Origin of the sequence: Erwinia sorbitola (assembly GCF_009738185.1) — a bacterium.
Lineage (GTDB): Bacteria > Pseudomonadota > Gammaproteobacteria > Enterobacterales > Enterobacteriaceae > Erwinia > Erwinia sorbitola.
The window spans coordinates 1,187,230-1,417,915 of the sequence record NZ_CP046509.1; the positions used below are offsets into that span (position 1 = coordinate 1,187,230).

Sequence of the window (230,686 nt, forward strand, 5' to 3'; positions counted from 1 at the left end):
AAATATTTGAAGCAAGAACCAGCAGTTTGACCTGTTCCAGCCCCAGGTGAGTGATGGCGTTGCCAATATCATGAATATGATGGCCTCTGGAAAAATAGGCCGAATTGGCCAGCTGCATAATCTTGGCACTGAGGGCCGGATCGCTGCCAAGAACTTCGGCGATCTGCCGGGTATCGCTGCCAGGATCGGCAATCAGGCGACACACTTCGTTGAACACCTTTGGGGCGGCGGGTAACCGGCTGATACGGCCTACGATATTGACTACCGCCGGATCCTGGAACATATCGCGCAGCGCCAGAGCGCTGCTTACCATGGTCAGCAGCACTGTGCTGTCACAAGGTTTCGAAACGAAACGATGGGCAACATCCAGCATACGCAGGGTAGCATCGGGTTCAGAATAGCCAGACAGAATAATACGAATTGTGCCCGGCCAGCGGTTGCGTACCTGCGTCAGCAATTCCGCACCATCCATAAAAGGCATTCGCATATCGGAAACGACCACGTCAGCCGGCACTTCATTCAGCATTTCCAGCGCTTCATGCCCGCTGTTGGCAAAGCGACATTCCCACTCCGCATCGAATATCATCAGGGCTCGTTCAATACCCGACAGCACCCGACTTTCATCATCGACGAACATCACTTGCATCACGGTTACTCCTCGTTCTGGCTGTTGAGCGGCAACCTCAGGATAAATGTTGTCCCCACACCTTCTTCCGATTCACAGCTAATCCGCCCGTTGTGTTTGTCCACCACTGTTGAGTAGACAATGGCCAGCCCCTGCCCTGTACCTTTTCCAACGGCTTTTGTGGTGAAAAAAGGGTCAAAAATGCGTTCACGGATCGCAGCAGGGATGCCGGAGCCATCATCTTTAACCCGAATCTCCATATACTCGCCATCCAGGGCGGTGGAAATAATGATGCGGCCCTTTTCTCTGACACCTTCTTTGATTGTGTCAGCAATGGCATGCGCAGCATTCACTACCAGGTTAAGAATAGCCTGGCCAATCATATCGCGCAGGCAGGGAACCGGTTGCAAGTTCTCCGCGAACTGTGTTTCAAGTTCTGCCACGTACTTCCATTCATTGCGGGCGACGGTCACCGTGGTGTTAATGACTTCGCGTATATCAACCCGCTCTTTTTTATCGAGTGAAGGATGAGAAAACTCCTTCATTGCGGAGACGATTTTGGCGATATGCCCCAGACCTTCCAGAGATTCGTCCAGAGCGCCGGGGATCTGGCGGCGAAGGAAATCCATTTTGGATCGCTTGAGGGCTGCATCGAACTCTGCCATCACGGGATCATCAGCCATTTTTACCCGTGCGGTATCCGCCAGCAGCAGCGCGGCATCCAGTAGCTTGAGCAGCGAGACGGTGGCCCCTTTAACAAACCCTACGTTATCGGAGACGTACTGAGTAGGTGTATTGATCTCATGGGCGATACCAGCGGCAAGCTGACCAATGGATTCCATCTTCTGGGCCTGAAGCAGTTGAGTCTGAGTAAAACGCAACTCGAGCAGCGCTTTTTCAAGTTCATGCCGCTCGTTCTCCAGCTCCTTAGTCTTGTGCGCGACCACTTTTTCAAGACCTACGTTCTGCTCCATAATGGCAAAAGGTGTCGCATGGTTTTGCCTTGCCTCTTGTGCAATACGGCGTTTAAGCACGTCGATGGTTTTATCGCGCGCAGCGAGCTTACGCTGGTAATCAGAGGCGGACATTTCCGCTACAGGCGCTGCTGGAATGGTGTCTTCATGCACTGTGTTTTCCTCCAATTGCCACGCCGGTGAACGTTTGATTTACGTGTAAGCCGTTGTACTGCTCACCGTAGGTCGAAAAACCAACGACCCGGTTCTCTATCATGACACTACCGATCTGCTGCTGAAGCCCTTCCTGCTCAAACTGGAGACGGCGCAGAATACAATCACAACCGATGATAACAGTGGGTTCTGGGATGATTTCGCGCACTTTTGCAAAAGCCTGCCTGAAGGTTTGCACCGGATCTTTTGCCGCGCCAATAGCGACGATCAATCCTTCCTCAATTGCACAGTAGCAAGTGATCGAAAGGTCTTCGTTTATTTTCTGTATAGAACGAACATAAGGTTCATCACCAAAGGAGAGCACCAGGGGATTACGTGAGAAAACGGTAGGGGTTAATTCATGCACCTCCAGACCCAGAGCTTCAGCATATACCTGGGCCGCTGGTTCGCCGTTTATCTCCAGAATAAGACGTTTCTCCGGGTCAGCCTCGGTGATAATAAGTTCTACTTCACTTGGCTCGAAGTGCTGAACTTTGAAGGTGGCAACTGGATTATGGGTTTCAACGACTGCGAATACCGCAGCATTGGAAATAAAATGCCCGTTACCATCATAAATATGAGTCTTTTCAAATCGCAGATCATCCCCCGCTGAACCACCTATAATGGGAACATTGCCAATTTGTTGGTAGAGGTTAGCGGCCAGGTGTTCTTCGGCCATTGAAAGGCCGTCAACCAGTAACAGGCCGAAGCGCTGCATATTAGGTCTGGCCTCAGTGTCAGAGCGGATAGTTTCTGCAATATCAGCAACCACCGCACTGTACTCAACCAAAGGCTGAATGATAAATGAGTGAGTGCGAAAGCCTCTGCCCAGCCCGATGCCAACCAGCCCGGAGTGTTGGAACCCCTCCGTGCCAATCTGGCCTGAGGAGGTACAGCCAATACATGAGCGAGTAAAAGTTTTTTTCAATTCCTGACCCAGCACCTCCAGGTCGTAATCCGGAGAACAAAAGAACAGAACAGTGTCGATATCTTTATTATTTAACTGGCTGGCAAACTCGGCCACCGCCGCGACCGGATCCTGCAACGCACTACTGGCATATTTGGGTTGAGTATTCACGACGAGTTCTCCTGTTTCAAATTTGAAACTTTCGCCTGGGGATCAGGAATGCATTCATAAGAAATTCTGTAAGATTGCTCTGTTAAGCCAGATTATGACTTTGTCGGATAAATAGCAAACAGGTAAAGGCCCTTTTTAAGAGCTGCTTTTTTGTATTTATGAGACGAGCGTTTATAATATTAAATCCTTTGTTTTCATATCGTTAATTAAAGAGTAATACTGTTTTTCGGTATGGGATGATTCGCAGGCTTCATTTAACAGCAATTTTTTAAAGTGTTCTCATTTTTGAGATCAATTTGCAGGCGGTGATTTGGCTTAGAAAGATATTTTATTTGTAAAACCTCCTAAATTCAGTTTTAACCGAACGCAAATACTGTGATCCAGATCGCCGGTTATAGATTAAAATGAAAGATCCCCTGGCAGAGATAGTTTCGTGGAAAATTAATTTTAGCCCGGTAGATACTGAAGTATGCTTGAGAGGACACTGTTGTAATTGATAAATAAATCAGTGCTAAACCACATGAAATGACAGATGCTGCTTATTCACTTTTCCAGGAAGCTTACTATGTTTTCACTGAAAGCTCTGAGCCTGATTTTGCTCTGCATTACATTACTATCGTTAGCAGCAAGTCTGGCCCAGGCATCACGTTACAATGAGTCTGGCGGCGAGAGCTGGGCAACCGCGCGACGAGACTCATCTGGCCAGGCCCCCGATCCGCAACGCTATTCACGTATGGCGATCGTTCAGGTTTATGCCGCTCCGACCTATGGCTGGAAAGGCGCGGTGGCAGTACACCCGTGGATTATCTATAAACGTGCCGGGGAAACCCGTTACAATCGTTATGAAGTTATTAGTTGGGGAAGCAGCGACAAAGTGCGCCGTAATAGCAACATAGCGGATGCCTACTGGTACGGTGCGCGACCACGTCTGCTGGTGGAGCATCGCGGTGCAGAGGCTGAAGCGATGATCCCCAAGATTACTGCGGCAATTGCCTCTTATCCCTGGCCGCAGACCTACCATGCCTGGCCTGGCCCTAATAGCAATACCTTCCTGGCACATATCGGGCGTGAAGTACCTGCGCTGAAGCTGGATCTGCCCGCTAATGCGATTGGCAAAGATTATCGTTCATTGCTCAACCCGATAGGATTACCGCCATCCGGGCGCGGCGTTCAGGTTTCAGTGCTTGGCGTTGCGGGGGTGACACTGGGAGCAGAGGAGGGCTTAGAAATCAATCTCCTCGGGCTGAATCTGGGATTAGGTTTCTCTCCGCTGCGGCTGCGTTTACCTTTCATCGGTGGGATTGGCAGTGATAATTTGCAAAAAGAAAATTCCGTCCCCTGATCTTGTCATGCACCGTTATATTTTTCCCCACGAGTGGCATTGTTTGTGAGCAGGCACTCAGATTTGTATGGCTGTGTGCAACTCTCAATGTTAACCGTCAGCATGTTTCGCAGATCATATTATTTACCCTGGTGCTTTCCCTCCAGCCGACACAAGATAACGAAAGTTATTTTGGTTGTCAGTTGACAACTTTATTGTGACGTCTGATACTGGAGGAAAATATGGCGCGTCGTTCTCATGCCATCAAGGAAATTGAAGCCGTACTCAAGCATGCTGAACAGCAGGGCTGGCGGGTAGTGTGCGGCGGCAGTCATGCCTGGGGGAAGATATATTGTCCCTGGAACAGTGGGCATTGTCGCTGCGGAGAGTTCTGCATCAGCTGCGTGTGGAGCACACCGAAAAATGCACTGAACCATGCACGGCAGCTCAGGCGGGTTGTGGATCACTGCACAATGCGTCAGCAATTTGAACGCAATGGAAGGAGTAAAATGCCATGGAATACACCTTTACACTGAAATATCAGTTATCTGATCAGGCGGAAATCAGCGATGAACTGATCGGGCGCCTGGCCACGGCGGGCTGTGATGATGCGCTAATTGGCCTGGGTATCCCGGGGCGTATCGCTCTGGAATTTATCCGCGAGGCTCCGTCTGCTCAACAGGCAATGGAGAGCGCATTACAGCAGGTAAGCAGCGTTTTAAAGGATGCGCGACTGTTTGAAGTCTCACCTGATTATGTTGGTCTGACGGAAGTCGCTGACCTGATTGGCGTTACGCGGCAAAATATGCGCAAGCTGATGCTGGCGCATTATCTTACGTTTCCGGCCCCGGTACATGAAGGTGTTGCCACTATCTGGCATCTTTCCGATGTGCTGGCATGGCTTGCAAATCGCGGGGGCTACCGTATTCCTGCTAACGTGCAGGAAGCGGCAGCCGCTGCGTTAAACCTCAATCTCAGCAAAGAGATTAAGCGGCATCGCGTTCTGCCAGATACTCCCTGACCATTTCATCAAATGACGCATTTGCTTTAAATCCAAGACGATTTGCATAGTCGGCCTGAAAGTCACCGGGCCAGGAGTTCACGATGCTGGAGACTGTCGGGTCTTGCTGATAGCTGATACGGGACAGCACGGCATCGCCGCTGATGCGTCTGAGCGAAGCCAGCATCTCTTCTACCGTGACGGAAAGACCGCAGAGGTTGATTACCCGCCCCTTGTCCAGCGCATCCGGCCTCAGTTCATGGCAGGATATCAGCGCCTGTACAGCTCTGGCCGGGGACATCAGCCACAGACGGGTGTCCGGGGCGACCGGGCAGTTCGCAGTTTCACCGTTGAGCGGTTCACGAATAATACCGCTGGCAAAACTGGAGGCGGCAGCATTAGGTTTGCCGGGGCGAACAACGATAGTTGGCATCCGCAGACTGCGCCCGTCCAGGAAACCTTTGCGGCTGTAATCTGATAGCAGCAGATCATTAATAGCTTTCTGGGTGCCGTAGGAGCTCTGCGGCATCCAGACCTGGTCGTCAGGTACTTTGTCAGGCAGCTGGCCGCCAAACACCGCCACCGAACTGGTGGTGACTAAGCGGATGCATTGTGGCAGTGAACGTAACCTTTCCATGATGTGGCGGGTGGCATCGACGTTGATTTTCATACCGAGATCAAAATCCTGTTCAGCCTGCCCGGAAACGACGGCGGCCAGATGAAACACAGTATCTGTGTGTGCATCTATTAACGTTTCCAGCCCGGAGGGGTCACTGATATCTCCACACAGAACGGTGAGCCGCGGGTCATCGAACTCTTTTAGCGGTGTGATATCAATGGCAGTAATGCGTCGGATTGCCTGTTGCTCTCCGCGAGCATTGTACAGCGAGCCTTTAGCCAGAAGTGCAGATACCAGTTTTTTACCCAGGAATCCGGCAGCGCCGGTAACAACGATATTCATAAGTGCCTCGTTTACGTTAGCGGTTGACGATGTGGCCGGGGATCAAAAAGATCGCCGCCGCCCCCACGAAAAGCGTGCAGGAGATAATCAACATTCCGGTCAGCGTGGAGTGGGTGAGATCGGATAAGATCCCCATCAGATAGGGGGCAACAAAACCTGCCAGGTTACCAAAAGAGTTAATCAGCGCGATGCCGATGGCGGCCATCGTACCGCCGAGAAAGGCTGTTGGCAGGCTCCAGAACAGCGGCAGAGTACTTAACCCTCCAGCCGCTCCCAGTGTCAGACCGAACATGGCAACCCACAGGCTGTCACTGAAAACTGCAGATATCACCATGCCTGCGCCACTGATAATGGCAATAATCGCCAGGTGCCAGCGGCGCTCACGGTGTTTGTCGGCGCTGCGTGAAGCCACCATCATGGTGACAATAGCGGCGGCGTAAGGAATGGTGGTCAGCAGGCCAACGGTAAAGACATCTTCAACTCCAGCGTTACGTACCAGCGTAGGTAGCCAGAAGCTGACAGTATAAAAACCGGCGATCAGGCAGAAGTAAATAAAGGTCAGCAGCCACAGTTTGCCGTTGCGCAGTACGCCGCTCAGAGTTACCTGTTTTTCAGAAGGAGATGTCTGTACTGCATCTTCCAGCAGGCGGTTTTTAAGAAGTTCTGTTTCGTCGGTGTTTAACCAGTGCGCATGTTCTATTCGGTCGGGTAATAGCCATAAGACAAGAATCCCGAGCAGCAATGATGGTGTCCCCTGAATAATAAACAGCCATTGCCAGCCGGTGAATCCATAAGCGTTATGAAAAATAGTCATTATCCAGCCGGACAATGGCCCGCCTAACAGACCTGACAATGGAACAGCGGCTGCAAACAGGGCAAACATTTTGCCGCGTCGATATGAAGGAAACCACAGCGAAAGATAGAGAATGACTCCGGGATAAAAGCCAGATTCCGTCAGCCCGAGCAGAAAACGCACGCTATAAAATTGAAAAGGCGTGGTGACCAGCGCTGTCAGCGGAGCGATTATCGCCCATAAAATCAGCAGTACAGCCAGCAGACGGCGGGCACCAAAGCGATGCAGCGCAATATTGCTCGGCACCTGGAAAAAGAAAAAGCCAACAAAGAAAATGCCTGCGCCTAAGCCGTAAACTGTTTCGGAAAAGGCGAGGTCGCTCGACATCTCCAGTTTCGCGATGCCAACGTTAATGCGATCAAGATAAGCAAAGATATAACAGATGGTCAAAAGGGGCAGGATGCGCCAGACGGTTCGCCTCCATGCGTTCTCTTCCATTTCGCTGACAGGCTGTGAGGTGAGTACCGATGTTGATGGATTCATAAGTGCTTCCTTTGTCGGGTAGAGTACGAACACATCCTTTCTTCGGGCAACAGTTATCCTGCTCCCGTGGTCGCAGGGGAAACCTGCGACACAGAAGAGGCAAACTAACGAGAAGGGTTGTTAATTTTTGTTAGGATAGGTGCTTCTTAAGGGAAAATCTGCGTAATTAATCACGAAAATAACCATTAATTATCAATTTATCACAATCTGCTTAACGTTCCGTTGATTAATGCAGAAGGAAGAGAGTGGCCAGTCCGAGGAAGATAAAGAAACCACCAGTGTCAGTCAGTGCAGTAATTAATACGCTCGATCCTACTGCGGGGTCGCGTTTCATTTTGATCATCAGTAACGGGATCAGTACGCCCATCAGTGCGGCCAGCAGCAGATTCAGTAGCATCGCCAGCATCATTACGCCGCCAAGCGCCGGGTTGCCGTACATCGCCCAGGTTACGCCACCCATAATACCGCCCCAGAAGAGGCCGTTGATCAGCGCCACTCCCAGTTCACGAGCGATAAGAAACGTAAAGTTACCCGGCTCTACCTGATGCAGTGCCAGAGCGCGTACGATCATAGTGATAGTCTGGTTACCGGTATTGCCACCGATTCCGGCGACGATAGGCATCAGCGCTGCCAGTGCGACCAGTTGTGAAATAGTGTGCTCAAACAGGCCAATAACCCTTGATGCGATAAAGGCAGTGCACAGATTGATTGCCAGCCAGGCCCAGCGGGTACGTACCGATTTTCTGACCGGAGCGAAGACATCCTCCTCCGGGTTAACGCCACCCATTTTACGAATATTGCTGTCATTCTCTTCGTTGAACAGATCGACAACATCTTCGATTTTCACGCGGCCCATCAGTTTGCCTTTCGCATCGATGACGGCAGCAGAAATCAGGTTATAACGCTCAAAGGAGCCTGCTGCATCTTCGGCCTTATCATCAATAAGGAAGGTGGTGGGGCGATTGTTCATCACCTCAAACACCATTTTATCTGGCGTGTTTAGCAGGATCTCAGTCAGCGGCAGCTCGCCAAGCAGGCGATTATTTTTATCGGTGATAAACAGTTTATCGGTACCATCGGGGATGGTCTTTCTGATGCGCAGAAAACGTTGAACGGTTGCCAGTGTCACATCGGCACGAACGGTCACCAGCTGGAAATCCATAATACGACCCACGCGGTCGCGGTCGAAATGCATCACGTCCAGTACGTGCGAACGCAGCGCCGGATTGAGTGAGGTTAGCAGGCGGCCGGTTAAATCACGCGACAGATATTTGGCCAGATAGGCCTGTTCATCTATATCCAGAGGAGCGATGGCACGCAGCAGATCGCGGTCGCTCATCTCTTCAATCAGGCTTTCCCAGACGCTCTCAGATGCTTCAACCAGAACCTGGCCGCGCCGATCGTTTCCGATCAGCTGCCATAACGCCAGACGTTCATCTTCCGGGAGTGCTTCCAGCAGGTCTGCAATATCGGCAGCATGCAGCAGGGGAAGGGTACTTTTAATTTCCGCGACCTGTTCGCGGTGTGCCTCTGCTTCTGCGGCGGATTCACGCAGGGGGCGATGGTGTAAAGTATCGACAAGATCTTTATCGTTCAGCAGAAGATTAAGAATACGGCTACGAACTTCAGCCAGTTGCTGAACATGGGAAGGCGCTACAGACATAAAACATCCTTTAGTCTGGCTAAAAAGGGAAAGACGAAACGAGGTTTTAGTCTAGCTGATTTCAAACGCAAGCAAGTCTGCAAAGGCTCCGAAAAGCATCTGCTTATGGTCATCCGGCGTTGCTACTTATCGTTAACGACGCTTGTGGGGATCGCAGGTAAGTTTTTTTTCTGCTGATGATGCTCAATGGCACCGGGCACCACATAAATCAGCCGCCCTAATAAGATGATGAAACTGACCAGCAGAATGACTCGGGTCATGCGTCCGGTTTTTTGACGTTTTCTGAATGACATAGCGCTGTTCACGCAGGCTTTCCTGTTGTTTGCCCTGCAGGGCGATGGGTAATTTACGCACAGGGAGCGTCACAGGTCAATGGGGGAGGGCCATGTCAGGGCGTAAGTACGATCATCGACGCATTTTTTTTAAAGCGTAATAAATTGTACCTGTTTCTAAGTAGAGTTAATGGTTTTTAATTTGATTTAAGTCAACCTGATATAGGGTTTGGTTCATATTATAAGGCAATATTCAATGAAGTTTTTCCGATACTAATCACTATTATCGTTTGATTTATGAAGGACGCATGCGCAAAATTCTCTACAAATTCGCCTTAAATCAATGAAAAAGTCTGCCCTGCTAAAAGGCTGTGCCCGCCACTGGTGGGGGCTGCCAATGCTACTCTCCCTGCTGTTATTACCGCTGGCTTCATCGCTATCGTTCAGACTGTGGATTCCAGGCGGCTATGTTTATCTGATCTACCTGCCGCTGGCGATGATGATTGCCATGTTAATGGTGTTTGACTGGGCCGCTCTGCCTGGTATTTTTGCCGCTTTATGCCTGCATTATTTCCAGCGCTACACGGGAGTGCAGGCGATGATGATTATTTCCATCTTTATGACCACGCTGGTGCTGTGCTGGTGGGGGTATCGCAGTCAGGAAAAATCGCGCTGGTGCATCAGTTTTGGCAACCTGTATCAGGTGAGTGAGCGTCTCTTTTGGCTGGCTTTCGCTATGCCAACACTGTTTATCATTTTGAATCAATTAGTCATGCTGTCGGATATTCTTCCGGAAGAGAACTCGATTTTTGTGCCGGATTCTTCCTCCATGCATGCCCTGCTTAACTATCAATCGACACTGCTGGCCGCGCTTGCTCTGGTGCCGCTGTGCTATTTTTCAATTCGTATTTTCTGCAATCCCCGATTTCTGTTTATTTTGATATTCCGCTGTAAACGCCAGTTTTCTCCAACGGTGACGTTACGCGAGTGGCTGATCTGGATGGCGTTGTTAATTGCATCACTGATGATGCTGACGCAGCTGATAAGCACGCCGGATAATTTGGTCGCCACTGAATATGGCGTACCTATATTGCTACCGCTGATGCTGTGGGCTGCACTGCGCTTTGGCTATATTTTTACTACCCTGTGTTGGGGAATGTTATTGTTGGTGCTTTATCAGTTCCACAAGTTTTTTATCAGTTCGGCAATAGAACCCCATGGCCTGGCAATAATCTCAGCCAACCTTCTGGCCTTTACGCTCACCATCTTACTGATGTCAGATATCTGTACCCGCCAGCGGCGGTTACTGGCTAAAGCCCGGGAGATGGCAATGACAGATCCGGTGATAGGGTTGCCGAATTTGCGTGCTCTAACCCGGGATCTGGTTGCCAGCTCCGAATCTGCACTCTGTTTCCTCAGAATTCCCGATCTTGACCGCCTGAGCCGTACCTACGGTTTGCAGCTGCGCATCCAGTATAAACGCAGTCTTGCCGTGCATTTGCAGCCGTGCCTGCTGGCCGGAGAGGATATCTATCAGCTGCCCGGTTTTGACCTGGTATTACGGCTGAATACCGCCGCCCACCAGTCAAGAATTGAAGGTATAGAAGTCCGCCTTAAAGATTACCATCTCAGCTGGGATGGTCTGCCGATTCATCCGGACGTTGGCATTAGCTACTGTACGATTACGGCACCGGTCGTGCATCTTTATGAACTGCTGGGGGAGATGAGTGCGATGGCGGAAATGTCGCTACGCAGCGGTCACGCGGAAAATATGCAGCGACCACAGAGTGTCCCGGTACAGCGGCAAATCACGGGAAAGCTGGAGATACTGCATGATATTCAGCAGGCATTACTGCGCGGTGGTTTTCGTCTTATGACACAAAGGATACGTGGCGTTCGTGGCAATGACTACCATGAGATTTTGCTGGAGATGGTCACTGTGCAGGGGGAACGTATCAAGCCATCGCAGTTTATGCCGGTAGTGCGGGAGTTCGGTCTGACATGGGAAGTGGATCGGCTGATGTTGGATCAGGCGCTGGAGTTTATCCATTTTCATCGCGAAACATTCCCCGGCATTCGTCTTGCAGTTAACTTTTTCGCGGCAACCCTGTGCCGGCCACAGTTTGTGGAAGAAATTGCGTCCCGTCTCAATGAAAATGATATTGAGGCCTGGCAGCTGATTATTGCGGTTGAAGAGTCAGCGATTCTTAGCGACCACAGCTGGGGTTATCGTACTATCGCCCAGTTACGCCATATTGGCTGTCGCGTGGCGATTGATGATTTTGGCAATGGCTATTCAAGCTATGCCCGCCTGAAAATGATTCAGGCAGATATACTAAAAATCGACGGCAGCTTTATTCAGAATATGCAGAACAACAGCCTTGATTATCAGATTATACAATCTATTTGCGCCATGGCTCGTCTGAAGCGGATGCAGGTGGTCGCGGAAGGGGTGGATACGGAAGAGATGGCCGTTGAACTCAGAAAACTGGGGGTAGATTATCTGCAAGGTCGAATCGCCGGCCTGCCTGTATCGCTCAATGACCTGGCCTCTACCGAGGCAGAAGCCAGGTCAGGTGTCAGGCTTTAACACTGCCTTTTTGCGCCAGTAAAGTAGCAAAACGCAGGGAAATCCGCTGACCGTTTTCATCGGTTCTGTGCAGCTGGCCGACATTTTCGTTGTATTTAACGATATGCCATTTGCGGTAATAGTTGCTCAGTTCACCTGACTTAAAGGTGAACGGAAAGTCCAGCGTACAGGGATAGTCACTGGTGTCCATTGCGGCAACAATCAGATTGTAACCATCGCGTACTGTGCTGGCCTGCATATCTGCTATCAGCTGCGGGATAGTTTCTGGTTGTAGAAACATCATCACTACGGTGGATAATACCAGGTCGTAAGCACCGTTAAAACGCAGTGAATTGAGATCCTTTTCGGCAGTGTGGATGCCGTTAAGCTGTTCCGTTTCAATAATATGGTTAAGTCGTGCCAGGCTGGTCAGGTTTTTATCCCAGGCAGTAACCTCGAAACCTTTGCTGTTTAAATAGAGCGTGTTACGTCCGCTGCCGCATCCGACGTCCAGCGCACGTCTGCCACTAACAAAAGGCAACGCAGCGACCACTTCGGAGTGGGGAGCGGTGAGTTCATACTGCTTGCTAAAGTCTTGTTCCGTTTGTTGAGTCATAATTGTCAGTTCATTCATTTTTAGTCGGCCATGCCGTTGGCGGACTTAAAAAGGGCACCCCTGCGTTAAACAGGCAGGGGTGGGTTGATTTCACCAGCGCTTAACTCTCTTCCTGAATAGTCAGCTGCCAGCCGGTAACATCTTTCCAGTAAGTCTGTTCACGTTCCAAATCAAGCTGAACCAGATTGTTCTGGCTGAAGTAATCTTTTGGGAACGTCAGAGTCCAGTTACCGTCATCGGTTTGCAGTTGAAGCTCGCTAGGCTTGGTAGTCGCCTGACGCTGATTGTTGAGCAACGCGCCCAGACGTAACAGGAAGACCAGCGGCAGAAACTGCTTACGTTTAAACAGCGTGAGACGCGGCATATCCTCTACTTTCACGCCCTTACGATGATAACGTACCAGCGTGGCCAGCAGTGTTTGTTGATCCTGGTTAAAGCCTGGAAGATTGGTATTTTGCAGGATATAAGCTGAGTGACGCTGCATGCCGCTATGGTTAATCGTCAGCCCAACTTCATGCAGCATTGCGGCCCACTTCAGCAACGCGCCAAGCTGCGGATTCGCCTGTCTGGTGTTTTGCTCGCGCCACTGTTCATAAAGTGCTTCGGTAGTTTCCAGTACTCTGCGAGCCTGATCGCTGTCGATGGCATAATGATTCGCCAGACTCTGTGCGGTACGGCTGCGGATATCCTGGTGACGGAAGCGACCCTCCATTTCATACAGCACGCCTTCACGCAGCGCACCGTCTGACAGACGCAGCTCGCGAATGGCAAGCGCATCAAACACACCGCAGAGAATGGCGAGCCCGGGAACAAACACCCCTTTGCGTTCGTCAGAGAGACCGGGCAGGCTAAGAGCATCAAAGGATTTGTGCTTGATCACCTCGTCGTAGAGCATTTCGAGGCGCTCAGGGGTGATCAGCTTATCTTTCTCACCCATCGCCTGTAACACCTCACAGGCAGCTTTGATGGTACCGGACGCACCCAGGGCAAACTGCCAGCCCATCAGACGGTACTGCCACGCCAGAGTTTCCAGTTTTTGAACCGCCGCCAGCCGTGCACGGTTGAAGTTCTCTTTGCTGATGATGCCGCCAGGGAAATAGAGATTGGCAAAGCTAACGCAGCCCATGCGGCGGCTCTCTACCAGCTTAGGTTCGAAATCTTCACCAATGACCAGCTCAGTCGATCCTCCGCCAATATCGATCACCAGCTTACGGCCTTTTTCCGGCTGGGTATGCTCTACGCCCATAAAGATCAGACGAGCTTCTTCATGGCCGGAGATCACCTCAATCGGGTAAGGGATCACGTCGGCTGCACGCTGAAGGAAATCTTCCGCGTTAACGGCCTGGCGCAGGGTATGTGTGCCAACAATAGTGACATTTGCCTGGCTGAAACCCTGCAAACGCTCGGCGAATAGCGCCAGACAGCTTAAACCACGCTGAATGGCTTCTTCGCTCAACACATTGTTGTTATCCAGGCCGTCAGCCAGATGTACGCGCTGTTTCAGGCGACCGAGCACCTGCATTGCCCCGTCAACTACGCGGGCAATCACCATGTGAAAACTGTTCGAACCCAGATCGATGGCAGCAAATTCCTGCGGTTTGGGCGTACTTTTATGGGAAATTGGCATAGTGATTAGTCAGGTTGCTCGAGAGTTTTAATGTAATCGTAAATTGCCAGCTGTGCCCGAACCTTGCGGCGATTTCCGCGAGGGACATAACGGTTGCTTAACTCTTTATCGACGAAACGTGCCTTTAGCGTATCACTTAACAGGATGGCAATAATATCCAGCACACGCTGTTTCAGAATAGGGTCAAGGATAGAGACGGCTACTTCAATACGATAATCGATGTTGCGTGTCATCCAGTCCGCTGAGGAGAGGAATACTTTTTTATCGCCGCCGTTATCAAAAATATAGACCCGATCGTGCTCCAGATAGCGATCCACAATGCTGATCACACGAATATTTTCGCTAATCCCTTCCAGATTTGGGATAAGCGAGCACATTCCACGCACCAGCAGATTAACTTTAACGCCAACGCTGGAGGCGGTGTAAAGCCGGTCAACCAGCCCCTTGTCTACCAGATTGTTGATTTTTAACGTAATGCCCGCGCTGATGCCTTTCTGCGCATTGGCGATTTCGGCATCGATCAGCTGATACAGCATTTTGCGCGAGTTCTGCGGTGACACCATCAGATGTTCAAAGCTAACCGGTCGATAAGGGTTTTCGATAAAGTTAAACACCCGGCGCACTTCATTAGTGATGCGCGCATCGGCGGTCAGCAGCGAGTAGTCGGTGTAGATACGGGCGGTTTTCTCGTTAAAGTTACCGGTGCCAATATGGGCGTAACGGGCGATTTCACCGTTTTCCCGGCGCGAAATCAGGAACAGCTTGGCGTGGATCTTCAGCCCCGGGGCAGAGAAAATCACATGCACCCCGGCTTCCGTCAGGCGTTTCGCCCAGTGGATATTTGCCTCTTCATCGAAGCGGGCCTGCAATTCCACCACCACGGTCACTTTTTTACCGTTATAAGCAGCATGGATCATCGCATCGATGATGCGCGAATTTTTAGCCACGCGGTAAATATTGATTTTTATCGCCAAAACCGACGGATCAAACGATGCCTGGCGTAACAGTTCAAGCACGTGCTCGAAGGTGTGGTATGGGTAGTAGAGCAGGACGTCACGGTTGCGGATGGCATCAAAACCATTGCGGAAACGATCGAACCAGATATGACGTAGTTGAGGCAGCGGTTTATTCACCAGATTGGCTTTACCCACGTTCGGGAAGCTGATGAAGTCTTTAAAATTATGATAGCGGCCGCCGGGCACGATGGAGTCGTAATTGGAGATATTCAGCTTGTTTCTCAGCAGTTCAACCATCGCATCAGGCATATCGCGCTGATAAACAAACCGAACTGGTTCGGCGTTCAGGCGCTGCTTCAGGCTCGAAGACATCAGCTCCAGCAGGCTCGATTCCATCTCGGTGACCAGGTCATACTCGGCATCACGCGTCATCTTCATCGAATAGGCATTCAGGGCGTCGAAGTCAAAGAAGCCGCGGAAAATTTCGCCCAGGCAATAGCGCAGAATATTATCCAGCAGGATCATTGGTTTTCTGCGGCGCGGGGTTTCAGGCGGCAGATTGACAAAACGCGGAACTTTATCGGACGGGATTTCCAGCAGCGCATAGCGAATATCTTCGCCGCGAATGATTTCCACCGCCAGATAGGTGTAGTCATCTTTCAGGAATTCAATCAGATCGGTGTCATGATTGATCAGAATTGGCGTAATGTGCTGGCGCAGATGATGTTTAAAATAGTGGCGCAGCCAGCTTTGCTGATTAGGAGAGAGCTGGCGTTCGTTAATCAGGAAGATCTGATTTCGCGCCATCTCCAGCAGCAGGTCGTTATACAGGCTGTCGAACTCCTGGTCGGCTTTTAATACGCGCGCCTGAATTTTTTTCAGCAGATGGCGTGGCGTGCTGGGGGAACCCTGTTCCTCTCCAATCAGAATGCGTCGTTTGAGGTCGGCAAAGCGAACTTTGTAAAACTCTTCCAGATTATTGGAATAAATACCGAGAAAGCGCATACGCTCGATAAGCGGGTTAGTTTTGTCAGCCGCTTCTTGTAAAACGCGTTCATTAAAGGATAACCAGCTTAACTCTTTCTCTATATACAGCTTTTCCTGACCCATTTTTACCCCGTTCGACCGATTCAGGATGAAGGTATCCATTGTCCTGCAACATTATGGCGAGAGTATGGCAGCATTGTCCAATGCCCGGTTAATGTTGATTGTCTTATTAATCACATACGGGCAACATAGCGGCTTCGAAGCACAATGGAAATCCACTCTGATATGACTGACCGCCCAATCCCTGTTCACGATAACGCCGGGCGCCGCCGCATGATCGACAGGCTGACTCGACGTGTAGTAACGGCGTGCGGGGTGGCGATTCTGCTGGTAATGACGCTGCTGTTCTTCTGGTTGATTTGGGTGGTGGTGCCGCTCTTTATCAGTCCCGGAATGCATGCGGGCAATCAGATAAAACTCTGGCAGAGCAGCCCGGCGATTGCAATGGGTATGGACAGGCAGCAGCGCTGGGGCTGGCGAATTGATCATCAGGGCAGCGGGCGCTTTATGCCGCTCAGTGCTGAACCCCCATCTGCTGAATTAACGCTGTTACGCGGTGACATACGCGCCAGCGCCAGTGCCGACCATGAAAGCGTGCTGCTGTTGTCAGATAGCGGCGCAATGGTGCTGGTAAAACCTGATTTTCCTCAAGGGGAAGAGCCGCGCTGGAAATTCCCTCTGGGGGATGTTCCCCTCTCCAGCGGTGAAGAGCACGTTCGCCAGTTCAGCCTGGCACAGAGCGCTGATAACCGCTGGCAGGTGGCGCTGGCCACTGCCGACCACATTACCCTGTGGCGGCTGGAAGCACAGCAGCCCGCGCAGAACTCGCGCCTGAACGTACGCGATGTTGACCATCTGCTGTTATCCCCTGATGGCAGTCTGCTGTTCGCACTTTCCGGCGCTCAACTGCGCGTCTGGCGTATCGGTAACGGTGAGCCGCAACTGCGTGATTCTCTGATGCTGGCCGAACCTCCTGAAAGCATGATGTTATTAAGCGGCGGCAGTTCATTACTCATCGCTTATGATCATGGTATTTCCCAGTGGTTTGATATTGCCAGCAGCAGCGGCCCGCACCTCCGCCAGATTCGTCATTTTAACGGCGCACAGTGGCAACCTCTGATGTTTACTGAGCCTCATCGCCGCGTATTTGGCACACTCAGCCCGCAGGGGGAGCTGAAGCTGTTTGCCAGTAAGCAGGACGGTGCGATCCTGAGCCGTCAGCTTGGCGCCGGCATTGAGCTGGCGCAGTTCTCGCCGGAAGGTGACGGACTGCTGCTGGAGCGTGCCGGAAGCTGGCAGCATTATCGGCTGACTAATCCCTGGCCGGATATCAGCTGGCGCAATCTGTGGCAGAAAGTCTGGTATGAAAACTACCCGGAACCTGACTATGTCTGGCAGTCAACTTCAGCCAATGACTATTATCAGGGGAAATTTAGCCTGGTGCCGATGGTGGTGGGTACGCTAAAAGCTGCCGGACTGGCGATGCTGTTTGCCACTCCGCTGGCGCTGGCGGCTGCGATGTACACCGCGTGGTTTATGACACCTCAGCTGCGCCGCTGGGTTAAACCCTCAATCGAAATGATGGGGGCGCTGCCCAGCGTAGTGATCGGGCTGATTGCCGGTCTGTGGCTGGCACCGAAAATAGCCGACAGGCTGCTGGGAGTACTGCTGCTCCCCTTGCTGCTGGCTGGGGTGCTGTTGCTGTGTGGCTGGCTGATGCAAAAACTGCCGCCACGCTGGCGTCGATGCTGGTTTGCTGAAGGGCGCGAGGTATTGCTGTTATTACCGCTGTTATTGTTAACCGCTGTTTTTGCCCTCTGGGCGATCCCACTTGCCGAGCAGGCGCTCTGGGGACAGGGGCTGGCCGCACGTCTCAGCGTTGACTATCAGCAGCGCAATCTGCTGGTGGCGGGAGTGGCGATGGGCTTTGCGCTGGTACCCCTTATTTTTACTCTCTCCGAAGATGCTATTTTCAGTGTTCCTGCATCGCTGGGACAGGGATCGCTGGCGCTGGGTGCAACACAATGGCAAACCCTGACGCGCGTTGTGCTGCCGGGAGCTTCATCCGGAATCTTCGCCGCCCTGATGATTGGTTTTGGCCGGGCAATAGGGGAAACCATGATCGTACTGATGGCCACTGGTAACACTCCGGTCACCGACGGCGGCCTGTTTGAAGGCCTGCGTTCGCTGGCGGCCAACGTGGCGGTTGAAATGCCGGAAGCCGCAGCGGGCAGTGCCCATTATCGTATTCTGTTCTTATCCGCACTGGTGCTGCTGATATTTACGCTGGTGGTGAATACCGCTGCTGAAGTTGTGCGTCAGCGACTGCGCCAGCGTTACAGCCAGCAGGAGGTGCAGGGATGAATGCCGTGAAGAACAATCATCGCTGGCGCTGGCTTACCGGTGGAGCCGTGGCCGTCAGTTTACTGGCTTTCCTGTTGCTGATTACGCTGCTGGCCTGGCAGGGGCTGCGCTATTTCTGGCCGCAGCCGCTGGAGTTGTTCACGCTGAATACTCCGGACGGCCAGGTACAGATACTGGGTGAGGTTACTCAGCAGCAGCAGGTGTCGCGTCAGCAGCTGGTTGACAGCGGGCGGTATAACGCGGCCGAACTGCCTGACAGCGTGACGCGCTATCTGATTAAAACCGGTAATCGTGATTTTGATGCCCCTGACTTCCGCTCGGTGCTTGCAAGCGACATTATCTCCAGGGAAAAACCGCCTTATGCCATCGTGCTGCAACGGCGTAACGGGGGCAATGCCTACGGCTGGTTTGATGGCCTGCGCGAAGATCGCCATCTGTTAACCTCAAAAAATCCCGGCCAGACGTTACAGCAGCGTTTGCTGCAAACTCGTCAGCGTATTGATGAAGCGGAAAAGCTTCGTCGCAAGAATATGGCAAGACTTAATGCTCAGATGGAGACGCTGGAGCAGCAGCGCCAGCGCCAGCAAAGCGAGCAGCGCTACACTCCCGAAGCACAGTCTGTCTATCAGTCCGCTCGCGCTGAATTGCAACGCCAGTTTGCCCGTCAGACCGCCAGACTGGCAACGCTACAGCGCGAAAGTAACAATACGTCGCTGCTGCTGCGCGATGCCAGCGGTGTACAGCATGAGATCCCGTTGGCTCAAATTATTGCCGCCTGGCAGCCCAATGCCATGACTACCGGCATGAAGTGGCGCCATTTCGGCAGCCAGCTTTGGCACTTTGTCAGTGATTCTGGCGGCGGCAGCCAGGGGGAGGGCGGTGTCTTCCCGGCGATCTTCGGTACGGTGTTAATGGTGCTGCTGATGTCTGTAGTTGTTATGCCGCTGGGCGTGATTGCCGCCATCTGGCTGCATGAATATGCCGGACGCAATCTGTTAACCCGGCTGGTGCGTATTGCGGTGGTCAACCTGGCGGGTGTTCCATCGATTGTGTATGGCGTATTTGGCCTCGGCTTCTTTGTCTGGCTGATGGGCGGCAGTCTCGATCGCTTGTTCTTCTCTGCTGCGCTGCCAAACCCGACCTTCGGTACCCCCGGTCTGCTCTGGGCTTCTCTGACCCTGGCACTGCTGACGCTGCCGGTGGTGATCGTAGCCACCGAAGAGGGGCTGTCGCGTATTCCTGGCTCATTGCGCCAGGGAGCGCTGGCCCTGGGCGCGACGCAGGCGGAGACGCTGTGGCACGTGGTGTTACCGCAGGCGGTACCGGCAATGCTGACCGGGCTTATTCTGGCGGTGGCGCGTGCTGCCGGAGAAACTGCTCCGCTGATGCTGGTAGGGGTAGTGAAAATGGTGCCGGAGCTGCCGATAGACTCGCTGTTCCCTTATTTACATCTGGATCGTAAATTTATGCATCTTGGTTTCCAGATTTACGATCTGGCATTCCAGAGCCCAAATGCCGAAGCCGATCGTCCGCTGGTGTTTGCCACGGCCCTGCTGCTGGTGCTGCTGATCCTGGGGTTGAACCTGATGGCGATGTTACTTCGCCATCGTCTGCGCGAGCGCTACCGTGCGCTGATGCATTAACACGGAATTCCGTTATGAATGTGACTTTTGATGATAACGATACCGCGCTTGAGCTCGACAATCTCTGTTTGTGGTATGGCAATAAACCCGCGCTGAACAATATCAGCCTGCGGGTGCCCAAAAACCGCATTACCGCATTGATTGGACCATCAGGCTGCGGAAAATCGACCCTGTTACGCTGTTTTAACCGCATGAACGATCTGATAGACGGTTGCCGTATTGAAGGAGATATCCGTCTGCAACAGCAGTCGATCCTCAGCCCTAATCAGGATCTCTCCGCACTACGCCGGCGCGTTGGCATGGTGTTTCAGCGCCCCAATCCGTTTCCGAAAACCATATATGACAATGTGGTATATGGGCTGCGGCTGATGGGCGTACGCGACAGGCGAGTGCTGGATGAAGCAGTGGAGCGAGCTTTGCGTGCAGCGGCGCTGTGGGTCGAGGTGAAAGATAATCTGTGGCAGAACGCCCTGACGCTGTCGAGCGGACAGCAGCAGCGGCTGGTGATAGCCAGAGCAATTGCTATTGAGCCAGAAATATTGCTGCTTGATGAGCCTACATCGGCGCTGGATCCCATCTCCACGCTGGTGATAGAAGAGCTGATGACGTCATTGAAGCAGCATTTCACCCTGATTCTGGTGACGCACAATATGCAGCAGGCAGCGCGCGTCTCTGACTATACCGCGTTTATGCATCAGGGGAGTGTGGTGGAGTTTGGTATGACTGATGAGCTGTTTACGGCACCGCGACAGCGTCGTACGGAGGATTACATTACCGGAAGGTATGGTTAAACAGAGGATAATCGCGGGTCAGGCAGGCCAGACCCGCAAAGTATTAGTCGAATGCATGCCCTTCAGCGGGCAGTCGCTGACCGTCCAGCCAGGCCGCGTTATCACGCATCGTCAGGCGGCCATCAATAAACCAGCCAGCCACCAGCGGGTAAATAGCATGTTCCTGATGCTGCACCCGCGCGATGACGTCAGCTTCGCTGTCGTCGCTGAAGATCGGCACTTTCGCCTGTAAAATCACCGGGCCACCGTCCAGCTCTTCGGTAACAAAATGCACCGAGGTACCGTGCTCATCGTCGCCGTTCTCAATCGCCTGGCGATGCGTATGCAGCCCCGGGTATTTCGGTAACAGCGAAGGGTGGATATTCAGCATGCGCCCGGCATAGTGCTGCACAAAAGCCGGGCTGAGGATACGCATATAACCTGCCAGCACCACCAGATCGGGGGCGTAAGCATCCATCTCCAGCATCAGCTGACGGTCGAACGCTTCACGGTCGGCAAACTGCGCGGCAGAGAGCGCATGTGCGGGAACGTTGGCATCACGTGCGCGCTCCAGCCCTCCGGCCTCGGCTTTATTGCTGAATACGGCAGCGATGCTGCCGTTAATCCGCCCCTGCTGGCAGGCATCCAGGATTGCCTGTAAATTGCTTCCGTTACCTGAAACCAGCACGACTATGCGCTTCATGCGTTAATAACCACACGTTCTTCAGAGTCAGAGGCTTTAATCACGCCGATTTTCCACGCTTTTTCGCCTGCATCGGTCATCAGCTGTACCGCTTTGTCGGCGTCTTCCGGGCTGAGGGCAATCACCATGCCAACGCCACAGTTGAAGGTGCGGTACATCTCAAAGCGACTCACGTTACCGGCCTGCTGCATCCAGCCGAAGACCGCTGGCCATTCCCAGCTTGACTCGGAAAGCACGGCCTGGGTGTTATCCGGCAGTACGCGCGGAATATTTTCCCAGAAGCCGCCACCGGTCAGGTGGGCGATAGCATGGACATCGACCTGTTCAATCAGGCTGAGGATGTTTTTCACATAAATGCGGGTTGGTGCCAGCAGATGGTCAGAGAGAGATTTGCCTTCCAGCTGGGTGGTTTCCGGGTCAGTTTTGCTGACTTCCAGAATTTTACGCACCAGTGAATAGCCGTTAGAGTGTGGGCCGCTTGAACCCAGCGCGATCAGCACGTCGCCATCTGCTACTTTGCTGCCGTCAATAATCTCGGATTTCTCAACCACGCCGACACAGAAACCTGCCACGTCGTAATCTTCACCGTGGTACATGCCAGGCATTTCAGCGGTTTCACCGCCAACCAGAGCACAGCCCGATTGTGAACAGCCTTCAGCGATGCCAGTGATCACGCTTGCTGCGGTATCAACGTCCAGCTTGCCGGTGGCATAATAATCCAGGAAAAACAGAGGCTCTGCGCCCTGTACCACCAGATCGTTAACGCACATCGCAACCAGATCGATACCGATAGTATCGTGGCGTTTAAGATCCATCGCCAGACGCAGCTTGGTGCCGACGCCGTCAGTTCCTGATACCAGGATAGGCTCACGGTATTTTTGCGGCAGTGCACAAAGGGCACCGAAACCGCCCAGTCCACCCATCACTTCGGGGCGGCGAGTCTTTTTCACTACGCCTTTGATACGGTCGACTAAAGCATTGCCTGCATCGATATCTACGCCGGCGTCTTTATAGCTGAGAGAGGTTTTGTCGGTCACTGCGAATCCCCACGCGGTTTGCGGTTGGTGTTGTGGCTTGTTTAAGCGCGGCAATTCTAACAGTGCAGGCAAACGTTTGCGAGTGCCTTCTTACCGCGCATTGCGGATAGCTGGAATTTAGTCAATCCTTAGGGGGTTAGCAGGAGATATGCAAAGTATTGCACTAAGTCATATGGCGCTGGGGATAAATGGCGCTATAATCTCGCGATTTTTTTTTGCAGCTTAACACTCCGGGAGTACAAGAATGAAGATCGTGGAAGTCAAACACCCGCTGGTCAAACATAAACTGGGTCTGATGCGGGAGCATGACGTCAGCACTAAGCGTTTCCGTGAGCTCGCATCAGAAGTGGGAAGTCTGCTGACTTATGAAGCCACTGCCGATCTTGAAACCGAGACCGTCACTATCCAGGGCTGGAACGGTCCGGTTGAAATCGAGCAGATTAAAGGCAAGAAGATTACCGTGGTGCCTATCCTGCGCGCCGGTCTGGGGATGATGGAAGGTGTGCTGGAGCATGTGCCGAGCGCACGTATCAGCGTGGTTGGCGTTTACCGCGATGAAGAGACGCTGGAGCCGGTGCCCTATTTCCAGAAGCTGGTATCCAACATTGAAGAGCGTATGGCGCTGGTGGTTGATCCTATGCTGGCAACCGGTGGTTCGATGATTGCCACCATCGACCTGCTGAAAAAAGCGGGCTGTAACAGCATCAAGGTGCTGGTACTGGTCGCGGCACCAGAAGGGCTGGCTGCGCTGGAGAAAGTGCACCCGGATGTGGAAGTGTATACCGCGTCTGTCGATCAGGGCCTCAACGAGAAAGGGTATATTATCCCTGGTCTTGGTGATGCCGGTGATAAGATTTTTGGCACTAAATAAGTTTGCTGCGGGCGAGGCATGCCTCGCCCCTGCGCTGAATCGGGTCGTCCATCGGGGGCGGGCTTGCTCCGTCCCCGTAAATTACGGGATCGCCTGTAGGGGTCAGGCATGCCTGACCCGGTAAACGTTAAACCGGCCGGAGAGTCGGTTTTTTTATGTCTAAGGCAAACTCAAGGGGTATTAACATCATGACGCGTCGCGCAATTGGCGTACACGAGCGGCCACCGCTGCTGCAAACTATTCCACTCAGCTTCCAGCATCTTTTCGCTATGTTTGGTGCCACAGTTCTGGTGCCCATTCTGTTCCACATTAACCCGGCCACCGTGCTGCTGTTTAACGGTATCGGCACGCTGATGTACCTGTTTATCTGTAAAGGGAAAATCCCGGCCTACCTGGGTTCCAGCTTTGCCTTTATCTCTCCGGTGCTGCTGCTGTTGCCGCTGGGTTATGAAGTGGCACTCGGCGGTTTTATTATGTGCGGCGTGCTGTTCTGTCTGGTGGCGCTGATCGTGAAAAAAGCCGGAACCGGCTGGCTGGACGTGATGTTCCCTCCGGCAGCCATGGGAGCCATTGTAGCGGTCATTGGCCTGGAGCTGGCCGGTGTGGCGGCAAATATGTCCGGCCTGCTGCCTGCCGACGGCAGCTCGGCTGACAGTAAAACCATTATTATTTCCATGGTGACGCTGGGCGTGACGGTGTTTGGCTCGGTGATGTTCCGTGGTTTTCTGGCGATTATTCCGATCCTGATTGGTGTGCTGGTGGGCTATGCGCTCTCCTACGGCATGGGCATCGTCGACTGGACTCCGGTAATGAATGCGCACTGGTTTGCGCTGCCAACCTTCTATACGCCACGCTTCGAATGGTATGCCATTTTCACCATCCTGCCTGCGGCGCTGGTGGTGATTGCCGAGCATATCGGCCACCTGGTGGTAACAGCGAATATCGTGAAGAAGGATCTGCTGAAGGATCCGGGCCTGCATCGTTCAATGTTTGCTAACGGTATCTCCACCATTTTCTCCGGTTTCTTTGGCTCCACGCCAAATACGACCTACGGTGAAAACATCGGCGTGATGGCGATTACCCGTGTTTACAGCACCTGGGTCATTGGCGGTGCGGCGATTCTGGCGATTCTGCTCTCCTGCGTTGGCAAGCTGGCGGCGGCGATCCAGGCTGTGCCTGTACCGGTGATGGGCGGCGTCTCTCTGCTGCTGTATGGCGTGATCGCCGCTTCCGGTATCCGCGTGTTGATTGAGTCGAAAGTGGATTACAACAAGGCGCAGAACCTGATCCTGACCTCAGTGATCCTGATCATTGGCGTCAGCGGGGCGAAAGTTCATATCGGTGCTGCCGAACTGAAAGGCATGGCATTAGCCACGGTCGTGGGCGTGGTACTGAGCCTGCTTTTCAAAGTGATTAGCCTGCTGAACAAGGAAGAAGAGGTGATTGATGTGACGGACGAACGCAGCGATATACAGTAAATCTGATGGGGCAGCTGCGGCTGCCCCGGTCATAAAGAGATCGGCGATCCTTAGCGTTTCATGATCCTGACCGAATTGTGTTAGAATTTTCGCGTTTTCTGCCTGCTCAAACCCTGAGGTGAATCTGAACACACCGGCACAGCTCTCACTGCCACTTTACCTGCCCGACGACGAAACCTTTGCCAGTTTCTGGCCGGGGGAAAATCCGTCGCTGCTGGCTGCGCTTCAGAGCGCACTGCATCAGCAACACGGTAGCTATTTCTACTTCTGGTCGCGCGAGGGCGGGGGGCGCAGTCACCTGCTGCACGCCGCCTGTGCTGAACTGTCGGCGAAAGGCGAAGCGGTTGGCTATGTTCCGCTGGATAAACGTACCTGGTTTGTGCCTGAAGTGCTCGATGGCATGGAGCAGCTTTCGCTGATCTGTATTGATAATATTGAGTGCATTGCCGGGGACGAACCCTGGGAGATGGCGATCTTCGATCTGTATAACCGCATCCTGGAAACCGGAAAAACGCGGCTGCTGATCACCGGAGATCGTCCGCCGCGCCAGCTTAACCTGAAACTGGCGGATCTGGCTTCTCGTCTTGACTGGGGGCAGATCTACAAGCTGCAACCGCTGTCTGATGAAGATAAGGTTCAGGCTTTACAGCTACGCGCTCGTCTGCGTGGTTTTGAGCTGCCGGAAGATGTGGGCCGCTTCTTACTGAAACGACTCGATCGTGAAATGCGTACGCTGTTCGTGACGCTGGATCAGCTTGATCAGGCATCAATCAGCGCGCAGCGCAAACTGACTATCCCCTTCGTTAAAGAGACGCTGGCGCTGTAACTAGCTGCGCCAGCGGATATTTTACAAAATTTCCAGCACCTGCTCCGGTGGTCTGCCAATACGGGCTTTATCATTGACCACAACAATCGGTCGCTCGATCAGTTTCGGCTCTGCCACCATCGCGGCCAGTAACTGCTCCTCACTTAGTGCTGTATTATCCAGGCCTGCCGCTTTGTACTGATCTTCTTTAGTGCGCATTAACTGGCGTGCGCTGGTTAATCCAAGCTTCTGCAACAGTATTTTAAGCGTGGCAACATCCGGCGGAGTCTCCAGATAGAGGATCACCTGCGGCGTAATGCCCCGGCCGGTAAGCAGCGCTAAGGTCTCACGGCTCTTGGAGCAACGCGGGTTATGGTAAATCTGTACCTCAGACATGGCTATCCTTAGTGTTTATTTAATGTTTCTGATACTGACGGAAGCGTTCCTGTAAATGGCGTAGCTGGTCAATACGTGCGTCATAGCGAGCCTGCTTGAGGCTGCCAAGCGGTACGGCGGCGCTGGCACTGCTCAGGCTGCGAATCGCCTGGTCAAGCTGACCGCTTAATGCCAGACCTTCAGCACGTGCCGCCTGCTCTTCATCGCTCAGACCCTGGTCAGCAGAGGCCTGGGCCAGTAAATCCCAGCCATTCGGATCGTCTTTGTTCGCCCAGGTGTAGCGGTAAAGTACCTTACTGGCATTCGCGGGTTGTTTTGCCTCAACATAGGCATTGGCGAGGTTAAGCTGTAAGACCGGGTTGCTGTTAACCCCTTTCACCGCCAGCAGACGGTTGATCGCCAGCTGCGGCTGCTTCAGTCCGATATCAATGTCGGTCATGATATCCAGATACCAGAGGTTGTCCGGCTGTTTTGCCAGCAGCGGAGTGATAATCGTGCGTGCCTCAGCAAATTTATTCTCTCCCAACAGCAGCACTGCTTTGCCATACAGCGCGGCAGCCTGTTCGCGGCTGTTGCCATTTGTGAGTGAGGTGAGCAGATCGCTGGTCAACTGGTTCTCGCCGGTGGAGAACATCCCCAGCGCCCTGACTTTCGCCATATAATAATCCTGCGAGGATTGCACCACGACTCGTTTCATCTGGTTAGCGCGGTTGCGCGCATCGGCCAGACGGCTATCCGGCAGGGGGTGGGTCAGCAGCATTTCCGGAGGTTTTGACGCGTAGCGTGAGGCATCCGCCAGTTTTTGCAGGAAGTCAGGCATCGCTTCCGGATCAAAGCCGGCGCGCTGCAGTACCTGAATACCGATGCGATCCGCTTCCTGTTCGTTCTGCTGGGTAAAACTGATAATCCCCTGCTGTGCCCCCGCGAGGGTGCCGCTCAACGCTGCCATCCCCGCCTGCGGGCTGGCCATGGCCAGCAGAATCGAACCCAGCGCGCCGACCCAGGTGAGAGGGGCATTACGCTGCTGCTCTTCCATTGCTCGCGCCAGGTGGCGTTGGGTGACGTGGGAAATTTCGTGCGCCATTACCGAAGCCAGCTGGCTCTCGTTATCGCTGTAACGGAACAGGGCTGAATGCAGCACTACGTTGCCGCCAAAGAATGCGAAGGCGTTTATCTCATCATTACGGATGAGATAAAAATGGAAGGGTGTTTTCACCGACCAGGCGTGGTTCACCAGGCGCTGGCCTAACTGATTGATATATTGAGAAAGCAGCGGGTCGTTGATAATAGGTGCACTGGCACGGAGCTGGCGTACATAAAAATCGCCCATCGCCAGTTCCTGATTAATCGACAACGTGCCACCCGCAGTGGTACCGATATCCGGCAGGTTATCGCTGATGTCTGCGCGGGCTGGAAGCAGGCTGCTCGTCAGAAGTGTAACCAGCAGGGAAGCCAACAGGCTTTTCTTTAATCGGATAGACATAAGCAAACCCTAACAAGGAAGTCCAGTTTCTGACCGGCAACGCGCCGAAATGTTCTGCTGAGTAGATAAAGATAATCTACTAATTTCACATCTTAACCACAGCCCGGAATGAATGAAATGGCTAAAAAATTGATGCCGGTTAGCGCTGGTGCGTTAAGCACTCTAAGTTGCGTTAAAAAATTGAATAGAGCGGCCGAGGATTTTTCCCCATAAACACCCGCAGCAGGCCTCTTAAAAGAGAGTACTGAATTTAAAGTTAGGTAAATTTAATCAGTTTTATTGATAGTGGCACGCAAATTGACCAGGTGAAATCCTAAAAAAAGCCCGATCGTCACCGGCGAGCAAAAAGGCGACATAAGTAAAATTTTTATATGCGAGCGGCTCAGTAAAGAGTGCCGATCCAGTAGTAAGTATAAAGTGAGCGCTTGTCCTTCATCAATAACAACATGCTGAAACAGCTTGCGATGAAGTTACTGTGGTTTGCTGTGGCGCTGTATTACAGGGGCTGTTATCCGCCATTGTTCCCGCTGGCTGCACAGTGCCGTTTGCATACTATTTTCACGCGAAACTATACAGCCACTTTGATGGAAATCGCGGCTAAGGGTTATCGGAACGCTGTGGTATATCTCACTCACCAGATTGTCTTGCGGAGAGTTTTTTATGCGTTCTGTAGTTTCATATGTGCTGATAGCGGCCGTCGCCGGTTTTGTCGGGGCAAGCTTTACCAAAGCCCCTGAGCTGTACGACAAGATTAGCAATCGGGTGACTCCGGTCAACGAACCTGAGGGGTTCTGGGCAACGCCCGCCATCGATGGCTACGGTAAAATGCATTACGAGGCGGATGTTGCCTATAAACCGAATATTAACGATAGCAATAAGATCGTTTTCCAGATTACTCGCGCTGAAAATGCTCCGCAGGATACTAACCTGGGACTGGAGCGCGTGGCACGGGTGGTTAACCTTTATGTCGCGTCCGGGGTTCCTGCGGAGAATTTGAAGTTTGTGGTGTCAGTAACGGGAGAGGGTACCCCGGCGATGCTCAATAATGAGCAGTATCACCGGATTTATGGCATTGATAATCCTAACCTCAAGCTGATTGGCGCTCTGCGTGCTAAAGGCGTGGATGTATCGGTATGCGATCAGTCCGTGGCCTTCCATCATTTCCACAGCGACTGGATCGATCGTTCGGTGACCCATGCGCTCTCCAGCCCGACCACGGTTTCAACTCTTGAAAACCAGGGCTATGCCTTCCTGGCGATGTAAACCGCTTGTTTTTGTGCGGGCTGCCGGCCCGCCATATCATGATTTCCGCGCTATCAATTCCCCGGATACACCTCAACAAATGTGACTTTAACTAAAATATTTCTCGACTCAAGAGGGGGGAGAATATTCCCAAATCGGCTGAGAGGTGTACAATTGGCACGTGCTTTACCAGGGCATAATTCGCACTCTATAAATGTAAGGCGCTGATAATGATGTTTTTCACAACGGTGAGTCCATGTTGAGGCTATCGCGGCCAAAAACAGACTTGCGTACTCTTATTACGTTGCTGGCAGTTGCCAGTATCGTTATCACGCTCGCCAATTCTCTCTACGCCAGCTGGCGTGTGCAGCGCGATGTGCTGATCGGCAATACCCTCGAATCAAACCGGGTGTATGCCACTAAGCTGGCCTCAACCACCGAGGTCTTTTTCCAGCTCGCTGAGTCGCAGCTCTCTTACAGCGCCAAAGTATTGGGGCGCGGCCTGGACAATGAAGCGAATTTGCAGGATGAGGTCGATCGCCTGCGCGAGCAAACTAACAGCTTTAACTCGGTGGTGATTGTTGATGCCAGCGGGTGGGTGCGTGCCATCTCACCGGAATCGCTGATGCTGAAAGGCATGCACCTTAGCTCCAGTGCGGCAAAGCAGGCGTTGAAAGAGCGCAAACCCCTGATCAGCCAGCCAACGCTGTCAGCGGCTAATAACCTCCTGGTATTTGTCTCCTGGCCTATCTGGTCGAAAACCGGCAGCTATCTGGGCTACGTCGGTGGCTCCATCTATCTGAAAAAGAAAAGTATCCTCAACGTTCTGCTGGGTGAACAGTTCTATCGCGATGGTTCATCGTTGTATGTTATTGACGGTAAAAACCAGGTGTTATATCACCAGGATCGCCAGCTGATCGGGAAAACCATTGATCCCCTCATCAGCAATGAACAGCGTAATAAGGCCAGCAACGGTAACCAGCAGGTGACGGCAGAAGACGGCGAACAGATGCTGGCAGGCTATGCCAGTGTACCCACCGCGGGCTGGACTATTATCGCGCTCAAACCGACAAAGGCCACGCTGGCGCCGCTCAATAGTCTGCTCTTGAAGGTGCTGAAACATTCGGTACCCTTTGCTCTGCTGACGCTGATTATTGCCCTGATCCTCGCACAGCGTATTGCATTGCCGCTCTGGCAGCTGGCGCGTAAAGCCAGCCAGATGGATACGCAGAATGTGTCGAAAGAGATTAGCGGTATCCACTCCTGGTATTATGAGTCGTCGCAGATAAAACGTGCGCTGCTGGCCGGGATTTCGCTGATGCAGGATAAAATCGGGCGGCTTAAAAGTGAAGTACAGACCGATCCGATGACCAGCCTGCTGAACCGCCGTGGCCTTAATGCAGTACTGGACTATTTTCTTGCGACCAGTCAGCCTTTTGCCGTGCTGGCGTTGGATATCGACTACTTTAAGCGGGTCAACGATACGTTTGGTCACGATGCGGGTGATACGGTAATTAAAACCGTGGCACAGCAGCTGGAGCAAAGTGCCCGACAGACCGACGTGATCTGCCGTAACGGCGGTGAAGAGTTCCTGATGATTCTGCCGGGTGCCGATCGCGATGTGGCGTCCATGATTGCCGAACGGGTGCGTAAGCGTATTGAAGTGCTGTCGCTGGATCCTGTGGGCCATATTACGATTTCAGTGGGGGTGGCCTTCTGGTCCCCGCAGAGTGGCGATGGCATGGATCACACCTTCAAGCTGGCTGATGAAGCGCTGTACCAGGCAAAAAATGCCGGGCGCAATCGGGTGAAGGTGGCGAAAAATTTTACTAAACCGCCTGCCGTCGTGCAGGTACAGCCGCAGTAGTTTTTACGCCCGCTCTTGCATACGCATGGGCGGGCCGTATCAGGTACACTCTTTTCCATCTTTTTTCAGGCAAGGACTCCCATGCTGCAACTTCTAATGCAGTGGTATCGACGTCGTTTTAGCGACCCACAGGCTATCGCGCTGCTGGCGATTTTGCTCGCTGCTTTCTGCATTCTGTTTTTCTTCAACGGGCTACTGGCGCCGCTTTTGGTTGCTCTGGTGCTGGCTTACCTTCTTGAATGGCCAACGGTGCGCCTTGAGCGTTTTGGCTGTTCACGCACCTGGGCGGTGACCCTTGTGCTGATTGTCTTCGCAACGTTACTGCTGATCCTGCTGTTGGTGGTGGTTCCCGTGGCCTGGCAGCAGGGCATCAACCTTGCCCATGAACTGCCAACGATGCTGACCCGGCTCTATCAGTTCGCCATGCGCCTGCCGGAGCGTTTCCCTACGCTGATGAGCGTGGGTATTGTTGATATCGTGGTGGAAAACCTGCGCAGCCGCCTGAGCGGGCTTGGCGATCAGTTAGTGAAATATTCGCTGGCATCGCTGGTGGGCCTGATGACGCTGGCAATTTATCTGGTGCTGGTACCGCTGATGGTATTCTTCCTGCTGAAAGATAAAGAGCAGATGCTGAATGCCATCCGGCGTGTCCTCCCTCGTAACCGTGGCCTTGCCGGTCAGGTATGGGTTGAGATGAACCAGCAGGTGTCCAACTACATTCGCGGCAAAGTGCTGGAGATGGTGGTGGTAGGGGTAGTCAGCTGGATAGGCTTCCTCGCTATTGGCATGAACTATGCGCTGCTGCTGGCGGTGCTGGTGGGCGTTTCAGTGCTGATTCCCTATATCGGAGCCATGGTGGTCACCATTCCGGTGATTGGTGTCGGGCTGGGGCAGTGGGGATTGTCCGGTGACTTCTGGACGATGATGATCGTCTATCTGGTTATCCAGGGGCTGGATGGCAATATTCTTGTGCCAGTGCTGTTTTCAGAGGCGGTCAACCTGCACCCCTTGGTGATTATCTTATCCGTAGTGATTTTTGGTGGGCTGTGGGGATTCTGGGGTGTGTTCTTTGCTATACCGCTGGCAACACTGGTGAAAGCCGTAGTGCACGCCTGGCCGGATGAGCTGTATAAGGAATAACAGTCGTTACCGGCATGCTGAAAAAAAGCCGCCTCGTTAGCGAGCGGGGCGGCTTTTCAGACCAGAACAGGCCTTTAATCGGATTTCACCCGCATCGAATCATGCTGATTTCAAATAATCCATGACGATATCGTGGTGGTTGCTGGTTTTGAAGTCATCAAAGACCTTCTCAACTTTACCGTCTACGCCGATCAGGAAACTGACGCGGTGAATACCATCATAGGTTTTACCCATAAAGGTTTTCTCTCCCCAGATGCCAAACTCTTCGCAGACCTTGTGGTCTTCATCAGAGAGCAGGGTGAAGTTCAGCATCTCTTTCTCGACAAAGCGAGACAGTTTTTCCGGCTTGTCGGTACTGATACCTAATACGTCTACTCCGGCCTCTTTCAGCTCATCCATGCTGTCACGCAGACCGCATGCCTGTACGGTGCAGCCTGGCGTCATCGCTTTCGGGTAGAAATACACCAGAACGCGCTGTCCCTGGAAGTCGGATAAATTTACTTGTTCGCCGTCCTGATCGGGCAAGCTAAATTTCGGTGCAGTATCACCGGCTTTCAGTGGATTCATCACAACTCTCCGTTTTTTTTCATCATGCTATGGATAAATTTGCGCACTTTCTCTCCCGGCAGGTCAGATTTTATGCCCCGTGATGAGAAACTGCCTTAATAGTGCCTTGAGCATGGAGTTCTGTACAGAGTCGGTTAAACGCCAGCTCAATAAATGACGCATCCTGACTGGCCGGGCTGTGTGCGGTTATCTGAATATAGAGCAATGGCGGTTGATTTTCATCAGCTGGCTGAGTTCGTGAGACCAGTTCCGCAATATTCATCTGGTGTGAGTCAAACAGGTCGGTGAAGCGTTCAATAATATGCGGTGAGTCGGTAACATCCACCTGCGCCCATATTGTCACGGGCATAGGCGGGCGCGAACTGGCGCTGGTACGTTTCATTACGATCAGCAGCTCCATCTCGGCGCCTTTTAACGGCAGGGTCGATTCAATCAGCGTGATGGCATTCCAGCTGCCGGATAACAGCATGATAAACGTGAATTCGTCACCCAGCAGAGCAAGACGGCTATCTTCAATATTACATCCGCAGCTGCTGACATGGCGGGTGATGGCATTGACGATCCCAGGGCGGTCAACCCCAAGTGCGGTGATAACCAAATGTTGTTGCGATGACTGCGACAAAATCAACCTTCCTGTCTAAATTCTAATAACTATAAGGTAAACATAAAAAAAACTGCTGACAAGCGCTTGAGCCGCCCGACACTATTGCTTTTACTGCTCGGACAAACGTACCATGAAGCAATTGTTTGTCGAGGGGATGACTAATGTTCACGGGAAGTATTGTTGCACTCATAACGCCGATGGATGACAAAGGTAATGTCTGCCGTGCGAGTTTGAAAAAACTGATTGACTACCATATTGCCAGCGGCACTGCGGCAATAGTTTCTGTGGGAACCACCGGCGAATCTGCCACCCTTAGCCATGAAGAACATGGTGATGTGGTGATGCTGACGCTGGAGCTGGCAGATGGTCGTATTCCGATCATTGCCGGAACGGGGGCCAACGCCACGGCTGAAGGCGTCTCGCTGACCAAACGTTTCGAAAATTCGGGCGTTGTGGGCTGCCTTACCGTCACCCCTTATTACAACCGTCCTACCCAGGAAGGTCTGTATCAACACTTTAAAACCATCGCAGAAAGCACCGCGCTTCCGCAAATGCTGTATAACGTACCGTCGCGTACCGGTACAGATTTACTGCCGGAAACCGTCGGTCGCCTGGCCAAAATAAAAAATATTATCGGAATCAAAGAGGCTACCGGGAACTTATCGCGGGTAAGTCAGATCCAACAGCTGGTAAATGAAGATTTTGTGCTGGTGAGCGGCGATGACGCCTCATCGCTGGACTTCATGCATCTTGGCGGGCACGGCGTTATTTCCGTGACGGCGAACATTGCTGCACGCGAAATGGCTGAACTCTGTGCACTGGCACAGCAGGGCAACTTTGCTGAAGCCCGTATTTTGAACCAGCGTTTGATGCATCTGCATCACAAACTGTTTGTGGAACCGAATCCTATTCCGGTGAAATGGGCCGCGAAACAATTAGGATTAATAGCAACCGATACGCTGCGTCTGCCTATGACGCCGCTGACCGATGCCGGTGGTCCGGTTGTTGAGCAGGCACTGAAAAACGCTGGCCTGCTTTAAATTTAGGGAGAATTAATGGCTTACTCAGTACAAAAGTCCACGGTAGCGAAAGTGGTGGGACTTTCGTTGGTAATGCTGCTTGCAGCATGTTCTAACGATCAACGTTACAAGCGTCAGGTGAGCGGTGACGAATCCTACCTTCAGGCAGCCGATCTTAGCGATCTGCGCGCACCTGCTGGCATGATCCTGCCGCTGCAAAATGGCGACTTTGATATACCAAACGTCAGCAGTAAAGGGCAGGTGGGTAAGCAGTTGGATATTCGTCCACCAGCTCAGACGCTGGCACTGATGAACGGCACCCGCAGCCAGTTCGCGGGTAATACCGGTACGCTGTTGGTTGATAGCCGTAGCGGCTCAATCTGGCAGCAGGTTGTTGATGTGGTACAGGCTGCGAAGTTCCCGATTGCCGATCGTCAGGATGCTCGTCAGACGCTGACTACCGACTGGGTTCAGTGGAACCGTGCTGATGAAGACAACCAGTATCGTGGTCGTTATCAGTTAAGCGTTCAGCAGCAGGGCGGTCAGCAGGCGCTGACGGTTAAACTGCTGGAGCTGCAACAGCAGGATAAAGTCGTCACATCTCCGGTGCAGATCCAGCGTTATACCGCGCAGATGCTGAACGAAATCAGTGCGGGTCTGGATAAAATTGAAACTGGCCGTGAAGATGCGGCTGCCAGTCGTAGCCCAACGCAGATTGATGTGCAGAGCGGTGCTGATGATACCGGCCTGCCTAACCTGATCCTGCGTGCACCGTTCAACGTTGTCTGGCAGCGTCTGCCGGCCACGCTGAAACGTATTGGTATGGAAGTGACTGACAGCAACCGTTCACAGGGTAGCCTGAACGTGACCTACAAAGAGCCGGGTAGCGATACCTTTGACTCTCTGGGTGCCAAAGATCCTGAACTGGCTAATGGTGACTACAAACTTCAGGTCGGTGACCTTGATAACCGTAGCAGCTTGCAGTTCCTGGATCCGAAAGGTCATCCGCTGACCCAGTCGCAGAACGATGCGCTGGTGGCGGTGTTCCAGGCCGCATTCAGCAAGTAATACAGAAGGCCAGAGCGACTCTGGCCTTTTTTATTTGGTATTACGTAAACGATTGCTTCGGTTTTTTAGCTGCGGAACATATAATTCCGCCATGCAAAATTTTAACGGGACGGCATCGTCGCCGGCCTGACAGTTTCACTTATATCGTTTGGAGTTAAACAAGATGCAGAAAAAAGCTGAGTTGTATCGCGGCAAAGCGAAAACCGTTTACAGCACCGAAAACCCGGATCTGTTGGTACTCGAATTCCGCAACGATACGTCAGCGCTGGACGGTGAGCGCATCGAACAGTTTGATCGTAAAGGAATGATTAACAATAAATTTAATTATTTCATTATGACTAAATTGCAGGAAGCCGGGATCCCCACGCAGATGGAAGCCCTGCTCTCTGATAATGAAGCGCTGGTGAAAAAACTGGATATGGTGCCGGTGGAGTGTGTGGTGCGTAACCGTGCTGCCGGCTCGCTGGTAAAACGCCTGGGCGTGGAAGAGGGCCTGGTGCTCAATCCACCCTTGTTTGACCTGTTCCTGAAAGACGATGCCAAACACGATCCGATGGTTAACGAATCTTATTGCGAGACCTTCGGCTGGGTGAGCAAAGAGAATCTGGCGCGGATGCGTGAGCTGACTTACCAGGCAAACGACGTACTGAGCAAGCTGTTCTCCGATGCGGGTCTGATCCTCGTTGACTTCAAGCTGGAGTTTGGTCTGTTTAACGGCGAAGTGGTGCTGGGCGATGAGTTCTCTCCTGATGGCGCCCGTCTGTGGGACAAAGAAACCCTGAACAAGATGGACAAAGACCGCTATCGTCAGAGCCTCGGTGGCCTGATTGAAGCTTACGAAGAAGTGGCAAATCGTTTGGGTGTGAAACTCGACTAAAGCGACTGTTCATTGGGGCTGATATCTCTCAGCCCGTCACCCTATCTGAGGTCAGGCTTGCCTGGCCTTTTGCGTTAAATCCCTCTGCTCCTCTCGTTTTCTGGTGTTCCCCGCTGCGTCAGACTAAAATCCACTGATATGTTGTTGTAATGCTCACGAGGGAAAATCTATGCGCTGGCAAGGGCGTCGCGAAAGCGACAATGTGGAAGATCGCCGTAATGAATCCGGTACCGTAGGCGGCGGGCGCATACGTATTCCGCGTGGCAAAGGAGGAATCGCTCTGCTGATTCTGGTCGCGGTTGCCAGCTATTATGGCTACGACCTTACGCCGCTGCTGACCGGAGATGGCAGCTCGCTGTCACAGACCACTCAACAGCAGCAGCGTTCAACGCCGAAAGACGATGAAGCGGCGCAGTTTACCCGTACCATTTTCGCTATGACGGAAGATACCTGGCAGAAACTGTTTCAGAAAATGGATAAACCCTGGAAGTCGCCTGTTCTGGTGATGTACCGCAACCAGACGCCGACCGCCTGCGGTAGCGGACAGTCAGCGATGGGGCCGTTCTACTGCCCTGCGGACAGCAAAGTCTATATTGACCTCTCTTTCTATGACGAGATGACCAGCAAACTTGGTGCCGGTGGTGAATTTGCTCAGGGCTATGTCATCGCCCATGAAGTGGGGCACCATGTGCAGCACCTGCTGGGCATTGAGCAGAAAGTTCGCCAGATGCAGCAGGGAGCCAGCCGGGTAGCGGTGAACCAGCTGTCGGTGAAAATGGAACTTCAGGCGGACTGCTTTGCCGGAGTCTGGGGGCACTATATGCAGCAGGAAAGTGTGCTGGAAAGCGGCGATCTTGAATCGGCATTGAATGCAGCCCAGGCCATTGGTGATGATCGCCTGCAACAGCGCAGCCAGGGACGGGTTGTGCCGGACAGCTTTACCCACGGCACCTCGCAGCAGCGTTACACCTGGTTTAAGAAAGGTTTCGATAGCGGCAATCCGGGCCAGTGCAATACCTTTGCGGGTTAGCGCGGATGAATGAGATTGTTACGGCGACAGCGCAGATCGAACGGCAGGGCTGGCGGCGTTTACTGGCAATCAGTGGTGAAGCGGCATGGTGTGCACAGCAGGCCGCTGACCTTATGGCGCAGCTGCCCGGTGACTGGCTGTGGGTAGGAAATAATACGCCGGAACGCTCCCTGAGCTGTGCGCCGCAGGCCATACGTACGCTACTGGGGCGCGAGTTCAGACATGCCGTGTTTGATGCCCGTGACGGTTTTCATGCGGAAGCTTTCGCCGCACTGGCGGGTACCCTGTGTGCAGGAAGCTGGCTGGTGCTGCTGTTACCTGAATGGGAGAGCTGGGCGCAGCGTCCGGATGCTGATTCACTGCGCTGGAGCGAGGGGGACTGCCCCTGTGCCAGCACTCACTTTGTACATCGCTTTCAACAGCTGCTGCTTGCCGATGAGCGTGCGTTATTGTGGCGTCAGCACGATCATCATCCTATCTCTTTTGTTGCCCCACAGCCGGAGCACTGGCAGACGGATAACCGTGGTCAGCAGGCCATTCTCTCTGGACTTCTTAACGCCGGGCCAGGTATTTATGCGCTCACAGCGGCTCGCGGGCGCGGGAAGTCTGCACTGGCCGGGATGCTGGCAGCTCGCTGGCCGGGGCGCAGCCTGGTAACAGCGCCAGCTAAAGTATCCACGGATGTGCTGGCGCAGTATGCCGGAGAGCGGTTTGAGTTTGTGGCACCGGATCGGCTGCTGGCAGACGCAGAGCAGCTTGCTCCCGGCGTTGACTGGCTGCTGATTGATGAGGCGGCGGCGATCCCGGCACCGCTTTTACAGCGGCTGGTGGCGTTATTTCCCAGGGTATTGCTGACCACCACCGTGCAGGGTTACGAAGGCACCGGACGTGGTTTTATGCTGAAATTCTGCGCGTCACTGGCTGACGTGACTCATTTCCAGCTTGATATGCCGTTGCGCTGGGCGGCGGGCGATCCTCTGGAGCAGCTGGTCGCTGATGTGCTGCTGTTTGATGATGCTGTTGCGCCGCCGCAGCAGAGTACACCGCACTACGTCTCGCTGATCCAGGATGACTGGCTGCGTCAGCCTGGGCGGATGGCGGCTGTCTATCAGTTGCTAACCAGCGCTCACTACCGTACTTCACCGCTCGACCTGCGCCGGATGATGGATGCGCCCGGGATGCATTTCCAGGTCGCCATGCAGGGAGAGAGCGTGCAGGGGGCGCTGTGGCTGGTGGATGAGGGGGGATTATCAGCGGAGCTTGCGACAGCGGTATGGGCAGGCAAACGCCGTCCGCGTGGGAATCTGGTTGCTCAGTCGCTGGCGGCCCATGCCGGTTCGCCTGAGGCAGCCCGGCTTCGCTCGCGGCGTATCAGTCGTATTGCTGTCTCTCCCCAGCTCCGCGCACGTGGCATTGGCCGCCAGCTGATCGTTCATGGCCTTGAATATACCCGGGGACTGGATTTTCTTTCGGTCAGCTTTGGTTTTACGCCGCAGCTGTGGCGTTTCTGGCAGCGCTGTGGTTTTCATCTGGTGCGTATTGGCAGTCAGCTGGAGGCCAGCAGCGGCTGTTATACGGCGATGGCGCTGCTGCCTCTTAGCCCTGCCGGGCAGCAACTGACGGCCTCGCTGGCAGAACGACTGGCACGGAACGGTTACTGGCTTCGGCAGCAGTTAGATCCTGATGGGCTGCCGCTGGCGGATAAGTTTGAACCGGAGCTAACGGACGACGACTGGCTGGAGCTGTCCGGTTTCGCCTGGGCGCAGCGCCCTTATGAGGCCAGCTATGCAGCGCTGGGGCGTCTGGTCAGTCAGGATGGCGTAATGCTGCCGCTGCTGCGTGCGGCCCTGCTGGAACGGCGTTCAGCGGCTGATATCTGTGCCGGGTTTAGATTTTCCGGACGCAAAGCATTGCTGGATGCCTGGCGTCAGGAGGCGCAGCAAGGGCTGGCAGCGCTGGACGCTGCACGTGCTGAGACCTGCCAGCAGCAGATTAACTCGTTGCAATAAATCCAACATCATCGTCAAAAAATCTCCATGTTCTTCCTGGTTCAGGGGCGTATGATCGCTTCATTGTATTGAGGAGGCTCTGATGAAAAATAACCATGTTGTTGTCCATAACCCGTCGTTACCGGCTACGCAGCTGTTTCTGCTGTATCACGCCGCTGGCGATAATCCGGTAGCGATGGGTGAGATTGGCCGATGGTTTGTCGGGGCATTTCCACGTGCGCTGGTGGTCAGTATCGGCGGGCCTGAACAGGATGCAGATGGCGGATCCCGCTGGTATAACCCTTCAGCGGATCGTCCTTCACAGGACGTGGCAGAAGTTATGGATGGATTTATCGCCAGCGTTCGCCACTGGCAGCAGCAGAGTGGAGTGAAAGCAGATGCCACCGCACTGATCGGTTTTTCTCAGGGAGCGACGATGGCGCTGGAAGCGGTGAAGGTGCAGGGTGGGCTGGCTGGGCGGGTCGTGGCATTTAGCGGCCGCTATGAAACGCTGCCGCAGCAGGCTGGCACGCGTACCACAATTCATCTGATCCACGGCGACAACGATACCGTACTGCCGCTGACCCATGCACTGGACGCCGAGGAACGGTTAACCGCCCTGGGCGGTGATGTGACGCTGGATATCGTTGATGATTTGCCTCACGCCATCGATGACCGCGCGATGCAGCTGGCTCTTGAACGCCTGCAATTTACCGTACCGCGCCGTTACTTTGATGAAGCATTTAGCGGCAGTAAGCCGGGCGATGATGATGTGATTACGTTGATCTAACAAGGAGCGGGTTGAAACAACCCGCTCACTCATTCTCGTTCGCTGGTAATGGCTTCACGCAGGATCGCGTTTATGCGCGTTATTTCTTTTTCGGCCAGTCGTCTTCGTCATCCCACTTATCGTTGAAGTCACGATGTGGAGGCAGCTCGGGTTTATTATCGAGAAACTTTTTGTGATCGATACGCTTCAGATCTTTGTAGACGTTCATCAGCACGCCAACCATCAGCAGGATCACCAGGATCCACCAGTAATGTTTTATAAATTCCATCATTTCACCCTTATGCGATCAGCTGTTCCATGATCCGCTGGTACATGCGGCTAAGAAGCTGCAAGTCAGCGGCTTTTACGCATTCATTGATTTTATGGATGGTGGCATTCACCGGGCCAAGCTCCACGACCTGCGCACCCATGCGGGCGATAAAGCGCCCATCGGAAGTGCCGCCGGTGGTCATCAGCTGTGGCCTGATCTCATTATAGTGCTCAACTGCATTGACCACCGCATCAACCAGCTTACCGCGTGAAGTCAGGAATGGCTGCCCGGAGAGCTTCCACTCAATGCTGTAGCGCAGCTGATGGCGATCGAGCAGTTCTCCGACGCGCTGCTGAATCAGAACGTCGGTCAGCTCGGTACTGAAACGGAAATTAAACTGCACAAAGCAGTCACCGGGGATCACATTGTTGCTGCCGGTTCCGGCCTGTACGTTAGCAATCTGCATACTGGTTGGCGGAAAGAATTCATTGCCGCGATCCCACTCGGTGGCAACCAGTTCATTTAGCGCTGGCATCGCGCGGTGCACCGGGTTGTCGGCAAGATGCGGATAAGCCACATGGCCCTGTACGCCGTGAATCGTCAGATTGGCAGTAATCGAGCCGCGACGGCCATTCTTCACCACATCGCCCACGACTTCAGTACTTGAAGGTTCACCTACCAGGCAGTAATCCATCCGTTCATTGCGGGCCATCAGCGCTTCCACCACCTTGACGGTGCCGTTTGTCGCACTGGCTTCCTCGTCGGAGGTAATCAGGAATGCCAGACGGCCTTTATGCTGCGGATGAGCAGCAACAAAACGTTCGGCGGCAACCACCATCGCTGCCAGCGAGCCTTTCATATCAGCTGCGCCGCGGCCAAACAGCATGCCGTCGCGAATAGAAGGTTCAAAAGGTGGGTTGATCCAACGGTTTGCATCACCGGTCGGCACCACGTCAGTATGGCCAGCAAAAGCCAGCGTTTCACCCTCACCGCGCCATGCCCAGAAATTCAGCGTATCGCCAAAATTCATCGGCTCAATGGTAAAACCCAGCGCCTGGAGACGGGCAATCAGAATTGCCTGGCAACCGGCATCATCGGGGCTGAGGGAAGGGCGACGAATAAGCTGCTGCGTCAGCTCAATGACCGGACAGTGCATAATTATGACTTCTCCTGGATAAACGGCGTATAGGTGGCTTCACTGAAGCCCAGCAGCATAGAACCGTCTGGAGCGCAGAGCAACGGGCGTTTGATAATTGCAGGCTGCGACTGCATCAACTTGAGCGCAGTTGCTGGATTATCCACCGCATTGCGTTCTGATTCATCCAGTTTACGCCAGGTGGTGCCGCGAGTGTTGAGCAGCGCCTGCCAGCCAAGGGTATCAATAAAACGCTGGAGTAAATCAGCATCCAGTCCGTCAGTACGATAGTCATGGAACTGGTACTCCACGCCCTGAGCTTCCAGGTATTTACGGGCTTTTTTGATGGTGTCGCAGTTTTTAATGCCATAGAGCTTATACATAATTATCCTGAGTTCTCTATATACGTAAATGTTTGCTGTATGTACGAATCTCAAGTGACACTAAAGCACTGATGATAATATCCCTCGCCAAAAAGCCAGTCTTCTTGAGTACTTGCAAAACAACACTTAATCCCTTGATTGTAACAACTATGAACTCATAGTTGATAGTGGTAAGAGGGGGTGGAATGCAGAGCGCTTACAATCGCCCCTCACGTAATGTATTAATTTTCATAAAATTACTACTTATTCCCTCATCGATTCATGCGCAACATTGTGGTAAATCTACCCCCTGTGGAAAAGGACTTTGCATGGAGCGCAGGGATGACCCGGATTTCAGCACCCCGTTGTATTTTCACGGAAGGCAGCATTACCCTGCCTGCCGGATACCGTGAACAGACCGTCAATATTTTGATTGCGCCATCAGGGCCATCTCTTAATATCTCCCGTGACCAGCTGCACCCCGGCGAAGACTTTGCCGCCTACCTGGCCCGCCAGCGTGAGGTGTTGCAAAAACGCCTGCGCAGGTACCAGTCCCTTGACGAACAGCCCGCCGTCCTGGGCGATGGCCTGCTCCACGGCATCACGCTGCTTTCCCGCTACCATCCGCAAAAGGGCCAGACCCTGTACCAGCGTCAGGCGGTATTCCCCGTTACGGCCTCTGACGTGCTGATATTCACGCTGGCGGGCTCCCGGGCCCTCACAGAACAGGATGAGGCTTTCTTCTCAGCCTGTCTGGACAGCTATCAGCATCCGTAACCCCCCTCATTTCGACCAGGGACAGGAGCGAATACCATGCCGGAAGCTGCGCGCGTCGGTGATGCCACCGGCCATTCGGGGGCTCTCGCCGGGTTGACCGGCGGCACGATTCTGGGCGGGCTGATTAACGTCGCCGGGGGCATTCTGGGCGGCATGCTGTTTGCTGCCGGGTGTGCGTCTGCCTGCCTTGGCGTGGGCTTTTTGCTTATGGGGGCCGGGATTGCGGTTGGCATGGCGGCCAGCGCCCTGGGGGAAAAGGCGCGGGATGCCTGTGCCGGCGCCGGGGCCAGCCCGGTGAGCCCCGGCGGGACGATTATCACCGGCTCGGGCACTGTCTTTATCAACGGCAGGGCTGCCGCCGTAGCGACGTTAAGCACCGCTGCCTGTGACAGGGACAGGACGCAGCAGGCGGCGCAGGGCTCTTCTTCCGTATGTATCAACGGTCTGCCAGCCGCCCGCAGGGGCGATAAAACCACCTGCGATGCGACCATCCTCGCCGGTTCGTCCAGCGTGTTTATCGGCGGTGGCACAACGACCACGGAAAACATCAGCCCGGAAATCCCCGGGTGGGCCTATACCGTTTCAGACCTGACGATGCTTGCTGCGGGGTTCGCCAGCTTTGGTGGCGCCGCCGGCAAGGGGCCGGGGGCAGTTCAAACTCTGTTTGCCAGACTGCCCGGGGCCGGCAGGATGGCTGAAATCGCCTGCCGGCTGGCTCCATTAGCCATAGCGGCGTCGGTAGCCGGGGTTCTGGCCAACCCGGTAGATGTGACTGGCGGGCAAAAATTCCTCAATGACGACGATGACCTGGACTTCACCCTCGGGGGGGAATTGCCACTGTTCTGGCAGCGTCGTTATCTCAGCAGCCATGCGGCGGAGAGCGTACTGGGGCCGGGCTGGAGCCTGTTCTGGGAAAGCGAACTGCGGCAGGTGGACGAGGGGATCCTGTGGCGTAACACCTGCGGGGATTTTATCCCGTTCCCTGAGGTACCCGCCGGCCATCGTACCTTCTGCCCCGATCAGCGGTGCTGGCTTACGCATCAGGAAGATGGCACGTGGTGTATCAGCGATGCCGGTGAACTGCGCTATCACTACCCGGCCTTCGACGCCGGGGGCCGGGCTCCCCTGAGTGCCGTCAGCGACAATGCCGGCAACCGGCAGTCATTCCACTACAACGAACAACGGCAGATGGACATCCTCACCCTTACCGGTGGTCAGGCCCTGCGCTGTGAATATCACCCCGAACTCCACCGCCTCACTGCCGTGTGGCAGCAAACCGTGGCGGGTGAGGTGCAGCGCGTTCGTTACCAGTATAACGACGCAGGCCGGCTGGTCGCGGTGCAACACCGGTGCGGGGCCGTCATGCGCCGCTTTGGCTGGGATGAACAGAACGGTTTGCTGCTGTGGCATGAGAATGCCGCCGGGCTTCGCTGCGACTACCGGTGGCAGGAAATCGATGATATCTGGTGCGTCACCGGGCAGCACACCAGCGAGGGGGATGGCTACCGGCTGGCCTGTGATGAAGAACGCGGTCTGCGCACCGCCACCTTCCAGGATGGCAGTCAGGCGGTGTGGGAACTGGACGAACACCGTCGCGTCAGCCGTTACACCGACCGTATCGGTAATGAACATCAGCTACTATGGGACGAGGCCGGGCTTCCGGCGGGTTACCGTTCGCCGCTGGGGCATCTGCGCCAGTGCCAGTGGGATGAACTGGGCAGGCTGGCATCGGTCACTGATGCCGGTGGAGCGACGACGCGCTGGCAATATCAACGCAACAGTGACCGACAGACCTTCGTGTTCTGGCCGGATGGCCTGGCAGAGCGCACCGTCCTGGATGAACAGGGCCGGGTGGTGCAGGAAACTGACCGGCTGTTGCAGTCAACGTACTACCACTATCCCCACGCCCGTACGCTGCTGCCAGACCGCGTCACTGATGCACAGGGGGGAGAGAGCCGGTTCAGCTGGAATAGCCGGGGGCAGCTCACGGGTTACACCGACTGTTCCGGCCGATCCACTGCCTGGCTTTATGACGGACTGGGGCAGATGGTCTCCCGCCGTGATGCACTGCAACAGGAAACCCGCTACCAGTATAACGATGCAGGCCGGCTGGTCACCCTGACCCTGCCGGATGGCTCAACGGAACAGTTTGACTGGTCTGACGCCGGATTACTGCTCAGTCATCAGCAAGGGAACAACCTGCCCCGCCACTGGCACTACAACGCGCGTGGGCAGACCCTGAGCGCGACAGACCGGCTGAACCGGGTTATCCGTTATGACTATGACGCAGAAGGCAACCTTCTTAGTCTGGATAACGACAACGGCGGTGTCTATCGTTTTACCCGTGATGCGGAAGGCCGGCTACGGGAAGAACAACGCCCGGACGATACCCGTTACGGTTACGCCTACAATGCTGACGGGCAGATAAGTGAGGTGACTCAGCGCGGCACGGCAGACGGGAAAGGTCAACGCCCGACGAAACCAGGCCACCTGACCTACGATGCTGCGGGTCGTGTGACTGAACGCCAGACGCAGACCGGGCGGGTGGTATATCAGTGGGATGTGATGGGTAACCTGCTTGGTGCCAGCCGTACACCGACGGAACAGGGGCTGAAGCTGGGTATCCGGCCCAATACCGTGAGCTTCGAGCGGGATGCGCTGGGCCGGGTGATCCGGGAGCATAACGGCGCTGAAGCACTGAGCTACCGGTATGATGCACTGGGCAACCTGACCGAACTGGGGTTACCGAATGATGACCGCTTCCGGTGGCTGCACTACGGCTCCGGGCACGTCACCGCCATCTGCTTCAATAATCAGATAATCAGCGAGTTTGAGCGCGATGCCCTGCACCGTGAAACCAGTCGCACACAAGGGGCGTTGACACAACACCGGCAGTATGGCCGGCTGGGGCGTCGCCAGTGGCAAAGCAGTATCAGCCATCGCCTCACCGGTGCACTCACCTCCCCGGAGCAGGGGGTTCTGTGGCGGGCGTATCATTATGACGATATGCATGAGCTGGCCGCCGTGGAGGACGGCAACCGGGGAAGGGTGAGCTACGGCTATGATGTTGAAGGCCGGCTGCGCAGCGTCTGTACGGCACAGGGCGATCGGATCTCTGTGCATTACGATCGGGCTGATAACGCCCTGGTACTGCCATTACTGACGCCAGAAAGCTCACCGTCTGTCCGCGGCAGCCAGGCTTGCAGTGATAACCGGCTGACGGGGTGGGAACGATGGCAGTATCAGTATGATGCCTTCGGCAACATGGTGGTGAGGCGAAACGACGGACAGGTTCAGCACTATCGCTATGATGCCGATAACCGCCTGGTGGGGGCGAAAGGTGGCGGGCCGAAGGGGCTGTTTGAGGCGCAGTACCACTATGACGCGCTGGGCCGCCGGTCCAGTAAGGTGGTCACCCTCCGTCAGGAACGGCGTGAGACCCATTTCTTGTGGCAGGGGTTGCGGCTGCTGCAAAGTCGTACTGACGATCACCAGCAAACCTATTGTTACGACCCGAACGAAGCCTGCACACCGCTGGCCTGCATTGAACGGCACTACAGTGGGGATAAGATTTACTGGTATCACACCGATCTAAACGGCTCGCCACAGGAAGTGACGAATAAACAAGGTGAGATGGTGTGGTCGGGGCAGTATGGGGTGTTTGGTCAGGTGACGCGGCAGACCGACGCGATGTGGCGCAACTTCAGCCAGCCGCTGGGGGGATTCCGTCAGCCGCTGCGTTATGCCGGGCAATATCTGGATGAAGAGACCGGGCTGCACTACAATACCTTCCGGTATTATGCGCCTGAGGTGGGCAGATTCACGACGCCGGATCCGATAGGGTTAGCGGGTGGATTAAATCTTTATCAGTATGCGCCGAATCCGCTGGGGTGGATTGATCCGCTTGGGTTGGCAGGCTGTGATGTAACTAGAGTTCGTCACTATACAAATAGAAAAGGTTCAAATGCCATAAAAGAGAGTGGTGTCATCAGAGCCCAAGATAATGGTCGTGTATATGTTGAACCTGTAAATAAAAAACCTATGGGCCAAGTTCAGGTTGAAACAAAATATCAAATAAAGCCAGGGAGAGGTAGGGATTATATTGAAACCGATGTTCCAAACTCACAATTAGAGTGGATTACCAACCCGCGTTATCATACACAAGAGCTTACTGTAAAAGGTGATGTTGTTTTGGATAACTTCTCTGTAACTCAAAGGAAGTAACATGTTAAAAGAAAATGAGTCTATAACTTTAACCGGTTGTGAGGCTATTGATATTATAAAGGAGATAAACTATATCCTTGTCTCCCTGAATAATATAGCTCATCACTATTATAATGAGCCAACTATTACAGGTGCTCGACGGCTGGAATATGAAAGAGAGACAACTAACTTCATAGATAATAATAAAATAACTCATAAGTTAGCTGAGGTAAGGAGAGTTCTTTCTAGTAAGTTCAATGATGAGCTAGGTGATGATGATATGGACGATATCGAAAGGGAGACAGAAAAGACAAGGTACTGGGAAAAACCTGGAGATTAAGAGTAAGGCCGGGGAGATCCGCTTGGGTCTCCCCAGCTATTGTATCAGTTGCTATGCCAGCATATTCCCCTGCTGCACCCGAATCACCACCTGAAAAGGCATCAGGCTGATCGCTAGCGGTTGCCCGGTCAGGCCGCACTGTGTCAACCATCTCCTGCCAGATACAACTAGCCGTTATCCCGTATCCAGTTCGCGCCTATATGGGGATATTACGATGCTTCAATTAGTCTATATTTTCATTACCAATTGATTTTAAAGTGTTTTGTTCAGATAAAAACTATCACGGAAGGGCGGTAGCGTATAAACTACGATGTAAAATCCTTGACCCATTACAACCCAAATAGGTAGTACGGCCCAGAGGTTGGCCGGTTCACGACGCATGATCCTATTGGGTTAGCGGGTGGATTAAATCTTTATCAGTATGCGCCGAATCCGCTGGGGTGGATTGATCCGCTAGGTTTGAGTGGTGATAAGGTAAACGTATATAAGGACGCGCCTTACCATGGTATTTTTGATAATTCAGTAAAAAGCCGAGCACCAATAAATGGTCAGACAGCCTTAGATAACTCCGTTCAAGTAAAACCAACATCACCAAGACGAGTTGGGGTTGATATTACTAATAATGAAATTGTTGTATTAGATAAAACTCGATCTTTAGCAGGTAATATAGATGAATATCATGGGAATGTACGTGATTGGGATGCTTTGGATAACAAGCAAAAATCTGCGTTAACCAGATTTGGTAAGGCAACAAGAAAAGGAAAAATTTGTGGTGAATGAAAATAAGCTACATTTAGAAAAACTACTTGATTCGGGTGAGTCAAGAAAAGTAACAGATACCCTTCTTTATATTGCCTATAATGTAAGTGATATAGAGTGGGCTGAAGAGCAGTTAATGAGGATGGCAAATGATTCTGACGATGACATTAGTGGATTGGCTTTAACTTGTCTGGGGCATTTAGCCAGAGTAAATGGGAAAATAGATAAAAATATAGTAATTCCTTTTTTGAAAGATAAAATGTCAAGTTCAAATGAGATGGTATCATCGAGAGCTAAGGATGCTCTTGATGATATTAATATGTTCACTTGAAAATTGAGTATCAGGAAAGTGGATGTCTGAAAGATGTTAGAAATTTTCCACTATGCTAGTAAGCTGCATCGGTAAAAATAGAATTGATCATAAAGCCGGAAAGATCCACCGATCCTTCCGGCTATTTTTATCCGGTTCGCCAGCTTCATCTCCCGCAGTTACTGGCGCAGGGCTTCCGGCTTACGCTTCAGGTCGTCCACTTTGCCACTCTCCGGAACCAGCACAATACCCCCGTCGGTTATTTTGACGGTGAGATGTGCGCCCATCTCAAATCCCGCTTCAATAACCAGATAAGCAGCGAGTTTGAACGCGATGTGCTGCACCGCGAGACCCGCTGCACCCAGGGGGGCGCTGACGCAGCACCGGCAGTATGACCGCCTGGGCCGCCGGTTAAGCAGGGAGGTGACCCTCCGTCAGGAACGGCGTGAGACCCATTTCTTGTGGCAGGGGCTGCGGCTGTTGCAAAGTCGTACTGACGATCACCAGCAAACCTATTGTTACGACCCGAACGAAGCCTGCACACCGCTGGCCTGCATTGAACGGCACTACAGTGGGGATAAGATTTACTGGTATCACACCGATCTAAACGGCTCGCCACAGGAAGTGACGAATAAACAAGGTGAGATGGTGTGGTCGGGGCAGTATGGGGTGTTTGGTCAGGTGACGCGGCAGACCGACGCGATGTGGCGCAACTTCAGCCAGCCGCTGGGGGGGTTCCGTCAGCCGCTGCGTTATGCCGGGCAATATCTGGATGAAGAGACCGGGCTGCACTACAATACCTTCCGGTATTATGCGCCTGAGGTGGGCAGATTCACGACGCCGGATCCGATAGGGTTAGCGGGCGGGATAAACCTGTATGCTTATGCGCCGAATCCTCTTTCTTGGATCGATCCTCTTGGGTTAAAATGTACACCTCAACAGTTAGCCCAAAATAGAGCTAACGGAAAAGCGTGGGAAGCTAATGTTACTCAGGCTGCTCAGAATAAATATGGTGCAAATAATGTATTTGAGCAGGTCTATATTCGTCCTTTAGATGCTAATGGTAATCCAGTTAACTACCGAGTTATTGTTGATAATGCAATAACATCACCTAATTCACCGGTTAAGTTAGTAGATGCAAAAGCATCTACAACGGCTCCATTCACGAAGAACCAAACGAAAGGATATCCTTTACTGTCCCAAAATGGAGGCATTATTGATAGCGGTCCTTTATCTGGAAAAACTATAGGGCCAACAGGTGTGAACAGAATAGACCCAACAACTATTGGAAACTTGTAGGATTAATATGCAAAAACACGATGCCATTATTTACGAATATGGGGATAAATACTTTATCATTCAGCGTTCGAAACAAGATGAGCGACAGAGTGAATGTCCCAGTGAAAATGTAGCATTAACAGATTCGTTGCCTGTAGGCATAAGCTATCCCTTGTTGGGTGAGGGCGTGTTAAGAGCTATTGATAATTATGGGGCTATCAAACCTTCTTATTCTCCGTGGGAGTTAAAGGAACTGAGGAAACAACTTTGTGGCTGGATTGGTGCAAAGTCTTATTCTGGACTGTTAAGGGCTAGTAGGTTGGTTATTGCTCAGAAAAATTTTGCCAGAGACCGAATTGAAATTATTCCTTTTGATAATTTCAATATTAATAAATGGGAGACAATGTTAGTAGACGACATGATATGTCTTCCTGCTGATTCAGATTTTGAAAGTGTTGGGATGGCGATTTATAAAGCATTTTCTATAGCAACAAATCATCCAGATAAAAAATGTAATTACGGATAAGCCGGGACAGATCTTTAATCTTCCCGGCTGTTTTTATGCATTTACCCGGCTAAATCCTTATTCCCCGGAGCGCCGCTTTAGCGGCATTTCTCATATCCCGGTTCGCCAGCTTCATCTCCCGCAGTTACTGGCGCAGGGCTTCCTGCTCACGCTTCAGTTCGTCCACTTCATCACTCTCCGGAACCAGCACAATACCCCCGTCGGTTATTTTGACGGTGAGATGTGCGCCCATCTCAAATCCCGCATCAATAACCAGGTAATCAGCGAGTTTGAACGCGATGCCCTGCACCGCGAGACGCGCCGCACCCAGGGGCCGCTGACGCAGGTAACGAAGAGTGAGCGCTGGCACACAGTCTACAGCGGGTAACCGTTACTGGCAGCGCTGAGATGATGAAAGTCAGGCGTCCAGACAGAGCGATTGATGCGCTGTCGGCAAAAGTCAGACTTCTGTACCCTTCTGTTTTTTGTGGGATTCATCTATATTCGGGTGAGCTCAATGAATATGATAGCCACGAGCGCCGTATATCAGGGTAGAGAGCCCGCGACCAAGAGGAGGGGAGCAATGAACTATATGAAAGAGTCTGCTGCACATACAGTTGAAGAGACGCAGTCAACTATTGTGCTGATGCGTAAAAAGAAATCCCGCTGTGATGAATTTGCTCATATCGTGGAAGCTGTGTTACGCGACCATCCCGATGCTAAAACGCATATCGACAGCGAAAGCGGTGGTTATGACAAGGTTATCATTCTGAAGTAATGATGCATCCGGCCCCGCAGGGGTTGTTGTTCCCGCCTGCGCGGCACAGCTCGCCGCAGGCGGCGCACGTTAATAATTTTATTGCATGTTCCCTGAACATTTATATGTGCTACTGCTAATAATCCCCTGAGAAATCATTAGTTACTAACTGTGCGTTATCGCACAGATTCATCAAATACCCCTCTGTTTACCTTTTGTCGATAGCTGCAATTGGGATCTGCGTCTTTCTTTTGCTTAGGATTAGTCTTAAAATGAACTCACAATAAAAGTGAGAAAGAGAGGATTTTATGATCGACTTAGAATTGGGGAACTGGAAAGACTTCATCGAAACGATGTTACGTAAGTAATGAGTTTCAGAAAAGAGAAGCACAGCGATCAGATCAAACTGCTTTATCTTCAGTCACTTCCATTATAAAAGGCAGCCCATTAAAGGCTGCCTTTTTGCTTTATTATTGAGGCTTATCCCTGAGCGGGAAGCGGCGACGTACCAGTACAAAGAACAGCGGCACAAAGAATATTGCCAGTACAGTGGCGGAAATCATTCCACCCATTACCCCTGTACCCACCGCATGCTGGCTGCTGGAGCCTGCGCCGTTGCTGATAACCATTGGCAATACGCCGAAGATAAAGGCCAGCGAAGTCATCAGAATAGGCCGCAGACGCTGGCGTGAAGCTTCCAGCGTAGATTCCACCAAATCGCGCCCGCGCGTATTAATTTCGTTAGCAAATTCAACGATAAGAATGGCGTTTTTGGCTGACAATCCTATCACCGTTAATAAACCTACCTGGAAGTAAACATCATTCTCCAGCCCGCGCAGCCAGGTAGCAACCAGAGCACCAATAACGCCCAGCGGCACCACCAGCATCACCGAGAAGGGTATCGACCAGCTTTCATACAGTGCTGCCAGGCAGAGAAATACTACCAGTAACGACAGTGCATACAGCGCCGGAGCCTGAGCGCCGGTCATCCGCTCCTGGAGCGATGCGCCTGTCCACTGTAAGCCAATACCAACGGGCAGCTGGCTAACCAGCTTCTCCATAACGTCCATGGCGGCACCGTTACTGACGCCTGCGGCGGATTCACCGACAATCTCCAGGGCAGAGTAGCCGTTGTAACGCTCCAGTCGAGGTGAACCACTTTCCCAGTGGGAACGGGCAAAGGCGGTAAACGGCACCATCTGACCGCTGCTGTTACGTACATACCATTTGCTGATGTCGTCAGGCAGCATGCGGAATTTAGCATCAGCCTGGACGTAGACCTTTTTCACACGTCCGCGGTCGAGGAAGTCATTGACATAGGTGGAACCCCAGCCCGTTTGCAGCGTGGCGTTGATATCATCCAGTGAAACCCCCAGCGCCTGCGCTTTACGCTGGTCAATATCAATACGTAGCTGCGGGCTGTCGTCCAGGCCGTTGTGCCGAACCCGGGTCAGCTGCTTATTCTTTTGTGCCATTTCCAGCAGTGAATTACGTGCGTTCATCAGGGCGGTATGGCCAAGACCGGCGTGATCCTGCAATTCCATATCAAATCCGGCGGAGTTGCCCAATCCGGTAATAGCCGGTGGGCTGCTGGCGATGACCTTTGCCTCATTAATAGTGCTAAAGGCTTGAGTGGCACGTTCAATAATTGCAAAGGCGCTGTTGTCGCTGCCGCTGCGATCCTGCCAGTCTTTCAGACGCACAAACATACGTGCCACGTTTTGTCCGTTACCGCCTGGTCCGGCACCCACGGTGGCGAATACCGACAGCACATTCTCTTTTTCCTGCGTCAGGTAATATTTTTCAACCTTTTCTACCACCTTCATGGTCTGTTGCAGGGTTGAACCCGGCGGCAGCTGCACCTGTGTGGTAAAGATGCCACGATCTTCCAGCGGCAGAAAGGAGGTGGGCAGGCGGATAAACAGCAACGCCATAATGGCAATCAGCGCCAGATAGAGCAGCAGCCAGCGCCCCCCTTTTGCGAGGATTTTACCGACGCCGCGTTCATAGCGTTCGGCGCTGCGGTTAAACATGCGGTTAAACCAGCCAAAGAAGCCCCGCCGCCCGTGATGATGGCCTTTCGCCAGCGGTTTCAGCAGCGTTGCGCAGAGGGCAGGGGTAAGGATCATGGCCACCAGCACCGACAGCACCATGGCTGAAACGATGGTGACCGAAAACTGGCGATAAATTGCGCCCGTGGTACCGCCGAAGAAAGCCATCGGTATAAACACCGCCGACAGCACCAGCGCAATCCCTACCAGCGCTCCCTGGATCTGCCCCATCGATTTTCGCGTGGCTTCACGCGGCGACAATCCCTCTTCGCTCATAATACGTTCGACGTTTTCCACCACCACGATGGCATCATCCACCAGCAGTCCGATGGCCAGCACCATCGCAAACATTGTCAGGGTATTTATGCTGTAGCCGAAGGTATAAAGCACACCGAAAGTGCCCAGCAGTACCACCGGAACGGCAATGGTTGGGATCAGCGTGGCGCGGAAGTTTTGCAGAAACAGATACATCACCAGGAAGACCAGCAGCACCGCTTCAAACAGGGTTTTAACCACATCTTCGATAGAGGCTTTGACAAATGGCGTAGTTTCGTAGGCGATTTCAGCTTTCAGCCCGTGTGGGAAATAGTGTGACAGTTCGTCGAGTCGGGCGCGCACCAGAGTATCAGTTTGCAGCTCGTTGGCACCTGAAGCCAGCTTGATCCCGAGGCCCGAGGCGGCCATACCGTTATAGCGGCTGAGATAGTCATATTTCTCTGCTCCAAGTTCAATTTGCGCCACGTCTCCCAGCGTAACTACTGAGCCATCCGCATTGACTCTGAGGGTAATGGCGCGGAACTGTTCCGGGGTTTGCAGCAGTGACTGGGAATTGATGGTGGCATTCAGCGCCTGGCGATCGACGGAAGGTAGCCCGCCAAGCTGGCCCACCGCCACCTGGCTGTTTTGTGATTCGATAGCGCTGACAACATCGCCGGTGGTCAGGGCATAGTTGATCAGCTTGTCCGGATCGAGCCAGATACGCATTGCATACTGGGAGCCGTAGGCATCCACCTGGCCCACACCATCAATACGGCTTAAAGGATCCTGGATATTACTCGCCACATAGTCGGAAATATCCTGTTTATCCATGCTGCCATCGGTAGAGACAAACGCCACCATCAGAATATTAGTGTCGCCAGTTTTATTGACCGTCACCCCCTGTGACTGCACATCCTGCGGCAGCTTACGCAGCGCAGACTGTAACTGGTTCTGTACCTGCTGGCGTGCCTCGTCGGGGTTTGTTCCGGCTTCGAAAGTGAGCGTTATAGTCGCCTGGCCGGTATTGCTGCTCTGCGAAGACATGTACATCAGGTTATCGATGCCTGTCATATTCTGCTCGATCACCTGGGTAACGGTGTTTTCCAGGGTTTCGGCGGAGGCTCCGGGGTAGTTGGCGGTGATGCGAACATTGGGCGGGGCAAGGTCGGGATATTGTTCAATGGGCAGGGAGACGATCGCCAGCCCCCCGGTCAGGCACATAAGAATCGCCAGCACCCAGGCAAAAATTGGCCGGTCGATAAAGAAGTTCGCCATCTCAAGCTCCGCAGCATGTTGTCTGAAAATAAGAAAAGAATGCCTGTGTTCCCTGCGGCGTTTGAGAGAGATATCCTGGCAGGATATCTCTCAGGTGCGGTGCAAATTTATCAACTTATTCAACAGGCTCCGGCACCCGATAACTTTACTCGCCGTTGCGCGAACAATCGTGGAGAAATTGAGGAGAATATGTAAATTATCGTGCGGATTTAGCGCCTTTTGGTTACATACTGGAACGATGTGACTCAAGCCATAATACTGTCGCCGCCACCCGGGAGCGCACATTGAGTTTCCTCAACACGCTGCGCAGGTGCACTTTGACGGTCTGCTCAGAAATCGCCAGATTCTCAGCCACCTGTCGGTTGGAGAGGCCGCTGGCGACCTCTTTCAGCACTTCCTGCTCTCGTCCTGTCAGGATAACGAACGGATCAGCTTTCCAGTTTTCAGCGTTGCGTAGTGCGCGTAACGGCGCGCTGTAGGCCACGCCACCTTCAGCGACCTGAATAATTTGCGCCAGTAGCTCTTCCGGTTCACTGTCCTTCAGCAGATAGCCATCAGCACCCGCCTCAAGCAGGGCGGAGATATCACTACGCTGGTCAGATACCGTCAGCACTACCACGCGCGAGTAAATACTCTCCGCTCTCAGCGCATTCAGCGTTTCGAGACCTGAAAGCCCCTTCATCCTGAGATCTAACAGGATCAGGTCGGGGGGGAGTTGCCGGGCTATCTCCAGCGCCTGGGAGCCGCTGCTGACGTCGGCCACGATAGTAAAACGGGAATCCAGTGCCAGTAGCTGACGGATGCCATCACGCATAAGCGGATGATCGTCGACTATTAATACACTGACTTTCTTCTCTTCCATGATCACTATTCCTTCACGGTAAAAGTTCGGTTTGCGGGTTGAAGTGCAAAGAGACACCGGTGCCGCCGTGCACATCACGCTGAATGGTTAACGTACCGTTCAGGAGAGCGGCGCGTTCATGCATAATTTTGAGACCGTAATGCCCGTCAGGCTCTTCCAGCGTTTTAATGCCGACACCGTTATCGTTTATGGTAATGGTTACTCCGTCTGTGGGGTGTTCATAACCTTTGACACCAATTTCCGTTGCGTGTGAGTGGCGTACAGCGTTGAGCAACGCTTCACGCACAATTTGTAAAACGTGAATATGCTGCTGCGCCGGAAGCTGGACATCCAGCTGGCAGGCCAGCGTAATCGAAGCCGTTGTCTGCCGACGCAGCGGGGCGATCATCTGTTCCAGCCCCCGGGCGAGGCTGGTGGGTTCAATTTTCAGACGGAAAGTGGTTAACAGCTCCCGCAGCTGTTGGGTAGCAGCAACAAGCGCCTGCTCAAACTCTTCCACGATAGCCCGCGCAGCAGAAGCGTCGGCATCGAGGGTGCGCTTCAGCCTGACCAGCTGAATACGTAAAAAGGTCAAAGACTGTGCCAGAGAATCATGCAGCTCGCGTGCCATCGTGGTGCGCTCTTCCAGCAGCAGCAGACTGTGCACCTGCTGCTGAGTCTGCCAAAGCTCCAGCGCGTGCACCAGCAGCGATGCCACATTGTTCATCAGCGGCGATTCACTGTCATCGGCCTGCCAGCGCAGCTCACCGCAGGGGCGCTGCTCCGGATGCTGGCAGAGTGCTAATTTCTGCCAAGGTCGGGTGAGATCGATCTGCCCGGCACTCAGTAACCCAAACTCAGAGGTTATCAGCGCAATATAGCTGAGTTTCTCGTGATCGGAGACCAGCTGTAACGTCTGCTGAAACGCCTCCTGCCCTTTTACGCTGTGACTGAGCTGCTGTGAGCAGGCATATAGCAGGCGAAGGCGGCGGTTAGCCTGTGTCAGGTCGGCGGTTTTTTTTTCGACGTTTAATGACATAGCTCGCCAGGACTTTTCCAGCTCGCCCGACATACGGGTAAATGCCCGTGCAAGTACACCAAGCTCATTAGGCATATCAGTACTCAGCGGCGGCAGATGAAACCGGGTTTGCTCTATCGCTTCGCTGGCGCTAACCAGCTGTTGCAGTGGCCCGACGACCTGCTGGCGGATATGACGCAGAATAACGTATACCAGCAGGGCAATCGCTAAAAACCCCAGCAGGCAGGTGAGTGCCGCCAGGCGCATTTTCAGCTCCGCCCAGTGCTGTAACGCCAGTACAAACTGGTCTATTTTTTCCACCTGCTGCATCACCTGCTGATGATTTTTTACCCCCGCCGTGGCGGGCTGCCTGGCTGCATTCAGTAGTTCGCGGTAGCGCTGGCGCACAGTAGCGGGCACGTAGAAACGATCCAGTGCCTGAAGTGCCGGGGAGTGCAGAGTGCGCTGATAGTCAGCAATATGCTGTGCATAAAGTGGGGAGGTGGTGGTTGCGTCCCAGTTCAGGCGCCAGACCTGCATTCGCAGCGAGCCTGACAGATTGACCGCTTCCGCATCGCGCAGACTGCCGGAAAGCGTCAGCAGCGCCAGTCCGCTGGAGATAACGGACAGTAAGACGATGGTAAATAGTGCGCGGGCCAGACTGTGAGTCAGGGAGCGTGTCGTTGCCAAAATAATCATCCTTAATTTTAGGGTGGTTATTATAACGCTATGCCATGATTTACTGAAGAGGCAGCACCTGGCCCGTCACGCAACGTTACATACGCCGGGTTTATAGAGACTGGTTTACATTTCTTGGCGCAATCGTGCTCAATGCCAACAATGTTTTAATGCCTTTACCGGGCGCTCACGCTGCTTTTCATTGAGTTGGTAATAATTAATCCCATCACCACATATCAATCAAGGATTTATTAACCAAGAATTTCAGGAGCACCGTTATGAATAAGATACTCCCCGCTATGATCACGGCCATTATGTTAGCTGCAACTTCGTTCTCTACCCTGGCGGCCACGGAAGTTGATCACGGCGAGGCAAGCACCATGCATAGCATGGGCATGGTTTCGGTTTCTGGTGTAAGAGGTACGATGGATGATTTAACCCGGCAACTGGCAGAGAAAGCTTCTGCGCAGGGTGCCAGCAGCTATCGCGTAATTGGTGCCAGCACACCTGGTGACTCCAGCCATTGGTTGGGCAACGCTGAAATTTACCGTTAATCCCGTTTTATTCTGTTCCCTGTCTGTCCCTGTAGTACCCGAAGTTCCTGTAGTCCCTGTAGCCCTTTAGTGCTTTCACTGACCGACCGCAAATTGTGGTCGGTTTTTTTATGCGCCATTCGACAAAAATTACAAAAGCTCACGATTTCCAGCGTGGAATTTTTGCGTCAAATAACCAGAACGGTTAGGATGCATCGCCGTGATTTTCCTGCTTGCGTCATGAATAAAACTACAGCAGCCAGGGAGATCAAACCTGATATGCGCCACGCAGCGCAATCGATTGGTTGGCACATAAACAGGATACCCGGGACAGGTAGCCGCATCACTTTTTGGACAGGAAAACAGGACAGAAAATGAACGCTGAAAAAAAAACGGGCGCCGAAAAGCGCGCGGCAAAAAGACGTTGGTTAAATTCTCATGATTCTGGCTACCATAAGGCCATGGATAATCGCCACGTACAGATGATTGCCATCGGTGGTGCGATTGGTACCGGCCTGTTTCTCGGTGCCGGTTCCCGTTTGCAGGCCGCTGGCCCTGCGCTGGCCATTGTGTATCTGGTCTGCGGTATCTTCTCTTTCTTCATTCTCCGTGCGCTGGGTGAACTGGTGCTGCACCGTCCTTCCAGCGGCAGCTTCGTTTCTTACTCCCGCGAATTTTTGGGTGAAAAAGCCTCCTATGTGGCAGGCTGGATGTATTTTGTAAACTGGGCGATGACCGGCATCGTCGATATCACCGCCGTGGCGCTCTATATGCACTATTGGGGCGCATTTGGTGATGTGCCGCAGTGGGTATTTGCCCTCGGTGCGCTCGCCATTGTTGGCACCATGAACATGATCGGCGTGAAATGGTTTGCCGAGATGGAGTTCTGGTTTGCGCTGATTAAAGTGTTGGCGATTGTAATTTTCCTCGTGGTGGGCGTGGTGTTCCTCGGCAGCGGTAAGCCGCTGGATGGGAACGCTACCGGGTTCCATCTGATCAGCGATAACGGCGGTTTCTTCCCTAACGGCCTGATGCCAGCGCTGGTGCTGGTGCAGGGTGTGGTCTTCGCCTTTGCTTCCATCGAACTGGTGGGTACGGCAGCCGGAGAGTGTAAAGACCCGAAAACCATGCTGCCGAAAGCTATCAATAGCGTGATCTGGCGTATCGGTCTGTTCTACGTTGGTTCGGTGGTGCTGCTGGTGCTGCTGCTGCCGTGGAATGCCTATCAGGCAGGGCAGAGTCCGTTTGTAACTTTCTTCTCTAAACTGGGCGTCCCTTACGTTGGCAGTATCATGAATATCGTGGTGCTGAGTGCTGCGCTCTCCAGCCTCAACTCAGGCCTTTATTCCACCGGGCGTATTCTGCGTTCGATGTCGATGGGCGGTTCTGCACCTAAGTTCATGTCAAAAATGAGCGGCCAGCAGGTTCCCTATATGGGCATCCTGGTGACTATTGGCGTCTACATTATTGGCGTCTGGCTGAACTATGTCGTGCCTTCACGGGTGTTTGAGATCGTGCTGAACGTTGCTGCGCTGGGTATCCTCTCTTCCTGGGCATTTATCGTGGTGTGCCAGATGCGTCTGCGCAAAGCGATTAAAGAAGGCAAAGCTGAAGATGTCAGCTTTAAGCTGCCGTGGGCGCCGTTTACTTCATGGCTGACCCTGCTGTTCCTGTTTAGCGTGCTGGTGCTGATGGCGTTTGACTACCCGAACGGCACTTACACCATTGCCTCCATCCCGCTGATCGCGGTGGTGTTAGTCCTTGGCTGGTTTGGCGCACGCAAGCGTGTTCATGCGCTGGCGAAGGAAGAACAGAACCATTAATGGTTACGGGGCAGGCAGATCTGCCCCGTTTTCCCCCGCCGATATCCCGCAGGTGTCAGTCACGTCAACCCCGTTTCCCCCGCCGATATCCCGTAGGGGTCAGGCACGTCAACCCCGTTTCCCCCCCGATATCCCGCAGGTGTCAGTCACGTCAACCCCGTTTCCCCCGCCGATATCCCGTAGGGGTCAGGCATGCCTGACCCGTTTTCCCCTGCGTTTCAGATAGTTTTCCATGCCATTGCGTTCTAAAATGACAGGCTCCTGATGAGTTACCACGGAGACTGTATGTCAGCCAAGATCGACGTCATCAAAAATAAAGTTCTCTCCGAGAACTGGTTCGTCCTGCGCAATTTCACTTACGATCTCACCGCCAAAGATGGCACTACTCTGCGCCATAAGCGCGAAGTCTATGACCGTGGCAACGGTGCCACCATCCTGCTGTACAACCGTGATAAAAATAGCGTGGTGCTGACGCGGCAGTTCCGTATCGCCACCTGGGTTAACGGCAATCCGAGCGGGATGCTGATTGAGACCTGCGCCGGTCTGCTGGATGATGACTCTCCGGAGGAGTGCATTCGTCGGGAAGCTGTTGAAGAGACCGGCTATGTGGTGGGGGAAGTGGAGAAGCTGTTTGAGCTTTATATGTCTCCGGGTGGCGTAACGGAAATGGTGCACTTCTTCGCCGCCGAGTACAGCGAAACGCAGCGTGAAAACGCGGGCGGGGGGATCGATGATGAAGATATCGATGTGCTGGAAATTACCTTCCCGGAAGCCTGGGCAATGGTGAAAGATGGCCGCATTAAAGACGGTAAAACCGTTACGCTATTGCAGCATGCGCTGCTGGCGGGCTGGCTCCATCATTAATACGCTGGATGACGGTCTGTGTGGGTTCAACCGATCATCTCTGCTAACGACGACTGTGCGATAAATCCGATTGAGCCGCTGACAGGATCTGCGCATGATAAACACTATGCACGGACTGGCCGTGATGTTGTTTTTCTGCATTACCTTACAGGGACCTCATTAATCAATGTCTTACTGGACGAAATGGTTATTGCTGATTTCGCTCTCTTCTGTTGCTGCTGTGCAGGCGCAGCCGCTACAGAAGACGTTTTCTGACTGGCAGATCACCTGTAACAACCTCAACAGCTGTGAAGTACGCAGTATCCCGGGTAACAATGGTCTGGCGATGACGCTGGCGCGGGACGCCGGAAATGAAGCTCCGGCACAGCTGCGTATTGATTATGGCAATCGTTACAGCGGCAAGCTGCCTGGCGGTGCTTTGCAGGATAACCTGCTGCTGGACGGGCAGCGGCTGAAGCTCGATCTCAAACACTGGGAGGTGGAACCACATCATCTGCTCACCAATCACGGTATCTCAATTGATGAGTTTCTGGCCCAGGTGATGGATGCCGACAGTATTCAGCTACTCTATCGGGCGGATGCCACCATAAGTCTGCACGGGCTGAAGGCCGCACTGCTATTGATGGATGAGGTGCAGGGGAGAATTAACAGTACCAGCGCATGGATCCAGCGTGGCGACCGTGCCGCCAGCAATGTGCCGCCAGCACCGGCGCTACCGCAGATAAACACGCCGCTGCGTGCTCCGCAGGCATTAACGCACGAAGAGTCCAGCGGGCTGATCGATTTTGGTACCTGGCGGGTTAACAGCGATAGCTGCTCGCTGAATCCACTACAGCGTGAAGTCAGCGTTTCACCCCTCAGCGATGATAAAGCGCTGCTGCTGGTGAGCTGCGAAATGGGCGCTTATAACATTATTGATCTGGCATTCGAAGTTTCACGCAGCCAGCCGTATATATCGAAAAGCATTACGCTGACGCTACCATTTTCACCACCGGAGCGCAGCGATAATCAGCTTGAACTGGTCAATGCTGACTTTGACGCCGCCCGGGGTGAACTGCTGACCTTCAGTAAAGGCCGGGGGTTAGGAGATTGTGGCGTAGCGACACGCTGGCAGTATAATGGCCGGCAGTTTGTGCTGGCGGAATATGCTCAGGAGAGCACCTGCGACGCGTGGCACAGCAGCGATCAGTGGCCAATGTTGTGGGAGAGCAAGAGCGCTCCGCCGCAGGAGAGTGCGTCAGTAGAGATGCAGCAGCAGTAGATCGGAGAGAAAGACGGTGCAGGCTACATAGCGGGGAGCTAAAAGCGTTAATCCTCTGCTTTTTTCCTCAGTCAAAGGTGTAGGTGACGGCTGCCGTGACGGTGGCTTCATTGCGACGAAATACAATCGGACTTTTATCAGTTCGATGGCTCAACCAGGTATAGCCCGCCTCCAGCATGGTGCCCCACTGCGGGGTAAACCGATGCCCCCATGTCAGACTGTTTTGCACTCCGTAAAGCCCGCCTGTCGTTGAATAGCGCCGATAACCGCTGCGGATATGTTGCCGATCGCTAACGCCATAAAATGTATTCATATAGCGACTGTCGCCGAATAAAGCCGCCGACTGAAACACAAGGGTGTCGCTTTCATCCTGAAAAGGGATCAGCGACACCGATGTCTGATACTGCACGCCCTGACTGTCGGTTAACGGCAGGGTGGCTTTGCCTTCTACGGAGAGCCACGGTACGATTGTCCAGCCAACGGCTACCGCCGTGTTCATCACCGCATCAATATTTCCCATTCCTCGCAGTTTCTTGGATCCGTCGCGCCATGAGGAGTTTTTGTCCGAGCGCCCCAGACTGTAGCCCAGGGTGTGTTCGAGATACAGCCCTGAGTCAGACTGTAAGTCATATCCCAGACCATCTTGCGAGTTGAAAAAAAATGCTCCGTCGCGGGCATCTATCACCGGTGCGAAATTGAACTGACGCTTATCTGAACCGCTGTAGCGCGGTGCGTTGCTGGCGGCGATGCCCACGGTGAGGCTTCTTGCAGCCAGAACGGCGGCGTCGGCCCCGGCCATAAGCGTGATATTGGCGAATGCAATACAGCTAATGCACAGGCTAAATTTTCTGGTTATCATCGTCGCTCCTCAGCACCAATCAAGCCGGCCCCCAAATGGCCGCACATCTGATAGCGAATGATGAACAGGCAGTGTCAATTTACTGCCAGGGTTTTATGAAGAAACTGTCAAGGTGCGCAAATGCAGATGAAACGTATACTGATTATTGAGGACGATGCGGATGCGGCTAACGTTCTGGAAGCCTATCTGCGTCGGGAAAATTACAATGTTGCCATTGCGGGTGACGGTATCACCGGCCTGGAAATGTCACAAAGCTGGAAGCCGGATCTGATTTTGCTGGATATTATGCTGCCCGGTATGAATGGCAGTGATGTACTGGCTGCGGTACGGCGCAAGGGCGATATTCCGGTGATCATGGTTTCAGCGATGGGTGAAACGCCGGATAAAATAGGCGCGCTACGCTACGGGGCTGATGATTACGTGGTTAAACCGTATAACCCGGCAGAGGTGGTGGCACGCGTTCATGCTGTGCTGCGCCGGACATCGGGCCGCACCGATCAGAAAACGATCCTGAGCTGGCAGGGACTGGAGGTGGATATGGAATCCCTTACTGCGGTTGTCAGAAATGACGGTGAAAACCCGGTGTTGCTGGAACTTACGCCGACGGAATTTTCACTGCTCACCACGCTAATGCACTCCCAGAACTATCCATTTTCCCGTCAGCAACTGCTGGAGCGCTGCCTGCCAGAGAGCGAGGCGCTGGAACGTGTCGTTGATACCCACGTTTATAATTTGCGTAAAAAGCTCGAAAACGCCGGAATTGTTGATGTTTTGCATAATGTTCGCGGCGTGGGCTACCGGTTCAGACAGCCATGACACAGCAAAAAAAACAGTCCCTTTGGCGCTGGATATGCATGCGTATCCTCGCGCTTACAATCGGATCGGTAATTTTAATCGCCTTCAGCATGTGGTTACGTTCCCTTATTCAGTACTACTGGGTGATGAATCATATGCCCGCCTCTCAGCGTGATGAGCTGGCACTGTTGCTGAAGAACCCGCAACGGGATGCCGCTCGCTTTCATCAGCTGATCGATGCGGGCTGGGGGATCAATTATTCTACGCCCAGCATTGCCTCCTCGGACTGGCTGATGCTGGCAGCGTTAATTGCCCTTGCCCTTCCGGTTATCGTTATCTTTGGATTGCGCGCCGCCAGACCGCTGTCGGTGCAGTTCAGCCGGCTGGCAACGGCAGCCCGTTGTGTGGCGCGCGGCGAGTTTGGTGCACGGGCCGCTACGGTTGAAAACGCCCCCGCCGAACTGGTGCAGTTTACGGAGGATTTCAACGTGATGTCCCGTCAGCTTGAGCGCTACGATCGTGAGCTGCGTGCTTCACATGTGGCGATGGCGCACGAACTGCGTTCGCCGCTGACGGCCGCTATTGGGCGTCTTCAGGGAATGATAGACGGCGTGTTTGAGCCTAATCCGACCCAGCTAAATATGGTGATGAAACAGCTTCAGCACCTTCATCGCCTGACGGATGAACTGCACCTGCTTTCCCTCGCGGATGCCGGTCAGCTGTCATTTACGCTCAACACTTTTGACTTAGCCGAGCTGCTGCGTGAGCGGGTGATATGGATGAAACCCCAGGCCGAAGCGGCGGGAATGGAGATGCGCATCAGCGCTGCCCATCCCGCCATCTTTACCGGGGATCCCTTCCGTCTGGGGCAGGTATTTACCATCCTGATGGAAAACGCCGTACGGTACGCTGCCGAAGGCAAGCTGCTAACCATCGATATTCAGCGGCGGGCAGCGGGTTATCTGATTACCTTTACCGATTGTGGTCCGGGGGTAGCCCCCGATTTTTTGCCGCTGATGTTTGAGCGTTTTACGCGAGGCGACTCTTCACGAGCGCGTCACTCAGGCGGCAGTGGGCTGGGTTTGTCGATTGCCCGGGCGATTTGTGAGGCCTGCGGCGGGGAGCTGGTGGCCTCATCACCGGCCGGGCACGGTCTGGCGATAAGCCTGCATCTGCCTTTTGTAACACCGGAGGCCGGAATAAAAAATTACATGCATTGACGATTTCTTGATGATATATGCAGCAAATCTGGTCAGTCAGCCGTTGTAATAGAGCTATTACCGTTAAGGAATTGCGCTATGACCGACTGCTTAACTGATTATTTCCGTGACATATTGCACCATCTTAATTTCATCTGCCGGATCTCTCCCCATATTCTGTGGATAGCCACGCTGATGCTGGTATTTATGCTGACCGTCTGGGTAATAAAGAAAAAGAATCGTCGTTTTATGCACGCCTGATTCGCTGCTGTCAGGGGGGCGGAGTAAACAGGGAAGGGCAGCGTAAGCCATAAAAAAACCGCCTCACGATGAAGGCGGTTTTTCAATACAGAGTGTGAAAGCTATCAGTGCGGTTTCAGCAGCGCTTCCGCATGGCTGACGATATTTTCAACCGTGAAGCCAAATTCCGGGAACAGCTTCTCAGCCGGAGCCGACTCACCAAAACCAGTCATACCGACAATGGCACCGTTCAGGCCGACATATTTGTACCAGTAGTCGGCAATCCCTGCTTCCACTGCTACGCGTGCCGTGACGCCGGAAGGCAGAACGGACTCACGGTAGGCAGCATCCTGTGCATCGAACAGATCGGTCGATGGCAGTGATACTACGCGCACCTTGTGGCCGCTGGCGGTCAGCTTGTCAGCCGCGCCCAGGGTGATTTCCACTTCGGAACCGGTAGCTATCAGGATCACATCCGGTGTGCCGTTGCTGTCTTTCAGCACATAGCCGCCGCGCGAAATATTCGCCAGCTGCTCTTTGCTGCGCTCCGGCTGTGCCAGGTTCTGCCGCGACAGAATCAGCGCAGTCGGGCCATGATGGCGCTCAACGGCATGTTTCCAGGCCACAGCGGTTTCAACCTGGTCACACGGACGCCAGACGCTCATATTTGGCGTCACGCGCAGGCTGGCGATCTGCTCAACCGGCTGATGCGTCGGGCCATCTTCACCCAGACCGATGGAGTCATGGGTGTACACCATAATCTGGCGCGCCTTCATCAGTGCCGCCATACGCACGGCGTTGCGCGCATACTCAACAAACATCAGGAAGGTAGCGGTATACGGAATAAAACCACCGTGATGCGCCAGGCCATTGGCGATGGCAGTCATACCAAACTCGCGTACGCCGTAGTGAATATAGTTTCCGGCAGCATCCTCTTTGATCGACTTCGAGCCAGACCAGATAGTGAGGTTACTTGGTGCGAGGTCAGCAGAGCCGCCCAGGAACTCTTTCAGCAGCGGGCCGTAAGCTTCCAGCGCGTTCTGAGAGGCTTTACGGCTGGCAATCTTCTGCGGATTAGCCTGTAATTTCTCAATATACTTCTGAGTGTCAGCTTCCCAGTTATCCGGCATGCCGCCGTCCATGCGGCGGGTATATTCTGCCGCCAGTTCCGGGTATGCGGCTTTGTAGGCGGCGAATTTACTGTTCCACTCACTTTCGGCTTTCGCACCGGCTTCTTTCGCATCCCACTGAGCATAGATCTCTTTCGGGATCTCAAACGGCGGGTAGTTCCAGCCCAGCTGTTTACGCGTCAGCGCAATCTCTTCGTCACCCAGCGCCGCGCCGTGGGCTTCTTCTTTACCCGCTTTGTTCGGCGAACCGAAGCCAATCACGGTTTTACAAATCAGCAGCGATGGCTTGTCAGTCACGCTCTGTGCTTCTTTGATCGCCTGCGCGATTGCATCAGGATTGTGCCCGTCAATATCGCGGATCACATGCCAGTGATAGGCTTCGAAACGTTTAGCGGTATCGTCGGTAAACCAGCCTTCAACTTCACCATCAATCGAGATGCCGTTATGATCGTAAAAGCCAATCAGTTTACCCAGACCCAGCGTTCCCGCCAGAGAGCATACTTCATGGGAGATGCCTTCCATCAGGCAGCCATCGCCCATAAACACGTAGGTATGGTGATCGACAATTTCATGGTCAGGGCGGTTAAACTGCGCGCCCAGAGTACGTTCCGCAATTGCCAGGCCAACGGCGTTCGCCAGACCCTGACCCAGCGGGCCGGTAGTCGTTTCCACGCCTGGGGTATAGCCCAGCTCCGGGTGGCCCGGGGTTTTGGAGTGCAGCTGACGGAAATTCTTCAGCTCAGACATTGGCAGATCGTAACCCGAAAGGTGCAGCAGGCTGTAGAGCAGCATCGAAGCGTGGCCGTTAGAGAGGATAAAACGGTCGCGATCGGCCCATGCCGGGTTATTCGGGTTGTGATGCAGAAATTCACGCCACAGCACTTCAGCGATATCAGCCATACCCATCGGGGCACCAGGATGGCCGGATTTGGCTTTTTGCACCGCGTCCATACTCAGGGCGCGGATGGCGTTTGCCAGTTCTCTACGTGAAGACATAGTTTCCTCCAGAAATGCGTGGAGGCGGATCGCAGATCCGCCCGGGGGGATAAATGATGGAAAGGGGAGTTACAGTCGTGCGGACAGCACATCTTCCAGCTTCTGCTGGTCAACGGCGAACTGGCGAATACCTTCAGCCAGTTTTTCCACTGCCATCGGATCCTGGTTATGTTCCCAACGGAATTCCGCTTCAGACAGCGGTGCAGGCTGGTGGAAGCCCTGAGTAGACGGAGTCAGTTTACGCTCAACCGGAGCGTTGCTGGCCTGAAGCTCTTCCAGCAGGTTTGGCGCGATAGTCAGACGGTCGCAGCCTGCCAGCGCGAGGATCTGCTCTGTCTTACGGAAGCTGGCACCCATGATGATGGTGGTGTAACGGTGCTGCTTATAGTAGTCATAGATATTGCGTACAGATTTCACGCCCGGATCTTCATCAACCACGTACGGGTCAAGAGGTTTACGGCTGTTGTACCAGTCATAGATACGGCCAACAAACGGTGAAATCAGGAATACGCCAGCTTCAGCACAGGCACGGGCCTGAGCGAAGGAGAACAGCAGCGTCAGGTTACACTGGATACCATTTTTCTCCAGCTCTTCAGCCGCTTTGATCCCTTCCCAGGTCGAAGCCAGTTTGATCAGAATACGCGAACGGTCAATACCGTTATCTTCGTACATTCTCACCAGTTTTTCCGCTTTGGTGACACACATTCCACGGTCAAATGAGAGGCGCGCATCAACTTCGGTGGATACACGGCCAGGGACACTTTTCAGAATCTCCAGACCGAGATTAACGGCAACTTTGTCGCTGGCGTTAATAATCTGGGTTTCTTTACTGCCGCCCTGTTTTTTAGCGTAGTCGATGGCGTCAGTGATCAGATGTTTGTAAGAGTCGAGGCCGGAGGCTTTCAGGATCAGAGACGGATTGGTGGTGGCATCTTCCGGGTGATAGTTACGGATGGATTCAATATCGCCACTGTCAGCCACCACGGTGGTGAATTGTTTCAGTGCGTCTAACTGGTTCATCTAAAGCTCCTTGATAAGCAGTCTATATACCCTGAGTGAGTCATGAGTATAGCGTTGTAACGAAAAATTTATCTCAGGCAGACAACAGTGCATCAGGCGCCGGGTAATGGGAATGCGCTTTTTCTGATTGTTGCAATGGGCCAGCCCAATGACCGTCGTCTCGCCCTGCGCTATGGGGAGGGGAGCAGCATCCATTTTGTTCACGGCAATACTTATACCAATACCCTTACCACAGGCCAGGATGACACGGTATTCACATCGTGTCTTGATAGCTTGTGCCACCGGCCTTGTCATTGTCGAAAGGGCTAAATGAGCATTACGTCATGCTGTAACGGCCAGAAGTTGTAAGTGCCTGAGAAGAGTATTTTTCTACTCAAAAGCGGCAATATCGCTGCCGAACTTAATATAAAGCATAGCAGATCCTCAAAAAAACGTGGCCGGAACGGCTGACGAATCCCCTCCGGCAGCACTTCCCCTAAGCCAAATCTATCCATCCGCCAAATTATGCGCCCCTTCAAGTTTTTATCCCCTCCGGCACTTCTATACTGGGAAGTTGTACCCCTACATAACTACCTATAAGAAAGGATCCTGCAAATGGACGAACAGTTAAAACAGAGTGCTCTCGATTTTCATCAATTTCCGGTTCCCGGAAAAATTCAGGTTTCCCCCACCAAGCCGCTTGCCACTCAGCGCGACCTGGCGCTGGCCTACTCGCCCGGCGTTGCAGCACCCTGCCTGGAGATTGCCGCCGATCCAGAAGCTGCCGATAAGTACACCGCCCGCGCCAATCTGGTGGCGGTGATCTCCAACGGTACCGCAGTGCTGGGCTTAGGAAATATCGGTGCGCTGGCCAGTAAGCCGGTGATGGAAGGGAAAGGAGTGCTGTTCAAGAAGTTCGCCGGAATAGACGTGTTTGATATTGAAGTTGATGAGCTGGATCCGGACAGGTTGATCGATGTGATCGCCGCGCTGGAACCCACTTTCGGCGGCATCAACCTTGAGGATATCAAGGCACCGGAGTGTTTCTACATCGAAAAGAAGCTGCGCGAGCGGATGAATATTCCTGTCTTCCACGACGATCAGCACGGAACCGCCATCATCTGTACCGCTGCGGTACTTAACGGCCTGCGGGTAGTGAAAAAAAACATCTCTGATGTGCGCCTTGTGGTCTCGGGGGCCGGGGCCTCCGCGATTGCCTGCCTTAATTTGCTGGTGGCGCTGGGTATGCAGAAACACAATATTGTGGTCTGCGATTCAAAAGGTGTGATCTACCGGGGACGCGAAACGCCGATGGCTGAAACCAAAGCCGCCTATGCGGTGGCCGATAACGGCAAACGAACCCTTGCTGAGGTTATCGACGGCGCAGATATCTTCCTCGGCTGTTCGGGGCCAAAAGTCATGACCCAGGAGATGGTCAAAGGTATGGCGCGTGACCCGCTGATCCTTGCGCTGGCTAACCCGGAACCAGAAATTCTGCCGCCGCTGGCAAAAGAAGTGCGTCCGGATGCCATTATCTGCACCGGTCGCTCGGACTTCCCCAACCAGGTGAATAACGTACTCTGTTTCCCGTTTATCTTCCGTGGAGCGCTGGATGTCGGGGCAACGGCAATTAACGAAGAGATGAAGCTGGCAGCGGTGCACGCGATTGCCGAGCTGGCGCTGGCGGAACAGAGTGATGTGGTGGCATCCGCCTATGGTGATGAGGAGCTGTCGTTTGGTGCTGAATACCTGATACCGAAGCCGTTTGATCCGCGTCTGATTGTGCAGATCGCTCCGGCGGTAGCAAAAGCCGCGATGGATTCTGGCGTGGCGCGGCGGCCGATTGCCGATTTCGACGCCTACCGCGAAAAGCTGATGGAGTTTGTCTACAAAACCAATCTGTTTATGAAACCGGTATTCTCCCAGGCGCGTAAAGATCCGAAACGCGTGGTGCTGGCTGAAGGCGAAGAGGCTCGCGTGCTGCATGCCACCCAGGAGCTGGTTACTCTCGGACTGGCCAGGCCGATTCTGATTGGCCGTCCGAGCGTGATAGCGATGCGTCTGCAAAAGCTGGGGTTGAAAATCGAAGCGGGCAAAGATTTCGACGTGGTAAACAACGAATCCGATCCGCGCTTTAAAGAGTACTGGAGTGAGTATTACCAGATTATGAAGCGCCGTGGCGTATCGCCGCAGCAGGCGCAGCGTGCGGTCATCGGAAATCCAACGCTGATCGGCGCGATTATGGTTCATCGTGGGGAAGCGGACGCGCTGATCTGCGGCACCATCGGTGACTATAAACAGCATTACGATATTGTAGAGAAGCTGTTCGGCTTTCGTGCGGATGTAAAAGTGGCGGGGGCGATGAATGCGCTGGAGCTGCCAAGCGGCAACACCTTTATTGCCGATACCTATGTTAATGAAGATCCTACGCCGGAACAGCTTGCCGAACTCACGCTGATGGCGGCGGAGACCGTACGTCGTTTTGGCATTGAACCAAAGGTTGCGCTGCTGTCGCACTCCAGCTTTGGTGCATCGGATGCTCCGGCCGCCCGTAAGATGCGTGACACACTGGCACTGGTAAAAGCGCGGGCACCGGAGCTGGAAATTGACGGCGAGATGCACGGTGATGCAGCGCTGGTGGAGAGTATCCGCCAGGATCTGATGCCGGACAGCCCGTTAAAAGGTCCGGCGAATATCCTGATCATGCCTAACGTCGAAGCGGCGCGCATCAGCTATAACCTGCTGCGCGTCTCCTGCTCTGATGGGGTGACTGTCGGGCCGGTACTGATGGGGATAGCCAAACCGGTGCATGTGCTGACGCCGATCTCATCGGTGCGACGCATCGTAAATATGGTGGCGCTGGCGGTAGTGGAGGCGCAGACCGCGCCGCTGTAAGGCGCAGGCCCGGGCAGGGAAGGGCCAAAGGCCAGGGGCTTAAGGTCAGGGGCTTAAGGTCAACGACAAGGTCAAGGGCGTTTCGCTTTCCCGCTGCGCGGTCTGAGCGACAAGGGGCGGCCAGTCGCCGCCGCCCCTTGACCCCGGGCTTGCGGCAGGCGCCACGCCCGCTCCGCGGGTTCCCTCACTCGACTGGTTTTCCGCACGAACCGGGTGAGACGGGACGTCCCTGTCCCGGCTCACCCTCTCGCCGACATCCTGTCGGCTCGTCCTGCAAATCCCTTCTCCCTCGGCAAGGCTTAATTGCCGCTCAAAAGGTCAACATCAAAAGAGAAATCAAAGACAGATACAAAGACTAAAAGGCCTTTTGGTCTTTAAGTCTTTAAGTCTTTTTGGGTTTGACCTGGGTTTTGATGTTAAGGCGGCAATTAAGCTGCGCTGAGGAAGTGATGTGAACCAGGATGAACCGCCAGGACGGCGGTGAGAGCTCGGGCCGGCACAGGGAGGTGCCGTCACGAGCGGTCCGTCGGTGAACGGAACTGACGAAGGCACCCGCTGAAAGCGGGCGTGGCGCCTGCCGCAAGCCCGGGGGCAAGGGGCGGCGGCGACTGGCCGCCCCTTGTCGCTCAGCCCGCGCAGCGGGAAAGCGAAACGCCCTTGACCTTAAGACCTTAAGACGTTGACCTTAAGACCTTGACCTTAAGACCTTAAGATGTTGACTTGAAGACATTGACGTTGACCTTACCCATGCAACCGCATGAAAAAAATCAAACCCACGCCTTAACCGGCAGGAAGTCTCGGTACAGCGCAGCCTCCGGGCTGCCTTCTTCCGGCTGATAATCATACTCCCAGCGCACCAGCGGCGGCATCGACATCAGAATCGACTCAGTGCGGCCACCGGTTTGCAGGCCAAACAGCGTACCGCGATCCCAGACCAGATTAAATTCAACGTAGCGCCCGCGACGGTAGAGCTGGAAATCACGCTCACGCTCGCCCCATGTCAGGTTTTTACGGCGTTCGACAATCGGCAGGTAGGCATCGGTAAAGCCTTCGCCCACCGCCTGCATAAAGCGGAAGCTCTGGTCGAAGTCCGGAGTATTCAGATCGTCAAAGAACAGACCGCCAATACCGCGCTGTTCGTTGCGGTGTTTCAGGTGGAAATAGTCATCACACCACTTTTTATAGCGCGGGTAGACCTCTTCACCAAAGGGCTGACACAGGTCAGACGCAGTTTGATGCCAGTGAATGGCATCCTCTTCAAAGCCGTAGAAGGGGGTCAGATCGAAGCCGCCACCAAACCACCATACCGGCTCTGCATCGGGCTTTTGCGCGATAAAAAAACGCACATTGGCGTGGCTGGTGGGGATATACGGGTTTTCCGGATGGATCACCAGCGAAACCCCCAGCGCTTCGAAACTGCGCCCGGCGAGTTCAGGGCGGTGCGCAGTGGCAGAGGCGGGCATCATGTCGCCATGAACATGGGAGAAATTCACCCCCGCCTGTTCGAACACCCGGCCCTGACGCAGAACGCGACTGCGCCCGCCGCCGCCGCCGGGGCGCTGCCAGCTGTCTTCGGCAAAGCTGGCTTCGCCATCGGCCTGTGCCAGCTTGCGACAAATTTCATCCTGAAGGTTGAGCAGAAACTGTTTTACCTGGGCGATATCCGGAGTGTTCATGAAAAAAATCCTGTGACAAAAAGACGCGTGGATTATACGTGATTTTCAGCCTGTGCGTCTGGTCGCATCATACTCATTAAAAAAGCTGACGATGCCGTCCGCAATGGCACCGGCAATCTTCTGACGAAACGCGGTAGTCCCCAGCAGTCTCTCCTCATCAGGGTTAGTAATAAATGATGTTTCAACCAGCACTGATGGAATGGACGGCGACTTAAGCACCGCAAACGCCGCCTGCTCGGTGTGCTGACTGTGCAGATGATGAACCGGACGAATTTGCCCCAGCACATGTTTGCCGAGAATCAGACTGTTCTTGATGGTATCCGTCTGCACCAGGTCAAACAGCACCTGCTGCAAATAGTGATCCTGATCCGCTGCTTTGACCCCGCCCACATTATCGGCGGCATTTTCACGCTGCGAAAGATAACGCGCCATTGTGCTGCTGGCTCCACGGTTTGACAGGGCAAACACTGAAGCACCGCTGGCCGTAGGGCTGGTAAAACCGTCGGCATGCACCGACATAAACAGATCGGCACCGTGCTGATGGGCGATCTCCACCCGTTCACCAAGCGGAATAAAGTGGTCGCTTTCCCGTGTCAGACGCACTTCAATATGCGCATGCTCACTCAGCAGATGGCGGATATGCTGGGCGATTTCCAGCACCACATGCTTCTCTTCCGAACCTTCATGCCCCACCGCGCCGGAGTCTATACCGCCGTGGCCCGGATCAATCATTACAATTCGCTTGCTGTTCGCCGGGCGGACAGGAGGCGGTGGCGAATTGGTCGCTTTGTGCGGTCGCGGAAGCAAGCGCCGGGTGGCATCTTCCTCTGCGGCACGCACAGGCCGCCGCGCCAGCAGGGCCAGCGCAAGGCCGGAGAGCAGCAGCTGGCGGCGGGTGGTCAGCGGCGTCAGTAGGTTTATCTTTTTCATGGCACATCCAGGGTCGTTAGGTGCTTATTGTTATATCGTAACAGGCGGGTGACCGCGAGAAGGGAACTATTGCAGGTTTTTGCTAATTATTTCAGGTGGCTACTCCGGCAGAACCTCTTTTTTTACCTTTCCGCTGTCCATCGGGCTTGCACCGGCAGAAGAATACGTGATAATCAGCAAATTATGCTTAACCACAGGCTGAAACTCATGGAAATTCGTGTATTCCGGCAGGATGATTTTGAAGAAGTAATTACCCTTTGGGAGCGCTGCGATCTGTTACGTCCCTGGAACGATCCGGAGATGGATATAGAACGTAAGCTGAACCACGATCCGGATCTGTTTCTGGTCGCCGTGGTGGGCGGTGAAATTGTCGGAACGCTGATGGGCGGCTACGACGGCCATCGCGGTTCCGCCTATTATCTGGGCGTACACCCTGACTATCAGGGGCGCGGCTTCGCCAACGCGCTGATTAATCGCCTGGAGAAGAAACTGATTGCCCGCGGCTGCCCGAAAATAAATGTCATGGTGCGGGAAGAGAACGACGCCGTCACCGGCTTTTATGAAAAGCTGGATTATGAAACCCAGGACAGTATGCTGCTGGGCAAGCGTTTGATCGAAGACCGCGAATATTGATTTCTCGCCATCGTTGCAGAGGCGGTCGCTGATTGGCTGCCCTGTTACAAGGCAGACGATGTCGGGAAAGGCTGTTCAATTTTTAACTGAGTTATCATGCTGAAATATTCTCCCGACGATTACGACACTAAAGGCCTGCTGCGTCTGCCCCTCTCTTTTTGGGCAATTCTATTGTTACAGGCGCGTACCTGGGTACTGTTTGTCGCCGCCGGGGCTTCGCGTCAGCAGGGCGAGAGTCTGCTGGCACTGTTTTATCCCGATAATCACGCCTTCTGGCTGGGGCTGGCATTGGGTATCCCTGCCGCCCTCGGGCTGCTGCTTACCGGCTACCGTCAGCGTCTGCCGCGTCTGTGGCAGGCGTGGCGCTGGGTGCTGGTGGCAACCCTGTTTCTGACGCTGGGTGTACAACTTGGTGAGTTGTGGCAGGGTGATGAACCGGTATCATCACTGGTGTTACTGGTCTCTCTGCTGGATGTGGTGGCGCTGGTCGCGCTACTGGCTTACCGACGGCTGCGGGACTGTTTTGATCCGGCTGAAAATCACTGACTGACAGAGAGTAAACTTTCGCAGCATTTTATACTCCAACCGTACGGAAACCCCTGAAAATGACTACTGGAGTTGCAATGAAAACTTATCGCCCGGCGTTGCTGCTGGCCGCCCTGATCCTGGCAGGTTGCGCAGGTTCGTCTTCTCAGCATGACAGCACTTCGTCTTCTACCTGGTGGAACCCCGTCTCCTGGTCATGGTCCAGCCTCTCCCCGACACACTGGTTCGGCTCCTCATTAACCGTCACCGAACAGGGGCTGGGCGATATTAACGGCAGCACGCTGATGCAGCGCGATGTACTGGATGATGGTCTGAAGGGTAACTATCATCTGCGCCAGGGGATGCGTACCACCGACGGCACCATCGTTCATTTCTGGCAGGGTGTCGACAGTGACAAGCAGGTGAAAGTGGAGCTGATCGGCGATACCACCGTTAGCCGTATTGATATCATGGATCATAACGTTACCACCGAAAGCGGCGTGAAATTTGGCACTGCTTTTAGCGATCTCTACAGCAAAGCCTTCGGCGTATGTCAGAAAGGCAGTGGTGCAGACCACGCCAGCGTGGAGTGTAAAGCGCCTGGCAGCCAGCATATCAGCTACCTCTTTAGCGGTGACTGGAATGGCCCCGAATCCCTGATGCCAGCAGATGACACGCTGAAAAAATGGACATTAAGCAAGATTATCTGGCGCCGTTAATGCTGTTTACGTAAAGACCACACCAAACTTGAGTTTGAACACTCTCCTGGTGCCAACATCCGGTATCATCTTCTGAAATACTAATCAGAAATGACCTGAGAACCAGGAGAGCAGCATGTCCCATTTTCAGAGCGGCATCTTATTAGAGCATCGCCGTTTTGCTATTTACTTAGAAGCGATGGTGGAAGGCGAACTTGACGCCATCCGCCTTGGCAGCCAGCAATTCCTTCAGCAGCTTGCGCAGCTGCAACAGCGTTATCCCGATGCCGGACTGGGGGCAGTTATTGCCTTTGGTAACGGTCTGTGGGGCGATCTCTGCACGGGGAACCGCAGCACAGAACTAAAAGATTTCCAGCCGCTGGGTAAAGGTATGGCACCCGCCACCCAGCGCGATATCTTGATCCACATTCAATCCCTGCGTCACGATGTCAATTTCAGCCTGGCGCAGGCTGCGCTTGCGGCATTTGGTAGCGCTATCCGCATTGCTGAAGAAACCCACGGTTTCCGCTGGACGGAAGAGCGCGATCTCAGCGGTTTTGTTGACGGTACGGAAAACCCACAGGGCGAACAGCGAGAAGCCGTAGCGATTATAGCCAGCGGCGACAACGCTGGCGGCAGCTACGTTTTCAGCCAGCGCTGGCAGCATAATCTGGCGATGTTTAACCGCCTGCCGGTCAATAAACAGGAGCAGATTATTGGCCGTACTAAAGAGAGCAATGAGGAGCTGGAAGGCGATGCGCGTCCGGCGACTTCCCATGTGGCGCGGGTGGATCTCAAAGAGAACGGTAAAGGGTTGAAAATTTTACGCCAGAGCCTGCCATATGGCACCGCGAGCGGGACTCATGGCCTCTATTTTCTTGCCTACTGCGCTACGCTGCACAATATTGAGCAGCAGCTGTTAAGTATGTTCGGCGAAACGGACGGCAAGTTTGATGCGATGCTGCGTTTTACCAAACCTGTTACCGGCAGCTACTTCTATGCGCCATCGCTGGAGCAGCTGGCGGCTTTATAGCATTTATGTACCACCCGGCCAGGTACGCCTGGCCGCTCTGTTTTCCCCTGTAAAGGGACGTATCATTCCCACCGTATGCATATCCAATTCCACACCCTTATAGCGAATTCTGCTTGCTAAGTACCAAACGGTATATAAAACCGTTACAGCTTTCACCCTGGTTATAAATAAACTGAGAGCACTTCAGGCCGGTTAACCGGTGAATCTCTCAGGGTGCATAATGACGTTACCATTGGTAAAAAAATTCGTAGCAGCCTCCGGGCTGGCGTTAGTGCTGAGTTCTGGCGTACAGGCGACTGAGCTGCTGAACAGCTCGTATGACGTCTCACGTGAGCTGTTTACCGCCCTGAATGCACCGTTTGAGCAACAGTGGGCGCAACAGCATCCAGGCGACAGCCTGACGATCAAACAGTCTCATGCTGGCTCCTCTAAACAGGCGCTGGCGATTTTGCAGGGGCTGAAAGCCGATGTGGTGACCTATAACCAGGTAACCGATGTGCAAATACTGCATGACCGTGGACAGCTGATCCCGGCTGACTGGCAGCAGCGCTTGCCCAACAGCAGCTCACCTTTCTATTCCACCATGGCATTCCTGGTGCGCAAAGGTAACCCGAAACACATCCGCGACTGGAACGACCTGGTGCGTGACGATGTGAAACTGATTTTCCCGAATCCTAAAACCTCAGGCAATGCCCGCTATACCTATCTGGCGGCCTGGGGAGCCTTCGACCGTACCGACGGTAAAGATAAAGCTCAGACTGAAAAGCTGATGACCCAGTTCCTGAAAAACGTCCAGGTGTTCGATACCGGCGGGCGCGGCGCAACCACCACTTTTGTAGAGCGTGGGCTGGGCGATGTGCTGATCAGCTTTGAGTCAGAGGTAAACACCATCCGCAATCAGTACGCCAAAGATGGCTATGAAGTGATTGTGCCAAAAACCAATATCCTGGCAGAGTTCCCGGTGGCGTGGATCGATAAAAATGTCGAGAAGAACCACACAGAGGAAGCGGCCAAAGCCTATCTTAACTATCTGTATACGCCGGCTGCCCAGCAGATTATGACGCAGTTCTATTATCGGGTGAATAATCCCGGGCTGATGGCGCAGCAAAAAGATCGTTTCCCACCGACGGAGCTGTTCCGCGTGGCGGATGATTTTGGCAGCTGGGATCAGGTGATGAAAACCCATTTCGTCAGCGGTGGCGAACTGGATAAGTTATTAGCGGCGGGGCGGTAGTGATGTTTTCAGCGAGCAGTAAACGTGTCCTGCCCGGGTTTGGTATCAGCCTGGGCAGTAGCCTTTTCTTTACCTGCCTGATTCTGCTGCTGCCGATCAGCGCGCTGTTGATGCAGCTGTCGCAGATGACGCTGGCGCAGTACTGGGAAGTGATTACTAACCCGCAGGTTATGGCGGCGTACGAAGTGACACTGCTGGCGGCAGGCGTGGCCTCAATTTTTAACGCGCTGTTTGGCATGCTGATGGCATGGATCCTCACCCGTTACCGTTTTCCGGGGCGTGCGCTGCTTGATGGTCTGATGGATCTGCCGTTTGCTCTGCCAACAGCGGTGGCGGGCTTAACCCTCGCCGGGCTGTTCTCAGTGAACGGCTGGTACGGCGAATGGCTGGCGCAGTTTGGCATTAAAGTCTCCTATACCTGGCTGGGTATTGCGGTAGCGATGGCCTTCACCAGCATCCCGTTTGTGGTGCGTACCGTACAGCCGGTGCTGGAAGAGCTTGGGCCGGAGTATGAAGAGGCGGCGGAAACCCTCGGCGCGACGCCGTGGCAGAGTTTTCGCCGTGTCATCTTGCCGGAAGTTGGCCCGGCGCTGCTGGCGGGAACGGCGCTGTCGTTTACCCGCAGCCTCGGTGAATTTGGCGCAGTGATTTTCATCGCCGGTAACATCGCGTGGAAAACAGAAGTGACCTCGCTGATGATCTTTGTACGCCTGCAGGAGTTTGACTATCCGGCTGCCAGCGCCATTGCTTCGGTGATTCTGGCCGCTTCCCTGCTGCTGCTGTTTGCGATTAATACTTTACAGAGCCGCTTTGGCCGCCGTATTGGAGGTCACTAATGGCTGACATTACCGATTTTAAAGGCGCAGGGCGCGCACGCATTCAGTGGGGCAAATGGGTGCTGATTGGCCTGGGAATGCTGATCTCACTGATGCTGCTGGTGATCCCGCTGGTGGCGATTTTTACGGCCGCCTTGTCTGACGGGCTGCTGGCCTCATTCGACAATCTGCGCGATTCAGACATGCTGCACTCCATCTGGCTGACCGTGCTGATTGCGCTGATTACGGTACCGGTGAACCTGGTGTTTGGTACGCTGCTGGCCTGGCTGGTTACGCGCTTTACTTTCCCTGGCCGCCAGCTGCTGCTGACGCTGTTTGATATTCCTTTTGCTGTTTCACCGGTGGTGGCAGGGCTGATGTACCTGCTGTTCTGGGGAGTTAACGGTTCAGCGGGAGGCTGGCTGGATGCGCACAATATCCAGCTGATGTTCTCATGGCCGGGAATGGCGATGGTGACAATTTTCGTTACCTGTCCATTTGTGGTGCGTGAACTGGTGCCGGTGATGTTGAGCCAGGGCAGCCACGAAGATGAAGCCGCCGTACTGTTGGGTGCTTCAGGCTGGAAAATGTTCTGGCGCGTTACTCTGCCGAATATTCGCTGGGCGCTGCTGTACGGCGTGGTGCTGACCAATGCCCGCGCTATCGGTGAGTTTGGTGCCGTCTCGGTTGTTTCTGGTTCGATTCGCGGCGAGACCTACACGCTGCCATTACAGGTTGAATTACTGCATCAGGATTACAACACCGTCGGGGCCTTTACTGCCGCCGCGCTGCTGACCCTGATGGCGATAGTGACGCTGTTTTTAAAAAGCGCAGTGCAGTGGCGATTAGAGAGCCAGAGCAAGCGCTTGCAACAGGAGGGGAAGAATGAGCATTGAAATCGGTAGTATCAATAAATACTTCGGCAAGACGAAAGTCCTGAACGATATTTCTCTGGATATCCCTTCCGGACAAATGGTGGCGCTGCTGGGGCCGTCTGGCTCCGGAAAAACCACGCTGCTGCGTATTATCGCCGGTCTGGAAAATCAGAACAGCGGACGCCTGAGCTTCCATGGTAAAGACGTCAGCCGGGTGCATGCCCGCGATCGCCAGGTGGGTTTTGTGTTCCAGCACTATGCGCTGTTCCGCCATATGACGGTGTTCGATAATATCGCCTTTGGCCTGACGGTGCTGCCGCGCCGCGAGCGTCCTTCCTCTGCTGAAATTAAGCAGAAAGTGACGCGTCTGCTGGAGATGGTGCAGCTTGGTCATCTGGCTGGCCGTTTCCCGGCCCAGCTCTCCGGCGGGCAGAAACAGCGCGTTGCCCTGGCGCGTGCGCTGGCGGTTGAACCGCAGATTCTGTTACTGGATGAACCCTTTGGCGCGTTGGATGCTCAGGTGCGTAAAGAGCTGCGTCGCTGGCTGCGTCAGCTCCATGAAGAGCTGAAGTTCACCAGCGTCTTTGTTACTCACGACCAGGAAGAGGCGATGGAAGTGGCCGACCGTGTGGTGGTGATGAGCCAGGGTAATATTGAACAGGTTGGTACGCCCGATGAAGTGTGGCGCGATCCGGCAACCCGATTTGTGCTGGAATTCCTCGGGGAAGTGAACCGTTTCGATGGGGAAGTGCATGGTTCGCAGTTCCACGTTGGCGCACACCACTGGCCGTTGGGCTATGCACCTGCGCACCAGGGGCCGGTAGAGCTGTTTCTGCGCCCGTGGGAAATTGACGTCAGCCGTCAGAGCAGTCTGGAAACGCCGCTCCCTGCCCAGGTGCTGGAAGTCAGCCCGCGTGGTCACTACTGGCAGCTGGTTGTGGTACCGGCCCAGTGGAGCGGTGAGCCAATCACCGTGGTGATGGACGGGGATCAGGTAGCGCCAATTCGCGGTGAACGTCTGTTCGTTGGCCTGCAACATGCGCGTCTCTATAATGGCGATACACCGTTGCAGCCTGTTGCCTTTGCGCAAAGCGCCTGATATTTTCCTCACATATTATGTGTACTCTCTATCACTGGGATTGCGGCTAACGTTGCTGCAACTTGAAAACGAGTAAAGAGGGTCGGTTTTCCGGCCCTCTGCCATTTCATGCGGGAACTGATACACCTTGACCACAATCGAAAATACCATCGGCAATACGCCGCTGATTCAGCTACAGCGCCTGACGCCCGATAACGGCAGTGAAATCTGGCTTAAGCTGGAAGGAAATAATCCTGCCGGTTCGGTAAAAGATCGCGCCGCATTATCGATGATCAAACAGGCAGAGCTGCGCGGTGAAATTCATCCCGGCGATGTGCTGATCGAAGCAACCAGCGGCAACACAGGCATCGCGCTGGCGATGATCGCTGCCATGAAAGGCTATACGCTAAAGCTTCTGATGCCAGATAATATGAGCATTGAGCGGCAGGCGGCAATGCGTGCCTATGGCGCAGAGCTGATTCTGGTAGGTCGTGAGCAGGGGATGGAAGGCGCCCGCGACCTGGCGAATGAGATGGCCGCTCGCGGTGAAGGTAAGGTGCTGGATCAGTTTAATAATCCGGATAACCCGCTGGGCCACTACCTCACCACCGGGCCGGAGATCTGGCAACAAACGGCAGGGCGTTTAACTCATTTTGTTTCCAGCATGGGCACAACGGGCACCATTACCGGCGTTGGGCGCTATCTGAAAGAGCAGAGCCAGACCGTTTCCATCGTCGGGCTGCAACCCTCAGAGGGCAGCAGTATTCCGGGTATCCGCCGCTGGCCCGCCGCCTATCTGCCGGGTATTTTCCGCCCTGAGCTGGTGGATCAGGTGATGGATATGTCACAGCAGGAAGCTGAAGAGACGATGCGTCTGCTCGCCCGGCGCGAAGGTATTTTCTGTGGCGTCAGCTCCGGTGGTGCGGTGGCAGGCGCTCTGCGTATTGCACAGGCCCATCCGGGGAGCGTGATTGTGGCGATCGTCTGCGATCGTGGCGATCGCTATCTCTCCACCGGCGTTTACTGACCTCGTATTATTTTCTCCTGACGGCAGAACCTTCTGCCGTCGCACGTATCCAATCATCCTGCCTGACACTTTCCCCCATCTTAATTAGACTGTAAGGATTGGGTAAAAGCGGCTGCGCGCCTGTCAATAACAGGTGAAAATAGCGGCTATATCAATGAGAGATCCCGAATGAAAATTTTACTGGTTGATGACGACCTCGAACTGGGCACCATGCTCAGTCAGTACCTGATTGCCGAAGGTTTTGATGCTTCACTGGTGTTAACGGGGAAAGCCGGGGTGGAAGGTGCGCTCTCCGGCGAGTATAGCGCTATGATCCTCGATATTATGCTACCCGATATGAGCGGCATCGATGTGCTGCGCCAGGTGCGTCAGAATGGCCGTTTGCCGGTGATTATGCTGACCGCAAAGGGCGATAATATTGACCGGGTTATTGGGCTGGAGATGGGCGCCGATGACTATATGCCGAAGCCATGCTACCCGCGTGAACTGGTGGCCCGCCTGCGTGCGGTGCTGCGTCGCGTTGAAGAGCAGCCAGTTTCTATAGAAAATAAAGAGGTGATTAGCTGGGGCGAGCTGACGTTGAACCCGGCGACCCGCATCAGCGAATGGCAGAAAAAACCCTTCGATCTCACCGCTTCAGAATTTAATCTGCTGGATTTGCTTCTGCGCTCCCCCGATCGCGTGGTTTCAAAAGACGAACTGTCGGAGAAAGGGCTTGGCCGTCCGCGTGAGGCTTATGACCGCAGCGTAGATGTGCATATCAGTAATATTCGCCAGAAACTGGCAGCGCTGACCAACGACACCATCAATATCGAGACAGTGCGCAGCATTGGTTACCGTATCCGATGAAATCCTGGTTTCGCGGTTTTCTGTTCTGGAAAATTCTTCTGGGTTTCTGGCTGACCTATATTGCGATTACCCAGCTGCTGTGGCTGGGTTTTAGTCTGTATGGCAAGCATCATGAACCGCCGGAAAATATGGCGACTAAGCGTATTGTTAATTTGCAGATGACCTCTGCGGTGTCGGTGCTGCAACGCGGTGGGCTGGAAGCGCTGAACGATATGATGATCGACTGGCCGCCAAACGATCGGCGTTTTTTCTCCGTGAAACTGATGGATAAACCGCCGCAGCAGGCTGCCCCGCGCGATGAGCTCAACCGCGATCTTGCCCCCGGCGAGTTCCCCAAAGAGGTGACGGAATGGGTCACCGGCGCTGACGGTCGCCAGTACCAGCTGCGGTACGATGTGGCAGGTCTGCGTGCCGACAGCTCAATGGGGGGACATCCGCGCAGTATTCTTAATATGCCGGAGCCGTTATTTATCGTCGGTGGTATCTGCGGGCTGTTTTTCAGTCTGTTTCTGGCGTGGAACCTGACGCGCCCGATGCGCCAGCTGCGTGCAGGTTTTGCCCGCGTATCAAAGGGCGATCTTTCGGTGCGACTGTTCCCCAAAATGCGACGCAGACACGATGAGTTCTCGGTAGTTGCTCAGGACTTTGATGCAATGGTTGAGCGCCTGTCGGTGCTGGTGCAGGCGCGTGAAGAGCTGCTGCATGATGTCTCTCACGAGCTGCGATCGCCGCTGGCACGGTTACAGCTGGCAACCGGCCTGGCTCGTCAGACCCCTGAAAGCGTAAACAGCTCCCTGGATCGGATTGATGAAGAGGCGCGTCGCCTGGATAAGATGATTGGTGAGCTGCTGACCCTGTCGCGTGCGGAACATCAGAGCCTGCCGGATGAGCAATATTTCGATCTGCTGGGGTTGCTGAACGCGGTTACCAATGATGCACGCTATGAAGCACAGATTCCTGGTGTAGAAATTTTGCTAAATGCTGACGAACAGCAGGATTATACGGTGAAAGGAGATGCTAACCTGATCCGCTCGGCAGTGGAAAATGTGGTGCGTAATGCGCTGCGATTCTCCATGCATGGTCAGCAGGTGTTAATTACGCTGCGTCAGGAGCATGACTGGCTGGCGATCAGCGTACGTGATTACGGGCCGGGCGTAGAGGCCGACAAGCTTTCCAGTATCTTTGATCCTTTTGTCCGCGTTAATTCACCATTGTCAGGGAAAGGCTACGGGCTTGGGCTATCAATCGTGCGTAAGGTGGTGATAGCTCATCAGGGAGAAGTCAGCGCCGTGAACGCCCGCGATGGCGGACTGGAGCTCACTATTCGCCTGCCGCACTGGGTGGTGTAGTCAGCGCCGTTTTAATATTTTGTTGAGGTAAGTATGAGCGGTGCGATCAGCGCCAGGCAGCAGGAAGTACAGCGCATCATCGACGCACTGTCGATGGCTATTGCCCAGCACCGGCTTAAACCCGGTGTAAGGCTGGTAGAGGCACAAATTGTTGAAGCACTGTCAGCCAATCGCAATCATGTTCAGGCGGCCCTCCAGAGGCTGGCATTACAGCATATCGTCACTATCGCCCCTAATCGTGGCGCAAAAGTAGCGCAGCCGACAGCGCGTGAAGCGCGGGAAGTGTTTATTGCCCGCCGTGCCATTGAGCGGGCGATGCTTGCCGGGATCAGCGTTGACAAGATGGCGCTGCATGGTGATGAGATTGAGGCACATCTGCAGGGGGAGGGCGCCGCCGCCGCAAGTGAAGATCGCCGGGATATTGTGCGGCAACTGAGCCAGTTTCATCTGCTGCTGGCTAAAATCAGCGATAACCGCGTATTGACTGAGATGCTCTCCAATCTGATGGTTCGCAGCTCGTTGATTGTTGCACTATACCAACGCAATGACAGGCCTGAATGTCAGTGTCAGGAGCACCGGGCAATTATCGCCGCGCTGCGGGCAGGCAATGTGGCTGAGGCCCAGACGGTGATGGATGACCATCTGAACTTTATTGAGCAACAGCTGGAGCTGGATGTTACTCCAGCCGCTCCGGTCAGCCTGCGCGATGCATTAAGCGGCTGGTAATTTCCCATAAAAAAAGCCCCCTGGCCGAAACCAGAGGGCTTTTTAACGCTGACCGCTATTACTTCTTGATACGGATAACCGGGGTTTCACCCACGATTACGTTACCCGTCAGCTTAACCAGTTCTTTGATCTCATCCATATTGGAGATCACAACCGGGGTCAGAGTAGATTTTGCTTTCTCTTCCAGCAGCGCCAGATCAAACTCGATCACCACGTCGCCTTTTTTCACTTTCTGACCTTCTTCAGCGATGCGTTTGAAGCCTTCGCCTTTCAGTTCAACGGTGTCAATCCCGAAGTGTACAAACAGCTCAATGCCGCTGTCTGATTCGATGGAAAAAGCATGATTGGTTTCGAAAATTTTACCGATGGTGCCATCAACCGGCGCAACCATTTTATTGCCGGTAGGTTTGATAGCGATACCGTCGCCGACAATTTTCTCTGCAAACACTACGTCCGGAACGTCTTCGATATTGACGATTTCGCCCGACAGAGGTGCAACGATCTCAATGACACCTGATGCGGAATCAGACTTATCGCCGAAAAGTTTTGAAAACAAACCCATGTTTTTCTCCTAAGCAGTAATATTGGGCCAGCGTACCTGGTCTCAGCAGAGTGTTTTTTCTTCAATGAACTTGTTGACCAGGTTCATCAACTCGTCCGCTGTAGGTTGAGCCAGAGCCTGCTCTGCCAATGCCTTCGCATCTTCGAAATTCGTGTTGCGAATGATTTTCTTGATGCGTGGAATAGAAATGGCACTCATACTGAATTCGTCCAGCCCCATTCCCAATAGCAATAGTGTAGCACGTTCGTCGCCAGCCAGCTCACCACACATACCAGTCCACTTGCCTTCAGCGTGAGAAGCATCAATAACCTGCTTAATCAGCGTCAGAACAGAAGGTGACATTGGGTTGTAGAGGTGCGAAATCAGGTCATTACCACGATCCACGGCGAGAGTATACTGCGTGAGGTCGTTGGTCCCAATACTGAAGAAATCGACTTCTTTCGCCAGATGATGGGCAATCGCTGCTGAGGCAGGTGTTTCCACCATAATGCCAACTTCAATGCTTTCGTCGAAGGCTTTACCCTCTTCGCGCAGCTGGCCTTTCAGCGTTTCCAGTTCAGCTCGCAGGAAGCGAACTTCTTCAACTGCGATAATCATCGGGAACATAATACGCAGTTTGCCGAACGCAGAAGCACGCAGGATAGCGCGCAGCTGGGCATGAAGTATTTCAGGGCGATCCATTGCAATGCGAATGGCACGCCAGCCAAGGAATGGGTTGTCTTCTTTTGGCAGATTCATGTACGGCAGGTCTTTGTCACCGCCGATATCCATGGTACGTACGATTACTGCCTGAGAGCCAACGGCTTCGGCAACGGCTTTATACGCCTGGAACTGCTCATCTTCAGTTGGCAGTGATTCGCGATCCATAAACAGGAACTCGGTGCGATACAGGCCGACACCTTCTGCGCCGTTACGTTCAGCACCCGCGACATCGCGCACGGTACCGATGTTGGCACAAACTTCTACCTGATGGCCATCCAGAGTGATTGCAGGCAGATCTTTCAGTTTCGCCAGCTCGGTTTTCTCGCTGAGATACTGGTGAGCTACCGCTTTCAGCTCTTCGATTTTTTCAGGTGTAGGGTTAACGTACACCTGATTATTCACGCCATCGAGGATCAGGAAATCATCATTTTTTACCTGACTGGTCACATCACCGGTGCCGACGATAGCAGGCAATTCCAGAGAACGCGCCATGATCGAGGTGTGTGAGGTGCGGCCACCGATATCGGTAATAAAGCCCAGCACTTTGTTCAGGTTAAGCTGTGCGGTTTCTGACGGGGTCAAATCCTTCGCAATCAGCAGTACTTCTTCGTTAATGGCGCTGAGGTCAACAATATGCAGGCCAAGAATGTTTTGCAGCAGGCGTTTACCGATATCGCGTACGTCGGCAGCGCGCTCTTTCAGATACTCGTCATCAAGCTCTTCCAGTGCTTTCGCCTGACCTTCAATCACAGAAAAGGCAGCAGCATCAGCAGTAGCATGCTCGTCTTTGATCAGGGCGATGATTTCCTGCTCAAGTTCTTCATCTTCAAGCAGCATAATATGCCCTTCGAAGATCGCTTCTTTCTCTTCACCGAAGGTTTCCCCGGCTTTGATTTTGATCGCTTCCAGCTGCACGGCAGCCTTTTTACGACCATCAAGAAAACGTTGAACTTCCTGATCGACCTGGTCGGCAGAAATCTTTTTCCGGTTGATGATAATCTCATCTTCTTTCAGCAGAAGAGCCTTGCCGAAAGCGATACCCGGTGATGCTAAAATGCCTGAAATCATAACCCTACCTTTTCTTTCTCTGATAATCATCTGAGGCGAAAAACCGCAAATGATTGCACATCGGTTAATCCACTCAGCGAGCCAGGAGGAAAACACAAACGCTTTCGTAAGCTTTAGGTCACTTTACGGAAACAATATCGCGAACGTACTGTTCGCGATCAATATTGCATTAATCCATCTGGTAACACTTAGCCTTCCCAGCTGGAAAGCGAACGGATTACTCCAGTTCAGCCATCAGCTTAACCAGGTGCTCAACGGCTTTCTGCTCGTCTTCGCCTTCTGCTGCCAGGGTAACAACCGTGCCCTGAGTCAGACCCAGAGTCTGTAATTTGAACAGGCTTTTCGCGCTGGCAGATTTACCGTTAGAGGTCACGGTGATTTCTGAAGCAAAAGCTTTCGCTTCTTTCACGAACTGAGCTGCTGGACGAGTGTGCAGGCCGTTTGGTGCGGTAATAGTCACTTCTTGCTGGAACATTATATTTCCCCAACTTGATTTGGTTTGGTGTTGTTGATCTAAAGTCTAGCCTGGTGGCAGAACTTTAGCCTGTAGTGAGTCGCGCTGGCATGGTACAAAGACTGGCCAAAAAATGCGCTGGTAAGGTGGAGTAAAGATTGGGAAAAAACGCCGGATTCCCGATTACTTTTCCACTTCCCATTATGCCGCTATTTCGCTTTGTGCGCCAAACCAGTAAATCGATTCAGCTTGATCCAGTTCACGCAGCGATTAATTTTACGGATCGAAATAATTGGCAGCTTAAATACCAGACACTGGAGGGTAAAATCAATCTATAGGGTGCTAAAACTTTGACGCACTCCACAAAAAAGCACCCGGATGGGTGCTTTTTCAGACAATATCGCCCTTTTGGCACTACTGTTGCAGTTCTTTTTCAGTGAACAGATCGGCGAACAGCGCAGTTGAGAGGTAACGTTCACCGGAAGAGGGCAGAATCACCACGATATTTTTATTGGCAAACGCTTCATCTTCCTGCAATTTTAACGCGGCGGCAACGGCAGCACCGGAGGAGATTCCGGCAAGAATCCCTTCCTGCTCCATCAGCAGACGCGCCGTGGAGATAGCCTCTTCGTTGGTGATGGCGACCACGCGGTCAACCAGATTCAAATCCAGGTTGCCAGGAATAAATCCTGCGCCGATGCCCTGGATTTTGTGCGGGCCAGGTTTGATCTCTTCACCGGCTATTGCCTGAGCAATGACCGGGGAGTCAGTAGGCTCAACCGCAACGGTAATCAGCTCTTTCTTGCCTTTGGTATTCTTGATATAGCGACTGACGCCGGTCAGCGTACCGCCCGTACCGACACCCGCAATAAATACATCCACTTCACCATCGGTATCTTCCCAGATTTCCGGGCCGGTGGTTTTTTCATGAATTTCAGGGTTAGCAGGATTGCTGAACTGTTGCAGAAGAACGAATTTATCCGGGTCGCCTGCCACAATCTCTTCCGCTTTGCTGATGGCACCTTTCATGCCTTTGGCACCTTCGGTCAACACCAGGTTAGCACCCAGTGCTTTTAGCAGCTTACGGCGCTCAACGCTCATGGTTTCCGGCATGGTGAGCGTCAGTTTATAACCGCGTGCAGCGGCAACATATGCCAGCGCAATACCGGTGTTACCGCTGGTTGGTTCAACCAGTTCAATGCCTGGCTTCAGAATTCCGCGTTTCTCTGCGTCCCAAATCATATTGGCACCGATACGGCATTTGACACTGAAGCTAGGATTACGCGACTCAACTTTTGCCAGAATGCGTCCGTTACCGATGCGGTTCAGTCGAACCAGCGGCGTATGACCGATTGTTAAAGAGTTGTCTTCATAGATCTTACTCATAGCCCGTCCTTAACTGTATGAAATATTGGGAACGCTTAGAGCATACCTTGTTCATTTAGCCAGTGAAGTGAAGAAATCGAATATAGATATGTTCACAGGAAATAAGCCCTGCAAAAATGGCATAAGCTGGCATTATCGCCGCCATTCACGCGCTTTAATCGCGGTTCAGTGCCAGATGAGGGCGGTATTTATCTACCCACATCGCGGTGGCACCACAAACTGCTACGGGCATTATCACCAGATTCAGTAGCGGGATCATGGTGAACAGGCTCACCAGTGCACCGAACTGCATATTCTCAGTTTTGTTCTGCCGCAGCGCTGAACGCATCTGACGGAAGCTCACTTTGTGGTTATCGAAAGGAAAATCACAGTACTGAATAGAGAGCATCCAGGCACTGAACAGGAACCACAGTACCGGAGCAACCGTCTGACCGAAAACCGGCACAAAGTAGAGTAGCAGCAGCACCAGTGCGCGTGGAAGGTAATAGGCCAGTTTCTGCCATTCACGCTTCATAATGCGGGGCAGATCCTTCACCAGCCCGCTCCAGCCATTGTCGGGTAGCGGTTTTCCAGTGAGGCGACCCTCCAGCTGTTCAGCCAGCAGACCGCAAAAAGGGGCAGCAATCCAGTTGGCAACAGTGGAGAAAAAGTAACTAAAGACTAAAATAATGGACAGCACCGTCAGTGGCCAGATCAAATAGCTTAACCACTGCAACCAGCCGGGTACCATCGCCATTAATTCGGGGATCCACTGCCCGAGACGGGTGAAGAGCCAGATAAAGGCACCGCCCATCAGCAGGATATTGACCAGCAGCGGAAGAAGAACAAAACGACGGATGCCCGGCAGGCGAATCAGCTTCCATCCCTGGGCAAAATAGTGGACGCCGTTATGTGACCGGGCGGAATTACGGTGTGACGGGTCAGTATTATGGTATGACATCTACTGCTTTTCTCCTTTGAACGCACAGATGGAGGTGATAATAACTCAGCTTTTTCCTCTTAACAGGAGGTGTTTGCACGAAAAAACAGCAAAAAAGCGTCCTCATAGCGTGATATTTGTCAGAAAATAGTGCACAGACTTGCACTTGTGTACCGGGGCAAATACAGTTAGAGGATAAAGTTTGCCGCGGTGGCAAGGTATTGGAACAACAGAGAATACAATGATGCAGGATTTGCGTCTGATATTAATCGTTGTTGGCGCGATCGCCATAATAGCGCTTTTACTGCACGGCCTGTGGACCAGCCGTAAAGAGCGCTCATCCGTTTTTCGCGATCGCCCGCACAAACGTTTAAAGCAGGATAGAGAAGAAGCGTTCGAGGATGAAGATGAGAGCGTGGGTGAAGTGCGTGTACAACGCAGTCAGCCTGAGCCTTCGGAGCCTTCCCTTGGTGGATTTAATGCCGGGGACGAGCCACCGCGTCAGTCCAGACCTCGACCGCAGCCTGAGCCGGTAATTCATCAGCCATTGGTTGATGAGCAGCCGGAGTCTGATCCTTTATTTGGTGGTGAATTCCATCATGCGCCCGATCCTGAACGGGAAGCGCCTGAACCCGTGCGTCAGCCTGAGCCGGTTCGTCAGGTGGCACCTGCTGAGGCCCCTGTGCAGCGTCCGTCTCAACCTGAGCCAGCTTCCGCGCAGCCGCCATCAGCCGAAGAGATCGCTGAAGCGAAGCGCGAAGAAGCGCGTCGTAAAGAGACGGTATTAGTCCTGCATGTCTCCGCTCATGCGGGCGGCAGTATCAGCGGTGAAGCGCTGCTACAGGGCGTATTGCAGGCTGGCTTCCAGTTCGGCGAAATGAATATCTTCCATCGTCACCTGAACCCGGCGGGCAGCGGCCCGGTGCTGTTCAGCCTGGCGAATATGGTGAAACCAGGGTCATTTAATCCGGACAACATGTCTGATTTCTCAACCCCTGGGGTGTCGATCTTTATGATGGTGCCTTCCTACGGCGATGCTCATCAGAACTTTAAACTGATGCTGCAATCCGCCCAGCGCATTGCTGACGATGTTGGCGGTGTGGTGCTTGACGATGAACGCCGCATGATGACCCCGCAAAAGCTGGAAACGTATAAAGCACGTATCCGCGATGTGATTGACGCCAACAGCCAGTAAGTTTCACAATAATCACTCTCTTCCCAAACCCCCGGCCTTCGGGGGTTTTTTATCTCTGATGGTGCCGCTATGGAATCCGTACAAAATAATATCAACCATTTGCGAACCCTGCTTCGCCACCATGAATACCAGTATCACGTGCTGGACGCACCGGAAGTGCCGGATGCGGAATATGACCGTCTGATGGGTGAGCTGCGCGAGCTTGAAGCTGCCCATCCGGAATTGATCACCAGTGATTCGCCGACCCAGCGCGTCGGTGCCGCTCCACTCAGCGCTTTTGAACAGGTACGTCACGAAGTGCCGATGCTGTCGCTAGATAATGCTTTCGATGAAGAGAGCTATCTGGCATTTAACAAGCGCGTGCAGGATCGCCTGAAAAGCACCGATGACATCACCTTCTGCTGCGAGCTGAAGCTTGATGGGCTGGCGGTAAGCCTGCTGTATGAAAACGGTGAACTGGTGCGGGCAGCCACGCGCGGTGATGGCACCACGGGTGAAAATATCACCGCCAATGTGCGTACAATTCGCGCTATTCCGCTGCGTTTGCACGGTGACAATATCCCGGCACGTATGGAAGTGCGTGGCGAAGTGTTTATGCCGTTGCCCGGTTTTGAAAAAATGAACGATGAAGCGCGTCGTACCGGGGGTAAAGTATTTGCTAACCCGCGTAACGCTGCCGCTGGATCTCTGCGTCAGCTTGATCCGCGTATTACCGCCAAACGTCCGCTGACCTTCTTCTGCTACGGCCTTGGCCTGCTGGAAGGGGGCGAGATGCCGCGCAGCCATATGGGCCGTCTGCAACAGTTTAAAGCCTGGGGCTTACCGGTAAGCGATCGCGTGCGTCTGTGCCATACCGCCGAAGAGGTTCTGGCCTTTTACCACGATGTGGAAGCGGCGCGCCCGACATTAGGTTTCGATATTGATGGTGTAGTGATCAAAGTAGATTCACTGGATCTTCAGGAGCAGTTAGGCTTTGTTGCCCGGGCACCGCGCTGGGCGATAGCGTTTAAATTCCCGGCCCAGGAGCAGATGACTGTAGTGCGCGACGTTGAATTCCAGGTCGGGCGCACCGGAGCGATTACGCCAGTGGCGCGTCTGGAACCGGTGCTGGTCGCCGGGGTAATGGTCAGCAACGCCACCCTGCATAATGCCGATGAAATTGACCGACTTGGGCTGAAAATTGGCGATCGTGTGATTATCCGCCGCGCTGGTGATGTGATCCCGAAAGTGGTCAGCGTGGTGGAGAGTACGGCGGATGCGCGTGAGGTGGTGTTCCCGACCCATTGCCCTGTGTGTGGTTCTGACGTTGAGCGCGTGGAGGGCGAAGTGGTGGCACGCTGCACTGGCGGCCTGATCTGCGGCGCACAGCGCAAAGGCGCTCTGAAGCACTTTGTCTCGCGCCGTGCGCTGGATATTGACGGAATGGGCGAAAAAATCATCGATCAGCTGGTGGATAAAGAGTACGTCTTGAATCCGGCGGATCTGTTCGATCTGACCGCAGGTAAACTGACCGGTCTGGATCGTATGGGGCCGAAGTCGGCACAGAACGTGGTGGATGCGCTGGCGAAAGCGAAGCAAACCACCTTTGCCCGCTTCCTCTATGCTCTGGGGATCAGTGAAGTAGGGGAGGCCACTGCGGCTAACCTTGCGGCGCATTTTGGCACGCTGGAAGCGCTTATGGCGGCGGATCTGGAAGCGTTGATTGCTGTTCCTGATGTGGGCAAAGTGGTTGCCAGCCATGTGCGTAACTTCCTCGATGAGGAGAGCAACCGCGAGGTGATTCGCCTGCTGATTGAAAAAGGGATCCACTGGCCGGAAGTGGTGGTGGTGAAAGCGGAAGAAATTGACAGCCCGTTTGCGGGTAAAACGGTCGTTCTGACCGGGTCGCTTACCATTCTGTCGCGCGATGAAGCCAAAGATCGACTGGTAGCACTCGGGGCAAAAGTGAGCGGCAGCGTGTCGACGAAAACCGATCTGGTGATCGCCGGAGAAGCCGCTGGTTCCAAGCTGGCTAAAGCACAGGAGCTGGGGATTGAGGTGATCGACGAAGCCGAAATGATACGTTTACTGGGTGAATGATATGGAAAAACAGCACCTGATTGAGATTGCTAATACCGAGATGCCTTTTGGTAAATATAAAGGGCGGGCATTGATTGACCTGCCGGAAGAGTATCTGCTGTGGTTTGCGCGTAAAGATGAGTTCCCTCAGGGCCATCTTGGCCAGCTGATGCAAATCACTCTGGCGATCAAAATAGAAGGGCTGGAAGGCCTGGTGAAACCGTTAAAACGGGGCCATCAGGCCCCGTAATCTGCACTAATTCTGCGACTCCACTACTTCTGCGATTCCATCACGGCGGGCTTACTATTGCTCGCCTTGTGTTGTGCAGCCAGCTTTTCACCTGCTTTACGATAGCGCTGCGCCAGCATTGAACAAACCATCAGCTGAATCTGATGGAAGATCATCAACGGCAGCACGATAATTCCCACTGCCGCCGACGGGAACAGAATATTGGCCATCGGCACGCCGTTTGCCAGGCTCTTTTTCGAGCCGCAGAACAGAATGGTGATCTCATCTGGCCGGTTAAAACCAAACAGCCGCGCGGCCGTTACGTTAATCGCCAGCACCACAAACAGCAGGCCCAGACTACCCACCACAATCCACACCAGCGTCATTACGCCCACGCGGTGCCAGATGCCGTTGACTACGGCTTCGCTGAAGGCGGAGTAGACCACCAGCAGAATTGAAGCCTGGTCTGTTTGACTAATCAGCCCCCGATTTCTCTCTACCCAGCCAGCAATCCAGCGGCGGGAAAGATGACCGATCACAAACGGTACCAGCAGTTGCAGCATGATTTTACCAATCTGCTCAAGGCTGCCGCCCGGCATATCGGTGTGTACATTCATAACCAGCCCGACCAGCAGCGGGGAGATAAATACCCCCAGCAGGCTGGAAGCAGAGGCACTGCATACCGCAGCAGCGACGTTACCTCCCGCCAGCGAGGTCAGGGCGATGGAGGACTGTACGGTGGCTGGCAGGATACAGAGATAGAGGAAACCGGTGTAAATCTCAGCGCTGAGATCCAGCGGATGCCACCAGGCGAACAGCAGCCCCAGTGCGGGAAACATCACAAAGGTGCTGAACATCACCCAAAGATGCAAGCGCCAGTGGCCGCCACCAGCGATAATTTTTTCTCGCGACAGCTTGGCACCGTGCATAAAGAACAGCAGCGCAATGGCCGCTGTGGTCAGCCAGTCAAAGAAATCGACAAAGTTACCGCGAGCAGGCAGGAACGACGCCAGCAGAACGGTGATAATCAGTTTCAACATCAGTGGATCGATACGAAAAATGCCCATTGTTAATGCCTGGTTAAAAACAGATAGCGCTATTGTGCAGTGACACTGTTTAGAAATAAAATTAATTTATTGAATTCATATATGAGCCGAATCGATGAATTGCACGTTACGACAGCTACGGGTATTTGTTGCGGTTGCCCAGCAGGGCAGTTTCAGTCAGGCAGGGCAGCGCATTGGCCTCAGTCAGTCAGCAGTAAGTCACAGCATTAAAGAGCTGGAAAATGAAATGGGCATCCGCCTGCTTGATCGCACCACGCGCGAGGTGGTTTTGACTGAGGCCGGGGAGCAGCTTGCCAGCCGTCTTGAGCGGCTGCTGGAAGAGCTGAACACTACGCTGCTGGATGTGCGCAGCTATGGACATCAGCGCAGCGGCAACGTACGGGTGGCGGCCAGCCAGACTATTTCAGCGCATCTGATGCCGCAGTGCCTGGCTGCCGGACAGCTACACTACCCGGAAATCAAGGTTATGCTGCGCGATCGCCCGCAGCAGTGGGTACTGCAAAGTATCCGCAATGCGGAAGTCGATTTCGGCATTGTGGTCGGGCCGCTACAGGCGGACGATTTGCAGTGTGAGGCAATTCTTGATGAGCCTTTTCTGCTGCTCTGCCGCCAGGATGATCCGCTGGCACAGGAGCAAACGGTACGCTGGAATATGCTCAATCAGCGCACGCTGGTGTTACAGGATTATGCTTCCGGCAGCCGGGTACTGATCGATGAGGCACTGCGTATGCAGCAGGTGCGGGCAGAGATTGCCCAGGAGATTGGTCACCCTGCCACGCTCTATCCAATGGTGGAAGCAGGGATCGGCATCAGTATTTTACCGGCGCTGGCGCTACCGTTGCCGCAGGGCAGCCCATTATTAGTACGCAGGATTTTTCCGGAAATAGATCGCACTATCATGCTGGTGAGGCGCAAAAACCGTTCTCTGGCACCAGCCGCAGAGGCGATCTGGCAGGAAGTACGCCAGCAGGCGGAGCTGCTGACGCAACAACGTGCCAGTACGTCACCCTTCTAGATATAGACGTTCAGTTTATTAGTTTCAGTCGGCCGGTTTACGCCGTCAGCAATTTTGCTGCTGCCGCTGTCCGCTGCTTTACTGTCCTGCTGTTTCTCTACGGCCTGTTGTTCCTGCTGCTGCTGGATTTGCGCTAACTGCGCTTCCAGCATTGCAATCTGGCTTTCGATCATCTGCTGCTGTTCAGCTTTCTGCTCGTCGGTCAGTGCCGTTTCATCGCTCAGGCTTTTCAGCTGCTCCTGCAATTTAGTAATCTGCTTCGCAATACTGGCAGTTTGCGACACTGACCCGCCGCTGCTGGCACCGCCGGATACGCCGGCACTGGTATTGATGGTTGTCATCTCGATCTCCATTGTAATTAACCATTACGGGTTATCGGTAAGAATCGCCTTAGACTTGAGGCATTAAAGCGTAAAAGCAGTGATAAGAAATCGAAAAGAAAAGCTCTTATGGCTAACTGTTTAAGTCCTATTCATTGGTTAGTTTCGGTACGTTGCAGTAACATTGCGTGCGTTTTAAATTCAAGGAGAGAGAAATGCAACGATTTACAGGGCGTACTGCACTGATTACCGGCGCAGGTTCAGGTATTGGACAGGCAACGGTATTACGGTTCCTGAGTGAGGGGGCAACGGTAATCGCTGCTGATATCGTACCAAAAGGGCTGGAAACCACGCGCCAGATGGCTGAAAAGGCCGGAACTGCCGCCCGCTTGACCACCTGCGAAGTTGATATTTCCAGTGAGTCGTCAGTACAGCAGCAGATTGGTGGCGCTATCAAAAAGGCTGGTGGCCTGCATGTACTGGTAAACGGGGCGGGTATATTGCGCTCCAGCCATACCCATCTGACCAGCCTTGAGTTCTGGAACCGTATTTTGGCAGTGAACCTGACCGGTACTTTCCTGGTGACCCGTGAGGCATTACCTGCGCTGCTGGAAAGCGGTAACGGTGTGGTGGTGAACTTCAGTTCCACCTCAGCCACCTTTGCTCACCCATATATGGCGGCTTATGCTGCGACTAAAGGCGGGATTCAGTCATTCACCCACACAATTGCTTCCGAATACGCTAAACAGGGCTTACGTGCGGTTGCCGTGGCACCGGGCAGTATCGAATCAGGTATGACTAACGATCCAGGCATACCAGCTGATGCGGATATGTCGCTATTCAGCAAGATGTCGCCAGCCATTGGACAGGGTTTTGCTTCACCGGATTCAGTGGCAGGAGTGATTGCGATGTTTGCATCGGATGACGGGAAGTTTATTACCGGCACAGAGTTGCGCATTGATGGCGGTACACATATGTAGATTCCGATGGGTCAGGCGTGCCTGACCCCTACGGGAGTGCGGTGATATATACCCAGGGGCGTGGCATGCCGCGCCCGCATCGCAGACAGCAAAAAGGCGCCTTTAGGGCGCCTTCTTAACATTGGTGGGTCGTGCAGGATGACTCGGCTTCGCCTCGCCCTTCGGGTCGTTGCTGGCGCAACGCTGTCTCACGGTGTTCGACCCGAACCTGCGGCAGGTTCGAACCCCGCCCGATTTGCACATAGCAAAAAGGCGCCTTTAGGGCGCCTTCTTAACATTGGTGGGTCGTGCAGGATGACTCGGCTTCGCCTCGCCCTTCGGGTCGTTGCTGGCGCAACGCTGTCTCACGGTGTTCGACCCGAACCTGCGGCAGGTTCGAACCCCGCCTGATTTGCACATAGCAAAAAGGCGCCTTTAGGGCGCCTTCTTAACATTGGTGGGTCGTGCAGGATGACTCGGCTTCGCCTCGCCCTTCGGGTCGTTGCTGGCGCAACGCTGTCTCACGGTGTTCGACCCGAACCTGCGGCAGGTTCGAACCCCGCCCGATTTGCACATAGCAAAAAGGCGCCTTTAGGGCGCCTTCTTAACATTGGTGGGTCGTGCAGGATTCGAACCTGCGACCAATTGATTAAAAGTCAACTGCTCTACCAACTGAGCTAACGACCCGATATGGTGGGTGATGACGGGCTCGAACCGCCGACCCCCTCCGTGTAAAGGAGATGCTCTACCAACTGAGCTAATCACCCATATCGTTACTGCTACAGAGACACCGGAGAGATATGGTGGGTGATGACGGGCTCGAACCGCCGACCCCCTCCGTGTAAAGGAGATGCTCTACCAACTGAGCTAATCACCCACATCTCGAATCTCTGGGTACTGCTTACTTCGCGGGCATCATTCAATTAATGAATGGTGGGTGATGACGGGCTCGAACCGCCGACCCCCTCCGTGTAAAGGAGATGCTCTACCAACTGAGCTAATCACCCCCGCTGTGTGGAGTCGCATTATAGGGAACCGCGGAAATGAGTCAACGCTTTTTCAGCGTAAAATGTGTGTTCGTCGTAAAAATAGCCAGGATGCTCCCATTTCAGGCAAAAACAGAGGGTTGCCGGACCGCGCGAAGGTCAATCCCTCTCTGCTGACTGGGATTGGCGTTGAGGATTCGCTCGCAGGTGATAGAATGTTCCCCACGAAAAATATGTTCTGTCTCTGGCCAAAGCCTCCGCGTAATAAGGCATTCATTAATGAAAATCAAAACCCGCTTCGCTCCCAGCCCAACTGGTTACCTGCATGTTGGCGGCGCTCGTACCGCACTATACTCCTGGCTGTTTGCCCGCAATCATGGCGGTGAGTTTGTGCTGCGTATCGAGGATACCGACCTGGAGCGTTCAACCCAGCAGGCGATCGATGCCATTATGGATGGCATGAACTGGCTGAATCTCGACTGGGATGAGGGCCCGTACTACCAGACCAAACGTTTCGACCGCTATAACGCAGTTATCGACCAGATGCTGGAAGCAGGTAGCGCCTATAAGTGCTACTGCTCGAAAGAACGTCTGGAAACCCTGCGCGAAAACCAGATGGCTAACGGCGAAAAACCACGTTACGACGGCCACTGCCGCGACAGCCACGAGCACCATGCAGATGACGAACCTTGCGTAGTACGTTTCCGCAACCCGCAGGAAGGCTCAGTTATCTTCGACGATCAGATTCGTGGCCCAATTGAGTTCAGCAACCAGGAGCTGGATGATCTGATTATTCGTCGTACTGACGGCGCGCCGACCTACAATTTCTGTGTCGTTATCGATGACTGGGATATGGAAATTACCCATGTTATTCGCGGTGAAGACCATATCAACAACACGCCACGCCAGATCAACATTCTGAAAGCTATCGGCGCTCAGGTGCCGGTCTATGCGCATGTTTCTATGATTCTGGGTGATGACGGCAAGAAGCTGTCTAAACGCCATGGTGCAGTAGGTGTGATGCAGTATCGTGATGATGGCTATCTGCCTGAAGCGCTGCTGAACTATCTGGTGCGTCTGGGCTGGTCTCACGGCGATCAGGAAATCTTCAGCATTGAAGAGATGATCAAGCTGTTTGATCTGGATGTGGTTAGCAAATCTGCCAGCGCATTCAATACTGAAAAGCTGATGTGGCTTAACCATCATTACATCAACAGCCTGGCACCAGAATATGTGGCCACCCATCTGCAATGGCATATCGAGCAGGAAAATATTGATACGCGTACCGGGCCTGAGCTGGTTCAGCTGGTAAAACTGCTGGGTGAGCGCTGCAAGACGCTGAAAGAGATGGCGGCTTCCTGTCGTTATTTCTACGAAGAGTTTGACGAGTTTGATGCTGATGCAGCGAAAAAACATCTGCGTCCGGTCGCGCGTCAGCCGCTGGAAGTGGTGCGTGACAAGCTGGCTGCTATTACCGACTGGACAGCAGAAAACGTCCATCACGCCATTCAGGCTACGGCAGATGAGCTGGAAGTCGGTATGGGTAAAGTCGGTATGCCATTGCGTGTTGCTGTGACGGGCGGCGGGCAGTCGCCAGCGCTTGATGTGACAGTTCACGCTATTGGTCGCACACGTAGTGTGGCACGTATAGAAAAAGCACTGGCGTTTATCGCCACGCGCGAAGCCTGATAATACCAATAAAAAACCCCGGCCTTAAGCCGGGGTTCTCATCAACGGATGATACCAAGTCTTTGCAAAATCCCCTGAATTCCCTCCCGTAACAACATCGCTGACAGCTTATCTTGTTCTTCACTGCTTAATTGCTGCAATGAAGTGATTAGCAGCCCTGGCAGAGAATTTTGATTTACACGATACTGCACATGAGGTTCAGCTGCATGACGTGTGGATTTAAGGAACTCTCTCACGCGTTCATCAATATGAATTATGCGCGCCTTCCCACCCTGAACACCGGGTTTCGGTGCGGTCGTCCAGTTCTCTTTTTTTACCCACTTATTAATCGTCTGCCTGCTAAAACCTGTTTGCTGTGCCAGTTCTTCCGGCGTTAACCAATCCTTTTTCACGTTCTTGTCCCTTTTAGCCGAATAAAGTCATGCACATATTACAACAATTCGTCACATGAACAACTAACACAAATCGCTAACCTTCGCGGAATTAACATCAAAAATACAAATAACGTCAAAAATATCGGTGACGAGACAGAGGAAGATGAGGGTTCGGCTAACAGAACCCTGCGGCGGAGAGGGTGAAACGCGGCAACATTAACCTGGTTAATAAAACCAGACAGCTGACGTTATCATCACAGCAGACCGTTTCACTCCTTTGCTTTTTAATTGACTACTCACTAAGACGAACGATACAAAATAAAAAACCCCGGCGTTGATAGCCGGGGTTTGTATCAACTGCTGATACCGAGTCTTTGTAAAATTCCCTGGATTCCCTCGCGCAGCAACATAGCCGCCAGCTTATCTTGTTCTTCGCTGCTTAATTGCTGCGTTGATGTGATTAACAACGCAGGAAGAGAATTTTGATTTATACGATACTGGGCATGAGGTTCAGCGGCATGACGCGTGGATTTGAGGAATACTTTCACACGATCGTCTATATGAATCATGCGCGCTTTCCCACCCTGAACACCGGGTTTTGGTGCGGTCGTCCAGTTCTCTTTCTTCACCCACTTATTAATCGTCTGTCTGCTAAAACCTGTTTGCTGCGCCAGTTCTTCCGGCGTTAACCAATCCTTTTTCACGCTATTGTCCCTTTTAGCCGAATTAAAGTCGTTAGCATATTACAACAATTCATCAGATGAACCACTAACACAAACTACTAACATTGACTTAAACGGGGATAAAATGAAGAGAATAAGGAGTTAAGATCCCCCACCAGAGCAGGGGAGTGAGGTTATTAGCGTGCAGGTGAGTTCTCTGGCTGAGGCGTGCGGAAGGCCACAAAATAGGCCAGACCAACAAAAATAGCACCGCCTACAGCATTGCCCAGAAACACCGCCGCAAAGTTAGGCAGGTATTCACCCCAGCTTAAATAACCAGCAAAAATTGCGGCTGGCACAATAAACATATTGGCGACCACATGCTGGAAGCCAATGGCAACGAACGCCATAATGGGGAACCACATACCGAAGATCTTGCCTACCACATCTTTACTGGCGAATGCCATCCAGGTAGCAAGACAGACCAGCCAGTTGCAGCCGATGCCGGAAATGAACGCATGCAGGAAATCCGCATTCACTTTTGCACTGGCAACCGCAACGGTCTTTTTCAGATAGTCGCCTTCCGTCATCCCCAGCATATGCCCGAAGAACCATGCGATGGTAACGCTGCCGATAAAGTTGGCAACAGTCACCCAAAACCAGTTACGTAACACGCTGAGAGCGCTTATCTGGCGTGCAAACCATGCAACGGGCATCAACATCATATTACCGGTTAACAGCTCTCCTCCGGCCAGCACCGTGAGGATAATCCCTACCGGGAAGACGGCTGCCCCCAGCAGGGTGCCGAATGAACCCCATTCAGGCGGGAGCTGATTCACCACATGGATATAGAGTAGAAAACCAAATGCGATAAACGAACCGGCGAGAAAGCCCAGAATCAGTAACGAGGAGACCGGGGTACGACTTTTGATCACGCCTGCCTGGACGGCGACAGCCGAAATCTCTTTGGGAGTGTGCAAGGACATAATAGCTCTGGTGTAGTAAATCACTGTAAACGTGCCGGGTGTCGCCGCACCGTAAAAATATGCTCAACCTTTATGGCGCGGGGCCTGGCATTCAAAATCCGGCGCAGTTTTGCACGGTCTTTTAACAAAAACAAGTAGCTTTTAAGCTTGTTATTAACGCGTTTTTAACAAAGAACTCTGCGACGCTGCGGTTCCCCTCAGGAGGAGGATAAAAACAGAGAGTTAGCGTTTTTCTGGCTGCATTGACGGCTTTTTCAGCGATCACTCTCAGATCGGTATTTTACCGTTGACACTCACCGCGCTGTTTCATATTATCCCCGCCGTCAACACGACACAGTTTTTCGGCTTGGGGGTATAGCTCAGCTGGGAGAGCGCTTGCATGGCATGCAAGAGGTCAGCGGTTCGATCCCGCTTATCTCCACCAAATCTTCACCAGCAGATTAGGTGGCACCGAAGAACTGAGAGTTTAGTAGTGGGGGTATAGCTCAGCTGGGAGAGCGCTTGCATGGCATGCAAGAGGTCAGCGGTTCGATCCCGCTTATCTCCACCAAATTCTTAAAACCTGATGATTTATCCCATAATCTGCTTAGGCGGATTTTTTTTCGTCTGTTTTTTCTGCCCGGAGCGGAGCTATTGCTGCTGAAGTATTCAGGGGGATAAAACAAAAAGGGCGACCGGATAACCGATCGCCCTCTCGCATCATGCTCTTAAAGCCTGGCAGGCTGTCAGAGCACCAGTCCGGCAATAGAGGCTGACAGCACGCTCACCAGCGTTGAGCCGTACAGCAGCTTCAGGCCGAAGCGTGATACCACGTTACCCTGTTCTTCATGCAGCCCTTTAATCGCCCCGGCAACAATACCGATAGACGAGAAGTTGGCGAAGGAGACCAGGAACACCGACAGGATCCCTTCAGCGCGTGGTGACAGAGTGGTGGCAATTTTTTGCAGATCCATCATGGCTACAAACTCGTTAGAAACCAGCTTGGTTGCCATAATACTGCCCACCTGCAACGCTTCGCTGCTCGGCACGCCCATCACCCAGGCAAACGGGAAGAACACATAGCCGAGGATACCCTGGAAGCTGATACCAAAAATGGTATCAAACAGGGCGTTGATGGCGGAAATCAGCGCAATAAAACCAATCAGCATGGCGGCAACAATCACTGCCACTTTAAAACCGGCGAGAATATATTCACCCAGCATTTCAAAGAAGCTCTGGCCTTCATGAGTGTTACCCAGCTTCAGGTCTTCTTCACTATCCACGCGATACGGGTTAATCAGCGACAGCACAATAAAGGTACTGAACATATTCAGCACCAGCGCGGCAACCACGTACTTCGGCTGAAGCATGGTCATGTAGGCGCCGACAATCGACATTGACACCGTTGACATCGCCGTTGCGGCCATGGTGTACATGCGGCGCTCAGACATCTTGCCGAGGATATCTTTATACGCAATAAAGTTCTCTGACTGTCCCAAAATCAGTGAGCTTACAGCATTGAAAGACTCCAGTTTACCCATACCATTAACCTTCGACAGCACGGTACCGATAGCGCGGATGATAATCGGCAAAATGCGGAAGTGCTGAAGAATACCGATCAGCGCTGAAATAAACACGATAGGGCAGAGGACGTTAAGCCAGAAGAAGGCCAGGCCTTTATCACTCATATTGCCGAAGACGAAGTTTGTCCCTTCCGCCGCGTACTTCAGCAATTTTTCGAACAGGTCGGAGAAACCTTTGACGAATCCCAGACCTGCTTCCGAGTTGAGGAAGAACCAGGCCAGCAGAACTTCGATGACTAAAAGCTGTACGACAAACCGGACACGGATGTTTTTACGATCGCGGCTGACCAACAAGGCCAGCAGGGCGACCACCGCCAGTGCCAAAGCAAAGTGAAGAATGCGGGACATATTTGCTCCAAATTAGAGGGCTGTTATATTTCGTTGCACATTCTATGTAACAAGAACCGGAAAAACGAGATCTATACCGCAATATAACAATTACCTATTGCACAAGATTTCAGAAAAGCTTGAGGCGTCACATGTTTTCAACGGTTTCTGACCGTTTGCGTTACGGTCTTGCACTTTATGCTCGATTCACTCATCTCTTGCAACACTCTTTCGTTGAAAAAATGACCCGCTCGCTGGCGCAGGATTTACTCATACCCTAGAGTAAAAGAGGTTGCTGATTTTTTAGCAGTGCCGTAATTTACCTTAAAGTATAGCAATTGCTATACTTTATAGTACTGGCTATCGCAGTGATAAACACAACCTTTCTAAATGCACTTGATAATCATTATCAACTAAAGGCACTATGTTGCAGGTATATCGTTTCAGGGGTAAAAACTATGCTCGAAAGCCGCACTGTGGAGCAGAACGTCCGCAGTAGTCGTAAAATAAAATTTGCCTTAATGGGGCCAGCCTTTATCGCGGCAATCGGCTATATCGACCCCGGCAACTTTGCCACCAATATTCAGGCCGGGGCCTCCTACGGCTATACGCTGCTGTGGGTCGTCGTGTGGGCAAACATCATGGCGATGGTTATCCAGCTGATGTCGGCCAAACTTGGCATCGCCACTGGCAAAAACCTGGCGGAGCATATCCGCGATCGTTTCCCGCGCCCGGCAGTATGGTTTTACTGGGTGCAGGCGGAAATTATAGCCATGGCAACCGATCTGGCTGAATTTATAGGCGCAGCAATCGGCTTTAAACTGGTGTTCGGCGTCAGCCTGTTACAGGGGGCGATGCTTACCGGGGTGGCGACTTTCCTCATTCTGATGCTGCAAAGTCGCGGGCAAAAACCGCTGGAGCTGGTGATCGGCGGTCTGCTGCTGTTTGTTGCTGCCGCCTATGTGATTGAGCTGTTCTTCTCTCAGCCAAAAGTCGTCGATCTGTTGCAGGGAATGGCGGTGCCTTCACTGCCAACGGCGGATGCGGTACTGCTGGCTGCGGGCGTGTTGGGGGCAACGATTATGCCTCATGTCATCTATCTGCACTCATCGCTGACGCAAAAAAATGATGGTGCCACCCGCGGCGAACGCTACTCCTCTACCAAACTGGATGTGGCGGTCGCCATGACCATTGCCGGTTTTGTGAACCTGGCAATGATGGCAACGGCAGCGGCAGCCTTCCACTTTAGCGGCCACCGCGGCATTGCCGATCTTGACCTCGCCTATCTGACCCTTGACCCTTTGCTGGGTAAAGCGGCGGCGATGGTATTTGGTCTGAGCCTGCTGGCGGCGGGATTGTCCTCTACGGTGGTGGGCACGATGGCAGGGCAGGTGGTGATGCAGGGCTTTATCCGCTTCCATATTCCACTGCTGGTGCGTCGTGTGGTGACCATGCTGCCCTCCTTTATTGTGATTATGGCGGGCTGGGAACCTACGCGTATTCTGGTAATGAGCCAGGTGCTGTTAAGCTTCGGGATTGCGCTGGCACTGATACCGCTGCTGGCCTTTACCGGCAACCGTGAACTGATGGGCGATATGGTGAACTCGCGTTTGATGCAGAATATCGGGCGCGCCATCGTCGTCGTCGTGGTGGCGTTGAATGGCTATCTGCTGGTCGCGATGGCGATGGATCTCTAAGCCGGGGCGTTATAAGTTCTGAAGACTTCAACTTGCAGCAAACGTAACCGCAGGTTGAAGTCTGTATGACCGAAAAAATTACCAGCGGCCGTGGTCATGATGCCGGCGTTCATTTTCATGATGACGCCATTCGCGGCGGCGATCGTGGTCGCGCCAGCGCCGCTCTCTCTCCCACTCATGCTGACGGCGCATCTCTTGATGGCGACGCCACTGCTCGTGTCTCCACCAGCGTCCTTCATTGTAGCGATAGTTGTTGCGCCACCAGTGATTATCGCGCCAGCCACCGCCGTCCCAGTAACGGCCACGATCGTCACGATCGCCCAGATGCAGAGAAATACCGGGTGCAAGGGTAATACTGGCATTGTCGGCGTATGCTGTGTGCGGCACCAACGGGGATAAACTTGCCAGCAAAGTGGCAACAAGCAATAAGCGTTTCATATTATCTCCTTTACCGGTGGCCTGACTTCGCCACCGTAGCTGCACAATATAAAGAGATCGTCGCTATTACGCCTGGTGAACTCTGAAAACAGGGGAAATGTGAGCAATTGGGATTTATCTGGAGGGGAAGGCCAGCCCGCATCAGCAGGCCAGCCGTATGGCAGGACTAACCTAAGATAGTGTCGATCTCTGCCAGCTCATCCGCGCTGAAACTGCGGTTGTCCAGCATCTGCACTGCATCATCAATCTGGCTGGTTTTACTGGCACCGATAAGCACTGAGGTTACGCGATCGCCACGCAGCACCCAGGCCAGCGCCATTTGTGACAGCTTCTGACCGCGACGGGCAGCCAGCGCATTCAGGCGTTGCACCTTATCCATCTTCTCCGGTGTCAGCTGATCCCCGCTCAGGAAGCGACTGCCGCTGGCTGCACGGGAATCCTCAGGAATGCCGTTAAGATAACGGTCTGTCAGCACGCCTCCCGCCAGCGGCGAAAATGCGATGCTGCCGACGCCATTATCCGTGAGTACATTCAGCAGGGCCGCTTCCGGTGCACGCTCAAACATCGAATACTTAGGCTGATGGATCAGACAGGGCGTGCCGAGTTCTTTCAGCAGTGCAATCGCCTGCGCTGCCAGTTCGGCCGGGTAGTTCGACAGCCCGACGTACAGCGCTTTACCCTGACGCACCAGATGGTCGAGGGCGGTCATGGTCTCTTCCAGCGGTGTTTCTGCATCCGGGCGGTGGTGATAGAAAATATCCACATACTCTACGCCCATACGTTTCAGACTCTGATCCAGGCTTGAAATCAGATACTTGCGTGAGCCCCAGTCACCGTAGGGGCCATCCCACATGGTGTATCCGGCTTTACTGGAGAGCACCAGCTCATCACGATAGCTACGGAAATCTTCACGCAGAATACGGCCAAAGTTCTCTTCGGCTGAACCCGGTGGCGGCCCGTAATTATTGGCCAGATCGAAATGAGTGATACCGTTATCAAAGGCATGGCGGAGTAGCTCACGACTGTTATCCACCCGGGTACTGTCGCCAAAGTTATGCCATAAACCGAGAGAGATGGCCGGAAGTTTAAGGCCGCTGCGCCCGCAGCGGTGATAGGTCATTTTCTCATAACGTTTGGCATCTGCTTGATAAACCATGAATAAATCCTGTTTTAAAAACGTGGGGGCATTGAACAGCATAGTAGTGTATACGGTTACACTAAATGAAATCGCGCCACGGATCGCAACTTAAGGATAATTCCTGGGCCGTAACGATCTGTTGCCATTTACCCCCCGGCTTTTTCGCTAACAGAGTGAAAATAATCGCTAATACTCAGGTTAAGTGCCTTAGAGGAGCAGCGCGATGAATAGCTATACCGTGGGTGACTATCTGCTTGCGCGTTTAAATGAGATCGGTATCGATCATCTGTTTGGTGTACCGGGCGATTACAATCTGCAATTTCTCGACCATGTGATTGACCACCCCCGGCTGGCATGGGTGGGATGTGCAAATGAGCTGAATGCTGCCTATGCCGCCGATGGTTATGCTCGCTGTCGTGGCGCAGCGGCGCTGCTCACCACCTTTGGCGTGGGTGAACTGAGCGCCCTTAACGGTGTGGCGGGCAGCTATGCGGAATATCTGCCGGTAGTCCATATCGTCGGTGCGCCGTCGCAAACCTCGCAGAATAACGGTGAGCTGCTGCACCACACGCTTGGGGATGGTGATTTCAGTCACTTTCTGCGTATGCAGCAGGAAATTTCTGTCGCCAGCAGCGTATTGAGTGCCGATAACGCAGCGGCCGAAATTGATCGTCTCTTAATCTGTGCCTTAACCGAACGTCGTCCGGTTTATCTGCTGCTGGCGACCAATGTGGCAGAAAGCCCGCTGTCGCCGCCAGCCGCTCCCCTGGAGTTGACTCCCTCTGTCGATCGTGAACAGCTGTCTGCGTTTGCAGACGGCGCGGAAACCCTGCTGGCTGCTGCGGGAAGCGTGGCGATGCTGGCGGATTTTCTTGCTGACCGGGCCGGGCAGCACGCCCGTTTACAGCGCTGGCTGACGGAAGTACCGATGCCGTTTGCCACACTGCTGATGGGCAAAAGCGTACTGCCGGAAAGCCAGCACGGCTTTGCCGGTACCTATGCCGGGGCTTCAAATGCGGAGAGCACCCGGGCGGTAATTGAGCAGAGCGATGTGCTGATTACCATTGGGGTGAAATATACCGATACCATCACGGCTGGTTTTACCCAGCATATTACCCGCAGCCGTACTATCGACGTCGGGCTGGATCATTGTCGAATTGCCGATCGCGAGTTTAGAGGGATACCGATGGCGGCAGCGCTGGAAGTGCTGCATCAGCTGGCGCTTAAGTATGGTGGTAACTGGCAGCAGGGGATTATCGCCCCTCCGGAACTGGAAAACATCAGTTCAGACAGCCTGACGCAGAGCACTTTCTGGCAGGCGATACAGGACTTTCTGCGTCCGGATGATATTGTGCTGGCCGAGCAGGGAACCGCAGCTTTTGGTGCCGCCGCGCTTCGCCTGCCTGAAGGCGCCCGCCTGCTGGTGCAGCCGCTGTGGGGATCGATTGGCTATACGCTGCCTGCCGCTTTTGGCGCACAAACCGCACAACCGCAACGGCGCGTGGTGCTGATAATCGGTGATGGTTCCGCCCAGCTGACGGTGCAGGAACTGGGGACGATGCTACGCAACGGGCAAAATCCGGTGATCTTCCTGCTTAATAATGAGGGTTACACCGTTGAGCGGGCGATTCACGGTGCCGGGCAGCGCTATAACGATATTGCCCGCTGGGACTGGACGCGTTTGCCCCAGGCGCTGAGTGTTGACACCCAGGCACAGAGCTGGCTAGTGACGCAGACGGTACAGCTGCGCGACGTTATGGCACAGCTGGAAAACAGCCCGCGTCTGTCACTGGTTGAGGTCGTACTGCCGCAGATGGATATGCCCCCGCTGCTGGCTTCAGTAACCCGCGCCCTGCATCAACGCAATAGCAGCTAAGGTGTAAATGCCTTAATTCAGATGTCGCCTTGATGCAACGCGAAATTTTTTGGGTATAGTGTGTTTAATTGACATGATCGGAGCAAAACAATAATGACCAGCTATGCCCTGGTAGGTGATGTTGGCGGCACAAATGCGCGCCTGGCACTGTGTGAAGTTGAAAACGGTGCCATTTCACAAGCCAAAACTTTTTCCACAGCAGAATATGACAATCTGGAAGCGGTGATCCGCGCTTATCTTGAAGAACAACAAAAAGAGATTAAGCATGGCTGTATCGCGATTGCCTGTCCGATCACTGAAGACTGGGTTGAGATGACCAACCACGACTGGGCGTTCTCTACCAGTAAGATGAAAGCCAGCCTCGGTTTCGAGACACTGGAAATCATTAATGATTTCACTGCGGTATCAATGGCGATCCCGATGCTCAAAGAAGAGCATGTGATGCAGTTCGGCGGCCAGGCGCCGGTGCAGGATAAACCTGTGGCGGTCTACGGCGCGGGAACGGGCCTCGGTGTGGCGCATCTGGTACATGTGGATAAGCGCTGGGTCAGCCTGCCGGGTGAGGGCGGTCACGTTGATTTTGCTGCTAACAGCGAAGAAGAAGATCAGATTCTGGAAGTGCTGCGCGAAGAGCTTGGCCATGTTTCTGCCGAGCGCGTTCTCTCCGGCGGCGGACTGGTGAACCTCTATCGGGCGATTGTTAAATCAGATGACCGGGTGCCAGAAAACCTGAAACCCCGTGATGTCACGGAGCGTGCCTTGCAGGATACCTGCACTGACTGCCGCCGTGCACTGTCAATGTTTTGCGTTATCATGGGCCGTTTTGGCGGTAACCTGGCGCTGAATCTTGGCACCTTCGGCGGTGTCTATATTGCAGGCGGCATCGTTCCGCGCTTCCTGGAATTCTTCAAAGCTTCCGGTTTCCGCGCGGCGTTTGAAGACAAAGGGCGTTTTAAAGACTATGTCTCCGGAATTCCTGTTTATATGATCACCCACGATCAGCCAGGTCTGCTGGGCGCGGGTGCACACCTGCGTCAGACACTCGGCCTGGTGCTGTAAACCCTTCTGTCTGACCCCACTGATGCGGCCTACAGCCGCATCAGCTGACGAAACTCTTTCACCTTACTGCGGCTCACCGGCACCTGGAACTCAAGATCGCGCAGCTTGAGAATATAGGTGTTATTAAACCATGGCTCGATCTCACGAATTTTGCTGAGATTGACGCAGTAGGAGCGGTGACAGCGAAAGAAATACTCATCCGGCAGCCGGTGACAAAACTCTGTCATATTCACCGACATCACATATTCCTCACGTCGCGTATAGACAAAAGTCAGCTTTTCATGGGCTTCCGTATAATAAATATCGTTAATATCAGTAACGATAATACGTTCGTCCTTCACCAGATTAACGGTATGCGGAGCAGGGCGTGTGGCTGCCGGGCTGAGTGCGGGATTATTCTGCACATGGTTTTCCAGCTTGCGCAGCAGGGTAATAATGCGCATCTCGGACCAGGGTTTCAGAATATAGTCAAAAGCCTCCAGTTCAAAAGCTTCGACCGCGTGCTCTTTATAGGCAGTAATAAACACGATCAGCGGCTTATTGGCGAATTTGCTGATATTTTGCGCCAGCAGCATCCCGTCCAGTGAGGGGATATTAATATCGAGAAAAATGACATCGACCTGATGAGTGTGCAAATATTTAAGCACATCCAGCCCGTCATCAAAGGTAGCGTCGATGGTTATCTGGCTGTGCTCGCGGATCAGCCAGCTCAACTCCTGCTGGGCGAGAAACTCATCTTCTACTATGATTGCTTTCACGTCACACCCCTGGTTCAGGCTATTGAAATAGTAGGTTTTTCTGGCAAACCTGCACCATTTTTACTGATATAAAAGGCAATCTCTGTGCCGGGATTCAGGCGGTGAATATGCAGCCCTTCACCGTACAGTAATTTCACCCGATGATGGACATTAAGCAGGCCGATTTTATTGCCCGGCATCTCGTTGCTCTCTACCCTGGCAATCACTTCTTCACTGATACCATGTCCGGTATCGCGCACTGCAATCCGTATCCTGTCCCCCAGGTCATGAATACTCAGCGTTACCACGCCTTTTCCCCGGAACGGATGAATACCGTGAACAATGGCATTCTCAACCAGCGGCTGGATCAACAGACTGGGCAGTGAGCAGCTCACATCCTCATCGATGTCGTAGATAACCGTCAGCTTATCGCCAAAGCGCGCCTGTTCAATGGCGATATAGTCCTTGATTTGGTACAGCTCTTTTTTTATATCGATAATCTCATCATCGTTCAGCTCAAGGTTATAGCGCAGATATCGCGACAGATTGGTAATCAGCTGGCGCGCGGTGTCCGGATTAATGCGAATGGAAGAGGAGATGGCGTTAAGCGCGTTAAACAGGAAATGTGGATTAATTTTGCTCTGCAAGGCGCGCAGCTCCGCCTTATTTGCCATTTCCCGCAGCTGTTCCGCGCGTGAAACTTCCAGCTGCGTTGAGATAATCTGCGACAGGCCCACCGCCATCTCTTTCAGCGACCAGGTGATGCGGTGTGCGTGACGGTAATAAATTTTCAGCGTGCCGGTGACTTCGCCTTTCTCCCAGAGCGGGATAACGATCATTGAGTGGATTTCTGGCGTACGATGCGCTTCATCATTGTTTTTAATGATTATTTTCCCATCAGAGATGGCCGTCGCGGTGGTCGGGCTGATGCCGTCGTTGCCGTTGCGATAGTTCTCCTCCCCCACGCCCACATAGGCAAGGATCTGGGTATTATTGGTCATTGCCACGGCATCGGCGTTGATATCATTGCGAATAATATGGCACACCTGACGCAGTGAGTGGCTGTTGACCTGGCGGAACAGCGGCAGGGTTTTATTGGCAATATCCAGCGCCAGCTTGGCCTGTCGGGCGGCAATCGCCTCTTTCTCTCCCTCAACGCTCTGTACCAGCAGCACAATCAGACCGATGCTGGATGCGCCGAGGATCATGGGAATAGCAATTTCCGTAATGATATCCAGCCCCAGCGCGGTAGGTGCAGCCCAGACCACAATAAGCAGCATGGTCAGGGATTCGCAGGCCATACCGCCGATAATCCCGATACTCCAGCGCTTCTCTTTGACCACCTTCAGGTTGATCCAGCCGGACACCACCCCGGCAACAATGCTGGTAATCAGGCAGGGAACGGACGTTACGCCATGGATATCGATCAGAAAACGGTGCAGCCCGGCGATAACCCCGGTAGCGATACCCACCCAGGGGCCAAACAGAATACCACCGGACATAATCGCGATAGTGCGCACGTTGACCAGCGAGCCTTCCACGTTGATACCGGTCCAGGTGCTGAACAGGGCAAACAGCGAGAAGATGGCGGTAACCGCGACCAGTTCCTGGCGTGAATGCTCATCTTTTTGTAACAGCTGGCGAAAATGACGGGTTCGGGTAATGAAAAACAGGCAGATTAGCATCAGCGCTGCGCGGTCAAACACGGCGAGCAACATTTCAAACATCGAATGCACGGGCGTCTCGGCTGGTGAGGATTTTGTGCTTATGATAGGGAAAGTGTGCGGAATGTGCCAGGCATCACAATTATTGATTGCGGTAACCAGCAGCGGGATCAATTTTTGGAATTTATTGGCACGTTGTTGTGTGCGTTATGGCTAAACATCAACCCCGCAGAGGGCAGGGCGTACCTTACCCCTGCGGGCCGTATGTTACTGCATCTGCTCTTTACCCAGCGGCGTAAAATCGTCTTCTGTCGCCCGCCCGACAAAATCCACTTCAAAATTATCAGCAGCAAAATCCGGCGGCGAAAGCCCGTCAACAAAGGCTGGCCACTGACGTTGCAGATAGGCGGCATTCTTCTCACACCAGGGCGCTGCGGCGATATACATCACATTACTGTCGAACTCACCCAGATGCTCATTCTCCACCGCATGAACCACATCACAGTGCCAGAACACCGTGTCTCCCGGCTCCATATCAGGAATAGAGGAAAAACCTTCAAGTAAAAGAGGATGGAACTTTTCGCTAACCGACAGGGCGCGTCCGGGGGCGGCACCGCACAGGTCATCCTCAGCCACATCATCCTGCAATGCGCGCAGTAAAATCCACGCCATCGCATTGGCAATTGGCAGTAGTTTCAACGTTCCGCCGTGCTGGCGCTGCGGCGTCAGTGCCGTCCATCCCTGGAAAGTGCGGAACATCGAGCAAACGGCAGGAGAGGGGAACTCGCGTACTTCGGTGCGCATCTCGGCGTCGAAAGGGTTATATTGCTGCCAGTTACCGCTAAAAACGTGACGGTAAACATGGCGGAAATTTTCATCCAGCCAGCGCTCCAGCGACCCGCCGTCAACGTGCGGCGACAGACCAAGCGAACCGGAATGCGGCGGGCGGCGGCGAATACGGTCGGCATAGCTGACGATGCGCGCAGGATCGAAATGCTGCGTGCCGTTGCTCTCGGTTTGCCAGAGAGAGTTAAGGAATACCTGCACGGCCTGCATGCGTGCATCCTGGCGTGCCTGCACCTGAGGCCGCGACCAGTAAACTCCGTAAATCTGCGGCTTACCCTGCTTCAGATCGCCAAAATAGTTGTCCTCGGCCGCATTTTTTAGCTTCTCAACAAACCGGTTCTCATCCAGATAGTGGCCGAGATCGTTATCCCACTGGCTGGCCTGATCGGGAGAGAAGACGCCGCGCACCACGCAACAGCCGCGCTGACGGATCAGATCTCTTTGCTGTTCAGTAACGCGATTATTCAGGACATCGCTGGCATCAAGCTGTGGAACCGGGTGTTCGCCTCGCTGCCGGGCAGCATTCAGGGCGCTAATCTGGCTGCGCATTTCGGCATCCAGCCCGGCAAAGACCTGACGATAATCAGGTAACTGCTGACGCAGCTGTTGTTTAATAGTGCGAATAGCATCCGGGATATTGTCAATTTTGAGAGGGTTCATTGTCGTTCTCCTGTGACAAATTCATTATCATTAGGTAAAACTGCGCAGCCATTACACGGCGGAAAAGCGGCAGGTAAAAGTGATGTGTTATTGGTGGTATTTCCCCTTTTAGCGAGACGGTATATGCAACTCACTACTGAGCGACTGGTTCTGACCCGACTAAAGCCGGAAGACTGGCAGCTGTTTCTGGCAGTACACAGCGATGAAACCTGCATGAAATTTATCAGCGCGGTGCCGCAGCTGGCTGATATCCGCCAGCGATTTAATGACCGGCTGGCGCCCTGGCAGGTAACGAGTTTTCATATGCTGTGCCTGGTAGTGCGGCTGAAAGAGAGCGGAAAGCCGGTAGGACTGATGGGGGCGAACCCGGAATGGGCACCGCATCGTCAGGCGGAAGTTGGCTATTCGCTTCTCAGCGACTGCTTTGGCCAGGGCTATGGCAGTGAGGCGCTGAGTGCGCTGTGTGACTTTTTGTTCCGCGAGTGTGAATTCCACAAACTGAAGGCGCAGGTGGTGGAAGGTAACTCTCCGTCACGCCGGGTGCTGGAAAAAAACGGCTTTATGCTGGAAGGCACGCTACGGGATAATTATCTGTTACGCGGTCAGTGGGTGAATGACTGGCTGTTTGGGCGCATTAATCCGCGCGGATAAAAAATTTTATTCTGCCTATCGACAGGTTACGGAAATGTAAGTTATGTTGATTCCTCGACCACCGCAGTGGTCAGCGTCGCTCGGATGGTCCGGGCGCTTACGTGAATCAGAGGATGCTATAGCTATGGCTGACAACAGTTCCCCACGCCGTTTTTCCCGTATTGAACGTCTTCCCCCGTATGTATTTAACATCACTTCCGAACTGAAGATGGCTGCACGCCGTCGCGGTGAAGATATTATCGATTTCAGTATGGGTAACCCGGACGGGCCGACGCCGCCGCATATCGTGGAAAAACTCTGCACCGTGGCGCAGCGTGAAGATACTCATGGTTATTCTACTTCACGCGGCATTCCGCGCCTGCGTCGCGCTATTTCACGCTGGTATGCCGACCGCTATCAGGTGGAGATCGATCCTGAATCGGAAGCGATTGTCACCATTGGCTCAAAAGAGGGGCTGGCGCATCTGATGCTGGCAACGCTCGATCACGGTGATACGGTGCTGGTGCCAAATCCCAGCTACCCGATCCATATCTACGGTGCAGTGATCGCCGGGGCGCAGGTGCGATCCGTACCGCTGGTGGCGGGCGTAGACTTCTTTAACGAGCTGGAACGCGCCATCCGCGAGAGCTACCCTAAGCCGAAAATGATGATCCTCGGCTTTCCCTCGAACCCAACCGCGCAGTGCGTAGAGCTGGACTTTTTCGAGCGGGTCATTGCGCTGGCGAAGCAGTACAACGTGCTGGTAATTCACGATCTGGCCTATGCGGATATTGTCTATGATGGCTGGAAAGCGCCGTCGATTATGGAAGTCCCGGGCGCGCGTGATGTTGCGGTGGAGTTCTTCACCCTGTCAAAAAGCTACAATATGGCGGGCTGGCGCATCGGCTTTATGGTCGGTAATAAAGAGCTGGTTGCCGCGCTGGCACGTATCAAAAGTTACCATGATTACGGAACGTTTACCCCGTTGCAGGTGGCGGCAATTGCGGCGCTGGAAGGGGATCAGCAGTGCGTGCGGGATATTGCCGAACAGTATAAACGCCGTCGCGATGTGCTGGTGAAAGGTCTGCATGAAGCAGGCTGGATGGTGGATAACCCGAAAGCATCGATGTACGTCTGGGCGAAAATCCCCGATCACTATGCCCACCTGGGATCGCTGGAATTTGCCAAACTGCTGTTACAGGAAGCGAAGGTTTGTGTGTCGCCGGGAATCGGCTTTGGTGATTACGGTGATACCCACGTGCGTTTCGCACTGATTGAAAACAGCGACCGTATTCGTCAGGCGGTTAGAGGCATTAAAGCGATGTTTCGTGCGGAAGGGATTTTAGCGAGCGCCACCAAAAGCAGTGAAGACGAGGTCTGAGCCAGTAAGGGTCAGGTTTTCCTGACCCCATAAACTTTTATCCCTACAGCATCAGATAAAAAGTACCCACCCAAATTAACAGGATAAAAGAGATTCCCATCAAAGCATATTTCACCGAACTACTCCTTTGAGCGTATACGGCGTTGGCGACCCCGGGCCAGCGTAACGCAAACAGCCTCAGGTTGAGGCAGAGCGCCGTGGAAACATCACTTCACGGCAGGATCGGAGGCTAATTTACCCGTATTGCTCTGCAAAATAAAGGTGATTGTTATGAGACCTTTCTCACATTAAGGCATCTCTAATTCTGGAACGACTGACATACCAACGCGCAGTCTTTCCAGATCTGGCTGGCCCTGTTCCAGTACGATCTTCACCGGCAGACGCTGGACGACTTTGGTGTAATTACCGGTTGCGTTATCAGCGCTGATAGCCGCAAAAGTTGAGCCTGTTGCAGGCGCAATACTGTCAATATGGCCGCGCAGTAGCACTCCGGGCAGGGCATCTACCGCGACTGAAACCGGCTGCCCGATGGTAACGTTAGCCAGCTGAGTTTCAAGGAAGTTTGCCACCACATAGCTTTGCTGTAACGGTACCACTGCCAGCAGTCTGGTTCCCGCCGCAACCCATGCCCCCTGACGGACGGCTCGCTGGCCGACGCTGCCGGAAATAGGTGCCGTGATCTGCGTGTATGAGAGATTCAGCTCCGCCTGATCTACGCTGGCCTGCATTGCTGCGCTGTCTGCCTGTGCCTGTTGCAGACTGGCCTGTAACACCGCGACTTCTTTACGTGCTGCCAGCACGGCGGCCTGACTCTGCTTCACCTGCGCTGCCGCACTTAACATGGTTGAGCTGGATTTTTGCTGCTCATCGGCGGTTGCCGTCCCGCTTTTCAACAGGCGACGATAGCGATCGGCATTTTGCCCGGCGTAGTTCAGCGTGGCCTGGCTGGCAGCGACCGCTGCTTCGGTCTGGGCGATGGTCGCTTTCTGCTGCTCAAGCTGTGCCTGAATGCTGCTCTGCTTTGCCTTACTGACCAGCAGGTTGGCCTGGGCCGTCTCCAGCGCAACGCGATAGTCGCGATCGTCGATGGTGGCCAGCAGATCCCCGGCCCTGACCTGCTGATTATCCGCAACGTTGACCGTGCGGATATAGCCGGACACCTTCGGTGCCACCAGCGTATAGTCTGCGGCGACCACTGCATCATTGGTACGCAGATGATGGCGATTAATTGCTGACCAGACGAAAAAGGCGATGGCAAGCAGAGCCAGCAGCAGAAGCGCCAGCAAAGAGGTTCGTTTAGCAGGTGTGAAACTCATTATTATGATCCCGATATTTGCGGAGCTGAAGTTAACAAAGTCTGTGGCGGCCAGACGCGTTTCGGCAGCCAGAGTGTCAAAAGTATGAGCAGCAGTGCGAAGCCAGTAATCATCAGATAGCTGTCACTGATGCTGAGAATCACCGCCTGATGCCTGACCAGTGAGCTGAAATGGCTGAGGTTTTCAATGGAGCTGACTGCGCCATCCGGCAGCAGCGGCATCAGGCTGCTGGCCGTATCGCTGCTGCTAGCGGTAATCAGCCACGGGCGATTGCCCAGCTGATCCACCAGCGTATGCGAGTGAAATTTTTCCCGGTGGGTGAGGAAGTTCTCCACCAGCACCCCGGCCGCTACGCTGGAAAACCCGCGCACGGTATTAAACATCGCCGATGCAAAAGGCCCTTCCGGCGGCATGACCACGCTGGTTGCGCTCATCAGTACCGGCAGAATCATCATGGGCTGACCGAACGCCTGTAGCAGCTGAATCAACCAGAAGTTCTGTCGCGCCCACTCCGCCGTAAGCTGCATTCCCAGCGCGCAGGAGAGAATCATCACTCCGGCTCCTGCCGTCAGCATCCAGCGGCAGTCAATCCAGCGCAGATTAAGCAGTGCTGCAATAAACGGGGCAATCAACAGCTGCGGCAGGCCAATTGTCAGTGCCAGCGGTGCAAACTGCGCGGTACGAAATCCTTCAACCTGAGCAAAATAAGCCGATGGCAGAGCCGAGCCTGAGAGCGATACCGTCAGCACACCCGCCAGTACCAGCAGACCATGAGTCAGGTTTTTACGTTGTAACATTTGCAGCTTGAATAGCGGCAGCGGGTGGAACCATTCATTAATAAAGAACACCACCAGCAGCGCGGCGGCGCTCAGTAGCATGCCGCTAATCAGCGGTGACTGGAGCCAGTCAAGCCGTTCGCCCTGGGTCAGCGCCAGCACCAGCAGCGCAATACCGCTACAGCCGGTCAGCATGCCAAACCCGTCAATCTGGCGGAAACGTTCCAGACGAAGTGGATCCTGTGGCAGCCCCCAGCCAATCAGCAGGGTGGCGATCAGGCACGGCGGGATCACCTGCCAGAAAGCAAACTGCCAGCCCACGGAGTCAGTCCAGAATGCTGCCAGAGAGGCGGCCATATTCGGGCCGAACGTGGCTGTCAGCGCATAAGCAGCCAGCCCGTAAAGTTTAATTCCCGGAGGCAGGAAACGCAGGGCGACCGTCATCAGCATCGGAGGCAGCGCCCCTCCCAGGATCCCCTGGATAACCCTGAACGCAATAAAAGCCGCAGCATCGGCGATCAGCGGCTGTATTGCCGCAATCAGGCAGAAACCGAAAGTAGCGACCAGCGTAAAACGGCGCAGGGAAAAGGTGACTGCGAACCAGGGAGCGATCATCATCGCGGCCACTTCTGCAGCCTGATAGGCGGAGGTAATCCAGCTGCCGGTGTCAAAATCAATCCCCAGAGCGGCACGAATATCAGCCAGTGCCAGATCGGTGACGCGATCGTTAAGACCGGAACTAAGGGCGGCGATCAACACACCTGTCAGACCCAGCGCCAGACGAAGTGTAAAAGGGTGTGGAGGCGGCATTGCCGCAGGCTGGCCAGTCATAGCAGGTGTCCCGGACGGAATAATTATTATCGATGCAGTGTATTGTATCGTGATACACCTGACGGAATGTTACATGGTGATGCGCTGTATTGCAATGTGATACAGCGTGCCGAACAGGTAAAAATAGTGCTAAAGTATTGGCCGATTACAAGGAAAGAGAATCCCTATGTTTGAGTCCGCAAGCTGCCGCGATGACGAACGTACCGGCGGAATTCAGGTGATTACACGCGCCGCGAAAATTCTTGATGCGCTGGGAGCCAAACCGAACGGTATGAGCCTTGGTGAAATAGCCCAGGCGGTTGATTTGCCTCGATCCACGGTGCAGCGCATTGTCGGTGCACTGGACTCTGTGCAGCTGGTGCGCAGTCACGGCGCGGCTGGTGGGGTACGTCTTGGCCCGGCGCTGCTGCGGCTGATTGCAAATGTGCATACCGATGTGGTGGCGATAGCCCAGCCCTGGCTTCAGGCGCTGTGCGATGCGACCGGTGAAACGGTTTCGCTGGCGAGGGCCAGCGGTCTGCAACTGGCGATTGTGCATTATGTGGTCGCCGATCGCGAGCTGCGGGTGGTGCCCCGTATCGGTATGAATCTGCCGCTTTACAGTACCTCGGGCGGCCGTGCGCTGCTGGCGCTGGAAAGCGATCATGCTGCCAGAGAGCTGGTCGGCGAAGCCTATCAGGCGATCACCGAGCTGACCGTGCGTGACTTCCCCGCGCTGCTGGCCCACTTAACCGAAATTCGCCGTACCGGCCTGGCTTATGACCGGGGTGAAACACTGGAGGGGATCTCCACGATGGCAGTGGCGATCGATACTATTCTGGGTCGCTTTTCCATCAGTCTTTTAATCCCTGGTGCCCGTTTCCAGCGATATGAAGAGCGTAATCGTGAGGCAATCCTCAAATGCAAAGAGGCGCTAATCGATGAAATTGGGAAGGCCGCATTACGAGACTGACAGGAGAAGGGATATGAAGACGCTTTTGGTCGCGGTTGATAATTCGGTGATTGCCCGCAAAGTTATTTCACTGACAATTGAGCAGGCACTGGCATTGCAGGCTGAAGTGGTGGTGGTGTGCTGTGTGGATGCCAGCTATGCGGCTTCCGGCCCGTTTGAGATCGAAGCCGGGGAAGATCCGGGCGACTTCGGGCTGGCGCTGGATGAGCAGAATACCGCAGAAGCCGTAGTACGCCAGGCACTGGCAGAGCTGCATCGCGCAGGGGTAGTGGCGCGTGGCAGGGTGCTTGCCGGAGAATCCGCAGAAACGATTGTTGCAGAAGCCAACCGGCTCAATGTGGCGATGATTATCATGGGCCGCCGTCATCTCTCCTCCTTTAATCGTCTGCTAAAAGGATCATGCAGCGCAGCGGTGATTGAGCGTGCCAGCTGCCCGGTGCTGATCGACGTACGCGTCGACTAAAATACTTTTCCAGGCCGGTTATCCGGCCTGATAACCTCAGGAACCTGTTTTGATTTCTCACGCTATCCTTGCCTCGCTGTTCTCCGCCCTGGTCTGGCTGGTCGCCGTTGGCGCGCTGGTTAAATGCAAAAAGCTGGCCCCTCTCCCGGCGATTCTGCTCTTCTCACTGCCGCTGCTGGTGGGCAATCTCTATTACTACGGCTGGATCAGCCCGGAACGCGAGCAGCAGGCTCAAATTGATGCCGCCACTGCTCATCTGGCCCGGCTGCCGGTATGGCGTACGGTAAAAGAGCAGCAGCCCGGGCTTTATCAGCAGGCCTATATAGAGCTGGTCAACAGCCTGGAGGATGGGGTGCCGGAGCAGCAGGCGATTGAGCATCTGCGGCCGCTGGTGGCGGATCTGCTGAACCAGCGCATCAACGCCGCCCGCGATGAGGATCTGAATAGCTATATGCAGATATCTCTTGAGGAGATGAAACAGATGCGCCAGCGCGGCGCCAGCGAGTGCTTCCGCTTTCTGTTTCCCCAGGTAAAAGGTGGCGTAAATGTCAGTAAACTTTTGCCGGAGGATCTTACCGGGCGTGAGTTGCAGGCGATGGATCTGTTACTTAAACACAGCGGCGGCGTTGATCAGCCCATCGATCTGAAACAGGGTCGGGTGCAGTTGCAGGCAGTGGTACGTCAGCTGTATGAGCGCTGGGGAAGTGATTTGCAAACGCTGAACACCCCTGCGGAAACTGGGGTTAACGAAGCCAAACTCTGTGATATGACGATTGACCTTTATCAGTCTGTTTTGGCACTTCCTGACAAAGACTCGGCTAACGTATTACGTATAATTATTAGCGGAACAGGTAGTTAATTCCAAAAAAAAGCCCGCTCGCCGCGGGCATAATACGTTCTAATTATTGCCAAAATTTCCTGGTGTTGCTCAGACATCTCCTGATGTCTGGATGCATAGTCGCACTGATAGCGGCCCTACGCTATTCATCTCCCTGAATCGATTCAATCGGTAAAACATTGCATAACTTAAGTAAAATTATGCAAATGCGCCGCTGTCTGATAGCGGCAGGGGGACGGTGCAGCTCATGATGCGGCACTCGAAGAAGGGAACCATGATGAAAATGAAAATTATCGGCGCATTTGCGCTACTTTTGCTGGCAGGTTGTACCTCTGGCAAACCAGGTGCTTTTGAAAAAGTGGATGAAGATCCAGCAGTGAATACCGTTCAGTACCGGTTTAATCCAGGGCTGGTAGATAAGTCTGCGATGGAAAAAGATGTTGAACGTTATTGCTATGATCGCGGGTTTGACAAAGTTGAAGCATTGCAGCCGCAGGAAAGCCATGTGCCCGGTCTGGTGAAGACCTGGTACCAATGTAATTTTAGTATCAAAAGCTAAAAATAAGGGCGGGGATATCCCCGCCCAAGTTACTCTTTAATATTTACCCTATTTCATTCGAATTGCACTTAATGCATCTGCAATCCGAAGAATGACAGGTATTTTTGTTATATTGCTGTGTGCAGGCTTTGCCCGCCTTAACCCTGAAACAGCAGCTTCAGGGCCAATCAGTGAGTCTCCCCACCGAATTCTTATCTGCCGTGACGCGGCCCGCCCCCATGATGATAACCACTATGGTGCCCACCGCCGCCGCCGTGATATCCGCCACCACCGTGATGAGGAGGGGGAACAATACAACCACTTAGCATAACAATCAGAGCCATCACAGAGGTCGCTTTCATTATCGTTTTCATTCTTTTCTCCTGCTCTTTTCAATAACGACAACGTTACGCAAGAAAAGTGGAGGAATAATGCTTCGAATGTAGAGTTATTAATGGAGATATTTCTAAATAATTCAAGTGCCCTTGTGGCGATATCCGCTTTTTTTAATTAAATAAGATAATGATGAAAAAGTCACGCTATTGTTGAGAATCATCTGAATTAAAAATTTTTGTTGAGGCGGGGAAGGTCGGGTGGAGGGAAATAGAATTGTGAACTTAAGCCAAATACATCGCCCGGATGTGCACATTGATTTAAACAGCGAAGCATCATTTCAAAACGACGCCCGCCACCGTAGCAGGCAGCGGGCATCTGAGGACAAACGGAGCTATCAGGCGTGTTGCAGTGCTTTCTTCACTTCAGCCAGTTTATGCGGCATGCGGATGGTAGCGGACATCAACAGTGAAATTACCAGCAGCGCCATAATCAGACTGAAGGTTACGGTAAAGCCGCCGAACAGTGACGCAATCAGCGATCCCATCACACTGCCGATACCGAAGCCCAGATAAATCACCCCGTAATTCTTTGTCAGGTTATTCAGACCGAAGAAATCACTGACCAGTGACGGATATACAGTAATGGTACCGCCAAAACTGAACGCCACGCAGGCAATAGCGATAAAGAAGCTACTTTCATTCATATGGCTGAACAGCAGGATACTCATGCCGGCCAGAGATACCACCTGCGCCAGGGTAATCACCCGGATACGGGCGACCTTATCGGACAGCACGCCCAGCACCAGACGGCCACTAAGGTTAGCAATGGCGATGATGGTCACGGCATTTGCCGCTGTCTGCGCGCTCAGGTGTACCATGCTTTCGCCGATATCTTTCGCCACACCAATCACATACAGGCCGCTCATGCAGGCGGTCAGAAACATCAGCGCCAGCATCCAGTATTGCGGCAGACGCATCGACTCGGCCAGCGAGTAATCACGTTTCTCCGATGTTTTGTAACCGGCAGTCTGCTGTGCAGGCGCATCTTTCATCAGCAATGCGCCGATGACAATCATGCTCATCGCCATTCCGCCCCAGATCATAAAAGTGGTTTCCAGGCTGTAGACACTGAGCAGATAGCTACAGATAAACTTGAAGCCGAGGCTGCCCAGCCCATAAGCGCCAATCGCACAGGCAGAAATCACCCCTTTGCGCTCCGGGAACCATTTAACACAGTTTGATAACGTCATCAGATAGCCTGCGCCATCGGCAAGACCCACCAGCAGACCCGCGCTGAGATAGAGCATAAACAGGTTGTCCGCCTGTGAAGTCAGCATCAGACCTACCGCCATCATCACCCCGGCAGCCATAGTGACTTTGCGCACGCCGAAACGCTCCTGCAATTTACCGGCAACGGAAGAGGCCAGCGCCAGGCCCAGGCTTAACAGACCAAACGAAAATGCCACCTGACTGATGCTGGTATCCAGTTTCATGGAGAGCTGCCCGTTAAACAGGCTCCAGGTATAAACCGATCCCAGCGCAAACTGGGTAATGATTGTACCGATCAGGGTTAACCAGCGGGTGCGATTAACGCTGCTGCCTGTGTTTGGTGTGTTCATAAAGTTCTCCCGGTGGGAATGCTAAGAATCTTGAATTAGCACGATGATAGAGCTGACGCTGCTATTGCCGGGTGAAAAAGGCATGAGCTGCCACGATGCGGGAATGAAATGCATCCAGGGCGACATGAATGGCTGATATGAGGTCGTGAAGTGAAAGGTATTGCAGGATAATAAATTGATATATATCAATTTATTCAACGAGATTAAAGTTTTACTCCGGCGTAGCCGATGATAACCACTGATGGTATGTCCATAGAACATATCCGTATAACAATAAAAATCACTCTGCCTTTCACTTATCTCTGATTTTCGAGTTCACATTTATTTTCCGAGGAAATCATTATGTCGTGGGTTCCAATTCGTTTGTCAGGGAAATTGACGTTGGGTGGCGTATTTATGCTGCTACTCACCTGCATTATTGTCTATCTGGCGATTTCGCTACGCGGCCAGCCGCGCGTCATTGATGCCAGCAACAGTTTAATTCAGCAAACCGGTGAGAATATCGTTGGCCAGCTTAACCAGCAGTTGATTCGCATTGAAGGTGAGGGGGTCAGCCTGGCTCGCCTGGCTGAGGTGCTGCCGCACGATGAGGCGCTGGTCAAACAGGTATTGCCACAAATTATCGATACCAGAGGGGATAAAAGTATTGCCGGTGGGGGCATCTGGCCGGAGCCTGACGCATTCAGTGACGGTGTTGCCCGTCGTAGCTTCTTCTGGTCGCGTAACGCCAGCGGCGCTCTGGACTACTCCGATGGCTATAACGATCCCGCCGGTGCCGGGTATCATAACGAAAGCTGGTATACCTCCAGCCGCAGCGCCTCCGGAAACAAGTGCAACTGGTCAGAAGTTTACCAGGATCCGGTTTCAAACGTGAATATGGTCACCTGTAGCGTGCCATACAGCCACGGCGGCACATTTGCCGGGGTGGCAACCTTTGATGTCCTGCTGGATAACCTCTCCAGCTTTATGCAGCGTAACGGCAGCAACACCGGCGGCTATGCCTTCGCCCTCGACCAGGCCGGGAACGTGCTCTATTTCCCCGGGATGAAAGATAAAACACTGAAAAAATTCAGCGATCTGGCGCAGCAGCAGCCCTGGCTGGCTCCCATCGTTTCTGGGGTGAAAACTGCGGGCAAAGCCAGTGGAACCACCACACTCAGTGCTATCAACGATGAGTATCTGCATCAGGATGCCCAGGTGACTCTGTTCCGTATGGCGAATACCGGCTGGATTATTGGGCTGGTGACGCCGCAGGCAGAAGTGACCGCTCTGGCACGCAATATTATGCAGGACATCTTTGTGCTGCTTATCCCGTCATTATTACTCTTGCTGATTGCATCCTGGTTTATCTCCCGTCAGATCTCAGGACGGCTGGAGTCTACCCGTAAGGCGCTGGATGATATTGCTCACGGTGATGGCGATCTGACCCGTCGTCTGGACACGTCGGGCCGCGATGAGATTGCAGAAATTGCCGTCTCCTTTAATCAGTTTGTCGATAAAATTGCCGGGGTGATTACCAACGTGCAGGCGAGCGGTATTCATGTAGCGCACAATGCCAGCGGGCTGGAGCAGAGCAACCAGGAGCTGACCGATAAAATCAGTGAGCAGGCGGCGGCCGTAGAAGAGAGCGCCGCAGCGATGGAGCAGTTAAATGCCACGGTACAGCAGAACGCCGAAAACACCCGACTGGCGGACTCCTTCACCGAGCAGACTGCGCAAATTGCCCGCAGCAGCAGTAACGTAATGCGGCAGCTGATCGACACCATGGAGACGATCAAAGTCTCTTCAAACCGCGTGGGGGAGATCCTCAGCGTAATTGATGGTATTGCATTCCAGACCAATATCCTGGCGCTCAATGCGGCGGTTGAAGCAGCGCGAGCCGGTGAGCAGGGGCGGGGTTTTGCCGTGGTCGCCGCTGAAGTACGTGCGCTGGCACAGCGCAGTGCGATGGCTGCACAGGAGATTAAAACGCTTATCGGCCAGTCGGACAGCAATGTGCTGACAGGCAGTAAACTGGTTGAGGGGGCAGGACGTCAGCTTGAAGAGCTGGTGAAAGATGTGCTGAAAGTGAAAGAGGTGGTGGGTGAAATCCGCGTGGCCGGTGATGAGCAGAGCAAAGGAATTGCTGAAGTTACGCTTGCCGTCTCACAGATGGAACGCAGCATTCAGCAGAATCTGACGCTGGTGCATCAGACCGCAGAGAATACCCACGCCCTGCATGCGGAAGCATCGCAGCTGGCAGAGGATATTTCAGTATTTAAAGTGGCGTGATAATAAAAAGCCGCACCGGTTTACTGCCGGGGCGGTTTTTTTACGCCGCTAGCGAATATAACCGCGGATCACATCCGCAATCGCTTTATTCGCTTCGCGCCCGTCGCGGTGTTCAACTTCTTCCGCAATTTTTTCCAGGTACTTATTCAGCTTACCGCCTGTCGGTACATTGCCGTAGGCGATCAGCATCTGCACAATATTTCTTAACGCAAGAACCTCTAAGGAGAGGCGTTCAACAACGGCATCTTTATCTGGCATGGGGGTGCTCCGGTAGGGCGATCAGCAACAATTCCGCCAGATTACTCTCTACCGTGATGAATCAATCCGCAGAATATCGCTGTTTTTTGCGGCGATTTAAGGCTTAAAAGCCATTTTCCTCTGGCGATCGCATAATGCGTTTAGTGCGAAGGGTTGAACCTGTCATCTCCAGAGGGCATGATCCCCCCTCGTTTTAAAAGGAGGCTTTATGCAGCAATTGACCGCGATTCTAAAGCAATATGGAATAGAACCAGACCCAACCACTTCAATGATTATGATTTTCGGTATTATTTTTCTCACCGGCTTAATCATTCACTTCATTCTTCATCGCATCGTCCTGAAGCTCTTCGAACGCCGCGCGCAGGGCAGTAACCGTCTGTGGTTACAGATTATTACCGGTAATAAATTATTCAGCCGACTGGCGTTTATGCTTCAGGGGATGATCGTTAATCTTCAGGCGGTGCTTTGGCTGCAAAAAGGCAGTGAGGCCGCGCTGATACTCACAACCTGCGCCCAGCTTTGGGTGATGCTGTATGCACTGATGGCCTTCTTCTCTCTGCTTGATATTATCGCGGGCCTGTCACATCGCTTTACTTTCGCGGCGCAGTTCCCGCTCAAAGGTATATTCCAGGGTGTGAAGCTGGTGAGTGCGATCGTGATTGGCATCATGATGATTTCACTGCTGATTGGTAAATCGCCGGCGATCCTGATTAGCGGACTGGGGGCAATGGCCGCAGTACTGATGCTGGTATTTAAAGACCCGATTCTCGGACTGGTGGCCGGAATTCAGCTTTCTGCTAACGCCATGCTGAAAATGGGTGACTGGCTGGAGATGCCGAAATACGGTGCAGATGGCGCGGTGATCGATATCGGTCTGACTACGGTAAAAGTGCAAAACTGGGATAATACCATTACCACTATTCCGACCTATGCGCTGGTATCAGATGCATTTAAAAACTGGAGCGGCATGTCTGCTTCAGGCGGTCGTCGTATTAAGCGCTGCATTAATATTGATACCACCAGCATCCGTTTCCTCTCCGATGAGGAGCAGGAAAAACTGATGCAGGCGAATCTTCTCAAGCCTTATATGGCTGCCCGTCAGCAGGAAATTAACAGCTGGAACGATCGGGGGGATAGCGCCTCTTCCACGGTGCTGAATCAGCGCCGGATGACTAACGTTGGTACCTTCCGGGCTTATTTGACCGAATATCTGCGCCAGCATCCGTCAATTCGCAGGGATATGACGCAAATGGTACGCCAGCTGGCACCGGGGGCTGACGGCTTACCCGTTGAGGTCTATGCGTTTACTAACACCGTTGCCTGGCTGGAGTATGAAAACATCCAGTGCGATATTTTCGACCATATCTTTGCCGTAGTAGGAGAGTTCGGCCTGCGTGTTCACCAGACCCCAACCGGCAGTGATGTCCGGGCGATAGCGGCAGTGGTAGCGCCATAAACGCCACCAGTAATTGATTCCGGGGGATAATGTCCCCCGGCAGTCATCAGGCCATCAAGCTGCGATGGTTATCAGGCGATAAATAGTCTGGCTAATGATAATTAAGCCAGACACCTTACCTGACGCAGAGATAGGAAAACTTCCGCTTATAATCTTTCGCCCCTTCCTGCCTGGTCTCATCCATCACATAGCGACCGCTTCCTCGTTGCAGTAGTGGTTCTACAATAAAGTTATTTAAGGGCGTGACATGCAGTACGCCTTCCGGGCAGCTATTGAGAATCCAGTTAAGACCATTGTTGAAAGATCTGGATGCATTAATGCGCGCTTTGGTCATTAAGCCGACATTGAAGAGCATCACGGCAATAAGTAATCCGATATATGCAGTGCTCAACTTAAAGCGTTCGCCAGGCTTGATATACAGCAGTGGAAGTAGCAGTAGGGTGTACAGATGAGGCGCATATCTCGCCCACCATGATTCCGGGTTTAGCAGGGTACACAGCACGATAAGAACAAGCAGTAGCTTACAGTTACGGTCAATGCCTCTGCTGAAGAGAAGGAACGCTATCGCCATAATCAGGCAAAGTGAATATAAAGGGCCAAATCCTGCGATTCTGAGATCTTCATGATGAAGGTTGGCAATTTCGTTTTTAGATACTGCGCCGGGGATTTTGAATGTTGGTTCTGTGCCCGCTGCTTTATTGATATTCTCACTTTTGGAAAAAGTAGAGATAAACAGTTTTTCAAACCTGTTCATACTGCTGAATGAGACAGGTTGAGCAAAAGTGATAATGTCTTTTTTGCCTTCACCAAATAATGGATAGAATATACTTTTCCCCTCGGCAAGGTTTTTTACGTAGGGGTTAGCCCCTATAACACCGACACCTACCACTAAGAATATGGCAAAAATGCCACATACTTTTAAGGTTTCTTTCACTTTCGGCAGGCTTCTGAGGCCAAGAATCAAGAAACAGGCACCGACATACAGGAAGCCAGAAAACTTGATATTAACCACGATTATCGAAGCAAGGATAAGGGTTAGCGCATCGCTTGTTTGTCTGCGGTTGCCATATTCAATAGATGATAGCATCATCACCAGAGCTAAAAATCCCATCATCGCATCGACATAATAGCTGAATGACTGGGCGATAAATATTGGGCTCATCAGGCTCATAAACGCAAAAATATGAGCTGCTATCGGGGAGTAGCCATTCTTCTCGAAAAAGTAAATGACATAAGAGTACATTCCGAAGCCAATCAATAACTGATATGAGCTGCTAAACTGCATACTTCCCAGTTGAGCACCTAACTCCCCGGCATAAAACCATGTTGATTTAGGGTAAAGTGCGACCCAGTAGTTTCCTGCATCGCCATCAAAGAGAAGATTGCCGCCATGCATCAGATACCATGCGGCCTTTTGGTGATATGCCAGCCCATCCCAGCTCTGATCTGGATAAATATAAGCCTGAACACATGATATAACCAAGAATACAACAGGCAGTAATACCCAGATGTCAATTTTCTTGCGAATTGCGCACAACAGTGCGGTGGTTATTATTAGCGAAAGAATAAAGACAGAATGCACCCCATCAATTAAGGAGTAGTGCACGGCCAGCTGTTTAATGATCGACAGAATGCTGGTGATTACAAAAAACAGCAGTACAAACTGACTACTATAATTCCATTTATTTAACAGTTCTTTTTGCACTATAACCTCTTACTAAGCCATATTGACAACAATAACACCGGCAATAATCAGGGATGCGCCGAAAATCTTCATTAAAGTTATTGGTTCCGAAAACCACACCGCGCCCATAAACATTACAAAAAGTATGGCACTGGAAACCATAATAGGATAAGCGACCGTCAGGGTCATTTTTGAAAGAGCAAGGAAATAAAAGACAAATCCAACGAAATAAAAACCCACGGCCGTTACATGCGGCCAGTAGTCGATCAGGCTCAAATATTGTTTCTTATTTGCACCTAATTTCAGCATTGCGCCCGCAAGAGAGCTGCATAAGCCGCTGATTACAATATAGATTATTCCCATGTGCACACCGCTAAAGACATGATTTTTATGGAATGTTATCATCTGCTAAAGATCCTTACCATAAACTTAAAGAAACATGACCGAAAATACACCTTATAAAGCAAAATCCTTACCTTTGGGCCTGGTCAATCTGATCAGACCGAAGCAGTGGATAAAAAATTTGTTTGTGATGGCTCCCTTAGTCTTTTCCAGCAGTTTTATGAACGTTAAGTCCATCACTCTTTCCGTTATCGCTATGGGCATCTTTTGCCTGGCCTCATCAGCCGTTTATGTACTTAATGACATCAATGATATCGAGAAAGACAGATCGCACCCGAAAAAGCGCCTTAAGAGACCCCTTGCGTCGGGGTGGGTCTCAAAAAAACAGGCATGGATGCTGCTGGCGGTGCTCTATCTCATCATCATTGCTTCTCTCGTCTGTTATCCGCAGATAGCACCGGTTATCCTGGGTTATCTGGCGCTTAATATCGCCTACTCATACAAACTGAAGCATGTGCCGGTGGTGGATATTTTCTGCATCGCGATTGGCTTTGTTCTCCGTACCATGGCAGGTGCCATGATTCTCGGGGTTGAGCTATCGCAGTGGATGTTTATCACCACGCTATGCCTGGCTCTCTACCTTGCTTCCATCAAAAGGCAGCAGGAGTTACTGAAAAGTGGATCGGAGTCACGGGATGTTCTGGAGAAATACTCCGTACAGCTGGTGTCCCGGTACTCGGAAATCTCAGCCACCGGCGCGCTGGTTTTCTACAGTTTGTATGTGATTTCGGAACACCCCGGATTAACGGTAACGATTCCTTTAGTGCTGTTCGGGCTTTTCAGATACTGGTATAACGTCGATTCACTGGAAGGCGGAGAATCACCGACGGACTCGCTGTTATCTGATTTCCCGCTTATGTTAACAATTTTGGCATGGGTCGGTACCTGCCTGTATGTGCTGTGGCCTTAAGGAAATAGAATGACTTACGCCTATTTATTAACCCCGTTTGTTGCCTGGTTTGTAACCGGTGTTACCAAATTTGCAATTAACAGTATTCGCGAAAAGAAGCTGGCCTTTAGCCTGATTGGCTATGGTGGCATGCCGAGTAATCACTCTTCCATCGTGATGAGTATGGTGGCACTAATAGGCTTCAGGAATGGTATCGATAACCCGGCATTTGGCGTAGCCCTTACCCTTGCATACATCGTCCTGCTTGATGCTAAGAGTTTACGTAAGCAGGTTGAGAAGCAGGCTAAAGCGATTAATAAAATTTCCCCTTCTGGCCTGAGGGAACGTATTGGTCATAGCCTTCCGGAGATTGCTGTTGGTTGTCTGGTGGGTATCTTTGTTGGTTTTATCATGTCCCATGCCTGACCCGGTGCCCCTTTTCAGGGGCATTATTATTTATTCTATTGGCTTCCTCTGCTCAAATTCCCCCCCGTGTCTGCCTGTCCACCAGCGATATAAACTCACTGGCTCAGTGTTTTTACCATAGCGTATAAATAGCCCATACCCGGTTTCTGACGGGTAGGCCAATAGCGCTGAAATTGAAATCACGTTAATGGCTTAATCGACAGGATGTCATACGACGATATTTTTTAATTAAATAACGCGATGCGTATAAGGGCTTTTATGACATATCCAACAAGCAAATTAAATGGTCTGGTCGGTTTTGCAAAAGCAGCGAATGTAACTGGCGGATGGAATGGTTCGGTGGTGGAAATTAATACGCTGGCCCAGCTTAACCAGTATGCGGGCGACAGTACCGCACAGGTGCTGGTGATTAACAGCAATATTACCGCAACGACGCTGACCAAGGTCAACCTGGGTGCGAATAAAACCATCATTGGTTCGTTCCAGAATCGCACGCTGAATAATATCCATTTCCGTGCAACATCATCCTCACAAAATATTATTTTCCAGAATCTTATTTTTCAGCATTCGGTGAATATCAAAGATAATGATGATATTCAGCTCTATCTGAACTACGGCAGTAAATACTGGATAGATCACTGCTCATTTGTTGGCCATACCTGGTCAGACGGGGATGGTAGCCTCGATAAGCTGCTCTATATCGGTGAGAAGGCCGACTATGCGACCATCAGCAACTGCTACTTTGGCAATCATAAATATGGTCTGATCCTGGGTCATCCGGCAGATGATAACAATGCCGCCTACAATGGCTATCCGCATCTGACCATTTGCCACAGCTACTTTGATAATATGGAAGTCAGAGCACCGGGTCTGATGCGCTACGGTTACTTCCACGTTTACAGTAACTATATTAACAAGTTCCAGCTTGGCTTCACCCTCGCGCAGAACGCCAAAATCCTCTCTGAAAATAATTACTTCGGTGAGGGCAGTGCGAATAAAGGCATGCTGGATGATAAAGGTAGCGGCACCTTTACTGACACCGGCAGCGTGCCGGCTATTACTAATCAGATATCACCTAAGAGCCAGTGGACTGCCTCATCTAACTACGCTTACAGCGCTAAAACGGCGGCGGAAGCGAAAACCTTCACTACCGCTAACGCAGGGGCGAAGTCAACGACGCTGGTCTTTGGTGGCTAGAGAGGTGTAGCTAAGTCTGTGGATGCGCTGAGGACTCCTCCTCAGCGTTATTACTGCGGAGGGTGGCGAACTGTGAAATGGTGCCCCGGCAGGAGTCGAATTTTTATTTAACATATTGACATTTAATCAATAAAAATTTGATGGATTATTGCTGCATCTCATCAAATATACCATCAGACGTTTAGTTTTAAGATATTCGGCAGGGTACGCTAACTTTCTCCAACTAAAGTTAGCCTCAAAAAAGAGGTCACTGCAATTTTGAGGTGACGGCTGGCTGATATATTAGTGGCCCATTGCCCAAAACTTCGTTTCAGGTCATTACGTAACGCACTAATCTGTGTAAAATCAGAGCTAACACAATATCATGGAGTGCTCTGCTATGGCTGGCGTAAACAAAACGCACCTGACTGAAACAGATATTATCAGCAAGTTTATCCTTCCTGCGGTAAAGGAGGCTGGCTGGGATGATTTGGTGCAGATTCGTCAGGAAGTGAAACTGCGTGATGGCAAGATTGTCGTTCGTGGCAAACTGGCCTCGCGTATCAAAGTGAAATCTGCCGATATCGTGCTGTACCACAAGCCGAACTTGCCGTTAGCGGTTATCGAAGCCAAAGCAAATAAACATGCCATCAGCAAAGGGATGCAGCAGGGTCTGGACTACGCCAGTCTGCTTGATGTGCCCTTTGTGTTTGCTTCCAATGGTGACGGGTTTATTTTCCACGATAAAACTAATCCACAGCAGCTCGAATCTGAAATTGCCCTCAGTGATTTCCCAACGCCGGAGCAGCTCTGGCAAAAATACTGTGTCTGGAAAGGGTTCACTCAGGAGCAGTTGCCGGTTATCAGTCAGGACTATTTCGACAGCGGCAGCGGGAAATCTCCCCGTTACTATCAGATGCAGGCCATCAACCGAACGGTAGATGCCGTGTCGGCAGGAAAGAACCGCATTCTGCTGGTGATGGCTACCGGGACGGGCAAAACCTACACCGCATTCCAGATTATCTGGCGGCTGTGGAAAGCGAAAAATAAACAGCGCATCCTGTTTCTCGCCGATCGCAACATTCTGGTCGATCAGACCAAACGCAACGATTTCCAGCCTTTCGGCACGGCGATGACCAAAGTTACCGGGCGCACCATTGACCCGGCTTACGAAGTCCATCTGGCGCTTTACCAGGCCATTACCGGGCCAGAGGAGCATCAAAAGGCCTATAAGCAGGTGGCTCCGGATTTCTTTGACCTGATTGTGATTGACGAATGCCACCGTGGCAGTGCGTCTGAGGATTCAGCCTGGCGCGAGATTCTGGACTATTTCGGTAGCGCCACTCAGGTCGGTCTGACGGCAACGCCAAAAGAGACGGAAGATGTCTCTAATATCGATTACTTCGGTGAGCCGGTTTACACCTATTCGCTGAAAGAGGGTATTGAAGACGGTTTCCTCGCCCCTTACAAAGTGGTACGCGTTGATATCGACGTTGATGTACAGGGCTGGCGGCCCATTAAAGGCCAGCTGGATAAATACGGCGAAGAGATTGAAGACCGTATCTATAACCTGAAAGATTTTGACCGCACGCTGGTGATTGATGAACGCACCATGCTGGTGGCGCAGACCATCACTGATTACCTTAAACGTACCAACCCGATGGATAAAACCATCGTTTTCTGTAACGACATCGATCACGCCGACCGCATGCGCCATGCGCTGGTGGTGCTCAACCCTGAGCAGGTGTTGAAGAACGAAAAGTACGTGATGAAAATCACCGGCGACGATGATATCGGCAAGGCGCAGCTGGATAACTTTATCGATCCTAAAAAACCTTACCCGGTTATTGCGACAACGTCAGAGCTGATGACCACCGGTGTCGATGCGCAGACCTGCAAGCTGGTGGTACTGGATCAAAACATCCAGTCGATGACTAAATTCAAACAGATCATCGGGCGCGGTACGCGTATTAATGAAAAGTACGGCAAGCTGTGGTTCACCATTCTCGATTTTAAAAAAGCGACCGAGCTGTTTGCCGATGAGCGCTTTGATGGTGTACCGGAAAAAGTGCTGGTGGTAAAACCTGGCGACATCTCCGATGAAAATTCCGATTTTAAACAACGGCTAGATGCGGAAGATAGCATTAATGACGGTGATAACGTTGCCAGTGAAGCTCGAGAAGACGGTGCAGAATATCAGGTTACCCATGACAAGAGCGCAGGAAGCGGCGAGTTTCACGACGATGACGAAAACAAAGTCCGTAAGTTCCATGTGAACGGCGTAGATGTAAAAGTGCTGGCTAAACGCGTTCAGTATTACGACTCTGACGGCAAATTGGTGACAGAATCCTTTCAGGATTACACCCGTAAAACAATGCTCAAAGACAGCGAATACGCCTCACTGGATAGCTTCGTGCGCAAATGGCAGGATGCTCCACGTAAACAGGTCATTATCGAAGAGCTGGAGCAACTTGGGATCCTGTGGGATGTGTTAGCCGAAGAGGTAGGTAAAGATCTCGACCCGTTTGATTTGCTCTGCCATGTGGTGTACGGTCAGCCGCCGTTAACGCGTCAGGAACGCGCGGCTAACGTGCGTAAGCGTAATTATTTTATGAAATACGCCGAACCCGCGCAGCAGGTGCTCAATACTCTGCTGGATAAATACGCCGATGAAGGCGTGCAGGAAATCGAGGATGTCCAGGTACTCAAACTGAAGCCGTTCGATACGCTGGGTCGTCCGATAGAAATCATCAAAACCCGCTTTGGTGACAAAAAGGCGTATGAGAAAGCAGTCAACGAACTGGAGAACGAAATCTACCAGCTACCGTCGCGTACAGCCTGATAACGCATAAATATATTGCCACTGGCCGCGTCTGTGTCCGGTGGCATCCTTTTTTAAGTATGGAAAGAAAACATGTCGATTAGCTCAGTCATTAAATCCCTTCAGGACATTATGCGTAAAGACGCCGGTGTGGACGGCGATGCCCAGCGTCTGGGGCAGCTTTCCTGGCTGCTGTTCCTGAAGATTTTTGATACCCAGGAAGAAGAGCTGGAACTGGAGCAGGATGATTACCAGTTCCCGATCCCAAAACGTTACCTGTGGCGTAGCTGGGCGGCGAACAGCGAGGGTATCACCGGTGATGCACTGCTGGAGTTTGTGAACGACGACCTGTTCCCGACGCTGAAAAACCTCACCGTGCCGATCGATAAGAACCCGCGTGGCTTTGTGGTTAAACAGGCGTTCAGCGATGCCTACAACTATATGAAAAACGGTACGCTGCTGCGCCAGGTGATCAACAAGCTCAATGAAATCGACTTTAGCAGCAGCTCTGAGCGCCATCTGTTTGGCGATATCTACGAGCAGATCCTGCGCGACCTGCAAAGTGCCGGTAATGCGGGTGAGTTCTACACCCCGCGTGCGGTGACGCGTTTTATGGTTAACCGTCTTGACCCGAAACTCGGTGAGTCGATTATGGATCCGGCGTGCGGTACCGGTGGCTTTCTTGCCTGCGCATTCGATCATGTAAAAGAGCATTACGTTCACACCACCGAAGATCATAAAACCCTGCAAAAGCAGATCTATGGCGTAGAGAAAAAGCAGCTTCCGCACCTGCTGTGCACCACCAATATGCTGCTGCACGGCATTGAAGTACCGGTACAAATTCGCCACGACAACACGCTTAACAAGCCGCTTTCCTCGTGGGATGAGCAGCTAGACGTGATCGTCACTAACCCGCCGTTTGGCGGCACCGAAGAAGACGGTATTGAGAAAAATTTCCCGGCAGAGATGCAGACCCGTGAAACCGCTGACCTGTTCCTGCAGCTGATTATCGAAGTGCTGGCCAACAAAGGCCGCGCGGCGGTGGTATTGCCGGACGGTACGCTGTTTGGTGAAGGCGTAAAAACTAAAATCAAAAAGCTGCTCACCGAAGAGTGCAATCTGCACACCATCGTACGGTTACCGAATGGCGTGTTTAACCCCTACACCGGTATCAAAACCAATATTCTGTTCTTTACCAAAGGTCAGCCAACCAAAGAGGTGTGGTTCTACGAGCACCCGTACCCGAATGGTGTGAAGAACTACAGCAAAACCAAACCAATGAAGTTTGAAGAGTTTCAGACCGAAATCGACTGGTGGGGCAGTGAAGCTGACGGTTTTGCCAGCCGCGAAGAGAACAACCAGGCGTGGAAAGTCAGCATCGACGACATCATTGCCCGCAACTTTAACCTCGATATCAAAAACCCTTACCAGGGCGAAACCATCAGCCACGACCCGGACGAGCTGCTGGCGCAGTACCAGACGCAGCAGGCGGAAATCAGCGAGCTGCGTAACCAGCTGCGCGATATCCTCGGTGCGGCTCTGGCTGGTAAAGGGGCAAACTGATGGCTGTTGAAAAACTGATCACCCAATATATTGATACATGGACTTCTGCGCTGCAAACTCGCTCCACAGCGGGGCGGGGTCGTAATGGCAAAATCGATCTCTACGGCATTAAGAAACTGCGCGAGCTGATTCTGGAGCTGGCGGTGCGCGGCAAACTGGTGCCTCAGGATCCGAATGATGAGCCGGCATCTGAATTACTGAAGCGTATTGCCGCTGAGAAAGCGGATCTGGTGAAGCAGGGGAAGATTAAAAAGCAGAAGCCTTTGCCGGAAATTAGCGAGGATGAAAAGCCTTTTGAATTGCCGGTGGGGTGGGAGTGGGTAAGGCTCATCGATATTATGGCTGATATTCATTATGGATACACAGCTTCTGCGGATGAAACTAAAGAAGTAAAGTTACTGAGAATAACAGACATTCAAGATGATAAAGTTAATTGGGGAACGGTTCCCGGTTGCGACATCAGTGAAAGAATGGTTGAGCAATATAAGCTAAATAACAATGATATTGTTATTGCTCGTACAGGTGGGACTGTAGGAAAATCATATTTGGTTGAGAATATGAATGTTTCTTCAGTATTTGCATCCTATTTAATAAGATTGAAATATCTGAGTCCTATGCAGGCTGGGTTTACAAAAGTATTTTTAGGCAGTCAGCTATATTGGCAGCAACTTTACGATGGAACGTCCGGTACGGGGCAGCCAAATGTAAATGGTAATACTTTGAAGGCAATAATATTACCAATAGCACCAATTAATGAACAGCATAAAGTGGTCTCCAAAGTTGATGAACTTATGTCCCTTTGCGACCAACTGGAACAGCAATCTCTGTCCAGTCTGGATGCGCATCTGCAACTGGTAGAAACCCTGCTGGCAACGCTGATCGATAGCCAAAATGCCGAAGAGCTCGCCGAAAACTGGGTACGAATCAGCCAGTATTTCGACACGCTGTTTACCACCGAAGCGAGTATCGATGCGCTTAAGCAAACCATTCTGCAACTGGCGGTAATGGGTAAACTGGTGCCGCAGGATCCTAGCGACGAACCGGCATCTGAACTGCTTAAACGTATTGAGCAGGAGAAAGCGCGACTGGTGAAAGAAGGAAAAATTAAAAAGCAAAAACCGTTGCCGCCAATCAGTGAGGATGAAAAACCATTTGAGTTACCGGAGGGATGGGAGTGGGTACAGGTTCAAGATATCTGTAGCAAAATCACTGATGGTGAGCATTCAACCCCTCAAAGAAGTGAATCTGGCCACTATTTGCTCTCGGCAAGGAATGTTACAAATGATGGGATTTCCCTTCGGGATGTTGATTATGTTCCTACTGAAGTTTTTAATAAAATAAGAGGTCGCTGCGATCCTAGTATTGGGGATATATTGATATCCTGTTCAGGAAGTATAGGTCGAATAGCGATGGTCGATAAGAATGATGCATATTCAATGGTCAGAAGTGCCGCTATGATTCGGCCTGTTAACGGGCAATTAAATCTTCACTATCTGATGAGTTCACTTCAATCACCGTTTTTACAAACTCAAATGGTTAAAAGATCAAAGAAATCTGCGCAAGCTAATCTTTTCTTAGGCGCAATAAGTTGCTTGGTTCTTCCGCTTCCACCAGTCAAAGAGCAAAGTAAAATTGTCAATAAAGTTAATGAGTTGACAAAATTCTGTGAATCCCTTAAATCCCGTCTGCAATCCGTCCAGCAAACCCAGCTCCACCTGGCGGATGCGCTCACTGATGCTGCATTAAACTAAGCGCCTGTACTTCAGGCTATTTTATTCGCCATTTTGGCCCTGGGCAGTGCTCAGAATCCTCACGTACTGCGCGTAAGCTCCGGTTCTTCCGCGCTGTCCGGGTCCAAACTGGCTGCAACAATAACGCCTGCTGGCTCAGGTGCTAAGGAACAGACGATGCCGGTTCATCATGCTATCTGGCGGGTGGGAGATAGTCCTCAGCCGCTAACTATCAGCAAACTTGCCAGCGAGCAACTGCTGGAGAAGATGATTTTAAACGACCCCACTATCCTCTCCGATCAGTGGATGATCATCGGGCATCAGGAAAATACGCTCGATAAAGGGCGTATCGATCTGCTGGCGATTGCGCCGGATGCCTCGCTGATCCTGATTGAGCTTAAACGCGACCGTACGCCGCGTGACGTGGTGGCGCAGGCACTGGATTAGGCCTCCTGGGTGGATGATTTAACCGCCGATCGCCTGTCGCAGATCTATGAAAAATTCTCTGGTGGCGGAAATTTAGGGCAGGCATTTAAACAACGCTTTAATGCCGAACTGGAAGAAGAATCGCTCAATCAGTCGCATCAAATCATTATTGTGGCGGCGGAGCTGGATCCCTCCACCGAGCGCATCGTCGACTATCTCAGCAAGAAAGGTATTTCTATTAACGTCCTGTTTTTCAAGGTATTCCAGCACGGTGATGAGCAGTTTTTAAGCCGTGCCTGGCTTATCGATCCTGGCGAAACGCAAACCAATGCGGCACAGGCTACTGCCGCAAGCTCTAATGCGAAAGAGCCCTGGAACGGTGAGTTTTACGTTTCGTTCGGCGATCCACAAAGCCGCGTATGGGAAGAGGCTCGTCGCTACGGTTTTATTAGCGCAGGCGGTGGCAGCTGGTACAGCCAGACGCTAAAACAACTCCAGCCGGGCGACCGCGTCTGGGTCAACATTCCTAAAACAGGTTATGTGGGCGCAGGGCTGGTACAGAGTGCCGTTGAGCCTGCCAGTAGCTTCACCATCAACACTGAAGACGGTGAAAAGCGAGCGATGGAGGTGCTCAAGTACAGCGATCTCTATCACCGCAATGCAGATGACCCCGATAAGTCCGAGTATTTTGTCCCCGTGAAGTGGCTGGAAACCCGCAGTGAACAAGAGGCGGCGAGTGAGGTCGGCTTCTTTGGTAATCAGAACACGGTCTGCAGGCCAACGGCACCAAGATGGCGACATACTATCGATAAATTGAAGCGTTATTTTCCACACTGGAACACGGAACAGTCTGAATAAGAAGGGCAAGAACGATGTCAGTTAACGATAAGGTGTTGAAGCTCGCCTTCCTGGGAGAATGGGATACGCTGTTACCTGTTCTTCGGAATTATCCTCATCTGATAAACCTTCCCAGCGAACCGAAAGGTTATACACCGCTGCATCAGGCTGCATGGCATGGTGCTACTCTACCGGTTATTGGTGAGTTGTTATTCCTTGGGGCTGACCGAAGCATAACTACTCACTCCAGACGTCAGACGGCCTATGACATCGTGATTGAAAAGCATAAGCGGCCTGATCTTGAATATATTCTTTTCCCAAAAAAAGTGACGATCGCGCAAATCATAAGAAAGGTGGTGCTCACTGAGCCACAGATATTTGAGGTGTATGACGGAAATCTGATTTTGGTTGATAAACTGATAGCAGCCTTCGGTGTGGAACTACGCCCGGATAAATTAGAAGAGCTTGAGAACAGACTACATCACCTCTTTTTTGCGTTAACCGGGCAAACTATAAATGCTGAAAAAATGATTAAATTCGACGCAGCACAAGGCTTTTCATTTGACGTTAATCCTGCATTTTTCGGGCAAACATTTTTCCCGCTTATTTGCCGTACTGCACAAGCAGAACATAACCTTGTGGAGAGTGAGTGGGCCACGGTATCCGATCTATTTGAACCTTCACCCACTCAGTGGGGATTGCGCGGCGACCTCTTCTTGTGGCTGGAGATGCGACAATCCTTGTGCCAGGTGAGCCTGCCAAAAGATACTGATGAATTAGCCGATATTATTTCGGCGGCGTTTCAGGCATTAACCGGAAAATCATTGATTAGCCGTGTCGGTGACAACGATTTCTTTGTTGAGCGCTTTAGTCGTGGTGGAATGTCATCGGGATATGTTTCTTCGCTGTACTGGCTCAACGAGTTCATTCCACAACTGCAAGCCAGGTTGAACTGGTTGCAGACAGCCGGGTTATGACCCTATAACAAGCGTCTTCTCTCTCCCTTCAAATCGGTACCTCAGTCGCCACACTTTTTTCCCTGATGGGGGGCGAATAAAAATACCCCCCCGGCATCGGCCATTCAGTAAGCTCTATCTTTTGGTTTGGCGTTATCTATCTGCTTAACCGTCAGCATGCGGGCATAATCCTTGGGCATTTTATTAAGTGCCCACAATATGCCCGGAAAAAATTCGGTGTAGTCAGTTCATGCCGGGTAATAATGCCAGGTAACAAGCAATCATTGTTAATGCACGCTATGAGAGGTTTTTGGTTATGAGGAGTAACGCGAGGTAATGATAAAATGGTGTCCCCTGCAGGAATCGAACCTGCAACTAGCCCTTAGGAGGGGCTCGTTATATCCATTTAACTAAGGAGACAGCGGCGCGCAGTATAGCCTATTTAATGCCGCAGATTAACCACTTAACCGCCTGACTGCGCACTTTACCATCAATCCGGATGATTTTCTGCCAGTTTCTTCTGTTGACGCTTCGCTTCAGCCGCCGCTTTTGCTTTGGCTTTGTTGCTCATATCATTACGGATCTGTGCATGGCTGATCAGGGCAAAGATAAAGGTGCCGCCGATAATATTGCCCGCCAGGGTGGGAAGGGCAAACGGCCAGATAAACTGCTGCCACGGAAGATCGCCATTAAACACCAGATAGAAAATCTCTACCGAACCCACCACAATATGCGCAAGATCGCCCAGCGCTACCAGCCAGGTCATCAGTACAATCACCCAAATCTTCGCGGCGCCTGCGGATGGAAACATCCAGACCATGGTGGCAATAATCCAGCCAGAAACTACCGCATTAGCAAACATCTCGCCCGGGCTGTTCTCCATTACCTTTTGACTGATATTGACAAAAGCATCGCGCACCGCGTCGTCAAAAATCGGCATATGGTTGAATGCCAGCGCGGCCAGCGCCGTGCCGATCAGGTTGCCGCCTAGTACCAGCCCCCATAAACGCATCAGCAACAGGAAATTACCGCCGCTCGGTTTATGCATCACCGGCAGTACAGCCGTTACGGTGTTTTCAGTAAACAGCTGCTGGCGCGCCATAATCACAATGATAAACCCGAAGGTATAGCCGAGATTTTCCAGCAAAAAACCGCCGGGAACATCATGCAGATTGACCTGAAAAATCCCTTTGGCCATCAGCGATGCGCCCATCGACAATCCTGCTGCTATGGCGGAGAACAGCAGCGCCAGGGCATCGCGCTCCAGCTCTTTTTCTCCCTCCTGGCGGATCTGTTCGTGAACAGCGGCAGCGCGAGAGGGCAGGGCCTCTTCATCAACCTCAATCTCTTCACCCTGTTCACTCTCATCACTCTCAACCTGGTTTTCATTATCGTTTTGTGTGTTTTTCATCATTCCCCCGGAGGATATTGTTCCCTCTCTAAGCGTAGCGGGTATTATCCGCCGTGAAGAAATGTAACTCGCATTAATAAGAAGAGTAACAAAGCTTTAACCCGGATGAATTTTTGCCCAAAAACGCCCTTTAACCCGGTTTTTGTCGGGGGAAAACCGGGCCAGGCCTGTCCTGGTCAGCGTAGGCAGACACACAGTTTGTGGTACTATCCTCCATCAAATTTAACAATATGCGATTTTCCTCACATGCTGGCAGCCCAAAATCTGACATGTGTTCGCGATGAGCGGACGCTGTTTAGTGAACTCAGCTTTACCGTTAAGGCCGGCGAAATTGTGCAGGTAGAAGGGGAGAATGGTGCCGGGAAAACCTCTTTGCTGCGCATCCTGGCCGGACTGAGCCGCGCCGATCAGGGCGAAGTGCTCTGGCAGCAGCGCAGCATTCAGCAGCAGCGTGAAACTTATCATGCCAGCATGCTCTACCTGGGCCATCTGCCGGGTATCAAAGCGGTATTAACGCCTCTGGAAAACCTCAGCTTCTGGTATGCGCAGCGTGCGCCAGATGAACTCTGGCAGGCGCTGGAACAGGTCGATCTGATGGGCTATGAAGAGGTGGCAGTCGCTCAACTCTCCGCCGGTCAGCAGCGGCGTGTAGCGCTGGCTCGCCTCTGGCTCTCAGCCGCGCCGCTGTGGATCCTCGATGAACCGTTGACCGCCATCGATAAATCCGGAGTGGAAACGCTGATGGCGCGGCTGGTAGAGCATGCCGACCAGGGCGGGGCCGTTATCCTTACCACCCACCAGGAACTGCCCGCTTCAGTGCGTAATCTCAGCCGTATTCGCCTCACTTCTGCCGGAGAGGCCTGATGTTCTGGCGCGTGTTAAAACGAGAATTACGCATCGCCTTTCGCAGCGGCGCGGAGATCGTCAATCCGCTGTGGTTCTTTCTGATTGTGATTACGCTGTTTCCTTTAGGTATCGGCCCTGAGCCACAGCTGCTGGCACGTATTGCGCCCGGCATTGTCTGGGTGGCGGCGCTGCTCTCATCATTGCTGGCACTGGAACGGCTGTTCCGTGACGATTTTCTTGATGGTTCCCTTGAGCAGCTTTTGCTGCTGCCCGCGCCTCTGCCGCTGACGGTACTGGGTAAAGTCGTCGTTCACTGGATGGTCACCGGCCTGCCACTGCTGCTACTGTCACCGCTGGTGGCTCTGCTGCTGTCGCTGGATTTTGCCAGCTGGCGAGCGGTCGCGCTAACCCTGCTGCTGGGCACACCTACGCTAAGTTTGCTCGGAGCCATCGGTGTCGGGCTGACGGTAGGGCTGCGTCGGGGTGGTGTCCTGCTGAGTTTGCTGGTGCTGCCACTGGCGATGCCTGTGCTGATTTTTGCCAGCGCGGCGATAGATGCCGCAGGCCAGGGGCTGCCGATTGATGGATATCTGGCGATTCTTGGTGCTCTGCTGGCAGGAAGCGCCACGCTGGCACCTTTTGCTACGGCAGCCGCATTACGGGTCAGCGTACACTAACCGGCTGATAAGCAAGCCAGACAGGCCGGAGTCTGCTGTTTCACCGTTAACGAACTCCAGAACAATTTTTTATATTTGTGAGCAAATAATCATGTGGAAGTGGATACACCAACTGGGCAAGCCTGAACGCCTGTACCAGTTATGCGGGCGTTTTGTGCCGTGGTTTGCTATTTCAGGGATAGCAACGCTGCTGCTGGGCTGGGCCTGGGGCTTCGGTTTTGCCCCGCCAGCATCTGAGCAGGGCGACGGTTTCCGCATCATCTATATCCATGTACCGATGGCCATGTGGTCGATGGGTATCTATGCGGCAATGGCAATGTCTGCGTTTATCGGGCTGGTCTGGCAGTGGAAAACCGCCGATCTCGCCATGATGGCGATGGCCCCGGTTGGCGCGGTATTCACTTTTATTACCCTGGTCACCGGTTCTGCCTGGGGCCGGCCGATGTGGGGCACCTGGTGGACGTGGGATGCACGTCTGACCTCGGAACTGGTGCTGCTATTCCTTTATATGGGCGTTATCGCGCTCTATCACGCCTATGACGATCGCCGGATGGCCGGGCGCGCGGCGGGGATTGTCACCCTCGTTGGCGTAATTAATCTGCCGATTATTCATTATTCCGTTAAGTGGTGGAACACCCTGCATCAGGGCTCTTCCGGCGTGCTATTACAGGCAGTTGATCCCACAATGCGTACGCCGCTGTTATGGTCGGTGCTGGGAGTCTGGCTGCTGTTTATCACCCTGACGCTGATGCGCCTGCGGAACCTGCTGCTCTTTACCGAACGCCATCGTCCCTGGGTAGCTGAAGTCGCGGCAAAAGGAGGGCATCGCCCATGACTCCGGCATTCTCTTCCTGGCAGGAATTCTTTGCGATGGGCCGCTACGGCTTCTATGTCTGGCTGGCGGTAACCTGCACCCTGATCCCTTTGTGTGCGCTGCTGTTGCACACGTTATTACAGCGCCGTCGTCTGCTGGCTGAAATTCGCCAGCGCCAGGCGCGAGAGCTGCGTATTCGTGCAGCAAAAGTAAAAAAAACCGCCCAGGCGGCAGGAGAACTACCGTGAATCCCCGTCGTAAAAATCGCCTGATTCTGGTGCTGGTGGTGCTGGTCGGATTGGGCCTGGCAACGGCGCTGGTGATGTATGCCCTGCGCTCAAATATTGACCTGTTTTACACCCCCGGAGAAGTGATCAATGGCAAAGGTCAGCAGCATGTTAAGCCTGAGCCAGGCCAGCGCCTGCGCGTCGGCGGTATGGTGATGCCGGGTAGCGTCAAGCGCGACCCTGATACCCTGCAAGTGTCGTTCAAACTCTATGATGCGGTTGGCGTGATTAGCGTCAGCTATGAAGGCATCCTGCCGGATCTGTTCCGCGAGGGCCAGGGCGTGGTAGCCCAGGGAGTATTGCAGGATGGCAGCCATGTGATCGCCAAAGAGGTGCTGGCTAAACACGATGAAAAGTATACCCCGCCAGAAATTGAAGATGCGATGAAGCAAAACCACCGCTCTCCGGCCGCAACCGCAGCGGGAGGCCAGCCATGATGCCTGAAATCGGCAGTTTCCTGCTCTGTCTGGCACTGGCGCTCTCTCTGTTATTGAGTGTTTATCCGCTGTGGGGGGCTGCGCGCCAGGACAGCCGTCTGATGGCGCTGGCACGGCCGCTGACTTACGGGCTGTTTGCCTGTATTGCTGCGGCATTTCTGATTCTCGTCCATGCTTTTATTATTAATGACTTCAGCGTTGCCTATGTGGCGACCAACTCCAACACCCTGCTGCCGGTTTACTACCGCATTGCCGCCACCTGGGGGGCGCATGAAGGCTCACTGCTGCTGTGGGTGCTGTTACTTAGCGGCTGGACGCTTGCGGTAGCGCTGCTCAGTCGCGCCATGCCTGCGGATGCCATTGCCCGGGTACTGGCGGTAATGGGGATGATTAATCTTGGCTTCCTGCTGTTTATAACCCTGACTTCAAACCCGTTTGTGCGTACGCTGCCCGACTTTCCGATTGAAGGTAACGATCTCAACCCGATGTTGCAGGATATCGGGCTGATCTTCCATCCGCCGCTGCTCTATATGGGCTACGTCGGTTTCTCCGTGGCTTTCGCCTTTGCCATTGCCTCGCTGATGGCCGGACGGCTGGATACTGCCTGGGCGCGCTGGTCACGTCCGTGGACGACGGCTGCCTGGGTGTTTCTGACCATCGGCATTGTGCTCGGGTCGGCCTGGGCCTATTACGAACTGGGCTGGGGCGGCTGGTGGTTCTGGGATCCGGTAGAGAATGCCTCATTTATGCCGTGGCTGGCGGGTACCGCACTGATTCACTCGCTGGCGGTAACGGAAAAACGCGGTACTTTTAAGGCCTGGACAGTACTGCTGGCGATCGCTGCCTTCTCCCTCAGCCTGCTGGGCACTTTCCTGGTGCGCTCCGGTGTGCTGGTGTCGGTACACTCATTTGCTTCCGACCCGGCGCGCGGCATGTTTATCCTCGCCTTCCTGATTATTGTAATAGGCGGCTCGCTGCTGCTGTACGCCATTAAAGGCGGCAAGGTGCGCAGCCGGGTGCAAAATGAAGCCTGGTCGCGTGAATCTTTCCTGCTCGGCAACAACGTGCTGCTGATTGCCGCCATGCTGGTGGTACTGCTGGGTACCCTGCTGCCGCTGGTGCATAAGCAGCTGGGGCTTGGCACCATCTCCATTGGTGAGCCTTTCTTTAATACGCTGTTTACCTGGCTGATGGCACCGCTAGCACTGCTGATGGGGATTGGCCCGCTGGTGCGCTGGCGACGCGATGAACCGCAAAAACTTTGGAAGCGACTGGGGCTGGCGCTGGTGGTGACCCTGCTGCTGTCGATTACTCTGCCGTGGCTGATACAGGATCGCATTGAGGCGATGACGGTAGTGGGCCTGCTGATGGCGGTCTGGGTGATTATCCTCACCCTGATGGAGCTGCATGAACGTGCCACCCATCGCCACCGTTTCTTTAGCGGGCTGCGCCATCTGTCCCGCAGCCACTGGGGCATGGTGCTTGGCCATCTTGGCGTGGCGGTAACGGTGATCGGTATCGCCTTTAGTCAGAATTACAGCGTGGAGCGCGACGTGCGGATGAAAGAAGGGGATAGCGTGAAGGTTTACAGCTATCAGTTCACTCTGCGCGGCGTGCAGCCTTTGACAGGACCAAACTACTCCGGCAGCGTCGGTGTGATTGATGTCAGCCGTAACGGCAGCCATGAAGCCACTCTGTCAGCGGAAAAACGCTTCTACAGCGCGACGCGTAGCATGATGACCGAGGCGGCAATTGACGGCGGCTTCACGCGCGATCTCTACGCGGCATTGGGTGAAGAGCTGGCTGGCGACTCCTGGGCCGTGCGTCTCTATTACAAACCTTTTGTCCGCTGGATCTGGTTCGGCGGCGTATTTATGGCGCTCGGCGGGGTGCTGTGCCTGCTTGATCCGCGTTACCGTTCGCGCCGCAAAGCGCAAAAGGAGCTGGCATGAACAAAAAAATTCTCTATATCCCCCTGGTGCTGTTCCTGCTGCTGGCGGCGGCGCTGCTGTGGCAGTTAAGTCGCAATGCCAGCGGTGATGACCCGACGCGGCTGGAGTCGGCGCTGGTCGGTAAACCGGTGCCGGTATTTAAGCTTGAGTCGCTGGATCACCCGGGTAAAACCTTCGATCAGTCGGTGCTGAATGATGGCAAACCTATCCTGCTCAACGTCTGGGCTACCTGGTGTCCGACCTGTCGCGCGGAGCATCAGTATCTCAATACGCTGGCCGCTAAAGGTGTGCGCGTGGTGGGGCTGAACTACAAAGACGATCGTCAGAAGGCCATCGCCTGGCTTAACACCCTCGGCAATCCATATGCCCTGAGCCTGTATGATGGTGACGGAATGCTCGGGCTGGATCTGGGCGTCTATGGCGCACCGGAAACCTTTCTTATCGACGGGCACGGCATTATCCGCTATCGCCACGCCGGAGATATGAATGAGCGCGTCTGGAATGAGGAAGTGAAACCTCTCTGGGAGCAATACAGCAAGGAGGCGGGACGATGAAAGCCTGTCTGATACTGCTGGCGCTGGTGCTGTTCAGCACAGGCGTACGGGCGGACAATATTGATACTTACTCTTTTGCAACGGTGGAGCAGGAGCAGCAGTATCGCCAGCTCACCGCATCTTTGCGCTGTCCGAAATGCCAGAACAACAGTATCGCCGATTCGAATGCGATGATCGCCGGTGATATGCGGCTGAAAGTCTACCAGCTGTTACAGGCAGGGCAGACGCCGGAGCAGGTCAAAGCCTGGATGGTGGCGCGCTACGGCAACTTTGTCTCCTACCAGCCGCCGGTAACGCCATCGACGCTGATTCTCTGGGCTGGCCCGGCGCTGTTTGTCATTATGGGAGCACTGGTGATTATCCTGCGCAGCCGTAAGCGCGCCGTGCACGTTAAGCTGGATGAAGAGCAACAGCAGCGGCTCGATGCGTTGTTAAAACAAGATGAGAAGCAGCCATGATCGCACTTTTGGTAACAATCCTGCTGCTGCTGTTGGCTGCATGTGCGCTGTTTTTACTGGCGGGGCGTCGGGGCGATGGCGACAGCACTGCCGATCGCGACCAGCTTAATCAGGCCTTTTATCATCAGCGTATGCGTGAGCTGGAGGAGGATGAAGGTCAGGGCGTGGTGGCAGAGCGTACTGAGATGGTGCGTGAGCTACAGGAGACGCTGCTGCTGGATATTCCAGAGGCACCGTCACCGGTTACGCGGCAGGTCAGTCGCTGGGTGCTACTGCCCGGCGTAGTGATTTTGCTGTTGGTAAGCCTTGGTCTCTATTCACAAACAGGCGGGCTGCAACAGGTTCTGGGCTGGCAGCAGGTGAAAAATGAGTTACCGGCATTGCGCGCCCAGGTGATGGATCCGCAGGCACGTCCGCTCAGTATGGAGCAGCTGGCGCGTCTGGCACTGGGGATCCGCAGTGAGCTGCAAACTGCGCCGGATAACCTTGAAAACTGGAAAATGCTTGGCCGTCTCGGCATGGTGCTCAACAATCCCGACATGGCCAGCCAGGCATTTCGCCATGCGTTGCAGCTGGCACCCGGTGATTTTGATGCACGCCTGAGCTATGCAGAAGTGCAGAGCCGTTCGAATGACCCGCAGGATAATCGCGAGGCATTGATGATGCTGGAAGCAATGGCCGCCCGGAACCCGGAGAATATACAGGTACTGGGGCTGCTGGCTTTTAACGCGTATAATCAGCAAAATTACGCGCAGGCCACTGCCACTTGGCAAAAGATGCTATCGCTATTACCGGCGAGCGACCCGCGGGTTGTGATGATCCAGCGCAGTATTCAGCAGGCTGACAGCGCTTCCGGCAAAGAAAAGAGCCATCTTGCGTTAACGGTAAGTCTGTCGCCTGAGGTAGAAAAAATGTTACCTGTGAACGGAGTGTTGTATATTTCTGTCACTGACGGTATTTCTCAGGTTCCCGTAGCCGTGAAAAAGATACCGTTGAGTCATTTTCCTTTATCGCTCACGCTTGATGACAGCAATGCCATGATGCCGGATCGATTGTTATCCTCTCAGCATCAGGTACAGGTTCGCGTGAGAATATCGCGCGACGGTAGCGTGACTCGTTCACCCGGCGACTGGTACGGGATGAGTGAGATAACGCCATTTGCCGGTCAGCAGCAGCTAGCCGTGGAAATTAACCGGCAGTAAGGGGCGATAATTTATAAACAGTACAGGGAGAAAACTATGAACTATCGCCTGACGGGCTTAGTGCTGGCAAGCGTACTGATGGTGGGATGCGCAAGCTCTGAGACGGCGAATGAGCCGCAGGGTCATGCCGATCCTCTGGAAGGCTTCAACCGTTCGATGTTCAACTTTAACTACAATGTGCTGGATCCGTATGTCCTGCGTCCTGTTGCGGTGGCCTGGCGTGATTATGTGCCGCAGCCCGCGCGTAACGGAGTGGGCAACTTCCTCGGTAACCTGAACGAACCGGCCTCAATGGTGAACTACTTTATTGAAGGTAATCCCTATAAGGCGATGGTGCATTTTAACCGTTTCTTCCTGAATACCCTGCTGGGGATGGGCGGCCTGATTGACGTGGCGTCAATGGCGAACCCGAAACTGGCAAAAGAAGAGAACCGCGCCTTCGGCAGTACCCTGGGCCATTACGGTGTGGGTTACGGTACCTATGTGGAAGTGCCGGGCTACGGCGGTTTTACCCCGCGTGAAGATATTGGCGGGCTGGTGGATGATGTCTATCCGCCGCTGCTCTGGCTGACCTGGTGGATGTCTGCGGGTAAATGGGTGCTTGAAGGGATTGAAACCCGTGCGCAGCTGCTGGATTCGGACTCCATCCTGAAGGATTCCAACGATCCTTATGCATTTGTACGCGCGGCTTATTTCCAGCATCATGATTTCCTTGCCAGTGACGGAAAATTAACTCCGCAGGAAAATCCAAACGCTGACGCGATTAAAAATGATTTGGGTGATATTGATTCTCAGTAATTGATACAGCCAGAGGCGCTGAGTAGAGAGGATAATACCGCTCTCTTTTGGAAATAAAAAAACCCCACGATGTGGGGTTTTTTATATCTGAAATAAGCGTGGCGATCAGAACTTATAGTTAAAGCTGGCACCGTAAAGCCAGGCTTTACCGCTGGAAGTAAAGGTATAAGGCGTTGCCTGCCCATTTTGCGCGGTGGCAATCGGATCGGTTCCCTCTTTAACGGTTACTTTCTGGCCGTGCATATATGAGATACCGACATCGACTGACGCATCTTTATTAAAGGCGTAAGAGGTACCGGCACTCAGCCACAGGCGATCCTGATCCGGGATAGAGATAGAGCGTTTATCCGATGGAACCGGGCTGTCATCGAAAGCGATACCGGTACGGAATGTCCAGTTTTCATCGTAGAAGTAGCTGGTTCCCAGTGCGATGCGGTAAGCGTCATGGAAGCTTTCATCTTTGTAGAACAGCTCCTGGCCGTTACTTCCGGTGGCTTTCAGCTCCTGGAACTGGCTCCAGCTGGTATAGGCCATGCTGTAGTGAACCGCCCACTGAGGTGCCACTTTATGGTAGCCGGAAATTTCCCACATCTCAGGCAGATTCAGTGTTAATGCGCCTGAAACAGTATTGCCGCCGGTACCGGAAGGCAGGCCAAACTGACCGCCGATTGGGTTATACGCTACGGGAATATCGCTGCTGTAATCCCCGTCGAAGTCGATTTTAACTTCTGAACGGTAGCTCAGGCCGAAGCGGTTATTCTCATCCACTTCATACAGAACCCCCGCATTCCAGCCGTATCCCCACTCATCGCCTTTCAGATGTGCGATTTGGGTATCTGCCGGAGCAGCAGGCAGGCCCGCTGCGGGTAAGAATCCGCCCAGCTCACCGATATTTCGTTCGATTTTCGCCCGGGCATAAACCGCATCAAAGCCTACGCCTACGCTGAAGTTCTGGTTAATACGATAGGCGGTGCTCAGATTAAGATTCATCGTCATCAGATCGGTTTTACCCCCGAACGGGCCGCCGGCATAACCGTCGTTGAACTCCGTCGCCAGACCGTAGTTACTGGTAGCGGAAGCCCCAATCCACCACTGATCGTTAAGCGGCTGGACGTAATGAATATTTGGCACCCACTGAGTTGGGGCAATATTATCGGCATTCAGACTATTACCTGCGCCTGACTGCCCTTGAATATTTACATCGGGGTCGATAAATACCGCACCGATGGAGAACATAGGTCGATCCATTAATGCCATGGTAGCCGGATTACGGCTGGCCGATGCGGCGGTATCACCCATCGCACCTTCGCCTGAATAAGCGCGCCCGAGGCCAATACTGGAAAATTCATTCAGTTGAAAGCCAGCCGATAAAGCATTCGAAGAAACAAGCGCCACTGCTGCTGCGAGTGCAGACTTAGCGAACAGGTTTTTATGGTTCATGACCACAACCTCATTATCTGATTTTTATTAAACTCTGTTACTCAACGTAACAAGGGATCGCGGATTCTAGGGACTGACAGACAACGAACAAATCAGACCAGTGGGCCAAGTATAGGTCTGACCTGTACACATGTTGCAATAATGTTTTCCACTTATTTCAAAAATGATGCTGGAAAAGCGATCTGGATAACAAAAAACTTACACTTGGATTAACTGCGCCTCAGTGTGACTTGTTTCGGATCAAATAATAGTGTGATTTTCATCACTTAATGCGTTCATTTTCCCCGATAGCTGGAGCTGAATGAGGGGCGGGCGTAGACTAATATCCATCTAACTTACTTTTGCCGCCCGCACCGTGACGGCAAGCCGGAGGATCTATGACCGACGCTATTAACCGCTGTAATGCCAGTGAAACTGCCGCGTGCTGCTGTCTCGATGTTGGAACAGTGCTGGATAATACTGACTGCACCGCCACCTACAGCCATAAATTTGAGCGACGCGACCAGGCCGAAGCTATGCTGCAAGAGCTGAGTGATAAAGCCCGTGCCGTTGAGTCAGAACCCTGCCTGATCGAGAGCCGCTTCAGCGAATTGCCGGACGGTGTGCAGCTGGACGTTAACTTCACCTTTAGCTGCCAGGCAGAAACGATGATTTTCCAGCTGGGCCTGCGCTAATCTCCCGGTGGAGGGCATCCGCCCTCCGCCAGAATCGTGTCTGTTATCTCATTTCTTCCCTTCTGTCATAGCGCCCGTCATTATTCTGGTTAACACTGATCAGGTCAGACCTCTTGGCAATGATGCCGTTTATCTAAGCTATGCTCCCGTTTATGTGCTTGCAGCCAACGCGTCTGCAACACCTCGTCACGGTGAATAACAAGGTGAGAATAATGAGTAAAGCCATACCCTTGCTGACACGTCAGGGTGACCGTATCGCCATTACCCATGGGCTGCGCACTCCTTTTGCCCGTCAGGCCACCGCTTTTCACGGCATTCCTGCACTGGAGCTGGGGCGTATGCTGGTCAGTGAACTGCTGGCGCGCAGCGAAATCCCTGTTGATGCCATCGGGCAGCTGGTTTTTGGTCAGGTGGTGCAGATGCCGGAAGCGCCCAACATTGCCCGCGAAATTGTGCTGGCAAGCGGCCTGAGCGTCCATACCGATGCCTACAGCGTCAGCCGCGCCTGCGCAACCAGTTTTCAGGCGGTGGCAAATGTGAGCGAAAGCCTGCTGGCGGGCACCATCCAGGCAGGTATAGCCGGAGGTGCAGACTCCTCATCCGTGCTGCCGATTGGCGTCAGCAAAACGCTGGCACGGGCGCTACTGGATCTCAGTAAAGCGCGTACTTTAGGACAAAAACTGAAAATTTTCAGCCAGCTGCGCCCCCGCGACCTGCTGCCGGTGCCGCCTGCGGTGGCAGAATACTCAACCGGTCTGCGAATGGGCGATACCGCCGAACAGATGGCTAAAGATCATGGTATTACCCGCGAGCAGCAGGATGCGCTGGCACACCGTTCTCATCTGCATGCAGCCCGCGCATGGCAGCAGGGCCTGCTAAATGACGAAGTGATGACCGCCTACACGCCGCCGTGGAAGCAGCCTTTTCAGCAGGATAATAACGTGCGCAGCGCCTCCAGCCCGGAAGACTATGCCCGCCTGCGTCCGGCGTTTGACCGCAAGCACGGCTCGGTAACGGCGGCAAACAGTACGCCCTTAACCGACGGTGCCGCCGCAGTTATCCTGATGACCGAATCCCGTGCCAGAGAGTTGGGCCTCGTGCCGCTGGGTTATCTGCGCAGCTACGCATTTACCGCCATTGATGTGCGCCGCGATATGCTGCTGGGGCCTTCTTATGCCTCGCCGCTGGCGCTGGATCGCGCGGGAATTACCCTCGCTGATCTCACCCTGATTGATATGCATGAAGCTTTTGCAGCCCAGACCCTGGCGAATTTAAAGATGTTTGCCGATGAGCGCTTTGCCCGCGAGGTGCTGAATCGTCCCCATGCGCTGGGTGAGGTCAATCAGGAGCAGTTTAATGTGCTGGGCGGTTCTATCGCCTACGGTCACCCGTTTGCGGCGACCGGGGCACGCATGATCACCCAGACGCTGAATGAACTGCGTCGGCGCGGTGGGGGCCTTGGGCTGGTAACCGCCTGTGCTGCCGGTGGTTTGGGTGCCGCAATGGTTCTGGAGGCTGAATAATGGATCAGACAAGTGCGTTTACGCTCACTATGCGACTGGATAACGTCGCGGTGATCACCATCGATGTGCCGGGTGAGAAGATGAACACCTTAAAAGAGGCTTTCGCCGGGCAAATCCGCGAGGTTCTCCGGCAGGCGCGGGCCAATCCGCAGCTGGCCGGGCTGGTGCTGATCTCGGGCAAGGCGGACTCGTTTGTTGCCGGAGCGGATATCAGCATGATTGCCGCCTGCGAAACAGCACAGCAGGCCAGCGCGCTGGCGCATTCCGGGCAGGCCATTATGGCTGAGATCGCCGCACTGCCGGTGCCGGTCGTAGCGGCGATCCACGGGGCCTGCCTCGGCGGCGGGCTGGAACTGGCGCTGGCCTGCCATCATCGCGTCTGCACCCTTGACGATAAAACCCGGCTTGGCCTGCCCGAAGTTCAGCTTGGGCTGCTGCCCGGCTCAGGGGGAACACAGCGCCTGCCTCGGCTGATCGGCGCATCGACGGCGCTGGATATGATCCTGACAGGAAAAACACTGCGTGCGCGTGCCGCCCTGAAATGCGGGCTGGTGGATGATGCGGTGGCACACAGTATTTTACTGGAGACGGCGGTCAGGCTGGCGCTGAAACCGCGTAGCGCCAGCAAACCGTTGCCCATGCGTGAACGGCTGTTAACCGGCCCGGCGGGCAGGGCGATACTGTTTGCGCTGGCAAAACGTCAGACGCAGGCCAAAACCCACGGTAACTACCCGGCGGCGGATAAAATTCTCAGCGTGGTACGCTGCGGACTGGAGCAGGGCACCGGCAGCGGCTATGCCGCAGAGTCGCAGGCGTTTGGCGAACTGGCAATGACGCCGCAGTCTGCCGCGCTGCGCAGCCTGTTTTTCGCCACCAACGCGTTAAAAAAAGAGTCGGGGGCTGATGCTGAACCACGGAAGCTTACCCGGATCGGTGTACTGGGCGGCGGCCTGATGGGGGGAGGCATTGCCTGTATTACCGCCACCCGTGCCGGGCTGCCGGTGCGCATTAAAGATGTCTCTCCGGACGGTATCAATCGTGCGCTGAAAACCAGCTGGCAGGTACTGAGTCAGCAGGTAAAACGCCGCCGCCTGAGCAGCGCCGAGCGCCAGCAGCAGATGGCGTTAATCAGCGGAGGCACCGACTACCAGGGCTTCCGTCAGCGTGACATGGTGATTGAAGCAGTATTTGAAGATCTGGCTCTGAAACAAAAAATGGTTGCCGAGATTGAGGCATACTGTTCACCTGATACTCTGTTCGCCTCCAATACGTCCTCGCTGCCGATTGCGGATATTGCCTCCGGCGCACAGCGGCCGGAAAATGTGATTGGCCTGCACTACTTTAGTCCGCCGGAAAAAATGCCGCTGGTGGAGGTGATCCCCCACGCGGGTACTGCTCCCGCAACGGTGGCTACGGCGGTATCGCTGGCGAGACAACAGGGTAAAACACCAATTGTGGTGGCAGACAAGGCCGGGTTCTATGTGAACCGAATTCTGGCACCCTATATTATTGAGGCGCTGCACTGCCTGCTGGAAGGGGAGCCGATTGAGTCTGTCGATCGGGCGCTGGTGGAGTTTGGCTTCCCGGTGGGGCCGCTACAGCTGCTGGATGAAGTGGGTATCGATGTCGGCACTCATATTATGCCGATTTTACAGCAGGCCTGGGGGGAGCGTTTCGCGCTGCCCGCCGCACTGAATGCCGTGTTGAACGACGATCGCAAAGGGCGGAAAAATGGCCGTGGCTTCTATCTTTATCCGCAGAAAGGGCGCAGGAAGCAGGCTGATAGCGCGATCTATCGCTTACTAAATATCAGTGCAAAACACCATCTCAGCGCACAGAATATCGCTCAACGCTGTGTGATGATGTTGCTGAATGAGGCTGCACGTACCCTTGATGAGAAGGTGATCTCCTGTGCCCGTGATGGTGATATTGGCGCTGTATTTGGTATAGGTTTCCCGCCATTTCTCGGTGGCCCTTTCCGCTATATGGATCAACTGGGCATTGTGGAAGTGGTAAACAGTTTAGAGTTATTAATGCAGCGTCACGGGGCACGTTTTACCCCCTGTGACCGTTTAAGAAAAATGGCAGACGCGCAGGAAACCTTCTATAAACCGGAAGTTAAGCTGAATAGTCTTACTGATTCAGCGGGTTAGTCTGGCGGGGTGGTGAATGCTTTTTGCGGGTTAATCTGCAAGGCGCTCACTAAGTAAACAATCGGTTGACTATACTCAAGGCATTGGGGTACAACACACCGTTCATTCTCTGGATGAAGAGTCGGACGGCGTTGTCCCCGGCGTTTTTGTTTAACAACAGCGGTGCTATATGCAAGTTTTCATTATGCGTCACGGCGATGCAGCGTTAGATGCAGCAAGTGATTCTGTCAGACCTTTGACCCACTGCGGCTGTGATGAGACTCGCCAGATGGCGACCTGGCTTAATGGCCAGTCAGTAGATATCGAGCGGGTACTTGTCAGCCCTTATCTGCGTGCGCAGCAAACACTGACCACGGTTCGTGAAGTGCTGCCTTTGCCAGACGGTGAAGATGTGTTACCAGAACTGACACCGGGTGGCGATCCTGGCCTGGTTGCCTGCTACTTGCAGGTGCTGGCTAACGAAGGGGTAAAATCGGTGCTGGTGATCTCTCACCTGCCGCTGGTGGGCTACCTGGTGGCTGAGTTATGTCCGCAGGAAGCGCCACCGATGTTTTCCACTTCGGCGATTGCCAGCGTTGACTTCAATGCGGAGAAGACAGCCGGCAAGCTGGAATGGCAGGTTTCCCCTGCCAAATTAGCCAAAGCGATGTAATTGTCACGGCGGGCGGCCTGCGCCCGCAATGTGCGCCTCTGCTGCGGGCATACTGAAACAGCGTCTGCCCGCCATGCAAAACCCCGTTCGGCTGCTTACAGCAGCTCCGGCGGTAACCACTCTTCAATTTCAATTAACACCAGCAGCGCGGCGTCACCGCCAAACAGCTTCGGTGCCTGATGAAACGCCATCACCATGGGATGCTGCGCCAGCCATAGCGGAGTCTGCTGCTTAAGCACATGTTTGCCGTGCCCGTGCATCACGCTGGCGCAGAAAATATGTTCGCGGCGACAGGCGGCAATCAGTGCCCCCAGCTCCTCTTTAGCCTGTTTTTGGGTTAAGCCGTGCAGATCGAGGAAAATCTCCGGACTGTAATCACCGCGTCGCAGCTTTTTAAGTTCGTAATTATCCACATCCGCACGGACGTACCGCACCGCCCCCTCGCTGGCCAGCAGCGGTTGGAACTCATCGGAAAAATAGTGACTGTTGTCCATCTGTTCGGACAACAGGCGTTTCTGCGGCACTTCCGTTATCTTTTTACGCGGTGGCTTATGGACAATGGTGTCCTGGGTCAGCTTACGTGTGCCGCTCATCAACCCACGAAACAACGCCAGATCTTCCGCATTCAGCTTGTCTTTTTTACTCATTTCAGGGTATCGCTATCAATTCGTTGTATTCAGTTAACGGTCATTTCATCCGCTTTATGCCGTCAGTCTACCTTTTCCTTGTCAGCTGCTGAAACAAATCTCAGCTTTTTCATCCCCTCGCGCTGAATTATCTCAAGCTTCGTGGCAAACTAGCGCCCGGGTTTAACAGAACGGCCTGCGGAGGGCACTTTGGACAAAATTTTCGTCGAAGAAGCAGTGAATGAGCTGCACACTATTCAGGATATGTTGCGCTGGTCGGTCAGCCGCTTTTCTGCTGCTGATATCTGGTACGGCCACGGCACCGACAATCCCTGGGACGAAGCCGTTCAGCTGGTGCTTCCTACGCTCTACCTGCCGCTGGATATCCCGGAAGATATGCGCACCGCGCGTCTTACCTCCAGCGAGCGTCACCGCATCGTTGAGCGCGTGATCCGCCGGATTAACGAGCGTATTCCGGTGGCCTATCTCACCAATAAAGCCTGGTTCTGCGGGCATGAATTTTATGTTGATGAACGCGTACTGGTGCCGCGCTCGCCGATTGGTGAGCTGATCAACAACCATTTTGACGGCATCATCAGCCATGAACCTCAGCATATTCTGGATATGTGTACCGGCAGCGGCTGTATCGCTATCGCCTGCGCCTACGCATTCCCGGATGCAGAAGTCGACGCGGTAGATATCTCCACCGACGCGCTGGCAGTGACCGAGCAGAATATTTCCGCACACGGGCTGGATCACCATGTAACGCCAATCCGCGCTGACCTGTTCCGCGAGCTGCCAAAAACACAGTACGACCTGATTGTCACCAACCCGCCGTATGTTGATGCTGATGATATGGACGACCTGCCCAACGAATACCGGCATGAGCCGGAGCTGGGTCTGGCGGCCGGCAATGACGGCCTGAAGCTGGCCCGCCGCATTCTGGCCTGCGCGCCGGACTACCTCAGCGAGCAGGGCGTGCTGATTTGCGAAGTGGGCAACAGCATGGTGCATATGATCGAACAGTATCCGGATGTGCCTTTCACCTGGCTGGAGTTTGATAACGGCGGCGATGGCGTATTTATGCTGACAAAACAGCAGATTATCGACGCACAACATCATTTTAAAATCTATAAAGACTGATTCACCACTTTAGCGAGGAGCCAGCATGGCGGGTAACACCATTGGACAAGTATTTCGGGTCACGACGTTCGGCGAATCGCACGGTATCGCCCTTGGCTGTATCGTTGATGGTGTGCCACCGGGCATCCCGCTGACCGAAGCTGATTTGCAGCACGATCTCGATCGCCGCCGCCCCGGCACTTCACGCTATACCACCCAGCGCCGCGAGCCGGATCAGGTGAAAATTCTCTCCGGCGTGTTTGAAGGTAAAACCACCGGCACCAGCATCGGTTTGCTGATTGAAAATACCGATCAGCGTTCGCAGGATTACGGCGCGATCAAAGATCTCTATCGTCCCGGCCATGCTGATTACACTTACGATCAGAAATACGGCTTCCGCGACTATCGTGGCGGTGGACGCTCGTCGGCGCGTGAAACGGCGATGCGCGTGGCGGCGGGTGCCATTGCGAAAAAATACCTTGAGATGAAACACGGTATTCTGGTGCGCGGTTATCTGGCGCAGATTGGCGATGTGGCCTGCGAGCTGAAAGATTGGGATCAGGTTGAGCAGAATCCGTTCTTCTGCCCGGATCCCGATAAAATTGAAGCGCTGGACGAACTGATGCGTGCCCTGAAAAAAGAGGGCGACTCCATTGGTGCCAAAGTGACGGTGATGGCGGAAAACGTTCCTGCTGGCCTCGGCGAACCGGTTTTTGATCGCCTTGACGCTGACCTTGCACATGCGCTGATGAGTATCAATGCGGTAAAAGGCATTGAGATTGGCGACGGCTTTGCCGTGGTCAGCCAGCGCGGTAGCGAACATCGTGATGAAATCCGTGCCAGCGGCTTCCAGAGCAACCACGCCGGTGGCATTCTGGGCGGTATCAGCAGCGGTCAGAGCATTATTGCCAATATTGCAATGAAGCCGACCTCCAGCATAACTGTCCCGGGTAAGACCCTGACCCGCAGCGGTGAAGAAGTGGAGATGATCACCAAAGGTCGCCACGATCCGTGCGTCGGCATTCGTGCGGTGCCGATCGCAGAAGCGATGATGGCGATTGTGCTGATGGATCACCTGCTGCGCCATCGCGCGCAGAATGCAGATGTTGCAACCACTTATCCACGCTGGTAACTGATGAAAAAGAGGCTGATGGCGCTGTGCGCGCTGCTGATATCCACTGCGACGGCGCAGGGCGCCACGCCGTGGCAGACCATTCAACATCCGATCGGCGGTGCGCCGCAGTCGATAGGCGCTTTTGCTAACGGATGTATCGTTGGTGCACAGCCGCTGCCGCTCGATGCGGACGGATATCAGGTAATGCGTACCGATCAGCGTCGCTATTTTGGTCATCCGGATCTGATTGCCTTTATCACTCGTCTCAGCACCCAGACCCGTCAGCTCGGGCTGGGTGAAGTGCTGGTGGGGGATATGGGGATGGCGGCAGGGGGGCGCTTCAGCAGCGGCCACGCCAGCCATCAATCCGGGCTGGATGTGGATATCTGGTTACAGCTGCCGAAACAGCGCTGGACTCAGCAGATGTTGCTGAAGCCGCAGCCGCTCGATCTGGTGGCCCCCGACGGTAAAAATGTGGTGGCCCGACACTGGCAGCCGGAAATCGACAGTCTGATCAAACTGGCGGCGAAAGATAACGATGTCACACGTATTTTCGTTAATCCGGCGATTAAAAAGCAGCTCTGTGCTGACGCCGGGAACGATCGTGACTGGTTGCGTAAGGTACGGCCATGGTTCCAGCATCGCGCGCATATGCACGTGCGCCTGCGCTGCCCGGCTGGCAGTCTGCAATGTGAAGATCAGCCGCTGCCACCGCCGGGTGATGGCTGTGGTGCTGAACTGCAAAGCTGGTTTGTGCCAGCGAAACCGGGCACTAAGCCGCCGGTGAAACGCGAACCACCACCGCTGCCACCGGCCTGTCAGGCGCTGCTGGATAACCATCAACTGTAAGGCGTTCAGAATAAATGGAATGGATTAGCGTTGCGCCATGGCTGCTTGGCGTGCTGTTTCTGGTGGCCTTGCTGGCAGGTTTTATTGATGCAATTGCAGGCGGCGGCGGTTTGTTAACCGTACCTGCGCTGCTGGCGGCGGGGCTATCCCCGGCGCAGGCGCTGGCGACCAATAAACTGCAATCAGTGGGCGGATCGTTTTCTGCCAGTCTCTATTTTATTCGCCGTAAAGCGGTGGATTTACGCGAACAGAAGTTAAATATCGCGCTGACCTTTTTAGGTTCGGTAAGCGGTGCTCTGCTGGTTCAGCATGTGCAGGGCGATATTCTGCGTCAGCTGTTACCGCTGCTGGTGATTACCATCGGCCTCTATTTTTTGCTGATGCCGAAGATTGGCGAAGAAGATCGCCAGCGTCGCCTGCACGGCCTGCCGTTTGCGCTGGTAGCAGGGGGATGCGTAGGCTTCTATGACGGCTTCTTTGGCCCTGGCGCGGGTTCATTCTATGCGCTGGCTTTCGTCACCCTGTGCGGCTATAACCTGGCGAAATCTACTGCACACGCCAAAGTGCTTAACTTCACCTCTAACCTTGGTGGCCTGCTGCTGTTTATGCTGGGGGGGAAAGTAGTGTGGCTGCCGGGGCTGGTGATGCTGGCCGGGCAGGTATGCGGTGCGCGTCTTGGTGCCCGTATGGTGCTGACCAAAGGGCAGAGCCTGATCCGCCCGATGATCGTGATTGTTTCTGCGGTGATGAGCGCCAAACTGCTGTATGACAGTCATGGCGCTGAGATCCTCGGCTGGCTTCATGTGTAATAGCCTGCCAGCAGGCGTTGTTATATGCGGCAGGTATTGAGATCTCGCAGGCTCTCAATAGGGACCGGCATACCAATGAAATAGCCTTGCAGGCTGTCGCACTGTAACAGCGTGAGTTGCTCCAGCTGTATTTGCGTCTCAACACCCTCTGCGGTGACATTCAGCGCATAGGCTTTACCAAGGCCAATCATATTTTCCACGATCTGACGGGCGCTGACAGAGTCATCAATGGGGAAAATAAAAGATTTATCCAGCTTGATACCGTCAAACGGGAAGGTTCGCAGATAGCTCAGGGAGGCGAACCCGGTGCCAAAATCATCAATAAGGAATTTCACGCCGAGAGCTTTAAGCTGCAGCATGGTTTTCTGCGTTTTGACCGGATCCTGCAACGTTACATTTTCCGTCACCTCTATTTCCAGCCGCGAACTTTTCAGCCCGGTTTTTTCCAGAACATCCTTAATTCTGTTGTACAGGCCGTTGTCCTGGAACTCACCCGCAGAGAGATTAACCGAGACCGCTAAACCCGGCAGATAGCGTTGCGTTTCGCTACAGGCGGTGTATAAAACCCAGTCGCTAAGTGCGTTGATCAGCCCGGTCTCTTCTGCCAGAGGGATAAACTGATCGGGCATCAGCAGCCCGTGCTGAGGGTGCTGCCACCTGACCAGCGCTTCCACCGCCGTGATACAGGCACATCGCGTGTCGTAACGCGGCTGGTAAACCATGCGCAGCTGGCCGGTACGGATCCCCTCGCGCAGCTCCTGCTCCATTTCCCGACGCTGGACAATTTTCTCGTCCATATCCCGCTGAAAGAATGCCCACTGGTTGCGCCCTTCATTTTTGGCTTTATACAGAGCGATATCGGAATAGCGCAGCAGATCGCTGGCGGTACGGGCATCCTGAGGGGAGAGGGCAATACCGAGGCTGGCGCCGACATAGATTTCACATCCTTCAATCAGGAAGGGCTGATTAATCTCGCGGATAACTTCGCGGCACAACGCTTCGATATCTTCCTGGTTCTTTACATCAGGCAGAATAATAATAAATTCGTCGCCGCCGTGGCGGGTCGCCAGACCAGAGTCTTTCAGACAGGCGCGCAGCCGGGTTGAAACCTCATGCAGCACCGCATCGCCCACGCTATGCCCGTAGGTGTCGTTGACCGGCTTAAATTTATCCAGATCAATCATGATAATCGCCAGCTGATGCTCACCGGTAGATTCAGAATTCAATTTTCCCTCAAGGAACTCTTTCATCTGTACGCGATTCGGCAGACCGGTAACCTCATCAAAGTGCGACAAATAGCGAACCCGCTCCAGCGCTTCCACTTCCTGCGTGACATCGGTTGCCGTTCCGCGAAAACCGGTTTTCCCGCCGGGAAGAAAGACGCGTTTAACAATCATATTGCAGAAGCGCGGGTGCTGCTGTGCCGAGAGATAGCGGCTGTTCGGCAGCGTGATACGGCCACCGGACTGGCAAAGGTAGGCAAGCTGCGATGATACATCGCTGTCGTTGAGTAAGAATTCGGTGACCGGACGACCAATCCAGTCTGAAATATGATAGCCAGTAATGGCCGGAAAACGTTCCGATATCCAGGTAAACCTCAAATTTTCATCAGCTTCCCATATCCAGTCGGTGGTGGTTTCCGCCACGTCTCTGAAACGGCATTCGCTGCTGTAAAGCGCCTGCTGGCTTTGTGCCAGCAGAAAATGACTTTCATCGCTCATGCGCGCCCTGCGCAGGACGTTTTTCATCAGCATAAATGCCGTCAACAGGGTGGCAAACATCAGCAATACCAGTGCCGGAAGTATGCAGATCACCAGCGCCTCGCCGGGATTATCACTCTGCCATGTAAAAATGACCGGGCCATCAAGCGCAGGGAGCTCAAGCTGGTTGCTGCTTCCTGCTACAGTTGAGCTTTGTGGCCGGAGAACATGGGCATCCTGGATGCCGTATTCAAGGGCCATCTTACTGAGTTTATCCGGAGTAAGTCTGTCGGCGAAGATCATTAAAGACCGGGGGCCGTCATCCGTGACGACGCTGCTATCACCGCCGGGAGTGATCCATGCGGCGCTCAGGATGGTTACCTGCCCCTCAGAGACGACCAGGCTGGAAACGGCTTTTCCGTCTGATTCAGCAAGCTGCTGTTTCAGATAAGGGACAGGATCTTTACCCAGCCATGTTCCAATTAACTCGAGGTGCAGCTGACCTTTCAGCACGCTGTAACGCGTTTGTCCGTCCGGTGAGACAACAAAGATGCCTTCATAGTGAAAGGTATGATAGAGCGACTCACCCAGGTTTTGATTATCCCAGGCCCAGCGGGTATTGGTCGTCAGATGAAGATTTTTCCAGGCTTCACCCCAGTCGGCGTTATCGGTGATATGAGAGTTATTAATCTCCTGACGATTTTCAATCGCTTTCGCCATAAGCAGACGGCTGTGGTCATCCTCATGATGATTTTGACTATTTGCTATATAGAACAGTGCAATTATGGCCACAAGGAAAGAGAGAGCAAGTAGCAGCAGCATCAGTATCATGGGCTGTTTTACCAGCCCACTGGTCTGACCGTCGAGGATAATGTCCGATTGAGTTGATTTTTGCATGCTTTAAGCCTGAAACTGGCAATGTTTAAAAAATGTAAGTTGAGATAATTCCCTGGTGATTTCTTTTTTAGTAAAAACCCTGGTGGTGGCGTTACTATAGAAATTGTATGTGTTGTTTCGGTAGAGCTATCTCAACAGATATAACAATTAAATATTGTGAAAAAGATCATATATGGTATTTTTATTTTTAATCATATTCACCTTATTATCTCCTGCTTTACTATTTCATCGATGAGTCATAGTTATCGTCAATTTTTTGCAGATCTTTATACCTGAAATTAAATATTTTTTATTGGGTAATTATTTCTTATCTTAAGGTTGTCTTAATTATATGCTGGCATAAATTAACTCACAAGAAGATTGAAATGTCTGTGCAGTAATGTGATCAACGTGCTCTTTCAACGTGATCTTTAGAGTTAGTATATTGGTAGCACCAGGGTTTTTTACATCTCTTTCTGTCACTCCTGACAGAGATAATTATCATTGAAAACATGAGTTTTTTTCTGGGTGAACCTTTGCTGGCGGGTCGCAACACGCCAGCAAAGGTTCCGCGTCATATCGACGAAGTCTGTATAACAATCAAAACAGGTGTTACTGCACAAATTGGGAGCATGTTATGAATATTACCAAGCGTTTACTGCTTGCATTCTCACTACTCATTTTTAGTCTGATAGTTACCAACGTAATTTCTATGTATTCGTTGTCTAATATTAGTCGGGATGCAAAGTACTTTCAGGAAAACTCGTTGCCGAGCATCATTTTAATCAATAATGAAATGAGGAAGGTCACAGACATTCGCTCTCAGCTGTATCTGCATGGTTTAACAGAAGACCCGGCAGAAATGACTGAAGTGAAAAATAAGTCACTGGCGCTTTACAGTGAGCTGCTGGGGATGCATCACCATTATCTTAATGATCTGACCTCTGATGAGAACGATCTTAGTCAGTCTAAAAAGACGCAGGCAGACCTTGAGAAGTTCGGCGAGGTTATGACCCAATATTTTAAAATTTCTGAATCTAATGACCGGGTTGCCATCGCGAAAGCAATGCAAAATGGTGGCCTGGTTGCCGGGCAAATTAGTCAACTGGTAGACGATTTTAAAGTACAGGTGGCCTACAATAACCAGCTGGTAACTGAAGCTAACCTCAAGAGCGGTCATCTGATTAATAATTCGATGACGCTTTCAGCGGTGGCCACGCTGCTGGCAACTTTAGTGCTGGGCGCGTTTGCCATCATGACGGTTCTGAATATAAAACGCCGCCTGAATTCGATGACTAAGGGTATCGTCTCCATCAGTGAAACGCTGGATTTAAGCCAGAGCCTGACTACCGGACGGCAGGATGAGATTGGCCTGACGGTCAGCGCGTTTAATCAGCTGGTTGCGCGTGTGGCGGAAGCGATGCAGATGGTCAGGGGAGCCTCCCATTCCGTCAGTGAATCTGCCGATGATATTTCTAAAGGCAATGATGAGCTCTCTGCCCGTACTGAACAGCAGTCAGCCGCCGTGGTTGAGACGGCTGCCAGTATGGAGGAACTGAGTTCAACGGTGAAACAGAATGCTGACAATGCGCAGCTGGCCAGCCAGCTTGCCGCCACAGCAGCAGACACTGCTTTGTCAGGCGGTAGCGTGGTGGGCGCCGCTGTTTTACGCATGAAAGATATCAGTGAAAGCTCACGGCGTATTGCCGATATCACCTCTGTGATTAACGGCATTGCCTTCCAGACGAATATCCTGGCGCTAAATGCTGCGGTTGAAGCGGCGCGAGCTGGCGATCAGGGGCGTGGGTTTGCTGTTGTCGCGGCCGAAGTGCGCTCGCTGGCTCAACGTAGTGCGCAGGCAGCCAAAGAGATTGAAACGTTGATTGCCTCCTCGGTTAAACAAGTTGAGGAGGGTGTGCAGCAGGTGGATCTGGCCGGTGAGCGGATGAGCGGTATCGTTAATTCTGTCACCCAGGTAAAAGTGTTGATGCAGGAGATTGCTGCGGCCTCTGATGAACAGAACCGCGGAATAGCGCAAATTGCGTTAGCCATGACAGAAATGGATACCACCACTCAGCACAATGCAACCCTGGTTCAGGCCTCCTCTGCGGCCGCCAGCAGTCTTGAAGATCAGTCCACGAAATTACAAAAAATGGTCGATATTTTCCGTCTTCCAGGGAGTAATAACCCAGTAGCTACAGCAAAAGTGAAAACTCCTAAAGCCCGGCTTGCAGGCGCTGCCGCTTCATCGGCAAGTTGGGAATCTTTCTGACGTTATCGTTATCTTTTTAGTACCGGGCCATTCCGTACCAGGCGGAATGGCCGATTTGTCCGCTGTTCCCTTCCTCTTTTTCCCCCAGTCGATATAATTGCGAATAATTCTCGAAACCTCTCTGACAAAATGCCAAAATTGCGCGTTTTTTATATTGAAGACAAACAGCTATGAGCCAGCAACACCGCTATCAAGACCTGATCGATATCTTCGATCGCTGCTTTATGGATGATTTTCAGACACGCCTGATTAAAGGTGATGACGAACCGATCTATCTTCCTGCTGACGACTCGTCTCCATGGAACCGCGTGGTGTTTGCCCACGGTTTTTATGCCAGCGGAATGCATGAGATTTCCCACTGGTGTATTGCCGGTGCCGAGCGCCGTAAGCTGGTGGATTTTGGCTACTGGTACTGCCCGGACGGGCGCGATGCCGAGACACAGAGCCAGTTTGAATCTGTAGAGATCAAACCGCAGGCGCTGGAATGGTTGTTAAGTGTTGCGGCAGGCTTTCCGTTCAATGTAAGTTGTGACAATCTTGAAGGAGATTGTGAACCGGATCGCATTGCGTTTCAGCGTAAGGTGCATGCTCAGGTGATGGAGTATCTGGAGAAGGGCATTCCTGCCCGTCCGGCCCGGCTGATTACTGAACTTCGCTCGTTTTACTCAACTCCACCGCTGACGGCGGCACAGTTTCCCTGGCCGGAAGATCTGTGCTGAACGGGGAGCGAATAGCTTACAGAGGATTTTATGATCGATGAATTTGAGGCGCGTATTCTGGGCCTGATTGATGACATGGTAGAACATGCCAGCGACGACGAGCTGTTTGCTGGTGGCTACCTGCGTGGTCATCTGACGCTGGCAGTGGCTGAAATTGAACAGGCTGGTGAGCACACCCCGGAAGCGTTGCAAATTCAGGTGCAAAAAAGCCTGGATAAAGCGATCAAGGCGGGTGAGCTTTCTCCGCGCGACCAGGTGCTGGTGATGGGCATGTGGGACAAGCTGTTCCAGCAAGCCCGGTAAGCAGGCTCCGTAACAGGGCAGAACTTCATCTGCCCTGTTTCAACTCTCTAACCGCTGCTCTCTTCTGCTACGGCCGTTACGACAAAATCCCCTTTCATTTTAACGCTTTCCCTTTCAGCAGCTTTCGCACCCAAAATCGGTTCGGGCTGGTGGCTGCCAGCGTATGGCTGTCGAGCGGAATCGGTTCACCACAAAGCTGTGCGGCCAGCACTTCAGCCGCCAGCGGGCCGCTGCACAGACCGCGCGATCCCAGCGCTCCAAGAACAAAGATGCCGGTATAAACCGGGGCAGGGTCGGCCTGCTGCTGCTGCGCCAGGTGTTCATATTGTTGCAGGGTGGCGGCGTAATCCGGCAGTGCACCCATCATCGGCAGGTGATCGCGTGTGGCAGCACGTACGCCGCAGCGGGCTTTGCCATCGCTGACGTCAATCTCTTCTGGCCACCCGGCGGCGGGCAGGCAGCGGATCAGGCGCTCACGGTTCTCCTGCTGATCGTCAGCGCGATACTCAGTCGAGGTATCGCCGCGATGATAGCTGGCACCAATGCAGTGCTGAAGGAACTGCGGGCTGACCGGGGTCAGATAGCCGTCGTAACACAACACCTGTTTTAGCGCCGAGAGCGCTGGCGTGGTAGGAACGTGGCTCACCTGGCCGCCTACCGCGTAGACCGGCAGTTTTTCACTCTGGATAAAGTCCGTAAGACGATGGCCGGTTGCCAGCACCACATTGCGGTGCTGACAGTCAGGCTGAGTGCGGAAACTTAGCCGCCAGCCAGACTCCTGTTCAGGCGTTAGCTGCACAATCTCCTGCTGCCAGTGGAGGATCGCTCCCTGTTGTTCCGCCAGCTGCCACAGCCCGGCGGTCAGTTCAGCAGGGGAGAGCCAGCCGCCGAGCGGATAGGTAATTCCTCCGCATCCGGTTGTCACACCGCACAGCTTTTCAGCCTCTTCGGTGTTAACCGCAGCTGCCAGCGCGGGGGGCAGCCCCATTTCCAGCATTTTACTGATCTTATCGGCACTTTTTTCATCCCATGCCAGCTGCGTTACGCCGCACCAGTCGTGCTCAAAGGGCAGGGTAAGCCGATCGTAAACGCGCCGGGCAAAGGTGAAGGCGGCAGGGAAAAACTGTGCTAAAGCAGGATCGTGATGGTTGAGCAGCGGATAAACTGCGCCCTGACGATTGCCTGAAGCGCCCTGCGCCGGGCGAGCATCGGCACAGTAAAGCGTCACTTTTTTACCGCGCCGCAGCAGCGCCAGCGCCAGCAGCGCACTGGCAATGCCACCGCCAGCCACGGCAATGTCGTCACCTTCAGCGGCAGGACGTGCATACCATGGAGCCTGCGCCGGTCGGGAAACGGCGCTGGGCAGAGAGCCTGTGAGCATCTCGCGTTTTTCACCAAAGCCTTTGCGTTTGCTGATCTCAAATCCCGCCTGTTGCAGGCCTCGACGCACAAAACCTGCCGCCGTGAAGGTTGCCAGCGTTGCGCCAGGACGCGCCAGACGCGCCATGCAATCAAACAGTTCTGCTGTCCACATATCCGGGTTTTTTGCCGGGGCAAAGCCGTCAAGGAACCAGGCGTCGACCTGCTGATTCAGGGTGTCATCAAAAGTATGAATAAGCTGGTTAATATCGCCGAACCACAGATCGAGCGTGATCCGACCGCCATCCAGCAGCAGGCGGTGGCAGCCCGGTAGCGCCAGCGGCCACTGCGCGCGCAGCTGACTGGCATAAGCGGCCAGCTGTGGCCAGCTGGCATGGGCAGACTCGAGGTCGCTGATCGTTAACGGAAATTTCTCACAGCTGATAAAATGTAAACGCTGTAGAGTTGATGCTGGCTGGCTGGTGGTAAAGGCGTCAAAGGCCTGCCAGAGAGTCAGAAAATTCAGTCCGGTTCCGAATCCGGTTTCGCCAACGATAAACAGATCGCGCGGATGCGTTGCGAAGCGTGCGGGCAGATGATTGCCGTCAAGAAACACGTAACCTGTCTCTTTAAGACCATTCTGGTTTGAGAAATAGACGTCATCGAATTCTCGGGATACAGGTGTACCCTGATCGTTCCAGCATAGCTCTGCGTACTCTATTGGGGCGGTTTTCACGTCAAAGGCTCGTTGCTCAGGCAGTGGCGGGATTTTAACGTTGTGCTTGACCCTACGCAAATTTACACAAGGAATCTGCTGATCGGACTTGTTCGGCGTACAACTGTAAGCTAGAGTGCCAGTCGAATCCTAATTAGAAGTGAAAGAGGTATTGAATGAAACGTGCTGTGATTACTGGCCTAGGGATCGTTTCCAGTATTGGTAATAACCAAGAGGAAGTTCTGGCATCATTACGTGAAGGCCGCTCTGGCATTACCTTCTCGCAGGAACTCAAAGATTCCGGTATGCGTAGTCACGTCTGGGGTAACGTTAAGTTAACGAAGGACGAAATTTCAGCCCGTATCGATCGCAAAATGCTGCGTTTTATGAGCGATGCGTCAATTTACGCTTTCCTCTCCATGCAGGATGCGGTGAAAGATTCCGGCCTGACCGATGAGCAGTACCAGAACAACCCACGCGTGGGCCTGGTTGCTGGTTCCGGCGGCGGTTCTCCTTTCAACCAGGCAGCCAGCGTTGACGGTATGCGTGCTAAAGGCCTGCGCGGCGTTGGCCCGTATATGGTGACCAAAGCGATGGCATCCGGCGTTTCTGCCTGCCTGGCTACCCCGTTTAAAATTCACGGCGTGAACTACTCCATCAGCTCTGCCTGCGCCACCTCTGCACACTGCATCGGTAACGCGGTAGAGCAGATTCAGCTGGGCAAACAGGACATCGTATTTGCTGGCGGCGGCGAAGAGCTGTGCTGGGAAATGTCCTGTGAGTTTGACGCGATGGGCGCACTCTCCACCAAGTACAATGAGACTCCGGAAAAAGCTTCCCGTACCTATGACACCAGCCGTGACGGCTTCGTCATTGCAGGCGGTGGCGGTATGATCGTGGTTGAAGAGCTGGAGCATGCTCTGGCGCGTGGTGCACATATCTATGCTGAGATTGTTGGCTACGGCGCAACTTCCGATGGTGCTGATATGGTGGCTCCATCAGGTGAAGGCGCAATGCGCTGCATGCGTATGGCAATGGAAGGTGTTGATACCCCAATCGACTACCTGAATACCCATGGAACCTCAACGCCGGTTGGCGATGTGAAAGAACTGGGCGCTATCCGCGCAGTTTTCCCGGACAAAACTCCGGCGATGTCTGCGACCAAAGCGATGACCGGACACTCACTGGGTGCCGCAGGCGTTCAGGAAGCAATCTACTCGCTGCTGATGCTGGAACACGGCTTTGTGGCACCAAGCATCAATATCGACGAACTGGATCCGGCAGCAGAAGGCCTGGATATCATCACCAAGCCTACCGAGCGTAAGCTGACTACTGTGATGTCTAACAGCTTCGGCTTTGGTGGCACCAACGCCACCCTGGTGATGCGCAAACTGGCATAATCGGTGTTACCGTAAATGCTGACAAAGGGGCGACTATTCGCCCCTTTGTTTTGTCCGCTAAAGTTATCTCAGCGCTAAAGGGCGCAGCCGTTTCGGTAATCCAGCTACCACCCGATCGTAAGACTCTTCCACCAGCTGCTTAATCAATCCTTCACTTATCTGTTCGCCCCCATAGATCGAAATCCAGTGGCGTTTATTCATATGCCAGCCCGCATGAATAGAGTCGTAGATCGCCCGATGCAGTTCGCCATCTTCGGGCCGGCATTTCAGATTCACGATGCGTTCACCGCGCACCTGTGACATTAGCGCAAACATTTTGCCACGCACCTTAAATACCTCCGCCTCCGGGCCGAAAGGGTAGTCAAGCTCTGCTTCGGGTAACGCCAGTGCTATCTGCATGGTGAGTTTTTGTATCTGTTGTCCGTTCATTATCACTCGCCCAGGGGATGTTTTATCCCCGCAGGCTAGCACAAATCAGGCCGTTATTTCACCGGCGGCGATGGCTTTGGCGATTTCGTTGTTTCTGCGGGCGTATGGTAATAGTGCCAGGTATCATAGGGCAGCATCAGCGTATCACCCACGATGGAAACGGGCAGATCGAGCCAGCACCAGAAGCAGTCATGCAGCATGTTGTAGTCGAGCTGGGTTCCTGCATAGAACGAGTTTTTAGGGTTTTTACCGAGGGTATGACTGGTGATGGTGGCACAGCCGCAGAGCATCAGTAAGGCAAGTGTAAGGCAGGTTTTCCTTAACATAGTTGTGATCCCGGGTGGTTATAGCCTATGACAGGGTAAGGGAAAGGGGCGGGAAAGGAGGGATGATAAGTGCGGGGATTTTGGCTGCGATGCCCTCTGTGATGATGGCGGAACAGATCCGGGGAATGGTAATACGGCTAAGTACACCATTCCCGGTTCAGGACTTATTCTTCTTCCCTTAACATCTTCCCGACATTCCCCCCCGGGTGCACCTGGAGCAGCGTCTCTTTGCTGTAACCGCTGCTGGTCATCAGCACCGCAATCATCGCGTCGAACACTGCCAGTGCGCTGATAATAGAGGTGGTCGCCAGCATATTCAGCGGGTCGATCTCCTGTGATTTGGGCATTAACAGCAGCAGATCTGCGGCCCGGGCTATGGCGGATCCCGCGTTTTCGGTTACGCTAATCAGCCTACAGCCTTTGGCTTTTATCGTCGGCAGCAGCCGGGTAAGCTCGTCAGAGTTACCGCCGCGCGACAGCATAATCAGCACGTCGTTATTGCGCAGAAAACCGATATCGCCATGGGCGGCATCGGCAGCGCTTAACCAGATGGCGGGGTGCTCCACGCAGGCCAGCATATGGGCGATTTTACGCGCGGCAATGCCAGAAGTACCAATGCCGGTGACCGCAATCTTGCCTTTGCAGGCGGCGAGGGCATTAAGTACCGCCAGCCACTGCTGACGGTCAAGCCCGGTTTCCAGTGCCGTCAGCGCCTGGCGGTAAGTCTCCCAACCTGTGGTGGCCTGTTGCCAGCTCTGTTCCGGGGTCATTACTCCTCCTGCATCATCTGCTGATATTTCATATGATCGTGGTACAGCTCGCGGAACACCCGGTATTTACGGTTGTAATAACGTTTGATCTCGTTAGTCTGCGGCGTCACGGTTTTACCAATGCGGCTCATGGCGTTCATCGCCTCCGGCAGCGTGTCATAAACCCCTGCTGCCACGGTACCCATCATCGCACTGCCCAGCAGCATCGACTCACTCTCCTCCGCCAGCAGCATGGTACAGCCGGAAGCGTTAGCGTGTTCCTGCACAAAGATCGGATTCTTGGTGCCGCCGCCGCTGGCCATAATGGTATCAATGCTGTAGCCGCTCTGATTCATGGTTTCAATAATATGCCGGGTACCCAGTGCAATCGCCTGAATAGTCGCCAGATAGTGCAGCGCCATATCCTCCGGCGTACGCGACAGCGTCAGCCCGGTGAGGATCCCGGTAAGGTTAGGGTTAGCACGCGGAGAGCGGTTGCCGTGGAAGTAGGGCAGCATATGGATATCGCGCGTCAGAAACGCAATTTTATCCGCTTCTCCTGCCATATCACGCAGCAGGGCGTTCAGCACCTCATAAATGGTTTTGCCCTGATTTTTTCCCTGTTCGCGCAGCTGGCTGTAGCAGGGATGCGACTGGATAACATGGTCGATAAGTGCGCCGGTGGCAGACTGGCCTCCCTCGTTAAGCCAGAAATCTGGCAGTACCGCCGAGTAATATGGCCCCCAGACTCCTTTGATAAAGCGTGGTTCGCGGGAGATCGCCATATGCCCGGTCGATGTACCGCCAATCAGTGCAATACGGCGGTCAAAATCTGCCAGCTCACCTGACGGCCCGGCAGCGCCGAGCGTGCCAAGGCTACCTGCATGTGCATCAATAATGGAGGTGCTGACCGGAGTTCCGGGCAGCAGGCCCAGCTCACTGGCGGCGCGCTGAGTCAGCCCGCGCCCCAACGGCTCGCCCATACTTTTAACGTCGCTGCCGATTTTCGCCGCGTCATGTTCCAGCAAATCTTCCAGCCCGATCTGTTTAAAATAGCTGGTATCCCAGCCGTCCTGATGGGCCAGCCATGTCCATTTACATACCAGCGAACAGACCGAGCGAGTAACATCGCCGGTGGCGCGCCAGGTGAGGAAATCCGGCAGGTCAAAAAGGTGGCCGACGTTTTGCCAGCTGGCAGGCATATGCTGCTTAAGCCACAGCAGTTTCGGCGTCTGCATCTCGGGTGAGATCACGCCGCCCACGTAGTCGAGCACCGGGTGTTTCAACGCGTTGATGCGCTCCGCCTGCACAATGGCACGGTGATCCATCCACACAATAATATTCTGCTCGCTGCGCCCGGAAGGGCTGACCGTTAGCGGCTGGCCCTCTTTATCTAACACAACCAGTGAACAGGTGGCATCAAACCCCAGGCCTTTGATCTGCACCGGGTTGATATTGGTCTGATTAATCGCATCGCGTACCGCCTGGCACACTGCCTGCCAGATATTGTCAGAAGACTGTTCAACAAAATTGGCCTGCGGACGAAACATCGCAATTTCCCGGCTCGCCTGGCCCATCATTCGTCCGGTAATATCAAAAATACCTGCGCGTGCGCTGCCGGTTCCCACATCCACACCAATGTAATAGCTCGCCATTTTTATCCTCAGTATTCAGGTTCTGCGATGTTGCAACGCAATAAACAGGATCAGTACACCACCCCAAAGGGCCATAGTGAGGTAGCTGCTCACTCCCAGCAGATTCAGTCCACTTTCCAGCATCTGTAGTACTATCAGCGCCAGTACCAGCCCGGGAATACGCCCAAAACCGCCGTCCGGATTAATACCGCCCAGCACTGAGGCGAGAATGGTTACCAGCAGCCAGGACTCGCCGTAGCCCGCCTTTGCAGAGTTGAACATCGACATCATCAGCAGTGCGGCTCCCCAGCTCATCAGCGCCGACAGGATATAAACCACAATGGTGACACGTGTGGTATTCACGCCGCTGAAGCGCGTGGCTTTTTCGTTACTGCCCAGCAGCAGAATGGTGCGGCCCAGCGTAGTGCGCTCCAGCAGCAGCCACATCAGGGCAGCCACGGCGAGGAACAGCAGTAAAGAGATGGGCACACCGGCAACATCACCGTTGCCGAGCATCTGAATCAACGGCGGGAAGCCGGAGATCACTGCGCCATTCGACAGTAAAATATTCAGTCCGGCTATCAGCGTCATCGTGCCGAGCGTTGCCAGAATGGGCGAGACGCCAATCACCGCAATCAGCACTCCGTTTACCACGCCTATCGCCACTGCCAGCGCCAGCCCGGCCAGCAGTGCAAGGGCTATCCACTCTGGCCGATCGGGATGGGCGACGATCAGTGCCGCCATCAGCAGCGAACAGGCGTTAGCGCTGGCAATAATCGACAGATTAATCCCACCGGTCAGCATGGTGACGGCCATACCCAGCGCCAGCAGGCCGAGCACCGGCAGCTGGCTGGCGATCGAATTGAAGTTACCGCTGCTAAAAAAGCGTCCGCCCAGCGTCAGGGAGAACAGCGCCAGTACCGCCACCAGCATCAGCACCTGTAGCCGGAGAATCCGATCTCCCGGTAGTTTATTCAGTAATGTCAGCATCTCAGTTCCCCTTTGCCCGCTGATGTTTTTCATTCCAGGCCGTGGCGCTAACGCTGACCAGAATAATGATGCCGCTAAACACCATATGCCAGTAAGACGACACTGCCAGCAGCGTCAGGCCGTTTTGCAGGAACGCCAGCAGCAGCACGCCAAGTAGCGTTCCCGTTAGCGTACCGCGTCCGCCGCTCATACTGGCACCGCCCAGTACCACCGCCGCCAGCACCGTCAGCTCGTAGCCAACCAGTGAATTCGGGGCGACAGACTGCGTGGTTTGTGCCTGAACGACTGCGGCCACACCGGCCAGCACGCCCATATAGCCATAGACCGCCAGATGCAGGCCGCGCAGGTTAATGCCGAGGCGTGAAGCCGACTCACGGCTGCCGCCCATTGCATAGATCTGCCGTCCGATACGGGTAAAGTTCATCAGGACGCCGGTGAGCACAAACACCGCCAGCAGGCAGAGCAGCGGCAGCGTCAGACCATAGTCGTAGCCGTCGGCGGCGGTGAAGGAGAACCAGTTAATACCGTTCATAAACCAGTCCGGGAAACCATACAGCCAGGTGCCGTTGGTAGCCCAGACCAGCAGGCCGTAAAACAGGTTCAGCGTGGCGATAGTGATAATAATCGCCGGTACGCGAAGCAGATAAACCAGCAGGCCGTTAAACATTCCCAGCAGCAGGCCGCAGCCGATGGCAACGGCAAATACGCTAAACAGATTGCCGCCGTATGCCAGCATGGTGCTGGCCATTACATACTGGGCAATGGCCGTCATTGCCGGGAACGAGATATCAATCCCTCCGGCAATCAGCACCACAAACAGGCCACAGGCCAGAATACCGAGGATGGCATAGCTGGTGGCGACGTCCGTCAGGTTGCCGAGCGTGAGGAACTCGCTGGTGCGCAGGCTGAGGCCGAGGGCCAGCAGCACAATCAGCATACCCAGCCAGAATTCGTGCTGGCTGATAAGTTGACGTAATTTGTTATTCATTGACCACCCCGGCTATCTCCTCTTCACTGCACTGGTGGGGGGCGAAGCTGGCAACCAGTTCACCTTTACGCATAACCAGCACGCGGTGGCTGTTGTAGTAAGCTTCCGGGATCTCATCGCAGATCATCAGTACCGCCATACCGGACTCGGCCAGCTCGCGGGCGATACGGTAAATTCCCTCTTTGTTGGCGATATCCACGCCGACGGTAGGGGAGTCGAGAATCAGTACTTTCGGTCTGGTCGCCACCCACTTGCCAATGGCCACGCGCTGGGCATTGCCACCAGAAAGTGTCTGCACGGCGAGCTGGCTGTCAGAGACTTTAATATTCAGTTCGCGGATCAGCTTCGATGCCTGCTGACGTGCTTCATCTCTGTCGAGCAATCCCAGGCGATTGCGCAGCCGTGAGAAAACCGGCAGCAGCAAATTGTCAAAAATCGACTGCGACATAATCAACCCTTCGGTCTGCCGATCTTCGGAGACGTAGGCAATGCCGTGGCGGATGGCGTCCCGGTTGCTGCGCAGTTTTACCGACTTACCGTCGATAATCATCTCGCCGCTGTCGGGACGGGTAATACCGAACAGCGACAGGCAAAGCTCGGTGCGTCCGGCCCCCAGCAGGCCAACGATCGAGGTGATTTCACCGCTTCTGAGTTGTAGATTGATCTGCTGATACTGGTTGCGGCGCGAAAGGTTGCGCACCTCGAGCAGCGGCGTTTCGCTCGGTGAAGCGCGCTCCGGCAGATGGCTGAAGCTAAAGCGCTGCCCGGTCATCAGGTAGGCCAGTTCGTCGCTATCGATTTTGCTGGCAGTAAACGTGCCCACCAGTTTGCCGTCGCGGATGACGCTGATGCGGTCGGAGACTTCCATCACCTCATCCAGCTTATGGCTGACAAATACCACGCAGATCCCGGCGGCTTTCAGCTCATTGACCACCCGCAGCAGGCCGTTAACTTCGTGGCGTGTCAGCGAAGCGGTGGGTTCGTCCATAATCACCAGGCTGGCATCGGCTGCCAGCGCCCGGCAAATAGCAACCAGCTGGCGATCGGCAATCGACAGTTTCTCAACTTTGCGCGCCGGGTCGAGATTCACGCCAATACGCGCCATGGTTTCCTGCGCCAGCTGGCGCATTGCCCGGCGGTTAACCCAGAAGCTGCCGCCCGGCAGATAGCGATGAGCAGCAATATTTTCCATTACTGACAGATTAGGAAACAGCGACAGATCCTGGTAGATAACCTGAATGCCGTAGTAAGCGGAAAGGGCTGGCGTCAGGTGGCTTAACAGCTTGCCGTCTATGCTGATATGTGAGCCTTTATCCGGCTGGTAAACCCCGGAGATCACTTTGATCAGCGTGCTTTTACCGCAGCCGTTTTGCCCGGCCAGGCAGTGCACTTCGCCACGGTTCAGCGTCAGCGACACATCATCCAGTGCGCGCACGCCCGGAAATGATTTGCTGATATTTTCCAGTGAGATAAACGGTGTTTGCGTGGACATAATTCAGTACCCTGGAGTGGATAAGGGCCAGCATAACTGGCCCAAAACGATCAGAAGCCGAGGGATTTCGCGTTATCTTTGGTCACTTCGAGAATGCGATTAAAGCGGATCACATGGTGCTCCATATCCACATCGGCTTTACCCAGCCCGTCAATGGTCAGATCCGGCGTGACCTGTTTGCCGTCCAGCAGCTGATCGGCAAGGCTCACCAGGGCAAATCCGGCATCTTTCGGATCCCACAGCAGTGCTTTTTTGATGTCACCACTTGCCAGGTATGGCGCAGCCTGCGCTGGCATGGCGATGCCGACCACGGCGATTTTATTTTTCGCACGTTTACTTTTCACCGCCTGCCCGGCACCGATCGGGCCGAGTGAACCGAAGCCGATAATCCCTTTCAGATCGGGGTAAGTACGCATCAGATCGAGAGTGGTGGCGTAGGATTTATCGATACTTTCCGCTACCGGCAGGCGCGAGGTAACCTCGTGCATTTCTGGGTATTTTTCTTTCTGATACTTAATGGCTGCATCGGCCCACGCGTTATGCAGTGGCACGGTGAGTGAACCTACATAGATGGCATAGCCGCCTTTGCCGCCCATATTACTGGCCAGCTCATCCATATTTTTCTCGGCGTATTTCACGCTGTCGATGGTTTCAATATCCCACTGCCCGATGGGCTGGTCAGGGGATTCATGAGTCAGCACCACAATGCCCTGGTCGCGTGCTTTCTTCAGCACCGGTTCCAGCACTTTTGCATCGTTTGGCACCACGATAATTGCATCCACTTTTTTAGCGATCAGGTCTTCAATGACTTTAACCTGTTGCGCCGGATCGGCCGTTGAACCACCCACCTGGTAAGCATTCACATCCAGTTTTTTGGCGGCTTCATCCACGCCTACAGCCATACGGGTGAACCACGGAATGCCGGTCACTTTTGCCACCAGAGCGATATCATGTTTTTCTGCGGCCAGCAGCGGGGTGGCGAACAACATGCAGGCGGAGACTACACATGCATTGAGTAACGAGAGATTGAATTTCATAGCGGTACCTTGTTATCCGGATCGTTGTTTTAGTCAGGTAAGGGGTGGCATTGACCACCGGGTCAAGATAGCAAGAACATTTTGGCAAAGATGGCGGGGAGAGGCAGAAGTGTGATCGGTAACTTTTTTTGTAAGGTTTTATAATAAATCGTGTTAATTAAGTGTTTCATTGAATGATTTTGTTGGTTTTTTACTACGCTAAGATGTTATTTAAGTGTTAATAAAAATATATAATAACAAGATTTTAACAATCCAGGTTCGGTGGCCGAAAGATAATCGCAGGCCAGGAGGGAAAGTGTGACTTTTGCGTAATATTATTGGCGTAATGGGAGCTGCCTCGCTGTTTCACCGCTCAGGCAAGCCATTTAACCTCACCCGGAGAGGAAGGCGATAACGTAATTTCATTACGTGCTGCGAGCTTTCTCACGAACAGCCCATGTAATATTGACGCTATGAAATTTTTTAGCCACTCTCTATTGCTTTGAAAATAAAATTCTATTCAGATCAGCGCAACGGCACAGGCTGTGCCGCCGGTGTTACCAGGAGAAGTTTCATGTCCAGCCGCAATAATGAAAGTCCGCAAACGGCAACCCGCGCCCTTGCACGAATCTCCTTTGCCGTATTTCTTACCTATCTGACGGCGGGTCTCGCGCTGCCAGTGATCCCTTTGTATGTCCATCAGGAACTGGGAATGAATAATGTGATGGTGGGGATTGCCGTTGGTATTCAGTTTTTTGCCACACTGTTGAGCCGTGGCTATGCCGGGCGGCTGGCCGATCAGCGCGGGGCAAAGCGTTCGACCTTACAGGGGATGCTGGCGCTCGGGCTGGTGGGCGTTGCCTATCTGCTGGCGGCACTGCTGCCGCTGCCGGTGATGGGAAAGTTTGCCCTGCTGGTGGCAGGCAGGTTGCTGCTGGGTTTTGGCGAAAGTCAGCTGCTGACCGGCAATCTTACCTGGGGAATGGGGCTGGTAGGGCCAAAGCGCGGGGGGCAGGTGATGTCCTGGAATGGCATGGCGATTTATGGGGCGCTGGCTGCCGGAGCACCCCTGGGTCTGTGGCTGCACAGCCAGTGGGGTTTTATGGCGCTGGGCGTGGCAACTATTCTGCTGCCGGTAGTGGCGCTGCTATTTAACACCGGCGTGCGTGCGGTGCCAGTTCACGGCGGTGAGCGTCCGCCACTGTGGAAGGTGGTGGGGCAGATCGCTCAACCAGGTCTGGCGCTGGCGTTGCAGGGCACCGGTTTTGCCGTTATCGGTACCTTTACTTCGCTCTACTTTGCCGATCAGCAGTGGGGGAACGCTGGTTTTGCGCTGACGGCTTTCGGCGTGGCGTTTGTGCTGGTGCGTGTGCTGTTTGGTGGCCTGCCGGACAGGCTTGGCGGTATTCGCGTAGCGCTGATTTCGCTGGTGGTGGAAGCCTGCGGGTTACTGCTGTTAGGTGCGGCATCCAATGGCTGGGTGGCGCTGGCGGGTGCCGCGCTGACCGGCTGCGGCTGTTCGCTGGTGTTCCCGGCGCTGGGGGTGGAGGTGCTGAAACGCGTAGCGCCCCAGGTGCGGGGCACGGCGCTGGGTGGATTTTCGGCGTTTCAGGATATCGCCTATGGTGCCAGCGGCCCGCTGGCTGGCGTGCTGGCGACCAGCCTCGGCTACGGTTCGGTATTTGTCGCCGGATCGCTCTGCGCGCTGGCGGGCATCGCTGTCACTTTCAGCTTCTCACGCGGTGCCGTCAGCAGCCCCGGCGGCTGAGTGCCCGCCCGGGCTGCTGTTTACTGGTCGATTACGGCTGTTAATTTCCTCCTGAATATGGCGAAAACTGTGACGGAGTCTACACTTTCTGCGCGACTCACCGTTTAGCGCTGGTTTCACTATAAAAGTGAGCGCCACAGATCTTTCTTCTTATTCAGGGATTTTATGAACACAATATCCAATGACTCATCAGACGATGAGTCTGCACGCGCGGTTACCGTGCGGCAGCGAATTTTCTTTGTGGTGCTGGTTGCCACGATGGGCGCACTGGCATTTGGTTATGACACCGGCATTATCTCCGGAGCTTTACCTTATATGTCTGCGCCTGCCGACCAGGGTGGGTTGGGCCTGACCTCGTTTACTGAGGGGCTGGTTGCCTCTTCACTGGTATTTGGTGCGGCACTGGGTTCATTTCTTAGCGGTTTCTTCTCTGACAAATTTGGCCGACGTATTACCCTGCGTAGCCTGGCCGTACTGTTTGTCCTCGGTTCACTCGGTACTGCGCTGGCACCCACTGTTCCGGTCATGGTTGCTATGCGCTTCCTGCTCGGCATTGCTGTTGGCGGCGGTTCGGCTACGGTTCCGGTATTTATTGCGGAAATCGCCGGGCCTAAGCTGCGGGCACCGCTGGTTAGTCGCAATGAGCTGATGATTGTTACCGGCCAGCTCATTGCCTATGTTGCCAGCACCTTACTCAGCTATCTGCTGCATGATGAACATCTCTGGCGCTATATGCTGGCAATTGCCATGATCCCCGGGCTGCTGCTGTTTATCGGTACCTTCTTTGTTCCTGCCTCGCCGCACTGGATGGTGGCGGAAGGGCGACTGCATGAGGCAAAGAAAATCTTGAAACACCTGCGCGAGACGCCGCGTGAGGTACGTAAAGAGATGAATGAGATGAAAAAGCAGGCGCGAAAAGCGGAGCGCGGGCCGGATGTCAGGACGCTGATCAGAGAAAAGTGGGTGCTGCGTCTGCTGTTAATCGGCATGGGGCTGGGTTTTGTTATCCAGTTTACCGGCGTTAACGGCTTTATGTATTACACCCCGATTATTCTCAAATCTACCGGGCTGGGCACCAGTGCAGCCATCGCCGCAACCATCGGCAATGGCGTGGTGTCGGTAATTGCTACCTTTGTCGGCATCTGGGCGGTCAGCCGCTTCCCGCGCCGAAAAATGCTGATGACCGGGCTGTTTTTTGTGATCACCGCGCAGGTGTTGCTGGGGCTGGTGATGACGCTGGTACCCGTGGGGTTAACTCAGAGCTATATGGCGCTGGGGCTGATTCTGCTGTTCCTGTTCTTTATGCAGATGTGCATATCGCCGGTGTACTGGCTGCTGATGTCAGAGCTGTTCCCGATGCAGTTACGCGGTGCGCTAACCGGAACGGCGGTATCCATGCAGTGGATTTTTAATGCGATTGTTGCGTTCAGCTTCCCGCCGCTGATGGCTTTTGCTGGCAGTAAGGTCTTCTTTATCTTTGCCATTATCAATATTGGCTCGCTGGCTTTTGTGGCACTCATGCTGCCTGAAACCCGTGGAAAAAGTCTGGAAGAGATCGAGCAGCATATGCGCGATAAATTTGGTGAGAAGAACGTAAGCGAAGAGCCAGCGTAACGATGAAGCGGCAGGCTCAAATTGTGTTATCTGAGCCTGCCGCTTAAGGTGAATTAAAACAGCATCCACAGTGCCAGAACCAGCAGGAACAGCACGGCAAAGGCGGTAAATACCGGCCGGTTCGCCAGGGGTTGCAGCACCGGTGGCAGTGCGCCCCAAAATGGAATAACGATCGGCTGCGGCTTAATTTCACTGTCGGCCAGATGCTGCTCTTGCAGACGTTCTGCACGGCGGCTGAAAAGCAGATTGAGCAGATCCTGCGTTTGAGTGGGTGTCAGCAGCGTCTGCGGAGTGACGTTAAAGCGCTGCTGGCTGTAGTCCTCCAGCATCCGCTGTTCACCTGCATCCGGCGGCTGTTTCAGCGTGGCGGTCAGCTGCGCCAGCGTGGTTGCAGCGTGCTGGCTCAGGGTATGGCTGGCCTGTAAATACTGGTTCATCAGCGGGAAAATACGTGAAGGAATGGGATCGCCGCTGTGCAGATTAACCACTTTTAATAGCGCAGCCCACAGTTTAACCGGCTGTTCCCCGGTGGCCGCTGCCAGGCGTGAAATCTGCTGATTTAGCGTCTGATGTTCGGCCGGAAGCAGTGAGCGGTCGGTAACGCGGTTCTGCTGTGGCTGCGGAATAGCCATCTGGCCATTTTGTAACATCGTCAACACCTGGCGCAGCTGATCCGGGTTGAGCGAACTGAGCACGGTATGGCCGAATTGCTGACGGATAAAATCGCTGACAGCCTGGCGGTTATTGCCGGTCGGCAACAAATCAGTCAGCTGTTGCAGCAGCTGGCGCGTGGCGTGGGTATTCTGTACCTGCGACAGACGAGTATTGAGGAACTGCTCCGCAGGCGGAAAATGACGCGCCTGAAGCCCCGCATCATTTTTCACTCCAACCTCGTGGCGCAGTCCGGCCCACAGCTCTGCAGATTTCAGCGAACTAAGCGACATAATCTTAACGATCAGGCGTTCCAGCGTGGTGCGCTGTGCGGGTGTGAGAGGCTGTTCGCCGGTTCCCGCACTGGTGCCCGGGCGGGCAGCGCCGGGCCTGGCATCAATAGCCGGGCGATCGCCGGGTAACGGCGCACCGGGGCCGCTTATAGGTTGCATGGCGAAGTCCTTCAGTCAGAGTCAACGTCCGGGGGGCGCCGGAGCAAAATGGTTATCCGCTATGATAACAACCCCGCCCGGTGATAGGTAGAGGAAGGGGGGACAATTGCGGCGCTTTACTGCTTTTTTTAATCTTGCCTGCTTACATGTAGTGCAGAGTCCATGTAACGATGCCGTTGGCCTTTCCGGCAGTGATGCGTTTTTCAGTCTGATAATAGCGTGCCCGCAGTGAGACAGTCACCACGCCGCTGGTGAGCGGATAGCTGGCGATTTGCCAGCGTTTACCTATTTCAACCGGGAGAGTGCTGGTGGCGTGTAATATTTGCAGCGCTATGCCGCTGGCGGTGTTTGTCTCTTTACTGAGAGCGATCAAACCGGGAGTTGTTGCATCAGCAGGGCGGGTACCAGCGAGTTGCATCATCACGTTGAAATCACCGGAGACGTCGGTATCGCAGAGAAAATTCAGTGCGAAGGCCTGACCCTTATTAACTGAGCCGATACCGGATCCCAGCCCGCCTCCGCTGCGGATCCTCACCGGACCCAGCGCAACACTAAATGAGGATGGCCCCTGAATCCGGCAGCTGTGAGCAATAAATGTCAGGCCGGAAGTGGCATCCAGCATTACAAATTTCGCACTTTTTACCCCGCTCTCCGCGCCAATACGGAAAAGCTCAATGCGCGGTTTGATTGGAGTGACTTGCTCCGGGCGACTCGGTGTTTTTGCGGTTTTGACAATCTCAACGGCGACATCGAGCGAAAAACGCTGCCAGGTGCGCGGCGGCATTTGCCGAGCGGCATTGTGATTATTGATGGTTATCCCGGTATTGACGACGCTGTACTCACTCCCGCGATCGCCGTTGATCGTGGTGTAGAGCGTTAAACCATTACCCAGTGTTTGCGTACTGGTCTGGCGAACAAAAAAAGCCACTTCATCCTCCTGCTGAAGAGGATCGCTGATACTGCACAAGACGTTGATGGTGAAGGTCTGGTTAAATACTGTACGGCCAATGGGCAGGGAAGCGGAGAGCTTGATACCGTTGCTGCCATTAAAGGTTACCAGGGGAAATGGGTCGCGAATGTCCGGAATACACTTCAGCGAACTTGCTGCGGTATTCAGGCTTAAGCATGACAGTGCCAATACGACAACACCTGACAGAAGTACTTTACGATTTTTCATTTCAACGACTCATTGTTAGAGAGTGGATGTCGGCAGGCAGGGCTGTTCAAAACGTTCAAAGCCGTTTTGCGCATCCACCAGAGGGCTGAGATGTACTTTCAGCATGCATATCTCCTCATCACCTGATGTCACTCGCAGACGCGAATCTCCCGCTGGCAGACGGACATAAATGATATCGCCCTGAGCAACCAACCCGAGATTTGTTCCCTCTTCATCCAGAACGCTGGCACCGAAAGGCAGACTTTGGCCGTCAGGCAGGGTGGTGTGAATCAGCACCGGGCGTCCGCGCGAGGTGGAAAAGTTGACCTTAACCAGTGCCCCGCTATGTGGCACAATTTGCTGTTGGGTACTTTTCAATTCAACATCCAGCGGCAACTCCTGCGGATCGAGCCTGATATCATTTAGCCGGTAAGGCATAAGATAAGGTACTAACGCGCGTCCTTGATGGTTAAGCGTTAATCCTGAATGACCTTCAACATGGGCACCGGTGGCATAAGGTGCATCAACCAGTGCCATGGTTTCGCTGTGCCATGGCCCGGCGGTTATCCCGTCATGCAGGATGGCGACGGAGCCTTGCAAACCCGTAGACCAGGAATGACTTTGCCGACCTTTTTCCACCGTTCCCTGTATTGAGGTGTAAGGGGTATACAAGCTGGCCGCCGCGTTAGCGGTTGTTCTTTGCTTCTTGTCATGCCGCATTCCTACTGAGTAATCAAACTGTTGGTGAGCACCTAGCGAGCTGTTGAGATTAGCCTGGCTTGAGAGCCCGTCAGCATCGTGGCTGAAGTTCATATTAAGATGTGTTTGCGGTGAACCGCCGCCCAGGGGAACAGAAAGCCCCAGCGTGTATTGTGTCTCTGCGCCGTCGCGTGCATTAACCCGGTTCACCGAGAATGACCAGCTCACTGAGCGAAAACTGTTGCTGTAACCCATCTGTAGTTGATTATTACTACCGCCTTTACCCCAGTAACTCTGCCGTATAGCCGTGAGATAGAGCTGACCCCAGTTATCTTTAAATCCCTGTGACAGGCTGGCGGAGATCCGGCTGCGAGGTGAATAAAAGAGATATTCTGCTTCGTCCGCCTTGCGACGTGTGTCGTGGTCGATGACCTGCATAGCATTTTTCAGATCGAGATAACCTGAAGATGAAAAGCGCATAGCAGCGAATGTAACCGTGCTGTTGCTGCTGTTGAACCTTTTGCTGTAGGTGGCGCGGTAGCTCTGCCCGGTAAGATCTCGCGAGGGAGTGAATGTCTGTGCCTGCGTCACATCCAGCGCCAGCGCACCCCAGGTGCTGCCCATTGCCCCACCCAACATAAATGCATGGTAGTCAGGCGTGCTTAATATGCCGCCATAGCCGGTAATCAGGTTGTTGATGCCTCGCTGCACGGTCACCTGTGCCACTTTTTCGCGCTGCGACACATTCATATTGCGCAAAGTACCGGCGCTGAAACTGTAACGTGTGATCCCCGGTCGGATTAATTGCGGAACGGCGGCATACGGCACCATAAATTGATTGATCCGCCCGTCTGACTCATGAACGGTCACAACGAGATCGCCACCGTAACCCGTCGGATAGAGGTCATCAATGTTGAACGGCCCTGGGGAAACGGTCGTTTCATACAGCAGCGTATTATTCTGACGTATGCTGACGCGCGCATTCGTTTCGGCCACGCCGCGGATCATGGGGGCATAGCCGCGCCTGGAGTCAGGCAGCATATTATCGTCGCTGTATAACGTTACGCCACGCAGAGAAAAGCTATCAAACAGATTACCGCTGGTGTCGGTATCGCCCACGATAATGCGCGATTTCAGCGGGCTGATACCGTATTCGACGTAATTACGTAAACTGCTGTAGTGAGCACCGCTCTCTTCATCCCAGCTTAATGACCCACGATGGCGGAACATCAATCCCAGAATATTAAGACTAATATTGTCACCGTTGTAGAACGAACGATAGACGCTACCTCCCTGTTTTGACTGATAATAGTTGTTGTCATATCCCAGGATAAGGGCGTTCACACCTTTGTCCCACAGTAATGGGGAAACTTCATTCTGTGCCTGACGTTCCAAAAGTGCCTGAGGGACAGAAATGACCATATGCAGGGTTGATGTATTGATATGGGCGCTGGCGTCAGGGATCCAGTGTTCCAGGCCGTAGCATTGGTCGGCATCGTCCAGCTGCTGCCATTTATTACTATCGATCTCTTCTGCTCTGAGCGGAATCAGATTCATTAACGGGCGGGTGGTACATATCACTGACTTGCCTTCTATTTTTCTGACCAGCAGCCGCATATGGCCGATGTTTTTTTCGTTAAGCAATATCCCTACGTCGTAATAACCCGGCGGAATAGAGTGGCGATGGCTAAACTGGGTGACATCGATCTGCTCACCCATTCCTGCTGGTAAAAAATTGGCATCAAAGGTGGCGAACCCGTCGCTGGTGTTGGCGTATGCCCCCAGTTGGATGCCTGATCCCAGCAGCCCGACCAGAAATAGTCTGTGCACCGAGTTAAGAGATAAATCAATGCTCCGTACAGGAGTGGAAGTAAACAATGTCCTGAGCATTTAGCTCTCCATGTGACAAGGCATCGCTCATGAGGCGTGTCTTATCTGGTTTTTTGTGTTGTTTTTATCGTGATGACACTTCCATGGTCATTGATCGCTTCGTAGCGTATTTCATCATTTTTAATGTTGTCAGGAAGAGCCGTAAATCTGAATTCGGCAGCGCTTCCTGGCGCGATCATCTCGCCCTTGAGACTTTTTATTTCTTTTTTATTTCTCTCAATTTTTACATTGGAGATATTTACAAAATAGGGTGACGGATTATTCACCACCAGCACCGTTTTTGGTGCAGAAGGGGAATACTTCCATTGCAAATCATAGAATGCTTTCTTTGCTCCTTCTGCGCTGAGAGCAGGCGGACGAAAGAAGACTTTTAATCTGCTACGGATTGCCATCTGTAACATATTGGCATCAGGGGTATCCGTATTTTTTGGCGGAATGTCCAGAATATTTAGCCAAAAAATAGACTCTTTATCCTGGGGTAATGATGCACCGCCGGTCCAGGTAAGTCTTAGCGTCTGTCCACTATTAGGTTCAACTCGTATAATTGGTGGAGTGAGAACAAATGGGACGGAAGTATTATTAAATGAGGACTTATCATCACCATCATCAATCCAGGATTGTATAAGTGAAGGTCTCTCCGCATCATTAGTTAGCTGAATATTTACTTCACGCTGATCTTGCGGATAGATCACGCGCGTTGCATGAATGATAACGTTAGCATTGGCCTGATGAACGATAACTGCAAAAGGTAACAAAATACAAGCAGGCAGGAGTTTATAAGCTCTCTGGTGCAGATTTCTTACAACGGACATGGTAGCGACTCGTGTTAGCGATAAGAATAAAAGTGCAAGAGTAAACTCTTGCACTTGGCACTAATTTAGAAATAACTTAACGAGTAGTTAACGAGGGTGTTCACATCACCACCGGTTACCTGGTCAGTAGCGAAGTAACGAGCGTAGTAATGCAGGGAAGCCTTACCATCTACGATATTGAACGATGGGCCTGAACTCTGTGGATTATTCAGGTTGATCGCACTACGAGTTGAGTCAAGCAGCTGAACCTGAACGTTCCCAGCGGTACCGGTGTTTGCCAGGTTACCTGTAGTCGGGTCGGTGTGTGCACTATCAAACACTGCACGTACGTTTTCCGTTGGGTTCTGACAATCTGTCAGACTCATCGTAATAGGCTTCTCAGCACCTACTGCACCGTTTGTGGTCAGTGATGTGGCAGAAACAGGATCAAATGTTACTGCCGTGTTGGCAGAAGCGCTGCCGTTAACACTAATAGCACATGTGGTATTGGTAATTTCACCGGTGAAAGTGATTGTTCCGTCTGCGGCTGCAATAGCTGAAGCAGGGATGGCAATAACAGCGGCCAGTGAAGTTGCCAGTAATAATTTTTTCATCATAATATCCTTTTGATTAACATTAACTATTCCTAAATCACAGAAGCTCCTGTAGAAGGAACTCTGTTACATCCCACTCCTCTTGCAGTGAGTGGGATATTTAGTTACCTGGCTGGTAACTAAATTTGGTGCTGGTGTTAAGTAAAAGTGGCAAATGCCAGTAAGTATTAAATGATCTGTTAATAACGTTGTTATCTTAATTATAAAGATGACAAGAGGGAGTATTTTCCTTTTGTTACCATAAACAGACTGTGTTTTTAATTATGAAAAAACATTTCATTTCCATTAAGGCGTTTTTGTTAAGGAGAAGAGTAGTCTCTATGGAGATTTTTGGAATAGTAATTAATCCAAAGTAGATCTTATTTGCTTTTATGTTTTATTGGAAAGTATTTCAATATAAATTGAGATGATGCAGGCTTATTTCTATTTAAAAGTTAGAATGATCTGAGCGGCTATTTTTAATAACCGCAAAAGTGGCAGGGCAGATTAATGTAGAACTATTTAGCGAGGTACTACTTTTTAATCAATGGATTACGTAGCTTCTGAGCGATAATAACCCCAGCAAGTGCGATCCCTCCGCCGATAAAATGGTAGCTATGTAATGACTCGTGCAGGAAGGTAACTGCGATAACTGCGGTAAATATGGGAACCAGATTCATAAAAATGCTGGCGGTGCTGGCCCCCAGACGCATTACCCCCTGAATCCACAGGAAGGGGGCAATGACCGAAGCAGGAACGGCGGCAAACAGCACCAGAGGGATATTTTGTGCATTGAGTGATATATCTGGAGCCATCAGGAAATTTGGTGTGAGTAACAGCACGCCGAATGCCACCTGTACCCACAAACTTTGCCAGTTTGGCAGCGGAATCGCCCACCGTTTGGTCAATACGCCATACAGAGCATAGGAAGCGGAGGCGGCAAACATCATCACCTCACCCTTGCCTAACCCGTGTGATAACAGCTGTGCCGGTTCTCCTTCACTGACCAGCCAGACCAGACCGCAAAATGAGAGAATACTGCCCAACAGGATGCCCTGTGTCGGGGCCAGACGCATCACTACTACGCTTAATAACACCGTGAGTAATGGGATTAGCGCATTCAGAATACCCATAAATAGCGCGCTGACGCTGTGCGCAGCGTAATAAGCCAGACTCTGATACAGCACCATGCCCAGCAGTCCGAGCACCAGTAGTTTCCACCACGACTGTTTAATTTGCTGGCGGTGGCGCAAGACCCCGGGCAGGGCAAAAGGGGTTAACACCGCGAGAGCTATCACCCAGCGATAGAAGGAGATCGCCGCTGGATCGATCGCCGTTGCCGACATTTTGCTGACAACCGCATTGACCGACCAGATCAGCACGGCCAGCAGGGGAAACAAAAAACTCATCAGTTTTCTCTTAAGGAGGGAGTGAGAAGTGCAGTGTAGACTTGTCGTGTTTAATACAGATAACGATAATAAGACAAAAGCATTCCTGAACCGGACAAGATGATACAGCAACTGACCTATGTCGCCCCTGTTGATGCCGACAGGCTAAGGCTCTTTTTTCGCTATGAGCAGGCTAATGCATGTACGGAATATCTGCCGCATTACCATCGCTGGGGGCAGGTGATCTTTGTCACATGCAATGTGCTTGAAATGCAGGTTGAAGGTGAGCGTTTGCTGACGCCTCCAGGCCTGCCCATCTGGATTCCGCCCGGCCAGCAGCACGCCAGCTATAACCGCAAGCAGGCGCATTTTCGCACCTTGAATATTGCTGCTGATGCCTGCAAGGGGCTGCCGAATCGCGCCTGCCTGCTGCGCGTCAGCCCGGTAGTGCATGCGATTATCAACGATTGTGCGGCACGTCAGCTGCTGGTGCCGCAGACTGCTGAGGATTTACGTCTGTGCGATGTACTGCTCGATCAGCTACAGATGGCAGAGAGCCAGCAAAGTTACCTGCCTTCCACCGCTGATAAGATCCTCGGCCCGGTTTTGCAGGCGCTGGAACAGAACCCGGCGGATAACACCACGCTCGCAGAGTGGGCCAGACGGGTCTATTCCACCGAGCGCACGCTTTCCCGGCGCTGTCAGTCACTGCTTGGCATGTCCTTTAGCGAGTGGCGACAGCGCCTGCGCTTTCTGCATGCGATCTCCTGCCTGGAACAGGGAAAAAGCGTACAGGAGGTGGCGCTCGATCTTGGTTACAGCTCGGCTTCGGCGCTCATTGTAATGTTCCAGCAGCACGCGGGCACGACACCTGAGCGCTATCGCATTCAGCGTTCTTTGGCGCTGTAAACATGAATCTGTGCGGTTGATTGTTACGATCGTCTCTTTTTATGCAACCAGACGCATCTGCGGGTTATTCGCTTTACCGCTTTATGGCAGAATAACGCCCCTCACTGACTCCAGCTGGAAACCGATTGTGAAAATCCTCGTTGATGAAAATATGCCGTATGCACGTGAACTGTTCAGCCGTACCGGCGATGTCATGGCCGTGCCGGGCCGTCCGATCCCGCAGGCAGAGCTGGATGATGCGGACGGCTTGATGGTGCGATCGGTGACTAAAGTGAATGCGGATCTGCTCAACGGTAAGCCGGTAAAATTTGTCGGTACGGCGACCGCCGGTACTGACCATATAGACGAGGCCTGGCTCAATCAGCAGGGTATCGCCTTTTCGGCAGCCCCGGGCTGTAACGCCATTGCGGTGGTTGAATATGTCTTTTCTGCTCTGCTGCTGCTGGCCGAGCGCGATGGTTTCCAGTTATCCGACCGTACGGTAGGTATTGTTGGGGTAGGGAACGTTGGCGGTCGCCTGCAGGCGCGCCTTGAGGCGCTGGGCATTCGCACCTTGCTCTGCGACCCACCCCGTGCCGAACGTGGCGACGACGGCGAATTCCTGCCGCTGGCGCAGCTGGTGGCTGAGGCGGACGTGCTGACCTTCCATACTCCGCTGTTTAAACAGGGCCCATACCAGACGCTGCATATGGCCGATGAGCCACTGCTGATGGCGCTGAAACCCGGTACTATTTTAATTAACGCCTGCCGTGGCCCGGTAGTGGATAACGCCGCCCTGCTGAAGGTGCTGGGGCTGCGCGACGATCTCAGCGTAGTGCTGGACGTCTGGGAGCCGGAGCCGGAACTGTCGCTGCCGCTGCTGGAAAAAGTGGACATTGCTACCGCTCATATTGCCGGTTACACCCTGGAAGGAAAGGCGCGCGGCACTACGCAGGTATTTGAAGCCTGGACGCAGTTTATCGGCCAGCCGCAGCAGGTGGCACTGGAGACGCTGCTGCCTGCGCCGGAGTTTGGGCGAATTACGCTGCGGGGCGAACTGGATCAGCCAACGCTGAAACGTCTGGTACATCTGGTGTATGATGTGCGCCGCGATGATGCGCCACTGCGCCACGTAGCGGCAATTCCGGGCGAATTTGATCGCCTGCGGAAGAATTATCAGGAGCGTCGCGAGTGGTCTTCGCTGCGGGTTGAGTGCGATAACATCGACACCGCCGCGCTGCTGAACAAGCTGGGCTTTAATGCCATCAGCCTTTAAGTCTTTTCTGAATCTTCAGGCGGTGAACTCACCGCCTTCTATTTTTGTGTCATTGTCTGGAGTAAACCAACATGTCTGACGGCTGGAATATCGCAATCTTAGGTGCGACAGGCGCAGTAGGGGGAGCTTTACTGGAATTGCTGGCGGAACGCCAGTTCCCGGTTGGTGAGCTGTATGCGCTGTCAAGCGAGCGTAGTGCGGGCGAAGTGCTGCGCTATGAAGGTAAATCTGTACGGGTTACCGATGCGGCAGAATTTGACTGGACGCAGGTGCAGCTGGCATTTTTCGTTGCCGGACGCGAAGCCTCGGCGCGATACGCCGATGATGCGGCCAATTCAGGTTGCCTGGTGATCGACAGCAGCGATCTGTTCGCGCTGGAGCCTGATGTCCCGCTGGTTGTGCCGGACGTAAACCCGCAGGTGCTGGCCGACTATCGCAACCGCAATATTATCAGCGTGGCCGATGCGTTAACCAGCCAGCTACTGTGCGCTATTAAACCGCTGGTCGATCAGGCTGGGTTAGGGCGTTTACAGGTGACCAACCTGCTGGCGGCATCTTCACATGGTAAGGCGGCGGTGGATTCGCTGGCTGGTGAGAGCGCGCGCCTGCTGAATGGACTGCCTGCGGAAGAGGGCTACTTTGGCCGTCAGCTGGCGTTCAACGTGCTGCCGCTGGTAGCGGATAGTGAAGGGAGCGTGCCCCATGAGCGTCGCCTGGTTGAGCAGGTACGTAAAGTGCTGCAAGACGAGGGATTGCCCATTGCAGTGAGCACCATTCAGGCACCGGTATTCTACGGTAATGCGCAGATTGTCTATATTGAAAACCTGCGCCCGATGTCATCCGAAGAGGCACGTGATGCCCTGAGCCAGATGGAAGATATCAACCTGACTGCGGAAAATGACTTCCCGACACAGGTTGGCGATGCCTCCGGCAGTGCCCATCTCAGCATTGGCAGCCTGCGTAATGATTATGGTATTCCCGAGCTGTTACAGTTCTGGTCAGTCGCTGATAACGTCCGTTTTGGCGGTGCGTTAATGGCGGTGAAAACTGCTGAGAAGCTGGTGCAGGAGTATTTCTACTAATGTCCGACATCGCCGTGCCACAGCCGACCATAAAACTGGCGCTGGGCATTGAATATGACGGGAGCCGCTACTTTGGCTGGCAGCGGCAGAATGAAGTGCGCAGCGTGCAGGAAAAACTGGAACAGGCGTTGTCGAAAGTCGCCGATCATCCGGTAGAAGTGCTATGTGCCGGGCGTACCGATGCCGGGGTACATGGCACGGGGCAGGTGGTGCACTTTGAAACCACCTCGCAGCGTAAAGACGCAGCCTGGACGCTGGGCGTCAACACCAATCTGCCGGAAGATATTGCGGTGCGCTGGGTGAAAGCGGTGCCGGAGGATTTCCATGCCCGTTTCAGCGCCACTGCACGCCGCTATCGCTATGTGATTTATAACCATCGGCTGCGTCCGGCGATTCTGGCCGGTGGCGTGACGCATTTTTATCATCCCCTGGATGTGGAAAGAATGCAGCGCGCCGGGCAGTGCCTGTTGGGTGAGAACGATTTTACTTCGTTTCGCGCCGTGCAGTGTCAGTCGCGAACGCCGATGCGCAACGTCATGCATCTTAATGTCAGCCGCCGCGGTGCATATGTGGTGGTAGATATTAAAGCCAATGCGTTCGTGCATCATATGGTGCGCAACATTGTTGGCAGTTTGATGGAAATTGGCTGTGGGAATCAGCCTGAAGGCTGGATGGCCGAACTGCTGGCAGCGAAAGATCGCAAGCTGGCGGCAGCGACAGGACGGGCAGAAGGCCTGTATCTGGTCGCGGTCGACTATCCCGCACGCTATGAGCTACCCCGTCCACCGATGGGACCACTGTTCCTCGGGGATTAACCCTGGCTGGAGTATTAAAGGAAGCCTGTATGGACTTGATTCGTTTTGTTGTCGACTTCATTTTGCATATCGACGTCCACCTCGCGGAGCTGGTTGCCCAGTACGGTATCTGGGTGTATGCGATTCTGTTTTTGATTCTGTTCTGCGAAACTGGCCTGGTAGTGACCCCCTTCCTGCCGGGAGACTCTCTGCTGTTTGTGGCGGGGGCACTCGCTGCGCTGCCGGGTAACGACCTGAATGTGCATACTATGGTAGCACTGATGGTGGTGGCAGCAATCCTTGGGGATGCGGTGAACTATACTATCGGACGGTTGTTCGGTGACAAGCTGTTCAGTAACCCGGACTCCAAAATTTTCCGTCGCAGCTATCTTGATAAAACCCATGAATTTTATGCGCGTCATGGCGGGAAAACGATAATTCTGGCGCGCTTCGTCCCTATCGTGCGTACTTTCGCGCCTTTTGTCGCGGGAATGGGTAAGATGTCCTATCGTCATTTTGCCATTTATAACGTGACGGGCGGGTTGCTGTGGGTGCTGCTGTTTACCTATGCGGGTTACCTGTTTGGTAATTTCCCGGTGGTGCAGGAGAACCTTAAGCTGTTGATTGTGGCGATTATCCTGGTGTCGGTGTTGCCGGGTGTTATTGAAGTGATCCGCCATCGCCGCGCGGCACGTCAGCAGAAACAACAATGATTTAAATCCTTACGCCAGCGCCCCCTGACCAGATTTTTGTCCACAGTGTCGGGCGGTTATGGTTTAATGAGCGATAAATTACGGTTTGCGCTGCGGCATCAGGCAGCGGCGCAGAAAAGAAAAACTGGCTCTCCCCAGCAGGAGTGCCAGGTTCAAACAGAAAGGTCATCAATGAGCTGGATTGAACGAATTCTCAATAAGAGCACCATCACCCCATCGCGTAAAGCAAGCATTCCTGAAGGGGTCTGGACAAAATGTGATAGCTGTGGGCAGGTTCTCTACCGTGCCGAGCTGGAACGTAATCTGGAAGTCTGCCCGAAGTGCGACCACCATATGCGTATGCATGGCCGCGATCGTCTGCACAGCGTGCTGGACGAAGGGTCACTGGTTGAGCTGGGCAGCGAGCTGGAACCAAAAGATGTGCTCAAGTTCCGGGATTCAAAAAAATATAAAGATCGTCTGGTAGCGGCTCAGAAAGAGACTAACGAAACCGACGCTCTGATTGTAATGAAGGGCACTTTGCACGGGATGCCTGTTGTGGCTGCGGCTTTTGAGTTCTCCTTTATGGGTGGCTCAATGGGTTCTGTGGTTGGTGCGCGCTTTGTGCGAGCAGTTGAACAGGCATTGGAAGATAACTGCCCGATGATCTGTTTCTCTGCCTCAGGCGGTGCCCGTATGCAGGAAGCGCTGATGTCGCTGATGCAGATGGCAAAAACCAGTGCAGCACTGGCGAAAATGCAGGCTCGTGGCCTGCCGTATATCTCCGTGCTGACTGACCCGACTATGGGTGGTGTTTCTGCCAGCTTTGCGATGCTGGGCGACCTGAACATTGCGGAACCAAAAGCGCTGATCGGCTTTGCCGGCCCACGCGTTATTGAACAGACCGTGCGTGAGAAACTGCCGCCGGGCTTCCAGCGCAGTGAGTTCCTGATCGAAAAGGGCGCGATTGATATGATCGTTCGCCGTCCGGTGATGCGCTTCAAGCTTGCCAGCCTGCTGGCAAAAATGATGAATCTCCCTGCACCACAGGAAGATGACATCAAAGAAGCGGCCGTTGAGGAACCACAGAGCCACGAGGCCTGACCGATGAAGAGAAAGGGATGCGCTGCGTCCCTTTCACCAATGCAGCGTAACGTTGTGAATGGGACACATGGATAATCTTCCTCAAGCCACGTCGCCTCTTGCCTCGTGGCTTTATTATCTTGAGCATTTACACGCTCAGGCTATCGAACTTGGGCTGGATCGCATCCGGCACGTTGCCACTTCTCTCGACCTGCTGACACCTGCCCCAGTCGTTTTCACCGTAGCCGGAACCAATGGTAAAGGCACCACCTGCCGTACCCTTGAAACCGTGCTGATGGCGGCGGGCTATCGCGTGGGTGTTTATAGTTCGCCCCATCTGGTGCGCTACACCGAACGGGTACGTATTCAGGGCGAAGAGCTGGCGGAGTCGGCACATACCGCCTCGTTTGCCGCCATTGAAGCCGGGCGCGGCGACACCTCTCTCACCTACTTTGAATACGGCACGCTGTCGGCGCTGTGGCTGTTTGCGCAGGCAAAGCTTGACGTAGTGATCCTTGAAGTCGGGCTGGGTGGGCGTCTTGATGCGACCAATATCGTCGATGCGGACGTGGCGGTGGTGACCAGCATCGCGCTGGATCATACCGACTGGCTGGGTTCCGATCGTGAGAGCATCGGGCGTGAAAAGGCCGGAGTATTTCGCAGTGGCAAGCCTGCGGTGGTGGGTGAGCCGGATATGCCGCACTCTATCGCCGATGTGGCGGCAGAGAAGGGCGCACAGCTGTTGCAGCGCGGCCGCGACTGGTCATACAGCGCAACTCCGGATAGCTGGTCTTTCCGCGATGCTAACGGCACGGTCGAACGGCTGCCGCTGCCGCAGGTGCCATTACCGAATGCCGCTACTGCCTTGGCAGCACTGCGGGCATCACCGCTCGCGGTCGATGAAGCAACTATCCGCAGCTCGCTGCATCAGGCGATGTTGCCCGGGCGCTTCCAGACGGTTTCCGAATCACCGCGCGTTATCCTTGATGTAGCGCACAACCCTCATGCGGCGGCCTATCTGGCGGGCCGTCTGGCGGAGGTGCCGCGCAGCGGTAAGGTGCATGCGGTCATCGGAATGCTGCACGATAAAGATATCGCCGGTACGCTGGCCTGCCTCACTCCATTAGTGGATTACTGGTACTGTGCGCCACTCGATGGCCCGCGCGGTGCGACGGCTGCTGAACTGATGGCGCACCTTGACGGTGCACAGGCGTTTGACTCGGTTGAGAGTGCCTGGCACCAGGCGCTGCTACAGGCGAGTGAACAAGATATTGTGCTGGTGTGTGGCTCATTCCACACCGTGGCGCAGGTAATGGAAACGATGGAAACGGAGAACGGCAGTGGCAAGTAAGTTTCAAAACCGTTTAGTCGGAACCATCATCATTGTGGCGCTGGGTGTGATTGTCCTGCCTGGTTTGCTCGATGGTAAAAAGAAACACTATAAAGAGGAGTTCGCGGCTATTCCGCTGGTGCCGAAGCCGGAAGATCAGCAGGAAACTGACCTGGTGCCGCCGCCAACGCAGTCGCTACCCGCACAGCCGCCAGAAGGGGCCGGGGCCGCAATTAGCGCGGGCAGTAACGCCGGTGACAACTCTTCTCAGGCCGACAGTGGTTCTACTGCGCCGCAGTCGCGTAATCAGCCAACGGTGGTAACACCTCCGCCGGTCAAACCTGTGCAGCAGCAGCCGAAAGTGGTGGAAAAACCGAAGCCGCAGCCTAAGCCAGTTGAAAAACCGATTGAGAAACCGGTAGAAAAACCGAAACCGGCAGAAAAACCGAAGCCGGTTGAGAAGCCTGAAGCGAAGGTTGAGACCCCGGTAGAGAGTAAGCCACCGGTCGCGGAAACTGCACCGTCAGGGCAGGCCTGGGTTGTGCAGCTTGGCGCGTTGAAAAACGCCGCGAAAGTGAATGAGATCGTCGCCCAGCTTCGTCTCTCCGGTTATCGTGCCTTCACTGTTCCAGCCACGCCGGTACAGGGTCAGATCACCCGTATTTACGTCGGGCCGGATGCTTCAAAAGCCAAAATGCAGGCGGCGGTTGGCGCGTTACAGGGGATCTCTGGTCTCGGCGGGGTAGTCAAACCTTACTCCGCCCGTTAGCCAATGCTGGCTCGTCGCTGACTATTGCGACGGGCTATCATTGCGATAGTTTTGATCACCCCGCGCCCGGAGCTGACAGCATGTCGTTCCGGGCGTCGTGCGTGATGATAGAGGCAAATCAAGGTATTGCGTAAGAGTGTTTCGCGGAGGAGATCCGCGTACGAAAGTGTTTTTTTTAAGCGTTCTCGTTTATTTAAATCACCACAGGAAAACCCTACGCAAACGTTTTCTTTTTCTGTTAGAATTCGCCCCGAACTGAGGCAGTATCCCCTTGCACCTGTGCTTACAGGGGGATGCAGGCTGACACAGGGGCCTGGTCACTGGAAGCGTTCATGGTCTGGATAGATTACGTCATTATTGCGGTAATTAGTTTTTCGGCTCTCGTTAGCCTGATTCGAGGATTTGTTCGGGAAGCTCTTTCTCTCGTCACCTGGGGTTGCGCATTTTTTGTCGCCAGTCATTACTACTCCTACCTTGCCGTCTGGTTCACAGGATTTGAAGACGAACTGGTTAGAAATGGGATCGCCATTGCGGTGTTATTCATTGCCACCCTGATTGTCGGGGCCATTGTTAACTACGTGATTGGTTCGCTGGTTGAAAAAACTGGCCTGTCGGGAACCGACAGAGTGCTGGGGGTCTGTTTTGGGGCATTACGCGGCGTGCTGATCGTTTCAGCGATGCTCTTTTTCCTCGACACATTCACCGGCTTTTCCAAAAGTGCGGACTGGCAGCAGTCCCAGCTTGTTCCTCAGTTCAGTTACATTATCAGGTGGTTTTTTGATTACCTGAAAAGCACGTCGAGTTTTTTGCCCCGGTAATCGCACCGGGGTCGCGGCTTATGAGGAAATGTCAATATGTGCGGTATTGTCGGGATCGCCGGTTTTGCACCGGTCAACCAGTCGATTTATGACGCGTTAACGGTGCTTCAGCACCGTGGGCAGGATGCCGCAGGCATCGTTACCATTGATGCATTGAATTGCTTCCGTCTGCGTAAAGCAAACGGTCTGGTCAGCGATGTATTTGAAGCCCGCCATATGCAACGTATGCAGGGTAATATGGGTATCGGCCATGTGCGTTACCCAACGGCAGGAAGCTCAAGTGCTTCTGAAGCCCAGCCTTTCTATGTTAACTCCCCTTACGGTATTACACTTGCCCATAACGGCAACCTGACCAATGCCCACGAACTGCGTAAAGAGCTGTTTGAAACTGGCCGCCGTCATGTAAATACCACTTCAGATTCTGAAATCCTGCTGAATATCTTTGCGCAGGAAGTGGATCGTTTCCAGCATGATCCGCTGGAAGCAGAGAACATCTTCTCCGCCGTTGCCGCAGTGCATCAGCGTGTACGCGGTGCCTATGCCTGCGTAGCGATGATCATCGGCCATGGTCTGGTGGCATTCCGCGACCCGAATGGCATTCGTCCGCTGGTGATCGGCAAGCGTCGTATGACTGATGGCCGTACCGAGTATATGGTGGCCTCTGAGAGCGTGGCGCTGGATACCCTGGGCTTTGAGTTCCTGCGCGATGTGGCACCAGGTGAAGCAGTGTATGTGACCGAAAAAGGCCAGCTGTTTACCCGCCAGTGTGCAGAAAATCCGAAGTGCAACCCGTGCCTGTTCGAGTACGTTTACTTTGCACGCCCGGATTCATTCCTCGACAAAATCTCGGTGTACAGCGCCCGCGTGCGTATGGGAACCAAGCTCGGTGAAAAGATCGCCCGCGAGTGGGAAGATCTGGATATCGATGTGGTCATCCCCATCCCTGAAACCTCCTGCGATATTGCACTGGAGATGGCGCGTATTCTCGATAAGCCCTACCGTCAGGGTTTTGTGAAAAACCGTTATGTCGGGCGTACCTTTATCATGCCAGGTCAGCACCAGCGTCGTAGCGCAGTTCGCCGCAAGCTGAATGCTAACCGTGCCGAATTCCGCGGTAAAAACGTGCTTCTGGTGGATGACTCCATCGTACGCGGAACCACCTCAGAACAGATTATCGAGATGGCGCGTGAAGCCGGAGCGAAGAAGGTGTATCTCGCTTCTGCGGCACCGGAAATCCGGTTCCCAAATGTCTACGGCATTGATATGCCAAGCGCCACAGAGCTGATTGCTCACGGTCGTGAAGTGGAAGAGATCCGTCAGCTAATCGGAGCAGATGCGCTGATCTTCCAGGATCTGAGCGATCTGATTGAGGCAGTGCGTGAAGAGAATCCAGACATCGCCCAGTTTGAGTGTTCAGTATTCGATGGTATCTACGTCACCAAAGATGTAGACCAGCAGTACCTGGAATATCTGCAATCTCTGCGTAATGATGATGCGAAAGCGATGCAGCTTCAGAATGAAGTAGAGAATCTTGAAATGCACAACGAAGGCTAATACCCGTCGTACTTCAAGCCATATGCGCGTTGGCTACGTCTGTTCACCCCGGTCACATAGTTGATCTATGCTCCCGGGGATTCACAGCCTTGCCGCCTTCATCTGACTCGAATTACTTAGGGTATACCTGCCGTACTTCAGGCAATGAGTGCGTTGGCTGCGTCTGACTCGAATTACTCAGGGTATACCGGCCGCACTTCAGGCAATGAGTGCGTTGGCTGCATCTGACTCGAATTACTCAGGGTAAATAAGCTAAGATGGGCCGGAAGCGATTCCGGCTCATTTTTTTTAAGGATTGTGTATGAAACGACTCATTATTGGCATCTCAGGCGCCAGCGGTGTGATTTATGGCATCCGCACGCTGCAAATTTTGCAGCAGGTTAGCGGCGTGGAGACTCACCTGATAATGAGCCAGGCCGCACGACAGACGCTGGCGCTGGAAAGTGACTACTCGCTGCGTGAAGTGCAGGCGCTGGCGGACGTGGTGCACGATGCGCGCGATATTGCGGCCAGTATCTCCTCAGGTTCCTATAAAACCGACGGCATGGCCATCCTGCCCTGTTCGATGAAAACCCTCTCCGGTATTGTTCACAGCTACAGCGATGGCCTGCTGACCCGTGCCGCCGATGTGGTGCTGAAAGAGCGACGCCGGCTGGTGCTTTGTGTGCGTGAAACGCCGCTGCATCTTGGCCATCTGCGTATGATGACCACCGCTTCTGAACTGGGGGCGATTATTATGCCGCCAGTGCCTGCCTTTTATCATCGCCCGCAAAGCGTAATGGATATTGTCGACCAGACGGTTAACCGGGTGCTGGATCAGTTCGATATCGAGCTGGATGAAGATCTGTTTACGCGCTGGCAAGGTGCATAACAGCCGCTGATGCGCACTACATTAGTGCAAATGTTGGTGCTGAATCGCTTTTCGTGCAAGTTGTGCACCAATATGAAACATTGTTACTCCTGTATTCCAACAAACCTGCTATAAATTTTCCTGCAAACCGAGCGATCACGGTGCCTGGGACCTCCCGCGATAGAAACAGCACCGTGCTACAAAATGTGGCACGGAACCTGCTAATTGTATTGTGTAAGTCACTGTGCAGACACATCATGAACCATTAAAAATAATAGCCCCGAAAGATTTCGGGTTGCGGGCAAACGGCAATCAAACAAATCTCAGGAGCTTACATCAGTAAGTGACGGGATAAGTGAGAACAGCCAATGCTTATGCAGCGTGAAAGATGAAGGGGACTGAGGATAATTTATGAAAAAGCAGGTCCTGGCTCTCTCCCTGTTAATGTCCATTACAGCTGCAAGCAGCGCTTTTGCTGCGGGTCCAAAAACGCTGCGCATCGGTACCGATCCTACCTATGCACCGTTCGAAATGAAAAATGCTCAGGGGCAGCTGGTTGGTTTTGATATCGACCTGGCTACCGAAATCTGTAAGCGTATGGAAACCAAATGTACCTTTGTGGAGAGCGACTTCGACGCGCTTATCCCATCGCTGAAAGCGAAGAAGATCGATGCGATTATCTCTTCCCTGTCAATCACCGAAAAGCGTCAGCAGGAGATCGCCTTCTCTGAAAAACTGTACGCAGCTAACTCACGCCTGATTGCACCGAAAGGCTCCAAAATTCAGCCGACCCTGGAATCCCTGAAAGGAAAAACCATCGGTCTGTTACAGGGCACCACGCAGGAAACTTACGCTAACGAAAACTGGCGTCCAAAAGGCGTGACGGTCACCCCATACGCCAACCAGGATCTGGTATATCAGGATCTGACTGCGGGCCGTATCGACGCTGCGTTCCAGGATGAAGTCGCCGCCAGCGAAGGCTTCCTCAAACAGCCAGCGGGTAAAGAGTATGCGTTTGCCGGCCCGGCGGTGAAGGATGAGAAGATCTTTGGTGTAGGTACCGGTATCGGGATGAGCAAAGAGAACCCTCAGCTGAAAGCCGCTATCGACAAAGCCTTTGATGAGATTCGCAAAGATGGCACCTACGACAAATTAGCGAAGAAATATTTCGATTTTGATGTGTACGGCGGTTAAGTAAAACCCTGTCTGCGGCCTCACCGTGAACAGCGGTGAGGTTGATGTTAGCAAATGATTATTTATACCTAATTAATTCGGGCTACAGCAAGGCGGCAAACGACTCAATCCCGATGACCTTACATAAGTAAGTTATTCGGGTGAGCGAGAGCGGCCAACGCAGCTGCAGCCTGGATTTTAACGGTAGAAAGACAGGATGTGCTTATGCTGTATGGCTACTCTGAAGTCATTTTTAAAGGTGCGATGGTGACACTGGAGCTGGCCCTCAGTTCGGTAGTGTTTGCCGTTATCCTGGGATTGATTGGCGCCGGGGCCAAACTCTCCAGTAGCCGCCTGCTGGTGGTTATTTTTGAAGGCTATACCACACTGATCCGCGGTGTACCGGATCTGGTACTGATGCTGCTGATCTTCTACGGTCTGCAAATCGCTCTCAACCAGGTAACGGATTTCCTCGGCCTGCCGCAGTTTGATATCGATCCCATGGTGGCCGGTATCATCACCCTGGGCTTTATCTACGGAGCCTACTTCACCGAAACCTTTCGTGGTGCCTATATGGCCGTACCGAAAGGACAGATCGAGGCTGCGACCGCCTTTGGTTTCACCCGTTCTCAGGTATTCCGCCGCATAATGTTCCCTGGCATGATGCGCTTTGCGCTACCGGGTATCGGCAATAACTGGCAGGTGATCCTCAAAGCCACCGCGCTGGTATCGCTGCTTGGGCTGGAAGATGTGGTGAAAGCCACTCAGCTGGCGGGGAAATCGACATGGGAACCGTTCTATTTCGCCATCGTCGCCGGTGTTATCTATCTGATTTTTACCACGCTCTCCAACGGAGTGCTCTGGTGGCTGGAACGCCGATATACGGTGGGTGTTAAAAGGGCTGATCTATGATTGAAATTATTCAGGAGTACTGGAAAGCCCTGCTGTGGACGGATGGTTACCGCTTCTCTGGCGTGGCGATCACGCTTTGGCTGCTGGTGGTGTCCGTCGGGCTGGGCGGCTGTCTGGCGGTGCTGATGTCGATTGCCCGCGTCTCTCCCGTCAAAGCCATCCGTTTTCCGGTGTGGCTGTTTACCTACGTGTTTCGCGGAACGCCGCTGTATGTGCAGCTACTGGTGTTTTACTCCGGTATGTACACGCTGGAGGTGGTGAAGGGCACTGAATTGCTCAATGCTTTTTTCCGCAGCGGGCTGAACTGTACGCTGCTGGCGCTGACGCTTAATACCTGTGCCTACACGACGGAGATCTTTGCCGGGGCAATCCGCGCGGTACCGCATGGAGAGATCGAAGCTGCACGTGCTTACGGGTTCTCCACCTTCAAACTGTATCGCTGCATTATTATGCCTTCCGCCCTGCGTTCGGCGCTGCCTGCTTACAGTAATGAAGTGATTTTGATGCTGCACTCGACGGCGCTGGCGTTTACCGCCACCGTGCCGGATCTGCTCAAAGTGGCGCGCGATATTAACTCCGCCACCTATCAGCCGTTTATTGCTTTTGGCATTGCGGCGGTGCTGTATCTGATTATTTCCTATGTGTTGATTAGTCTGTTCCGTAAAGCGGAAAAACGCTGGCTGGCGCACGTTAAACCTTCATCGTCACACTGAGTAAACACTATGGCTGATAATAAATTAAGCGTCACCGAGCTGCATAAACGTTACGGTGAACATGAAGTGCTGAAGGGTGTTTCACTCCAGGCGAATGCCGGGGATGTGATCTCAATCATTGGTTCATCCGGCTCCGGAAAAAGTACTTTCCTGCGCTGCATTAACTTCCTCGAAAAACCGAGTGAAGGCACCATTTCGGTGAATAACGAAAATATCAATCTGGTGCGTGATGTTGATGGTCAGCTGAAAGTTTCCAATAAAGAGCAGCTGCGTATGCTGCGCACCCGCCTGACGATGGTGTTCCAGCATTTTAATCTCTGGAGCCATATGACGGTGCTGGAGAACGTCATGGAAGCGCCGGTACAGGTGCTGGGCCTGAGCAAAAGTGAAGCGCGTGAGCGCGCCATTCGCTACCTGGATAAGGTGGGCATTGACGAGCGTGCGCGGGCGAAATACCCGGTACATCTGTCAGGGGGCCAGCAGCAGCGTGTCTCTATTGCCCGTGCACTGGCAATGGAGCCTGAGGTGCTGCTGTTTGATGAGCCTACCTCAGCGCTCGATCCCGAGCTGGTGGGTGAGGTGCTGCGTATTATGCAGAAACTGGCGGAAGAGGGGATAACCATGGTGGTGGTGACCCATGAGATGGAGTTTGCCCGGCATGTGTCGAACCATGTGATTTTCCTGCATCAGGGAAAAATTGAAGAGGAAGGGCCGCCGGAGGAGGTGTTTAATCATCCGAAGAGTACGCGATTGCAGCAGTTTTTATCTGGGGCATTAAAGTAGCGCTGGGCGAGTCACGCTTCGTCCGGTACTGACGGGTCAGGCCTGCCTGACCCCTACGGTATTCGCTGTCCCGTAGGGGCGAGGCACGCCTCGCCCGATGCTGCGGTTTAGCACACTGTCCCGTAGGGGCGAGGCACGCCTCGCCCGGTGCCGATCCCGCCGTTAAATCACATCCGCCAGGGCATGATGCAATTCGTACCAGCGAAAACGAAATCCCGATGCTTCCAGACGCTGTGGCAGCACATGCTGCCCCCCCAGCACCAGCACCGCTGATTCCCCCATCATCAGGCGGATTGCCGCCGCCGGAGTGCGCATAAACGCCGGACGGTGCATGACTTCACCCAGTGCAGCCGCAAACTGTTCATTGCGCACCGCGTAAGGTGCCACCAGATTAAACGGGCCGTCCAGCGTGGGATTATCCAGCAGCCAGATAATGCCGCTGACCGCATCGTCCAGATGCACCCACGGCAGATATTGCTTGCCATTACCCAGCGGCCCGCCAATACCCAGCTTAAACGGCAGCTTCATCTTCTCCAGCGCACCGCCCGTCGGCGACAGCACCACGCCCGTTCGCAGCAGGCATACGCGGGTTCGTTCACTTTGCGCCTTCAGCGCCAGCTGCTCCCAGCGCGCACACAGCTCATGGGTAAACTCAGCGTGGCCCGGATCATCCTCGGTCACCACAATATCGCCAGTGTTCCCATAAAAACCGGTGGCGGAACCGGAAATCAGCACCGCAGGCGGCGTGCTGCTGGCCTGGATCAACTCAACCAGTCGCTGGGTAATCTGCCAGCGGCTATCGCACAGCAGGCGCTTCTGCGGTTCGCTCCAGCGCTTTGCCGCGATGGATTCCCCGGCCAGATTGATCACCGCATCAATGCCGTTTAAATCTTGCTGCTGATCCAGCCCCGACCACAGCGCGACCTTTTCACTCAGAGTTTCACGTGCAGCGGCAACGTTGCGGGTGACGACGCTAATCTGGTGGCCAGCCTGAAGTAATCGGGCAGTTAACGGGCGGCCAATCAGCCCCGTCGCACCGGTAATCAGAATATGCATACGGATAATCCTTCAGAATGAGCCAGTACAATTTCCTGCTTTCAGCATAGGTGAAGATATCAGGATTGCGTGTGATAAGGCGCACGCACAGCAATAGATGTGGGCTGCTCTGAAATACAAAAACATAGCCGCCGTGGAGATTGCCTTCAGCATAAAAAATCGGTAAACAGGATGTACCGATCTGTGAATGTCAGAGGTTAGCCCAATGAGTTATCCCACGATTCTGTTGTGGTCAGATTCCAACTTTTTTAGTCCGTATGTGATGTCTGTATATGTTGCTCTGAGTGAGAAGGGCATTCCGTTTTCACTGAAGCGTGTCAACCTCAGCAGCCGCGAACATCAGCAGCAGGCTTATGGAGAAGTTTCACTGACGCGCCGCGTACCGACGTTGCAGGTCGACAATTTCTACTTATCTGAATCTTCCGCCATCGCGGAATATCTCGAAGATCGCTTCCCGGCACCGGATTATGAGCGCCTCTATCCGCGTGATATCGAAAAACGCGCCAAAGCGCGTGAAATTCAGGCCTGGTTACGCAGTGATTTTATGCCTCTGCGCCAGCAGCGCCCAACGGAGGTGCTGTTTGCCGGTGCACGTTTCGCGCCGCTGGACGAAGCCGGGCAGCAGTCAGCCGCCACGCTGACAGAGGCAGTTGAGCGTCTGTTGCCGCCGGGCCAGCATAATCTGTTTGGTGAATGGTCGATAGCTGATACCGACCTGGCGCTGATGCTGAATCGTCTGGCGCTGCATGGCGACCCGCTGCCGCAGCGCCTGGCAGATTATGCGCATTTCCAGTGGCAGCGTGCATCCGTTCAGCTGTGGCTATCCGAGTCGTCAAAAACTGCATAGCGCACAAGAGCACAAAATGATGATTGCGAAGTGCAGCGTTAAACATTAATTTAGGCGGCCCGCACAACCGTGCGCGGAAATGTTTGATTCAACTGTGCGCCAGGCGCCAGAACAAAAAGGGTTACGGATGGTGGAGCAAGATCAGGGCACGGAATGGGTGGATATCGTTAACGAAGATAACGAGGTTATTGCACAATCCAGCCGTGTACAGATGCGTGCGCAGTGTTTGCGCCATCGCGCAACCTATATCGTGGTTCACGATGGTATGGGCAAGATTTTGGTGCAGCGTCGCACCGAGACCAAAGACTTTATGCCAGGAATGCTGGATGCCACCGCCGGAGGGGTTGTACAGGCCGGTGAAGAGATGCTGGGTTCGGCGCGGCGTGAAGCCGAAGAGGAGCTGGGTATCGCTGCGGTGCCGTTTGCTGAACACGGCCAGTTCTATTATGAAGATGAACACTGCCGCGTATGGGGTGGCTTATTCAGCTGCGTCTCCCACGGCCCGTTTGCTATGCAGGAAGAGGAAGTGGATGAAATTTTCTGGATGACGCCGGAAGAGATCACCGCCCGCTGTGACGAGTTCACCTCCGACTCGCTTAAAGCGCTGTCGCTGTGGCTGACGCGTAATAACGAATCAGGCCGCCACGACTGATCCTCCCTGTGGCGCAGGCACTCTGCGCCACAGTTTATCAACCCCTCTGAAAAACGCGTTTAATGTGCCGGACTGGACTGGCGCATCTTTTCGCCGCGTCGGCGTAATACTTCCATCACAACCAGCAGAATCAACGAGGCACCAATCATCAGACTGGCGGCCGCAGCGATAGTCGGGTCAAGATTTTCGCGGATACCGGCAAACATCTGAATCGGCAGCGTACGCTGGTTTGGGCTGGCAAGAAACAGCGTAACCACCACCTCATCAAACGAAGCCGCAAAGGCAAACAGTGCACCGGAAAAGACGCCGGGGGCGATTAACGGCAGCGTCACCTTGCGGAAGGTCAGCAGCGGTGAAGCACCAAGGCTGGCGGCAGCGCGTGACAGATTAGTGTCGTAACTTTTCAGCACCGCCACCACGGTGATGACGACAAAAGGCACGCCAAGCAGCGCGTGGGCCAGCACCAGACCGAGGTAGCTGTTAAGCAGTGACAGTTTGGCAAAGAAGAAGAACATACCCACGGCAATAATCACCACCGGGGCGACCATTGGTGAAATAATAATCGCCATCACAATACCTTTACCGCGAAACTCACCGCGCACCAGGCCAATCGATGCCAGCACCCCCAGTACGGTAGCCAGCAGGGTGGCGAGCGGAGCAATCAGCAGGCTGTTAAGCAGTGCCCCCAGCCACTCCTGTGAGTGGAAAAAGGTGTCGTACCAGCGCAGCGAAAAACCACTTAACGGATAGCTGAGAAATGAGCTGGAGTTAAATGACAGCGGTACAATCACCAGCACCGGCACGATAAGAAACAGCAGCACCGCCGCCGCATAACAGTTAAACAGCCCTTTCCACAGGCGCAGGATCAGCGTTCCCTGTTGTCTCATCATCTTCTCCTTAGTGAGCTGCCGCTTCGGCAGAGGTACGGGTGACACGGACGTAGACGATATAGAGCAGCAGGACGATGATCAGTAGCTGACTGCCCAGCGCTGCGGCCATACCCCAGTTCATGGTGCTGTTAGTAAAGAAGGCCACAAAGTAGCTCACCATCTGGTCATTCGGCCCGCCCAGCAGGGCAGGGGTAACGTAATAGCCGATGGCCATCATAAACACCAGCAGTGCTCCGGCGGCGATCCCCGCATAGGTCTGCGGCACATAGACGCGCCAGAAGGCGAGGAAGGGGTGAGCACCCAGTGAAATAGCCGCACGCACATAGCTGGGTGAGATGCCTTTCATCACCGCATACAGCGGCAGCACGATAAACGGCAGCAGGATATGGGTCATCGAGATAAACACCCCGATACGGTTAAACACCAGCGTCAGCGGATGGTCGATAATTCCCATCCCCAGCAGCGCACGGTTGATCAGCCCGCCTGACTGCAACAGCACAATCCAGCTGGCGGTGCGGACAATCAGCGACGTCCAGAACGGCAACAGTACGAGGATCATCAGCAGATTGGCGCGGTTAGCTGGCTGTTTCGCCAGCCAGTAGGCTAGCGGGTAGCCAATACCGACGCACAGCAGCGTCACCACCGTAGCCATCCACAGGGTACGCAGCAGTACGTTAACATACAGCGCCTGGTCAGCAGGCAACGCCTGAATATCGCCGCTGGCTGCATCGATCTTGCGGTCAAAAACCGACAGCAGATAGTAGCTGGTCACGGGGCTGGATACCCGCTTCAGCGTCTGCCAGGTACTCAGCTCTCCCCATGCGGGCTGCCCGGCAATCATCGCCGGTTTTACTCCGGTACCGGAGGCGGGAATGAGCCGTGGTGCGGTGGTAATCAAACGACGAAACGATGAGTTTTCATAGCTCAGACGTTTCGCAACGGTGGCAATCTGGCCGCGCTCGCGTGCGGCGATCAGCTCTTTCCCCAGCGTGGCGTAAAGCGCCTCATCCGGCAGGGCGCTGCCTGACCACTCTGCCAGCGCGGCGGAAGTTTGCGGCAGGTTGTCGTGAAACTCCGGGTTCTCGACGCTTTTGCTCAGAATGGAGACGATGGGGAACAGGAAACAGACCACCACGAAGATCAGCAGCGGTGCAATCAGCAGCAGGGAGCGACGGGTTTTGGCACCGTCGACCTCACGCAGACGCTGTTGCAGGCCTGGCGATGCCGCTGGTGGCGCGATTCCCGGCGGGGGATCCATCACGGTGTTTTGACTCATAGCGGTTTCCTTGTGGCATAAATGGCCGGAGTGCTCCGGCCCTGTCTGAATGAGTGAAATTACCTTGCGGCCCAGGCGTTGAAGCGCTGCTCCAGGTCTTCACCGTGCTCCAGCCAGAAATCACTGTTTACCTGCACAGAGGTGGCGAGGTTATCCGGTGCCGTTGGCAGTTTGCTCAGGCGTGCCGGATCAAGCAGCTTGCTGGTAGTGATATTGGTCGGGCCATAAGGAATGTTCTCAGCAAACACTTTCTGGTTTTCCGCCTTGTTGGCGAAAGCAATAAACTTCTCGGCCAGCGCTTTGTGTTTTGAACCTTTTACAATCGCCCAGTTATCCAGGTCGTAGATCGCGTTATCCCAGACGATTTTGAAATTATGACCTTCGTCCTGCGCGGCCCCGATGCGACCGTTATAGGCGGAGCTCATCACTACATCGCCGGAAACCAGCCATTGCAGCGGCTGCGCGCCGGATTCCCACCACTGAATATTTGGTTTCAGCTGATCCAGTTTTTTGAATGCGCGATCCACACCTGCCGGGGTCGCCAGGACTTTATAAACATCCTCACGTTTGACACCGTCGGCCATCAGCGCGATCTCCATGGTGTATTTCGCGCTCTTACGCAGTGCGCGTTTGCCCGGGAATTCTTTCACATTCCAGAAGTCTGCCCAGTTTGCCGGACCTTTTTTCAGTTTGCTGGCGTCATAGGTCAGCACCGTCGACCAGACGAAGATCCCGGCACCGCACTCGGAGACGGCGGCAGGAATAAAGTCAGTTTTATTACCCAGCTTGCTCCAGTCCAGCTGTTCAAACAGGCCCTCCTCGCAGCCGCGTTGCAGCTCCGGTGTTTCCAGTTCCACCACATCCCAGCCTATCTGTCCGGTCTCGACCATGGCGCGGATACGTGCCATTTCGCCGTTATATTCCCCTGACTCAATGGTGCCCAGTCCGGCGGCGGTAAAGGGTTTATAAAACGCCTTATCCTGCGCATCTTTATTGGTGCCACCGAAGGAGATAACCGTCAGGCTTTCCGCCTGTGCCTGGAGTGTGAACGTTGCGAGAATCAGTGCTGCTAAAGTCTTGACCATGCCAGGCTCCTAATTATTAATGTTATTTAGATGCAGTTTCTATGCCACTTCCCTGTGGCCGCGAGCTGTGAATCAGCCGCGTAATAAAGAAGAGAGCAGAGTGAGCGCGCTTTTAAACTGAGCGTCAGGAATAGTGAGTGGATAGAGGAAGCGGATAACGTTGCCGTGTACGCCGCAGGTCAGCAGAATCAGACCCTGCTCCAGCGCACGCTGCTGGATAGAGCGGGCGATCTCTGCGGAAGGTTTCCCGGTGGCCGGATCATTAAACTCTGCGGCGACCATCGATCCGCGAGCACGCACTTCCACCAGCGCCGGATTGCCGCAGGCGTTAAGCATTTCCACCAGCCCGGCCCCCAGACGCAGGGCGCGTGCGCACAGCTGCTCCTCTTCAATCACTTCCAGCACTGCCAGCGCACCGGCTACCGCCAGCGGATTACCCGCATAAGTGCCGCCAAGGCCGCCAGGCTCCGGCGCATCCATCAGCTCCGCGCGACCGGAAACCGCAGAAATCGGCAGCCCGCCGCCCAGGCTTTTCGCCATGGTCATCAGGTCAGGTTTTGCATCCGGATAGTATTCGCTGGCGAACATTTTGCCGGTACGGGCAAAACCGGTCTGAATCTCGTCAGCAATCATCACAATGCCGTAGCGATCGCACAGGGTACGCAGGGCGGTGACAAACTCAGCCGGGGCGATATTAAAACCGCCTTCCCCCTGAATAGGTTCATAGATAATCGCTGCAACCTGCTGCGGGCTGATATCACATTTAAACAGTGTTTCAAGGCTCTCCATCGCATCGGCCACGCTGAAACCATGCAGCGCATTCGGATAGCGGGCATGGAACACCGAGCCAGGGAACGGGCCAAAACCGGTTTTGTACGGCGTGACTTTACCCGTCAGCCCCATGGTCATCAGCGTACGGCCATGGAATGCACCGCTAAAGGCAATCACGCCGGGACGCCCGGTGGCGGCACGGGCAATCTTCACCGCGTTTTCCACCGCTTCGGCACCGCTGGAGAAAAAGGTGGTTTTGCACGGCCCGGCAACCGGAACCCGCTGGTTAAGCTGTTCGGCCAGGGCGATATAGTTCTCGTACGGGATGACCTGGTAAGCGGTATGGGTGAAGCACTCAAGCTGGGCGCGGATGGCCGCCATCACCTTCGGGTGGCGATGACCGGTATTCAGCACCGCGATGCCCGCAGTGAAGTCGATATACTCACGGCCCTGATGATCCCACAGCGTGGCATTTTCCGCTTTGGTGGCGAAGAAATCACACATCACACCCACTCCGCGTGGGGTGGCGTTGAGACGGCGCTGCTGTATTTCACTGTTGCTCATGGTGTAACCTCAATTATGAATTTCGCGTACTCTGCTCTCCTTGCTTTGTAGCCTTTTCGGGGTTTTATAATCCAGAGCCAGTTTTTTTTATTTCAAGGAACCAATTTTGCGAACCTTACTCGGCGACCTGCTCGCGCATCGCCTGGCACTGGCTCCTGAGGGAGCGCTGGGCAAGCGTTTATACGATGTGTTGCAGTGCGCGATTCAGGATGGATCGATTGCCACCGGCAGCCGTTTACCCGCCACGCGCGATCTGGCGCAAGATCTGTCCGTGTCGCGTAATACCGTGCTGGCGGCGTATGAACAGTTGCAGTCAGAGGGGTATCTGCAAACCCGTACCGGCAGCGGCACCTTTGTCTGCGATGCGCTGCCGGAAACGATGCCTGATGCAGGAGAAATACCGGTCAGCGCCAGCCGGCCGTTTAATTTTGTCCGCCTCTCCAGCCGTGGCTCTCGCCTGCTAACGCGCAGCGGTGCCGGGCCGCATCAGTGGGGGGCGTTTATGCCCGGCGTACCGGATGTCAGCCATATGCCGCATGATATCTGGCGCAAAATCCACCTGCGGCTGAGTCGCCGGATGCCGGTGGAGGCGCTGAGTTACTCCGGCCACGGCGGTTGCGTGCAGTTGCAGCAGGCGCTGGCTGATTATCTGCGGGTGATCCGTTCGCTCAACTGTACGCCCGATCAGATTCTGGTAACTGCCGGTACTCACCAGTCGCTGGATCTGCTGGCAAAAATGCTCTGTGACCCGGGCGATCGCGCATGGGTTGAAGAGCCGGGCTACTGGGGCATCCGTAACGTGCTGGCGGTGAACGGTATTGAGCTGCTGCCAACGGCGGTGGATGAGCAGGGCATGATGCTGCCCGATATCAGCGGCGACGCCCGCCCGCCACGGCTGATTTGTGTTACTCCCTCCCACCAGTATCCGCTGGGTTCGGTGATGAGCCTGCAACGGCGGCACCAGCTGCTTGAGCTGGCGAAACGCGTCGGAAGTTGGGTGGTGGAGGATGATTACGACGGCGAGTTTCGCTTCAGCGACTCACCGATCCCGGCGTTGCAGGGGCTGGCTCCGGATGCACCGGTAATTTACCTCGGCACCTTCAGTAAAACCCTCTATCCGGGCCTGCGTCTGAGTTACATGGTGGTGCCGAAACCGCTGGCGGCGCGGATGAAAATGGCCCATTCCGAGCTGTATCGTGGCGGCAACGGGCTGGTACAGCTGACGCTGGCTGAATTTATCCGGGAAGGGCACTATGCCGCCCATGTGCGAAAAATGCGCCAGCTCTACAGCCGACGCCGTGCGGAGCTGGTACGGGTGATTCAGGACAGTCTTGGGGAAGCGTTTATTGCCCAACAGAGCAATGCCGGGCTGCATCTGATTCTGTCACTGCCCGATAACATTGACGATGTGGCACTCAGCGCCGAGCTTGAGCAAAACGGCGTACTGACGCGTCCGCTATCCGCCTACTACCTGCTTGGCACCACGCGACGCGGGCTGCTGCTGGGCTATGCCTGCGTTGATGAGCAGCAGATGGCGGAGAAGTTTGCGCCGATCCTCGCCTGCCTGAGGCGGCGCTTAAATCCGCAGGGGACGCCCTGCGATGGTGCATAGCCAAATGATTGCCTGATTCTGCCGTTTTTTCAGGCGAATTTTATCGGTAAAATAAAAATACAATAGAAAACAATAGCCTGCGAGCGATGCTTTCAGGCTTTTTTTTGTGTTTTTGTCAGATTCTGCTTGTCGAAGCGAAATTTGTTGTGGTAGAGCTAAAAAAGAGCCACCCAACAGACACGCCCCCGCAGGAGTTATGCACAAAGCGTGCCTGGGACGTTTTTTCCCCGTTTAACGAGAGAATGCTATGAGATCCCTGGTGAGTTTTAAGAATATCAAAAAGAGCTACGACGGCGAAAAGCTGGTGGTTCGTAATCTGAATCTTGAGGTACAGGAGGGCGAGTTTTTAACTCTTTTAGGGCCATCCGGTTCCGGAAAAACCACCAGTCTGATGATGCTGGCCGGGTTTGAAACGCCGACCGACGGAGAAATTTATCTGCGCGATCAGCCATTACATACCCTGCCACCGCACCAGCGTGATATCGGTATGGTATTTCAAAACTATGCGCTATTCCCGCATATGACAGTGGCGGAAAACCTCGCTTTCCCGCTGTCGATTCGCCGCATGAGCAAGGTCGATATCAGGGAGCGGGTAGCGCGTATTTTGGATATGATCAAACTCACGCCACTGGCCGATCGCTATCCGGCGCAGATGTCAGGAGGACAGCAGCAAAGGGTGGCCCTGGCGCGGGCGCTGGTGTTTGAGCCGAAACTGATTCTGATGGATGAGCCATTGGGCGCGCTGGACAAACAGTTACGTGAACATATGCAGCTGGAGATCAAACAGCTGCATGAGATGCTCGGTCTGACGATTGTCTACGTGACGCACGATCAGAGCGAAGCCATGACCATGTCTAACCGGGTGGCGGTATTTAACGACGGTATGATCCAGCAGATGGACAGCCCCGGAACGCTCTATGAGCAGCCCGCCAATGCTTTTGTGGCGCAGTTTATTGGTGAGAATAACAGCCTGCTGGCGACTCAGGTGGCAGCGCAGGGGGATTACTATCGGGTGAAGCTTGATGACGGCTGCGAACTGGATGCGTTAAAAGTGCGGCCCAGCTCCCCGGGGAAAAAAATTCAGCTCAGTATTCGTCCGGAGCGTATTAACGTTAATGCACCAGAGCAGGGCGATCAGCAGGTGAAAGCACGTATTCAGCAGTTTATCTATCTGGGTGACCATGTGCGGATGCTGACTGAAGTTGCGGGGCAGGGTAATTTTATGGTCAAGCTGTCGCCAGCCAAAATGGATAGCCGCTGGCAGCCGGGCAGTGAGGTGATGCTATCGTGGCAGCCTGAGCATCTGCGTGCGCTGGATGTGGTGATCCAGTAATAAAAAAGGGCCAGGCATGCCTGGCCCCTACGGGGTACGTTTGATTACGCACCTGCACGAGGTACGTTGTATTCGCAGGGGACAGGCACGCCTGACCCGCACCGGGTACGTTGTATTCGCAGGGGACAGGCACGCCTGACTCGCACGGGGTACATTTTATTCGTAGGGGTCAGGCACGCCTGACCCTGTCCCTGAAACGTTGTTACCCTTCCGCCTGCTTGGACTGAATCGCCGTCAGGGCAATGGTATAGACGATATCGTCAACCAGTGCGCCGCGTGACAGGTCGTTGACCGGCTTACGCATACCCTGCAGCATTGGCCCAATGGAGATCAGGTCAGCCGAGCGCTGTACCGCTTTATAAGTGGTGTTACCGGTGTTCAGATCCGGGAAGATGAACACGGTAGCACGACCTGCAACCGGTGAGTTAGGCGCTTTAGATTTGGCAACATCAGCCATAATCGCAGCGTCGTATTGCAGTGGCCCGTCGATCACCAGGTCAGGACGTTTTTCCTGGGCAATGCGCGTTGCTTCACGTACTTTCTCCACGTCACTACCGGCACCTGAGGTTCCGGTGGAGTAGGAGATCATCGCCACGCGCGGCTCGATGCCAAACGCCAGCGCGGAATCAGCGGACTGAATAGCAATCTCTGCCAGCTGTTCTGGGTTCGGATCCGGGTTAATCGCACAGTCACCGTAAACCAGAACCTGTTCAGGCAGCAGCATAAAGAACACGGAAGAAACCAGCGAACTGCCTGGTGCCGTTTTGATCAGCTGCAACGGTGGGCGGATGGTGTTGGCGGTGGTGTGAACCGCACCGGAAACCAGACCGTCAACTTCGCCGCGCTCCAGCATCATAGTGCCGAGCATCACGTTATCTTCCAGCTGCTCCTGCGCAACCACTTCGGTCATGCCCTTGCTCTTACGCAGCTCAACCAGGCGAGCAACATAGTTATCACGTGCGACAGCCGGGTCAACAATCTCAATGCCTTTGCCCAGTTCAACGCCCTGAGCGGCGGCTACGCGCTGGATCTCATCCGGGTTACCCAGCAGGATACAGGTCGCGATGCCGCGTTCAGCACAGATAGCGGCTGCTTTAACGGTACGTGGCTCATCGCCCTCTGGCAGAACGATACGTTTGCCCGCTTTGCGAGCCAGTTCGGTCAGCTGGTAGCGGAAGGCTGGTGGTGACAGGCGACGGCTGCGCTCAGACTCAGCGGTCAGCGATTCGATCCAATCAGCATCGATATGGCTGGCTACGTACTCCTGAACGCGCTCAATACGCTGAGTATCGTCGCTTGGCACTTCCAGGTTGAAGCTTTGCAGGCTGAGAGAGGTCTGCCAGGTGTTGGTGTCGACCATAAAGACCGGCAGGCCAGTCTGGAAGGCGCGTTCACACAGCTTCTGAATTGGCGCATCGATGGCATAGCCGCCGGTCAGCAGAATGGCACCGATCTCCACGCCGTTCATGGCAGCCAGGCAAGCGGCAACCAGCACATCCGGGCGGTCAGCCGAAGTCACCAGCAGGGAACCCGGACGGAAATGCTCCAGCATATGCGGCAGGCTGCGTGCGCAGAAGGTCACGGACTTGACGCGGCGAGTGGCGATATCACCCTCGTTAATAATACGGGCGTTGAGGTGACGAGCCATATCGATGGCGCGGGTGGCGATCAGCTCGAAGCTCCACGGCACACAGCCCAGTACTGGCAGCGGGCTGTTAGCGAACAGATGCTTAGGATCGATATTCGCCACGCTGGCTTTAGTTGAGTCGTCGAAGATCTCCGACAGATCCGGACGCGTACGGCCCTGATCGTCAACCGGGGCGTTCAGTTTGTTAATGATAACGCCGGTGATATTTTTATTTTTGCTGCCGCCAAAGCTGCTCTGCGTCAGTTCGATACGCTCTTTCAGCTGTGCCGGGGAGTCATTACCCAGGGACATCACAAAGACGATTTCAGCGTTCAGCGTTTTAGCGATCTCATAGTTCAGCGCATTGGCGAACTGATGTTTACGCGTTGGCACCAGGCCTTCAACCAGCACCACTTCTGCATCTTTAGTGTTTTCGTGGTAGCGGGCAATAATCTCTTCCATCAGCACATCTTGCTGGTTGGAACCAAGCAGCGATTCGACGTGACTCATTGCCAGCGGTTCAGCGGCTGGGATGCTGGAGTTTTTGCGAATAATAGTGGTGGTCTGATCCGGGCTGTTACCGCCGGCACGAGGCTGGGCGATAGGTTTAAAGACGCTAAGACGCACGCCTTTACGTTCCATTGCACGGATAACGCCAAGGCTGACGCTGGTCAGGCCGACGCTGGTGCCGGTAGGGATAAGCATGATGGTACGGGACACGTGGTATACCTCCTGTAGCGTCATCTTTCACGCTACAGTTGTGTTGGCTGCCTGCGCTCACCCAGTGACTTACTTGAGTAAGCTCCTGAGGAATCACTCAGTGCTGCCTTCCTGTACCGCGAAATATTTAGCTATGTAAAATGGTGTCTGAAACAACTCCGCCAGCCTGAGCTGACGGAGAGTAACGATCTTTTATGCAGTCAGGCGGCTGGCGTCCTGCGCGATGACCAACTCTTCGTTGGTTGGGATAACAATCGCCGGGCGGGTGCCTTCTTTGTTAATAAAACCTGAATTACCGAAACGTGCGGCCAGGTTGCGCTCATGGTCAACGTCGAAGCCCAGAAGAGCAAGCTTGCCCAGTGACAGTTCGCGCACCATGGCGGCATTTTCACCGATACCACCGGTAAAGATCACTGCATCCAGGCGTCCGTCCATCATAGCGGTGTAAGAACCGATATATTTTGCCAGGCGATGGCAGAACACATCCATTGCGCGTTTTGCATCATCTTTGGTGGTGTAGTTATCTTCTACATAACGGCAGTCGCTGGTGACTTCGGTCAGACCCAGCAGGCCAGACTCTTTGGTCAGCAGCTTGTTGATCGCATCAACGTTCATGCCCAGGGTGTCGTGCAGGAAGAAGATAATCGCCGGATCAATGTCACCGCAGCGGGTACCCATAACCAGACCTTCCAGCGGAGTCAGACCCATTGAGGTGTCAACGCACTCGCCGTTACGGATAGCTGAGACTGAACCGCCGTTGCCAAGGTGGCAGGTGATGATGTTCAGTTCAGAAACAGGTTTATTAAGGAATTTTGCGGCTTCCTGAGTCACATAGTAGTGGCTGGTGCCGTGTGCGCCATAGCGGCGAACGCCGTGCTCTTTATACAGTTTGTACGGCAGAGCGTAGAGATAAGACTCTTGCGGCATTGTCTGATGGAAAGCGGTGTCGAAAACAGCCACATTCTTATCGGACAGATGCGGGAAGTTTTTCAGCGCCTCATCAATACCGATCAGATGGGCCGGATTGTGCAGCGGTGCAAAAGAAGAGGCGTCTTTGATGCCCTGAATAACAGAAGCATCAATAACTACCGACTCAGTTAATTTTTCGCCGCCATGAACGATGCGATGACCGATTGCAACGATTTGTGCCGACAGCTCTGGTTTTTGTGCCAGAATAGTTTTAACCATGAAGTTAAGTGCTTCGCTGTGAGCTGCGCCAGCACCCAGGGCCGCTTCTTGTTTAGCACCATCCTGTTTCCATTTGATACGGGCTTCCGGAAGATGGAAACATTCAGCTAAACCTGACAGGTATTCGTCGCCGTTTGCCGGATCAATAATGGCAAACTTCAGGGAAGAACTACCGCAGTTCAGAACCAGTACTAACTTACTCGACATGGAAGGTCCTATTTGTTTAAAGTGGCTATATAAAAGTCAACAGTCTATCAGCGTAGCGCATGAAAGCTGATACATTAATGATGAACGTCTGGGTTTGGAAAAGTTTTGTCCGAAAGCAACTTTTGTAGAAATCTTACGAGATTTTTTTAAATTCTCATTTTTTTATTATGGGTTGCCCTATTTATGACCAGAATTGCACCTTATCCAGTGCCCGCCCACATGTAACACGGGTTGAGATCGCGCACAGGATAACCAGAGTGACCAGCAAAGACAAAATATTTTGAATCATGTTAGGTAAAGTTGGTGTGTTACAGAATTTTTTTAATATTTATATCTGAAGTTGAGGTTTGACATGGCTAATGACTCCCGCAGTGTCGGTTGGATCAAACTGTTCCAGCATGGTCAGCACTATATGAAGACGTGGCCTGTCGATAAACGCCTTGCGCCCATGTTTCCTGAGAACAGAGTGACGCGCGCCACAAAATTTGCTATCCGGATTATGCCGCCGCTGGCTGTGTTCAGCCTCACCTGGCAGATTGCCCTTGGCGGTCAGCTCGGCCCGGCAATAGCCACGGCGCTGTTTGCCTGTAGCCTGCCGATGCAGGGGCTGTGGTGGCTTGGCAAACGTTCGGTTACGCCGCTGCCTTCCTCTTTACTGGGCTGGTTCCATGATGTGCGTGCCAAACTTCAGGCTGCGGGCCATGCGATAGCGCCGGTCGAAGGCAAGCCTACCTATCAGTCGCTGGCGGATGTTCTGAAGCGCGCATTTAAGCAGCTTGATAAAACATTCCTCGACGACCTCTAAGCGGAGCGGGTTTACATCAGTGAAGTTATGCAAACCCGCTTTGCGTCAAAGAAGCTTTTCCCCATGTTGTGAGATTCTTGTGCCAGTTTAAGACTGCCCCATGGCCGAGGAGCCTCAAAATGGATATGACCCATGCCCAGCGTTTAATTCTCTCCAACCAATATCAATTAATGGCCATGCTCGATCCGGATAACGCCGCCCGTCATCGCCGCCATCAGACTATTATTGAACGCGGCTACGGCCTGCAACTGCGCGAACTGGATAACGAATTCAGCCAGCTGCCAGAGGCTGAGTGCCGTACGCTGGTAGCCATGATGGAGATGTATCACGCGCTGCACGTTTCATGGACTAATCTGAAAGAGCCGCAGGAAGTTGATGCGCGGCGTTTAAACTTCGTCGGATTTGATGCGGCAACAGAAGGGCGTTATCTGGGCTATGTGCGCTTTCTGGTCAATGTCGAAGGCCGTTATGGGCATTTTTCAGCAGGCAGCCACGAGTTTAATGCTCAGGTTCCGATGTGGGAAAAGTATCAACGTATGCTGGCTGTGTGGCACAATTGTCCCCGACAGTACCATCTGAGCGCGAATGAGATCGCGCAAGTTATCAACGCCTGATAAGGAAGATGCAGTGAAGTGTAAAGGTTTTCTGTTTGATCTGGATGGCACGCTGGTGGACTCCCTGATGGTTGTCGAGCGTGCCTGGAAAAACTGGGGTAAGCGCCACGGGATTGACTCTGACGAGGTGCTTGGCTTCATCCACGGTAAGCAGGCTATTACCTCACTGCGCCATTTTATGCCCGGGGCTTCACCGGAGGCGATTCAGCAGGAGTTTATTGCGCTGGAAAAACTCGAAGCTGAAGACACTGACGGCATTGTGGCACTGCCCGGCGCATTAGCACTGCTGGCGCTGCTGGATAAGCAGGAGATCCCCTGGGCCATTGTTACTTCAGGTTCCGTACCGGTAGCCAGCGCTCGCCATGCGGCGGCAGGGCTGCCGGCACCAGCAGCATTTGTCACGGCTGAACGCGTTGAGCGCGGCAAGCCTGAGCCTGATGCCTATTTACTCGGCGCACAGCTGCTGGATCTTGAACCGGAAGAGTGCGTGGTGGTAGAAGATGCCGCTGCGGGCATTCTTTCCGGCCTGTCTGCGGGCTGCCACGTGATTGCTGTCAATGTGCCAGCGGACGCACCGCGACTCGAAGATGTTGATATGGTGCTCACCTCGCTGGAAGAGGTCATCATCCATAAAAATCCGGACGGCAGCGTCGATATTCACCGTAAACACTAATTCTTTCCAGCCTCGCATTCGCGGGGCTTTTTTTATTCCCGTGCGGGTAAACACTCGCTCCAGTAAGAACCTGTTTAATAATAGTCACTTGTCTATTGAACTAGCCTGGAGACTTTCCTACAATTCTTTGCTTAAAAAAGAGTCAGGCACACTGCCTGTCCACATATCAGGAAACTCCTGGGGCTGGATATCTGGCATGAGGATACATAAAGATAAGGTATCAGATCTCCTGTCTATGTTGGGGTATTCGGTATTTGTTTACCTTGCTATTGAGCTTTTGTCGATCAACAAATATGACTGGATGCTGCAACCGGGGAACAGCATTTGCAGCATCCCACATCAATCCATCGGTAACCGTATACTTCAGGCAGGAATAGCTGCATTTTTTCTGATTACTCCCTTACTGATTGCGTTGATTCGCAATTTTTACATCGGTAACCGCTACAAGACGAGGTATTACTTCGCCGGAGTGATAGGCGTGGCCGCCTATGGCGGGTGGATGTTTTTTGGCCGGTTTCTTGTGTGCTGAAACCTCAGATGAGCAGCAGATTGGTCTGATGCGGTTTTACTGCTGGCGATGCGTCATCGCAGGGTGAAAAGCACCATAGACTGGTTATAGAGCTACGATCGCAACGATGTGTGCCAGCGAAGCTCAAATACGGGTTTTAACCGCCGGTCAGCCGGCCCTGGCCCCTACGAAAATCCTTGCAGGTGCGCATTACGCAGGGACGCGGCAAAAACTGCCCGGGGTTACAACGAATCCTGGCTGATTTCATCCAGTGACAGGTTAAAACTGGGTACAAATACTTCCATAAAATAGTCCATTTCCGGGCTCTGGCGCTGAGTCAGCGTCTTCTCCAGTCGCGCTTTTGCCAGCAGGAACTCATTATTGCCCGCTGACAGCTCCTCCAGACACTTCAGATAGGCACACAGGGCATCCGCCTGCTTGACAATCGCGGTCTCGTCTTCGCTGTGCTGGTGCTCATCCAGCAGCGGTGCATAGGCGGAACGCAGCTCTTCCGGCAGCATCTCAATCAGCTTCTGCTGGGCAATTTTTTCAATCTTCTTGTACTCACGGGCAATCTGCGCGTTGTAATACTTCACCGGGGTGGGCAGGTCGCCGGTCAGCACTTCGCTGGCATCGTGATAGATGGCCATCATCGCGATACGATCCGCGTTAAGGTTACCGTTGAATTTCTTATTTTTTATTACGGCAAGAGCATGGGCAACCATCGCTACCTGCAGGCTGTGTTCCGAAACATTTTCGGTACGCACATTGCGCATTAGCGGCCAGCGGTTGATCAGTTTCAGGCGGGAGAGGTGGGCGAAGAAGTGGCTTTGAGTCATGGTGATTTTTCCCTTACTTCAAAATACGAAGAGCGGCCAGGGCCGCTCTTGGGGAGATCATTACAGCTGACGGTAGCCGCTGAGGAACCGGCCAAACTTGTTAATTGCCATATCCAGTTCATCCACGCGCGGCAGGGTGACAATACGTACATGATCCGGCCATGGCCAGTTGAATGCCGTTCCCTGTACCAGCAGCACTTTTTCCTGAAGCAGGAAGTCGAGCACCATTTTCTGATCGTCGTGAATATTAAATTTCTTCGCGTCGATTTTCGGGAACATATACAGCGCGCCATTCGGCTTCACACAGCTGACGCCAGGGATATCGTTGATCAGCTCCCAGGCACGGTTACGCTGTTCATACAGGCGCCCGCCGGGCTGGATAAATTCGCTGATGCTCTGATAGCCACCCAGTGCGGTCTGAATAGCATGCTGCGCAGGCACGTTGGCACACAGGCGCATTGAAGCGAGCATCTCCAGCCCTTCAATATAGCCTTTGGCATGTTTCTTCGGCCCGTTCAAAACCATCCAGCCCTGACGGAAGCCCGCTACCCGGTAGGTTTTCGACAGACCATTAAAGGTGATGGTCAGCAGATCCGGTGCCAGCGCCGCAATAGAGTGGTGCTGGGCAGCGTCATACAGAATTTTGTCGTAGATCTCGTCGGCAAAAATAATCAGGTTATGCTGACGTGCGAGTTCTACCACTTCCATCAGCAGCTCTTTGCTGTAGACGGCACCGGTCGGGTTATTCGGGTTGATAATGACAATACCGCGTGTGCGCGGCGTAATCTTACTGCGAATATCATCAAGATCAGGGAACCAGCCCGCGGACTCATCACACAGATAATGCACCGCCTTGCCGCTGGAGAGCGACACGGCAGCGGTCCAGAGCGGATAATCCGGCGCCGGTACCAGCATTTCGTCGCCGCTGTTCAGCAACGCCTGCATTGACTGCACAATCAGTTCAGATACGCCGTTACCAATGTAGATGTCTTCTACAGTGATATCGCGCATACCGCGCGCCTGGTAGTGCTGCATAATCGCTTTGCGGGCGGAATAGAGGCCTTTAGAGTCGCAATAGCCCTGTGCACTGGGCAGATTACGAATCACATCCACCAGAATCTCATCCGGCGCTTCAAAACCGAACGGGGCAGGGTTGCCGATGTTCAATTTGAGGACTTTGTTACCTTCTTCTTCGAGGCGTTTGGCTTCTTTTAATACCGGGCCGCGAATGTCATAACACACGTTATCCAGTTTGCTGGATTTATCAATTGGGGTCATTTCTGTCGCCTTTACTGGCAGAAGCGTATTCCTGCCGTGGAAAACTAAACATTGCACAATGTACTCCTCTCCCGATTGGTTTTGAAGGGTGGCAGCTGGCTTTGGTGTGTTAAAGGATGTTTTTTCGCTCAGATGGCAGGGGTACGCGTAATCAGGCTTTATTATGATATATCATGCTGATATTTGGGTGTAATCCGATGTTTATGACTACCTGAATGATTTAGGGTTTTGCTGCCGCCGCAGTGCAATAGTGCTTTATAAGCGCTATTGCCGAATCATTTAGTAAAAATTGATTTATTAATGATAGCTGAAACAGTCAAGTATTCCTTATCGGGCTGTATGTTTTTTAGTCAAAGCGTTCTGTGTCTGAAGATTGACCAGCAGGCATGGGCGCTGGCATAGCCTGGGCTAAGTGTAATATTCGTGCGGTGCAAAGAATAAATATTGGAGTGCCAGGGCCTGTGTTGCGCGGTGTTGCCAATAAAATCTTACTTTAGTGATAAGAATAATCAGTTTTGGGCTTAAAAAGTAAACGACAGTATGTCAGGATAACCTTCAGAAGACTTTGCACCGGGTGTGCAGGTTCTTCCGGTAATAAAAAAAAGATTTTTATTACCCTAAACAATAAGTGATTCTTAACATTTTTCGCTGTTTCTACAGCGTGCTGGTAACTTAATTTCCAAGGGTTGTTTTAGACTAACGACACCGCAACTCAGCACATTTTGAGTTTTGTCGGCGTTACTTAACTATAACGACGCGGCTTCCTGCAACTTATGGGTTAGTGCAGCGTGCATTAGTGATGCATCAGACGGAAGAACCTTTTTCTCTGCCACCTTACCACTATAAAATGGAGGGAATAACCAGAGTAAAAACTACTTTATCGTTTGCCAGTCTAAGTAATGCATCAGGTAATTATTTTTATTGCTTAACACTGTAGCCATTATGCAATTGTTATCATTTTATCCTATTGATAAAAAAGGTAATAACACCAGGGTAGCTGTTTGTAAAAAACTTATAAAGTGAAGAAAAAAACATGACTAGTGCAAATCGTCCAGTACTCAATCTTGACCTCGATCTGCTGAGAACTTTTGTTGCCGTTGCCGATCTGAACACGTTTGCCGCAGCTGCGGCTGCTGTATGCAGGACGCAATCTGCGGTAAGCCAGCAGATGCAGCGTCTGGAGCAATTGGTAGGCAAAGAGCTATTTGCCAGGCATGGACGCAACAAGTTATTGACGGAACACGGCATTCAGCTATTGGGTTACGCCCGAAAAATACTGCGCTTTAATGATGAAGCCTGTACCTCACTGATGTACAGCAACATTCAAGGCGTACTGACCATCGGTGCATCCGATGATACCTCTGATACTATTTTACCGTTCCTGCTTAACCGTGTGACCTCGGTATATCCGAAGCTGGCTATCGACGTCCGCGTGAAGCGTAATCCGTTTATGATGGAGATGTTAAACCAGGGTGAAGTCGATCTGGTGGTGACAACCTCCAGCCCGATGAATTTCACCTGGCAGGTGCTGCGTACCTCTCCCACTCTGTGGTATTGCGCTGCTGACTACATCTTCCAGCGTGGAGAAGCTATTCCTCTGGTGCTGCTGGATGAGCCAAGCCCATACCGCGATATGGCGATTGATCATCTTAACGAAGCGGGAATTCCGTGGCGCATCTCTTATGTTGCCTCCACCCTTGCAGCGGTTCGTGCCGCAGTGAAAGCAGGGCTGGGTGTTACCGCGCGTCCGGTCGAGATGATGAGCCCGGAACTGCGTGTGATGGGCGCTGCTGAAGGGCTGCCAATGCTGCCAGATACTGAGTATCTGCTGTGCCGTAATCCGGACAGCGATAATGAGCTGGCGCTGGCGATCTTCAATGCAATGGAGTCAAGCAATGACCCCTACAATCTGACCGTTGGGGCGCGTGATAACGCAACATTTGCTGACGAAGAAGAATAACCTGTAAACGCAAACGATTACTTTTATCATTAAAAGATAATCTTTTTCGATTTTACTGACTAAAACAGGCCTTTCAGTTTATTTAAAAGCTGAAGGGCCTTTTTTTTATGGTTTAGTGTAGTAGAAAGAGTTCTTTTTCGGCAGCTTTAGGCTCTCGGTTGTCAAAAAATCGCCAGCAGTCAAAACTATAAGTATTTTCTTATCCCTTCCGCATCTGGTCAGAGCAGTGAATTGATTTTGCAGAAAGATTAATGACCGTTTTTTTAGCGAAAAACACCAAACTGTGTCCTGGATCAAAAAAATAACCCCAATAAGGGGCAGGAAAAGCCGCCGAATCCTGCCAAAATAGACCTTGTTAAATACACGATCCAAACAAGGTTTTAACCGCTACACTTTGATCACATGATGCTACTGACACGATTTAGCCCAATTTTTAAGCATCATATGTTAAATTTGTGTTGTGTGTGTAAATTAATGTGCGGATAGTTTTGTCAAAGTTGACAAAAGGTTAGTTAAAGGAGTAAAAAACCACATAAAATTACTGCCTAATCGCTAAAGACGGTATAATTTATAAGGTTTTTCATTCTTCCCTTGAATCGATGTGGTGTGTTAACTGCCAATTATTAGAGCAGGACGCAAAACGCCACTTTTGGTGAGTAAGCAAGAGTATGTCAACAACCACACAAGTCGTCGCCCATCACTGGGCATTCGCTGTTTTCCTGATCGTATCAATTGGTCTCTGCTGCCTGATGTTGGCCGGAGCATGGTTCTTGGGCGGAAAAGCCCGTGGAAGGCATACAAATACACCTTTCGAATCCGGTATAGCCTCTGTTGGCTCCGCGAAACTGCGTATGTCAGCCAAATTTTATCTGGTTGCCATGTTCTTCGTCATCTTTGACGTTGAAGCCCTCTATCTCTACGCATGGTCGACGGCGATTCGCGAAAGCGGATGGGTCGGCTTTGTCGAAGCCGCCATTTTCATTTTGGTTCTGCTTGCTGGTCTGTTTTATCTGGTTCGCATTGGCGCACTGGATTGGGCTCCTGCCCGTCGTCAGTTCGACGTCAAACCTACCACCATCTCGCACGCCAACCGTAATAAGCAGTAACAGCGAGGCAATAACATGGACTATACGCTCACCCGCATAGACCCGAACGGTGAGAATGACCGTTACCCACTGCAAAAACAGGAGATTGTTACCGATCCCCTGGAAAAGCACGTTCATCAAAACGTCTATATGGGCAAGCTGGAACATGCCCTGCACGACATGGTGAACTGGGGTCGTAAGAACTCCCTCTGGCCGTTCAACTTCGGTCTTTCTTGTTGCTACGTCGAAATGACCACGTCGTTTACGTCGGTGCACGATGTGGCACGTTTTGGTTCTGAAGTTATCCGTGCTTCGCCACGCCAGGCAGACTTTATGGTGGTTGCAGGAACCTGTTTCACCAAAATGGCTCCGGTGGTTCAGCGCCTGTATGACCAGATGCTGGAACCTAAATGGGTGATTTCGATGGGTGCCTGCGCGAACTCCGGTGGGATGTATGACATCTACTCCGTAGTGCAGGGGGTGGATAAATTCTTACCGGTTGATGTGTATATCCCGGGCTGTCCGCCGCGTCCTGAAGCGTATATGCAGGCTCTGCTGCTGCTGCAGGAATCCATCGGAAAAGAACGTCGCCCGCTGTCGTGGGTCGTCAGCGATCAGGGCGTTTATCGTGCCAATATGCAGTCTGAGCGCGACAGGAAAAACGCCGAGCGTATCGCAGTCACTAATCTGCGTACACCTGACGAAATTTAAGACAGCAGTTTATGGATGTGGTCATTAAAAGCGCAATAAAAACACAATGTAACCTGCGCTGACCCACCTGACGCCAACACTGAGCGCCTGTTCTGACAGGCCAGAATGGTGAACAACTTATGACAGATTTAACCACGCAAGACCTCGCTCAGCCGTTATGGCAAACCCGGGATCACCAGGATGACCCGGTGATCGGCGAGCTGCGTAATCGTTTTGGGCCTGATGCCTTTACCGTACAAGCAACCCGTACCGGCGTGCCGGTAGTTTGGGTGAAACGTGAGCAGCTGCTTGAGATTATCCAGTTCCTGCGCAAACTGCCTAAACCCTATGTGATGCTGTATGACCTGCATGGCATGGATGAGCGCCTGCGTACCCACCGTGACGGTTTACCCGCCGCGGATTTTTCCGTTTTCTATCACTTCATCTCCATTGAACGCAACCGCGATATCATGCTCAAGGTGGCGTTGTCTGAAAACTCTCTGAATGTGCCGACCATCTCGAAAATCTTCCCGAATGCCAACTGGTATGAGCGCGAGACCTGGGAGATGTTCGGTATCAATATCGAGGGCCACCCGCACCTGACGCGCATCATGATGCCGCAGACGTGGGAAGGGCATCCGCTGCGCAAAGACTATCCGGCACGTGCAACAGAGTTCGATCCTTTCGAGCTGACTAAGCAGAAAGAAGATCTGGAGATGGAGTCTCTGACCTTCAAGCCTGAAGACTGGGGCATGAAACGTTCGACCAACAATGAGGACTTTATGTTCCTCAACCTTGGCCCGAACCATCCTTCAGCGCACGGTGCTTTCCGTATCATTCTGCAACTGGACGGCGAAGAGATCGTCGACTGCGTTCCGGATATCGGCTACCACCATCGCGGTGCGGAAAAAATGGGCGAGCGCCAGTCATGGCACAGCTACATTCCGTACACTGACCGCATCGAATATCTCGGCGGCTGCGTTAACGAAATGCCTTACGTACTGGCGGTTGAAAAACTGGCAGGTATCAAGGTACCAGAACGCGTTGAAGTGATCCGCGTGATGCTCTCAGAGCTGTTCCGTATAAACAGCCATCTGTTGTATATCTCTACGTTTATTCAGGACGTCGGTGCCATGTCTCCGGTGTTCTTTGCCTTTACCGATCGCCAGAAAATTTATGATGTGGTGGAAGCCATTACCGGTTTCCGTATGCACCCGGCCTGGTTCCGCATTGGCGGCGTGGCGCATGACCTGCCAAAAGGCTGGGAACGCCTGCTGCGCGAGTTCCTCGACTGGATGCCAAAACGTCTTAAAGCCTATGAGCAGACAGCGCTGAAAAACTCCGTGCTGATTGCCCGTTCCAAAGGTGTTTCTGCCTATAACATGGAAGAAGCACTGGCCTGGGGCACCACTGGTGCAGGGCTGCGCGGTACTGGCCTTGATTTTGACGTGCGTAAATGGCGTCCGTACTCCGGTTATGAAAACTTCGATTTTGAAGTGCCAATCGGAGACGGCGTAAGCTGTGCTTACACCCGTGTGATGCTGAAAATGGAAGAGATGCGCCAGAGTATGCGTATCCTGGAACAGTGCCTGAAGAACATGCCGGAAGGCCCGTTCAAAGCTGACCATCCGCTGACCACGCCGCCGCCGAAAGAGCGTACGTTGCAACATATCGAAACCCTGATCACTCACTTCCTGCAAGTATCGTGGGGGCCTGTTATGCCGGCCAACGAATCCTTCCAGATGATTGAGGCGACCAAAGGGATCAACAGTTACTACCTGACCAGCGATGGCAGCACCATGAGCTACCGCACCCGTGTGCGTACGCCAAGCTTCCCGCATTTGCAGCAGATCCCTTCGGTGATCAACGGCAGCCTGGTATCCGATCTGATCGTATACCTCGGTAGTATCGATTTTGTTATGTCAGACGTGGACCGCTAATTATGCACGATCAAAGAATTGCGATCGAAACGATCGATGAAACCGGGGCTTTTGTGCTGAGTGCGGCAGAGCGCGACGCCATCGAGCATGAAAAGCACCACTATGAAGATGCGCGCGCAGCGTCCATTGAAGCGCTGAAAATCGTTCAGAAACAGCGTGGATGGGTGCCGGACGGGGCCATTTATGCCATTGCAGAAGTGCTGGGCATTCCGGCCAGTGATGTTGAAGGGGTGGCGACATTTTACAGCCAGATCTTCCGTCAGCCGGTTGGCCGCCATGTGATCCGCTACTGCGACAGCGTGGTTTGCCATATCACTGGTTTCCAGGGCATTCAGTCGGCGCTGGAAAGTAATCTGAATATCAAACCGGGTCAGACGACTGCAGATGGCCGTTTTACGCTGCTGCCTACCTGCTGCCTCGGTAACTGCGACAAAGGGCCGGTGATGATGGTGGACGAAGATACCCACGTTCATCTGACGCCGGAAGGTATTGCCAACTTACTGGAGCAGTATCAATGAGACAGATCGTGCGTACTGCCGAAATGCATCCGCTGACCTGGCGCATGCGTGAAGACAAGCAGCCGGTATTCCTCGAAGAGTATCGCAGTAAGAATGGCTATGCCGGTGCTGAAAAAGCGCTGAAAACTTTGTCGCCTGAAGAGATTGTTAGTCAGGTTAAAGACTCTGGCCTGAAAGGGCGCGGCGGTGCAGGTTTCTCCACCGGCCTGAAGTGGAGCCTGATGCCAAAAGACGAATCCATGAACATCCGTTACCTGCTGTGTAACGCCGATGAAATGGAGCCGGGCACCTATAAAGACCGCCTGCTGATGGAGCAGATGCCGCACCAGCTGGTGGAAGGCATGCTGATCAGCGCCTTCGCACTGAAAACCTACCGCGGCTACATCTTCCTGCGCGGTGAGTATATTGAGGCCGCCGTTAACCTGCGCCGTGCCATTGCGGAAGCAACAGAAGCGGGTCTGCTGGGCAAGAACATTCTTGGCACCGGCTTTGATTTTGAGCTGATTGTGCATACCGGTGCTGGTCGTTATATCTGCGGTGAAGAAACCGCACTGATTAACTCACTGGAAGGGCGTCGCGCTAACCCGCGTTCCAAACCGCCATTCCCGGCATCAGCCGGAGCCTGGGGTAAGCCGACCTGCGTTAACAACGTCGAGACGCTCTCTAACGTACCGGCCATCATCGCCAACGGCGTTGACTGGTACAAAGGGATCTCCAACAGCGAAGACGCTGGCACCAAAATGATGGGCTTCTCTGGCCGCGTAAAAAATCCAGGCGTCTGGGAGCTGCCGTTTGGCACTACCGCTCGCGAGATTCTCGAAGAGTACGCTGGCGGCATGCGTGATGGCCTGAAGTTCAAAGCCTGGCAGCCGGGTGGCGCGGGTACTGACTTCCTCACCGAGGCGCACCTCGACCTGCCGATGGAATTTGCCAGTATTGGTAAAGCAGGCAGCCGTCTGGGCACCGCGCTGGCGATGGCCGTCGACCACGAAATCAATATGGTGTCGCTGGTACGTAACCTGGAAGAGTTCTTCGCCCGTGAATCCTGCGGCTGGTGTACACCATGCCGTGATGGCCTGCCGTGGAGTGTAAAAATTCTGCGCGCGCTGGAGCGTAAGCAGGGGCAGCCGGGGGATATCGAAACCCTGCTGCAACTCTGCCGCCAGCTTGGCCCGGGCAAGACCTTCTGTGCGCACGCGCCTGGTGCAGTAGAGCCACTGCAAAGTGCCATTAAATATTTCCGCGAAGAGTTCGAAGCGGGTATGGCACCTCAGGTATTCAGCAACGCGCACGCGATTAGCGGCATCCAGCCAAACCTGTTAAAGGCTCGCTGGTAAGCAAAGTTTAACGCCCGTGTTCACACGGGCCTTACGGAAGCATGTTCACTATGGCTACAATTCATGTAGACGGTAAAGAATATGATGTTGATGGTGCGGACAACCTGTTGCAGGCCTGTCTCTCCCTCGGCTTAGATATTCCTTATTTCTGCTGGCACCCGGCGCTCGGTAGCGTCGGTGCCTGCCGCCAGTGCGCGGTGAAGCAATTTCAGAATGCCGAAGACACTCGTGGTCGCCTGGTTATGTCCTGCATGACCCCGGCGTCTGACGGCACCTTTATCTCAATTGATGATGGTGAAGCAAAAGAGTTCCGCGAAAGCGTGGTGGAGTGGTTAATGACCAACCACCCGCACGACTGCCCGGTGTGTGAAGAGGGCGGTAACTGTCATTTGCAGGATATGACAGTTATGACCGGACACAGCTTCCGTCGTTATCGCTTCACCAAACGTACCCACCGTAATCAGGATCTCGGCCCGTTCATCTCTCATGAAATGAACCGCTGTATTGCCTGTTATCGCTGCGTGCGTTACTACAAAGATTATGCTGACGGCACCGACCTCGGCGTTTACGGCGCACATGACAACGTCTACTTCGGCCGCCCGGAAGATGGCGTACTGGAAAGCGAATTCTCCGGTAACCTGGTAGAAATCTGCCCAACTGGCGTGTTTACCGATAAAACCCACTCCGAGCGTTATAACCGTAAGTGGGATATGCAGTACGCGCCAAGCATCTGTCAGCAGTGCAGCATCGGCTGTAACACCAGCCCCGGTGAGCGCTATGGCGAGCTGCGCCGTATTGAAAACCGCTATAACGGCAGCGTAAACCACTATTTCCTCTGTGACCGTGGTCGTTTCGGCTATGGCTATGTGAACCTGAAAGATCGCCCGCGCCAGCCATTGCAGCGTCGCGGTGACGACTTGATTGTGTTGAATGCAGACCAGGCAATGCATGGTGCGGCGGATGTGCTGCGCCAGGCGAAGAGAGTGGTCGGCATTGGTTCCCCGCGTGCCAGCGTAGAAAGTAACTTTGCGCTGCGTGAGCTGGTCGGTGCGGATAACTTCTCTACCGGTATCGCCGCAGGTGAGCAGGCGCGTCTGGAGCTGATGCTTAAAGTGCTGCGTGATGGCGGTATTCATACCCCGGCGCTGCGCGAGATTGAAAGCTATGATGCGGTGCTGGTGCTGGGTGAAGATCTGACCCAGACCGGCGCGCGCGTGGCGCTGTCGGTGCGTCAGGCGGTGAAAGGTAAATCCCGCGAAATGGCCGCCGCACAGAAAGTGGCTGACTGGCAGATTGCCGCGATTCTGAATATCGGGCAAAACGCTAAACATCCGCTGTTTGTGACTAACGTTGACCAGACACGCCTTGATGATATTGCCGCCTGGAGCTATCGCGCCCCGGTGGACGATCAGGCACGTCTTGGCTTCGCCATTGCACATGAGCTGGATAACAGCGCGCCAGCCGTCAGCGACCTTGATAAGTCACTGGCAGGCAAAATCGACGTTATCGTTCAGGCCCTGAGCGGCGCGAAAAAGCCTCTGATTATCTCCGGCACCAACTCCGGTAGCGCAGCGATGATTGAAGCGGCCGCCAACGTGGCGAAAGCGCTCAAGAGTCGCGGTGCTGATGTCGGCATTACCCTGCTGGCATCAGCTGCCAACAGCGTGGGGCTGGGTATGATTGGCGGTATTCCCCTTGATGCTGCCCTCTCCGAGCTGGAGAGCGGTTCGGCTGATGCGGTGATCATCCTGGAAAACGATCTCTACCGTCACCTGCCGAAAGCGAAGGTGGACGCAGCGCTGGCGAATACGCCAAATGTGATCGTGCTCGATCATCAGCGTACCGCGACCACTGAAAAAGCCGGTCTGATCCTCTCGGCCGCCAGCTTTGCCGAAAGCGACGGCACGGTAGTAAACCAGGAGGGTCGCGCACAGCGTTTCTTCCAGGTTTATGACCCGGCTTACTACGACGAAAAAGTTCAGATGCTGGAAAGCTGGCGCTGGCTGCACTCTCTGCAGAGCACCATCAACAGCCGCGAAGTGAGCTGGAGCCAGCTCGATCATGTTATCGATGCCTGTGTTGCTGCTCTCCCGCAGCTGGCCGGAATTAAAGACGCTGCACCTGATGCCAGCTTCCGTATTCGCGGTCAGAAACTGGCGCGCTCACCGCATCGTTCGAGCGGACGTACCGCAATGCGCGCCAATATCAGCGTGCATGAACCGCGTCAGCCGCAGGATAAAGACACCATGTTTGCCTTCTCAATGGAAGGGAACAACCAGCCGGATGCGGCACGTTCGCAGATTCCATTTGCCTGGGCACCAGGCTGGAACTCACCGCAGGCATGGAATAAATTCCAGGCCGAAGTGGGCGGTAAACTGCGTCACGGCGATCCGGGTGTACGTCTGATTGAAGCTGGTGTCCCGCAGCTGGGCTGGTTCGAACATGTGCCTGCCGCCTTTACAGGTGCGGATAACGCATGGCGCGTTGCGCCATATTTCC

Annotated in this window: 207 protein-coding genes, 7 tRNA genes, 3 other RNA genes and 4 pseudogenes (2 of these 221 running past the window's edge); 129 read left to right on the forward strand and 92 right to left on the reverse strand. The window is 53.4% G+C overall.

Features of this window, described 5'->3' with window-relative positions; all coding sequences use genetic code 11:
- The 3 genes in view from GN242_RS05305 to GN242_RS05315 are tightly spaced (at most 31 nt apart) and all read right to left on the reverse strand, a layout consistent with a single transcriptional unit that may run on beyond the window.
- Positions 1-646, reverse strand: the 5' portion of a protein-coding gene (locus tag GN242_RS05305) for an HDOD domain-containing protein (RefSeq protein WP_156288190.1). 452 nt of this gene lie to the left of the window's left edge; the window shows 646 of its 1,098 coding nt (coding positions 1-646); the start codon lies at positions 644-646; its stop codon lies off the left edge, out of view.
- A 5-nt stretch (positions 647-651) separates the two neighbouring features.
- Positions 652-1,713, reverse strand: a complete 1,062-nt coding sequence (locus GN242_RS05310) for a sensor histidine kinase (protein WP_154753895.1) — start codon at positions 1,711-1,713, stop codon at positions 652-654.
- A gap of 31 nt (positions 1,714-1,744) precedes the next feature.
- A complete protein-coding gene (locus tag GN242_RS05315) occupies positions 1,745-2,869 on the reverse strand; it encodes an FIST N-terminal domain-containing protein (RefSeq protein ID WP_156287008.1) in 1,125 nt (374 codons plus the stop codon).
- Between the two features lie 565 nt (positions 2,870-3,434).
- Here GN242_RS05315 and GN242_RS05320 point away from each other — a divergent pair.
- Entirely contained in the window at positions 3,435-4,211 is a 777-nt protein-coding gene (locus GN242_RS05320; RefSeq protein WP_156287009.1) for a DUF3750 domain-containing protein, read from the forward strand.
- Between the two features lie 493 nt (positions 4,212-4,704).
- Positions 4,705-5,211 (forward strand): helix-turn-helix transcriptional regulator, encoded by a 507-nt coding sequence (locus tag GN242_RS05330; protein WP_154753812.1) that lies wholly within the window; start codon positions 4,705-4,707, stop codon positions 5,209-5,211.
- Here GN242_RS05330 and denD read toward each other — a convergent pair.
- From denD to GN242_RS05350, 4 genes are all read right to left on the reverse strand, one after another.
- On the reverse strand, positions 5,177-6,151 hold the full coding sequence (denD, locus tag GN242_RS05335) for a D-erythronate dehydrogenase (protein WP_156287011.1): 975 nt from the start codon (positions 6,149-6,151) through the stop codon (positions 5,177-5,179). The two genes, GN242_RS05330 and denD, sit on opposite strands and share 35 nt — an antisense overlap.
- A gap of 16 nt (positions 6,152-6,167) precedes the next feature.
- Complete coding sequence (locus tag GN242_RS05340; RefSeq protein WP_156287012.1) at positions 6,168-7,487, reverse strand: MFS transporter; 1,320 nt, start codon at positions 7,485-7,487, stop codon at positions 6,168-6,170.
- A gap of 226 nt (positions 7,488-7,713) precedes the next feature.
- Positions 7,714-9,150 (reverse strand): magnesium transporter, encoded by a 1,437-nt coding sequence (mgtE, locus tag GN242_RS05345; RefSeq protein ID WP_154753814.1) that lies wholly within the window; start codon positions 9,148-9,150, stop codon positions 7,714-7,716.
- Between the two features lie 122 nt (positions 9,151-9,272).
- Positions 9,273-9,455 (reverse strand): YfgG family protein, encoded by a 183-nt coding sequence (locus tag GN242_RS05350; protein WP_156287013.1) that lies wholly within the window; start codon positions 9,453-9,455, stop codon positions 9,273-9,275.
- Positions 9,456-9,765: 310 nt separating this feature from the next.
- On the opposite strand from GN242_RS05350, the gene GN242_RS05355 reads away from it, so the two are divergent.
- Positions 9,766-12,012: a sensor domain-containing phosphodiesterase gene (locus tag GN242_RS05355; protein ID WP_154753816.1), complete on the forward strand. Its 2,247-nt coding sequence runs from the start codon at positions 9,766-9,768 to the stop codon at positions 12,010-12,012.
- On the opposite strand, the gene tehB is transcribed toward GN242_RS05355, so the two are convergent.
- The 3 genes from tehB to ppk1 all read right to left on the reverse strand — a co-directional run bounded on the left by tehB (position 12,002) and on the right by ppk1 (position 16,300).
- On the reverse strand, positions 12,002-12,607 hold the full coding sequence (gene tehB / locus GN242_RS05360; RefSeq protein WP_154753817.1) for a tellurite resistance methyltransferase TehB: 606 nt from the start codon (positions 12,605-12,607) through the stop codon (positions 12,002-12,004). The two genes, GN242_RS05355 and tehB, sit on opposite strands and share 11 nt — an antisense overlap.
- 100 nt (positions 12,608-12,707) lie before the next feature.
- On the reverse strand, positions 12,708-14,234 hold the full coding sequence (ppx, locus tag GN242_RS05365) for an exopolyphosphatase (protein ID WP_154753818.1): 1,527 nt from the start codon (positions 14,232-14,234) through the stop codon (positions 12,708-12,710).
- Positions 14,235-14,239: 5 nt separating this feature from the next.
- Positions 14,240-16,300: a polyphosphate kinase 1 gene (gene ppk1, locus GN242_RS05370; RefSeq protein ID WP_154753819.1), complete on the reverse strand. Its 2,061-nt coding sequence runs from the start codon at positions 16,298-16,300 to the stop codon at positions 14,240-14,242.
- 144 nt (positions 16,301-16,444) lie between these two features.
- Here ppk1 and GN242_RS05375 point away from each other — a divergent pair, with 144 nt between their 5' ends.
- From GN242_RS05375 to pstB, 3 genes are read left to right on the forward strand one after another with little or no spacing between them, the layout of a single operon-like run.
- A complete protein-coding gene (locus GN242_RS05375; protein ID WP_156287014.1) occupies positions 16,445-18,601 on the forward strand; it encodes an ABC transporter permease subunit in 2,157 nt (718 codons plus the stop codon).
- Entirely contained in the window at positions 18,598-20,244 is a 1,647-nt protein-coding gene (gene pstA / locus GN242_RS05380) for a phosphate ABC transporter permease PstA (RefSeq protein ID WP_156287015.1), read from the forward strand. The genes GN242_RS05375 and pstA overlap by 4 nt, the downstream gene beginning before the upstream one ends.
- 14 nt (positions 20,245-20,258) lie before the next feature.
- On the forward strand, positions 20,259-21,035 hold the full coding sequence (gene pstB, locus GN242_RS05385; RefSeq protein ID WP_156287016.1) for a phosphate ABC transporter ATP-binding protein PstB: 777 nt from the start codon (positions 20,259-20,261) through the stop codon (positions 21,033-21,035).
- 43 nt (positions 21,036-21,078) lie between these two features.
- Here pstB and purN read toward each other — a convergent pair whose 3' ends face one another.
- Complete coding sequence (purN, locus tag GN242_RS05390; RefSeq protein WP_156287017.1) at positions 21,079-21,717, reverse strand: phosphoribosylglycinamide formyltransferase; 639 nt, start codon at positions 21,715-21,717, stop codon at positions 21,079-21,081.
- The gene (gene purM / locus GN242_RS05395; protein ID WP_156287018.1) at positions 21,714-22,754 is read right to left on the reverse strand and encodes a phosphoribosylformylglycinamidine cyclo-ligase; all 1,041 of its coding nucleotides are present in this window, start codon (positions 22,752-22,754) and stop codon (positions 21,714-21,716) included. The genes purN and purM overlap by 4 nt, the downstream gene beginning before the upstream one ends.
- Before the next feature lie 244 nt (positions 22,755-22,998).
- Here purM and upp point away from each other — a divergent pair, with 244 nt between their 5' ends.
- From upp to hda, 3 genes are all read left to right on the forward strand, one after another.
- Positions 22,999-23,625, forward strand: a complete 627-nt coding sequence (upp, locus tag GN242_RS05400; protein WP_154753824.1) for a uracil phosphoribosyltransferase — start codon at positions 22,999-23,001, stop codon at positions 23,623-23,625.
- Between the two features lie 188 nt (positions 23,626-23,813).
- Complete coding sequence (gene uraA, locus GN242_RS05405; RefSeq protein ID WP_154753825.1) at positions 23,814-25,103, forward strand: uracil permease; 1,290 nt, start codon at positions 23,814-23,816, stop codon at positions 25,101-25,103.
- Between the two features lie 118 nt (positions 25,104-25,221).
- Complete coding sequence (hda, locus tag GN242_RS05410) at positions 25,222-25,929, forward strand: DnaA inactivator Hda (RefSeq protein WP_156287019.1); 708 nt, start codon at positions 25,222-25,224, stop codon at positions 25,927-25,929.
- 21 nt (positions 25,930-25,950) lie between these two features.
- Here the strand turns inward: hda and arsC are convergent, their stop codons facing one another.
- Together arsC and bepA are read right to left on the reverse strand one after the other, a co-directional pair.
- Positions 25,951-26,304, reverse strand: a complete 354-nt coding sequence (arsC, locus tag GN242_RS05415; protein WP_154753826.1) for an arsenate reductase (glutaredoxin) — start codon at positions 26,302-26,304, stop codon at positions 25,951-25,953.
- Between the two features lie 19 nt (positions 26,305-26,323).
- On the reverse strand, positions 26,324-27,787 hold the full coding sequence (bepA, locus tag GN242_RS05420; protein ID WP_154753827.1) for a beta-barrel assembly-enhancing protease: 1,464 nt from the start codon (positions 27,785-27,787) through the stop codon (positions 26,324-26,326).
- A gap of 660 nt (positions 27,788-28,447) precedes the next feature.
- Between bepA and GN242_RS05425 the strand changes: the two genes are divergently transcribed.
- From GN242_RS05425 to GN242_RS05435, 3 genes are all read left to right on the forward strand, one after another.
- A complete protein-coding gene (locus GN242_RS05425) occupies positions 28,448-29,050 on the forward strand; it encodes a DsrE family protein (RefSeq protein WP_156287020.1) in 603 nt (200 codons plus the stop codon).
- Positions 29,051-29,285: 235 nt separating this feature from the next.
- Positions 29,286-30,896 carry a sensor domain-containing diguanylate cyclase gene (locus tag GN242_RS05430; protein ID WP_154753829.1) on the forward strand — a complete coding sequence of 537 codons (1,611 nt, stop codon included), beginning with the start codon at positions 29,286-29,288 and terminating at the stop codon, positions 30,894-30,896.
- A gap of 81 nt (positions 30,897-30,977) precedes the next feature.
- On the forward strand, positions 30,978-32,036 hold the full coding sequence (locus GN242_RS05435; RefSeq protein WP_154753830.1) for an AI-2E family transporter: 1,059 nt from the start codon (positions 30,978-30,980) through the stop codon (positions 32,034-32,036).
- Positions 32,037-32,135: 99 nt separating this feature from the next.
- Here GN242_RS05435 and bcp read toward each other — a convergent pair whose 3' ends face one another.
- Both bcp and GN242_RS05445 read right to left on the reverse strand, forming a co-directional pair.
- Positions 32,136-32,603, reverse strand: a complete 468-nt coding sequence (gene bcp, locus GN242_RS05440; protein WP_154753831.1) for a thioredoxin-dependent thiol peroxidase — start codon at positions 32,601-32,603, stop codon at positions 32,136-32,138.
- A 70-nt stretch (positions 32,604-32,673) separates the two neighbouring features.
- Entirely contained in the window at positions 32,674-33,225 is a 552-nt protein-coding gene (locus tag GN242_RS05445; protein ID WP_154753832.1) for a glycine cleavage system transcriptional repressor, read from the reverse strand.
- 143 nt (positions 33,226-33,368) lie between these two features.
- Between GN242_RS05445 and dapA the strand changes: the two genes are divergently transcribed.
- The 6 genes from dapA to ypfH all read left to right on the forward strand — a co-directional run bounded on the left by dapA (position 33,369) and on the right by ypfH (position 39,979).
- A complete protein-coding gene (gene dapA, locus GN242_RS05450; protein ID WP_154753833.1) occupies positions 33,369-34,247 on the forward strand; it encodes a 4-hydroxy-tetrahydrodipicolinate synthase in 879 nt (292 codons plus the stop codon).
- Between the two features lie 15 nt (positions 34,248-34,262).
- The gene (bamC, locus tag GN242_RS05455) at positions 34,263-35,294 is read left to right on the forward strand and encodes an outer membrane protein assembly factor BamC (protein WP_156287021.1); all 1,032 of its coding nucleotides are present in this window, start codon (positions 34,263-34,265) and stop codon (positions 35,292-35,294) included.
- A gap of 163 nt (positions 35,295-35,457) precedes the next feature.
- Positions 35,458-36,171: a phosphoribosylaminoimidazolesuccinocarboxamide synthase gene (purC, locus tag GN242_RS05460; RefSeq protein ID WP_154753835.1), complete on the forward strand. Its 714-nt coding sequence runs from the start codon at positions 35,458-35,460 to the stop codon at positions 36,169-36,171.
- A gap of 169 nt (positions 36,172-36,340) precedes the next feature.
- Positions 36,341-37,201, forward strand: coding sequence for a KPN_02809 family neutral zinc metallopeptidase (gene ypfJ, locus GN242_RS05465; protein WP_156287022.1), 861 nt, complete (start codon positions 36,341-36,343; stop codon positions 37,199-37,201).
- A gap of 5 nt (positions 37,202-37,206) precedes the next feature.
- Positions 37,207-39,210 (forward strand): tRNA(Met) cytidine acetyltransferase TmcA, encoded by a 2,004-nt coding sequence (locus GN242_RS05470; RefSeq protein WP_156287023.1) that lies wholly within the window; start codon positions 37,207-37,209, stop codon positions 39,208-39,210.
- Positions 39,211-39,292: 82 nt separating this feature from the next.
- Positions 39,293-39,979: an esterase gene (ypfH, locus tag GN242_RS05475; RefSeq protein ID WP_156287024.1), complete on the forward strand. Its 687-nt coding sequence runs from the start codon at positions 39,293-39,295 to the stop codon at positions 39,977-39,979.
- A gap of 79 nt (positions 39,980-40,058) precedes the next feature.
- Here the strand turns inward: ypfH and GN242_RS05480 are convergent, their stop codons facing one another.
- Genes GN242_RS05480 through GN242_RS05490 form a run of 3 tightly spaced genes read right to left on the reverse strand, consistent with a single transcriptional unit; the run spans position 40,059 to position 41,747 of the window.
- A complete protein-coding gene (locus tag GN242_RS05480; RefSeq protein WP_154753901.1) occupies positions 40,059-40,247 on the reverse strand; it encodes a YpfN family protein in 189 nt (62 codons plus the stop codon).
- A 10-nt stretch (positions 40,248-40,257) separates the two neighbouring features.
- Complete coding sequence (gene dapE, locus GN242_RS05485) at positions 40,258-41,385, reverse strand: succinyl-diaminopimelate desuccinylase (protein WP_154753839.1); 1,128 nt, start codon at positions 41,383-41,385, stop codon at positions 40,258-40,260.
- Positions 41,386-41,387: 2 nt separating this feature from the next.
- On the reverse strand, positions 41,388-41,747 hold the full coding sequence (locus GN242_RS05490; protein WP_154753840.1) for an ArsC family reductase: 360 nt from the start codon (positions 41,745-41,747) through the stop codon (positions 41,388-41,390).
- Positions 41,748-42,068: 321 nt separating this feature from the next.
- Between GN242_RS05490 and GN242_RS05495 the strand changes: the two genes are divergently transcribed.
- From GN242_RS05495 to GN242_RS05505, 3 genes are read left to right on the forward strand one after another with little or no spacing between them, the layout of a single operon-like run.
- Positions 42,069-42,503, forward strand: coding sequence for a DcrB-related protein (locus tag GN242_RS05495; RefSeq protein WP_156287025.1), 435 nt, complete (start codon positions 42,069-42,071; stop codon positions 42,501-42,503).
- A gap of 36 nt (positions 42,504-42,539) precedes the next feature.
- Positions 42,540-46,727 (forward strand): RHS repeat-associated core domain-containing protein, encoded by a 4,188-nt coding sequence (locus GN242_RS05500; protein ID WP_197094765.1) that lies wholly within the window; start codon positions 42,540-42,542, stop codon positions 46,725-46,727.
- A gap of 1 nt (position 46,728) precedes the next feature.
- Complete coding sequence (locus tag GN242_RS05505; protein WP_156287026.1) at positions 46,729-47,046, forward strand: hypothetical protein; 318 nt, start codon at positions 46,729-46,731, stop codon at positions 47,044-47,046.
- Between the two features lie 51 nt (positions 47,047-47,097).
- On the opposite strand, the gene GN242_RS21720 is transcribed toward GN242_RS05505, so the two are convergent.
- Positions 47,098-47,193 (reverse strand): hypothetical protein, encoded by a 96-nt coding sequence (locus GN242_RS21720; protein ID WP_231617133.1) that lies wholly within the window; start codon positions 47,191-47,193, stop codon positions 47,098-47,100.
- A 201-nt stretch (positions 47,194-47,394) separates the two neighbouring features.
- On the opposite strand from GN242_RS21720, the pseudogene GN242_RS21825 reads away from it, so the two are divergent.
- The 3 genes and pseudogenes from GN242_RS21825 to GN242_RS05520 all read left to right on the forward strand — a co-directional run.
- Positions 47,395-47,511: pseudogene (locus tag GN242_RS21825) on the forward strand (RHS repeat-associated core domain-containing protein); the annotation flags it as partial.
- Complete coding sequence (locus tag GN242_RS21625) at positions 47,506-47,826, forward strand: hypothetical protein (RefSeq protein WP_197094807.1); 321 nt, start codon at positions 47,506-47,508, stop codon at positions 47,824-47,826. The pseudogene GN242_RS21825 and the gene GN242_RS21625, both read left to right, overlap by 6 nt.
- Positions 47,816-48,136 (forward strand): hypothetical protein, encoded by a 321-nt coding sequence (locus tag GN242_RS05520; RefSeq protein WP_156287027.1) that lies wholly within the window; start codon positions 47,816-47,818, stop codon positions 48,134-48,136. The genes GN242_RS21625 and GN242_RS05520 overlap by 11 nt, the downstream gene beginning before the upstream one ends.
- A gap of 158 nt (positions 48,137-48,294) precedes the next feature.
- Here GN242_RS05520 and GN242_RS05525 read toward each other — a convergent pair whose 3' ends face one another.
- On the reverse strand, positions 48,295-48,459 hold the full coding sequence (locus tag GN242_RS05525) for a hypothetical protein (protein WP_156287028.1): 165 nt from the start codon (positions 48,457-48,459) through the stop codon (positions 48,295-48,297).
- A 136-nt stretch (positions 48,460-48,595) separates the two neighbouring features.
- Here GN242_RS05525 and GN242_RS05530 point away from each other — a divergent pair, with 136 nt between their 5' ends.
- Both GN242_RS05530 and GN242_RS05535 read left to right on the forward strand, forming a co-directional pair.
- Positions 48,596-49,414, forward strand: coding sequence for an RHS repeat-associated core domain-containing protein (locus tag GN242_RS05530; RefSeq protein WP_231617134.1), 819 nt, complete (start codon positions 48,596-48,598; stop codon positions 49,412-49,414).
- A 7-nt stretch (positions 49,415-49,421) separates the two neighbouring features.
- Positions 49,422-49,919 carry a DUF1436 domain-containing protein gene (locus GN242_RS05535; protein ID WP_156287029.1) on the forward strand — a complete coding sequence of 166 codons (498 nt, stop codon included), beginning with the start codon at positions 49,422-49,424 and terminating at the stop codon, positions 49,917-49,919.
- Between the two features lie 124 nt (positions 49,920-50,043).
- Here the strand turns inward: GN242_RS05535 and GN242_RS05540 are convergent, their stop codons facing one another.
- Positions 50,044-50,268, reverse strand: a complete 225-nt coding sequence (locus GN242_RS05540; protein WP_156287030.1) for a hypothetical protein — start codon at positions 50,266-50,268, stop codon at positions 50,044-50,046.
- Between the two features lie 213 nt (positions 50,269-50,481).
- On the opposite strand from GN242_RS05540, the gene GN242_RS05545 reads away from it, so the two are divergent.
- Both GN242_RS05545 and ypfM read left to right on the forward strand, forming a co-directional pair.
- On the forward strand, positions 50,482-50,676 hold the full coding sequence (locus GN242_RS05545) for a hypothetical protein (protein ID WP_156287031.1): 195 nt from the start codon (positions 50,482-50,484) through the stop codon (positions 50,674-50,676).
- A 287-nt stretch (positions 50,677-50,963) separates the two neighbouring features.
- A complete protein-coding gene (ypfM, locus tag GN242_RS05550) occupies positions 50,964-51,023 on the forward strand; it encodes a protein YpfM (RefSeq protein ID WP_118665656.1) in 60 nt (19 codons plus the stop codon).
- Positions 51,024-51,125: 102 nt separating this feature from the next.
- Here the strand turns inward: ypfM and acrD are convergent, their stop codons facing one another.
- From acrD to narQ, 3 genes are all read right to left on the reverse strand, one after another.
- Positions 51,126-54,239, reverse strand: coding sequence for a multidrug efflux RND transporter permease AcrD (acrD, locus tag GN242_RS05555; RefSeq protein ID WP_154753846.1), 3,114 nt, complete (start codon positions 54,237-54,239; stop codon positions 51,126-51,128).
- Between the two features lie 223 nt (positions 54,240-54,462).
- Positions 54,463-55,101: a response regulator gene (locus tag GN242_RS05560; RefSeq protein ID WP_154753847.1), complete on the reverse strand. Its 639-nt coding sequence runs from the start codon at positions 55,099-55,101 to the stop codon at positions 54,463-54,465.
- 13 nt (positions 55,102-55,114) lie between these two features.
- A complete protein-coding gene (gene narQ, locus GN242_RS05565) occupies positions 55,115-56,788 on the reverse strand; it encodes a nitrate/nitrite two-component system sensor histidine kinase NarQ (RefSeq protein ID WP_154753848.1) in 1,674 nt (557 codons plus the stop codon).
- Positions 56,789-57,054: 266 nt separating this feature from the next.
- On the opposite strand from narQ, the gene GN242_RS05570 reads away from it, so the two are divergent.
- The 4 genes from GN242_RS05570 (at position 57,055) to GN242_RS05585 (ending at position 61,257) form a co-directional block, all read left to right on the forward strand.
- Positions 57,055-57,330 carry a YdgH/BhsA/McbA family protein gene (locus GN242_RS05570; RefSeq protein WP_154753849.1) on the forward strand — a complete coding sequence of 92 codons (276 nt, stop codon included), beginning with the start codon at positions 57,055-57,057 and terminating at the stop codon, positions 57,328-57,330.
- A gap of 353 nt (positions 57,331-57,683) precedes the next feature.
- Positions 57,684-59,132 carry an L-asparagine permease gene (gene ansP / locus GN242_RS05575; RefSeq protein WP_154753850.1) on the forward strand — a complete coding sequence of 483 codons (1,449 nt, stop codon included), beginning with the start codon at positions 57,684-57,686 and terminating at the stop codon, positions 59,130-59,132.
- 285 nt (positions 59,133-59,417) lie between these two features.
- Positions 59,418-59,996 carry a GDP-mannose pyrophosphatase NudK gene (nudK, locus tag GN242_RS05580; protein ID WP_154753851.1) on the forward strand — a complete coding sequence of 193 codons (579 nt, stop codon included), beginning with the start codon at positions 59,418-59,420 and terminating at the stop codon, positions 59,994-59,996.
- A 166-nt stretch (positions 59,997-60,162) separates the two neighbouring features.
- Positions 60,163-61,257, forward strand: coding sequence for a DUF1176 domain-containing protein (locus GN242_RS05585; RefSeq protein WP_154753852.1), 1,095 nt, complete (start codon positions 60,163-60,165; stop codon positions 61,255-61,257).
- Positions 61,258-61,324: 67 nt separating this feature from the next.
- Here GN242_RS05585 and GN242_RS05590 read toward each other — a convergent pair whose 3' ends face one another.
- On the reverse strand, positions 61,325-62,116 hold the full coding sequence (locus tag GN242_RS05590; RefSeq protein ID WP_154753853.1) for a MipA/OmpV family protein: 792 nt from the start codon (positions 62,114-62,116) through the stop codon (positions 61,325-61,327).
- Positions 62,117-62,236: 120 nt separating this feature from the next.
- Between GN242_RS05590 and GN242_RS05595 the strand changes: the two genes are divergently transcribed.
- The 3 genes from GN242_RS05595 to GN242_RS05605 all read left to right on the forward strand — a co-directional run bounded on the left by GN242_RS05595 (position 62,237) and on the right by GN242_RS05605 (position 64,371).
- Positions 62,237-62,932 (forward strand): response regulator, encoded by a 696-nt coding sequence (locus tag GN242_RS05595; RefSeq protein WP_156287032.1) that lies wholly within the window; start codon positions 62,237-62,239, stop codon positions 62,930-62,932.
- Positions 62,929-64,131, forward strand: coding sequence for a sensor histidine kinase (locus GN242_RS05600; RefSeq protein ID WP_156287033.1), 1,203 nt, complete (start codon positions 62,929-62,931; stop codon positions 64,129-64,131). The genes GN242_RS05595 and GN242_RS05600 overlap by 4 nt, the downstream gene beginning before the upstream one ends.
- Before the next feature lie 78 nt (positions 64,132-64,209).
- Positions 64,210-64,371, forward strand: coding sequence for a hypothetical protein (locus GN242_RS05605; RefSeq protein WP_154753856.1), 162 nt, complete (start codon positions 64,210-64,212; stop codon positions 64,369-64,371).
- Positions 64,372-64,475: 104 nt separating this feature from the next.
- On the opposite strand, the gene tkt is transcribed toward GN242_RS05605, so the two are convergent.
- The 3 genes from tkt to GN242_RS21910 all read right to left on the reverse strand — a co-directional run bounded on the left by tkt (position 64,476) and on the right by GN242_RS21910 (position 67,790).
- Positions 64,476-66,476: a transketolase gene (tkt, locus tag GN242_RS05610; RefSeq protein WP_154753857.1), complete on the reverse strand. Its 2,001-nt coding sequence runs from the start codon at positions 66,474-66,476 to the stop codon at positions 64,476-64,478.
- A 69-nt stretch (positions 66,477-66,545) separates the two neighbouring features.
- On the reverse strand, positions 66,546-67,496 hold the full coding sequence (tal, locus tag GN242_RS05615; RefSeq protein WP_154753858.1) for a transaldolase: 951 nt from the start codon (positions 67,494-67,496) through the stop codon (positions 66,546-66,548).
- A complete protein-coding gene (locus GN242_RS21910) occupies positions 67,497-67,790 on the reverse strand; it encodes an RpiB/LacA/LacB family sugar-phosphate isomerase (RefSeq protein ID WP_156287034.1) in 294 nt (97 codons plus the stop codon). It abuts the gene before it with no gap.
- A gap of 300 nt (positions 67,791-68,090) precedes the next feature.
- Here GN242_RS21910 and maeB point away from each other — a divergent pair, with 300 nt between their 5' ends.
- Entirely contained in the window at positions 68,091-70,370 is a 2,280-nt protein-coding gene (gene maeB, locus GN242_RS05625; RefSeq protein WP_154753860.1) for an NADP-dependent oxaloacetate-decarboxylating malate dehydrogenase, read from the forward strand.
- 767 nt (positions 70,371-71,137) lie between these two features.
- On the opposite strand, the gene hemF is transcribed toward maeB, so the two are convergent.
- Both hemF and amiA read right to left on the reverse strand, forming a co-directional pair.
- Complete coding sequence (gene hemF, locus GN242_RS05630; RefSeq protein ID WP_154753861.1) at positions 71,138-72,046, reverse strand: oxygen-dependent coproporphyrinogen oxidase; 909 nt, start codon at positions 72,044-72,046, stop codon at positions 71,138-71,140.
- A gap of 45 nt (positions 72,047-72,091) precedes the next feature.
- The gene (amiA, locus tag GN242_RS05635; protein WP_154753862.1) at positions 72,092-72,976 is read right to left on the reverse strand and encodes an N-acetylmuramoyl-L-alanine amidase AmiA; all 885 of its coding nucleotides are present in this window, start codon (positions 72,974-72,976) and stop codon (positions 72,092-72,094) included.
- 207 nt (positions 72,977-73,183) lie between these two features.
- Between amiA and GN242_RS05640 the strand changes: the two genes are divergently transcribed.
- The 12 genes from GN242_RS05640 to GN242_RS05695 all read left to right on the forward strand — a co-directional run bounded on the left by GN242_RS05640 (position 73,184) and on the right by GN242_RS05695 (position 83,818).
- Positions 73,184-73,609 carry a GNAT family acetyltransferase gene (locus tag GN242_RS05640; protein WP_154753863.1) on the forward strand — a complete coding sequence of 142 codons (426 nt, stop codon included), beginning with the start codon at positions 73,184-73,186 and terminating at the stop codon, positions 73,607-73,609.
- A 96-nt stretch (positions 73,610-73,705) separates the two neighbouring features.
- The gene (locus GN242_RS05645) at positions 73,706-74,155 is read left to right on the forward strand and encodes a DUF2919 domain-containing protein (RefSeq protein WP_154753864.1); all 450 of its coding nucleotides are present in this window, start codon (positions 73,706-73,708) and stop codon (positions 74,153-74,155) included.
- A 77-nt stretch (positions 74,156-74,232) separates the two neighbouring features.
- Entirely contained in the window at positions 74,233-74,853 is a 621-nt protein-coding gene (locus tag GN242_RS05650; protein ID WP_154753865.1) for an RpoE-regulated lipoprotein, read from the forward strand.
- Positions 74,854-74,968: 115 nt separating this feature from the next.
- Positions 74,969-75,865 (forward strand): Dyp-type peroxidase, encoded by an 897-nt coding sequence (locus GN242_RS05655; protein WP_156287035.1) that lies wholly within the window; start codon positions 74,969-74,971, stop codon positions 75,863-75,865.
- Positions 75,866-76,085: 220 nt separating this feature from the next.
- Positions 76,086-77,099, forward strand: coding sequence for a sulfate ABC transporter substrate-binding protein (locus GN242_RS05660; protein WP_154753867.1), 1,014 nt, complete (start codon positions 76,086-76,088; stop codon positions 77,097-77,099).
- A gap of 2 nt (positions 77,100-77,101) precedes the next feature.
- Entirely contained in the window at positions 77,102-77,935 is an 834-nt protein-coding gene (cysT, locus tag GN242_RS05665; protein WP_154753902.1) for a sulfate/thiosulfate ABC transporter permease CysT, read from the forward strand.
- Positions 77,935-78,810 carry a sulfate/thiosulfate ABC transporter permease CysW gene (cysW, locus tag GN242_RS05670; RefSeq protein ID WP_154753868.1) on the forward strand — a complete coding sequence of 292 codons (876 nt, stop codon included), beginning with the start codon at positions 77,935-77,937 and terminating at the stop codon, positions 78,808-78,810. The genes cysT and cysW overlap by 1 nt, the downstream gene beginning before the upstream one ends.
- Positions 78,800-79,888: a sulfate/thiosulfate ABC transporter ATP-binding protein CysA gene (gene cysA, locus GN242_RS05675; protein WP_154753869.1), complete on the forward strand. Its 1,089-nt coding sequence runs from the start codon at positions 78,800-78,802 to the stop codon at positions 79,886-79,888. The genes cysW and cysA overlap by 11 nt, the downstream gene beginning before the upstream one ends.
- Before the next feature lie 127 nt (positions 79,889-80,015).
- Positions 80,016-80,894, forward strand: a complete 879-nt coding sequence (gene cysM, locus GN242_RS05680; protein ID WP_154753870.1) for a cysteine synthase CysM — start codon at positions 80,016-80,018, stop codon at positions 80,892-80,894.
- 168 nt (positions 80,895-81,062) lie between these two features.
- Complete coding sequence (locus GN242_RS05685; RefSeq protein ID WP_154753871.1) at positions 81,063-81,743, forward strand: response regulator transcription factor; 681 nt, start codon at positions 81,063-81,065, stop codon at positions 81,741-81,743.
- Entirely contained in the window at positions 81,740-83,092 is a 1,353-nt protein-coding gene (locus tag GN242_RS05690; protein ID WP_154753872.1) for an ATP-binding protein, read from the forward strand. Before GN242_RS05685 ends, GN242_RS05690 begins: the two co-directional genes overlap by 4 nt.
- Positions 83,093-83,125: 33 nt before the next feature.
- Complete coding sequence (locus GN242_RS05695) at positions 83,126-83,818, forward strand: GntR family transcriptional regulator (protein ID WP_156287036.1); 693 nt, start codon at positions 83,126-83,128, stop codon at positions 83,816-83,818.
- Positions 83,819-83,876: 58 nt separating this feature from the next.
- On the opposite strand, the gene crr is transcribed toward GN242_RS05695, so the two are convergent.
- The 5 genes from crr to cysZ form a co-directional block, all read right to left on the reverse strand.
- Complete coding sequence (gene crr / locus GN242_RS05700) at positions 83,877-84,380, reverse strand: PTS glucose transporter subunit IIA (RefSeq protein WP_154753874.1); 504 nt, start codon at positions 84,378-84,380, stop codon at positions 83,877-83,879.
- Between the two features lie 42 nt (positions 84,381-84,422).
- Positions 84,423-86,150, reverse strand: a complete 1,728-nt coding sequence (gene ptsI / locus GN242_RS05705; protein ID WP_154753875.1) for a phosphoenolpyruvate-protein phosphotransferase PtsI — start codon at positions 86,148-86,150, stop codon at positions 84,423-84,425.
- Between the two features lie 217 nt (positions 86,151-86,367).
- Entirely contained in the window at positions 86,368-86,625 is a 258-nt protein-coding gene (gene ptsH / locus GN242_RS05710; protein WP_154753876.1) for a phosphocarrier protein Hpr, read from the reverse strand.
- Positions 86,626-87,018: 393 nt separating this feature from the next.
- Positions 87,019-87,990, reverse strand: coding sequence for a cysteine synthase A (gene cysK / locus GN242_RS05715; protein WP_154753877.1), 972 nt, complete (start codon positions 87,988-87,990; stop codon positions 87,019-87,021).
- A gap of 154 nt (positions 87,991-88,144) precedes the next feature.
- Complete coding sequence (gene cysZ, locus GN242_RS05720; RefSeq protein WP_154753878.1) at positions 88,145-88,930, reverse strand: sulfate transporter CysZ; 786 nt, start codon at positions 88,928-88,930, stop codon at positions 88,145-88,147.
- 220 nt (positions 88,931-89,150) lie between these two features.
- Here cysZ and zipA point away from each other — a divergent pair, with 220 nt between their 5' ends.
- From zipA to GN242_RS05735, 3 genes are all read left to right on the forward strand, one after another.
- The gene (gene zipA, locus GN242_RS05725; protein ID WP_154753879.1) at positions 89,151-90,104 is read left to right on the forward strand and encodes a cell division protein ZipA; all 954 of its coding nucleotides are present in this window, start codon (positions 89,151-89,153) and stop codon (positions 90,102-90,104) included.
- A 69-nt stretch (positions 90,105-90,173) separates the two neighbouring features.
- Positions 90,174-92,183 (forward strand): NAD-dependent DNA ligase LigA, encoded by a 2,010-nt coding sequence (gene ligA, locus GN242_RS05730; protein WP_156287037.1) that lies wholly within the window; start codon positions 90,174-90,176, stop codon positions 92,181-92,183.
- Position 92,184: 1 nt separating this feature from the next.
- Positions 92,185-92,412, forward strand: coding sequence for a DUF3820 family protein (locus tag GN242_RS05735; protein ID WP_154753881.1), 228 nt, complete (start codon positions 92,185-92,187; stop codon positions 92,410-92,412).
- Positions 92,413-92,435: 23 nt separating this feature from the next.
- Here the strand turns inward: GN242_RS05735 and GN242_RS05740 are convergent, their stop codons facing one another.
- Positions 92,436-93,458: a bile acid:sodium symporter family protein gene (locus GN242_RS05740; protein ID WP_154753882.1), complete on the reverse strand. Its 1,023-nt coding sequence runs from the start codon at positions 93,456-93,458 to the stop codon at positions 92,436-92,438.
- A gap of 94 nt (positions 93,459-93,552) precedes the next feature.
- On the opposite strand from GN242_RS05740, the gene GN242_RS05745 reads away from it, so the two are divergent.
- Positions 93,553-94,473 carry a LysR family transcriptional regulator gene (locus tag GN242_RS05745; protein ID WP_154753883.1) on the forward strand — a complete coding sequence of 307 codons (921 nt, stop codon included), beginning with the start codon at positions 93,553-93,555 and terminating at the stop codon, positions 94,471-94,473.
- Here the strand turns inward: GN242_RS05745 and GN242_RS05750 are convergent.
- Positions 94,470-94,814, reverse strand: a complete 345-nt coding sequence (locus GN242_RS05750; RefSeq protein ID WP_154753884.1) for a FlxA-like family protein — start codon at positions 94,812-94,814, stop codon at positions 94,470-94,472. The two genes, GN242_RS05745 and GN242_RS05750, sit on opposite strands and share 4 nt — an antisense overlap.
- Before the next feature lie 194 nt (positions 94,815-95,008).
- On the opposite strand from GN242_RS05750, the gene GN242_RS05755 reads away from it, so the two are divergent.
- Entirely contained in the window at positions 95,009-95,773 is a 765-nt protein-coding gene (locus GN242_RS05755) for an SDR family NAD(P)-dependent oxidoreductase (RefSeq protein ID WP_154753885.1), read from the forward strand.
- Positions 95,774-95,895: 122 nt separating this feature from the next.
- On the opposite strand, the gene GN242_RS05760 is transcribed toward GN242_RS05755, so the two are convergent.
- The 7 genes from GN242_RS05760 to GN242_RS05790 all read right to left on the reverse strand — a co-directional run bounded on the left by GN242_RS05760 (position 95,896) and on the right by GN242_RS05790 (position 96,759).
- A non-coding RNA gene (locus tag GN242_RS05760) (RtT sRNA) lies at positions 95,896-96,019 on the reverse strand.
- 32 nt (positions 96,020-96,051) lie between these two features.
- A non-coding RNA gene (locus GN242_RS05765) (RtT sRNA) lies at positions 96,052-96,175 on the reverse strand.
- A 32-nt stretch (positions 96,176-96,207) separates the two neighbouring features.
- Positions 96,208-96,331: non-coding RNA, RtT sRNA (locus GN242_RS05770), on the reverse strand.
- A 32-nt stretch (positions 96,332-96,363) separates the two neighbouring features.
- Positions 96,364-96,439: transfer RNA gene (locus GN242_RS05775), tRNA-Lys, on the reverse strand.
- Between the two features lie 4 nt (positions 96,440-96,443).
- Positions 96,444-96,519, reverse strand: a tRNA-Val gene (locus tag GN242_RS05780).
- Positions 96,520-96,553: 34 nt separating this feature from the next.
- Positions 96,554-96,629: transfer RNA gene (locus tag GN242_RS05785), tRNA-Val, on the reverse strand.
- A 54-nt stretch (positions 96,630-96,683) separates the two neighbouring features.
- Positions 96,684-96,759, reverse strand: a tRNA-Val gene (locus tag GN242_RS05790).
- Positions 96,760-97,017: 258 nt separating this feature from the next.
- Between GN242_RS05790 and gltX the strand changes: the two genes are divergently transcribed.
- A complete protein-coding gene (gltX, locus tag GN242_RS05795) occupies positions 97,018-98,427 on the forward strand; it encodes a glutamate--tRNA ligase (RefSeq protein ID WP_154754040.1) in 1,410 nt (469 codons plus the stop codon).
- A 41-nt stretch (positions 98,428-98,468) separates the two neighbouring features.
- Here the strand turns inward: gltX and GN242_RS05800 are convergent, their stop codons facing one another.
- From GN242_RS05800 to GN242_RS05810, 3 genes are all read right to left on the reverse strand, one after another.
- Positions 98,469-98,819, reverse strand: coding sequence for a YfeC-like transcriptional regulator (locus GN242_RS05800; protein ID WP_156287038.1), 351 nt, complete (start codon positions 98,817-98,819; stop codon positions 98,469-98,471).
- A 335-nt stretch (positions 98,820-99,154) separates the two neighbouring features.
- The gene (locus tag GN242_RS05805; RefSeq protein WP_156287039.1) at positions 99,155-99,505 is read right to left on the reverse strand and encodes a YfeC-like transcriptional regulator; all 351 of its coding nucleotides are present in this window, start codon (positions 99,503-99,505) and stop codon (positions 99,155-99,157) included.
- Between the two features lie 155 nt (positions 99,506-99,660).
- Positions 99,661-100,449, reverse strand: coding sequence for a formate/nitrite transporter family protein (locus tag GN242_RS05810; RefSeq protein ID WP_154754039.1), 789 nt, complete (start codon positions 100,447-100,449; stop codon positions 99,661-99,663).
- A gap of 348 nt (positions 100,450-100,797) precedes the next feature.
- On the opposite strand from GN242_RS05810, the gene GN242_RS05815 reads away from it, so the two are divergent.
- Positions 100,798-100,873: transfer RNA gene (locus GN242_RS05815), tRNA-Ala, on the forward strand.
- A 50-nt stretch (positions 100,874-100,923) separates the two neighbouring features.
- Positions 100,924-100,999, forward strand: a tRNA-Ala gene (locus GN242_RS05820).
- 175 nt (positions 101,000-101,174) lie between these two features.
- Here the strand turns inward: GN242_RS05820 and GN242_RS05825 are convergent.
- On the reverse strand, positions 101,175-102,359 hold the full coding sequence (locus tag GN242_RS05825; protein ID WP_154754038.1) for a NupC/NupG family nucleoside CNT transporter: 1,185 nt from the start codon (positions 102,357-102,359) through the stop codon (positions 101,175-101,177).
- Between the two features lie 437 nt (positions 102,360-102,796).
- On the opposite strand from GN242_RS05825, the gene GN242_RS05830 reads away from it, so the two are divergent.
- The gene (locus GN242_RS05830) at positions 102,797-104,035 is read left to right on the forward strand and encodes an Nramp family divalent metal transporter (RefSeq protein ID WP_154754037.1); all 1,239 of its coding nucleotides are present in this window, start codon (positions 102,797-102,799) and stop codon (positions 104,033-104,035) included.
- Between the two features lie 78 nt (positions 104,036-104,113).
- Here GN242_RS05830 and GN242_RS05835 read toward each other — a convergent pair whose 3' ends face one another.
- Together GN242_RS05835 and mgrA are read right to left on the reverse strand one after the other, a co-directional pair.
- Positions 104,114-104,473 (reverse strand): DUF2502 domain-containing protein, encoded by a 360-nt coding sequence (locus tag GN242_RS05835; RefSeq protein WP_154754036.1) that lies wholly within the window; start codon positions 104,471-104,473, stop codon positions 104,114-104,116.
- 166 nt (positions 104,474-104,639) lie between these two features.
- On the reverse strand, positions 104,640-105,629 hold the full coding sequence (mgrA, locus tag GN242_RS05840) for an L-glyceraldehyde 3-phosphate reductase (protein WP_154754035.1): 990 nt from the start codon (positions 105,627-105,629) through the stop codon (positions 104,640-104,642).
- Between the two features lie 205 nt (positions 105,630-105,834).
- Here mgrA and GN242_RS05845 point away from each other — a divergent pair, with 205 nt between their 5' ends.
- Together GN242_RS05845 and glk are read left to right on the forward strand one after the other, a co-directional pair.
- On the forward strand, positions 105,835-107,487 hold the full coding sequence (locus GN242_RS05845; protein WP_156287040.1) for an alpha-keto acid decarboxylase family protein: 1,653 nt from the start codon (positions 105,835-105,837) through the stop codon (positions 107,485-107,487).
- Positions 107,488-107,580: 93 nt separating this feature from the next.
- The gene (glk, locus tag GN242_RS05850) at positions 107,581-108,546 is read left to right on the forward strand and encodes a glucokinase (RefSeq protein ID WP_154754033.1); all 966 of its coding nucleotides are present in this window, start codon (positions 107,581-107,583) and stop codon (positions 108,544-108,546) included.
- Between the two features lie 29 nt (positions 108,547-108,575).
- On the opposite strand, the gene GN242_RS05855 is transcribed toward glk, so the two are convergent.
- The 3 genes from GN242_RS05855 to GN242_RS05865 all read right to left on the reverse strand — a co-directional run bounded on the left by GN242_RS05855 (position 108,576) and on the right by GN242_RS05865 (position 112,453).
- Positions 108,576-109,304: a LytR/AlgR family response regulator transcription factor gene (locus GN242_RS05855; protein ID WP_156287041.1), complete on the reverse strand. Its 729-nt coding sequence runs from the start codon at positions 109,302-109,304 to the stop codon at positions 108,576-108,578.
- A gap of 14 nt (positions 109,305-109,318) precedes the next feature.
- The gene (locus GN242_RS05860) at positions 109,319-111,001 is read right to left on the reverse strand and encodes a sensor histidine kinase (protein ID WP_154754053.1); all 1,683 of its coding nucleotides are present in this window, start codon (positions 110,999-111,001) and stop codon (positions 109,319-109,321) included.
- A 213-nt stretch (positions 111,002-111,214) separates the two neighbouring features.
- A complete protein-coding gene (locus tag GN242_RS05865; RefSeq protein WP_156287042.1) occupies positions 111,215-112,453 on the reverse strand; it encodes a DUF1479 domain-containing protein in 1,239 nt (412 codons plus the stop codon).
- Between the two features lie 123 nt (positions 112,454-112,576).
- On the opposite strand from GN242_RS05865, the gene GN242_RS05870 reads away from it, so the two are divergent.
- Together GN242_RS05870 and alaC are read left to right on the forward strand one after the other, a co-directional pair.
- A complete protein-coding gene (locus GN242_RS05870; protein ID WP_154754030.1) occupies positions 112,577-113,104 on the forward strand; it encodes a GNAT family N-acetyltransferase in 528 nt (175 codons plus the stop codon).
- Between the two features lie 124 nt (positions 113,105-113,228).
- Positions 113,229-114,464 carry an alanine transaminase gene (gene alaC, locus GN242_RS05875; RefSeq protein WP_154754029.1) on the forward strand — a complete coding sequence of 412 codons (1,236 nt, stop codon included), beginning with the start codon at positions 113,229-113,231 and terminating at the stop codon, positions 114,462-114,464.
- Positions 114,465-114,507: 43 nt separating this feature from the next.
- Here alaC and ypdK read toward each other — a convergent pair whose 3' ends face one another.
- The 3 genes from ypdK to GN242_RS05890 all read right to left on the reverse strand — a co-directional run bounded on the left by ypdK (position 114,508) and on the right by GN242_RS05890 (position 117,387).
- A complete protein-coding gene (gene ypdK / locus GN242_RS05880; protein WP_156288194.1) occupies positions 114,508-114,579 on the reverse strand; it encodes a membrane protein YpdK in 72 nt (23 codons plus the stop codon).
- Positions 114,580-114,751: 172 nt separating this feature from the next.
- Positions 114,752-115,780, reverse strand: coding sequence for an HlyD family secretion protein (locus GN242_RS05885; RefSeq protein WP_156287043.1), 1,029 nt, complete (start codon positions 115,778-115,780; stop codon positions 114,752-114,754).
- Between the two features lie 2 nt (positions 115,781-115,782).
- Entirely contained in the window at positions 115,783-117,387 is a 1,605-nt protein-coding gene (locus tag GN242_RS05890) for an MFS transporter (protein ID WP_156287044.1), read from the reverse strand.
- A gap of 166 nt (positions 117,388-117,553) precedes the next feature.
- On the opposite strand from GN242_RS05890, the gene GN242_RS05895 reads away from it, so the two are divergent.
- The 4 genes from GN242_RS05895 to GN242_RS05910 all read left to right on the forward strand — a co-directional run bounded on the left by GN242_RS05895 (position 117,554) and on the right by GN242_RS05910 (position 120,199).
- Positions 117,554-118,339, forward strand: a complete 786-nt coding sequence (locus tag GN242_RS05895) for an IclR family transcriptional regulator (protein WP_154754026.1) — start codon at positions 117,554-117,556, stop codon at positions 118,337-118,339.
- Positions 118,340-118,352: 13 nt separating this feature from the next.
- On the forward strand, positions 118,353-118,802 hold the full coding sequence (locus GN242_RS05900; protein WP_156287045.1) for a universal stress protein: 450 nt from the start codon (positions 118,353-118,355) through the stop codon (positions 118,800-118,802).
- Between the two features lie 49 nt (positions 118,803-118,851).
- Positions 118,852-119,661 (forward strand): hypothetical protein, encoded by an 810-nt coding sequence (locus tag GN242_RS05905; RefSeq protein ID WP_154754024.1) that lies wholly within the window; start codon positions 118,852-118,854, stop codon positions 119,659-119,661.
- A gap of 256 nt (positions 119,662-119,917) precedes the next feature.
- Positions 119,918-120,199 carry a hypothetical protein gene (locus tag GN242_RS05910; protein WP_154754051.1) on the forward strand — a complete coding sequence of 94 codons (282 nt, stop codon included), beginning with the start codon at positions 119,918-119,920 and terminating at the stop codon, positions 120,197-120,199.
- A 191-nt stretch (positions 120,200-120,390) separates the two neighbouring features.
- Here the strand turns inward: GN242_RS05910 and GN242_RS21630 are convergent, their stop codons facing one another.
- The gene (locus GN242_RS21630; RefSeq protein ID WP_195918392.1) at positions 120,391-120,552 is read right to left on the reverse strand and encodes a hypothetical protein; all 162 of its coding nucleotides are present in this window, start codon (positions 120,550-120,552) and stop codon (positions 120,391-120,393) included.
- A gap of 356 nt (positions 120,553-120,908) precedes the next feature.
- Entirely contained in the window at positions 120,909-122,132 is a 1,224-nt protein-coding gene (locus GN242_RS05915) for an L-lactate MFS transporter (protein WP_154754023.1), read from the reverse strand.
- Between the two features lie 342 nt (positions 122,133-122,474).
- Between GN242_RS05915 and GN242_RS05920 the strand changes: the two genes are divergently transcribed.
- Positions 122,475-124,403, forward strand: a complete 1,929-nt coding sequence (locus tag GN242_RS05920) for a methyl-accepting chemotaxis protein (RefSeq protein WP_154754022.1) — start codon at positions 122,475-122,477, stop codon at positions 124,401-124,403.
- A gap of 48 nt (positions 124,404-124,451) precedes the next feature.
- On the opposite strand, the gene GN242_RS05925 is transcribed toward GN242_RS05920, so the two are convergent.
- Positions 124,452-124,661, reverse strand: a complete 210-nt coding sequence (locus tag GN242_RS05925) for a hypothetical protein (RefSeq protein ID WP_062743051.1) — start codon at positions 124,659-124,661, stop codon at positions 124,452-124,454.
- Positions 124,662-124,869: 208 nt separating this feature from the next.
- Here GN242_RS05925 and GN242_RS05930 point away from each other — a divergent pair, with 208 nt between their 5' ends.
- Positions 124,870-126,117 carry a mechanosensitive ion channel family protein gene (locus tag GN242_RS05930; RefSeq protein ID WP_156287046.1) on the forward strand — a complete coding sequence of 416 codons (1,248 nt, stop codon included), beginning with the start codon at positions 124,870-124,872 and terminating at the stop codon, positions 126,115-126,117.
- 115 nt (positions 126,118-126,232) lie between these two features.
- Here GN242_RS05930 and GN242_RS05935 read toward each other — a convergent pair whose 3' ends face one another.
- Together GN242_RS05935 and GN242_RS05940 are read right to left on the reverse strand one after the other, a co-directional pair.
- A complete protein-coding gene (locus tag GN242_RS05935; RefSeq protein WP_156287047.1) occupies positions 126,233-127,822 on the reverse strand; it encodes a hypothetical protein in 1,590 nt (529 codons plus the stop codon).
- A gap of 12 nt (positions 127,823-127,834) precedes the next feature.
- Complete coding sequence (locus tag GN242_RS05940; RefSeq protein ID WP_154754019.1) at positions 127,835-128,206, reverse strand: DMT family transporter; 372 nt, start codon at positions 128,204-128,206, stop codon at positions 127,835-127,837.
- 34 nt (positions 128,207-128,240) lie between these two features.
- On the opposite strand from GN242_RS05940, the gene GN242_RS05945 reads away from it, so the two are divergent.
- The 8 genes and pseudogenes from GN242_RS05945 (at position 128,241) to GN242_RS05985 (ending at position 139,048) form a co-directional block, all read left to right on the forward strand.
- On the forward strand, positions 128,241-129,113 hold the full coding sequence (locus GN242_RS05945) for a decaprenyl-phosphate phosphoribosyltransferase (RefSeq protein ID WP_156287048.1): 873 nt from the start codon (positions 128,241-128,243) through the stop codon (positions 129,111-129,113).
- Positions 129,114-129,122: 9 nt separating this feature from the next.
- The gene (locus GN242_RS05950; RefSeq protein WP_156287049.1) at positions 129,123-129,518 is read left to right on the forward strand and encodes a divergent PAP2 family protein; all 396 of its coding nucleotides are present in this window, start codon (positions 129,123-129,125) and stop codon (positions 129,516-129,518) included.
- Between the two features lie 258 nt (positions 129,519-129,776).
- On the forward strand, positions 129,777-130,715 hold the full coding sequence (locus GN242_RS05955; protein WP_154754016.1) for a pectate lyase family protein: 939 nt from the start codon (positions 129,777-129,779) through the stop codon (positions 130,713-130,715).
- Between the two features lie 379 nt (positions 130,716-131,094).
- Entirely contained in the window at positions 131,095-133,536 is a 2,442-nt protein-coding gene (gene hsdR / locus GN242_RS05960; protein ID WP_156287050.1) for an EcoAI/FtnUII family type I restriction enzme subunit R, read from the forward strand.
- A 72-nt stretch (positions 133,537-133,608) separates the two neighbouring features.
- A complete protein-coding gene (locus tag GN242_RS05965; RefSeq protein ID WP_156287051.1) occupies positions 133,609-135,078 on the forward strand; it encodes an N-6 DNA methylase in 1,470 nt (489 codons plus the stop codon).
- Positions 135,078-136,829 (forward strand): restriction endonuclease subunit S, encoded by a 1,752-nt coding sequence (locus tag GN242_RS05970; protein ID WP_197094768.1) that lies wholly within the window; start codon positions 135,078-135,080, stop codon positions 136,827-136,829. Before GN242_RS05965 ends, GN242_RS05970 begins: the two co-directional genes overlap by 1 nt.
- Positions 136,830-136,985: 156 nt before the next feature.
- Positions 136,986-138,092: pseudogene (locus GN242_RS05980) on the forward strand (DUF8606 domain-containing protein).
- A gap of 14 nt (positions 138,093-138,106) precedes the next feature.
- Positions 138,107-139,048, forward strand: coding sequence for an ankyrin repeat domain-containing protein (locus tag GN242_RS05985; protein WP_156287053.1), 942 nt, complete (start codon positions 138,107-138,109; stop codon positions 139,046-139,048).
- Here the strand turns inward: GN242_RS05985 and GN242_RS21730 are convergent.
- The 3 genes and pseudogenes from GN242_RS21730 to GN242_RS05995 form a co-directional block, all read right to left on the reverse strand.
- Positions 139,049-139,206 (reverse strand): annotated as a pseudogene (locus GN242_RS21730) (Arm DNA-binding domain-containing protein); the annotation flags it as partial.
- 166 nt (positions 139,207-139,372) lie between these two features.
- Positions 139,373-139,447, reverse strand: a tRNA-Arg gene (locus GN242_RS05990).
- Positions 139,448-139,517: 70 nt separating this feature from the next.
- Complete coding sequence (locus GN242_RS05995; RefSeq protein ID WP_374189817.1) at positions 139,518-140,441, reverse strand: formate/nitrite transporter family protein; 924 nt, start codon at positions 140,439-140,441, stop codon at positions 139,518-139,520.
- A 243-nt stretch (positions 140,442-140,684) separates the two neighbouring features.
- Between GN242_RS05995 and ccmA the strand changes: the two genes are divergently transcribed.
- From ccmA to mlaA, 10 genes are all read left to right on the forward strand, one after another.
- Positions 140,685-141,302 (forward strand): cytochrome c biogenesis heme-transporting ATPase CcmA, encoded by a 618-nt coding sequence (gene ccmA, locus GN242_RS06000; protein ID WP_156287055.1) that lies wholly within the window; start codon positions 140,685-140,687, stop codon positions 141,300-141,302.
- The gene (ccmB, locus tag GN242_RS06005; protein WP_156287056.1) at positions 141,302-141,961 is read left to right on the forward strand and encodes a heme exporter protein CcmB; all 660 of its coding nucleotides are present in this window, start codon (positions 141,302-141,304) and stop codon (positions 141,959-141,961) included. The genes ccmA and ccmB overlap by 1 nt, the downstream gene beginning before the upstream one ends.
- A gap of 91 nt (positions 141,962-142,052) precedes the next feature.
- A complete protein-coding gene (locus GN242_RS06010; protein WP_156287057.1) occupies positions 142,053-142,796 on the forward strand; it encodes a heme ABC transporter permease in 744 nt (247 codons plus the stop codon).
- On the forward strand, positions 142,793-143,023 hold the full coding sequence (gene ccmD, locus GN242_RS06015; protein ID WP_154754006.1) for a heme exporter protein CcmD: 231 nt from the start codon (positions 142,793-142,795) through the stop codon (positions 143,021-143,023). The genes GN242_RS06010 and ccmD overlap by 4 nt, the downstream gene beginning before the upstream one ends.
- On the forward strand, positions 143,020-143,499 hold the full coding sequence (gene ccmE / locus GN242_RS06020; protein WP_156287058.1) for a cytochrome c maturation protein CcmE: 480 nt from the start codon (positions 143,020-143,022) through the stop codon (positions 143,497-143,499). Before ccmD ends, ccmE begins: the two co-directional genes overlap by 4 nt.
- The gene (locus GN242_RS06025) at positions 143,496-145,451 is read left to right on the forward strand and encodes a heme lyase CcmF/NrfE family subunit (protein ID WP_154754005.1); all 1,956 of its coding nucleotides are present in this window, start codon (positions 143,496-143,498) and stop codon (positions 145,449-145,451) included. The genes ccmE and GN242_RS06025 overlap by 4 nt, the downstream gene beginning before the upstream one ends.
- Positions 145,448-146,005 carry a DsbE family thiol:disulfide interchange protein gene (locus GN242_RS06030; RefSeq protein ID WP_156287059.1) on the forward strand — a complete coding sequence of 186 codons (558 nt, stop codon included), beginning with the start codon at positions 145,448-145,450 and terminating at the stop codon, positions 146,003-146,005. Before GN242_RS06025 ends, GN242_RS06030 begins: the two co-directional genes overlap by 4 nt.
- Entirely contained in the window at positions 146,002-146,463 is a 462-nt protein-coding gene (locus tag GN242_RS06035; RefSeq protein WP_154754003.1) for a cytochrome c-type biogenesis protein, read from the forward strand. Before GN242_RS06030 ends, GN242_RS06035 begins: the two co-directional genes overlap by 4 nt.
- Positions 146,460-147,665, forward strand: coding sequence for a c-type cytochrome biogenesis protein CcmI (gene ccmI, locus GN242_RS06040; RefSeq protein WP_156287060.1), 1,206 nt, complete (start codon positions 146,460-146,462; stop codon positions 147,663-147,665). The genes GN242_RS06035 and ccmI overlap by 4 nt, the downstream gene beginning before the upstream one ends.
- A 36-nt stretch (positions 147,666-147,701) precedes the next feature.
- Positions 147,702-148,463, forward strand: coding sequence for a phospholipid-binding lipoprotein MlaA (mlaA, locus tag GN242_RS06045; RefSeq protein WP_154754001.1), 762 nt, complete (start codon positions 147,702-147,704; stop codon positions 148,461-148,463).
- Positions 148,464-148,568: 105 nt separating this feature from the next.
- Here the strand turns inward: mlaA and fadL are convergent, their stop codons facing one another.
- Positions 148,569-149,903, reverse strand: a complete 1,335-nt coding sequence (fadL, locus tag GN242_RS06050) for a long-chain fatty acid transporter FadL (RefSeq protein WP_154754000.1) — start codon at positions 149,901-149,903, stop codon at positions 148,569-148,571.
- A 377-nt stretch (positions 149,904-150,280) separates the two neighbouring features.
- Here fadL and GN242_RS06055 point away from each other — a divergent pair, with 377 nt between their 5' ends.
- The 4 genes from GN242_RS06055 to sixA all read left to right on the forward strand — a co-directional run bounded on the left by GN242_RS06055 (position 150,281) and on the right by sixA (position 154,905).
- Positions 150,281-150,577 (forward strand): YfcZ/YiiS family protein, encoded by a 297-nt coding sequence (locus tag GN242_RS06055; protein WP_156287061.1) that lies wholly within the window; start codon positions 150,281-150,283, stop codon positions 150,575-150,577.
- A gap of 212 nt (positions 150,578-150,789) precedes the next feature.
- Positions 150,790-152,100, forward strand: a complete 1,311-nt coding sequence (gene fadI, locus GN242_RS06060) for an acetyl-CoA C-acyltransferase FadI (protein ID WP_154753998.1) — start codon at positions 150,790-150,792, stop codon at positions 152,098-152,100.
- Positions 152,100-154,253, forward strand: a complete 2,154-nt coding sequence (fadJ, locus tag GN242_RS06065; protein WP_156287062.1) for a fatty acid oxidation complex subunit alpha FadJ — start codon at positions 152,100-152,102, stop codon at positions 154,251-154,253. Before fadI ends, fadJ begins: the two co-directional genes overlap by 1 nt.
- Positions 154,254-154,422: 169 nt before the next feature.
- Entirely contained in the window at positions 154,423-154,905 is a 483-nt protein-coding gene (gene sixA / locus GN242_RS06070; RefSeq protein WP_154753996.1) for a phosphohistidine phosphatase SixA, read from the forward strand.
- Between the two features lie 95 nt (positions 154,906-155,000).
- Here the strand turns inward: sixA and smrB are convergent, their stop codons facing one another.
- On the reverse strand, positions 155,001-155,552 hold the full coding sequence (gene smrB, locus GN242_RS06075) for an endonuclease SmrB (protein ID WP_154753995.1): 552 nt from the start codon (positions 155,550-155,552) through the stop codon (positions 155,001-155,003).
- A gap of 189 nt (positions 155,553-155,741) precedes the next feature.
- Between smrB and prmB the strand changes: the two genes are divergently transcribed.
- The 4 genes from prmB to GN242_RS06095 are packed head-to-tail and all read left to right on the forward strand — an operon-like array spanning position 155,742 to position 159,425.
- Complete coding sequence (prmB, locus tag GN242_RS06080) at positions 155,742-156,674, forward strand: 50S ribosomal protein L3 N(5)-glutamine methyltransferase (RefSeq protein ID WP_154753994.1); 933 nt, start codon at positions 155,742-155,744, stop codon at positions 156,672-156,674.
- Positions 156,675-156,699: 25 nt separating this feature from the next.
- Positions 156,700-157,785, forward strand: a complete 1,086-nt coding sequence (gene aroC / locus GN242_RS06085) for a chorismate synthase (RefSeq protein ID WP_154753993.1) — start codon at positions 156,700-156,702, stop codon at positions 157,783-157,785.
- 3 nt (positions 157,786-157,788) lie between these two features.
- Positions 157,789-158,616: a penicillin-insensitive murein endopeptidase gene (mepA, locus tag GN242_RS06090; RefSeq protein ID WP_156287063.1), complete on the forward strand. Its 828-nt coding sequence runs from the start codon at positions 157,789-157,791 to the stop codon at positions 158,614-158,616.
- Positions 158,617-158,630: 14 nt separating this feature from the next.
- Positions 158,631-159,425, forward strand: coding sequence for a sulfite exporter TauE/SafE family protein (locus tag GN242_RS06095; protein ID WP_154753991.1), 795 nt, complete (start codon positions 158,631-158,633; stop codon positions 159,423-159,425).
- Positions 159,426-159,445: 20 nt separating this feature from the next.
- Here the strand turns inward: GN242_RS06095 and GN242_RS06100 are convergent, their stop codons facing one another.
- Entirely contained in the window at positions 159,446-162,022 is a 2,577-nt protein-coding gene (locus GN242_RS06100) for a bifunctional diguanylate cyclase/phosphodiesterase (protein ID WP_305038641.1), read from the reverse strand.
- A 616-nt stretch (positions 162,023-162,638) separates the two neighbouring features.
- Between GN242_RS06100 and GN242_RS06105 the strand changes: the two genes are divergently transcribed.
- From GN242_RS06105 to GN242_RS06115, 3 genes are all read left to right on the forward strand, one after another.
- Complete coding sequence (locus GN242_RS06105; RefSeq protein WP_156287064.1) at positions 162,639-164,273, forward strand: methyl-accepting chemotaxis protein; 1,635 nt, start codon at positions 162,639-162,641, stop codon at positions 164,271-164,273.
- Between the two features lie 170 nt (positions 164,274-164,443).
- Positions 164,444-164,992: an elongation factor P hydroxylase gene (locus GN242_RS06110; protein ID WP_154753989.1), complete on the forward strand. Its 549-nt coding sequence runs from the start codon at positions 164,444-164,446 to the stop codon at positions 164,990-164,992.
- Between the two features lie 30 nt (positions 164,993-165,022).
- Positions 165,023-165,295: a YfcL family protein gene (locus GN242_RS06115; protein ID WP_154753988.1), complete on the forward strand. Its 273-nt coding sequence runs from the start codon at positions 165,023-165,025 to the stop codon at positions 165,293-165,295.
- Between the two features lie 94 nt (positions 165,296-165,389).
- Here GN242_RS06115 and mnmC read toward each other — a convergent pair whose 3' ends face one another.
- Entirely contained in the window at positions 165,390-167,390 is a 2,001-nt protein-coding gene (mnmC, locus tag GN242_RS06120; protein WP_156287065.1) for a bifunctional tRNA (5-methylaminomethyl-2-thiouridine)(34)-methyltransferase MnmC2/FAD-dependent 5-carboxymethylaminomethyl-2-thiouridine(34) oxidoreductase MnmC1, read from the reverse strand.
- A 155-nt stretch (positions 167,391-167,545) separates the two neighbouring features.
- Between mnmC and fabB the strand changes: the two genes are divergently transcribed.
- Entirely contained in the window at positions 167,546-168,769 is a 1,224-nt protein-coding gene (gene fabB, locus GN242_RS06125; protein ID WP_154753987.1) for a beta-ketoacyl-ACP synthase I, read from the forward strand.
- Positions 168,770-168,832: 63 nt separating this feature from the next.
- On the opposite strand, the gene GN242_RS06130 is transcribed toward fabB, so the two are convergent.
- From GN242_RS06130 to GN242_RS06165, 8 genes are all read right to left on the reverse strand, one after another.
- Positions 168,833-169,198, reverse strand: coding sequence for an MmcQ/YjbR family DNA-binding protein (locus GN242_RS06130; protein ID WP_156287066.1), 366 nt, complete (start codon positions 169,196-169,198; stop codon positions 168,833-168,835).
- A 53-nt stretch (positions 169,199-169,251) separates the two neighbouring features.
- Positions 169,252-169,524, reverse strand: a complete 273-nt coding sequence (locus tag GN242_RS06135) for a YceK/YidQ family lipoprotein (protein WP_154753985.1) — start codon at positions 169,522-169,524, stop codon at positions 169,252-169,254.
- Positions 169,525-169,688: 164 nt separating this feature from the next.
- Positions 169,689-170,294 carry a KpsF/GutQ family sugar-phosphate isomerase gene (locus GN242_RS06140; RefSeq protein ID WP_156287067.1) on the reverse strand — a complete coding sequence of 202 codons (606 nt, stop codon included), beginning with the start codon at positions 170,292-170,294 and terminating at the stop codon, positions 169,689-169,691.
- A complete protein-coding gene (locus GN242_RS06145; protein ID WP_154753983.1) occupies positions 170,294-171,928 on the reverse strand; it encodes an FGGY-family carbohydrate kinase in 1,635 nt (544 codons plus the stop codon). The genes GN242_RS06140 and GN242_RS06145 overlap by 1 nt, the downstream gene beginning before the upstream one ends.
- A 15-nt stretch (positions 171,929-171,943) precedes the next feature.
- Positions 171,944-172,894 (reverse strand): ABC transporter permease, encoded by a 951-nt coding sequence (locus GN242_RS06150; RefSeq protein ID WP_156288198.1) that lies wholly within the window; start codon positions 172,892-172,894, stop codon positions 171,944-171,946.
- 4 nt (positions 172,895-172,898) lie between these two features.
- Complete coding sequence (locus GN242_RS06155) at positions 172,899-173,885, reverse strand: ABC transporter permease (protein ID WP_154753982.1); 987 nt, start codon at positions 173,883-173,885, stop codon at positions 172,899-172,901.
- Entirely contained in the window at positions 173,878-175,377 is a 1,500-nt protein-coding gene (locus GN242_RS06160) for a sugar ABC transporter ATP-binding protein (protein WP_156287068.1), read from the reverse strand. The genes GN242_RS06155 and GN242_RS06160 overlap by 8 nt, the downstream gene beginning before the upstream one ends.
- 50 nt (positions 175,378-175,427) lie before the next feature.
- Positions 175,428-176,414: an autoinducer 2 ABC transporter substrate-binding protein gene (locus GN242_RS06165; RefSeq protein WP_154753980.1), complete on the reverse strand. Its 987-nt coding sequence runs from the start codon at positions 176,412-176,414 to the stop codon at positions 175,428-175,430.
- Positions 176,415-176,967: 553 nt separating this feature from the next.
- Here GN242_RS06165 and GN242_RS06170 point away from each other — a divergent pair.
- Together GN242_RS06170 and GN242_RS06175 are read left to right on the forward strand one after the other, a co-directional pair.
- The gene (locus GN242_RS06170; protein ID WP_154753979.1) at positions 176,968-178,161 is read left to right on the forward strand and encodes an MFS transporter; all 1,194 of its coding nucleotides are present in this window, start codon (positions 176,968-176,970) and stop codon (positions 178,159-178,161) included.
- 165 nt (positions 178,162-178,326) lie between these two features.
- A complete protein-coding gene (locus GN242_RS06175; RefSeq protein ID WP_154753978.1) occupies positions 178,327-179,775 on the forward strand; it encodes a sugar porter family MFS transporter in 1,449 nt (482 codons plus the stop codon).
- 53 nt (positions 179,776-179,828) lie between these two features.
- Here GN242_RS06175 and flk read toward each other — a convergent pair whose 3' ends face one another.
- From flk to GN242_RS06205, 6 genes are all read right to left on the reverse strand, one after another.
- The gene (gene flk / locus GN242_RS06180) at positions 179,829-180,878 is read right to left on the reverse strand and encodes a flagella biosynthesis regulator Flk (RefSeq protein ID WP_154753977.1); all 1,050 of its coding nucleotides are present in this window, start codon (positions 180,876-180,878) and stop codon (positions 179,829-179,831) included.
- A 142-nt stretch (positions 180,879-181,020) separates the two neighbouring features.
- Positions 181,021-182,055, reverse strand: a complete 1,035-nt coding sequence (locus GN242_RS06185) for a fimbrial protein (protein ID WP_156287069.1) — start codon at positions 182,053-182,055, stop codon at positions 181,021-181,023.
- Positions 182,056-182,070: 15 nt separating this feature from the next.
- Positions 182,071-184,623, reverse strand: coding sequence for a fimbria/pilus outer membrane usher protein (locus tag GN242_RS06190; protein ID WP_154753975.1), 2,553 nt, complete (start codon positions 184,621-184,623; stop codon positions 182,071-182,073).
- 41 nt (positions 184,624-184,664) lie between these two features.
- Positions 184,665-185,435 (reverse strand): fimbrial biogenesis chaperone, encoded by a 771-nt coding sequence (locus GN242_RS06195; RefSeq protein WP_156287070.1) that lies wholly within the window; start codon positions 185,433-185,435, stop codon positions 184,665-184,667.
- Positions 185,436-185,500: 65 nt separating this feature from the next.
- Positions 185,501-186,031 carry a fimbrial protein gene (locus tag GN242_RS06200; protein ID WP_154753973.1) on the reverse strand — a complete coding sequence of 177 codons (531 nt, stop codon included), beginning with the start codon at positions 186,029-186,031 and terminating at the stop codon, positions 185,501-185,503.
- Between the two features lie 509 nt (positions 186,032-186,540).
- Positions 186,541-187,416, reverse strand: a complete 876-nt coding sequence (locus tag GN242_RS06205; protein ID WP_156287071.1) for a DMT family transporter — start codon at positions 187,414-187,416, stop codon at positions 186,541-186,543.
- Positions 187,417-187,515: 99 nt separating this feature from the next.
- On the opposite strand from GN242_RS06205, the gene GN242_RS06210 reads away from it, so the two are divergent.
- The 15 genes from GN242_RS06210 to hisP all read left to right on the forward strand — a co-directional run bounded on the left by GN242_RS06210 (position 187,516) and on the right by hisP (position 202,112).
- Positions 187,516-188,304, forward strand: a complete 789-nt coding sequence (locus GN242_RS06210; RefSeq protein WP_156287072.1) for an AraC family transcriptional regulator — start codon at positions 187,516-187,518, stop codon at positions 188,302-188,304.
- A 127-nt stretch (positions 188,305-188,431) separates the two neighbouring features.
- The gene (gene pdxB / locus GN242_RS06215; protein ID WP_156287073.1) at positions 188,432-189,559 is read left to right on the forward strand and encodes a 4-phosphoerythronate dehydrogenase PdxB; all 1,128 of its coding nucleotides are present in this window, start codon (positions 188,432-188,434) and stop codon (positions 189,557-189,559) included.
- Positions 189,560-189,630: 71 nt separating this feature from the next.
- Entirely contained in the window at positions 189,631-190,641 is a 1,011-nt protein-coding gene (locus GN242_RS06220) for an aspartate-semialdehyde dehydrogenase (RefSeq protein WP_154753969.1), read from the forward strand.
- Entirely contained in the window at positions 190,641-191,456 is an 816-nt protein-coding gene (gene truA / locus GN242_RS06225) for a tRNA pseudouridine(38-40) synthase TruA (RefSeq protein WP_154753968.1), read from the forward strand. Before GN242_RS06220 ends, truA begins: the two co-directional genes overlap by 1 nt.
- Positions 191,457-191,485: 29 nt before the next feature.
- A complete protein-coding gene (locus tag GN242_RS06230) occupies positions 191,486-192,148 on the forward strand; it encodes a DedA family protein (protein WP_154753967.1) in 663 nt (220 codons plus the stop codon).
- Between the two features lie 171 nt (positions 192,149-192,319).
- Positions 192,320-193,231 carry an acetyl-CoA carboxylase, carboxyltransferase subunit beta gene (gene accD, locus GN242_RS06235; protein WP_154753966.1) on the forward strand — a complete coding sequence of 304 codons (912 nt, stop codon included), beginning with the start codon at positions 192,320-192,322 and terminating at the stop codon, positions 193,229-193,231.
- Positions 193,232-193,298: 67 nt separating this feature from the next.
- Positions 193,299-194,561 carry a bifunctional tetrahydrofolate synthase/dihydrofolate synthase gene (gene folC / locus GN242_RS06240; protein ID WP_156287074.1) on the forward strand — a complete coding sequence of 421 codons (1,263 nt, stop codon included), beginning with the start codon at positions 193,299-193,301 and terminating at the stop codon, positions 194,559-194,561.
- Positions 194,551-195,309, forward strand: coding sequence for a cell division protein DedD (gene dedD, locus GN242_RS06245; protein ID WP_156287075.1), 759 nt, complete (start codon positions 194,551-194,553; stop codon positions 195,307-195,309). Before folC ends, dedD begins: the two co-directional genes overlap by 11 nt.
- 332 nt (positions 195,310-195,641) lie before the next feature.
- On the forward strand, positions 195,642-196,127 hold the full coding sequence (gene cvpA / locus GN242_RS06250) for a colicin V production protein (protein ID WP_154753964.1): 486 nt from the start codon (positions 195,642-195,644) through the stop codon (positions 196,125-196,127).
- Between the two features lie 36 nt (positions 196,128-196,163).
- Positions 196,164-197,681: an amidophosphoribosyltransferase gene (purF, locus tag GN242_RS06255; RefSeq protein ID WP_154753963.1), complete on the forward strand. Its 1,518-nt coding sequence runs from the start codon at positions 196,164-196,166 to the stop codon at positions 197,679-197,681.
- 301 nt (positions 197,682-197,982) lie between these two features.
- Positions 197,983-198,552: a UbiX family flavin prenyltransferase gene (locus GN242_RS06260; protein WP_154753962.1), complete on the forward strand. Its 570-nt coding sequence runs from the start codon at positions 197,983-197,985 to the stop codon at positions 198,550-198,552.
- Between the two features lie 390 nt (positions 198,553-198,942).
- Positions 198,943-199,725: a lysine/arginine/ornithine ABC transporter substrate-binding protein ArgT gene (argT, locus tag GN242_RS06265; protein ID WP_154753961.1), complete on the forward strand. Its 783-nt coding sequence runs from the start codon at positions 198,943-198,945 to the stop codon at positions 199,723-199,725.
- 204 nt (positions 199,726-199,929) lie between these two features.
- Positions 199,930-200,616 (forward strand): histidine ABC transporter permease HisQ, encoded by a 687-nt coding sequence (locus GN242_RS06270; protein ID WP_154753960.1) that lies wholly within the window; start codon positions 199,930-199,932, stop codon positions 200,614-200,616.
- On the forward strand, positions 200,613-201,329 hold the full coding sequence (locus GN242_RS06275) for an ABC transporter permease (RefSeq protein ID WP_154753959.1): 717 nt from the start codon (positions 200,613-200,615) through the stop codon (positions 201,327-201,329). The genes GN242_RS06270 and GN242_RS06275 overlap by 4 nt, the downstream gene beginning before the upstream one ends.
- Before the next feature lie 9 nt (positions 201,330-201,338).
- The gene (gene hisP, locus GN242_RS06280; protein ID WP_154753958.1) at positions 201,339-202,112 is read left to right on the forward strand and encodes a histidine ABC transporter ATP-binding protein HisP; all 774 of its coding nucleotides are present in this window, start codon (positions 201,339-201,341) and stop codon (positions 202,110-202,112) included.
- A 162-nt stretch (positions 202,113-202,274) separates the two neighbouring features.
- Here the strand turns inward: hisP and GN242_RS06285 are convergent, their stop codons facing one another.
- A complete protein-coding gene (locus GN242_RS06285; protein WP_154753957.1) occupies positions 202,275-203,168 on the reverse strand; it encodes a TIGR01777 family oxidoreductase in 894 nt (297 codons plus the stop codon).
- 205 nt (positions 203,169-203,373) lie between these two features.
- Here GN242_RS06285 and yfcF point away from each other — a divergent pair, with 205 nt between their 5' ends.
- Together yfcF and yfcD are read left to right on the forward strand one after the other, a co-directional pair.
- Positions 203,374-204,015 carry a glutathione transferase gene (gene yfcF / locus GN242_RS06290; RefSeq protein ID WP_154753956.1) on the forward strand — a complete coding sequence of 214 codons (642 nt, stop codon included), beginning with the start codon at positions 203,374-203,376 and terminating at the stop codon, positions 204,013-204,015.
- A gap of 127 nt (positions 204,016-204,142) precedes the next feature.
- The gene (gene yfcD, locus GN242_RS06295) at positions 204,143-204,667 is read left to right on the forward strand and encodes an NUDIX hydrolase YfcD (protein WP_154753955.1); all 525 of its coding nucleotides are present in this window, start codon (positions 204,143-204,145) and stop codon (positions 204,665-204,667) included.
- A 59-nt stretch (positions 204,668-204,726) separates the two neighbouring features.
- Here yfcD and GN242_RS06300 read toward each other — a convergent pair whose 3' ends face one another.
- The 4 genes from GN242_RS06300 to GN242_RS06315 form a co-directional block, all read right to left on the reverse strand.
- Complete coding sequence (locus GN242_RS06300) at positions 204,727-205,554, reverse strand: ABC transporter permease (RefSeq protein WP_154754046.1); 828 nt, start codon at positions 205,552-205,554, stop codon at positions 204,727-204,729.
- A gap of 10 nt (positions 205,555-205,564) precedes the next feature.
- Positions 205,565-206,833: an ABC transporter permease gene (locus tag GN242_RS06305; protein WP_154753954.1), complete on the reverse strand. Its 1,269-nt coding sequence runs from the start codon at positions 206,831-206,833 to the stop codon at positions 205,565-205,567.
- Between the two features lie 59 nt (positions 206,834-206,892).
- Positions 206,893-207,918: an ABC transporter substrate-binding protein gene (locus GN242_RS06310; protein WP_154753953.1), complete on the reverse strand. Its 1,026-nt coding sequence runs from the start codon at positions 207,916-207,918 to the stop codon at positions 206,893-206,895.
- 72 nt (positions 207,919-207,990) lie between these two features.
- Positions 207,991-209,253: a 4-aminobutyrate--2-oxoglutarate transaminase gene (locus GN242_RS06315; RefSeq protein ID WP_156287076.1), complete on the reverse strand. Its 1,263-nt coding sequence runs from the start codon at positions 209,251-209,253 to the stop codon at positions 207,991-207,993.
- A gap of 106 nt (positions 209,254-209,359) precedes the next feature.
- On the opposite strand from GN242_RS06315, the gene pdxR reads away from it, so the two are divergent.
- Both pdxR and GN242_RS06325 read left to right on the forward strand, forming a co-directional pair.
- Positions 209,360-210,865: a MocR-like pyridoxine biosynthesis transcription factor PdxR gene (pdxR, locus tag GN242_RS06320; RefSeq protein WP_154753951.1), complete on the forward strand. Its 1,506-nt coding sequence runs from the start codon at positions 209,360-209,362 to the stop codon at positions 210,863-210,865.
- Positions 210,866-211,112: 247 nt separating this feature from the next.
- Positions 211,113-212,198: an ABC transporter ATP-binding protein gene (locus GN242_RS06325; RefSeq protein WP_154753950.1), complete on the forward strand. Its 1,086-nt coding sequence runs from the start codon at positions 211,113-211,115 to the stop codon at positions 212,196-212,198.
- A 202-nt stretch (positions 212,199-212,400) separates the two neighbouring features.
- Here GN242_RS06325 and pta read toward each other — a convergent pair whose 3' ends face one another.
- Both pta and ackA read right to left on the reverse strand, forming a co-directional pair.
- Positions 212,401-214,545, reverse strand: a complete 2,145-nt coding sequence (pta, locus tag GN242_RS06330; RefSeq protein ID WP_197094769.1) for a phosphate acetyltransferase — start codon at positions 214,543-214,545, stop codon at positions 212,401-212,403.
- A 192-nt stretch (positions 214,546-214,737) separates the two neighbouring features.
- On the reverse strand, positions 214,738-215,940 hold the full coding sequence (gene ackA / locus GN242_RS06335; protein ID WP_154753949.1) for an acetate kinase: 1,203 nt from the start codon (positions 215,938-215,940) through the stop codon (positions 214,738-214,740).
- Between the two features lie 352 nt (positions 215,941-216,292).
- Here ackA and yfbV point away from each other — a divergent pair, with 352 nt between their 5' ends.
- The 4 genes from yfbV (at position 216,293) to GN242_RS06355 (ending at position 218,561) form a co-directional block, all read left to right on the forward strand.
- On the forward strand, positions 216,293-216,745 hold the full coding sequence (gene yfbV, locus GN242_RS06340; RefSeq protein ID WP_154753948.1) for a terminus macrodomain insulation protein YfbV: 453 nt from the start codon (positions 216,293-216,295) through the stop codon (positions 216,743-216,745).
- 119 nt (positions 216,746-216,864) lie between these two features.
- Positions 216,865-217,359: a YfbU family protein gene (locus GN242_RS06345; RefSeq protein ID WP_154753947.1), complete on the forward strand. Its 495-nt coding sequence runs from the start codon at positions 216,865-216,867 to the stop codon at positions 217,357-217,359.
- A 13-nt stretch (positions 217,360-217,372) separates the two neighbouring features.
- Positions 217,373-218,032 (forward strand): sugar phosphatase, encoded by a 660-nt coding sequence (locus GN242_RS06350; protein WP_156287077.1) that lies wholly within the window; start codon positions 217,373-217,375, stop codon positions 218,030-218,032.
- A 235-nt stretch (positions 218,033-218,267) separates the two neighbouring features.
- Positions 218,268-218,561 (forward strand): DUF2645 family protein, encoded by a 294-nt coding sequence (locus GN242_RS06355; protein WP_374189831.1) that lies wholly within the window; start codon positions 218,268-218,270, stop codon positions 218,559-218,561.
- A gap of 221 nt (positions 218,562-218,782) precedes the next feature.
- Here GN242_RS06355 and yfbR read toward each other — a convergent pair whose 3' ends face one another.
- Together yfbR and GN242_RS06365 are read right to left on the reverse strand one after the other, a co-directional pair.
- A complete protein-coding gene (gene yfbR, locus GN242_RS06360; RefSeq protein ID WP_154753943.1) occupies positions 218,783-219,379 on the reverse strand; it encodes a 5'-deoxynucleotidase in 597 nt (198 codons plus the stop codon).
- A 60-nt stretch (positions 219,380-219,439) separates the two neighbouring features.
- Positions 219,440-220,657 (reverse strand): pyridoxal phosphate-dependent aminotransferase, encoded by a 1,218-nt coding sequence (locus GN242_RS06365; protein ID WP_154753942.1) that lies wholly within the window; start codon positions 220,655-220,657, stop codon positions 219,440-219,442.
- Between the two features lie 1,033 nt (positions 220,658-221,690).
- Here GN242_RS06365 and lrhA point away from each other — a divergent pair.
- The 7 genes and pseudogenes from lrhA to nuoG form a co-directional block, all read left to right on the forward strand.
- A complete protein-coding gene (gene lrhA / locus GN242_RS06370) occupies positions 221,691-222,617 on the forward strand; it encodes a transcriptional regulator LrhA (RefSeq protein ID WP_154753941.1) in 927 nt (308 codons plus the stop codon).
- Positions 222,618-223,285: 668 nt separating this feature from the next.
- The gene (locus tag GN242_RS06375; protein ID WP_154753940.1) at positions 223,286-223,723 is read left to right on the forward strand and encodes an NADH-quinone oxidoreductase subunit A; all 438 of its coding nucleotides are present in this window, start codon (positions 223,286-223,288) and stop codon (positions 223,721-223,723) included.
- A 15-nt stretch (positions 223,724-223,738) separates the two neighbouring features.
- The gene (locus tag GN242_RS06380; RefSeq protein ID WP_062742955.1) at positions 223,739-224,413 is read left to right on the forward strand and encodes a NuoB/complex I 20 kDa subunit family protein; all 675 of its coding nucleotides are present in this window, start codon (positions 223,739-223,741) and stop codon (positions 224,411-224,413) included.
- A 105-nt stretch (positions 224,414-224,518) separates the two neighbouring features.
- Positions 224,519-226,332, forward strand: a pseudogene (gene nuoC, locus GN242_RS06385) (NADH-quinone oxidoreductase subunit C/D).
- A gap of 2 nt (positions 226,333-226,334) precedes the next feature.
- Positions 226,335-226,850 carry an NADH-quinone oxidoreductase subunit NuoE gene (gene nuoE, locus GN242_RS06390; protein WP_154753938.1) on the forward strand — a complete coding sequence of 172 codons (516 nt, stop codon included), beginning with the start codon at positions 226,335-226,337 and terminating at the stop codon, positions 226,848-226,850.
- Positions 226,847-228,187 carry an NADH-quinone oxidoreductase subunit NuoF gene (gene nuoF, locus GN242_RS06395; RefSeq protein ID WP_154753937.1) on the forward strand — a complete coding sequence of 447 codons (1,341 nt, stop codon included), beginning with the start codon at positions 226,847-226,849 and terminating at the stop codon, positions 228,185-228,187. The genes nuoE and nuoF overlap by 4 nt, the downstream gene beginning before the upstream one ends.
- Positions 228,188-228,237: 50 nt before the next feature.
- Positions 228,238-230,686, forward strand: the 5' portion of a protein-coding gene (gene nuoG, locus GN242_RS06400; RefSeq protein WP_154753936.1) for an NADH-quinone oxidoreductase subunit NuoG. 278 nt of this gene lie beyond the right edge of the window; only the first 2,449 of its 2,727 coding nucleotides appear in the window; the start codon lies at positions 228,238-228,240; its stop codon lies beyond the right edge, outside the window.

What these genes read in the sequence shown, in the direction of transcription:
- GN242_RS05310 (WP_154753895.1), bottom strand. Translation starts at nt 1,713, where the DNA reads ATGTCCGCCTCTGATTACCAGCGTAAGCTCGCTGCGCGCGATAAAACC.
- GN242_RS05320 (WP_156287009.1), top strand. Translation starts at nt 3,435, where the DNA reads ATGTTTTCACTGAAAGCTCTGAGCCTGATTTTGCTCTGCATTACATTA.
- GN242_RS05330 (WP_154753812.1), top strand. Translation starts at nt 4,705, where the DNA reads ATGGAATACACCTTTACACTGAAATATCAGTTATCTGATCAGGCGGAA.
- denD (WP_156287011.1), bottom strand. Translation starts at nt 6,151, where the DNA reads ATGAATATCGTTGTTACCGGCGCTGCCGGATTCCTGGGTAAAAAACTG.
- GN242_RS05340 (WP_156287012.1), bottom strand. Translation starts at nt 7,487, where the DNA reads ATGAATCCATCAACATCGGTACTCACCTCACAGCCTGTCAGCGAAATG.
- mgtE (WP_154753814.1), bottom strand. Translation starts at nt 9,150, where the DNA reads ATGTCTGTAGCGCCTTCCCATGTTCAGCAACTGGCTGAAGTTCGTAGC.
- GN242_RS05355 (WP_154753816.1), top strand. Translation starts at nt 9,766, where the DNA reads ATGAAAAAGTCTGCCCTGCTAAAAGGCTGTGCCCGCCACTGGTGGGGG.
- tehB (WP_154753817.1), bottom strand. Translation starts at nt 12,607, where the DNA reads ATGACTCAACAAACGGAACAAGACTTTAGCAAGCAGTATGAACTCACC.
- ppx (WP_154753818.1), bottom strand. Translation starts at nt 14,234, where the DNA reads ATGCCAATTTCCCATAAAAGTACGCCCAAACCGCAGGAATTTGCTGCC.
- ppk1 (WP_154753819.1), bottom strand. Translation starts at nt 16,300, where the DNA reads ATGGGTCAGGAAAAGCTGTATATAGAGAAAGAGTTAAGCTGGTTATCC.
- GN242_RS05375 (WP_156287014.1), top strand. Translation starts at nt 16,445, where the DNA reads ATGGAAATCCACTCTGATATGACTGACCGCCCAATCCCTGTTCACGAT.
- pstA (WP_156287015.1), top strand. Translation starts at nt 18,598, where the DNA reads ATGAATGCCGTGAAGAACAATCATCGCTGGCGCTGGCTTACCGGTGGA.
- pstB (WP_156287016.1), top strand. Translation starts at nt 20,259, where the DNA reads ATGAATGTGACTTTTGATGATAACGATACCGCGCTTGAGCTCGACAAT.
- purN (WP_156287017.1), bottom strand. Translation starts at nt 21,717, where the DNA reads ATGAAGCGCATAGTCGTGCTGGTTTCAGGTAACGGAAGCAATTTACAG.
- upp (WP_154753824.1), top strand. Translation starts at nt 22,999, where the DNA reads ATGAAGATCGTGGAAGTCAAACACCCGCTGGTCAAACATAAACTGGGT.
- uraA (WP_154753825.1), top strand. Translation starts at nt 23,814, where the DNA reads ATGACGCGTCGCGCAATTGGCGTACACGAGCGGCCACCGCTGCTGCAA.
- arsC (WP_154753826.1), bottom strand. Translation starts at nt 26,304, where the DNA reads ATGTCTGAGGTACAGATTTACCATAACCCGCGTTGCTCCAAGAGCCGT.
- bepA (WP_154753827.1), bottom strand. Translation starts at nt 27,787, where the DNA reads ATGTCTATCCGATTAAAGAAAAGCCTGTTGGCTTCCCTGCTGGTTACA.
- GN242_RS05425 (WP_156287020.1), top strand. Translation starts at nt 28,448, where the DNA reads ATGCGTTCTGTAGTTTCATATGTGCTGATAGCGGCCGTCGCCGGTTTT.
- GN242_RS05430 (WP_154753829.1), top strand. Translation starts at nt 29,286, where the DNA reads ATGTTGAGGCTATCGCGGCCAAAAACAGACTTGCGTACTCTTATTACG.
- GN242_RS05435 (WP_154753830.1), top strand. Translation starts at nt 30,978, where the DNA reads ATGCTGCAACTTCTAATGCAGTGGTATCGACGTCGTTTTAGCGACCCA.
- bcp (WP_154753831.1), bottom strand. Translation starts at nt 32,603, where the DNA reads ATGAATCCACTGAAAGCCGGTGATACTGCACCGAAATTTAGCTTGCCC.
- dapA (WP_154753833.1), top strand. Translation starts at nt 33,369, where the DNA reads ATGTTCACGGGAAGTATTGTTGCACTCATAACGCCGATGGATGACAAA.
- bamC (WP_156287021.1), top strand. Translation starts at nt 34,263, where the DNA reads ATGGCTTACTCAGTACAAAAGTCCACGGTAGCGAAAGTGGTGGGACTT.
- purC (WP_154753835.1), top strand. Translation starts at nt 35,458, where the DNA reads ATGCAGAAAAAAGCTGAGTTGTATCGCGGCAAAGCGAAAACCGTTTAC.
- ypfJ (WP_156287022.1), top strand. Translation starts at nt 36,341, where the DNA reads ATGCGCTGGCAAGGGCGTCGCGAAAGCGACAATGTGGAAGATCGCCGT.
- GN242_RS05470 (WP_156287023.1), top strand. Translation starts at nt 37,207, where the DNA reads ATGAATGAGATTGTTACGGCGACAGCGCAGATCGAACGGCAGGGCTGG.
- ypfH (WP_156287024.1), top strand. Translation starts at nt 39,293, where the DNA reads ATGAAAAATAACCATGTTGTTGTCCATAACCCGTCGTTACCGGCTACG.
- GN242_RS05480 (WP_154753901.1), bottom strand. Translation starts at nt 40,247, where the DNA reads ATGGAATTTATAAAACATTACTGGTGGATCCTGGTGATCCTGCTGATG.
- dapE (WP_154753839.1), bottom strand. Translation starts at nt 41,385, where the DNA reads ATGCACTGTCCGGTCATTGAGCTGACGCAGCAGCTTATTCGTCGCCCT.
- GN242_RS05490 (WP_154753840.1), bottom strand. Translation starts at nt 41,747, where the DNA reads ATGTATAAGCTCTATGGCATTAAAAACTGCGACACCATCAAAAAAGCC.
- GN242_RS05495 (WP_156287025.1), top strand. Translation starts at nt 42,069, where the DNA reads ATGACCCGGATTTCAGCACCCCGTTGTATTTTCACGGAAGGCAGCATT.
- GN242_RS05500 (WP_197094765.1), top strand. Translation starts at nt 42,540, where the DNA reads ATGCCGGAAGCTGCGCGCGTCGGTGATGCCACCGGCCATTCGGGGGCT.
- GN242_RS05505 (WP_156287026.1), top strand. Translation starts at nt 46,729, where the DNA reads ATGTTAAAAGAAAATGAGTCTATAACTTTAACCGGTTGTGAGGCTATT.
- GN242_RS05535 (WP_156287029.1), top strand. Translation starts at nt 49,422, where the DNA reads ATGCAAAAACACGATGCCATTATTTACGAATATGGGGATAAATACTTT.
- GN242_RS05545 (WP_156287031.1), top strand. Translation starts at nt 50,482, where the DNA reads ATGAACTATATGAAAGAGTCTGCTGCACATACAGTTGAAGAGACGCAG.
- acrD (WP_154753846.1), bottom strand. Translation starts at nt 54,239, where the DNA reads ATGGCGAACTTCTTTATCGACCGGCCAATTTTTGCCTGGGTGCTGGCG.
- GN242_RS05560 (WP_154753847.1), bottom strand. Translation starts at nt 55,101, where the DNA reads ATGGAAGAGAAGAAAGTCAGTGTATTAATAGTCGACGATCATCCGCTT.
- GN242_RS05570 (WP_154753849.1), top strand. Translation starts at nt 57,055, where the DNA reads ATGAATAAGATACTCCCCGCTATGATCACGGCCATTATGTTAGCTGCA.
- ansP (WP_154753850.1), top strand. Translation starts at nt 57,684, where the DNA reads ATGAACGCTGAAAAAAAAACGGGCGCCGAAAAGCGCGCGGCAAAAAGA.
- nudK (WP_154753851.1), top strand. Translation starts at nt 59,418, where the DNA reads ATGTCAGCCAAGATCGACGTCATCAAAAATAAAGTTCTCTCCGAGAAC.
- GN242_RS05585 (WP_154753852.1), top strand. Translation starts at nt 60,163, where the DNA reads ATGTCTTACTGGACGAAATGGTTATTGCTGATTTCGCTCTCTTCTGTT.
- GN242_RS05590 (WP_154753853.1), bottom strand. Translation starts at nt 62,116, where the DNA reads ATGATAACCAGAAAATTTAGCCTGTGCATTAGCTGTATTGCATTCGCC.
- GN242_RS05595 (WP_156287032.1), top strand. Translation starts at nt 62,237, where the DNA reads ATGCAGATGAAACGTATACTGATTATTGAGGACGATGCGGATGCGGCT.
- GN242_RS05600 (WP_156287033.1), top strand. Translation starts at nt 62,929, where the DNA reads ATGACACAGCAAAAAAAACAGTCCCTTTGGCGCTGGATATGCATGCGT.
- GN242_RS05605 (WP_154753856.1), top strand. Translation starts at nt 64,210, where the DNA reads ATGACCGACTGCTTAACTGATTATTTCCGTGACATATTGCACCATCTT.
- tkt (WP_154753857.1), bottom strand. Translation starts at nt 66,476, where the DNA reads ATGTCTTCACGTAGAGAACTGGCAAACGCCATCCGCGCCCTGAGTATG.
- tal (WP_154753858.1), bottom strand. Translation starts at nt 67,496, where the DNA reads ATGAACCAGTTAGACGCACTGAAACAATTCACCACCGTGGTGGCTGAC.
- GN242_RS21910 (WP_156287034.1), bottom strand. Translation starts at nt 67,790, where the DNA reads ATGACAAGGCCGGTGGCACAAGCTATCAAGACACGATGTGAATACCGT.
- maeB (WP_154753860.1), top strand. Translation starts at nt 68,091, where the DNA reads ATGGACGAACAGTTAAAACAGAGTGCTCTCGATTTTCATCAATTTCCG.
- hemF (WP_154753861.1), bottom strand. Translation starts at nt 72,046, where the DNA reads ATGAACACTCCGGATATCGCCCAGGTAAAACAGTTTCTGCTCAACCTT.
- amiA (WP_154753862.1), bottom strand. Translation starts at nt 72,976, where the DNA reads ATGAAAAAGATAAACCTACTGACGCCGCTGACCACCCGCCGCCAGCTG.
- GN242_RS05640 (WP_154753863.1), top strand. Translation starts at nt 73,184, where the DNA reads ATGGAAATTCGTGTATTCCGGCAGGATGATTTTGAAGAAGTAATTACC.
- GN242_RS05645 (WP_154753864.1), top strand. Translation starts at nt 73,706, where the DNA reads ATGCTGAAATATTCTCCCGACGATTACGACACTAAAGGCCTGCTGCGT.
- GN242_RS05650 (WP_154753865.1), top strand. Translation starts at nt 74,233, where the DNA reads ATGAAAACTTATCGCCCGGCGTTGCTGCTGGCCGCCCTGATCCTGGCA.
- GN242_RS05655 (WP_156287035.1), top strand. Translation starts at nt 74,969, where the DNA reads ATGTCCCATTTTCAGAGCGGCATCTTATTAGAGCATCGCCGTTTTGCT.
- GN242_RS05660 (WP_154753867.1), top strand. Translation starts at nt 76,086, where the DNA reads ATGACGTTACCATTGGTAAAAAAATTCGTAGCAGCCTCCGGGCTGGCG.
- cysT (WP_154753902.1), top strand. Translation starts at nt 77,102, where the DNA reads ATGTTTTCAGCGAGCAGTAAACGTGTCCTGCCCGGGTTTGGTATCAGC.
- cysW (WP_154753868.1), top strand. Translation starts at nt 77,935, where the DNA reads ATGGCTGACATTACCGATTTTAAAGGCGCAGGGCGCGCACGCATTCAG.
- cysA (WP_154753869.1), top strand. Translation starts at nt 78,800, where the DNA reads ATGAGCATTGAAATCGGTAGTATCAATAAATACTTCGGCAAGACGAAA.
- GN242_RS05685 (WP_154753871.1), top strand. Translation starts at nt 81,063, where the DNA reads ATGAAAATTTTACTGGTTGATGACGACCTCGAACTGGGCACCATGCTC.
- GN242_RS05690 (WP_154753872.1), top strand. Translation starts at nt 81,740, where the DNA reads ATGAAATCCTGGTTTCGCGGTTTTCTGTTCTGGAAAATTCTTCTGGGT.
- GN242_RS05695 (WP_156287036.1), top strand. Translation starts at nt 83,126, where the DNA reads ATGAGCGGTGCGATCAGCGCCAGGCAGCAGGAAGTACAGCGCATCATC.
- crr (WP_154753874.1), bottom strand. Translation starts at nt 84,380, where the DNA reads ATGGGTTTGTTTTCAAAACTTTTCGGCGATAAGTCTGATTCCGCATCA.
- ptsI (WP_154753875.1), bottom strand. Translation starts at nt 86,150, where the DNA reads ATGATTTCAGGCATTTTAGCATCACCGGGTATCGCTTTCGGCAAGGCT.
- ptsH (WP_154753876.1), bottom strand. Translation starts at nt 86,625, where the DNA reads ATGTTCCAGCAAGAAGTGACTATTACCGCACCAAACGGCCTGCACACT.
- cysK (WP_154753877.1), bottom strand. Translation starts at nt 87,990, where the DNA reads ATGAGTAAGATCTATGAAGACAACTCTTTAACAATCGGTCATACGCCG.
- cysZ (WP_154753878.1), bottom strand. Translation starts at nt 88,930, where the DNA reads ATGTCATACCATAATACTGACCCGTCACACCGTAATTCCGCCCGGTCA.
- zipA (WP_154753879.1), top strand. Translation starts at nt 89,151, where the DNA reads ATGATGCAGGATTTGCGTCTGATATTAATCGTTGTTGGCGCGATCGCC.
- ligA (WP_156287037.1), top strand. Translation starts at nt 90,174, where the DNA reads ATGGAATCCGTACAAAATAATATCAACCATTTGCGAACCCTGCTTCGC.
- GN242_RS05735 (WP_154753881.1), top strand. Translation starts at nt 92,185, where the DNA reads ATGGAAAAACAGCACCTGATTGAGATTGCTAATACCGAGATGCCTTTT.
- GN242_RS05740 (WP_154753882.1), bottom strand. Translation starts at nt 93,458, where the DNA reads ATGGGCATTTTTCGTATCGATCCACTGATGTTGAAACTGATTATCACC.
- GN242_RS05745 (WP_154753883.1), top strand. Translation starts at nt 93,553, where the DNA reads ATGAATTGCACGTTACGACAGCTACGGGTATTTGTTGCGGTTGCCCAG.
- GN242_RS05750 (WP_154753884.1), bottom strand. Translation starts at nt 94,814, where the DNA reads ATGACAACCATCAATACCAGTGCCGGCGTATCCGGCGGTGCCAGCAGC.
- GN242_RS05755 (WP_154753885.1), top strand. Translation starts at nt 95,009, where the DNA reads ATGCAACGATTTACAGGGCGTACTGCACTGATTACCGGCGCAGGTTCA.
- gltX (WP_154754040.1), top strand. Translation starts at nt 97,018, where the DNA reads ATGAAAATCAAAACCCGCTTCGCTCCCAGCCCAACTGGTTACCTGCAT.
- GN242_RS05810 (WP_154754039.1), bottom strand. Translation starts at nt 100,449, where the DNA reads ATGTCCTTGCACACTCCCAAAGAGATTTCGGCTGTCGCCGTCCAGGCA.
- GN242_RS05825 (WP_154754038.1), bottom strand. Translation starts at nt 102,359, where the DNA reads ATGTCCCGCATTCTTCACTTTGCTTTGGCACTGGCGGTGGTCGCCCTG.
- GN242_RS05830 (WP_154754037.1), top strand. Translation starts at nt 102,797, where the DNA reads ATGCTCGAAAGCCGCACTGTGGAGCAGAACGTCCGCAGTAGTCGTAAA.
- GN242_RS05835 (WP_154754036.1), bottom strand. Translation starts at nt 104,473, where the DNA reads ATGAAACGCTTATTGCTTGTTGCCACTTTGCTGGCAAGTTTATCCCCG.
- mgrA (WP_154754035.1), bottom strand. Translation starts at nt 105,629, where the DNA reads ATGGTTTATCAAGCAGATGCCAAACGTTATGAGAAAATGACCTATCAC.
- GN242_RS05845 (WP_156287040.1), top strand. Translation starts at nt 105,835, where the DNA reads ATGAATAGCTATACCGTGGGTGACTATCTGCTTGCGCGTTTAAATGAG.
- glk (WP_154754033.1), top strand. Translation starts at nt 107,581, where the DNA reads ATGACCAGCTATGCCCTGGTAGGTGATGTTGGCGGCACAAATGCGCGC.
- GN242_RS05860 (WP_154754053.1), bottom strand. Translation starts at nt 111,001, where the DNA reads ATGTTGCTCGCCGTGTTTGACCGCGCAGCGCTGATGCTAATCTGCCTG.
- GN242_RS05865 (WP_156287042.1), bottom strand. Translation starts at nt 112,453, where the DNA reads ATGAACCCTCTCAAAATTGACAATATCCCGGATGCTATTCGCACTATT.
- GN242_RS05870 (WP_154754030.1), top strand. Translation starts at nt 112,577, where the DNA reads ATGCAACTCACTACTGAGCGACTGGTTCTGACCCGACTAAAGCCGGAA.
- alaC (WP_154754029.1), top strand. Translation starts at nt 113,229, where the DNA reads ATGGCTGACAACAGTTCCCCACGCCGTTTTTCCCGTATTGAACGTCTT.
- GN242_RS05885 (WP_156287043.1), bottom strand. Translation starts at nt 115,780, where the DNA reads ATGAGTTTCACACCTGCTAAACGAACCTCTTTGCTGGCGCTTCTGCTG.
- GN242_RS05890 (WP_156287044.1), bottom strand. Translation starts at nt 117,387, where the DNA reads ATGACTGGCCAGCCTGCGGCAATGCCGCCTCCACACCCTTTTACACTT.
- GN242_RS05895 (WP_154754026.1), top strand. Translation starts at nt 117,554, where the DNA reads ATGTTTGAGTCCGCAAGCTGCCGCGATGACGAACGTACCGGCGGAATT.
- GN242_RS05900 (WP_156287045.1), top strand. Translation starts at nt 118,353, where the DNA reads ATGAAGACGCTTTTGGTCGCGGTTGATAATTCGGTGATTGCCCGCAAA.
- GN242_RS05910 (WP_154754051.1), top strand. Translation starts at nt 119,918, where the DNA reads ATGAAAATGAAAATTATCGGCGCATTTGCGCTACTTTTGCTGGCAGGT.
- GN242_RS21630 (WP_195918392.1), bottom strand. Translation starts at nt 120,552, where the DNA reads ATGAAAACGATAATGAAAGCGACCTCTGTGATGGCTCTGATTGTTATG.
- GN242_RS05915 (WP_154754023.1), bottom strand. Translation starts at nt 122,132, where the DNA reads ATGAACACACCAAACACAGGCAGCAGCGTTAATCGCACCCGCTGGTTA.
- GN242_RS05920 (WP_154754022.1), top strand. Translation starts at nt 122,475, where the DNA reads ATGTCGTGGGTTCCAATTCGTTTGTCAGGGAAATTGACGTTGGGTGGC.
- GN242_RS05925 (WP_062743051.1), bottom strand. Translation starts at nt 124,661, where the DNA reads ATGCCAGATAAAGATGCCGTTGTTGAACGCCTCTCCTTAGAGGTTCTT.
- GN242_RS05930 (WP_156287046.1), top strand. Translation starts at nt 124,870, where the DNA reads ATGCAGCAATTGACCGCGATTCTAAAGCAATATGGAATAGAACCAGAC.
- GN242_RS05940 (WP_154754019.1), bottom strand. Translation starts at nt 128,206, where the DNA reads ATGATAACATTCCATAAAAATCATGTCTTTAGCGGTGTGCACATGGGA.
- GN242_RS05945 (WP_156287048.1), top strand. Translation starts at nt 128,241, where the DNA reads ATGACCGAAAATACACCTTATAAAGCAAAATCCTTACCTTTGGGCCTG.
- GN242_RS05950 (WP_156287049.1), top strand. Translation starts at nt 129,123, where the DNA reads ATGACTTACGCCTATTTATTAACCCCGTTTGTTGCCTGGTTTGTAACC.
- GN242_RS05955 (WP_154754016.1), top strand. Translation starts at nt 129,777, where the DNA reads ATGACATATCCAACAAGCAAATTAAATGGTCTGGTCGGTTTTGCAAAA.
- hsdR (WP_156287050.1), top strand. Translation starts at nt 131,095, where the DNA reads ATGGCTGGCGTAAACAAAACGCACCTGACTGAAACAGATATTATCAGC.
- GN242_RS05965 (WP_156287051.1), top strand. Translation starts at nt 133,609, where the DNA reads ATGTCGATTAGCTCAGTCATTAAATCCCTTCAGGACATTATGCGTAAA.
- GN242_RS05970 (WP_197094768.1), top strand. Translation starts at nt 135,078, where the DNA reads ATGGCTGTTGAAAAACTGATCACCCAATATATTGATACATGGACTTCT.
- GN242_RS05985 (WP_156287053.1), top strand. Translation starts at nt 138,107, where the DNA reads ATGTCAGTTAACGATAAGGTGTTGAAGCTCGCCTTCCTGGGAGAATGG.
- GN242_RS05995 (WP_374189817.1), bottom strand. Translation starts at nt 140,441, where the DNA reads ATGATGAAAAACACACAAAACGATAATGAAAACCAGGTTGAGAGTGAT.
- ccmA (WP_156287055.1), top strand. Translation starts at nt 140,685, where the DNA reads ATGCTGGCAGCCCAAAATCTGACATGTGTTCGCGATGAGCGGACGCTG.
- ccmB (WP_156287056.1), top strand. Translation starts at nt 141,302, where the DNA reads ATGTTCTGGCGCGTGTTAAAACGAGAATTACGCATCGCCTTTCGCAGC.
- GN242_RS06010 (WP_156287057.1), top strand. Translation starts at nt 142,053, where the DNA reads ATGTGGAAGTGGATACACCAACTGGGCAAGCCTGAACGCCTGTACCAG.
- ccmD (WP_154754006.1), top strand. Translation starts at nt 142,793, where the DNA reads ATGACTCCGGCATTCTCTTCCTGGCAGGAATTCTTTGCGATGGGCCGC.
- GN242_RS06025 (WP_154754005.1), top strand. Translation starts at nt 143,496, where the DNA reads ATGATGCCTGAAATCGGCAGTTTCCTGCTCTGTCTGGCACTGGCGCTC.
- GN242_RS06030 (WP_156287059.1), top strand. Translation starts at nt 145,448, where the DNA reads ATGAACAAAAAAATTCTCTATATCCCCCTGGTGCTGTTCCTGCTGCTG.
- GN242_RS06035 (WP_154754003.1), top strand. Translation starts at nt 146,002, where the DNA reads ATGAAAGCCTGTCTGATACTGCTGGCGCTGGTGCTGTTCAGCACAGGC.
- ccmI (WP_156287060.1), top strand. Translation starts at nt 146,460, where the DNA reads ATGATCGCACTTTTGGTAACAATCCTGCTGCTGCTGTTGGCTGCATGT.
- mlaA (WP_154754001.1), top strand. Translation starts at nt 147,702, where the DNA reads ATGAACTATCGCCTGACGGGCTTAGTGCTGGCAAGCGTACTGATGGTG.
- fadL (WP_154754000.1), bottom strand. Translation starts at nt 149,903, where the DNA reads ATGAACCATAAAAACCTGTTCGCTAAGTCTGCACTCGCAGCAGCAGTG.
- GN242_RS06055 (WP_156287061.1), top strand. Translation starts at nt 150,281, where the DNA reads ATGACCGACGCTATTAACCGCTGTAATGCCAGTGAAACTGCCGCGTGC.
- fadI (WP_154753998.1), top strand. Translation starts at nt 150,790, where the DNA reads ATGAGTAAAGCCATACCCTTGCTGACACGTCAGGGTGACCGTATCGCC.
- fadJ (WP_156287062.1), top strand. Translation starts at nt 152,100, where the DNA reads ATGGATCAGACAAGTGCGTTTACGCTCACTATGCGACTGGATAACGTC.
- sixA (WP_154753996.1), top strand. Translation starts at nt 154,423, where the DNA reads ATGCAAGTTTTCATTATGCGTCACGGCGATGCAGCGTTAGATGCAGCA.
- smrB (WP_154753995.1), bottom strand. Translation starts at nt 155,552, where the DNA reads ATGAGTAAAAAAGACAAGCTGAATGCGGAAGATCTGGCGTTGTTTCGT.
- aroC (WP_154753993.1), top strand. Translation starts at nt 156,700, where the DNA reads ATGGCGGGTAACACCATTGGACAAGTATTTCGGGTCACGACGTTCGGC.
- mepA (WP_156287063.1), top strand. Translation starts at nt 157,789, where the DNA reads ATGAAAAAGAGGCTGATGGCGCTGTGCGCGCTGCTGATATCCACTGCG.
- GN242_RS06095 (WP_154753991.1), top strand. Translation starts at nt 158,631, where the DNA reads ATGGAATGGATTAGCGTTGCGCCATGGCTGCTTGGCGTGCTGTTTCTG.
- GN242_RS06100 (WP_305038641.1), bottom strand. Translation starts at nt 162,022, where the DNA reads ATGCAAAAATCAACTCAATCGGACATTATCCTCGACGGTCAGACCAGT.
- GN242_RS06105 (WP_156287064.1), top strand. Translation starts at nt 162,639, where the DNA reads ATGAATATTACCAAGCGTTTACTGCTTGCATTCTCACTACTCATTTTT.
- GN242_RS06110 (WP_154753989.1), top strand. Translation starts at nt 164,444, where the DNA reads ATGAGCCAGCAACACCGCTATCAAGACCTGATCGATATCTTCGATCGC.
- GN242_RS06115 (WP_154753988.1), top strand. Translation starts at nt 165,023, where the DNA reads ATGATCGATGAATTTGAGGCGCGTATTCTGGGCCTGATTGATGACATG.
- fabB (WP_154753987.1), top strand. Translation starts at nt 167,546, where the DNA reads ATGAAACGTGCTGTGATTACTGGCCTAGGGATCGTTTCCAGTATTGGT.
- GN242_RS06130 (WP_156287066.1), bottom strand. Translation starts at nt 169,198, where the DNA reads ATGAACGGACAACAGATACAAAAACTCACCATGCAGATAGCACTGGCG.
- GN242_RS06135 (WP_154753985.1), bottom strand. Translation starts at nt 169,524, where the DNA reads ATGTTAAGGAAAACCTGCCTTACACTTGCCTTACTGATGCTCTGCGGC.
- GN242_RS06140 (WP_156287067.1), bottom strand. Translation starts at nt 170,294, where the DNA reads ATGACCCCGGAACAGAGCTGGCAACAGGCCACCACAGGTTGGGAGACT.
- GN242_RS06145 (WP_154753983.1), bottom strand. Translation starts at nt 171,928, where the DNA reads ATGGCGAGCTATTACATTGGTGTGGATGTGGGAACCGGCAGCGCACGC.
- GN242_RS06155 (WP_154753982.1), bottom strand. Translation starts at nt 173,885, where the DNA reads ATGAATAACAAATTACGTCAACTTATCAGCCAGCACGAATTCTGGCTG.
- GN242_RS06160 (WP_156287068.1), bottom strand. Translation starts at nt 175,377, where the DNA reads ATGTCCACGCAAACACCGTTTATCTCACTGGAAAATATCAGCAAATCA.
- GN242_RS06165 (WP_154753980.1), bottom strand. Translation starts at nt 176,414, where the DNA reads ATGAAATTCAATCTCTCGTTACTCAATGCATGTGTAGTCTCCGCCTGC.
- GN242_RS06170 (WP_154753979.1), top strand. Translation starts at nt 176,968, where the DNA reads ATGTCCAGCCGCAATAATGAAAGTCCGCAAACGGCAACCCGCGCCCTT.
- GN242_RS06175 (WP_154753978.1), top strand. Translation starts at nt 178,327, where the DNA reads ATGAACACAATATCCAATGACTCATCAGACGATGAGTCTGCACGCGCG.
- flk (WP_154753977.1), bottom strand. Translation starts at nt 180,878, where the DNA reads ATGCAACCTATAAGCGGCCCCGGTGCGCCGTTACCCGGCGATCGCCCG.
- GN242_RS06185 (WP_156287069.1), bottom strand. Translation starts at nt 182,055, where the DNA reads ATGAAAAATCGTAAAGTACTTCTGTCAGGTGTTGTCGTATTGGCACTG.
- GN242_RS06190 (WP_154753975.1), bottom strand. Translation starts at nt 184,623, where the DNA reads ATGCTCAGGACATTGTTTACTTCCACTCCTGTACGGAGCATTGATTTA.
- GN242_RS06195 (WP_156287070.1), bottom strand. Translation starts at nt 185,435, where the DNA reads ATGTCCGTTGTAAGAAATCTGCACCAGAGAGCTTATAAACTCCTGCCT.
- GN242_RS06200 (WP_154753973.1), bottom strand. Translation starts at nt 186,031, where the DNA reads ATGATGAAAAAATTATTACTGGCAACTTCACTGGCCGCTGTTATTGCC.
- GN242_RS06205 (WP_156287071.1), bottom strand. Translation starts at nt 187,416, where the DNA reads ATGAGTTTTTTGTTTCCCCTGCTGGCCGTGCTGATCTGGTCGGTCAAT.
- GN242_RS06210 (WP_156287072.1), top strand. Translation starts at nt 187,516, where the DNA reads ATGATACAGCAACTGACCTATGTCGCCCCTGTTGATGCCGACAGGCTA.
- GN242_RS06220 (WP_154753969.1), top strand. Translation starts at nt 189,631, where the DNA reads ATGTCTGACGGCTGGAATATCGCAATCTTAGGTGCGACAGGCGCAGTA.
- truA (WP_154753968.1), top strand. Translation starts at nt 190,641, where the DNA reads ATGTCCGACATCGCCGTGCCACAGCCGACCATAAAACTGGCGCTGGGC.
- GN242_RS06230 (WP_154753967.1), top strand. Translation starts at nt 191,486, where the DNA reads ATGGACTTGATTCGTTTTGTTGTCGACTTCATTTTGCATATCGACGTC.
- accD (WP_154753966.1), top strand. Translation starts at nt 192,320, where the DNA reads ATGAGCTGGATTGAACGAATTCTCAATAAGAGCACCATCACCCCATCG.
- folC (WP_156287074.1), top strand. Translation starts at nt 193,299, where the DNA reads ATGGATAATCTTCCTCAAGCCACGTCGCCTCTTGCCTCGTGGCTTTAT.
- cvpA (WP_154753964.1), top strand. Translation starts at nt 195,642, where the DNA reads ATGGTCTGGATAGATTACGTCATTATTGCGGTAATTAGTTTTTCGGCT.
- purF (WP_154753963.1), top strand. Translation starts at nt 196,164, where the DNA reads ATGTGCGGTATTGTCGGGATCGCCGGTTTTGCACCGGTCAACCAGTCG.
- GN242_RS06260 (WP_154753962.1), top strand. Translation starts at nt 197,983, where the DNA reads ATGAAACGACTCATTATTGGCATCTCAGGCGCCAGCGGTGTGATTTAT.
- argT (WP_154753961.1), top strand. Translation starts at nt 198,943, where the DNA reads ATGAAAAAGCAGGTCCTGGCTCTCTCCCTGTTAATGTCCATTACAGCT.
- GN242_RS06270 (WP_154753960.1), top strand. Translation starts at nt 199,930, where the DNA reads ATGCTGTATGGCTACTCTGAAGTCATTTTTAAAGGTGCGATGGTGACA.
- GN242_RS06275 (WP_154753959.1), top strand. Translation starts at nt 200,613, where the DNA reads ATGATTGAAATTATTCAGGAGTACTGGAAAGCCCTGCTGTGGACGGAT.
- hisP (WP_154753958.1), top strand. Translation starts at nt 201,339, where the DNA reads ATGGCTGATAATAAATTAAGCGTCACCGAGCTGCATAAACGTTACGGT.
- GN242_RS06285 (WP_154753957.1), bottom strand. Translation starts at nt 203,168, where the DNA reads ATGCATATTCTGATTACCGGTGCGACGGGGCTGATTGGCCGCCCGTTA.
- yfcF (WP_154753956.1), top strand. Translation starts at nt 203,374, where the DNA reads ATGAGTTATCCCACGATTCTGTTGTGGTCAGATTCCAACTTTTTTAGT.
- yfcD (WP_154753955.1), top strand. Translation starts at nt 204,143, where the DNA reads ATGGTGGAGCAAGATCAGGGCACGGAATGGGTGGATATCGTTAACGAA.
- GN242_RS06300 (WP_154754046.1), bottom strand. Translation starts at nt 205,554, where the DNA reads ATGAGACAACAGGGAACGCTGATCCTGCGCCTGTGGAAAGGGCTGTTT.
- GN242_RS06305 (WP_154753954.1), bottom strand. Translation starts at nt 206,833, where the DNA reads ATGAGTCAAAACACCGTGATGGATCCCCCGCCGGGAATCGCGCCACCA.
- GN242_RS06310 (WP_154753953.1), bottom strand. Translation starts at nt 207,918, where the DNA reads ATGGTCAAGACTTTAGCAGCACTGATTCTCGCAACGTTCACACTCCAG.
- GN242_RS06315 (WP_156287076.1), bottom strand. Translation starts at nt 209,253, where the DNA reads ATGAGCAACAGTGAAATACAGCAGCGCCGTCTCAACGCCACCCCACGC.
- GN242_RS06325 (WP_154753950.1), top strand. Translation starts at nt 211,113, where the DNA reads ATGAGATCCCTGGTGAGTTTTAAGAATATCAAAAAGAGCTACGACGGC.
- ackA (WP_154753949.1), bottom strand. Translation starts at nt 215,940, where the DNA reads ATGTCGAGTAAGTTAGTACTGGTTCTGAACTGCGGTAGTTCTTCCCTG.
- yfbV (WP_154753948.1), top strand. Translation starts at nt 216,293, where the DNA reads ATGGCTAATGACTCCCGCAGTGTCGGTTGGATCAAACTGTTCCAGCAT.
- GN242_RS06345 (WP_154753947.1), top strand. Translation starts at nt 216,865, where the DNA reads ATGGATATGACCCATGCCCAGCGTTTAATTCTCTCCAACCAATATCAA.
- GN242_RS06355 (WP_374189831.1), top strand. Translation starts at nt 218,268, where the DNA reads ATGTTGGGGTATTCGGTATTTGTTTACCTTGCTATTGAGCTTTTGTCG.
- yfbR (WP_154753943.1), bottom strand. Translation starts at nt 219,379, where the DNA reads ATGACTCAAAGCCACTTCTTCGCCCACCTCTCCCGCCTGAAACTGATC.
- GN242_RS06365 (WP_154753942.1), bottom strand. Translation starts at nt 220,657, where the DNA reads ATGACCCCAATTGATAAATCCAGCAAACTGGATAACGTGTGTTATGAC.
- lrhA (WP_154753941.1), top strand. Translation starts at nt 221,691, where the DNA reads ATGACTAGTGCAAATCGTCCAGTACTCAATCTTGACCTCGATCTGCTG.
- GN242_RS06375 (WP_154753940.1), top strand. Translation starts at nt 223,286, where the DNA reads ATGTCAACAACCACACAAGTCGTCGCCCATCACTGGGCATTCGCTGTT.
- GN242_RS06380 (WP_062742955.1), top strand. Translation starts at nt 223,739, where the DNA reads ATGGACTATACGCTCACCCGCATAGACCCGAACGGTGAGAATGACCGT.
- nuoE (WP_154753938.1), top strand. Translation starts at nt 226,335, where the DNA reads ATGCACGATCAAAGAATTGCGATCGAAACGATCGATGAAACCGGGGCT.
- nuoF (WP_154753937.1), top strand. Translation starts at nt 226,847, where the DNA reads ATGAGACAGATCGTGCGTACTGCCGAAATGCATCCGCTGACCTGGCGC.